Consider the following 229,102-nt stretch of genomic DNA (forward strand, 5'->3'; position numbering starts at 1 on the left):
CGGACACCAGACTTTCGGCCACACTCTGGCCTACGCGCCCGGCACCCAGAATAATGATTTTCATGGTGTTATGGAAAGGGATCCAAGCTGCGGCATCAATTCAGACCGATGAGGGCCGCAAGCAGCCCCCTTCGGCGGGTGGATCTCAGGAACGGACTTCGCCGTCGCCCAGGACCACGTATTTGAGCGAAGTCAGGCCCTCGATGCCTACCGGCCCGCGCGCATGGAACTTGTCGGTGCTGATGCCGATCTCGGCACCCAGCCCGAACTCGAAACCATCGGCAAAGCGGGTGCTGGTATTGACCATGACGCTGGCCGAATCGACCTCGCGCAGGAATTTCTGTGCGTGCAGGTGATTGGTCGTCAGAATCGACTCCGTATGGTGGCTGGAGTACTTGTTGATGTGGGCAATGGCCTCGTCCACACCGTCCACCAGCTTCACGCTGATGATGGGCGCCAGGTATTCCTCGTACCAGTCCTGCTCCACCGCCTGGGCCAGCTTGGCATCCTTGACGGTCTGCAAAATGGCCAGCGCCTCGGCATCGCAGCGCATCTCCACGCCCTTGGCGGCATAGACGGCACCGATCCTGGGCAGGAAGTCCGCTGCCACGGCGCGTGCAACCAGCAGGCTTTCGCTGGCGTTGCAGGGGCTGTACTTGTTGGTCTTGGCATTGTCGGCCACTTTCACGGCCATGGCGATGTCGCAGGGGTCATCCACATAGGTGTGGCAATTGCCGTCCAGATGCTTGATGACGGGCACCTTGGCCTCGCGGCTGATGCGCTCGATCAGGCCCTTGCCGCCACGGGGGATGATGACGTCCACATAGTCGGGCATGGCGATGAGTTGGCCCACGGCGTCGCGGTCGGTGGTCTCCACCAGCTTGACACCGTCTTCAGGCAGCCCGGCCTCGGCCAGCGCCTGGGCCACCAGCTTGGCCAGCGCCTTGTTCGAGTCAATCGCTTCCGAGCCGCCGCGCAGAATGCAGGCATTGCCGCTCTTGATCGAGAGGCTGGCCGCTTCGATGGTCACATTCGGGCGGCTTTCATAAATCATGCCGAACACGCCCAGGGGCACACGCATCTGGCCCACGCGGATACCGCTGGGCATTTGCTTGAGGCCGCTGATCTCGCCGATGACATCGGGCATGGAGGCGAGTTGCTCGCAACCTTCGGCACAGGTCTCCAGCACCTTGGTCGTCAGGCGCAGCCTGTCGACCATGGGGGCCGACAGGCCATTGGCCACGGCACGCTCCAGATCGCGGGCATTGTCGATCTGCAGCGGCTCGACGTTCTCGCGCAGCAGACGGGCCAGCGCCTTGAGTGCTTTGTTTTTAGTAGCTGCAGACGCACGCGCCATCAGTGCAGAGGCGGCTTTTGCCTGTACACCGAGGTTGTGCATGTATTCGACGGTATTGAGCGCGTTCATGGCGTGATTTTCGCCGAGATAAGCAAGTTGCGCAGACAAGCCCGAGCATGAGGGGGTTTATGGCCCTGCTGACACCTACACTCGGCCTCTGAATCGCAAGGAGACCTATGAGCCACAACACCACAGCGCTGCAGGAAAGCGCCCGCCAGCTTCAGCAGCTGCGCGGCGGATTCGAGCAGCTCGCCCACTCGCAGATCAGCGCCAGCGCCCTCGGCCAGCAGGCGCGAGCCGCGACCACATTGCTGCAGGCGCTGCCGCCACGCTATGGCGAGGTACTGCTCAATCTGCTGGACCGGCTCGAATCCAGCGCGCTGTTCACCGAGGAAAGCTGCTCCTTCAGCCAGAAGGACCTGCTGGACAATCTGCGCATGTGGGCCGACAAGGCCCAAGCCCAGCTCGCCGCCAACCCCGGCTGAGCCGAAAATCAGCGCCCGGCCTGGGCCAGCTGCATGGCCAGCTGTCGCAGGGCCTGCCAGCTGTCGCGCGGCCAGCCCTCGCTGGGCAGGCCTTTGACAATGCCGTCCACGGCATGGGCTGCCTGCAGCAACTCGGCTGCGCGTGCATCGCTGACACGTGGCAACAGTCGCTCCATCAGCCTCTCCTTGGGCCCCCAGATGCGGTTTTCGCGCAACGCCATGGGCAGAGGCTTGCCGCCCGCCATGGCATCTTTCACGCGCTTGATGTTGCGAATGTCCTCGGCCAGTGCCCAATGCACCAGCACCTCGGCCTCGCCTTCGGCCTGCAGGCCATCCAGCATGCGCATGCTGCGCGCCACCTGGCCCGAGAGCACGGCCTCGGACAGCTTGAACACGTCATAGCGCGCCACATTGAGCACCGCCTGCTCCACCTGCGCCAGGCTCAGCTCGCCCTCGGGGTGGAGCAAGGCCAGTTTCTGAATCTCCTGGTGCGCGGCCAGCAGATTGCCTTCCACGCGGTCGGCAAAGAACTGCAGCGTGCGCTGACCCTCTTCACCAGCCGCCACGCGCTGGTTCTGCAACGCCAGACGCTGGGCAATCCAGTGCGGCAGCGCACCGCGCTCCACCGGGTCGACCTGGATCGAGACACCGTTGCCGTCCAGCGCCCCAAACCAGGCCCCGGTCTTGGTAGCCTTGTCCAGGCGCGGCAGACTGATCAGGGTCAGCGTGCTGTCGTTGCCCTGGGCGCTGCTGGCCAGCTGCTGCAGCGCAGCACTGCCATCCTTGCCGGGTTTGCCGCTGGGAATGCGAATTTCCAGAATCTGCTTGTCCGCAAACAGGCTTAGGCTGCCACCCGCCGCCAGCACGCCGCTCCAGTCAAAGTGCGCGCCCATGACGGTATAGCTGCTGCGCTCGGTATAGCCCTGAGCCCGCGCCGCTGCACGGATCGCGTCGGCCGCTTCCTGCTGCTGCAAGGGCTCGTCGCCATGCAGCACATAGAGCGAGCGCAAGCCCTTGGCCAGATGGGAAGGAAGCTGGTTCAGCGCAAGCTGCATGGAGAAGAATTTTCTATAAAAAGCATCTGAAACGCCCTGATTTCAAGCGCCAGCAGCTATCAAATTTACCGAACCAGCAGTGGCGACTCGCTGGCCCGGGGGGAGCCGCTCAACAACTCAAAGAGGGTTCACGACACTTGCAGGCTCTTGACTGCAGCCAGGCGGCGAATGATCTGCTGCACGATGTCGTTGCGCATGTCCTTGTTCAGCATTTCCTCTTCCGAGGCCTTGGACAAGGCATTGGTTTCGTTATAGGTCACGTTGCGGATCTGGCGAATCTCGACAGGCTCGATCAGCTCGTCGCCACCGGGCGTACGCAACGAGAAGCGCACGATCAGGCGCAACTCGATTTCACGGACCTGACCAGCCACGTTGGAGCCAATGATCACGCGCTGGGCCTGCTCGCTGATGATCTGGCAGATCACTTCGGCCGTATCGGGCGAAGCCGGGTCCTTGATCACTGTCAGCTTGTCGCTGGCCGACTCCAGACTGCGACGCAGCAGAACGCCCACGGGAGCACCGCGCCCCGCCTGCACGTAAATGGAGCGAAACACAAAATCCGGCGCGCCACGCAGGCGAAAGCCGCAGGCTCCCAGCAAAGGCGTCAAGGCCATCGCGGCCAGCAGCGTACGTTTTTGCATCAACTGTCCTTTTATCTTCAACCCGAGCAGCGAATTCGCCGCCCCGCTGCGAGCACCGCCTCTTGCGCCAGGGATAGCAAGCAAGGGCAGCCCCGCAGCGAGGCTATCGCCCCCCCTTGGGGGAAGGCGCGAAGCGCCTCAGGGGGAGTCATTTACACAACGATATTCACCAGACGGCCCGGCACCACGATGATCTTCTTGGGTGCACGGCCTTCGGCAAACTTCTGGTACTCCTCATTGGCCAGTGCAGCCGCCTCGATGGCAGCCTTGTCGGCAGTGGCGGACACCAGGATGGCACCGCGCAGCTTGCCGTTGACCTGCAGCACCAGCGAGATCTCGTCCTGCACCAGGGCCTTGGGATCGACCTGCGGCCAGGGAGCATCGAGCAGATCGCCCAGGTGGTTGGCATAGCCCAGCTCGCTCCACAGCACATGGGCCAGATGGGGCGTTGCGGGGTAGAGCACGCGCAGCAGAATGCCGAAGCCTTCGATCAGCGCCACCTTGGCACCGGTGTCATCCAGGGCCTTGAAGTCTTCCAGCGCATTGATCATCTTCATCGCGCCGGACACCACGGTGTTGTATTGCATGCGCGAGTAGTCGTACTCGACCTGCTTGAGCACGTTGTGGATTTCCAGACGCAGGGCCTTGGCCGCCTTGCCGAATTCCACATCGTCCAGCGACTTGGCACCGGCCACGCCCTGCACGGCGGAATCCATGTCCATGGCCGTCAGCTTGCTGCCGAAGTTGTAGACGCGGCGCAGGAAGCGATAGCTGCCTTCCACGGCGGCGTCGTTCCACTCCAGCGTCAGCTCGGGGGGCGAGGTGAACATGGTGTACAGGCGTGCAGTGTCGGCGCCGTACTTTTCGATCAGATCCTGAGGGTCCACGCCGTTGTTCTTGGACTTGGACATGGTGCCCACGCCCTCGTAGTCGATGGCGGTGCCCACGGGCAGCAGGCCGTCGGCGCTATCCACTTCGACCTTCAGCTTGGCGCCGATGATCTTGCCGGACTCGTCGAACACATGCTCCACATCCTTGGGCCAGAAGTACTCCTTGGCGCCCTTGGCCGTGCGACGGCTGTAGATATGGTTGAGCACCATGCCCTGGGTCAGCAGCTTGGTGAAGGGCTCGTCGATCTTGACCAGACCCAGGTCGCGCATGACCTTGGTCCAGAAGCGCGCGTACAGCAGGTGCAGGATGGCGTGTTCCACGCCGCCGATGTACTGGTCCATGGGCATCCAGTAGTCGGCGCCGTCGGCCACCATCTGCTCGCCGTTCTTGGCGTCGCAGTAGCGCATGAAGTACCAGGACGAATCCACAAAGGTGTCCATAGTGTCGGTTTCACGGCGGGCAGGCTTGCCGCAGCAGGGGCAGACCACGCCGGCGTGGAAGGCCTCGGACTTGACCAGCGGATTGCCGGAGCCATCGGGCACCAGATCCTGGGGCAGAACCACGGGCAGGTCCTTCTCGGGCACGGGCTGAGGACCGCAATCGGCGCAATGAATGATGGGGATGGGGGTGCCCCAGTAGCGCTGACGGCTGATGCCCCAGTCGCGCAGACGCCAGGTGGTCTTGAGCTCGCCCAGGCCCTTGTCGCCCACGATCTTGGCCACGGCCTGCACCGCATCCTTGTGGTTCAGGCCGTCGAGGTCGCCGGAGTTGATCAGTACGCCGCGCTCCTTGTCGCCATACCAGTCGTTCCACTGCTTGTCGTCATAGGCAGTCTGGCCTTCCACGGCCACCACCTGCTTGATGGGCAGGTTGTACTTGTTGGCAAAGGCGAAGTCGCGCTCGTCGTGGGCGGGAACACCCATCACGGCGCCGTCGCCATAGCTCATCAGCACATAGTTGCCGATCCACACCTCGACCTGCGCACCGGTGATGGGGTGGGTGACGAACAGGCCCGTGGGCTTGCCTTCCTTTTCCTTGACGGCCAGCTCGGCTTCGGTCGTTCCGCCCTTTTTGCATTCTTCGATGAAGGCAGCCAGTTCGGGCTTGTCGGCAGCGGCATGCTGTGCCAGAGGGTGCTCAGGCGCCACGGCGCAGAAGGTCACGCCCATGATGGTGTCGGCACGCGTGGTGAAGACATACATCTTGCCGTCCTGGATCAGCTGGCCGTCAGTCCCCTTGATGTCATGGGTGAACGCAAAGCGCACGCCGGCAGACTTGCCGATCCAGTTCTCCTGCATCAGGCGCACCTTGTCGGGCCAGCCGTTCAGAGTGGCCTTCTCGTTGCCGACCTGCACATGGTCCAGCAGTTCCTGAGCGTAGTTGGTGATGCCCAGGTAGTAGCCGGGAATCTCGCGCTTTTCCACCAGCGCGCCGGTACGCCAGCCGCGGCCGTCGATGACCTGCTCGTTGGCCAGCACGGTCTGATCCACCGGGTCCCAGTTCACCACCTGGGTCTTGCGGTAGGCAATGCCTTTTTCCAGCATCTTGAGGAACAGCCACTGGTTCCACTTGTAGTACTCGGGGTCGCAGGTGGCGACCTCGCGGCTCCAGTCGATGGCCAGGCCCATGGCCTGCATCTGCTTCTTCATGTACGCGATGTTCTCGTACGTCCACTTGGCAGGCGGCACCTTGTTCTTCAGCGCAGCGTTCTCGGCAGGCAGGCCGAAGGCGTCCCAGCCCATGGGCATGAGGACGTTGTAGCCCTTCATGCGCAGCTGGCGCGTGAGCATGTCGTTGATGGTGTAGTTGCGCACATGGCCCATGTGCAGCTTGCCGCTGGGGTAGGGCAGCATGGAGCAGGCGTAATACTTGGGCTTGCTGCCGTCTTCGGTGACGCGGTAGGCGTCCTTGGCTTGCCAGTGGTCTTGCGCGGCGCGCTCGACCTCGATGTGGTTGAATTTTTCTTGCATGGTGCAGTGCAGTGGCCGCCAGCCCCACTTGGGACCCGGCAAGGTAGAAATCTGAAATCAGCAGGGATTTTAGGCTGCCCGACCGCTTGCGCCGTTTTAGCCCCGCATGACCGCAGAACCCGCTGCGCCATCCCTGCGGCCTTCCTGCACACCACGCTGGGAAATACGGCTTTGCGTAAGCTAGTGGTTGTTCACACATTGCTGAACTTTTTGCACGCCTGCCGGTCTGACCGGCCTGTTTCCGTGCCCGACGCCATCGCCTGCCTTCTGCCCGAAGTTGCCAGACTTGCGCTCCTGCCCCGGTCCATTCTTCTGAGGAGCTGCTCTTGCTTTCCCGCTGGTCTTTTGTTTCTGACTGGAATCCCGCCATGCAAATGCTGGCCTCGCTCTGCGTCCTGGCCCTGACCGCTCTTGTGGCCGGCTGGCTGACCCAGTGGCTGGGGCTCAAGGTCTTTCGCCGTATGCGCGACACCCTCAGGACCGGCTGGGCCCAGATCCTCATGCACGACAAGGTGCTGCGCCGCCTGGCCAAGGTCGTTCCCTCGCTGATCGTGCAGTTCGGCGTCCAGGGCGTGCCGCATCTGGAGCCGCGCTGGACCACGCTGATCACCAATGTGGCGGTGGCCTTCACGCTCTACCACCTGGCGCGCGTGCTTTGCGACCTGCTCAATGCCACGAACGAGGCCCATGAACGCGACGAGGCACGCAAGGCCGCCATCCAGACCCATTCCATCAAGAGCTATGTGCAGTTGGGCAAGCTGCTGGTCTGCAGCTTTGCCGTGGTGCTCATCGTGGCCACACTGATGGACCGCTCGCCACTGCTGCTGCTCTCCGGCCTGGGCGCCATGTCGGCCGTGCTGATGCTGGTCTTCAAGGACACCATCCTCTCCTTTGTCGCCGGCGTTCAGCTCGGCAGCAACGACATGCTGCGCGTGGGCGACTGGATAGAGATGCCCCAGGTAGGCGCCGACGGCTTTGTGACCGACATCGCGCTCAATACCGTCAAGGTGCAGAACTGGGACAAGACCATCACCACCATTCCCACCTGGCGGCTGATGACGGACAGCTTCAAGAACTGGCGCGGCATGTTCGACTCGGGTGGACGCCGCATCATGCGCTCGCTGAACCTGGACGCCAACACCGTGCATCTGCTCTCTCCCGAGGAACGCGCAGGCATGGGCCATATCGCGCTGCTGCAGCCCTACTGGAGCGAGCGCGACGGCCTGCAGGCCATGCCGGGCGCAGCCGAGGCCGCCATGCCAACCCAGGCCATCGCCGCCCACCAGGTCACGAATCTGGCCGCCTTCAAGGCCTATGCCTACGCCTATCTGATGGGCCATCCGCGCATTGGCAAAGGCCCGGGCATGTTCCTCATGGTGCGCACCATGGAGACATCGCCCACGGGGCTGCCGCTGCAGCTGTTCTGCTACACCAACACCACCATCTGGGTGGAGTACGAAGGCATACAGGGCGAAATCTTCGACCATCTGATCGGCGTGCTGCCGCAGTTCGGGCTGACGCTGTACCAGCGCTCGTCGGACTACGGCACCCACTATCCGCCCGCCCGTCCCGATGTAGTAGCCCGTTAATACCCGCCGCGTGCCCTGACTGCCCACAATGGCCTGACCCAACCACAAGGAGACAGACCATGGCAGGCAAGAAGATTTTGATGATTTGCGGCGATTACTGCGAGGACTATGAAACCATGGTCCCGTTCCAGGCCCTGCTGGCCGTGGGCCATACCGTGCACGCGGTCTGCCCAGACAAAAAGGCCGGCGACCAGATCAAGACCGCCATCCACGACTTTGAAGGCGCACAGACCTATAGCGAAAAGCCCGGCCACAACTTCACGCTCAACGCCACATTTGCCGATGTGAAGCCCGAGCAGTACGACGCCCTGGTCATCCCCGGCGGCCGCGGCCCCGAGTATCTGCGCGGCTATGAAAGCGTGCGCGCCGCCGTACGTCACTTCTTCGACACCAACAAGCCCGTGGCCGCCGTCTGCCACGGCGCGCAGTTGCTCGCCGGGGCCGGCGTGCTCAAGGGCCGCACCTGCTCGGCCTATCCTGCCTGCCGCGCCGAGGTGGAACTGGCCGGAGGCAGCTATGCCGACATTCCCGTCGACCAGGCCCATACCGAAGGCAATCTGGTCAGTGCCCCGGCCTGGCCTGCCCATCCGGCCTGGATTGCCCAGTTTCTCGCGCTGCTGGGCACGAAGATTTCACACTGAAATCGGCTTCCAGCGCTTTCCCATCAATCGCAGCAAGCTATCAATTCAAGAGTTCTCCTCTTGACGCCGCAGTCACCGGGCCACACCATGGCCCGGTTTTGTTTTGGAGAGTCGCGCCATGTGCCAGGTCTTTATCAGCGCCGATCCCCAGCTCTGGGCCCACCGGGCCCGCTCCATCCGGCTGCATGGAGTCGCCACCAGCATCCGGCTGGAAAACCTGTTCTGGCAGGTACTCGAAGAGATTGCTGCGCGGGACGGCTATACCGTGCCCCAGCTTTGCACCAAGCTCTACGACGAGCTGCTGGCCGAGCGCAAAGCGGTGGACAACTTCAGCTCTTTTCTGCGCGTCTGCTGCACCCGCTACCTGGCGCTGCAGCTGTCGGGCGATATTCCGCAGGACATGGGCATACCGATTCGCTCGCTGGGCAATGCCGCGTCACCCCAGTCCGCCAGCCCGCAACTGACACACTGAGGCTCAGCGCAGATACACGGCCTCGAACCTCAGCAGCACACGCCCCTCGGCATCGCTGAGCACCAGTTTCTGCCCCTGCACGGCATAGCTGCTGACCTGAGCCAGCGTGGCCAGCAGCTGCTGCTCCCGGCGCATGCCCTGCACACAGGCCATGCGGGTGCCGCCCACGGCTGAAAAACGCAGCCAGCGCCCGTCCAGGCTGTAGCTGCCGCGCAGGCGATTGCAGCCGCCCGCGCCATGAAAGCGACCGCTGCCGGTCTCCAGCACCAGATGCGGCTCGGGCTGGTTGTCATAGGCGCTGACATGCGGGCCATCACCCAGCTGCACCAGCTTCCAGTAGGTATTGAGCAGCGGTGCCGGCACCGCGGCCATGGCTTCGCCCTCGGACGCCGCGCTCCCTGCATCTGCAGCGGCGCCAGCCAGGACGCCCAAGAGCAAGAGCACCCCCAGTGCGGTGCCAAGCAAGGCGCGCAGGTTCGAGAAAGCAGTGATCACAAACACCTCTCTGGCCATAGACACAGACAGACAAAGCGCTGGCAGCTCATATTTCAGGAGTATCAGACCTGCCCGCGGACAAAGCTGCAAGCCGCCGCATTGGTACAGCGCCAGATGGCCTGCCCCGCCAACGGCCCGCGCTGCATCAGCAACTTGCGCAGCGGCCATTCGCATTGCGGGCAGACCGGCACATCATCGATCCGCCCGGGCAGCAGCGGCTCTACAGCCTCTGCTGCAGTGTCAGGCACCGCAGCCGAAGCCGCAACCGCTGACTGGGCGAGCGGCACCTGAATGACAGGCTCCAGCAGAATATCCACGGTCTCGGGCGCGGGCGGCTTGACCAGCTGGGCCGCAGCTTCCACCACCGGCTCCAGTCTGGGCTTGCGTGCCTTGCTGGCCGCCTGCAGCTGGCGCACATGCGCCACATGCCGCCTGTCGGTGGCACGGCCTGGCTGCAGCCGCAGTGTTTCGAGCTTATCCAGCTGCGCCTGCATTTGCTCGGGGCTCCACACGGGCTGGGTAAAGCTCTGGATATGGCCGACAAAGCCGAGGCCGCGCGTGACATGAGCCGGCATCTCGGTCTTGAACTCGCAGTCGCCCACAAAGGCGATCACCGAGTGCAGATGCTCGGGCGCAATGTCCAGCAGCGACTGCAAGGTCTTGACGTGCTTGTAGTTCTGGCGCAGCGGGTTCTGGAAGCGGCTGCGCTTTCTGAAAATCTGCTGCGTCCATTCGCGCTGCTTTTCGGTGCCAAAAATCCAGCCCTGGTAGTTCTTGGTTTCCAGCACGAACAGGCCGTAGGGCGAAAAGATCAGATGGTCGATCTGCGTGCTGCCACCATCCGCCGTGGGCAGGGTGACGTTGTGCATGTCCACATAGATCAGCGGATTGAGTTGCCGGCGGATCGCTGCCTGCACGGCCCGCTCGCCGCGCCAGCCCTTGAAGCGTGGCGAGCGCAGCACGGCCGCCAGCACCGCGAACGCCAGCCCCAGTCCCAGATAAACAAAGAGGCCCTGAAAGGCCACTGAAAAGATCTGATCCATCGCGAGTCTCATTCAACGCAAGCAGCAAAAACTGGCGTGCCCCAAGGCAAGGGACAGCGAGCAATGCCTGGGCGGCCCCCGCCACCGCGCAGCGAAGCTGTCGTCCCCCTCCCATAGCGCGAAGCGCGTTGAGAGAGGGGCACCCGGCCAGGGGGGAAGGCGCGGGGCCGCCCAGGCAAGGCGCCTCAGGGGGAGCCTTCAATTCAACGCCATGCTCAGCCTGCGGCGATAGCTGTTGACCAGCGCCGTGGCCTCGTCCTGCTCGGCACTGTTCTTGCCCAGCAGCTCGATGCCGCCGCTGGTCTTGCCGGGCACGGCGTCCTGCTTCTTGGGCTTGGGCGGGGTCAGCAGCTCCAGCACGCCGACGATGAGCTTGCGCGCCGCCTGATCGTTCCAGGTCTTGTCGCGCATGATGATTTCCAGCATTTCGTCCATGGCATCGGTCCACTGGCTGTGGGCCAGCAGGGCACGGGCGCGGCCAAAGCGGGCGTCGAAGTCGCGCTTGTTGGCCGCGATGGCGGCGTCGTACTTGGCCACGTCGGCATTGTCGCCCTGCACGGCGAATTCCAGCGCCTTGAGCCACTGGTTCAGCGCTTCGAAGCGCAGCGGCTGGGGAATGCGCTTGACGGGCTCGGCCAGCAGGGCTGCGGCTTCCTCGAAGCTGCCGGTAGCGATCAGCAGGCGCACATAGTCAAAGCGCGCATCGTCATTGGCCGGGTCGGCCGCCAGCGCGTCGGCCAGCTTCTGCAACGCCGCCTGGGTGTCGCCGGACTCCAGCAGGGCCTGGGCCTCGTCGGCGTCAGCCTCGGCCGCCAGCTCGCCCTCGGAGGGCAGATGCTTGTCCAGAAACTCGCGCAGCTTGCCTTCGGGCTGGGCGCCCATGAAGCCGTCCACGGGCTTGCCGCCGATCATCAGCACGCAGGTCGGGATGGAGCGAATGCCGAACATGCTGGCCAGCTGCTGCTCCTGATCGGAGTCGATCTTGACCAGCTTGAAGCGGCCCTCATAGGCGACTTCCAGCTTTTCCAGCACCGGACCCAGCGTCTTGCAGGGGCCGCACCAAGGCGCCCAGAAGTCCACCAGCACGGGCACGGCCATGGAGGCAGCTACGACTTCGGCTTCAAAATTCTCGAGGGTGACGTCAATCATGTGATTCCCAATGCTGCTTGTGCGCTGCCACCCGGGCAGCGGCGCTGAAAAGTCTGCGAGCCGGCCACTCCAGCAGAGTGCCCACCGCGCGATGCTGCGATTCTCCACGCAAATGCGCGAGCGCAAGCCATAGACCAGGTCGAACCGGGTCTTTGCTACTCAGATGGGAGCAGCTTGCGCATGTTTCAAGGTCGATTCGAGGTGTTTTATGCCGAAAACCAATGGACTGCATGCGCAAGCAGCTACGGTTTCAAGAGTAAGCGCCCCGCAGCCGCGCTCGCCCCTGGGCTATATTGCTTGCGAACCAAGGAGCGCAGACTTGATTGAAGTTTCACAACTGGTGTTTGAATATCCGGGCCACCGCGCCCTCGACGGCGTGAGCCTGTCCATCGCCGCGGGCAGCGTGACGGCACTCGTCGGCCCCAACGGCGCCGGCAAGTCCACGCTGATGCGCTGCATTGCCGGCCTCGAGCAGCCGCTGTCGGGCCAGGTTCGCGTCAAGGGCCTGTCGGTCGAGGAGCAGCCGCGCGAGGTGCACCGCCACCTGGGCTATCTCTCGGATTTCTACGGCCTGTACGACCGGCTCAGCGTGATGCGCTGCCTGCAGTACTCGGCCCTGTCCATGGGCGTGGCGCCCGACGGAGTGGAGGCCCGCGTGCAGCAGGTGGCCCAGCAACTGGGCCTGACGCAGCTGCTGCACCGCCACCCGACCGAACTCTCGCGCGGCCAGCGCCAGCGCGTGGCGATCGGCCAGGCCATCGTCCATCAGCCCAGCGTGCTGCTGCTTGACGAGCCGGCCAGCGGCCTCGATCCCGATGCGCGCAGCAGCCTCTCGACGCTGTTTCGCCAGTTGCAGGCCCAGGGCATGACGCTGATCGTCTCCAGCCACATCCTCAGCGAGCTGGACGAGTACTGCACTCACATCCTGAGCATTCGCGACGGCCGCATCGAAAGCCACGAGGCGCTGCAGAGCGCCCATGGCGAGGGCCTGCCCGCCGTCGCCGGCCAGCAGCCCCAGCTCTATGCGCTGGAAGTGGCCATGGAGCCAGGCGAAGGCCTGGAGACGCGCCTGCGTCAGGCCTTGCTGAGCACCTCGGTGCAGGACTTCGATGCCACGGGCCGCCGCCCGATCCAGCTGTGGCTGCCTGCTGCCGCCGGCGCACGCGCCCAATGGCTGGCCCAGCTGGTGCAGGCCGGCATTCCGGTCGCCGCGCTGTACCCGGTGCGCGAGCGGCTGCAGGACCGCTATGCGCGCACGGCCCAGTCCCGCGATACCGAAAGTCAGGAGCAAGCATGAGCCAACGCAATCCCGAATTCCAGCGCCAGCTCTGGCTGAACTGGCGCCCCTCGCTGCTGGCCTGGAGCCTGGGCCTGAGCCTGCTCATCCTGGCCCTGCCCTTCGCCCTGTCCTCTGCCAAGGGTCTGCCCGGCACGCTGAGCATGACCGCCATCGCCGGCCTGTACCTGGCCGCCATCATCTACGGCAGCGTGCTGGCCGGACGCAGTCTGGCCGAGGAAGCCAGCCAGAACACCTGGGACTGGCAACGCCTGTCCGTGCTCACGCCCTGGCAGATGGCCTGGGGCAAGCTGCTGGGCGCCACCTTGCCAGCCTGGCTGTATGTGCTGTGGTTTGCGCTGGCCGTGGTGGGCGTGACCCACTTCTGGGCACTGGAGCCCCTGAAGCTGCAGCACACGATTGGCCTGGCCGTGCTCTGGGGCCTGGGCCTGCAGACCTGGGCCATGAACTCCGTGCTCATGAGCTGGGGACTGAGGGACAGGCCCATCAATCGCCGGCGCGCGGCCCTGCTGCCCCTGCTGCTGCTGTTCTTCGCCCCCGGCCCCTTTATCGACCATGTCTACAAAGGCATGGTGGACAGCGATGCCGCGCCGGTGTTCTGGTGGGGCCTGGACGTGGGCGGCCTGGGCCTGGCCTATCTGGCCGGTGCGCTGATACTGGGCCTGGGCCTGCTGGCCCTGTGGCGCCAGCTCTGCACCCGGCTCGATGTACACACCCTGCCCTGGGCCTGGCCGCTGGGCCTGGCACTGACGGGATTTTTCGCGGCCGGCACGCTCAACCAGGGCATTGCCGCATTTTTCAGCAGCACCGCCTGGATCGCGCTGATCGGCACCGCCTATGTCGCCCTGCAGCACATGGACCAGCATCTGCGTGCCTGGCGCCAGGTGCAATGGTCGGTCAGCCGCCAGCGCTGGCGTGAGGCACTGGAGGCGCTGCCGCTGTGGCCGGTCAGCCTGCTGCTGGGCTTTGTCATGGCCTTGCTGCTGCTGTTCGCCCCCCAAAGCCTGGAGGCCGCCATCAGCGGCGAACTCAACAGCTTCACTCTCTATCTGTGCCTGCATCTGCTGCGCGACTGCCTGCTGCTGACTGGCTTCGCCCTGCTGACAGGCAAGCTCAAGTCCCCGCTGGCCTCGTTTGTCGTCGCCTGGCTGATCCTCAACATCGCCGCGCCGCTGCTGGCCTATGGCGCTGGCGGCCATAGGGGCGCCATGCTGGTCCAGCCGGTCGTGGCCATGTGGATGGCTCCTTCGGATGCAGCAACGCAGGCCGGCTCCTGGCTGAGCTATCTGCCCTGGGCCTCTCTGAGCCTGCAGACCCTGGCTGCGCTGGCCTGGGTCGTCCATGTCTTCAGGGACCGCGTGCTGGGCTTTGCACGCGACAACGCGGCCGCCCGCATCCGGGGGTCATAGATGCTTTGACCGGGTGGCTTTGCCCCACAGCTGCCCGGCAATGCAGCGAAAACGTAAAATCAGGGGTTCCACTAGGCCGGGCGGCAGCGCCCTGAAGAACATGAACCCCATCCAAGTTGGCGTAGTCATGGGTTCCAGCAGCGACTGGGACACCATGCAACACGCAGTTGCCATCCTCCAGCAATTCGGTATCGCTTTTGAAGCCCAGGTCGTATCGGCCCACCGCATGCCGGACGACATGTTCCGCTTTGCCGAAGCCGCAGCCGACCGTGGCCTCAAGGCCATCATCGCCGGTGCCGGCGGTGCTGCCCACCTGCCCGGCATGATTGCCGCCAAGACCACCGTGCCAGTGCTCGGCGTGCCCGTTGCCAGCCGCCACCTGCAAGGCGTGGACTCGCTGCACTCCATCGTGCAGATGCCCAAGGGCGTGCCCGTGGCCACCTTTGCCATCGGCAATGCCGGTGCGGCCAATGCGGCCCTGTTTGCCGTGGCCCTGCTGGCCAATGAAGATGCCGAGCTGCGCAAAAAGCTCGAAGCCTTCCGCGCCGAGCAGACCGAAGCGGCCCGCAACATGACCCTGCCGGTGAACGCATGAGCGCCCGCGACACGCAAGTGATACTGCCGGGTGCGACCCTCGGCGTGCTGGGCGGCGGTCAGCTGGGCCGCATGTTTGCCCATGCCGCTCAGGCCATGGGCTATTTCACCGCCGTGCTGGACAAGGACGAGACCAGCCCCGCCGGTCTGGTAAGCCACCAGCATGTGCGCACCGGCTACGAAGACGCCAAGGGCCTGGCCGAGCTGGCCGGACTCTGCGCGGCAGTCACCACCGAATTCGAAAACGTGCCCGCAGGCTCGCTGAACAAGCTGGCCGAGAGCCTGCCCGTATCGCCCGCCGGCTCGGCCGTGGCGATCGCCCAGGACCGCGCTGCCGAAAAAGCCCACTTCGTGAAGTGCGGCGTCCCCTGCGCCCCCTATGCCGTGATCGAGACGAACGAGCAGCTGGCGGCCGTCAACGACGCACTGCTGCCCGGCATCCTCAAGACCGCGCGTATGGGCTATGACGGCAAGGGTCAGATCCGCGTCAAGACCCGCGACGAGCTGATCCAGGCCTGGGACGAGCTCAAGCAGGTAGCCTGCGTGCTCGAAAAAATGCTGCCGCTGGCGCACGAATGCTCGGTCATCGTGGCCCGCGGCCGCAATGGCGACATCGTCAACCTGCCCGTGCAGCGCAATCTGCACCGCGACGGCATTCTGGCCGTGACCGAGGTCTACGAAGGCAACGTGCCCGCAGCACAGGCAGAGCAAGCGGTAGCCGCTGCGAAATCCGTAGCTATCGGCCTCGACTACGTCGGCGTGCTCTGCGTGGAATTCTTTGTGCTGGACAACGGCCAGCTAGTGGTCAACGAGATCGCCCCGCGCCCGCACAACAGCGGCCACTACAGCCAGAACGCGATGGATGTGTCGCAGTTCGAGCTGCAAGTGCGCTGCATGACCAATCTGCCCCTGGTACAGCCGCGCCAGCACAGCGCCACCATCATGCTCAACCTGCTGGGCGACCTGTGGTTCAAGGACGGCGAAACCGCCAAGGCTCCTGCCTGGGATCAGATCCTGGCCCTGCCAGGCGCCCACCTACATCTGTATGGCAAGGTCGATGCCAAGCCGGCCCGCAAGATGGGCCACTTGAACATCACCGCGGCCAGTCCCGAAAAAGCGCGTGAAACCGCTTTGAAGGCGGCCGAGATCCTCGGCATTGAAGCGTTCTGATAACACCCCCTGAGCGGCTTTGCCTAGGCGGCCCCGCCGCTTCCCCCTAGCCGGGCGCCCCTCTCTCGCTACGCGGGAGGGGGACGACGCCCTCGCTGCGGGGCGGCCCTTGCTCGGCGTCCTTCGCTGCTGCTCTGCAAGCGCAAAAACACCGCACATACAGCGGCGCAGTGCATGAAAGAGGAATTGAAATGATCTTGGATGGAACGCTGAAAGCCTCGGTGCAAGCCGCTGCGCTCGCCCTGCAGCAAGGCCGGCTGCTGGGCCTGCCCACCGAGACGGTCTACGGTCTGGCCGCAGACAGCGACAACGACGCCGCCGTGGCGCAGATCTTTGCCGCCAAGGGGCGCCCGGCCAACCATCCGCTGATCGTGCATGTGGCCGATGCGGCCGCCATCACCCGCTATGCCAAGGAAGTCCCGGTCTTTGCCCAGCAACTGATCGACGCATTCTGGCCCGGCCCGCTGACCCTGATCCTGCCGCGCCTGCCGCATGCTGCCAAGGCATCGACAGGGGGCCAGGACAGCGTGGGCCTGCGCTGCCCGTCCCACCCCGTGGCCCATGCGGTGCTGCAGGCCTGCCAGCAGCTCGATCCGCCGGTCTGGGGCGTCTCGGCCCCCAGCGCCAACAAGTTCGGCCGCGTCAGTCCCACCACGGCCGAGCATGTGGCCACCGAGTTTGGCGAAGAACTGCTGGTGCTCGATGGCGGCGCCTGCGAAGTGGGCATTGAATCGACCATCGTCGACTGCACGCGGGGCGTGCCCGTGCTGCTGCGCCCCGGCGCCATCACGCGTGACGATATCGAGCGTGCCTGCGGCCTGCGACCGCTCTCGAAAGAAGAGCTGACTGCGGATACCCCACGTGCATCGGGCACGCTTTTGGCGCACTACGCGCCCAACGCCAAGGTGCGGCTCATGGATGCCGGACAGCTGCAATCGGCGCTGGACATCCTGGGCAAGGATGGCAGGAATATTGCCATCTATCACCGCAGCCCCCTCAATGTCACAACGACCCAGCTGCTGCTGCGCCGCATGTCCGACGAGCCGCGCGACGTGGCCCGCGAGCTGTTCGGCATGCTGCGCAATTTCGACGACTGGGGTGCCAAGCTGATCTGGATCGAAACCCCTCCCGACACTGCCGACTGGGAAGGCGTGCGCGACCGCCTGCAGCGTGCCGCGGCTGCGGGCTGAGCGGCCTCTTAGCTGATTTCCAAGTAAAGATACAAATTTTTATTCGTTTTCTTTATTAGACGCCTTCTCTAACCTTGCTTGCTTCAACAGCAACTTCAAAGGTTAGAACCATGGGAACCCGTCGCGACGCGCTTGGCAAGCTTCTGTCCATCAGTGCAGCATCCCTGGGCTTGGCGGCTTGCTCGCGCTCCGACAACCAGGCCAGCAGCGAAACCACCCGCACGGCACAAAATGGCAAGGTCGTTCCCTTCAACTACCCCGACAACCCGTCTTTCGACCTGATCTATCTGGCCGACAGACTGGGTTACTTCGACGGGACCTCCACCCGCCCCAACTACGTGGGCAAGATTGCCGCCCCCCAGATCATTCCGCTGGTCGGCACGGGCGACATCCATTTCGGCTCGCGCATGGTGCCGCTGGTGATTTCGGCCATTGCGGCCGGGGCCGACATGAAGGTGATTGCCGCCGGCAGCAAGACGCTGCAGGAGGCGCCGCATATGAAGTACTTCGTGCGCAAGGACTCGGGCATCCGCACGCCCAGGGATCTGGAAGGCAAGACCATAGGCTTCAACAGCTTCGGCGCCTGCGCCGAGTTTGTCTCCAAGACCTATTTCCGCGAGCACGGCGCCGATGTCAACAAGATCAACTTCCTGGTTGTTCCCGACAACCAGGGCGAGCAGGCCGTGATCGGCCGCAATGTGGATCTGGCCATCATCCACCCACCCCATTCCGGCGGTGCCGAAGCCAATCCCGAGCTGCAGCGCCTGTGGACCGACTACGACCTGGACCGCGGCCTGGGCGGCATGGCGCCCTATAGCGTCAACGGCAAGTTTGCGCGCGAGAACCCGCAGGCCGTGCGCGATGTGGTCACCGCCATCGCCAAGGCCGGCAACTGGGTCAACGCCAACACCGACGAAGCACGCCGCTACACGGCCGAGCGCCTCGGCATGGAGCTCAAGCATGTGGAGCGCTATGCCTATGTGGACGATCAGATCATCACCGAGCCGCCCATCCAGTACTACATCGACGTGCTGGAACGTGAAGGCAAGCTGCAGCCGGGCAAGGTGGCGGTCAAGGATGTGTACACCAACGAGTTCAACCCCTTTGCCAAGGGAGCGGCGACATGAGCACGGCCCTCGACGACTCTGGCTCCGCCATCAAGATCCGGGCACGCGATGTGCGCATGGATTTCGCCATTGCCGACGAGCGCGGCCGCAAGCAGCAGATCGCCGCCCTGCAGGACTTCAATCTCGATATCCGTGAAGGCGAGTTCTTCACCCTCCTCGGGCCTTCAGGCTGCGGCAAGTCCACGTTTCTCAATGTGCTCGCCGGGCTGGCGCGCAAGACCGGCGGCAGCATCAGCATCGACGGCCAGCCGGCCAGCGGCATCAACCGCGAGCAGGGCGTGGTGTTCCAGGGCTATGCGCTGTTTCCTTGGCGCACCGTGCTGGAGAACATCGAGGTCGGGCTGGAGATCCGCAAGATTCCCAAACGCGAGCGCCGGGAGACTGCCGAGCAGTTTCTGCACCTGGTGGGGCTCAGCGGCTTCGGCCAGCGCTACCCGCACGAACTCTCGGGCGGCATGCGTCAGCGTGTGGCCATCGCCCGCTCCCTGGCCTATTCGCCCAGCCTGCTGCTGATGGACGAACCGTTTGCCGCCCTGGATGCCCAGACACGCGAAATCCTGCAGTCCGAGCTGCTGCGCATCTGGGAGCAGCACAAGACCACCATCGTCTTCATCACCCACAGCCTCGATGAAGCCATCTATCTGTCGGACCGCATCGCCGTCATGACGCACCGACCCGGTCGCATCAAATCCGTTCTGGACATAGCGCTGCCGCGTCCGCGCCCCGCCGAAATACGCCACGCCCCGGCCTTTGTGCAACTGCGCGAACAGGCCTGGGATGTGCTGCGCGACGAAGTTGCCTTCGCCAGCGGCCACCGCCAGCAACCGCTGGCACCGCTGCTGCCCACCGCCCCTGATTTCAGCCTGGCCTTGCGAGGATTTGCCATATGAGCCAACTGGCCGCATCCCCATCCCGGCGCCCCGCCAAGCCGGTGTCGCTGCTTTCCTCCCGGCAACTCGGGCTCCAATGGCTGGAGCGCTCAGCCTGCGTGCTGCTGTTCTTTGCCATCTGGGAATTCCTGCCGCGCGCGGGACTGGTCAATTCGGCCTTTCTCAGCCCGCCATCCGCGGTTCTGGCGGCCATCGTCCAGCTGGCGCAGACCGGCCAGCTGGGCAAGCATGTGGCGGCCAGCCTGCAACGCTCGCTGGCAGGGCTGATTCTGGCCGTCGTGACAGGCGTGGCGCTGGGCCTGCTGATGGGCGTGGTGCGCCGCTTCGAGGCCTTCGTCGACCCCTTGCTGCAGCTGTTCCGTCAGGTCTCTGCCCTGGCGCTGTTTCCGGTCTTTCTGCTGTTCTTCGGCATCGGCGAAGCCTCCAAGATCGCCATCATCTTCTGGGCCGCTTTCTGGCCGGTGCTGCTCAACACCATCAGCGGCGTCAAGCAGGTGGAAAAGCTGCTGATCCATTCGGCGCTGTCCATGGGGGCCTCGCGCGGCTTCATCTTCTTCAAGGTCATCCTGCCGGCGGCGGCGCCGTCCATCTTCACCGGCATCCGACTGGCGGGCGCCTATTCGATCACCGCGCTGGTCGCCGCCGAGATGATCGGCTCGCATGCAGGCCTGGGCTTTCTCACGCTGAACTCCCAGGAGATCTTCCAGATCCCCAGCATGTATGCCGGCATCGTGCTGCTGGCCGTTCTGGGCCTGGCCCTCAACTATGGGCTGGCCTTGCTGGAAAAGCGCCTGACGCGCTGGCGCAGCGGACTGGAGTTTCATGAGTAGCGCCACGCAATCCTGGCGACGCCTGGCGATTGCCGGCACCGCGCTGGCAGCAGCCGCTGCCGGCGCTGGCGTGCTGTGGCCGGCACTGCCGGATCTCGGCGGCACGCAGGCTGCAGGCCCGGTGCTGCAGCAGGCGCAGCGCCATGGCGTGCTCCATGTGGCCCTGCGCAGCTATGCGCGCCCTTCCCTGCCCGGCGACCCCCTGCCGCCAGAGCCGGATGTCTACGACCAGGCCCTGGCGGACTGGCTGGGCCGGCAACTGGGCACCAGTGTCAAAATCACCCCCGCAAGCGATGCCGACCTGGTGCTCGAAGGCGTGGCGTTGCAGGACGGCCCGGTCGCTGCTGATCGACAGACCGGCGGCAGCTATATGCCGCAGAGCCTGCAACTGCTGGTGCTCAAGCAGCAGGCCTCCCTCTGGAGCCGCCATGCCCCTGGTCACTGGAGCTCCTGGCTGCCGCATGTGGGGCAGAAGGCCGCCCCCAGACCCACGGCCTGCGTCGCCACGGGTCAGGCCTCTGCCAGCACCTTGCAGGCCCAGGGCCTGCAGCCTCTTTTCGCGCCATCCAGCATTCATGCAGTCAGCGATTTCCTGGCCGGCAAATGCCATGTTCTGGCCGAGTCTCCAGAGGTCATCGCGCGCCTGCTGCAACAGGACAACTGGCGCTTCTACACCCGTCTGGGCAACCGCTTTCGCACCACGGATCAGGCCCATGTCCGTCTGACCAAGGCCGATGCGCAGTCCACCCGCTGGCTGCAGCACGCCATCCAGCAATGGCAGCGCAGCGGTCTGCAGCAACGTGCGCAGGATAACCGTGTCAGCACGATTGCTCTGGAAGCTTCCTTGCTGGAAGACGGAGCCATCTGCCACTGACCACCCGCCTCTTTTCCGCTCTCCACCTTCTTCACCATGCTCTCCAGCCACTTCAACGATGTACTCGGCACCCTGGAAAAAACTGCCGTCGCACGCGACCGCCAGGGCGGCCATGCGGCAGCGGAAAAAGCCTTGCTGCGCGATGCCGGCCTGCTGCGCCTGGCGATCCCCCGCGAACATGGCGGCGATGCGCTGAGCTGGCCCGACATCTACCGCCATGTCCGGGCCCTGGCCGCAGTCGACAGCGCCCTGGCCCATGTGCTGGCGTTTCACCAGCTCCAGGTCGCCACCGTGCTGATCTATGGCTCGCGCCAGCAGCAGCGCCTCTGGCTGCGCCGCACCATCGATGAGAACGGCTGGTGGGGCAATGCGCTGAACCCGCGCGACACGCGTCTGCAGGCTCTGCCCCGCAGCTCGGAGCTGGCCGGCGGTTATGTGCTCGACGGTCTGAAAGGTTTTTGCTCGGGCACACGCGGCTCTCACTACCTGACGGTATCGGCCAGCGTGGCAGGCCATGCGCAGCCCGTTCTGGGCCTGCTTGAGACCGCTTCGCCCGGCATTGCCGTCAAGGACGACTGGAACCCCATGGGCCAGCGTCAGACCGACAGCGGCTCGGTGCAGTTCAATCGCGTCCAGCTTCCCGCCAGCGCCGTCATGCGCGACGAGAATGCCGAAGTCACGGCCTTTCATACGCTGCGCAACTGCCTGGCGCAGCTGGTGCTGGTGAATCTGTTTGTCGGCGTGGCCCAGGGCGCGCGCCGGCAGGCACGCGACTACGCGCGCGAACATGGCCGGCCCTGGCTGGGCTCGGCGGTGGAGCGCGCCACCGACGATCCCTATCTGCTGCGCCGCATGGGCGAGATGCAGGCCCAGATTTCGGGGGCCGCCCTGATGGCCGACCACGGCGCAGCGCTGCTGCAAAAAGCCTGGGAGCGCGGCCCTGGGCTGAGCGCGGCGGAACGTGCCGAGGTCGCCATCGCCGTCTTCGAAGCCAAGGTCATGGCGCATCGCTGCACCCTGTTCGCCACCCAGGAAATGTTTGATGTGGTGGGCTCACGCGGCACCCATGCCGACCTCGGCTTCGACCGCTTCTGGCGCAATGTGCGCACCCATACCCTGCACGATCCGCTGGACTACAAGCTCCAGGCCCTGGGCCGCTGGGCCGTGCATGGCGAGGAGCCTTCGGCCCAGCACTACAACTGAAGCCGCAGCCAAAAAGAAAAATCCGGGACCAGCCCGGATTTTTCGTATCGGCCGCGCAGCCTCAGAAGCGGTAGCCTATGGCCATGGAAAACACATCGGGATTGAGCCTGACGCTGATGCTCTGGCCCGAAGACAGGTGGATCTTGGTCTTCAGAAAGCTCTTGGAGTAGGACGCATCCACAAACCAGCGCTCGTTGAACTGGTAGACAAAGCCCAGCTGCGCCAGCGCACCGAACTTGTCGTCGAGCTCGGCCGTGGTCGGATTGGCCAGCGTGCCGCCGCTCAGACCGTTGAGCGTGGCCGTGGTCTTTTCGCCATAGAAATGGGCATAGGTCACGCCGGCTCCCACATAGGGGCGAAACGCCGCCTTGGCCTCGTTGAAGCGGTACTGCAGCATCAGCGTCGCCGGTATCGCCTTGGTGCTGCCCAGCTTGCCCACGCCGGCAATCGCGCCGGCTCCCGTCAGGTCATGCTTGAAGGGCGTCGCCAGAGGCACGTCCAGCGCCAGATTGTCGGTCACCATATAGGTGATGCCGCCACCCAGCTGGGTGTTGCTGCCTGCGTCGACCTTGGTGTTGGGAAAGGATGGGGCCGACAGATTGCCGCTGCTCACATCGGGCGATAGATGGGTGATGCCCACACGTGCCGACCAGGTGCCCGCAGATTGGGCGCCGGCCAGGCCGCAGGCCGTCAGGGCCAGAACGGCGGCAGAAATCCGCATAGGTTTCTTCATTGTTGTCTCTCCTGATTCTTGCTGCGGATGGGCTTAGAGCCAGCCGGCCTGTGCCAGCGAACGCGACACCAGCTGACCCATCTGCTGGTAGCCGTAAGGGGTGGGGTGGAAGCTGTTGGCGAAGACATAGCTCTTCCACCAGTCGGGGCTGGTTTCGCCCTGAGGAATGTTGGCGGCCAGCTTGTCGGCACTGCAGGTGGACAGCTCGTCGGTACCGATCTTGGAGCAGACTGCCACCGTGGCATTGGTGAAGTTGTAGGCCGCAGGGTTGGAGATCTGGCTCTTGAACTCGGTATAGAAATCCACCACGGCAATGCGGCTGTCATTGCCTGCGGCGGTCTTCAGGGTGGCGTTGAACGCACTCACCCAGCCGTCCAGCAGGGCTTCGGCCTGCTTGGAGGCGGCCGTGCCCTGGGCCTGGGCGATCTGGGCCAGCACGGTGGTGAACTTGGGGGTCATCTGGATGGCCGGGATGTTCAGCACGGCGATGCGCGTGGCGCCCTTGGCCAGCAGATCCGTCTGCATGCTGGTCGCCAGGTTCTGGGCCAGCGTCTGCATGTACAGGCCGCCGGCCTTGACGATGCCGTCCGAGCCCTGGGACAGCAGGGCCGTCAGCGTTGCCGTATCGATCTTGGAAGCCAGGAAGGCCTGCAGGTACTTCTGCGCCGCCAGCGCCTTGGCGCCATCGGCAGGCGAACCCGTCACGGCATAGGTTGCAGCCGCCGACTGATAGGTCAGCACGGCCGTGATCAGCGCGGCTGCGTCATTGGCGCCGCCATCGATGAGGATCAGGTCGTTGGAGGACACACCGGCCGCGCCCGCATCCTTGATCTGCTGCAGCACGGAGATGGGCGAGTTCACCACCTGGCCGGAGGCATCGACATAGTTGATCTGCGCGCCGCCGATGGCGTAGTTGGTGCAGCCGGCATTGGCTGTCACAAACGTGGTCTGGCTGGTGGGCTTGTAATGCGCGCACAGCGAGGTGCTGTAGAGATCGGCAATGCGCTCAGGCCAGACCAGATAGGGCTTGCCGGTCGTCGGATCGTTGCCCTGCACGGTGAACTTGTAGCCGAAGGTGCCGCTGTCCGAGAGGCTGTCGCCCATGACCTTGACCGAAGTGACCTTGGCCTTGGGGGTGGTATCGGCTCCGCCTCCGCCGCCGCAGGCCGCCAGCAGGCCCACCGTTGCCATTGCCGCCGCCAAGAGTTTGAGTTTGCTTGCCAAGATGATGTTCTCCTGAGGTGTTGTGAATCGCACGGTCGTGCTTTTTTCCTCAGCGTCATCCTAGCGACACTCATCCAGGCGTTGTTATCGGGCAATTACCGATGGTCGGACAAAAATCCAACGCCCAAGAAACTGGTCATCAGGCTGTCACGCAACAAAAAAACCGGACCTGGGTCCGGTTTGTCGAGGCTGGCAAAGGGGGGCAATTGGGCAGGGATAGAGCGGCCGCCCCCGGGCGGCTACTGTGCCGCCGTCCAGTCCACCAGTGCATCCCAGGCCGTACGCGCCGCGGCCGCATTGGCATGGTTGGCCATGGCTACCAGCACATAGCGCTGGCCGCTGGCACCGTCGACATAGCCGGCCAGTGCCGCCGAGTCGCGCAGGCTGCCGGTCTTGAGGTGGGCCGCGCCCGCAAAGCGGCTCTTGCTGCGGCGCAGCGTACCGTCCACGCCGACGATGGGCATGGAGGAGACGAACTCGGGCATCACGGGCGAGACCCAGGCGTTCTGCAGCATCTGCCCCAGTCCGCTGGCCGTGATGCTGGCATTGCGGCTCAGGCCTGCACCGTTGTCCACCACGGGCTGCTCGGCATTGCCCCAGCGCGCGGCCCACCACTGGGCCAGCGACTGCCTGGCAGAGTCGAAGCTGGCCACGCCGGTGCGCTGCATGCCCAGGGTGAGCAGCACATGCTGGGCCATGATGTTGTTGCTGTATTTGTTGATGTCGCGCACCACTTCGGACAGTGCCGGAGACTCCAGCTGGAACGCCGGCTGCAGGCCCTGGGGCACGCTGCCGTCGCGCACGGCGCCGGTGAGCTTGCCGCCCAGCTCGCGCCACATGCCTTCTATGGCCTTGGCCGCAAAGCGCTCGGGCTGCGCCGGTGCGATGGACCAGCTCTTGTCGCCGCAGCTTGCCGGATAGCTGCCATTGAAGGCGATGCGCTGCGGATTGTTCATGTCCAGCTGCATTTTGCTGCGCCAGTCGCCGCAATCAGAAGCAGGAGCAGCCAGCGCAACTGTTTGCTGGTTTTCCATGCCAAACATTGGTGGATCGTACTGAATACGAGCGACACCAGCTCCTGCATCGGGAGCAATATTCAGCGCCACGGCCTTGTAGTTGATCAGCAGCGCATCGGGCGAGGCGTTGTAGGGCCGCCAGGGCTCGTTGTCGAAGACCGCCGCATCATGCGCGGGCAGCTGAAAGGCGCTGCGGTCCAGCACGATATCGCCCACGATGACCTTGATGCCCATGCCTTGCAGGCGGCGCAGCATCAGCCACAGGCGCTCCAGCACCAGCTTGGGGTCGCCCTGGCCCTGGATGTAGAGGTTGCCGCGCAGGGCACCATCGACCACCGGGCCGCCCAGATAGACGGGCGTGCGCCAGACATAGGCCGGGCCGAGCTGGTCGAGCGCCGCATAGGTGGTGACCAGCTTCATGACCGAGGCCGGATTCATGGCCTGGTGCGTGCGCCAGGCCAGGTTCGGTGGCGATCTGCCATCCACATTCATCACCAGCAGCGATACGGCATCGCGCGGAATCTTGGCGCGTTGCAGCGCCGCGTCCACGACAGCGGGAATGCGGGTGTCGGCAGGCAGGGACTGCGCCAGCGCGGGCTGGGCCAGCAGCGCCAGCAACGATGCGCCCAGCGCGCTCAGGGTCTTGCGAAGAAAGAAGGGGGTCTGCAGCATGGGGCCAGAGTCTACGCCGGGCTTCGCCCATGCCGGGCATTGGCAGCGCCCGCGGCAAGCTGGCGGCGGGCGTCCGATAATGCAGGGCTACGCTGCCCTCTCCCGCAGCCCAGTGCAGCCCAGTGCAGCCCTTATTGCGCTCCAGCCCGCCTGCGGCTGACGCCCCGCCGAACATGAATCTTCTCGCCATCGACACCAGTACCGATACCTTGTTTGTTGCCGTCCAGCGTGGCGATGCCATCTGGCAGCACAGCGGTCCGGGCGCGCAACAGTCGTCGGCCCAGTTGCTGCCGGCCATCCGCCAGCTCATGAAGGAGGCCGGGCTGAGCTTTGCGCAACTGGACGCCATTGCCTTCGGGCGCGGTCCCGGCTCCTTCACGGGCCTGCGTACGGCCTGCGCCATCACCCAGGGTCTGGCGTTTGCCGCCAAGGTTCCCGTGCTGCCCGTGGACTCGCTGCTCACCGTGGCCGAAGAGGCCCGTCATCTGCATGGCTGCACCGAGGTAGAGGCCGTGCTCGATGCGCGCATGCACGAGGTCTATCACGCCGCGTTCCGCTATGTGGACGGCCAGTGGATCGAGCCCGAGGACTTCGGCCTGTGCGCCCCCGAAGCTCTGCAGGCTGCAGCCGGCCATGCCGTGACGGGCAATGCCCAGCCCGTCTACCCCGAGCTGCTGGCGCCCGCCGCCCGCCATGTGCACGCCATGCCCACGGCCACGGCCATGCTGCGCCTGGCTCCGGCACTGTTGGCAAAAGGCTGCGCGGTGCCGGCCGAAGAGGCGCTGCCGCGCTATATCCGCGATAAAGTGGCAAAAACCACGGCCGAGCGCGAAGCCGAGAAGGCCGCCGCTGCTGCTGCCTCCGACGCCGCCTCCCGATAAGCACCTCATGACCTTGCCCAGCAGCTCCACACTCGCCACTGACGCCAGCACCCAGGATGCGGCATCCCTGGTGCATTTCGAGCCGCTGTCCGCGCTCTGGCTGGACACCCTGCTGCCGATCGAGGAGCAGGCCTATGTCCACCCATGGACGCGCGGCAACTTCCAGGATGCCATGGTGGCCGGCTACCAGATACAGCTGCTGGTCGATGCCGATCACCAGTTGCTGGGCTACTTTGTCGCCATGCAGGCGCTGGACGAGGTACATTTGCTCAATATCACCGTCAATCCGGCCTGCCAGCGCCAGGGCTGGGCGCGCGTGCTGCTCGACGCGCTGGCGCTTTGGTCGCGACAGCAGAATGCCCAATGGATCTGGCTGGAAGTGCGCGAAAGCAATGCCCGCGCCCGCGAGGTCTATCTCAGGCACGGCTTTGCCGAAGTCGGTCTGCGCAAGAACTACTACCCCAACCCCAACGGCCCGCGCGAACATGCGGTGCTCATGAGTCTGAAACTATGGCCCTGAACCTGGACGCCCGCCAGCGGGCCATGCTGGAAGCCATGGGCATCACCGTCTGGTTGCCCGAGCCCGTGGAACCCGCGGCAGTGTCTGCTGTCACTGCAGTCGCCGCCGCACCGTTACCGGTCGCCGAGCCCCTGCCCGTCGCGGCACCGGCAATGCGCGTGGCGCCGCCGGACCCCGTAAGCCCGCCCGTGGCGCAGGCCGCCGCGCCCGCAGCCGAGGCAGCGCCGGCACCGGTTCAGCCGCCCGCCCAGACCGCCAGACCCGTCAGTCCACCGCCCCAGCATCTGTCCGGCCACCGGGCGCACGAACCGCGCCAGTTCGTGCAGCAACCCGCCGCAGGCCCGGCCGGCGAGCCTGGCCTGGGCTGGACCATCAGCCCGGCCCAGCTGGTCTACCCCCATGCGCCTCAGCATGTGCAAAGCACCGAGCAAGGCGGCTGGCTGATCCTGCTGGAGCCTGCCGCCAACCCGCCCCTGCTGAGCCCCGCGCAAAGGCCTGCGGCCGACTGCGCCCAGACGGCGCTGCAGGGCGATGCCGCCAGGCTGCTGGACAATATGCTGCGCGCCCTCGGACTGCAGGAAAAGCCGCGCGTCTTCAGCGCCGCCCTGCACCGCGCGCCGCCCGATGCCGATCTCAGCCATGCCGAGGCACTGCAACCTGCACTGGAGACGCTGCTGCGCGAGCTGCGCCCCGACTGCGTGCTGGTCCTGGGCCTGGCCAGTGCACGCGCGGTGCTGGGCCGCCATGATGCGCTGGGCCGGCTGCGGGCCGAGCCGCACCACATTGCAGGCGTGCCCACGGTGGTGACCTACGACCCCAACTATCTGCTGCGTGCGCCGCAGGCCAAGGCCGGAGCCTGGGCCGACCTGGTGCAGGCCGACGCGTTTACCAAGGGGCTGTGACAGGCGGGCGACAAGCCCCGCTTACCCACTCCCCCAACTATGACGCACGCGACATGCTGCAGTGCAACGTAGCATAATCACTGGCTTCGAATTATTGAAAGACATCCGTGGAAACCTACCCTAGTTGGTAGCTTTCAGCTCCCGGTGAAGACTGCGGGGGTTGAAAGCGCCCTGATCCCTGCAGAACCTCAAGAACAACCGGGAGTGAGCTGATGCTCAACATCTTTACGCTGGCCAATGGTCGACTCGCTCAGGAAGAAATCGAGTCCCTGGCAGACCTCGAACGCTTTCGCCCCATCTGGGTCGACCTGGAGTCGCCCACCCTCGAAGAAAAGCGCTGGATCAAGCAGCACTACGAGCTGTCCATCCCCGAAGACGCGATGGACGAGGACATCGAGGAGTCGGCGCGCTTCTACGAAGAAGACAACGGCGAGCTGCATATCCGCAGCGACTTTCTGATCGACGATGACGAAGACCCCCGCTCGGTGCGTGTGGCCTTCATCCTCAACCAGCACAACGCCGCGCTGCGCAGCCACGGCGTGCTGTTCTCCATCCACGACGAGGATGTGCCGGTGTTTCGCCTGCTGCGCATGCGCGCGCGCCGCGCACCGGGTCTGATCGACGCGGCCGAGGACGTGCTGCTCAAGCTGTTTGACGCGGACGCCGAATACTCGGCCGATACGCTGGAGCGCATCTACGACGACCTGGAAAAAGCCAGCAAGATGGTACTGTCAGGCGATGTGACCGACGAGATGGCCAAGGAAGTGCTGGGCGCGATCGCCCGCCAGGAAGACTTGAACGGCCGCATCCGCCGCAACGTCATGGATACGCGCCGCGCCGTGAGCTTTCTGATGCGCTCCAAGATGCTCAACGCCGAACAGTTCGAGGAAGCGCGCCAGATCCTGCGCGACATCGAGTCGCTGGACAGCCACACGGCCTTTCTGTTCGACAAGATCAACTTCCTGATGGACGCCACGGTCGGCTTCATCAACATCAACCAGAACAAGATCATCAAGATCTTCTCGGTGGCCAGCGTGGCCCTGCTGCCGCCCACGCTGATCGCCAGTGTCTACGGCATGAACTTCAAGTTCATGCCCGAGCTGGACTGGGAGTTCGGCTACGGCTATGTGGTGCTGCTGATGATTCTGAGCGCCGTCGGCCCCATGCTGTATTTCCGCAAGCGCGGCTGGCTGAAATAGACCCCCTGTGGCGCTGCGCGCCTTCCCACCGAGGGGGGCGACACCTTTGCTGGGGGCAGCCTTGCTGGGGCAGCCCTTGCTGGGGCAGCCCTTGCCCGGTGTCTGCTCACATACGCTGCACCAGAGCCAAGGCGTTATCCATAAAAAGAGGAGCTGTTTACGCTTGACTGATGGTCATCTCAGACTCAAAAGATGCTGAAACCCTTACAAAATGAGCGCCAGACGCTCCTTTTTTTGCTTGCGCATCACGATGACTGCGCTTCGGCACCGCGCTCGCGCACCCAGAGCACGATGCCGCAGAGCATCACGATCACCTGCGTGCCAATCAGCGCTGAAAAGCCTGCGAAGAATCCAGCAGCCACGCCGCCGCGTGCCGACAGCGCGCCGATCACCGCACCCATGATGGCCGGCATGAAGCCCGCGACCAGACTGCCCGCACCGTTGACCACGCCATAGGCGCTGGCCACATGCTCGGGCCGCGCGCAATGCTGCACGGTGCTCGGAATGGCCGGGCTCATCAGCCCCCAGCAGAAGTTGGCGGCAATCAGGCAATAGGCCGCCGCATAGCGGTCTTCCATATGGATGGCCAGCCACACGGCAATCGCCACGCCCATGCTGCCGAAGACAAAGATCAGCGGCACCTGCCTGCGCGCGATGCGGTCGATGATCATGCCACCCACGAAGACCGCCGCCACGCTCGCGTATTGCGGCAGCGAAGCCAGCCAGCCCATCTCGCGCATGGAAAAGCCGCGCGACTCCTTGAGATAGGCGGACAGCCAGTTGCTGCTGCCCCAGAGATAGGACAGAAAGGCCGCCGTGAGAATGGTGATCAGCCACAGATAGCGCGTGTGCATGGCGCCGCGCACGATCTGGCCGACCTGGCCCACGGCCTCGCCCAGCGACTGGGGCTTGGGCATGCCGGTCTCCACCTTGGGCATGCGCACAAAGGCCCAGACCAGCGGAACGCCCAGCAGCACGTTGATCAGGCCCAGCACATGGAACGAGGTCTCCCAGTTGTGGCCCACGACCAGGTAGCCGACGAAGGGATAGCCCACCGCCAGGCCCAGTCCGGTGCCCATATTGACCAGGGAGTTGGGTTTGCCGTTCTCGCGGCTCTCGAAATGCGCCTTGATGTAGCTGCCAGCCAGCGAGAACAGCGGCCCCTCGGACACGCCCAGCAGAATGCGCGATGCCAGCAGCAGCCCGTAGCTGTTCATGGCCGGCGACAGAAAGGTCACCACACCCCACAGCAGCAGCCCCGCGAAGAGGCTGCGGCGCACGCCGAACAGCGCCGCGCAGAACGGCGTGAGCACAAAGGACGAAACACCGTAACCGACCATGAAGGCCGTGGCCAGCAGACCCTGACGCGTTCGGTCGTCAGGGGTGAGGCCGATGTGCGACAGAAAGTCCTGATCGGTGATGAGGACCGAGATATTGATCCGGTCCACGTAGGAAATGGCGACGATCACGAACAGCGTGACCACGCCCCACCAGCGCAACGAGCGTGAGTCTTTCATGACAGGAGTCCGGCTAGCGTTGAGAGAGAAAAAAGCCGGGACCGGCACCCGCCGGCCCCGCCAGGGCGCACGTCCTGGCGGGCGCGCGGTACGGCAGCCGTGCTGCCGCCGAAACCCCGGGGCCGGCCCATGCCGGCCCGACGGGGCAGGATCAGAAGAAGTGGCGGATGCCCAGTTCCAGGCCGCTCGCGTTGCCGCCCGGCGTGGTGCCGGGAGCGCTCAGCCCCTGCACGCCGATGGACTTCGCCGCCGAGCCCTTGTTCTTCAGGAAGGCATAAGTGCCGTAGACCTGGGTGCGCTTGGAGAGGTTGTAGCCATAGCCCACGCTGATCTTGTTCCAGTCCGCATTGCTGCCGGACAGGTTGTAGTGGCCGAAGGAGGCACGGGCCTCGCCATTGCCCAGGGGAGCAGTCACGCCCAGCTGCACGGCCGTGATCTTGGTGCCGCCGCGCTTTTCCGAGGCCCACAGCAGCATGGGCTTGGCCACTCCGAAGTCGTAGGACAGGCCGACATTGTTCGCCGTCAGATTGGTGTCGCTGGTGTTGCCGTAGAGCCGGCCCGTGGCCAGCGCGCCGTTGAACGCCCCCTGGCGATAACCCAGGCGCAGGCCGCGATAGTCGCCCTCGCGCTTGTTGGGTGCGCCGCTGGGCTGCTCGCCGAATGCCAGCTGGACCTGGCCGTAGAAGCCGCCCAGGTTCTGGGGCAGGAAATAGCTCACCGCATTGCTGATCTGTATGGGCGCACCGCCGGTCGAGGGAACGCCCGGAACGCCCAGCATGGTGAAGGCACCGGTGCCGCCCACGCCGTTGGTCAGGAAGGGATCGAAGATCAGCGTGTTCAGAAAGGTCGCCGAATCGTCGCGCCCCAGGCGCACCTCGCCCCAGTTGCCCATCAGGCTGACGGTGGAGCGGCGGTTGAAGTTCAGGCCGCCGCCCGTGGCCTTGCCCGCGCCGCTGTCCACGTCCAGGCCGGCCTCGAGCCAGAAGCCCGCCTTCAGGCCGCCGCCCAGATCCTCGGTGCCGCGAAAGCCCAGGCGGCTGATGTTGGCGCCGCCTGTGGAAAGGCCGGTCTTGGAGGCTCCCGAGCCGCCCAGATGGGCAACGCCGACGTCGACGACGCCGAAAAGCTCGACCTTGGATTGCGCAAAAGCCGCGCCGGGCAAAGACGCCAGGCAGGCTAGCGCCACGCCGAGAGCCGGCGTATGGATGGATTTCATGGTTGCTCTCCTCTAGGGGTGGTGGGTTGTCTTCAGTTGCTGGCCCAGGGCCTCACTCGTCAATTCGGCATGGTCCAACCAAGGGATGCCGAGGAAGGGCCCGGGCCGGCCGCGCAGCCCCGCACCGAGGGTGTCGTCCCCCTCTCCCGCAAAGCGGATACAGAGCGGGGGAAGGCGCGCAGCGACTCAGGGGGTGTCATATATCCAGGACCAGGCGCTCGCTCTTGCAGCCGGAGACGCAGACCATCATGACCTTGTTGCCGGCGCGCTCCTTGGGGCTGAGCACCGAGTCGCGGTGGTCGGGCACACCTTCCAGCACGCGGGTCTCGCAGGAGCCGCAGACCCCTTCGCAGCAGCTGTGGTCCACATCGACACCGGCGTCCAGCAGCGTGTCCAGCAGGGACTTGTCGGGCGTGATCTCGATGAAGCGGCCGCTGCGCTTGAGCTCCACCGTGTAGTTGCTGCGCGCATCGGACGACGCCTTGACTTCCACCGGTGTGAAGCGCTCGATGTGGGCGTTGACATGGCCGAGCTCGGCGCAGAACTTCTCGAAAGCGTCGAGCATGGGCGTCGGGCCGCAGGAATAGTGGTGCAGGCCCGCATCGGGTGCGCGCTGCGCCAGCAATGCCCGCAGGTCGGGCGGGCCGCCCGCTTCCGCATCGAAGTGCAGATGCAGCGGCATGCCCAGGGCCTGCAGTTCGGCCAGAAAGGCCGCGCTCTTGCGCTCGCGCGCAAAGTACAGCATCTCGAACGAATGCCCCAGGCTCTTCAAGCGGCGTGCCATGCACAGCATGGGCGTGATGCCGATGCCGCCGGCCACCAGCACCGAATGCGTCGCCGCCTCGTCAAGCGCGAAGTGGTTGCGCGGCTCGGAGATGGTGATGGGCATGCCCACGCGCAGCGACTCGTGCACGCAGCGCGAGCCGCCGCGGCTGGCGCGGTCGCGCAGCACGCCGACCACGTAGCGGTGGCGCTCGCTGCTGTCGTTGGACAGGGAATAGCTGCGCACCAGCCCGTTGGGCAGGTGCAGGTCGATATGCGAGCCGGCCGTGAAGGCCGGGAACTCGCCGCCATCGACCGGGCGCAGTTCCACGCTGATGGTGTCCTGGGCCTCGAAGCGCAGCGTGTGCACAAAGGCCTGCAAGCTGTTGCTCATGATGCGATGCCTTCGTCGATCTGTTCCTGGGCCTGGCGACGCAGATGGCGGCGCAGGCGCACCAGGCCGATGTCATGCTGGTAGAGGTTCTCGCGCTCGTTGGCGTCGGCTTCCATCTGCTCCATCATGATGCGGTCCTGCTCCAGCACGGCCCAGTGGCGTGCCTCGAGGCGGTTGCGGTAGAGGAAGCGCCAGGTGTCGCGCATCCAGCCCTGCACCTTGCGCGCGCGCCAGAAGAACACGGCGCACAGATCGGCGCTGATGGGCGTGACGCAGGCCACGATGGCGAAGTTGCCGCCGGGGCCGCCGGTCTTGGGATAGGGAATCTCCAGGCGCATCCACTGCGCGCCGGTTTCGCCGTATTCGGTCCAGTCGAAGTTCACGCCGCGCTGGCCGACCTTCTCGAACACAAAACCGTGATCGGTGTCACGCACCTGGAAGCTGGCCTTGCTGTCGCCCTCGGCCATGGAGTGCGACTGCTTGTGCAGGAAGGTGCCGTGCATGGGGTCCATGACGTTGTCCAGCGCGTAGCGGTAGTCGCTGCGCCACTCGGCATAGCACAGGAAGTTCGAGTACTCGGGCGAGCTCAGCTCCTCGGGCAGGCTGAAATCGGGAGCCTCGTCCACATGCTTGTCGCTGTTGTAGAGGAAGATCGCGCCATGCATCTCGCGCACATGGAAGGCCAGCGCAGCGCGCGAGCCTTCGAGCTTGCAGCCGGGGCTGCCGGGCACCTTGGTCACCGTGCCGTCGCAGCGCACTTCCACGCCGTGGTAGGGGCAGGCCAGGCGGTCGCCCAGGATCACACCCTGGGACAGCGGCGCACCGCGATGCGGGCAATGGTCTTCCAGCGCATGGACCTGACCGGCAGCATCGCGCCACAGCGCGATCTTGCGGCCGAAGCGGCGCAGCGAGACGGGCTCGGTCTTGACGAAATCCGAAGGGCAGACTGCATACCAGAGGTTCTTCAGACCCGTATTGAGCAGACGGTCCACCGGATCGATGGTGATGGTTTGTACGTTCATGGGGTACTCCTGTCCTGTGCTGTCTCAATAGCCCAGACGGGCCATCAGCGCCTGAAAGCTGTCTTCGGTCCAGGGCTCGCCGTTCTCGCCGGCGGGGCCGCTGCGGTTGATGTAGGCCACCAGCTCGGGCAGCGTCTGCACGCCCTCGCCGAAGGCGCGCTCAATGGAGTCGCCCAGCAGGTCCTCAAACAGGGTGGAGGCGCGCTCGCGCGCCTGATGCGGCTCGAGATATCGATCAGCGGCCATGGTTCTCTCCTTCGAAAACTGTCTTGAATCGTGGTTCGGTTTCATTGCCCGAAGCGCTGCGTGCCACCCGTATCGCGTGAAACTGGCGCGGCCCGACCTCAGGGACACCGAGGAAGGGCCTGGGCCGGCCGCGCCGCCCCACACCGAGGGTGTCATCCCCCTTGGGGGCGCCGTGCAACGGGAAGGCGCGAAGCGACTCAGGGGGTTGGTCATTTAGTCGGCCCGGATATCCAGGTCCTTGATGAGCTTGCCGAAGCGGTTGTAGTCGGCAGCATTGGTCTTTTCCAGACGTGCCGGCTCGCCGCCCGCAGGCAGGGCGCCGAAGGCCGCCATCTTGCTGACCACATCGGGCATCTTCAGAATTTCATTGAGGTGGGTGTTCAGCAGCTTGACGGTCTCGGGCTTCATGCCCTTGGGGCCGAACAGGCCTTGCCAGGCCGACACTTCCACATCCTTGACGCCCTGCTCGGCCAGCGTGGGCACATTCGGGGCCAGCGGGCTGCGCTGGGCATCGGCCACGGCCAGCACGTTGACCTTGCCGCCCGCATAAGGTGCGATGGGGCCCCAGGTCATGAAGGTCGTGGGCACATGGCCACCGATCAGATCGTTGACTGCGGGCGCCACGCCCTTGTAGGGAATGTGGGACAGCTTGGTGCCCGCCGCCTTGTTGAACATCTCGCCCAGGATGTGCATGGGCGAGCCGCTGCCGGGGCTGGCATAGGTCAGGCCATCGCGCTTGCCCTGGCTCGCCAGGGTCTTGATGTCCTTGATGCCCGAGCCCTGGCTGGCGGCCACGAACATGGGCTGCACGCTGGTCTGCACGATGGGCGTGAAGCCGCCGAGCACGTCGTAGCTCGAACCCGCATTGGTCTTGAGCACGAACTGGGCGATGGCAAAGGTATTGGGCGCCAGCAGCAAGGTGTAGCCGTCGGGTGCGGCCTTGGCCACATGCACGGTGCCGATGGTGCCGCTGGCACCGGGCCGGTTGTCCACCACCACGGGCTGGCCCAGTCGCTGGCCCAGCTTCTCGGCATACAGGCGCGCCATGGCATCGGTATCGCCGCCGGCCGGATAGGCCACGACGATGGTGATGGGCTTGCTCGGATAGGCTTGCGCCAGCGCGGAACCGGACATCTGGGCTGCAGCCAGCAATGCAGCAGCGATAACTACCTGGCGACGAATGTTTTTCATGAAATAGCCCGTGGGGTTGTGGAATCGTGGTGGGAGGGATACCGGCCAGCCGACGCTGCCAATGCCTCTTAATGCTTCTTGTCGGTCAGGAACTTGCCGTCGGCAGGGCCCACGCCCTTCTGGCGCCGGGTGTTGCCGTCCAGGCCGCCGTCGATGGCCCACTCGGCGAACACCGTCGGGCCGGGCTCGAACTCGCGTGGCTGCCAGTCGGCAGTCAGCTGGTCCTCGTCGGCGTAGTACTCGACCAGCGCGCCGGCCGGGTTCTTGAAGTACCAGAAATAGGCCGAGGACACGGGGTGGCGACCCGGGCCGAGCTGGGTGTCCCAGCCGCAGCGCGAGATATGCATGCCGCCGCCGAAGACCTCGTGGATGTCGCGCACGGTGAAGGCCACATGGTTCAGGCCGGCATGCTTGTCGGGGCGCTGCAGCAAAAAGATGTCGTGGTGGCCGCCGTCGGGCGCGGTGCGCAGAAAAGCGCCGCGCTCGGGATAGCGGTCCGAGGCCGCAAAGCCGAAGTTCTCCACATAGAAGCGCTCGCAGGCCTGCACGTCCTTGACGAAGAACACCACATGGCCGACCTCGATGGGCTGGGCGCGCTCATAGGCCGGGCTGGCCTGGTTGATGCGGCCCTTGCGGTCCCAGGTGTTGTACTCGGCGCTTTGCATCTGCACTTCGCGCTTTTGCGTGAGCTGCAGGCGCACGGCCAGGCCATTGGGGTCGGTGCAGCCAATAGGTCCGCCGTTCGGGCCGCCCTGCTTCACAAAGCCCGGCAGCTGTGCAATACGGGCTTCATAGAGCGCGAGATCGGCTGCACTTTCCACGCCCCAGACCACTTCGCGCAGCGTGGGGCCGGGCTCGATGGCGGGCGGCAGATCGGGGTGGTTGGTGGCGGCCACGATCACGCGGCAGCCGTTGAGTGTCTCGAACACCAGCCGGTCGGCCTGCTCCTCGGCCAGGCTCAGGCCCCAGTCGAGGAAGAACTGGCGGCAGGCCGCCAGGTCGTCGGCGCCGTAGCTGATTTCGTCAATGCCCAGTACGCTCATGTCGTGCTCCTTCAATTCGCCCAAGCGATGGGGCTCTCGTTCAGACCCCAGTACAGGCTTTTCTGCTCCATGTACTGCTGTATGCCCAGACGGCCTTTTTCGCGGCCCAGGCCGCTGTCGCGCCAGCCGCCGAAGGGCGTGGAGATGGAGAACTGCTTGTAGGTGTTGATCCAGACAGTGCCGGCCTGCACGGCGCGGCCTATGCGCCATGCGGCCTTGTAATCGCGCGTCCAGATGCCGGCGGCCAGCGCGTAGACGCTGTCGTTGGCCTGCTCCAGCAATGCCTCTTCGTCATCGAAGGGCATGGCCACGAGCACGGGGCCGAAGATCTCCTGCTGGCAGATCTGGTCGTTGTTGGTCACGCCTTCGAGGATGGTTGGGCGGTAGTAGTAGCCACGCTCGTACAGCGCACCCTCGGGGCGATGGCCGCCGGTGCGCAGCCGGCCGCCTTCAGACAGGCCCAGCTGCACATAGCTCTCGATGGATTCGCGGTGCTTGGCGGTGATCAGCGGGCCCATCTGGGTGCATTCGTCGGCCGGATCGCCCACGCGCAAGGCGGCGGCCTTCGCTGTGAGGCGTTCCATGAAGTCACCGTAGAGCTTCCTCGCCACGAACAGGCGCGAACCGGCGATGCAGGATTCGCCCGAGGAGCTGAAGATGCCGTAGAGCACGCCGTTGACGGCGTGATCGAGGTCGGCATCCTCCAGCACCATGGTGGCCGACTTGCCGCCCAGCTCCAGCGAGACGGGCATCATCTTGTCGGCCGCGATGCGGGCGATGTGCTTGCCGGTGGAAGTGCCGCCCGTGAAGGACACGCGCTTGACCAGCGGGTGCTTGGTGATGGCGTCGCCGATCACCGAGCCGCGGCCGGGCAGCACGCTGACGATGCCCTTGGGCACGCCTGCCTCTTCGCAGATGCGGGCCAGTTCCAGTGCCAGGAGCGGCGTGGCTTCGGCAGGCTTGACGACCACGGCATTGCCGGCGGCCAGCGCCGGTGCGAGCTTTTGCGCCTCGCTGGCGATGGGCGAGTTCCACGGCGTGATGGCCGCGACCACGCCCATGGGCTCATAGACGCTCATGGTCATGAAGTCGCCACGCGAGGGCGTGATGGTCTCTTCCATGGTCTCGCAGGCCGCCGCGAAGAACTGGAAGGTGCCGGCAGCGCTGGCCACCAGGGCGCGCGTCTCGCTGATGGGCTTGCCGTTGTCCAGGCGCTGCAGCTGGGCCAGAGGCTCGGCGCGCTCGCGGATCAGCTGGGCCACGCGGTGCAGCACGGCGGCGCGCTCATGGGGCTTTTTCTGGGCCCAGCCGCTGGTGCGGAAGGCATGGTCGGCCTTCTCTATGGCCTCTTGCACATCGGCCAGGCTGGGCGCGCGCAGGCGGCCCACCACCTCGCCGGTCGCGGGGTAGAGCGTGGCGGACTCGTCGCCGCCGCCAAGACGCCATTCGCCGCCGATATTGATGGGGAGCAGTTCTAGGTTCGACATCGTGAAGCTCTTTCGTTCTTGCTGGTCGTGCTGGCTCACTGGCCCTTGGTGGTGGCCGGGATCTGATCGAGCTTGTTCACCGGCGGGCCCGAGAACGTGGTCTTGAAGCTGCCGATGGCGCGCATGTCGATCTCGAGCAGGAAGGGTCCCTTCTTGCCCCAGGCGCCTTCCAGCACCGCAGGCAGCTCCTCCAGATCGCTGATGCGGGCATGGGGCAGCTTGATGGACGCGCACAGCTGGGCGTAGTCGGGGGTGTGCAGCTCCACATAGCAGCGGCGGCCGCCGTAGGACGCATCCTGGATGTTCTGGATCACGCCATAGCGCTGGTCGTTCATCAACACGATCATGGTGTCGCACTCCTCCTGCACCAGGGTGGCGAGCTCGCCCAGGTTCAGGATGAAGCCGCCGTCGCCGGCCAGGCCCAGGGTCTTGCGGCCCGAGCCGCTTTCGGCCGCGCCGATGGCCGCACCGATGGCCATGGGCATGCCCATGCCGATGCCGCCGCCCGTGGCGTGCACGCCCGCGTTGGACTCGAAGAAGCGCAGCTCGCGGTTGCCCCAGGTGCTGTTGGAGACAGTCACGTCACGCACCCAGTTGAAGTTGCGGCCCACGGCCTGCTGCAGCTGCTGCACCAGGGCGCTGTACGGGCCCAGGCCGTCGCGCATGGTGGCCACGACTTCGTCGTGCACCTGGCGCAGGTCGGCCAGCAGCTCGGGATCAGCCTTGTAACCGCGTGCTTCAAGGCGGTCGGCCAGGCCGTTCAGGGCCAGGGCCGAGTCGCCGCAGACAAAGCCGTCATCCATATAGCAGCGGCCCTGCTGGGCAGCGTCCACATCGATGCGCAGCAGCGGACGCGGCAGCTTGAGTTCGTACTTCAGCGTCTCGTTGCTGCGCAGGCGCGTGCCCACGGCCAGCATGGCGTCGCAGCGCTGGTAGAAGGCCTCGACGGGCTTCTGGATGTTGTAGGCGCCCAGGGAGGCTGGATCGTCCTCGGGCACGATGCCGCGGCCCTGGCCGGTGCTCACGATGCCGAAGCCCAGGGCCTTCAGACGCTGCACGGCAGCGCCGGCATGGCGGGCACCACCGCCCAGCCACAGCAGCGGGCGCCTGGCCTTGGCCAGCTGCTCGGCCAGCGCGTCGAGCGCGGCTTCGCTGGGAGCCAGCACCGCCACCGGCAGCGGCGACAGGTCGGCCGGCATGTCGATCAGCGCCTGCTGGATGTCGATCGGGATCTCCACGCTGACCGGGCCCGTGGGGGCGGTCATCGCGGTCTGCACCGCAGCCTTGAGCGTGGACAGGCAGGTCTCGGCGCTCAGCACGCGGAAGGCGGCCTTGGAGACGGACTTCAGCATGGTCAGCTGATCCGGCGCCTCATGGATATAGGACAGCTTCTTATCCAGATACTGGGTCTCGATCTGGCCTGTGATGTGCAAGAGCGGCGTGCCGGCCGTATAGGCTTCCACCAGACTGCCGGCGATATTGCCCGAAGCCGGGCCGGTGCTGGTGATGCACACGCCCAGGCTGGATGTAGAGCGCGCGCAGGCGTCGGCCATATTGCCCGCGCCGGCCTCGCCGCGCGCCATCACGAAGCGCAGCTTGCCGCGAGCAAACATCGCGTCGAGGATGGGCATGTTGTGGATGGAGATCACCCCGAAGGCGGCCTTCACGTCGCAATGCTCGAGGAATTCGGCAACGACGGCGCCGACGGTGATTTGGTTTGCGGTGGATGTCATGTTCTGGTCTGAATTTCGTTGGTGGTCGAAGCCGGCGCGGGACGCCAAGCAAGGGCCCAGGCGACACCGCCCGCCCCCAGCCGCGAAGCGAGAGAGGGGGAGGCGGTGCAAGCAGCGCAGGGGGTGCTACGCATATCTCGAAAGGCCTCCGGAAACATCGATATGGCTGCCGGTCGTGTATGAAGACAGGGGCGTGGCAAGGTAGAAGATGGCGCGTGCGGCTTCGGCGGGCGAGCCCAGGCGGCCCAGCGGAATGGACTTCTTGCGGGCCAGCTCGGCGCTCCACTGCTCCCAGGTCTGGCTGCGGTCCTCTCGGGCATCGAAGCGGCGGCGCCACTGGCCGGACTCGATCAGGCCCACCAGGATGCCGTTGACGCGCACGCCCTTGGGCGCGAACTCGGTGGCCATGGAGCGCACCAGGTTCTTGAGGCCGGCGCGCGCCGCCGAGGTCGCGACCATGTGGGGCTCGGGCTGGGAGGCCAGCAGCGAGTTCACGCAGACAATCGCCGACTCCGTGCCGCGCTCGAGCTGGGGCAGAAAGGCGCGCGTGGGATGCAGCACCGAGAAGAACTTCAGGTGCAGCTCCTCGGTCCAGGCTTCGTCGCTGGTGTTCTCGAAGGTCGAGACACGGCCCTGACCAGCGTTGTTGATAAGAATGGAAGCCGGGCCCAGCGCCGCTTCGCTGGCGCGCGCGAACTGCTGCACCTGCTCGGCATTGAGCACGTCGCAGGCCTGGGCGAACAGGCGCTCGCGGGCCTCGGGATGGCGCTCCAGCAGCTGCTTGACGGCCTGCTCCAGACGCTCGGGGTTGCGGCCGCACAGGGCCACGCGGGCTCCCTGGGCCAGCAGCAGCTCCACGGTGGCCAGGCCTATGCCCGAAGAGCCGCCGGTGACGACGGCCGTGGCGTCGAGTTTGAAATCATGCATGGCCGCCTCCTGCGCGCCTTGAAGTGATGGACAGAACCTGCGCGCTGGACTGCGGCCGGTAGTTGAGCAGCTCCGACAGTTCGTCGGCCGCCGCGCAGACGCACGGCACCAGTTCCGTCTGGCGCTCGGGATCGATCTGCGCCGAGGCCAGGGTCACGCCCAGGGCCGCGATGACGCGGCCGCTGTGGTCGCGCACGGGCGCGGCGATGGTGGAGATCGAGCTTTCGTAGAAACCGGCACCGGCCACATGGCCGCGCTCGCGATCGGACTGAACCAGATCGAAGAGCTCGATCACGGTCCTGGGCGTATTGGGCGAATGGCCTTCCAGGTGCTCTTCGGGATAGATGGCACGCAGCTCGGGCAGCGAGAGGTCGGCCAGCAGGATGCGACCCAGCAGCGTGGCATGGGCAGGCAGCCGCGTGCCCACGCGTACCGAGCTGGTCAGCGGCGTCGGCGGCGTGACCTTGGCCACATAGACGATGGAGCGGCCGTCGCGCACCACGATGTTGCAGGGGAAGCGGATTTCCTCGCACAGCCGCGCGATCACGGGCTGGCCCAGCTCGGTCAGGTCCATGGAGGACAGGAACTCGAAGCCCAGACGCAGCACGGACAGGCCCAGCCGGTAGTCGTTGCCGCCCTCGGCGCGCTGCAGAAAGCCCATGCACTCCAGCGTGTTGAGCATGCGGAACACCGTGGCACGCGGCAGCTGCAGGCGACGCGCCAGCTCGGGCGCGCCCAGCGCGGCGTTGTCGCGGCCGAACTCCTGCAGCAGGCGCAGACCGCGCTCCAGCGCAGGCACCATGTACTTTTCGGAGCCGCCGTCCGGCGCGCCACCAACATCTTCAGGAATAGTGGAAGCAGACATATCCAACTTTCGGTTCATTCCAGCTTGTTGCACCCGAGCTTGAAGCGCCCCCGCTGCATGCACCGTTTCCGTCGCCAGAGACAGCAAGCAAGGGCCGCCCCGCAGCGAGGCTGTCGTCCCTCTGGGGGGAAGGCGCGCAGCGACTCAGGGGGCAATTCATGTCAGTTCATGACGAAGCCGCCGTTGACGGGCAGCACCTGGCCCGTCACAAAGCGCGCACCGTCGGACAGCAGATAGGACACGGCACCCGAGACATCCTCGGGCCCCTGCTCGCGCTGCAGCGCGCGCTGGTCGATATAGAGGCGATGGCGGTGCTCGGGCACGTACTCGGTGGCCTCGACCAGCACCAGGCCGGGAGCCACGGCATTGATGGTGATGGCATCCGCGCCCAGCTCGCGAGCCATGGAACGCGTCATGGCCATCACGGCGCCCTTGCTGGCCACATAGGCCATCAGGTTGGGTGCGCCCCACATGGCAGTGTCGGAAGCCAGATTGACGATGGCACCGCGACCGCTGTCCTTGAGAGCCGCGCGGCAGGCACGGGTCATCAGCCAGACGCCGCGCACATTGACGTTCATCACCTGGTCCCATTTGTCCAGGGCAATGTCGTCCATGCCCTTGCCGCCAGAGTCCGTCACGGCCGCGTTGTTGACCAGGCCATCCAGACCGCCGAGGGTCTGCACGGCCTGCTGTGCGCACTGTTCTATGGAAGCCGGGTTGCTGGCATCAAAGGCGACGCCGTGAGCCTCGAAGCCCATGGCGCGCAGCTTGGCAACGGCTTCGTTCAGCAATTCGGCGCGCAGATCGGCCATCACAAGCTGCGCCCCCTGCTGGCACAGCGTCTGCGCAAAAGCAAAACCCAGGCCGCGCGCAGCGCCGGTCACAAGGATCCGGCGCCCAGCGAGCTGACCGGTGGAAGGCATGGTGTTGAGGGTCATCTTAAACCTTGTTTGTTTCAAATATGAAATGACACTTTTTTCTTGAAACAAGCCTGCAGTTTAGTGAGCCTTCTTTTGAGTCAATACCCGGAGAAACCCGTAGTTCCACCCCACAGCGACACACGGGCGTAAAAAAACCGCGACAAGCGCGGTTGAAAGGAAAACGAGGCAACAAAAGGTATCCGGCCTGCAGCTGCGTGCAGGCCGGATCGGTTTCATCAATACTGATAGCTTCTAGTGCCTGTCAATAAAGAAACACAGAATCAGAACAGCATGAAAATACTGTGTATAAAGCGATACAAGCTACTAAATAGCTAGCAAACCCTCTGATCCTTCGCAGGCGTCAGGCGCAGAAAATCCAGCACCACGCGTTGCGCGTAGCGGCTTGCCACAGTGCGCACGAAATCCGAGAAGTCCACATGGGCGCTGTCGTCCGCCCGATCCGAGATGGTGCGCATCGCGGCAAAAGGCGTGTCGTAATCCCGGCAGGTCTGGGCCACGGCAGCCCCCTCCATCTCCACCGCCAGCACGGCGTGGCCGGCAGCCTCCAGATCGGCCCTGAGCTGCGCGCTGGCCTGGCGCGAGCTGACAAACTGATCGCCGCTGGCAATCAGGCCCTGATGCACACGAGCCGAAGCATACGAAGCCACGATGCCCGAGCGCAGCGCCGAGTCGGCAGCCTGCATCAGTCGGTCCGTCGCCGGCTCGTCGCAGGCCAGGGTGCTGCAGCCGTAACCGGGCAACTGCCAGCGCGGAAAGATCGGCGAGGCATCCATGTCATGCTGCAGGAAAGTCCGCGCGATCACCACATCGCCCACATTCACATCCGTGCCGATGCCTCCCGCCACGCCGGTGAACAGAATGCCGCGCACGCCAAAGCGCTCGATCAGCGCCGCAGTGGTGGTGGCGGCGGCCACCTTGCCTATGCCCGACAGCGCACACACCACCTGATGCCCGTGCAGCCGGCCCAGCCAGAAGTCGCGTCCGGCATGGCGCAGGCATTGCATGCCCTGCATGGCGTCGACCAGGCCGTGTTGCTCTTCGGCAAGAGCGCTGAGAATGGCGAGCGTCATGGATGGGGGTACTCCGGAACAGGGGCCAGGCGGCCCTGGTGAAAGCTCAAAAGAAAGCACAAAAGCGGCACCGGGCCGCTTTGGTGGGATGCGCAAGAGGCGCGATTAGAGCACGAGGGCTTATTGCGCCTCGATGTCATGACTTTTGATGATGGGCGCCCAGAGCCCGGTTTCCTTGCGGATCAGCTCGCCGAAGGCCTCGCCCTTGACCACCCAGGGCGTCATCCCCTGTGCCTTGAGCTGATTGAGCGCCGCCGGGGTCTTCAGAATCTTGTCGATATCCTCGCCCAGCTGCTTGACCACCTCAGCAGGCGTGTTCTTCGGAGCCAGCACGCCATACCAGGAGGAAATGGCAATCCCTGGCACGCCGGCTTCGGCCAGGGTCGGCACATTGGGCAAAAAGCCCGAGCGCGCGCCGTCGGTCACGGCCAGCGCGCGCAGCTTGCCCGACTGCACATGGGGCAGCACGGTGGGCAGATTGGCCACGATCATGGGAATGGTGCCGCCCAGCACATCGGTCACACCCTGGGTCGAGCCCTTGTAGGCCACATGCATGATGTCCGCGCCCGACTTGTCCTTGAACAGCTCGCCGGCCAGATGCAGGCTGGAGCCCACGCCGGGCGAAGCGTAGCTGATGGAGTTGGGCTTGGCCTTGGACAGCGCCACCAGTTCCTGAACCGACTTGGCCGGCACCTGCGGATTGACCGCAATGACATTGGCCGTGCGCCCCATGGAAGCCACGGGCACGAAGTCGCCGAACACGCTGTAGGGCAGCTTGGGCATCAGCGTCGGGTTGATGGTCAGATTGCCCTGAGGCACGACCAGCAGCGTATGGCCGTCGGGCTTGGCACGCTTGACCATGTCGATGCCGATATTGCCGCTGGCTCCGGGACGGTTGTCGACGATGGCGGCCTGCTTGTAATGCTCGGTCAGACCGGTTGCCAGAATGCGCGCCAGGATGTCCACAGGGCCGCCGGCAGGGAAAGGCGCAATGACGGTGAACTGCCCGGCGGAAAGCTGCTCGGTGGCGGTCGCCGCTTGAGCGACGGGCAGGGCCAGGACGCTGGCCAGAGCCAGGCAGGATTTGAGAAATGCGGAGCGTTGCATGAGGGTTCCAGAAGGTGGAGATGTCAAGCCTGCCGAGGTTCGATGCACGCCCTGTTTGACGACGCGCAAGGAAATATTCGCACAGGCCTGACACCATGCTGAAGTGGGGAGATCTGCTTGCAGGTTTCAGCAACAAGCAAGAGAGGTGCCAAGCCCATGGCGCGCATGAAGCCACAGGCCTGGCTCCGGATCAGATGGCCAGCGGCGCCACGTTGTTGAGCACCGAGCGCACAACGCTGTACACCGTCAGCGCCGATGTCTTGGGGTTGGCCGCCAGCGGCTTGCCGCGCATGGTCAGTTCCATGGCGCCGAAAGCACCCCGCGCCTCGACCTGGTGCACGTTCTCGTGGACGCCAGGATCGGCAAACAGACGCACCATGGTCTTGTCCAGCCCCAGTCCGGCCAGCGACAAGGTGGCCGCCACATTGGCATTCTTGGGATAGAGCTGTGCGGCCTCACGCGCCGAGCCCTCGAAAATGCAGAAGGCCTCGGTCAGGCCGTCCAGATCACAGACCTGCTCGGCCGGAGTGCCGCTCCAGGCCTTGGGCGGCTTGCGCCCCGTGTAGACCACCGTCTCCAGTCCGCCGACACGCGCCGCCGCCAGGGCATCTATGCCGCCGATGGCGCCCGACAACAGCTGGGCCTGAGTCTTGCCGGCCTCGGCCGCGGCCTGTACGCGCTCGGCCATGCCCGGGGCACTCAAGGCGCCTATGGATGCGATGACCGCCGGAATGCCGCGCGTCAGGGCCGGCAGCACATGCTCTTCAATGGCGGCGTGACCCGCACATTCCACCAGCAGATCCGGCACCGCATCGCCGGGCAGGGCCTGCAGCAGCTGCGCCTGTGGTGCCAGGCGGGCAACCGTCTCGCGCACTGCTGGCGTGATCTCGGGAACCAGTATCCAGCCCACCTGCAGGCGGGTATCTCCGCTCAAAAGCTCCAGCACACTGGAGCCGATGGCGCCGCAGCCAATCAAAGCAATATTTTTCATCTCTAGCCTCCTGAAAAATGCGCTGGCCCGGCGTGATCGGGGTCAGCGCAAATGGTCCGGGTGCTGCTGGCGCAAATGAGCGGACAGGGCTTCTGCCGCCTCTTGCACCTTCTGCACCCAGAGCTGGGTTTTCTCGGGCACCAGCTCGGTAAACGGAATGGCCATGGCCAGTCCCGCAACCACCCGCCCGTCTGCGGCGCGCACCGGCGCTGCAATACTGGAAACACCTGGCTCGTAAAAGCCCTCGCCCATGGCGTAGCCACGCTCACGGTCCTGGGCCAGCAGGTCCAGCAGCTCGTCGATGTTGCGCGGCGTGCTCTCGGAGAACTGGGGCAATTCCTCGCCGCCAAACACCGAGCGCAGTTGCGCGGCATCCATGTCATGCAGCAGGGCTCGCCCCAGCACCGTCGCATGTGCAGGCAAGCGCGAGCCCACGCGCACAGCGCCCTGGAACGCTCCGGCCGGAGTGACGCGTGCCACATAGACCACGGAGGCGCCGTCACGCAATGCAAGATTGCTGGTCATGCCCAGCTCATCACACAAGGCCTGCAGAGCAGGCTCGGCCAGTTGCGCCAGCGGCTGGGTGGACAGGTAGTCGTAGCCCAGACGCAGCACGGCCAGACCGAGTCGGTATTCGGTACCGCTGCGCTGCAGATACCCCGAGTTTTCAAGCGTGGTCAACATCCGAAACACCGTGGAACGCGGCAGCTCGAGGTTGCGCGCCAGCTCGGGCGCGCTCCAGACAGGTTGCTCCGGGCCAAAGCAGGCCAGCAGGCGCAGTCCTCGCTCGAGGGCGGGCACGGTGTAACGGTCTTGGTCGTTGGTTGAAATCTCTGGGGTTTCGCTCATGGCAATCAGCTGGTGTTGGGCAAATAACTTTGGTTCAACAAAGATGCCAGCCTATGCGCAACCTCCACAGGTTGTTCCACGGGTGAAGCATGACCGGCAGCCGCAAGCGTACCGTAGTGCGCGCCCAGCAACTCGGACCAGGCTTTGCAAGCTGCAGGCGGAGTCACCACATCGTGCTCGCCGACCCAGACCTGAACCGGCATGCCCAGCCTGCCCTGTGCCTGCGCCAGATCACTGCCGCAGAGCAGCTCGACCGCCTGCGCATAGCCCTGCGGCTGCATGCGCGCCGTATTCCAGCGCACCCATGCACGCACGGCTTCAGGGGCTTCGGAAGACACCAGACGCTGGTCGATGACGGCCGCCAGGCCGGCGACACCTTTCTCGGCCAGCGCAGCCAGACGTCCTGCGCGCACCTTGGCTTGCTGCTCGGCCTTGGCCGCTGCGCCGTAACCGCCGGCCGGGCTGATGAACACCAGTTGCTCGACCAGTCCGGGGGCCGCCGTGACCGCCAGCCTGGCAGCCATCAGGGCGCCCAGGGAATGGCCGACCAGCAGACAGCGCCGCACGCCCAGCACCAGCAGTGACTGGGCCAGCGCCTGCGCATAGTCGGCATCGGCAGGCGCGGCTGGCGCCAGCGGCGTCGACACGCCATAGCCGGGTGCATCCCAGGCCAGAACGCGCGCCTTGTCACCCAGCTGCAGCGCCACATCCAGCCAGGAGGCAGCCCCGGAGCTGATGCCATGCAGCAGCACCACCGCAAAATCGGAGCTGGCATCGCCCGCCTCGCGCCAGGCAACCTGAGCGTTCTGCGGGAGCTTTACCAGTCGCTCGGGAAATCCGGTCTGCAGCAGCTGCAGCTTCGGCGACAGCAAATCCTCGTGCATGACGAAGCTCAGCGCTTGATCTTGGCCAGAGGATGCTCGGGCGGATAGGTCGGCGTGACGGGTTTCTTGGCGCCCAGCATCACGCACATCAGCGCATCTTCGTCACCGACGTTGATCTCTTCGCGGTAGACGCCGGGCGGCACCGACACCACATCGCGATCGGTCAGGATGGTCTCGAAACGCTCGCCATCCTTTTCCAGCACCAGCTTGAGCTTGCCGCGCATCACGAAGAACACCTCTTCGACATCGGTGTGCAGATGCGAAGGGCCTTCATGGCCGGCAGGAATCACCATGGTGGAGAAGGTGAAGTTCTCCGACGGAATGGTGTTGCTGTCGGAGGCCACACCCGTGCCGCCGGTGCCGATGTAGCGCATCTGGCCGCGGCGGTACTTGGGGTCGAAATCGGCCTGGAACTTCAGGGCATCGAAGTCGTACTTGCGCGTGGCAAAACGCGCAATGCGTGTGTTCATCCAGTCTTCAAAGCTGGAGCCCTCGGGGCGATCCCAAGTGCGGGCATTGTTGTCCTGTGCGATATCGCTCATATGTCTCTCCTGAAACCGTTGGTGAACACAAAAAGCGATCTGCTTTTTGTTTTACTAATAAAACCAGGTTCATTTGGCGAAACAATTATAAGAAGACTTGCCTGATCGCAACAAGCACATTTCTTTGCCAGCGAGGTCTTGTCGCCTTTTCATCGAGGCAAACGCCAGATTTCAGACGCAAAAAAGGAGCGCCAAGCGCTCCTGTGAACTCGCCTTGAAGGACAAGATGAAAACTCTCAGGCGTCGCGCAGCTCCCTGCGCAGGATCTTGCCCACGGGTGTCTTGGGCAGATCGGCGCGGAAGACGATGTGGCGCGGACGCTTGTAGCCGGTCAGATTGGCTTGGCAGTAATCGCGGATGGCCTGCTCGGTCAATGCCGGATCCTTTTTGACGACGATGAGCTTGATGGCCTCGCCGGACTTCTCGTCGGGCACACCGACCACCGCGCACTCGAGCACGCCGGGACAGTTGGAGACCACGTCCTCCACCTCGTTGGGATAGACGTTGAAGCCGCTGACGATGACCATGTCCTTTTTACGATCCACGATCTTCACAAAGCCGCGCTCGTCCATGGTGCCGATGTCACCGGTCAGGAAGTAGCCGTCCGCTGTCATGACCTTGGCGGTTTCGTCGGGACGCTGCCAGTAGCCGGCCATGACCTGCGGGCCCAGCACGGCGACTTCGCCGGGCTGGCCGAGTTCGTTCACATCCCGGCCATCGTTGTCGACCAGCTTCACATAGGTGCTGGGCAGGGGCACGCCTATGGTGCCCGAGTAAGCCGTGGCGGTGACCGGGTTGCAGGTCACCGAGGGACTGGTTTCCGAGAGGCCGTAGCCCTCGCAGATGGGGCAGCCGGTCTTCTTGAGCCACAACTCGGCCACGGCGCTCTGCACGGCCATGCCGCCGCCCACCGACACCTTGAGATGGCTCCAGTCCACGGTATCGAAGTCGGGGTGGTTGGCCAGCCCGTTGAACAAGGTGTTCACGGCCGGAAAGCTGTGGAAACGGTGCCTGGACAGCTCCTTGAGCGTGGCCTTGAGATCGCGCGGATTGGGGATCAGCACGGTCTTGCCGCCGGTACGCATGGCCAGCATCATGTTCACCGTGAACGCGAAGATGTGATAGAGCGGCAGCGCGCAGATGCTGGTGGGCTGCTCGCCTGCCGGCACCTTCTTCATGGCGGGCTCGTTCCAGGCTTCGGACTGCAGCACATTGGCAATGATGTTCCTGTGCAGCAGCACGGCACCCTTGCTCACGCCCGTGGTGCCGCCCGTGTACTGCAGCAGCGCCATGTCGTCGGCCTTGAGCACCGGCGCCTTCAGGCTGGCGCCACGCCCCTTGGCCAGCGCATCGTTGAAGCGCACGGCACCGGGCAGGCTGAAGGCAGGCACCAGCTTCTTGACGGAGCGCACCACGTAATTGACCAGCATGCCCTTCAAAAGGCCCAGTTCGTCGCCCATGGCGCAGAGCACGATATGCTGCACGGCGCTGCCATGCATGCCGTCCTGCAGCGTCTTGGCGAAGTTCTCGATGATGACGATGGCCTTGGCGCCCGAGTCCTTGAGCTGATGCTCGAGCTCGCGTGCCGTGTAGAGCGGGTTGACGTTGACCAGCACATAGCCGGCACGCAGCACCCCGGCCACCGCCACCGGGTACTGGGGAATGTTGGGCATCATCAGCGACACGCGGTCGCCGCGCTGCAGCCCCAGGCTTTGCAGATAGGCGGCAAAGACCTTGCTCTGGGCATCGACCTGGGCGAAGGTCAGCTCCTTGCCCATGAAGGAATAGGCCACCTTGTCGGCATGCTTGGCAAATGCCTCCTCCATCAAGGCCACCAGCGATGGATACTGGGACGCGTCAATGTCCGCAGGAACTCCCTCTGGATATGCATTCAGCCAAGGACGGTCACTCATTCTTCTGTCTCCGTGTCTTATCGTCTGATCCGGCCATTGTGATAAAAAGCACGGTCGTTCGATACTGTAGTAACCCTAGGAAACAAGCGGGGACACCTTGGTAACAGAAGTCAAACCCCATGAAAAAAGCCCGCAGGCAAAAGACTGCGGGCTTTGAGTGTTTTCAGCTTTCAGCGCTTACTGGTAAAGCGCTGAAAGCTATCAAACTTGAGTTTACTTGACCAACTGGGCCAGATCGCCGGCGGCGTACCTCTTGGCCATTTGCTCCAGGCTGTAGCCCTTGATCTTGGCGCCCTGGCCTTCGCAGCCGAACTCGATGTAGCGGGCCTTGCAGACTTGCTTGGCCGCTTCGCGGGCAGGCTTGAGCCATTCGCGGGCGTCGAACTTGTCGGGGTTCTCGGCCAGGAACTTGCGCACCGCGCCGGTCATCGCCAGACGGATGTCGGTGTCGATATTGATCTTGCGCACGCCGTACTTGATGGCTTCCTGGATTTCTTCCACGGGCACGCCGTAGGTTTCCTTCATCTTGCCGCCGTACTGGTTGATGATGGCCAGCAGTTCCTGAGGCACGGAGGAGGAGCCATGCATCACCAGGTGGGTGTTGGGGATGCGGGCGTGGATTTCCTTGACGCGGGAGATGGCCAGGATGTCGCCTGTGGGCTTGCGGCTGAACTTGTAGGCGCCGTGGCTGGTGCCGATGGCGATCGCCAGTGCGTCCAGCTGGGTGGCCTTGACGAACACGGCAGCTTCTTCGGGGTCGGTCAGCATCTGGCTGTGGTCCAGCTTGCCTTCGGCGCCGATGCCGTCTTCTTCGCCGGCTTCGCCGGTTTCCAGGTTGCCCAGGCAGCCCAGCTCGCCTTCCACGGTCGCGCCGATCTGGTGGGCCATGGCCACCACCTTCTGGGTCACGTCCACGTTGTAGTCAAAGGACGAAGGCGTCTTGCCGTCGCTCATCAGCGAGCCGTCCATCATCACCGAGCCGAAGCCCAGGTTCAGCGCGCCCTGGCAGACTTCAGGCGTGGTGCCGTGGTCCTGGTGCATCACCAGGGGGATGTGGGGATACATCTCGGCGGCCGCCTGGATCAGGTGCTTGATGAAGGGCTCACCGGCGTACTTGCGGGCGCCAGCGCTGGCCTGCAGGATCACGGGCGCGCCGACTTCGTCAGCCGCCGACATCACGGCCTGGACCTGTTCCAGGTTGTTCACGTTGAAGGCGGGGATGCCATAGCCGTTTTCAGCAGCATGGTCCAGCATTTCGCGCATCGAGATCAAAGGCATGGTGGGTTCCGTTCAAAGTTTTGAGAGGCAACGCCCCCGGCGATGAATCACTGCAGTGCGCCGCACGACAGCTGTGGCCCGGGGAAAGACCAGCGGCCACGCTTCGGTAACCGCTTAGTAACCGGTTATTTTAACCGGCTAGCGGTATTTCCATGCGATAGCAGGTGGTGAAGCCTTGTGGTGCCTCGGCCACCGTGAAGCTGCCGCCATGGGCCTGCATGACGCGGCTGACGATTTCATGGCCCAGGTGCAGACTGTCCGCGGGCGGCACATGGGCCGGCGCCGCATCGCGCCGTCCATCGTCGCAGACCTGCACCCAGGCCAGCGCCCGGGTCGAATCGAGGCCGGCCTGCACCTCGATCTGCGTGCCCGCCGGCGTATGGCGCACGGCGTTCTCGACCAGATTGCGCAGCGCCGAATCGAGCAGCAGCGCATTGCCGCGCACAGGCAGCTCCTGCGGGGCGTCCACGGAAATCATGTCCTCGCGCTGCCAGGCATGCTGAGCCTGCGCCGCCGCCACATTGCGCGCCACATCGGCCCAGTTCACGGTCTGCAAAGGCGCATCCAGCATGCCGCGCCCGGCCCTGGCCAGGGTCAGCAGCTGATCGAGCACATGGCCGGCATGCAGGGCGTCCCGGCCTATGCGCTGCAGCGCGGCCTGCAGGGTTGCGCTGTCGGTCTGCGCCGGCGACTTCAGCGCCTGGGCCTGAAGAGCGATGGAGGCCAGCGGCGTGCGCAGCTCATGGGCCACTTCGTTGGCCAGATTGCGCTCGCGCTCCAGCGCCTCCTGCTGGCGGTCGAGCAAGGTGTTGATGGAGCTGACCATGGGCGCGAGCTCGCGCGGCACATGGGCATCGGAGAGCCGCTGGTCACGGCTCAGATCCAGCGCCTCCACGCGCTGCGTGAGCTGATTGAGCGGGCGCATGCCGCGGCGCATGGCCACGCCCAGCGCAATCACGATCACGGGCAGCAGCCAGAAGCCCGGCTCTATCATCTGCATGGCGATATCGTCTGCCAGACTGTCGCGTTCGGCCAGGTCAATCATCACCGTGACCTTGGCTGTCCTGTCATGGCTCCACTGCGTGTAGCTGCGCCAGGCCTGGCGTTCATGCACGCCAATCGTGGCAAAGCCCTGTTCGATGTCGAAGTCCGGCAAGGGCGCCTGACCGGTGCGCGAGATCAGCAGACCTTGCGCATTCCAGAGCACCACGCTCAGCGACTCCTGATAGTCGTGGGCGTGCAGGCCTGCAGGCGGCTGGACCGCCGTGGCCTCCCCGGCCGGCACATCGTCCTGCACATGCCAGTTCAAGGTCAGCGCGGCCACTCCAGCCAGATGCCCGTCGGTCAGCTCGTCGGCCTCGTGGACTCCGGTCTGATAGCCCCAGATGACGAAGCTGCACCAGACCAGCACCAGTCCCCCCAGCATCCAGGCCAGCAAATTCAGCTGCAGCGAGCTGCGGCGCTTGCCGGTCGGTGCAAGGGTCGTCATTCCTGCTCCTGCGGCATGAAGTAGCCCACGCCGCGCATGGTCACAATGATCTTCTGGCCCAGCTTCTTGCGCAGATGGTGGACATAGACCTCCACGGCATTGCTCTCCACCGTATCGCCCCAGCTGTAGAGGTGCTCTTCGATCTGCGGGCGCGACAGCACGCGCCCGCGTGCCAGCAGCAAGGCCCAGAGCACGGCGAACTCGCGCGGTGAAACCTCCACCTTCTGCCCTGCCTGCCTGATGGTGCGCGCTGCCGGGTCCACCTCCAGATCCGCATGGCGGATCACCGGCGATGCCTGACCGGCGGCGCGGCGCATCATGGCGCGCAAACGGGCCTCCAGCTCGTCCATGTCAAAGGGCTTGACCAAGTAATCATCGGCACCCAGATTGAGCCCTGCCACCCTATCCTGTACCTGATCGCGTGCCGTGAGAATCAGCACCGGGGTTGCCGGATCGGGCAGCTGCGGCACACCGGGCCGGCCGGTCTGCAGGCGCAGGCGACGCACCACCTCGCTGCCATCGCCATCGGACAGCCCCAGGTCCAGCAGCACGGCATCGAAGCGCTCGGTGCTCAGGGCATGCCAAGCCTCGGCCACGCTGGCGCACACATCCACCGCATAGCTGCGCTGCATGAGATTGGCTCGCAGCCCTGCTGCAATGCCTTCGTTGTCTTCGACCACCAGAATTCGCATGACCGCATTGTGCGGGCCAATGCCGAATCCGCTCAACTGGCCGGTCAACGCCGGAGCCCGCTTCCCCTGCTCCCGCATGGACTTGACATCCGCAAGCCCGGATTTCGCCTTAACATCGGCCACCTTTCATTGCCGCAATCCGCCGCAGCGCCTTCATGTTCTTCTTCGATCCGTTTCTGTTTGCGCTGTTCAATGCCGATGCCCAGACGCACTGGTTCAGCATCCAGCTGGCACGTGCGCTCTCGGCCTGGTTGCCCAATCTGAGCGGCGTTCTGGTCCTGCTGGCCCTGGTGTTCGGCTCACCGGCAACACGCCGCACCATGCTGATGCTGCTGCTGTCCATGGCGACGGCCTGGCTGATCGCCAGACTCATACGCTGGGGCTTTCCGGCGCCGCGCCCGTTCCAGCTCAATCTGGGCACGCTATGGATTCAGCATGGCGGACGTGCGGGCTTTCCCAGCCTGCATGCCAGCGGTGCCTTTGCCCTGGCCATGGCCATCAGCCTGGGTACGACCCGCCATCGCAAGCCGCTGGTCTGGCTGGCCTGGCTGGCGGCCATCGGCATTGCCTGGAGCCGCGTCCATCTGGGCGTGCACTTTGCCTCCGACCTGCTGGCCGGCGCGCTGGTAGGCATCAGCGGCGCCGTCATCGTCTGGAATATCGCCTCGCGGCTGCGCCGCCGCCGCCATCTGCGCGTCGTGCCGCATCTCAAACGTCTGCGCAGCGCATGGACGGCCCAGGGCTGAGCAAGACCTCAGAACATGTCTGCGATCTCTACGCAGCCGCGTTGGAGCGCAATCGGGATGAGTTCGAAGCGATGGCTCGCCGCTTGCACCGGGGTGCAAGCAGGAGGCAGCGCGCAGCACATCGCCCGATTTCGCGCCAACCCTGCGGGACAGGGGCTTTGCGCACGCCCGGTCACGGGAGGTCTGCGGCGTTGCCTCGCCGGCCGCGCGAATCCTCGCAATAGCACGGCTATGGCTGCGGTATCGCGCGCGGGGGCCCGCCCCCTTGCATACCATCCCGCAAAGCCTCTGTCGCGGCGCGAGGAGATCGTGAGCACGTTCTTAAGCGCGTGTTAAGAAGCGCTTTCTATCGTGGCGGCCATGAAGTCGTCCGCCCCCTCGCTCCCTCTCCCTTTTCTTCGCCAAGCCTCCGCCCCGGCCCTGCTGAGCTGGACCGTCGTCGCCCTGGCCTGCGTACTGGCCTGGGACATGAGCGGCATGGACATGGCCATGGCGCACTGGTTTGGCAGCAGCCAGGGCTTTGCGCTGCAAAACGACTGGTTCATGGTCAATATTGCCCATGAAGGCGCGCGCAAGCTGGCCTGGATCATCGTGATGGGACTGAGCCTGATGATCTGGTGGCCCGCCGGCTGGATGCGCCAGCTTCCCTATGCACGGCGCATACAGCTGGTCGTCGGTGCACTGCTGTCGCTGGTCATCATGGCCGTCATGAAGCGCATCAGCGCCACGAGCTGCCCCTGGGACATCGCCGACTTCGGCGGCGTGGGCCACTATGTCTCGCACTGGGCCTGGGGCGTCACGGATGGCGGCAGCGGCCACTGCTTTCCGGCCGGCCATGCCTCGGCGGGCTTTGCCTTCATCAGCGGCTACTTTGCGCTGCGCCACGATCTGCCGCGCGCAGCACGCCTGTGGCTGGCCGCAGCTCTGGTAGCCGGTTTTGCCCTGGGCCTGGCGCAGCAGATGCGCGGCGCCCACTTCATGAGCCACACCCTGTGGACCGCCTGGCTGTGCTGGGCGGCCAGCGGCTTGTGCGATCTGTTCACCACCCGTCGCCTGGCGCACCAGCCACCTGCGGATGCAGCCCTGTCTCCTGACGAGCTGCTTGCCTCGGACTAGGCGCTGCGCACACGCAAAGGTCATTCATGCTGTTCTTCGATGCCCCTGTCTTTCAATTTCTGAATGCCAACACCCAGAGCCCGCTGTGGTGGATCCAGGCCTCGCGCTTTGCCTCCACCTGGCTGCCCGGACTCTGTGCCCTGCCCGTGATCGCCGCCATGCTGGCGCTTGGCAAAGGCTGGCGGCGCAGCCTGCAGTTGGCCCTGCTGTCCATGGCCTGCGCCTGGGTGGCCTGCCGTCTGATTCGCTGGGGCCTGCCCATGCCCAGGCCGGCGCAGCTGAGCCTGGGCATGCAGTGGATAGCGCATGGGGCCAGCGCCAGCTTTCCCAGCATGCATGCCGCCGGCGCCTTTGCCCTGGCGCAGGGCATCCATCTGGGCGTGGGCAGACACCAGCGCTGGCTGGTTGTCGTCGCATGGTTTCTCGCCACCAGCGTGGCACTCAGCCGCGTGGTGCTGGGCGTGCATTTCCCCTCAGATATTCTGGCCGGCATGCTGGTCGGTACCGCCAGCGCCGTGCTGGTCTGGCGCAGCGCCCTGCAGATCCAGCAAGCCCGGCGTCGCAAACAGCTCAAGCGCCGCCTGCAGCCCCGGATCGCCTGATGCACGCTACAAAAACAAAAGCTGCCAGCGCTTTATTCATAAGCACTGGCAGCTTTTTTGATGAGGCATGCTTCAAGTCAGAGGCATCGAGCAAGAGCCGCCTCGCAGCGAAGATGCCGTCCCCCTCGGGGGGAAGCGGCATAGCCGCTCAGGGGGCTCACTCCACCCTGCAGATCTTGAGCATATTGGTACCGCCTGGCTGGCCCATGGGCTCGCCGCAGGTGATGGCGTAGACATCGCCGGACTGCACGATGCCGCGGGCCAGCAAGTGACCCTTGGCCTGGTCCAGCGCCATGTCGCGCTCGGCGCTGGTGTCCATCAGCAGAGGACGCACGTTGCGGTACAGCGCCATCTTGCGCTGCGTGGCCAGCTTGGGCGTCAGCGCGTAGATGGGGATATGGATGCGATGACGGCTCATCCACAGCGCGGTCGAGCCGGAGTCCGTCAGCGCCACGATGGCCTTGGCACCCAGGTGATGCGCGGTGAACAGCGCGCCGATGGCGATGGCCTGGTCGGTACGCTTGAACTGGCTGTTGCTGAAGTCGGCGTCCTTGACGCGGTCTTCGGCCGCTTCCGCAGCGGCGCAGATGGCCGCCATTTCACGCACGGTCTCCAGCGGGTACTTGCCGGCAGCGGTTTCGGCGCTGAGCATCACGGCATCGGTGCCGTCCAGCACGGCATTGGCCACGTCGCTCACTTCGGCACGGGTGGGCACGGGGTTGGTGATCATGGACTCCATCATCTGGGTCGCAGTGATCACCACCTTGTCCATGTCGCGCGCCATGCGGATCATCTTCTTTTGCAGCGCGGGCACGGCGGCATTGCCCACTTCCACGGCCAGATCGCCACGGGCGACCATGATGCCGTCGGAGACCTTGAGAATCTCTTCCAGGCGCGGAATGGCTTCGGCGCGCTCGATCTTGGCGATCAGGCCGGGCTTGTGGCCGTACTGGGCAGCGGCCACATTGCACAGCTGGCGCGCCATTTCCATGTCGGTGGCGTTCTTGGGGAAGCTCACGGCCACATAGTCGGCCTGGAAGGACATCGCGGTCTTGATGTCTTCCATGTCCTTGGCGGTCAGCGCGGGAGCCGTCAGGCCGCCGCCTTGCTTGTTGATGCCCTTGTTGTTGGACAGCTCGCCGCCCAGCTTGACGATGGTGTGCACCTCTTCACCGCGCACGGCGTCCACGGTCAGCACGATCAGGCCGTCGTTGAGCAGCAGCACGTCGCCGGCCTTCACATCACGGGGCAGCTCCTTGTAATCCAGGCCCACGCCGTTGATGTCGCCCAGTTCGGTGCGCGACGCATCCAGCACGAAACGCTCGCCGGGCTCGAGCATGACCTTGCCCTCGGCAAACTTGCCGACGCGGATCTTGGGTCCCTGCAGGTCGGCCATGATGGCCACTTCGCGGCCCGCGCGCTGGGCGGCCTCGCGCACCATGGTGGCACGGTCGATATGGTCTTGCGCCTTGCCATGGCTGAAGTTCAGGCGCACGACGTTCACGCCTTCGCGCACCATTTGTTCAAGCAGTTGCGGATCGCTGGAAGCGGGGCCCAGTGTGGCGACGATCTTGGTAGCACGACTCACTTGCATGAAATGTCTCTCTCGCGATGGAATGTAATCGGGTTTCAATTCTGGCACGAATGCGGTTACATGACTGCATCTTGCACAGTGCTGCAGCACCAGGACAGCGAGCCGCAGAACAGAAAAAACAGTAGCTGCTTGCGCCTGTCCATTCTCGAAATCAGATTAAATAATGCAGGAAATGTCGATATTTCAAGTGCTTGCAGCTACTGATTCGGAAGCATAAGAGGGAAACTTGCGCCGGAACCGACAGGCCTTGTGCAGCGCATCAATGAGCGCGTCGAAACAGTTTTGCCCGGCAGGTTCAAATGTGCTGGCGTGCTGCCCTCAGATCAGGCCGTGCGAGAGCAGATAGGTCACCACATGCGTGAGCATGGCGGCCTCAAGCCCGTAGCGCCAGAACATGATGCCGGCCAGCAGCCCATAGACACTTTCGCACATCAGCAGCTGCAGCACGGCAGGCGCCGGCAGCTCGCCGACCACGCCCCAGTTCAGAAACACCGGAATGCAGCCCGACAGCAGGGCAGCCAGCGCGATGGCCGACCAGCCCAGCCGCCAGTCCGGGCGCTGCCTGGAGCTGCCGAAGAGCAGCCACAGCAGCCACATCACGCCCGTCAGCATGCCCAGCCTCAGCAGCAGCTCTTCGGTGATCGCACCATAGAGCAGCTTGGGCCATAGCGGCAGGCCGTAGACCGGGTCCACGAAAGGCATGCTTTCGGGCCAGACCACGGCCAGCGTCACCAGCCAGGCCGCGCCGATCACGCCGCCTGCCACGCCGGGCAGGCTCAGCACACGAATGCCGCGCCAGGGCACGCGCCCCTCTGCCAGGGCATGGATCAAGGGCGCACTCAGGCCCAGCTTCGGGCCCAGCCGGACCCCGAGGCACACGCTCAGCGCCAGCAGGGCGCTCAGCCCTGCCGTCACGGCCCAGCTGCCCGCGACCTCCAGACCGTCTCCGGTCAGAAAGCCCAGCCAGGCCGGCGGCACCGTCCAGGCCAGCGCCACCACCCCGGGCAGACCCAGCAGCCACAGCAGCAAGCCCATGCGCGCGGCGGGCAGAGGCCTGACTGCAGCGCCATGGGACAGGTGATTGAAGGTCTGCGGCATGCTGAACTCTGGCGCCCGTCGCTCAATCACGCATCAGAGCTTCGATCTCGTCGGGCTTGACGGGCACGCCGCGGGTGATGAGCTCGCAGCCGGTCTCGGTGACGATGGCATCGTCCTCGATGCGGATACCGATGTTGTGGAACCTCTCGGGCACGCCGGGTGCCGGTCGCACATAGATGCCCGGCTCTATCGTCGTGACCATGCCGGGGCGCAGGATGCGGCTGGGGCGATTGGCAATGGTTTCGCCCGAGATCGGGTCCTTGCGCTCACTGACCACGCCCAGCTCGCTGGGCTCCACATAGCTGCCACAGTCATGCACATCCATGCCCAGCCAGTGGCCGGTGCGGTGCATATAGAACTGGAAGTAGGCGCGCGACTCGATCACATCCTCGGCCGTGCCGTACTTGGTACGGTCCAGCAGCCCGAGGTCCAGCATGCCCTGGGCCAGCACGGCCACGGTGGCGTCATGCGGGTCGTTGAAACGCTTGCCGGCCCTGGTGACGGCAACCGCAGCCTCCTGGCTGGCCAGCACCAGCTCGTACAGCGCGCGCTGCGCCCCGCTGAACTTGCCGTCGGCCGGGAAAGTGCGCGTGATGTCGCTGGCGTAGCCATCCAGCTCGCAGCCTGCGTCGATGAGCACCAGCTCGCCCGCGCGTACCGGCGCCTTGTCGGCCTGATAGTGCAGCACGCAGGCATTGGCGCCGGCAGCCACGATGGAGCCATAGGCCACGTACTGCGAGCCATGCTGGCGGAACTCGTGCAGCAGCTCGGCGTCCAGATGGTATTCGCGCACCTCCTCGCCATTGCGCAGCATGCGGGCCGAGCGCTGCATGGCGCGCACATGGGCCTGGGCACTGATCTGCGCGGCACGGCGCATGATGTCCTGCTCGTGCGCGTCCTTGACCAGACGCATCTCGTCCAGCAGCGCACAGGCATCGCCCTGCTGCGTGGGGCAGATCACGCCAAAGCGCGAGCGGGCGCGCACCTGACCCAGCCAGCCTTCGACCTGTTCGGCCAGGCCCTTGTGCGTGGCGAAGGGGAACCAGACACGCTCGCGGTTTTCCAGCAGGCGCGGCAGGCGGGAATCGATCTCGTCGCTGGAGAAGGCCTGAGCCACGCCCAGCTTGGCCTTGGCCGCCTCGGGGCCGAGGCGATAGCCGGTCCAGACCTCGCGCTCCAGATCCTTGGGCTGGCAGAACAGCACGCTCTTGCCATCGCTGGTCAGCACCAGGCAGGCATTGGGCTCGGAAAAGCCCGTGAGGTAGTAGAAATAGCTGTCGTGGCGGTACAGATACTCGGTATCGCGGTTGCGATGCAGCTCGGGAGCCGTGGGAATGATGGCGACACCGCCGTCGCCCAACTGGGCGGCCAAGCGTGCGCGGCGTTGGGCATATACAGAAGTCATGGGCATATCGTAATGCTGGCCGGACATCTGTACATCAGCTTACATCTGCAGATGTCAGCTATTTCGACACAGCCCTCTTTCCGCACCGCCCCAAAGCGGGGTCATCAGCAGCGCCGTCGCATCGTCGGGCACCAGGGCCTCGGGCTGGCTCGCGCGCCAACCCGACCAGAGCAGGCTTGCGCCCGACAGGATCAGCAGACCGCAGACCAGCCATTCCACCAGTCTTCTGGGCCAGGCAGGCGGATGTCTGACACTCCACCAGGTCACGCCCGTGACGACAGGAAAAGCCAGCGCCGTCCAGCCCATGACGGCCCAGTTCAGCTGGCCCTCCACCGCCACCATGGCAGCGCGCAGCAAGGAGCAGGAGACAAACATGGCAAACAGGCAGTGGCGCACCAGCAGGCGATCCAGCGGCTGGCGGTAGAGGTGATAGACCATGGGCGGGCCGGGCGTGGCAAACAAACCACCGAGCAGACCCGACGACACGCCGGCCACCCAGAGGGAAGCAGGGCCCGAAGGCCGGTCCAGCGCCTTCTTCTGCATCAGCAGCAGCATGGCGCAAAGCACGATCACCAGTCCCAGCAGCATGCGCAGGCCATTGAGCGTATTGCCGCTGAGCCAGTGCAGCAGCAGCACCCCGCCGACCACGCCCAGCACGCTGCTGATGAGCATGGGCTTGAGCATGGCCCAGTCAGGCTCGAAGCGGTAGGCGCGCATATAGCTGACGCCGTTGATGATGGACAGCAGACAGGCCACATTGGCCGCATCGGCAATATTCATCAGGCCCGTGGCGCCTGCGACGCCCACAAAGATCAGCCCGAACGCGAAGCCCGTGAGGTTCTGACAGAACGCGGCCAGCCCCACCAGAGCCATGAAGAAAACGATTTGCATGCACTCATCCGATGACGGCCCCAGGAGAATGCGCAAAGATGCATCCGGTAGTGCCTGTCTGAAGAGCGAAGGAGCTTAGCAGACGCTGGCGATGAACTTGCGATGACAAATAATCTGGCGCTGCAGCGCAGTTGACGCAGGCATCAGTGCCAAGCCCGTGCGACGGCGCCCCAGCTTAGCGCTGATTGAGCTGGGCCAGTCGCTCGGGCGTTCCGACATCGACCCAGCGGCCGGTGTAGAGCGATGCACCCACCCGGCCTTGCTGCATGGCGCGGCGCAGCAGCGGGGCCAGTGGGGCACGCAGGCCTTCTGGGTTTCCGGGCTGCACATCGAACCACGGTGATGCAAACAGCTCGGCTTTCAACAGCGCAATCGTGCTGTAGGTGTAGCGCGGTCGCTCGTCATCGGCAGGCAAATCCAGTGCCTTGCCGTCCTCGCTCAGGCCGAAGTCGCCACGCGGATTGTGCGCAGGATTGGGCACCAGCCACAGGTGAGCGAGTTCATCGCTTTGGGCAAACGCCTGGGCATCCTGCAACGCAAAGCTGAAATCCGGCGCATAGACATCACCTGCGGCCAGCCAGAAAACCCGGTCCAGCTGCGGCAAGGCGCGGCTGATACCGCCCGCGGTTTCAAAGGCTTTCTCGGGTTCCTCCGAATAGGCAAGCGATAGCTTCGCGCTTGCGCCTCCATCCGGCTGCGGCACGAATTCATCGCCGAAATACGCGGGAATCTGCGCCCCGAGCCAGCCGGTATTGATGACGGCTTGCGACACGCCGGCAGCCAGCAGCGCCTGCAGGTGCAACTGCAGCAGCGGCACGCCCTGCACCTTGAGCAGCGGCTTGGGCGTGACATCGGTCAGCGGCCTCATGCGCTCGCCCCGGCCTGCGGCCAGCAGCATTGCAGGGGGTTGCACCAGGAAGGAAGCAGCGTTTTCTACAGTCATTGCAATCAGCTTTTCAACATGGTTTGGGGTGTGCAAGACACCTGTTTCTGGGGTTGCACTGTAGAGCATTGACCCGCATCCCGCCTGCGAAAATTGGGCCTCCATTAAAATGACGGGCTTAGCAGAATTACCCCTCCTTTTCGGAGCGCCCTGATGGCCAACACTCAAAATATGGCGAATGCAATCCGTGCACTCGCAATGGATGCCGTTCAACAAGCCAATTCCGGCCACCCCGGTGCCCCCATGGGCATGGCCGACATGGCCGTAGCGCTGTGGAGCCGCCACCTCCAGCACAACCCCGTGAACCCTCACTGGGCCAATCGCGACCGCTTCATTCTGTCGAACGGTCACGGCTCCATGCTGATCTATGCGCTGCTGCACCTGAGCGGCTACGACCTGCCCATCGAAGAGCTGAAGAACTTCCGTCAGCTGCACAGCAAGACTGCCGGCCACCCCGAAGTGGGCATCACCCCCGGCGTGGAAACCACCACCGGCCCTCTGGGCCAGGGCATCACCAATGCCGTGGGCTTTGCACTGGCTGAAAAGCTGCTGGCTGCCGAGTTCAACAAGGACAAGCACGAGATCGTCGACCACCACACCTATGTGTTCCTGGGCGATGGCTGCCTGATGGAAGGCATCTCGCATGAAGCCGCCGCCCTGGCCGGTGCCTGGAAGCTGAACAAGCTGATCGCCCTGTATGACGACAACGGCATTTCCATCGACGGCAAGGTGACCCCCTGGTTCATCGACAACACGCCCGAGCGCTTCGAAGCCTACGGCTGGAACGTGATCCGCGCCGTGGACGGCCACAATGTGGACGCCCTGGACAAGGCCATCGCCGCTGCCAAGAAGAGCGCCGACAAGCCCACGCTGATCTGCTGCAAGACCCATATCGGCAAGGGCTCGCCCAACCGTCAGGACACGGCCAAGGCCCACGGCGAACCTCTGGGCGCCGAGGAAATTGCACTGACCCGCGCGGCTCTGGGCTGGACTTACGGCCCCTTCGAGATCCCTGCCGACGTCTACACCGACTGGAACGCCAAGGATCTGGGCGCCAGGGCCGAAGCCGCCTGGAACGAAAAGTTCGCCGCCTACACGGCCGCCTTCCCCGAGCAAGCCGCCGAGTTCACGCGCCGCATGGCTGGTGACCTGCCCGCCAACTTCGGTGAAATCGCCGCCAAGATCGCATCCGACGCCCATGACGCCGGCGCCACCGTGGCCAGCCGCAAGGCCAGCCAGCTGGCCCTGGAAGGCCTGACAGCCGCTCTGCCCGAGCTGCTGGGCGGCTCTGCCGACCTGACCGGCTCCAACCTGACCAACACCAAGTCCACTCCCTCTTTCCGCGTGGATGACAAGGGTGCCGTGGTCAAGACCGAAGAAGGCCAGATCGGCCGCCACATCAACTACGGTGTGCGCGAGTTCGGCATGGCAGCCATCATGAACGGTGTGGCGCTGCACGGCGGCTTCATCCCCTACGGCGGCACCTTCCTGACCTTCTCCGACTACAGCCGCAACGCCATCCGCATGGCGGCCCTGATGAAGCAGCGCGTGATCCACGTCTTCACGCACGACTCCATCGGCCTGGGCGAAGACGGCCCCACCCACCAGTCCATCGAGCACGCAGCCTCCCTGCGCCTGATCCCCGGTCTGGACGTGTGGCGCCCCGCCGACACCACCGAGACCGCCGTGGCCTGGACCGTGGCCCTGAGCCAGAAGAACAAGCCCACAGCCATGCTGCTGAGCCGCCAGAACCTGGCTTACTCGCCCAAGAGCGAAGACGCGCTGGACGACATCGCCTGCGGCGCCTATGTGCTCTCCGAGCCCAAGGATGTGGGCCTGAAGGGCAAGAAGGCCCAGGCCGTGATCATCGCCACCGGCTCCGAAGTGCAACTGGCTCTGGCTGCCCAGAAGCAGCTGGCCGAACGCAAGATCGCCGTGCGCGTGGTCTCCATGCCCAGCACCACGACCTTCGACAAGCAGGATGTGAAGTACAAGAAGGCCGTGCTGCCCGCCGGCCTGCCCCGCATCGCCGTGGAAATGGGCGTGACCGACTTCTGGTGGAAGTACGGCTGCGCCGCCGTGGTCGGCATCGACAGCTACGGTGAGTCCGCTCCTGCAGGCGTGCTGTTCAAGCACTTCGGCTTCACCGCCGAGAATGTGGCCGACACCGTGCAGGTCGCCCTGCAGAACGCTGGCAAGTAAGCGCAAAAGGGGCCTCGTGCCCCTTTTTTCCGGCTGAAGTTTGCTCACCCGCAGTCCTCAGCCCTCCGGACCAGGCCTCAGGGTGCCGAGTCCGGGCACAATCCGCTCCGGTTTTTCACTACTCACTATCTACGAGGCAACTATGACGATCAAGGTTGGTATCAACGGCTTCGGCCGCATTGGCCGCAACGTGCTGCGTTCCGCAGTGCAAAACTTCTCCGACATCGAAATCGTCGGCATCAACGACCTGCTGGAGCCCGACTACCTGGCTTACATGCTGAAGTACGACAGCGTGCACGGTCGTTTCGACGGTGAAGTTTCTGTCGAAGGCAACACCCTGGTCGTCAACGGCAAGAAGATTCGCCTGACGCAAGAGCGCGATCCCGCCAACCTGAAGTGGAACGAAGTCGGCGCCGACATCGTGATCGAGTCCACCGGCCTGTTCCTGACCAAGGAAACCGCCCAGAAGCACATCGACGCAGGCGCCAAGAAGGTCATCCTGTCCGCTCCCTCCAAGGACGACACGCCCATGTTCGTGTTCGGCGTGAACCACGGCACCTACAAGGGCGAAGCCATCATCTCCAATGCTTCGTGCACCACCAACTGCCTGGCTCCCGTGGCCAAGGTGCTGAACGACAAGTGGGGCATCAAGCGCGGCCTGATGACCACCGTGCACGCAGCAACCGCCACGCAAAAGACCGTGGACGGCCCTTCCAACAAGGACTGGCGCGGCGGCCGCGGCATTCTGGAAAACATCATTCCCTCCAGCACTGGCGCAGCCAAGGCCGTGGGCGTTGTGATCCCCGAGCTGAACAAGAAGCTGACCGGCATGTCCTTCCGCGTGCCCACTTCCGACGTGTCCGTGGTTGACCTGACCGTGGAGCTGAACAGCGAAGCCACCTACGAAGAAATCTGCGCCGAAATGAAGGCCCAATCCCAAGGCGCCCTGAAGGGCGTGCTGGGTTACACCGAAGACAAGGTCGTTGCCACCGACTTCCGCGGCGAGACCTGCACCTCCGTGTTCGATGCCGAAGCCGGTATCGCCCTGGACAAGACCTTTGTGAAGGTCGTGTCCTGGTACGACAACGAGTGGGGCTATTCCAACAAGTGCCTGGAAATGGTGCGCGTGGTGGCCAAGTAATCCTCAAGGATTAGCTACCGAAACAAGCTCAATCGCTTATCAGATAAGCGCTGACAGCTATCAAAAAGCCAGCATGGGACGCCATGCTGGCTTTTTTTCATCCCGCAAGACCGGAGCCGGCCGGAGCATGTCTCGGATACATTTGTAACACGCAGCTGCCACCGGCGCCCAAGAGCGTGAAGCACTGCCACTTCCTCGGACAAGGCCGCCATGTTTATTGCGATTCCTCTTGAGAACAAGCCTTCCTGGCGCTCGCCGCCCTGGATGACGGTGCTGCTCATCATCATCAACTGCGTGATCTTCTGGGGCTGGCAGGCACCCGAGGAACATGCCGTCGAAAAAGCGGCCCAGCAATATGCCCAGACCGCTTTGCCGACGCTGGAGCTGCCACCGTTCCTGACCTATCTGGAGGAACAAGCCGCCCAGGGCAGCAAGCGCTTCGACCAGCACACGCTGCAGACCGTGCGAAAGCTCTATCAGCACAAGGCCTATGCCCAGCTCTATGCGCTGCTGTGGCAGGAGAAGAAATTCCGCCAGCGCCTGCTGGACGGCCAGGTGATTACCGCCAGCCACCCGCGCCATGCACAGTGGCAGGCGGCACGTGCCGCCTTCGCGCCCCACGAGCCGCGCGGCAGCTTTACCGAGCGCTGGTCCATCAGCTATGCGAATGGCGCCGGCTGGCAGCCCCTGCAGGCCTTCACCTCCATCTTTCTGCATGGCAGCACCAGTCATCTGCTGGGCAATATGGTGTTTCTGTTCCTGTTCGGCTTCACCCTGGAGCTGGCTTTGGGGGCCTTCACCTATCTGGCCTTCTACGTGATCGGCGGCATCGGCGCCTCGCTGTTCGCGCTGATGTTCTATGCCGGCATGGGCGGTTACGGCCTGGGGGCATCGGGTGCGATTTCGGCCCTCATGGCCATGTATGCGGTGATGTACCGCATGCGGCGCATCCGCTTCTTCTATATGCTGCTGTTCTACTTCAACTACGCGAGCTGGCCGGCCCTGATCATGCTGCCGGTCTGGATGGGCGTGGAGTTGCTGCAGCATCTGCTGGGTGGCAAGCAGGTTGCCTATATGGCCCACTTTGGCGGTCTGCTGGCGGGCAGCCTGCTGATGTGGATCTATATGCGACTGCAGACCGTTGCTGCGCCGGTCAACGAAGAAGAGCAGGCCCAGGCCGCCGCCCGGCCGCTGGCCGAGGCCGTGGCCCGAGCCCAGCGGCATACCGATGCGCTGGAATTTGGCCGTGCCGCTCCGGCCTGGCGCGAAGCGGCACGTCTGGCCCCTCGGACCCGGCCATTCTGCGGGCCTGGTTTGAAAGCTCGCGCCATCAGCCCGCCAGCGAGGACTTTCATGCTGCGGCGCGACGCATCTTCAAGCTGCCGGCCACCACGGACGCCGAACGCCAGCTGCAGCTGGCCAGCTATCGCAGCTATCAGCAGCGCGCCCAGCCCGGCATGCGCATGAGCGCGGACACCATGCATGGCCTGGTGCGCAGTTTCGTACGCCTGGGAGCCCTGCCCGAGGCAGAAAAACTATGCCGCTCCCTGCACAAGCTGGCAGACCATCCCCAATGGCCGGCAAGCTTGCTGCTGCTGGTCAACGGCATGGCCCAGGCCGGACGCATTCAGGATGCCAAGGTCTGGCTGCCCGTGCTGCAGCAATCGGCACCCGAGGAAGCTCTCACCCGCTGGCTGGCACAGCAGCGCTAGCCAACGCCTTGCCGCGCTCAGGTCTTGGCCTCCAGCTCCTGCAGCTCATCACGCAACACCCACTGCGCTTCCTGGGTGCTCGCGTGCTCGGGAAAGTGCTGCTTCATGCGCATGTACACCGACACCCCCTGCATGGGCTGCTCCAAGCCCTGCTTGTAAGCGCGCACCAGCAGCTCCAGCATGGGCGGGATCCAAGTACTGCCGGCAAAGCGCTTTTCAAAATCCTTGGCCAGTATCAACACATACCTGGGCTTGCCGGCCTTCCAGGCCTGCTGTGCCAGCTCGTAACTGGGCTGGGCCGCGTCGGGCTTGAAGTCCGGCTTGCGCTTGACGCAGCTCACCCAGGCCTCCAGGGCCTCGCTGGCGCGCTGCTGGGCGAGCAGCATGGGAATGAAACGCTGGCCCAGCTCCGCCAGTGCGTCCGCGCGTTCGGTCAGCTTGAGCACCCGGAAGTAACGGCGGCAATCGGGCAGGCTCTCATAGTCCTCCCGCTGCCATTCGCGGGACTGGTTCACAGCCTCGTCCATCTTGTTGTCCTGCACCAGTCTGGCCACCAGCGCATCGCGACGCTTGGCCTCCAGGGCCGCAGGGTCGATCTGCACGGTCGCAGGCCCCTCGGGCGCTTGTACGGGATCGATATCCAGAGCCGCATGGTGCTGGTACATGACATAGCCGATCATGGCCGCCATCACCCAGCTGAAATAAATCATCACGAAGCTCACCAGGGGCAGCACCAATCCGGGCGCCGCAACCTTGAGCAGCATCGCCAGGACCATGGGCGAGCCCTGCTGCAGCAGAAACAGAAAAAAGCACAGCAGCAGATAGGACTTGCCGATACCAAAAATCGTCGCCAGCAGCTCGAACGGATTAACGGCCGAGCTCAGGCTGTTGGTATTGATCAGCACCATCCAGGTCGCAGGAATCAGGAAGGCCACCAGCAGATTGGCAATCACTCCCAAGGTCAGGCTGCGGGTTGCCATAAAGCCCACAAAGATTCCGAAAACGACGAGTACCCCGAAAAACTTCCAGGGTAGCCATTTCCAGTCTTCATCGACCTGACTGGACCGGAAATCGGAACTATGGGTAATTCCACGCGAGGCGAGCGCCGAAACCTTGAATGCATAGCGGCTGACGGCCAGCATCAAGCCCAGGCCCACGAACAGAACCCCCACCCACCCGAACATCAGCCCGTAACTGCATGCCGACAGCAGCAATGCATAGAGCAAAGGCTCGGTCTGCAGGGGAAACAAGAAGAAGCTATTGAGCTTTTGCCAGAACGGAGGGATTTTCCACTCGGAAGAATCACCTTTTTGGTGAACACCACGTATCGAATTCAATGCCTGTTCTCCCACTCTCGGTTTGATGAATCATTTGCAAGCCTGCTTGCAATGACCGAATCCGCTCTGGTATTGCCCGATTTTTCTTTGAAATCGGGTCATTGCGGAATTCTGCGGTAGAAACTCGCCCTGAATTCAAATACCGATAGACCACCGGCATATTGTTTTTTCTCTTGCCAGAAACCCCGTAAATGCTTTTGCAGCCAAGCCGGCCTGCCAAACCGCCTTGAACCGATAACGGATACGACTGCAAGGATTGCAGGCAGCGCTTAAAGTGGTCCAGGTTTTATGGAGAAGCAGCGAATGATTCACAGCGCACACGCACAAAGCAGCCCCACCCCGTACCGCATCACCCTGACAGATGCCCAAGGCCATGTCTGGCATGCCGATGAACCCGTGAATGATGGCGGCACCGATTCCGCCCCCAACCCCATGCAGCTGATGCTCTCGGCCCTGGGAGCTTGCACGGCCATCACCCTGCATATGTACGCGGGTCGCAAGCAGTGGCCGCTGAGCCATGTCGATGTGGACCTGCAACTCAACCCCGACGGCAAGCCTGCGGATGCCAACCAGATCACGCGCAGCATCACCCTGCATGGCGAGCTGGACGATGAGCAGCGTCAGCGCCTGCTGCAGATTGCCAATGCCTGCCCCGTGCACAAGCTGCTGGAAGGCAAGGTTTCCATTCCCACCGCCTTGACCGAAGCCGCGCAGGCATGAAAAAAGCCCTGCAGTCACCTGCAGGGCCTTGGTCGCTGGCGCGTGTAACTTGATTACACCGATACTTCCAGCGCGCCCACTTCCACATAGTGCTCGAACTCGCGTTTGGCCAGCGATGCGGTTTCGGGCTGCTGGTCCTCAGGGTCGACCCAGGACAGCACGTAGCTGGCGATGGCGGTATCGACCTTCATCTCTATGCCCATGGGAATCTGCTCGGACGGGCCATCTCCGACACGGTGCTCCACCTTGCCGGTGACACGGGCGGCAAAGTGTTCGGGATACAGCTGGATCTCGACTGCCGAGATCTGGTTGCCTTGAGTGCTGTGTTCGTTCATGTTGATTCCTCCTGCAGTTGTTAGGTCGCTGCGCACGAAAGCGCCGCGTGAAAGCCACTGCTAGCGGCCTACGCCTTTAAGTTAGCCGACTCCGGGCGGAGTCCTTGTCAGCCGATTGGCTGAATCCTCACAGTGATGTAACTGCGTGCAAGGCGCTGCTGCATTCTGCCGTCGGATTGCGCGAATACTGCATATCCCTGACACTCGAAACTCCTCGCCGTCAGGATTTGTCATGAGTGAATCAAAGAACTTACAACGTCTGCCCACGCGCATAGCCGATGTCGGCGGCATCCCCATCCACCGTGCCATTCCGCAGACGGCATTGCGCAAGGTAGGGGCCTGGTGCTTCCTCGACCACGCCGGCCCGGCCCTCCCACCTCCTCCCGGCATGCAGGTCGGCCCCCATCCCCATATCGGCCTGCAGACTTTCACCTGGATGATCGAGGGCGAGGTGTTGCACCGCGACAGCCTGGGCAGCGAGCAGATCATCCGCCCCGGCCAGGTCAATCTGATGACGGCCGGCCACGGCATTGCCCATTCCGAAGAGGCCCAGACACTGGGCGTGCATGCGGCCCAGTTGTGGATTGCCCTGCCCGACAGCCATCGCGATATAGCGCCCCGCTTCCAGCATTACCCCGACCTGCCCAGGACCGAGATCGGCGACTTTGCCGTGACCGTGCTGGCCGGCGAAGCTCTTGGCCTGACGGCGCCCGCAGAAGTCCATTCCCCGCTGATGGGCGTGGACCTGCTGGCCTGCGGCACGGCCAGCCAGTCGCTCGCGACCATGCCCCTGCGCGCCGACTTTGAACATGCGGTGATGAGCCTGTCAGGCGAGGTCAAGGTGGAAGGCCAGGTGCTGCCCTCGCAAGAGCTGATCTATCTGCCCGTCGGCACCCGGAAGGTGCAGCTGGAGTGCACGCCCGGCAGCCGCCTCATCATCATCGGCGGCGAACCCATGGATGAGGCCATCTTGCTCTGGTGGAACTTTGTGGCACGCACCACCGAAGAGATGCAACAGGCCCAGAAGCAGTGGGAGGCCGAGGCCGCCACCGATGCAGAACTCGTCAACGGCCAGCCACGCCGTTTCGGCAGGCCCGTGGCCTCGGCACTGAAGTCCCTGCACTCTCCGTCGCTGGCTGGCGTCAGCCTGCGCGCTTCCAGATAGGTCTCTGACCCCCGATTCAATTCGCACCAAATTGGTGCGAATTGAATTTCTTGGGCAGGTGAATAGAAGCACCTTTGCGAATTTTGATGGCTTTTGAAAGCATTTAGGCGCATCAAATCTTCTGCAAGAGATCACAGCCCCGATGTTATGCATGAAACGTTTGGACTCATGCACACCTAGCTTTCATAATCCATCCAACGCCCTGGCCACGAGATTGCGACCGCCGCTTTTTCATCCAGGGCGTTGCCACGTCCTGTCCGTGGGGCGGTGGCCAATTCAACTTTGCAAAGAAAGCAGATCGATGCGTCAAGAACATGACTTCATTGGCATCAAAACCATCCCTCCCGACGCGTACTGGGGCGTTCATTCCGCACGCGCAGTGGAGAACTTCCCCATCACCGGTCACTCGGTCGCGCACATGCCCGAGCTGATCCGCGCATTTGCCTTTGTCAAAAAGGCTGCGGCCCAGGCCAATCTGCAGTTTGGCGCCATCAATCTCAAACAAGCCACCGCCATCTCCCAAGCCTGTGATGATCTGATTTCCGGCCAGCTGCACGAGCAGTTTGTGGTCGATGTGATCCAGGGCGGCGCCGGCACCTCCACGAATATGAACGCCAATGAGGTGATCGCCAACCGTGCACTCGAGCACCTGGGATTGCCCAAAGGCAGCTACGACGCGATCCACCCCAACGATCATGTCAATGCGTCGCAGTCCACCAACGACTCCTACCCCACAGCCGTCAAGCTTGCCACCTACGCTGGCATCCAGAAGCTGCTGATCGCCCTGGCCGGGTTGCGCTCTGCTTTCGAAGCCAAAGCCGGCGAATTCGCCCACATCCTGAAAATCGGCCGCACACAATTACAAGACGCCGTCCCCATGACTCTGGGGCAGGAATTCTCGGCTTTTGCGGCCATGATCGCCGACGATGAGAAGCGTTTGCGCGAATCCGCCTATCTGATGACCGAGGTGAACATGGGGGGCACTGCCATCGGCACCGGCATCAATGCCCCCGTGGGCTACACCGACGCCGTGATCAAGGCTCTCGCTGAAATCTCGGGCGTGCCCGTGGTCAAGGCGGCAGATCTGATCGCCGCCACCGGCGACACCGGCGCCTTTGCCGACATTTCCGGCATCTTGAAGCGTATTGCCGTCAAGCTGTCCAAGATCAGCAACGACCTGCGTCTGCTCTCTTCCGGCCCTCAAGCGGGTGTGGCAGACATCAAGCTGCCGGCACGCCAGGCCGGCTCGTCCATCATGCCCGGCAAGGTGAACCCCGTAATCCCCGAGGTGATGAACCAGGTCTGCTTTGAGGTGATTGGCAACGATGCCGCCATCACCATGGCCGTGGAGGCCGGTCAGTTGCAGCTCAACGCTTTCGAGCCGCTGATGGCCTGGGCCCTGCACAAGAGCCTGAACCACCTGAGCAGCGCCTGCAAGACGCTGCAGACCAACTGTGTGGAAGGCATTGTGGCCAACGAGGCCCTGCTGGATGCCCGCATTGCCGAGTCGGTGACGCTGGTGACGGCGCTGAACCCGCTGATCGGCTATGAAAAGGCTGCCAGAATTGCCAAGACCGCCATCGCCAACGGCAAACAGATTGCCGTGGTGGCGGAGGAGCTGGGCATCATGAGCCAGCTCGACATGAACAAGCTGCTGGTCGCCGACAAGCTGACCCGGGCTGGCGCCTTGACTGCCGCCTAAGCAGGCGGCCGAGCAGCAAAAAGGGCATGTTCATGATGAACATGCCCTTTTTGATTGACGGGTGTCACGCGCCTGGGGCGCCTGCATTCAAGGTGCGCCAAGCCCCAAACACCTCATTCAAGCCACGGCGGCATTCTCGTCACTGGGATCATCCACGCCGCGCACGCTTTCCCGCAGATTCTTGTCCTTGAGCTTGCCCAGATCGGTTTCCACCGCACGTTTGAGCTTTTCAATCGCGGCGCTGAAGGCTTCCTTGACCTTTTCGGCTTCCGCGTTCACTGCGATGGGAGGACGTCCTGTGGCCCGGGTCTCGAGAACACAGCGTTTGCCTGGGCCGCCCGTGGTCTTCAGGGCATCAACGCCCGTGAGAAAGACCTCCACACGCACCACATACTCCTTCAGGCGGGCCAGCTTGGCATTGATCTCCTCCTGCGCCCATTGAGCCAGAGACTCTCCACCCTGGATGGAATCGTCGGCATGAACCTGTACTTGCATGCAAATCCTCCTAGTCACCAAATGCCGCAACCGCTGCGGCGAAATCTGTAGGGGTGCCCTAAAGGCAGGCGAAAACATCGTAACGCCAGAACCTTGTTCTGCCCATCAGGGCTTTTTACGCCAGCCATGGACAGGGGCTTTGACCATTGTGGAGGCAGCTTCGCAGCGATTTGAAAGAGATAGCAACAAGGGTATGTTCGGCGAGCTTTGCCCTTGCGCCAGAGCAAGAAATCCTGGTCCGTGACTTGCAAAAAGTAGGCGTTTTTACGCCTTGGGTCGTCAGTTACTGCCAGCCTTCGATTCAGGTTCGGTCACAAAGCCGATCCGCGTCAGACCTGCCACGTGGGCCCATCCCATTACCTGCACCACGCGACCATAGGGCACGCTGGTGTCTGCGCGCAGCTGCACCTCGGCCTGAGGATTGCGGCGTCCCAGCTCCTCGAGTTGCTGCTGCACTGCAACATCATCCGCCACGACTCCCCGAATCCAGATTTCGCCGGCAGGGCTGACCTCGACCATCAAGGCATCGCTCTTGCTCACCGCGGGCGGCTTCACTGCTGCCTGCGCCTTGGGCAGTTGCACGCGCAAGCTGGCGGCCAGCATGGGGGCGGCCAGAATGAAGATCACCACCAGCACCAGCATCACATCGACCAGTGGCGTGACGTTGATAGTGTTGATCGGGGTTTGTGCCCCCTCACGGTGGCTCATGCGACCGAATGCCATGGCGCTGCCCCTCAGGAAGCCTGCGCCCCGAACTGGGCATGCAGGTCATGGGCAAACCCTTCCAGGACAGCCTCCAGCTGGCTGGCCGAGCGGCCCAGCAGGTTATAGGCCAGCACGGCCGGCAAGGCGACGGCCAGGCCGGCAGCCGTCATGACCAGGGCTTCACCCACGGGCCCGGCGAGCTGGGCGATGTCGACCTGACCACTGCCCGCCAGCGTGCCCAGCGCATGATGAATGCCCCATACCGTGCCCAGCAGGCCCACAAACGGCGCTGTCGCGCCGATGGTGGCCAGCAAGGTCTGCCCCCATTGCAACTGGGTCGATGCCTGGCCCAGGGCCTCGCGCAGCCTGCGCATCAGGCGCTGGTCCGGTGCAGCGCGCTGCTCCAGAGAGCCTTGATCGGCACCGCTGCCCTGCTCCACGGCCACAGCCATGGGCTGCACCAGACCTTGCCTGTCGCGCGCCCTGACCTGCGCCAGTGCCTGGGTCAGATCAGGCATCTGCCAGAACGCGGCCACGGCCTGCGGCACGCTGCGGCGGGCTGCCGCCATGAACCAGAGCTTGTAGAGAATGACCACCCAGCTGAGCACGGACATCAGCAGCATCAGGGCCGCCGTGGCCCATGTGACCGCATCGCCCTCTGCCAGCCATTGCCACATTCCTGCAGACATCTCTCACCTCGCTCCCAGAAACAGCAAGGGGCCGTCACGGCCCCTTTGCAAATTGCGCGATCAGCGCAGCTTCAGCACATCGTACATATCGTACTGGCCGGTCTTCTTGTCGGCCAGGTAGGCCACGGCACGCAGGCTGCCATTGGCATAGCCGGCACGGCTGCTGGACTTGTGCGAAATCTCGATGCGCTCGCCGGTACCGGCAAACAGCACGGTGTGATCGCCCACGATATCGCCGCCGCGCACGGTGGCAAAGCCAATGCTGTCGGCCTTGCGTTCGCCGGTGTGGCCGAAGCGCTCATACACGGCGCGGTCGGCCAGCTTGGTGCCCTGGGCTTCGGCAATCACTTCGCCCATCTTCAGGGCCGTTCCAGAAGGTGCATCGACCTTGTGCTTGTGGTGCGCTTCGACGATTTCGATGTCGTAGCCGCCTTGCTGCAAGGCCTTGGCGGCCATCTCCAGCAGCTTGAAGGTCACGTTCACGCCCACGCTCATATTGGGGGCAAAAACGATGGAGGTCTTCTGGGCAAACTCGGCGATCTGCGCCTTTTGCTCTTCCGAGAAGCCGGTGGTGCCGATGACCACACCCACGCCCAGATCGGCCGCCACGGCCAGATGCTCCAGCGTGCCTTCGGGGCGCGTGAAGTCGATCAGGCAGTCGGCCTTGGACAGGGCCTCGCGCACATCGCTTTCGATCTTCAGGCCGCTGGGTCTGCCCAGAAAGGCCGAGGGATCGGTCCCGATGGCAGGGCTGTCCGCACGGTCCAGCGCCGCAGCCAGCACGCAGTCGCTGCTGTTCAGAATCGCTTCGATCAGCATATGGCCCATGCGGCCGGAGGCTCCCGCCACGGCAACGCGCTGGGGAGTGGAGGAATGGGTGGTGGATGCGGTCATGGCGCTATCACTCGGTCAAATGAACAGACGGCAGGAGTGCATCCGGGCCGTCATAAAAAGAGAGCATCCACCGCTTTGTACAAGCGGGGAACAGCCTGTTTTGTGCTTAACGCGATTCCAGCGGTGGATAGCTGGCGGCAGCAGGCGGCAGATTGGCCGCAGCCTGCTCGGCTTCGCTGTTGGTGCGGGCAGGATATTTGGCCAGCTGGGCTTCGCTGGCTTCCAGCTGCGGAACCTTGGGCGTGCCCTTCATGCCCTTGAGGCTGGCCACGAAGTCGGACTCGGAAGGCATCTCGTCACCTTCGGCGCGGGCAAAGACATCGCCATTGAAGAAGACGGTGAGCTTGCGGATCTGCGACTCCACGCCTGGGCGATTGATGGTGAACACGTATTCCCAGCGATCGCCGTGGAAGACGCTGGTCACGAGGGGTGTGCCCAGAATGTCGCGAATCTGCTGACGGCTCATGCCGGGCTGCAAGGCCTCGACCTGCTCCTTGGACACGAAGTTGCCCTGCACGACATCGACCTTGTAGGGAGTGACGGCATTGGCGACACGGTGCGCGGCACCGTCGATACTGTTGCAGCCGGCCAGTGCCGCTGCGATTGCCAACGTCAGGGCCAGACCTGCGCGGCTACGGGCTTGAACATGCATGGGTAATGGCATAGGGATATGATCGGGTTCATTGTAGCGGCAGGCCCCGGAGGCACTTGGAGATTCCCTTTATCCCCGTGTAAAGCTTCTTCCAACCAGTGATTCCAGCCTTCCATGTGCCCGTAGTCCACCAAGAGATACCGACATGAAAAATATTGATGAACTCAAAAGCACGGGCCTCAAAGCCACTTTGCCGCGTCTGAAGATCCTGGAAATCTTCCAGAAGGGCGCCCAGCGCCACATGACGGCCGAAGACGTGTTCCGCGTGCTGCTGGACGAGCGCTCGGATATTGGCCTGGCCACCGTTTACCGCGTGCTGACCCAGTTCGAGCAGGCCGGCATCCTGATCCGCAGCAACTTCGAAAGCGGCAAGGCCGTCTATGAGCTCAACGAAGGCCAGCACCACGACCACTTCGTCTGCACCAGCTGCGGCAAGGTCGAGGAGTTCTATGACGCCGAGATCGAGAAGCGCCAGAACCTGATCGCCAAGGAAAAGGGCTGGGTGATTCAGGATCACTCCATGGCACTCTATGGCCAGTGCGCCGAGTGCGCCACACGCGCCGCCAAGTAGGGACGCGAGCGTGAATCCCGGGGCAAGACATGCAGATGTCTTGCCCTTTTTACATTTGGAGAGAACTTCTTTACATAGCTCCACCAGGCCTCAAACCAATATCGGGCCGGACTGCTTATGCTGCAGTCATTCCCGCGTTCGAGGAGACCTGATCCATGCGGCTGCTGCACTTTTCACCTACCAGGACCCTGCTCTGTCTGGCTGCCGTCGCCCTGGCCGCGTGCGCCCCGCTGTCGCCGTCATCAGGCCGCGCCAGTCCGGAGGTATTGCAGGTGCTCAGCAGCAGCTCCTTGCCCGACAAGACCAGCGCGCTGCAAAGCCAGCAATGGCTGGACCGGGTCACCTGGGGGGCAACCGACCATGATGCCGCCCAGTTGCAGCAGCAAGGCCTCAAGCGCTGGCTGGCCGCTCAGTTCAGCCCCTCCTCAGCGCCCATGCCGGCCGAGGTGCAGCAGCACATCGATGCCTTGAGCATCACTCAGAAGTCCATGGCGCAAATCCAGCGTGAGGTTGCCAAGCACACTTTAGCTATCCGCAACAGCCAGGATTCCGAGGAAGCCGCCAAACTGCGCAGCAAACTGCAACGCCAGCTCAATCAGCTGGGCGGCGAAGCCCAGAAACGCCAGATCTGGCGCGCGCTCTACTCGCCCAACCAGTTGCAGGAGCAAATGACCTGGTTCTGGATGAACCATTTCAATGTGAGCAGGCGCAAAAAAGAAGCTCGTCTATGGATTGGAGACTATGAGGAACAGGCCATTCGCCCCCATGCGCTGGGCAAGTTCCGCGAGCTGCTGGCCGCCAGCATGCGTCATCCGGCCATGCTGCTGTATCTGGACAACGCCAGCAATGCCGCCGGCCGCATCAACGAGAACTACGCGCGTGAACTGCTGGAGCTGCACACCATGGGCGTGGGCAGCGGCTACACCCAGGCCGATGTGCAAGCCATGGCCCATGTGCTGACCGGTGTGGGCTTCAGCACCAGGGAGGCCGATGCTCCGCCGCCCAAGCTGCGCCCCGAACGCCAGGGGGACTATGTGCGCCATGGCTTCTTCGAATTCAACCCCAACCGCCACGACTACACACCCCAGGTCTTACTAGGCAGGCCGCTGGAAAAAAGCGGCCTGGCCCAGGTCAACGAGGCGATAGACCGCATAGCGGCTTCGCCAGTCACCGCAAAGTTCATAGCGCGCAAGCTGTCGGTCTATTTTCTGGGAGACAACCCGGCCCCGGCCGTGGTCGACCACGCGGCACTGGCCTTCGAGCGCAGCCATGGTGATATTGCCGTCACGCTGGCGACCCTGCTGAGCGACCCGCAGGCTCAGCAATTCGGCCAACGCTTCAAGGACCCGGTCCACTATGTGCTGGGTGCCACACGCCTGGCCTATGACCAGCGCGTGGCCAGCGATGTGTCCCCGGTACAGAACTGGCTGAACCAGCTGGGACAGCCGCTGTACGGCCACGAAACGCCGGATGGCTACCCCCTGGCCCAGTCGGGTTGGTCCAGCTCCGGCCAGATGAATGCCCGCTTCGATGTGGCCAGACAGATCGGCAGCCGGGGTGCCCTGCTGTTTCGCAGCGGCCCCCAGCAGCCCCTGGAAAAGCCACCTTATCCCGAACTCGGCAAACGCAGCAGTGTCCAGGCTCGCGTGCAGGCGCTTGGTGCAGCCACACGCACCGCGCTGGCCCAGGCCAGGAACCCGGCGGACTGGAACAGCTTTTTCCTCTCCGCCCCCGAAATGATGTACCGCTAAGGATGGCAGCCATGCATAGACGTCAATTTCTCAGCCTCGGCGCGGCCCTGCCGCTGGTCTGTCATCTGGGCCAAGGCCTGGCCACACCCTTGCAGAGCAGCTCGCCGCGCTTTCTGCTGATCTTCCTGCGCGGCGCCTACGACTGCAACAGCCTGCTGGTGCCTACTCATAGCGACTTCTACTATCAGGCCAGGCCCGGCATCGCCATAGCGCGCCCGGGATCGGCCGACGGCGCACTGGCCCTGAACCCTCAATGGGGGCTGCATCCTGCATTGCAAAGCACTCTGCTGCCTTTGTATGAGCAGGGCCAGGCCTGCTTTGTGCCATTTGCGGGCAGCAACGACCTCTCCCGCAGCCATTTCGAAACCCAGGACTCGATCGAGCTGGGACAGCCACAAGAGGGTGGCAAGAGCTTTCAGAGCGGCTTTTTGAACCGGCTGACCCGGGTGCTGCAAGCCGACAGCCAGCGCCGGACCAGTCTCAGCCCCATGGCGTTTACTGCCCAGTTGCCGCTATGTCTGCGCGGCAGCGCCCAGGTGGCAAACATGGCGCTGGCCTCCGTACGCAAGACGGCCGTGGACGAGCAGCGCAGCCAGATCATTGCCTCCATGTACCAGGGCTCGGCCTTGGAAGTCCCGGTGCGCGAAGGCTTTGCGGTACAGCGTGCCGTGCAGCGCAGCGTGCAGGAGGAAATGGACCAGGCCGGGCGCAATGCCATCAGCGCCAAGGGTTTCAGCCTGGTAGCCCAGCGCATGGCCCACCTGATGCGCGAGCAGTTCGACCTGGGCTTTGTCGATATCGGAGGCTGGGACACCCATGTCAACCAGGGAGCCGCCAGTGGCAATCTGGCCAACCGGCTCAGCGATCTGAGCCAGGGCCTGGCGACGTTCGCCGGATCCATGGGAGCCGAGGCTTGGCGCCATACGGTGGTGGCGGTGATCAGCGAGTTCGGCCGCACTTTCCGCGAAAACGGCAACAAGGGCACAGACCACGGCCATGGCACGGCTTACTGGTTTCTCGGCGGCGGCCTGTCTGCCCAGGCCGGCGGCAAGGTGCTGGGCGAGCAGATCGAAGTGACCGAAAAAGCGTTGTTCCAGAACCGCGACTACCCCGTACTCAACGAATACCGCTCCCTGCTGGGCGGCCTGTTCGCGCGCATGTACGGCCTGAACGCATCGCAGCTGCAGCAGATCTTTCCGGCCTCGCAGCCCGGCAGGCTGCAGCTGGTCTAGAACGACTCGCCGCTCTCCATGGCGCGGCGGTGGCGCATCACGAACTCCTGGTAGGTGTCGATGCCGCGCAGCTGCAGGATGGCATTGCGCACCGCAGCTTCCACCAGCACGGCGATGTTTCGGCCTGCCACCACCTGAATCACCACCTTGCGCACGGGCACGCCCAGCACGTCCTGGGTCAGCGGCTCGGCGGGCAGGCGCTCGTATTCGCGCTCCATGGTTTCCTTGCGCACCAGATGCACGATGAGCTTGAGGCGCATCTTGCGGCGCACCGCCGTCTCGCCAAAGATGGCGCGAATATCGAGCAGGCCGATGCCGCGCACCTCGAGCAGGTTCTGCAGCAGCTCGGGGCATTTGCCTTCGACCGTGGTCTGGTTGATGCGGTACAGATCCACCGCATCGTCGGCCACCAGGCCATTGCCGCGTGTGACCAGCTCCAGCCCCAGCTCGCTCTTGCCCAGGCCCGATTCGCCCGTGATCAGCACGCCCATGCCCAGGATATCCATGAACACGCCGTGCATGGTGATGCGATCGGCGAAATGCTTGGACAGATAGGCACGCAGCACGTCGATGACGAAGGCCGACTGCTCCTTGGTGGAGAACAGCGGGATGTGCGCGCGCTCGCACATGGAGATCAGTTCGTCGGGCGCGTCCTGGCCATCGGCCAGCACCAGCACCGGCGGCTCCAGCGTGACGATGCGGGCGATGCGGCGCAGGCAGTCCTGTGAGGTGGCATTGGTCAGGTAGGCGATTTCACGCTCGCCCAGCACCTGCAACCGGTAGGGGTGGATGTAGTTGAGGTAGCCCACCAGATCGGCGCCCGAGCGGGCCGAGCGCACGGCCATTTCGTCGAAGCGGCGCTCGGAAGCACCCAGCCCCGCTATCCACTGCCAGCGCAGGCTGGAGTTGCGAAATGCCTCGAACAATACGTCGGCACTGATGGCGCTGGGTCTCATGGCAAGGCCCTGTCAGTCAAAAAGAAGCCAGAACTCAGGCCTGGGAGGTGATGGAGGACTGCCAGCTGTCGATCATGCCGTGCAGCTGCTGCGCATCGGTGGAGGACTTCAGGCGCTCGCGCAACTGGCTGTCGCTGAGCAGCTCGGCGATCTCGGACAGGATTTCCAGATGCTTTTGCGTCGCCGCTTCGGGCACCAGCAGGAAAATCAGCAGGCCGACCGGCTGCTCGTCGGGCGCATCGAAGCCGATCGGGCTGGCCAGCTGGAACACTGCCGCCATGGGAGCCGTCAGGCCCTTGATGCGGCCATGGGGAATGGCAACTCCATGCCCCAGACCGGTAGAGCCCAGGCGTTCGCGTGCGAACAGGCTATCGGTGATCAGGGCACGAGACAGACCATGCAAGCTCTCAAAGAGCAAACCCGCTTCCTCGAAAGCGCGTTTCTTGCTGGTGACATCAACGCTCACAAGCACTTGAGCGGCGGGAAGGATAGAAGCTAGGCGATTCATGGTGTGATCAACAATTATGCACCGCAGCGCTGAAAACCGTGGGGAAACCCTGATCACCATCAAAAACCGCCCCGTAGGGCGGCACTTTTAGCGTTGTAACAAGGCGACAGCCCTGCAACAAACCGGCGCAAACGCTGGGCTTGCGCCTCGCTTTCATCAACCTGACACCTGCACCAGCTGCAAGCCGCCGGAATCCAGTCGCTTGGCTGTGGCACGCGGGCCTTGTTGACGAGTCTTGTAGCGCATCACCACACGGTCGAGTTTGTCGGCCAGGGCGTCCACGGCGGCATAGAGGTCGAAATGCTGCGTCTCCACGAACAAGTCTTGCCCTTTCACGCGTACGGTGCAACCGGCGCGCTGTCGTTTGTCTTTTTCCTTTTGCTTGTGGACTGTGAGCAGCACCTTCACGTCCACGACCTGATCGAAGTGCCTGAGAATGCGTTCCAGCTTGGCCATGACATAGCTGCGCAGCGAGGGAGTGACCTCCAGGTGATGCCCGCTAATCGTCAAATTCATAACAAAACACTCCTTAGCTCTCGGTGAAATCACTGCGGTTTCACAGCACCTGATGGCTGTGCCGCAGCCTGGCAGTTCGGAATGCGCATTCGTCTTTGCTGTGAATCCACTATGCGCCCGCCCCACGCCAAAGGCAACGAAATGACCGGGATAGCGCAGGCTCGCCAGGGGCCTTGTTTGACGGTTTGATGACAGCCGGTTTTGACGCCACAATGAGTGGCTTTGGCCCGCATGCAAAGGATACGCCTGCATGCCCCAGGGCCTCGATCGCGGCAGGCGCGCGCTGGCAAAGACCGTGACCGTCCAAACCCCTGCCTGCGCCATTAAAATCGCGTTTTTACGCAGCCGCCTCTCGGGCCTGCGACGCTGGCAGCCCCTTGGGCTTTCAGGCGCCTGCTGACCGACTGCACGCCTGAATTGCCTGACAGCCCCTATCTCGACCATGACCACCCAGCCCTCCGCCCTGCATACCTCCAACATTGCCTCGCTGCCCCTGCTCGCGCGCGGCAAGGTCCGCGACAACTACGCCGTGGGCGATGACCGCATCCTGATGGTGGCCTCGGACCGCCTGTCCGCCTTTGACGTGATCATGGGCGAGCCCATTCCCGGCAAGGGCGTGCTGCTGACGCAGATGGCGCTGTTCTGGTTCGACAAACTGGGCCATATCTGTCCCAACCACCTGACCGGCGAAGCGCCCGAATCCGTGGTCAAGCCCGAGGAAGTCAAGCAGGTCGAAGGCCGCTCCATGCTGGTCAAGCGCCTGAAGCCCGTGCTGATCGAAGCCGTGGTGCGCGGCTATCTGGCCGGCAGCGGCTGGAAGGAATACCAGGAATCGCAATCGGTCTGCGGCGTGAAGCTGCCTGCCGGCCTGACCAATGCCGCCAAGCTGCCCGAGCCCATCTACACCCCCGCGGCCAAGGCCGAAATGGGTGACCACGACGAAAACATCACCTACGAGCGCACCGTGGAAATGGTGGGCGAGCAACTCGCTGCCCAGATCCGCGACACCGCCATCCGCATCTACAAGGAAGCGGCCGAGATCGCGCTGACCAAGGGCATGATCATTGCCGACACCAAGTTCGAGTTCGGCCTGACCGAAGACGGCACCCTGGTGCTGATGGACGAGGTGCTGACCCCCGACAGCTCGCGCTACTGGCCCGTGGAAGGCTACGAGGACGCGCTGGCCAAGGGCGAGAACCCTCCCAGCTACGACAAGCAGTTCGTGCGCGACTGGCTGGAGCAGGCGCAGGTCAACGGCAAGGCCTGGGACAAGAAGGCTCCCGCGCCCCGCCTGCCCAAGGAAGTGATCGACAGGACGGCGGCCAAGTACCGCGAAGCGCTGGATCGCCTGACCGCCTGAGCGATCAGCCCCAAGCAAACAAAAGGCCCCCGGACAAAAATCCGGGGGCCTTTTGTTTTGATAGCTGCTTGCGCTTTCAGGCAAAGGATTTCAGCTAGAAATAATGCTGAAATCCTTTATTTGCATACGCTTGCAGCTATGTTTTTTAGTGGTGATGACCGTGGCCGCCGTGCACGTGCTTGTGGGCAATTTCTTCTTCGGAGGCCTCACGCACCTCGTTGACCACCGCGCTGAAGCGCAGCGCGAAGCCGGCCAGAGGGTGGTTGCCGTCCAGCAGCACCACGGGGCCCTTGATCTTCACCACGTTGTAGATCTGGGGCAGGCCCTGGTCATTTGTGCCGCGCAGCTGGCCGCCCACCTTCACGCCCGCAGGGAATTCACCCTTGGGAATGGTGCGCTTGAGGCTTTCGTCGCGCTCGCCGAAGGCGTCTGCCACGGCCAGGTCCACGGTCACGGCATCGCCTTTTTGCTTGCCGTCCAGAGCGGCTTCGACCTTGGCGAAGATGTTGTCATAGCCGCCGTGCAGATAGGCCACATCGCCCTTGTCCAGCAGTTTGACGGCCACGCCGCCCGCGAGCAGCTCGTGAATCTTGTAGTTGATGGTGACGGCAGTGTCTTTGGTGATGTTCATGACGATGGATTTCGAGTGGGGCGGTGCCTGAACCCGAGTCAGGCACCGCGCAAAGCTGCCATTGTCGGCGACTCGGGCTATTCCAGCGTCACGCCCGTGGCCTTAACCACGCCGCGCCATTTGTCCACGTCGGCACGGATCTGCTGCGCAAAGACCTCGGGCCTGCTGGCCACGGGCTCGGCGCCCAGGCTGCGTAGCTGCCGTGTCACCTCGGGGTCGCGCACGGCCTGGGCGACTGCGGTCTGCAGCGTGTCGAGCACCGCCTTGGGCGTTCCCGCCGGCGCCAGCAGGCCGAACCAGCCCGAGACCTCGTAGCCGGGCACGCTTTCGGCGACGGTGGGAATGTCTGCCGCCCCGGGCCAGCGCTGCGGCGTGGTCACGGCCAGCGCCCGCAGCTTGCCGCTGCGCACGAAGGCGATGGTGGACGGCAGGTTGTCGAAGCCGGCCTGTATCTGCCCGCCCATGAGATCGGTGAGCATGGGCGATGCGCCCTTGTAAGGCACATGGGTCATGTCCACGCCGGCCATCATCTTGAGCAGCTCGGCGCTCATGTGCGGAGAGCCGCCAGGGCTGGTCGAGCCGAAGTTGATCTGCCCGGGCCTGGCCTTGGCCAGCGCCAGCAACTCGCCCAGGGTGCGCGCGGGGACGCTGGGATGGACCACGATGATGTTCGGCGTGCTCGCCACCACGGTGACGGGCGCGAAGTCCTTGACGGCGTCATAGGGCAGGTTCTTCTGCAGCGCCGAATTGATGCCGTGCGAGCTGGCCGTTCCCATGACCAGCGTGTAGCCGTCAGCGGCGGCCTGGGCCACGGCCACCGAGCCTATGGCACCACTGGCGCCGGCCCGGTTTTCGACGACGAAGGGCTGGCGCAGCCGCTCGGACAGCTGGGCCGCCGCCAGCCGCGCGATGATGTCCGTGGTGCCTCCTGCCGGATAGGGCACGATGATGCGCACGGGCTTGGCGGGGTAGGCCGGGGCCTGCGCGAAGGCCACGGCCGTGCAGGCCGCCATGGCCAGCGCGGCAGCCAGGGCGCGAAACAGATGCGAGGTCATTGCGGTGTCTCCTGGTGGTGTTTTATGGAATATGCGGCGGATGCCCGTACTGGATGTCGGTGCCGGCTCAGCCCGGCGCACGGCGGCGCAGCAGCGGCACCAGCGCAGCGGGCACGAGCAGCTCGAAGCCCAGGATGGCTGCCGACAACGCCTTGCCGTAGTTGTCCACCGACAGGCTGCGCGAGACGCCGCCGCCCAGTGCACCGTGCGCCACGAAGTTCAGCGCGTGCAGGTTATCGGCCTCGTAGCGCAGCACCTCGCCGGTGATGGCCGGGCCATGAAAGGCCTTGAAGCGTTCGGCGCTCAGCTGCTGCTTGAGCAGCGCATAGAGCTCGGGCTCGTAGGCAAACACGGCGATGTTAGAAGTATTGCCCTTGTCGCCCGAGCGCGTATGCGCCACCTGCTCCAGCGGCACCCGGATGTCCTGGTTCATGTCCTGCATGCTTTGCTCCCCTGCTCAGCTCGTGAAGTAGTCGATATGCGCCGTCACCTGCTCGCGCGGCACCAGAGCGGACCACACGCCTATCACCTCGCGCGTGCGCTCCTGGTGCGGCACGCGCTTGCCGGTGTGGGCAATCCCCGAGACCGCCATGCCGTCCACTTCGCGCCCCACCTTGACGGCCTCCTCGCGCGACCGGGTGCGTGCCGCCACGCGCACGGCCACTTCATAGGGCTCGGGCACATCCACTGGCGTGGCAGCGCCATGCACGGCGTTCAGACCCAGGAAGTCGATGCGCACTTCCTCGGCATCGAGCTTCACGATGCGCAATCGCTCCTCCAGGATGCGCCGGGCCAGCTGGGCACGGCGCAGCGCGCCGGGGCCGGCATAGAAGAACATGTCCTCGCCGATGAAGCCCTCGGTGCACCCCATGGAAACCTTGAGCGTGGGTGTGCGCGGCTTGCCCGTAAGACCCGTCACGCGCACGCGGTCCGGCGCCAGCTGCTCGATGTGGGCCTGCGTGAAGTCGACCACCACATCGGGCGTGATGTAGTTCGCCGGGTCGTGCACCTCGTAGAGCATCTGCTCCTTGACGGTCTGCAGGCTGATCATGCCGCCCGTGCCTTCCACCTTGGACAGGGTCACGCCGCCTTCGGCATCGACCTCGGCGATGGGAAAGGCCAGGTTCCAGGGCTCGGGCACGTCCTTGAGGCCCGGGTCTGCAAAATATCCCCCGGTGACCTGGGCCCCGCACTCCATCAGATGGCCTATCGCGCTGCCGGCTCCCACGCGCTCGTGGTCCAGCAGGTCCCAGCCGAACTCATGCACCATGGGAGCCAGGAACAGCGAAGGGTCGGCGACGCGGCCCGTGACCACGATCTGCGCACCTTCCGCCAGAGCGTCAACGATGGGAGCGGCACCGAGATAGGCTTCGGCCGAGATCAGCGAGTGGGCAATGCTCTGCGTGGGGGCACCGGTCTCCAGGATGGTGGGGGCCAGCGACAGCACGCGGTCAGTGATCAGACTGCCGCCCACGGCCGCCACCTTGACGCCGGTGATGTCCAGCTCGCGCAACAGCTCGACGATGCGCCGGGCCGCACCCTGCGGATTGATCCACCCCTGGTTGGAGATGATGCGCGTGCCCTGGCGCATGCAGGCAGGCAGCACGGCGCGCATGCGGTCGTCGAGATAGGTGTCGTAGCCCGGGAAGGAGGGGTCCCGTCGGATCCTGACCTGTGCGGCGCAGACCGTGGCCTCGGCCATGGTCTCGAAGCACAGGTAGTCGAGCCGGCCACGCTCGGCATTGAGGGCGGCGGGCTCGATCCGGTCGCCCCACCAGGCGGCTCCCGCGCCTATGCGCAGGATCTTGCTGTCATTCATTGCGCTTGTCTCCGTTGTTCCCCCAGACCCGGGGGCTGGAGCCATTCTGTACAGTCGTTTTTGAAGAGACAACGCATGCGCGCGCACAGCGCATGTGAATCAATTTCACAGGGGGCGAAGACCTTAGATGGACCAGTTCGGCGAGATGACGGTATTCCTGCGCGTGATCGAGGAAGGTAGTTTTTCCGGTGCCGGCAGAAGGCTTGGGCTGTCGCCTTCGGCGGTGAGCAAGCTCATCGCGCGCCTGGAGGCACGCCTTGGCGTGCGACTGTTCGAACGGATTGCCGCAGCCATACGCCTGACCCAGGAAGGCGAGCGCTTTCGCATCGCCAGCCAGCGCGTGGTGCAGGCCATGGAGCAGGCAGAGGCCTGTGTGCGCGTGACCGATGCCGAAATCTCGGGCACGGTGCGCATCCATACGGCGCTGACCACGGCCAAATACCTGGTGGCACCGCGCCTGCACCTGCTGCTGGACCGGCACCCACGCCTGCACCTGGACTTCGTCCTCGGCACGGAGCGCGGCGACTTCGTGCGTCAGGGCATAGACGTCGCCATCCACAGCGGCAGGCCTACGGAGCAGACGCTGATCGGCCGCCCGCTGATGCTCAGGCCCTGGGTGATAGCCGCGTCGCCGCAGTACCTCCAGCGTTTCGGCCACCCCGAGCAGCCCGAGGATCTGCTGCAGCACCGCTGCCTGAACTTCACCATACGCACGCAGTGGAACCGCTGGACCTTCCATGAGGAAGGCGGACTCAAGACCATAGACATTCCCAGCCACATCGGCGCCAACCAGGGTGAGCTGTTGCGCAGCCTGGCGTTGCTGGGCCACGGCGTGGTGCGGCTGGCGCACTTCCATATCGCCGCCGACCTGGAGCGCGGAACCCTGGTGCCGCTGCTGCCGCAGTTCCAGGAACGCAGCGAGGACGACCGCTTCTACCTGCTGTATCCACGCGGCAGATCCCTGGCGCCGCGCGTGCGCGCCGTGGTGGACTTTCTCGCAGGGGAGTTCGGCTGAGCGGGCGTCACGCCAGGCATTGCCGCGCGCAGTCGAGCAGGCTGCGCGCCCAGCGCGCGCGCGCCGAGGTATTGAGCCACAGCAGGCCGACCTTGCGTGCGTCCGGGGCGCGGTCGCCGGTGCCGCCAGACCCGTTGCCCGCTCCTGGCAGCGCCAGCGCGCACACCTCGCGCCCCTGGGCAAGCACGCTGCCAATGTCGGGCACCAGGCCTACGCCCAGGCCCTGGTCGACCATCATGGCCACGGCCAGTACCGAGTTGAGCTCCATGCGCTCCACAGGGACTATGCCCTGGGCCTTGAGGTAGCGGTCGGCCAGGCGCCCGCCGGCCAGCGCACGGTCATAGCGCACCAGGGGACGGCTGCGCAGCAACTCCAGCGGGTCCTGACGCGCGTCCTCGCGGCGGCACAGCACGACCAGGGGTTCCTCGCGCAGTTCGGCCCAGCAGACGGTCTTGGGCAGGTCGAAGGAGGGCTTGAGGCAGATCAGTACGTCGAGCTCGGACTGCACCAGGGCGGTGTACAGCTCGGGCGTGAGCCCGGCACGCACGCTGATGCGCACCTGCTCATGGCGGGCCACGAAGGCCTGCAGGACGGCAGGCAGAAAACCGTGCAGGGCCGTGTTCACCGTGCCCAGGCGCAGCTCGCCGCCGTCGGCGTCGCCCAGCACCCATTCGCGCAGGCCGTCGAAGTCCTGCAGCAGCCGCTGCCCGCGCTCGAACAGGCGCTCGCCGGCTGCAGTGGCACGCACGCTGCGGCCATGGCGCACCAGCAAGGGGGCACCCAGCGCAGCTTCAAGCACGCGCATCTGCTGGGCGATGGCCGAGGGACTGAGGTCGAGCTGGCGCGCGGCTTCGGACATGGAGCCGGTCTGCACGACGCGCAAGAAATTGTGTATGTACTTGACATCCATCTCACACATTTTCTTCAAACAAATGCCAGCCGCAAGCCCTGTTTTCGAGAGCGTGCCTGGACCACACTGCGGACAACGAACTGACAAGGAGACAGAAAATGCGTGAGTCCGATTTCCTCAGCCGCCGCCGGTGGCTGTCCACCGCAGCGGCCGGCCTGGGCGCTGCCGCCCTGCCCGCCTTCGCCCAGCGTCGCAGCACGCGCATCGTCGTGCCTTTTGCGCCCGGCGGCGGCAACGATGTGCTGGCGCGGCAGATGGCGTACGGCCTCAACGACTCCCTGGGCTACGGCATGATCGTGGAGAACAAGGCCGGCGCGGGCGGCAATCTGGGCACGGAGATGGTGGTTCGCGCTCCCGCCGACGGCAGTATCTTCCTGCTCGGCCATACGGGAACGGTGTCCATCAATCCCTCGCTCTACCCGGGCCTCAAGTTCAATGCCTCCACCGATCTGCAGCCGGTGGCCATGTTCGCCTCCTCGGCCTTGCTGCTGGTGGTGCCGGCCGCGTCGCCCGCCCGGAACGTGGCCCAACTGGCCGAGCTGCTGCGCCGCCGCAGCGGCGAGCTCAACTACGCGTCCAGCGGCTCGGGCACGGGCGGCCACCTCACGGGCGAGATGTTCGCCCATGCCCTGGGCGCCAAGGCCATCCACGTGCCGTACAAGGGCACCGCACCATCGCTGACCGATCTGGTCGGCGGCAATGTGGACTTCAGCTTCGGCGTGATCCCGGCAGCCATGGCCCTGGTCAAGGCCGGCAAGCTGCGCGCCCTGGCAGTGACCGGGGCCAAGCGCCAGCCCCAGCTGCCCGACGTACCCACGGTGGCCGAGTCCGGCGTGCCGGCCCTGGCGGATTTCGAGAGCTCGCTGACCTATGGCGTGCTGGCCCCCAAGGGCACGACGCAGGAGACCGTCGCCACGCTGGGACGCGACATCCTCAAGGTGGCGGCCTCCAGCAGCTTCCAGTCCCGCCTGGAGGTGGAAGGGGCCGTGCCGCTGCTGGGCGACAGCAGGCAGTACGCAGCCCGCATCCGCGAGGAAAGCAGCAAGTGGGCGGCGGTGATCAAGGCATCGGGAGCCACGGCCTGAGGCCGGCGCGAACATCATGACTCTGGTGAACGACTATCTGGGCCCGGCCGGCGGTGGCGCCTGGTTTTCCGATGCGCAGTGGCTGCAGGCACTGCTTCGCTTCGAGTCCGGCCTGGCCCGGGCACAAGCCGATTGCGGACTGATTCCGGAGCCTGCGGCCCAGGCCATTGCCAGCGCCTGCGAGCAGGCCCCCCTGGACCGCGACCGCATTGCAGAACAGGCACGCGCCAGCGGTGCGCTGGGCCTGGCCCTGGTCAAGCCGCTGCAACAGTGGCTGCAGGCGCATGGCCCCCAGGGCCTGCCCTGGCTGCACTGGGGCGCGACCACGCAGGATGCCGTGGACACGGCCAGCGCCCTGCTCACGCAGCAGGCGCTGCAGGCCCTGCTGGCCGAGTTGCAGGCCCTGGTCGACGCATTGCTGAATCTGGCCGCTCGGCATGCTGCCACGCCCATGCTGGCGCGCAGCCTGCTGCAGCCCGCGCAGATCACGAGCTTCGGCCTCAAATGCGCACAGTCGGCCGCTGCCCTGCAACGCAGCATCGACCAGCTCTCGCAGCTGGCGCCCCGGGCCTTGTGCGTGCAGCTGGGCGGCGCCGTGGGCAATGGCGCGACCCTGGGCACGCACAGGCTGGCGGTGGAGCAGGCGCTGGCGCAGCACCTGGGCCTGGAGGCCTGCGGCCACAGCTGGCATACGCAGCGCGACAGCTGGATGCGCCTGGCCATGGAAGTGGCCGTGTGCTGCGGCAGCCTGTCCAAGCTCGCGCGCGACTGGTCGCTGATGTCGCAGTATGAGGTCGCAGAGATCAGCGAGGCAGCGCGCGGCAGCACTTCCAGCGCCATGCCGCACAAGCGCAATCCCGTGCACTGCATGCAGGCCGTGGCCCAGACCCAGGCCGTACCGCCGCTGGCCGCCCTGCTGCTGGGCTGCATGGCCCAGGCCCATGAGCGCGCGCTGGGTGAATGGCAGGCGGAAGTCGCCCACTGGCCCGAGCTGTGGCGCCACGCTCATGGCGCGGCCGCTGCACTGCGCCAGGCCGCGCAGACGCTGCAGGTCCACCCGCAGCGCATGCTGGCGCATGTGGCCGGTCTGCGGGGCCTGGTATTTTCGGAAGCCTGCGTGCATGCCCTGGCGCCCTTCACCGGCAAACATGAAGCCCTGGCCGCCGTGGAGCAGCTCGCCCCCCTGGCGCTGGAGCAGCAGCGCGAGCTGCAGGAGCTGCTCATGCAATGGGCTGCCAGCCGCACCGCACCCGAACTCCCCCCCGAACAACTGCCAGCGCTGCGCCGCGCGTTGTCCCAGGCCTGCGACCCGCAGCAGGCCGTACAGGCTTCGCAGCGCGAATGCCTGGCCCTTCTGGCCAGCCGTTCGCCAACCCCAATGGAAGAAAGCCCTGCCCATGCAGAACAAGACCAACCCTGCCTCTGAAGCCGCCGACAGCCTGCAGCGCGGCCTGGCCAATCGCCGCCGCGTGCTGGGCAATGCCTGGGTGGACCGGTCCGTGGAGAGCGCGAATGTGCTCAATGTGGAGTTCCAGCGCATGATCACCGCCTATGCCTGGGACGGCATCTGGAGCCGCCCGGGCCTGGAGCGCCGAACGCGCCGCATCATGGTGCTGGCCATCACGGCGGCCATGGGGCGCTGGGAGGAGTTCGAGCTGCACATACGCACGGGACTGCAGGCCGACCCGGCCGACAGCGAGGCCGCGCCGCTGGACCTGGACACCATCCGCGAGGTGCTGTTGCAGACCGCCGTCTATGCCGGCGTGCCTGCGGGCAACACGGGCATGGCGGTCACGCTCAAGGTGCTCGGGGAACTGGGGCGCATGCCGGAGGCCGCGAGCTTCGCCCCCTGAGCCTGGTCTTATCGGGCCAGTGGCGGCTGCTCGTCGATGTCCGAGCCCGGGTAGCGTGCAAAGCGGCGGTTCTCGGCGCCATGTACCGGGTCGTTGTCCTTCCAGGGCCAGCCGCCGAACTGGGTTCGGCGATAGTCCTGCATGGCCTGCATGATCTCCTCCTGCGTGTTCATCACAAAGGGGCCGTACTGCGCCACCTTCTCGCCAATCGGCTTGCCCTGCAGCAGCAGCAGCTCTGCGCTGATATCGCCGGTGTTGACCAGCTCCAGATCGCTCTGCGCATCGACATGCATGGCCAGATGTCCGTTCACGGCTTCGCCACCCACAGTCATGCTCTTGCCCACAAAGAAGTAGAGCATGCGATGGGTTTCAGGGCCTGTGGCCCTGGGCATGGTCCAGCGGGCGCCGGGCTCGAGCTCCAGCGTCCAGATGGCCACGTCGCTGTTGGCCTGGGAGGCCCAGGACTCGGGCGGTGGCGGCAAGGCCGGGTCCGCACCGTCCAGGGCTCCCGCCACCACGGTGACGGTGGTTTTGCGGCCCGCCGCATCGCTGAAGCTCAGGCGCGGAATCTGCTCGTTCCAGAACATGGTGAAGTGGGGCTCCACCATCTTGTTCCTCGCAGGCAGGTTCAGCCAGATCTGGAAAAGCTCCAGCGGATTGGGCTGGTCGCTGCTCAGCAGCGGAAACATCTCCGAGTGCTGGATGCCCTTGCCGGCCGTGAGCCACTGCACATCGCCGCCGCCGAAGCGCGCTGCCGCACCCAGCGAGTCCGCATGGTCGATGCGGCCCTTGCGCACCAGGGTCACGGTCTCGAAGCCGCGATGCGGGTGGCCCGGGAAGCCCGGAATCGGCTCGCCGTGGTACATCGAAAAGCCATTCCGCGCGCTGAAGTCGCTGCCCATCTCGCGGCCCTCGAACTCCACGGCCTGCACGCCCATCTTGCCGTTGCTGGCCGGATAGCTGTCATCGTGGTGAGCACAGAACAGAAACGGATCCAGGCAGGGCCAGCGCGGCCCCAGCGGGGCGCTTTCCAGAATGGGGGGGCGATTCGTGGTCATGGAATTCTCCTCTTGAGAGGCCGCTGCCAGCTGCAGTGCCTGAAGTCTCGAAGATAAGGCCGGCCCACGGGCTTGAAAGACATCACCGCTGGGACAGTACTTGCCGCTTTTGCAACAACGGCCAGCCTGTCTGCCCGTGCCGGCGCTCAGCCGCGCTGCGGAACGTTCAGCCCTTTTTGCGTCGCCGGGCGGGCCACGAAAGCCTTGAGCACGCGCTGCAGCTCGGGAAACTCGCTCCAGCCCACCAGCTCGGCGGCGTTGTAGCCGTTCTCGTCGACCATATTGCGCACCCAGGGCCAGATGGCGATGTCGGCAATCGTAATCTGCTCACCCATGATCCACTCGCGGCCCTGCATGCGCTGTTCCAGCACGCCCAGCAGACGTTTGGATTCGTTGATATAGCGGTCACGCGGGCGCTTGTCCTCGAAGTCCTTGCCCGCGAACTTGTGGAAGAAGCCGACCTGACCGAACATGGGCCCCACGCCGCCCATCTGGAACATCAGCCACTGCAGCGTCTCGTAGCGCGCTGCAGGGTCTGCGGGCAGAAGCGGGCTGCCGCTCTTGTCGGCCAGATAGATCAGGATGGCCGCCGACTCGAACAGCGCCAGCGGCTTTGCGCCCGGGCCCTGCGGGTCGATGATGGCGGGAATCTTGTTGTTGGGGAAAGTGCCGACAAACTCTGGTGTGAGCTGGTCATTGGTCTGGAAGCTGACCAGATGCGCCTCGTAGGGCAGCTGCATTTCCTCCAGCGCAATCGATACCTTCACGCCGTTGGGGGTGGGCAGCGAGTACAGCTGGATGCGCTCGGGGTGCTGCGCGGGCCATTTGCGGGTCACGGAAAAATCGGCGAGGACTTGGGGTTGCGTCATGGGTTTCCTTCGGAGCGTGTTGGCAATCTCTGCGGCCCCGCAAGGGGCTGTCGGCGTGGCCTGGCAAGCCACGACACAGAGCTCCCGAGCATCCTAACGGTTGTCATGCGGCCTTGCAGGCAGCGCTGTCGATGGCTGGGAGGCCAGATGCGGGTACGCAGATTCCCTCATCGAAGACGGCGCTTCAGCGGGTGATATTGAGTGTTTACAAGAACTGAACACGGAGATATGACATGCATCAGCTTCCAGGCAGGCCCGATTCTTTTTTCACCGGCGCAAAGACGCCTGCTTGCGCTTTGCTGAGCCGGCGGCAAGTGCTGGGCCTGGGCGCTACCGCGCTGGCTGCAGGGCTGATGCTGGCCAGTGGTGCGACCGCTGCCGCAGGCTTTCCGGAGCGCGCCGTGACGGTCGTCGTGCCGTATTCGCCGGCCGGAGGCGTGGACATCGTGACCAGGCTGGTCACCACGCCCATGGCGGAGTTTCTGGGTCAGTCCATCGTGGTGGAAAACAAGCCCGGAGGCGGCACGAATATCGGCATGGCGACAGTGGCACGCTCCGCGCCCAATGGCTATACGCTGCTGACGGCCTCGAACACGCTGACCACCAACAAGGCGCTGTACTCCAAGCTCAGCTTCGACCCCGCGACCGACCTGGTTCCGGTGGGGCGCATCGGCGAGGCCCCGCTGGTGGTCGTGGTCAACGCCAAGTCACCGTACAAAAGCCTGGCCGAACTGATTGCAGCGGGCAAGGCCAAGCCCGGCGCCCTGTCCTATGGCACGGCAGGCGTGGGCAGTTCGGGCCATATGGCGAGTGCCTTGCTGGAAACAGCCGGGCAGTTCAAGGGCGTCCATATTCCCTACAAGGGTGGCTCCACCGCCGTGACGGATCTGCTGGGCGGACGTCTGGACTTCATGGCGATCAATCCGCTGGAAGTCGCGGGTCATGTGAACAGCGGCAACCTGCGCGCACTGGCGGTGCTCAACAAGAATGGCTCGCGCCTGCTGCCCCAGGTGCCTACCGCGCGTTCCCTGGGTGTGGATGTACAGGCCACCGTATGGTGGGGCCTGGTAGCCCCCAAGGGAACGCCCGAGGCCGTGATCCAGACGCTGAACGCTGCACTCAACAAGGCGCTGACCACGCCTGCGGTCACCCAGACGCTGGCTGACATGGGTGCCACGCCCCTGGGAGGAACCCCGGTTCAGTTCGGCAGCTTCATCCAGGCCGAAACCCGGGAACTCGGCGACGTCATCCGAGCCGCCGATATTCGCGCGGACTGATGCCGGCGAAGGCCGCCCTAGCGCAGCAACTGCCAGAACATCTGCACGCAGGGTGATGGCGCCTGCTGCATGCTGACCAGTGCAATGCGCGAATGGCGCGCGGCGTCGGCCAGCGGCTGCAGCACCACGCCGGGCGGGCAGATGCGCTCATAGACGCTGGGCACGATGGACAGCCCCAGGCCGGCGGCCACCAGTGCCAGCATGGTCGAGGTCTCACGCGCTGGCTGGGCGATGCGCGGCACAAAGCCGGCCTCGCTGCACAGCGCCAGAATATGTTCGTGCAGACCGCCACCCAGCACGGCCGGATGCAGCACAAAAGGCTGATCGGCCAGGCTGCTCAGTGCCAGTGGCTCGTTCGCCGCCGAGGCCGCATGCGCCACGGGCAGGGCCAGCCTCAGCTCGTCGCGCCACAGCGTCTGCTCGCGTATCGGCACGGGGATGCGGAAGGTCGGCGAAGGCCGCATAAAGCCGATGTCGATCTGACCGGCCGTCAATGCCGCGATCTGCTCGCCTGTGGTCATATGCTGCAGATCCAGCTCCACCTGCGGGTGGCGGCTGCGAAAGTCGCGCAGCATGGCCGAGAACTCGTCAAACAGCGGCACCGATGCCGTGAAGGCGATGCGCAACCGCCCCGCCAGGCCATGGGCTGCCATGCGCACCAGCTCGCCCGCCTGCTGATGCAGTTCCACGATCTGCCGCGCCTTGTCCTGCAGCAGCAGGCCTGCCGGCGTCAGCGCCACGGCGCGGCGCGAGCGTTCGAACAATTGCGCCCCCATCTCCTGCTCCAGCAGACGGATCTGCTGGCTCAGCGGGGGCTGGCTCATATGCAAACGCTGGGCCGCACGGCTGAAATTCAGCTCCTCGGCCACAGCCAGAAAACAGGTCAGACGGCGCAAATCCATAGGACGATTTTCGTATCAAGTCCAGACGCAAACGGTATTGGACGCAAAGGCCGCAACTTTTCACAATCCGCTCAGCCGCAGAAGCGATGACAACCGTAGCTGTCTGCGTCGATTCAATAAGGGTTCAAGGCCTATCCAGACCCGCCCAATACAGAGAGACATTGATGAAGCCGTTTCCCCTTTTCACCGTTCGCCGAGCCCTTCTGATCAGCGCTGTGGCCCTGGCTGCAGGCTGTGCCCAGCAACCGGGCAGCACGCCCAAGGAGCCCGTGCGCCTCATGACTTCGGGCGGCTTCACTGCAGCACACAAGCTGCTGGCACCGCAGTTCACGGCCCAGACCGGCCTGGCAGTGGAGTCGGCCTATGGCTCGTCCATGGGTGCCTCGCCCACCTCCATTCCCAACCGCCTGAGCAAGGGTGAAAAGGCCGACGTGGTGATTCTGGCGCGTGGCGCGCTCGACGATCTGGCCGCCAAGGGCCTGGTGCGCAACGGCACCCAGATCGACCTGGTGCGCTCTGCCGTGGGCGTGGCCGTGAAGAAGGGTGCCCCCATCCCCGACATCAGCAGCGAGGACAAGCTGCGTCAGGTGCTGCTCAATGCCAGGAGCATTGCCTACTCGGCCAGCGCCAGCGGTACCTACTACGAAACCCAGATGCTCAAGAAGCTGGGCATTCACGACCAGGTCATGCCCAAGAGCAGGAAGATCGTGACCGAGCGTGTGGGCACCATCGTGGCGCGGGGCGAGGCCGAAATCGGCCTGCAGCAGGTCAGCGAACTGCTGCCCATCGAGGGCATCAGCTATGTCGGCACCCTGCCCGATTCGGTGCAGCACTACACCATCTTCTCGGCCGGCACGGCCGGCACTTCCACCAACCCCCAGGGGCTGGAGCAGCTGCTCAAGTTCTACACCTCGCCAGCCGCCGCCAAGACTATCCGGGAAACAGGCCTGGAGCCCGTCGCCCAGCCGCGCTGAGCAGCGCGGACCCGCAAAAAAAGCCCGTCAGGCACAGCCTGCGGGCTTTTTTTTGGCGCCAGGCAGCTCAGCGCTTGCTGCCCGGTCCGGCTTTCTGCACCAGGGCCACGGTCAGCCCCTGGGCGGTGACGGTAATGGCGCCAGGCTCCATCGCCAGCGCATCGACCAGGGCCAGATCCTGGTCCTGCAGCTGATAGAGCACCAACTGGCCCATGGCCTGCTCGGCCAGGGCCGTGGCATAAGTACCCAGCATATCGCTGAGTGCGGGCGACAGCCCGTCCATGCTGAGCTGGTTGACCTTGATCTGGTAGGCACGCAAGGTGCGGTCGGTGGGTTCATAGCGCAGCGCGAAATCGACATTGAGCAGGCCGCTGTACTGCTCCTTGAGCACCTTGCCGCTGAGCTCGGCCGGAATCACGGCGTTGAGCATATTGCGCTCGGGCACCATGCTCAGCTGCGGTGCCTTCAGATCCAGCTGCAGCAAACCCGCCACCGGGAACTGCCTGGGGAAACGCCTGGCCAGCATCTCCTGCAGCTTCTGCTGGCTCACGCTCACGCTGCTGGGCACTGACTTGCCCGAGCAGCCCGTGGCAGCCATTCCCAATCCCAATACTGTCACCGCCAACCATGAGCGCCGATTCATCACGACCACCGAACTCCGTAAAACCTGATTCAAAACCCGTGCAAACGCTTGATAAACCAACGCTATCAGCTATGGTTTTTGAGTACTCCATTGTCTCCGAGCCTGCTATTCCACAGAGTCTCGATGGATGTTGGCAGTTCCCTATCTGATGCAATCTGCAGGTAAAAGACTGTTATCTAACGTCCGAGGCCACCAGGGGTTGACCGTCGGCATACGGCAGCAGTGCATGCACAATGATTTGCATGACTGCATATCCCTCTTCCCTCAGCCATGAGGCACTGACTGCCGCCGCCCAGGACACCAGCCTGCCCGACCAGATCCTGGCCCAGTGGTTCGGCAGCCCCAGGCCCGGCAATGCCGATGCCCTCAAGCACAAGGCGCAGTGGTTCACCAAATCGGCGGCCTTCGACGAGGAGCTGCGCCAGCGCTTTGGCACTGCGGTAGAGGCCGCGCTGGGCGGTGCCCTGCAGCACTGGGCAAGCCAGGGTCCATGGCAGCAGCTGGCATTGGTGATCCTGCTGGACCAGTTCACGCGCAATATCCACCGCAACACCCCCAAGAGCTTTGCCGGCGACGCACAGGCCCTGGCACTGGCGCTGCAAGCAATGGACTCCGGCAGCGTCCGGCTGCTGCCCGAGGTGGTCCGCGTCTTCATGTACCTGCCACTGGAACATGCCGAGGACCCGGCCATGCAGCAACGCAGCGTGGCCGCCTTCGACGCATTGCAGCAGAGCGCCACGGACGCCGAACTGCGCGAATATCTGGCCGGAACGCTGGACTACGCCCATCGCCATCAGGTGGTGATAGAGCGCTTTGGCCGCTTCCCGCACCGCAACCACATTCTGGGCCGCGCCAGCACCGCCGAAGAGGCCGAGTACCTGGCTCAGCCCGGCTCAGGCTTCTAGGGCGATCACGAGCCGCGCGTAGCCTCGCGCAGCGCGGGCTCCTGGCGCGGCTTGTGCTGGCGCATGGGCTTTTTGCCCGCACCCAGGTCGCGGTGGCGCATGGCCCAGCGCTCCACCGTGTAGAACGACAGGGCCGACAGCGCAGTCGAGATCAGCAGGCCCGCGACCACAGTCACGGGCCAGGAGTAATCGGCACGCAGATAGCGTACCACCGGGTAATGCCAGAGGTAGATGCCGTAGGACAGCTGGCCCAGCTTGATGAGCATTGGCGCCGTCAGCATTTCATAGACCAGACCCGTGGGCTTTTGCACGGCCAGCAGCACGACCAGGGCGGCGCACTCCACCACCGTGACACCCCAGACCATGGCGTGCTGGTTGTCCCATTCCAGCTCCATGATCAAGGGCACGGCCAGCACAAACCACATGGTGTAGGCGCGCAACGACTGCAGACGCTCTATCCATTGGGGGCGCTCCATCATCAGCGCCGCCAGCAGGGCACCGGCCAGCAAACCCGAGGCCCGCGTATCGAATCGGAAGAAGATCTCGTAGAACTGCTGGCCCTGCACCACCCAGAAGATACGCCACAGCGTGCTCAACAGCCACAGCGCCGCAAGCGGCGCCCAGACCCGGCCCGGCGTGGCCTTGCGTAGCAGCAGGACCAGCAGCGGCGGCCAGATCAGATAGAAATGCTCCTCCACCGACAGCGACCACATATGCAGCAGCGTGTCCGGACTGTCGAAGAAGGCAATGCCGTAGTCAGCCAGGTAGAGGATGGAGACCAGGGCGTCCGAATAGATATCCGTGAGGTCTGGCCAGATGAACGGCGCGAACACGCAGTACGCGAGCAGAAACAGCGCCAGCGCAGGCATGAGCCGGAAGAAGCGGCGACGGTAAAAGCGCCAGTAATCGAGCTTGCCATGCTGCTGATATTCCATCAGCAGCAGCGAGGTGATCAGAAAGCCGCTGAGCACGAAGAACAGATCGACGCCGAAGAAGGCGCCGTCGAACATCGGGGCATGTGCGTGCGAGAGCAGCACCAGCACAATGGCTATGCCTCTCAATCCATCGAGCGCTGGGTTGTAGCGCAGCTTGAACGCCGACTCCACCAAAACCGGACACCTTTCCTTTCGCCCAGGCACGGGCCGGGCTTGCAGACAAACGATCACAGCCACGCATGAGACATGGCTGAAGCAGTATTCAGAATTTGAGCAAAGAGGCAGTAACAGCTCTTTGCAGCGACCCGGGGGTCGCAGAGCGCATGGAAACACGCTCGGGGGTGCCGGAACCTGGCAGGCGATTTGTCTGTTGCAGCTCACCGGTGGTGAGGCCACAGAATGTTATGAATGCCCGCAGCCAGACGGCTTGGCGTCTGTTGGCAGGTGAACAGACCGGGGCAATTTGAACAGATTTTTGCCACCCGCCCAAGCAGGGGACGGAGCTTGCCGAGCTCTGGCAGGGTCTTGGCAATCCGTGTTAACAATTAAGAACAAAAACAGCAGGCTGTGCCCCACCCACCAGCACCATCAGCTATCAATTTCGAAGCTTCAGGATGACTTGCGGCGCCCGCAAGCGGGCGCACTCTGGTGCACATCGCGCCACAGCAGCATCTCGGCCACGCGTTCGGACTTGTCGTCATCAAAGCCCAGTTGCTGCGCACGCTCGGCGGGGTTGGTCCAGGTGCCGAACAGCATGTCCCATAGCGGCAGGCCGTAGTTCTGCGCATGGTGGCCATGCTGATGGTGCACGGTATGCATTTCCGGGCGCTGCAGCACATAGCCGAGCCAGCGCGGCGTGCGTATGTCGGCATGGGTGAACAGATCGAAGGCCGCCGTCAGCCCCAGGGCCACGGCCGCCGCCGCCGGGCTGGCGCCCAGCACCCAGTAGCTGGAGATCACGCTCAGCAGCATGGCGGCGCAGGAGTCCAGCGGATGGGCATAGAACGAGGTCAGCACCTCGATGCGCCGCGCGCTGTGATGCAACTGGTGGAACACCCGCCACAGCAGGTCGGAGGCGTGGGTGGCGCGGTGCCACCAGTAAAAGACAAAGCTGGTGATGAAAAAGCTCAGCAAGCCCACCAGCAGCGGGTTCCAGCGTGCGCCCACATCCAGCAGCGCATGCTGGCGAATCCGGTCTTCCAGCAACCAGCCCAGCGCCAGCGTGCAGACCAGCGTCAGCGCGCCCAGGGCGCTGCTGTAGATCAGCCAGCGCCGGTCGCAGAGATTGCGCGAGGCGGGCGCAATCACCTCGCGCGTGAAGACCGCCACGAACAGCAGCGCAATCAGCGGATAGACCAGGTACTCCAGCACGGCAATCATTTCCCTTGAGGTTTGCCTTGCAGTCTATCGGCTGATATGGGCCTGCCGCTTTATTGGGGCAATACGAACTGCTCCAGCGGCGTATCGTTGGGTGCGGCCAGCTGCTTCTTGAGCACCTCGCCCATGGGCAGGTTCAGGTTCACGCTCTTGGGTGCAATGGGCTGCATGAACCATTTGTTGTAGAGCTTGTGGAGCTCGCCCGAGCGGATCATCTGCAAAATGGCGCCGTCCACGGCCTTCTTGATCTGCGGGTCGTTCTTGCTGAACTGGATGGCAATCGGCTCGGCACCGATCACCTCGCCCACAATCTTGTAGCCCTTGGGATTCTTGCTCTGCCCGATCACGCCGGCCAGCATGTTGTCGTCCAGCACAAAGGCATCGACGCGACCCGACTCCAGCATCAGAAAGCTCTCGAACTGGTCCTTGCTCATCAGCGTCTTGAAGTTCAACTCGTTGTCGCTGGCGTACTTGCGCAGAATCTGCACTGCCGTCGTGCCGGTGATAGCACCCACATTGCGCCCCTGCAGCTGCTTGAACGAGGTGATGCCGGAATCGGCACGCACGGCCATGCGCACCTCGCTGACATAGGTGGTCAGGCCGAACGCAACCTGCTTCTGGCGCGTGAGGTTGTTGGTCATGCTGGCGCAGTTGAAATCGGCCGTGCCGTTGTTGATCAGCGGCATGGTGTTCTGCGGCGTCAGCACCATGTATCTGAGCTGGGCCCTGGGCGCGATCGCATGCACCACCCGCTCGCAGAGGTCCATGTGATAGCCGACGAACTTCTCGTTGGCGCCGATCGCGTAGGACATGGGAACCGCAGCCTCCCGTACCCCCAGCACCACGGTGCCGCCTGCCTGCCAGCGCTGCAGCGTGGGCGATGCGGACAGTTCCACCGCCGTGTCGATATTGGCACCGATAGTGGAGCTCGCCGCCTCGGTCTTGCCCGCAGCCATGGCAGAACCCGCACATACCAGCGCTGCTGCCAGCCCGGCCCATTTCAACGACTTGCCCATCATCCACTCCCGAAAAACAAAAGCGCCGAGACCCCTGGTCATCGGCGCTCATCACCCACCCGATCCGGCACACCCCCCATGCCCTCATGAGGCCCTGGCCCGATTGTCGTTGCTCGCTTATCGCTTTGAGTGGAATGCTTATGCCTGCGCGTCGCCTCACACGTCGCGTTTGGCGGGGGCCGCCCCCGTCAGTTCACGCAGGCGCTGATGGACGCTGCTGGCTTCATCGACCGGCTGCTGGTGCTTGGCCCGCAGATAGCGCTCGGTGAACACGCCCAGATAGCTCTCCAGCACCTGGCCGGCCTGCACATCGCCGGCATCGCCCACCAGCTCCAGACACAGGGCCGCCACCTCGCTGGTGCAGAAATGGTCGTCGCGCTTGGATCTGCGCAGCTGGTAGCGGGAGATCAGGTCCGGGTTCAGGCTGAGCACGGGAAAGCCATCGAGATACGGGCTTTTGCGGAACATCTTGCGCGCCTCCGACCAGGTCGCGTCCAGCAGGATGAACAGCGGGCGTCTGCCGGGCTGCAGCGCACGGCTGTCGCCGCCGTCCAGCGTCTCCAGCACACGCTCGGCAGGCTCCGCATATTCGCCGGGAAACACCACATAGGGCTGCCATTGCGGATCGGCCAGCAAGACCTCCAGCTGCGGATCCTGCTCGGTGCGCGACCAGCCGAAGGCATGGGTGTCCTTCACCACATCGGCAATCAGCCAGCCCGTGTTGCTGGGCTTGAGCGGCTCGGCATCATGCATCAGCAGGCAGAAGGCCGCGCGCGTGGCCAGCTCGGGGCGCAGCGCGCACATGCAGTGGGAAGGGCGCAAGCGGCAGCCCTCGCAGCGCTCGCCCTTGGGGCCGCCACGCGCCAGAAACGGACGCGTGCTGCGCGCCAGCCGTGCCTGGCGCAAGCGCGAGACGGCATGCGGGGGCAGCGTGGAGGCAACGGTTTTCTGCGGAGTCAGAGCGGCAGGGGACAAAGGCGTGGAAGCAGGCAAGACGGACACCAGCGGGTTCGGGCAGATGCCCGGATTGTCCCGCCTTTGCCAAACCCAGTGCTGATGCTGCAGGAGTGCCGCTTACTCGCAGCCACCCTGTTCGAAGGTCGGACCACGGCCAAAACTGAACACCGTGGGCCTGGCATTCCTGAGTCCTGCGGAAATCACATTCCTGAAGCGATCCGGCTCGCAGTTGAAACGCGTGTCCAGCACATAGTCGTCGGACTCTGCCTTGACCATGGCGTCGCGCCAGGCGGCCGTCGCATCCAGCACCTTGCCGTCAACCATGGGGGCCTGCACCGAGTAATTGATGAAGTGGGTCAGGCGCGAGCCCTTGGCCTCCAGATACACCACGGGGTCGGCGGCATTGCCGCACAGCGTCAGGCAGTCGGCGTAATAACGGCTGTCCAGCAAGGGCTCGAAGCCGCCAAAAGTCAGGTCGCCGAGCTTGATATCGGGCTGGCCCTCGGACACATTCAGCACGCTCTTGAGCGAGAGATTGCAGCTGGGTGCGATATCGATCTCGACCGACTCGATCACCTTGTCGGCCTCGTCGCTGACCAGGGTGATATCGCAGCCATCGGTGCGGAACTGGTGGCGGTGGAACTCCGAGCGCATGGCCGGGCCGGCAATCTTTTGCGCATAGGCCAGATTCATGCCTATGGTTTCGGTGCTGAACAGCTGGTCGATCACGCGCCTGGCTTCTGCGGCAGGCGCTGCGGGCGCAGGGGCTGGCGCAGTTGCGGGGGCCTGTGCCGGGGGCGCGGCGCCCTCGGTCTTGGAATCCGAGCAGGCCAGCAGCAATGCCGCTGCCGCCATGGCGCCCGTCCAGACTCCGCAGCGTTTGATCCAGCGATGAGGCATCTCCATATCCTTGTGAGTTCGCAAGCCCCGCAATATAGGTGCAGGCCCCGAAATCACCAAGAACCAGAGGTTTCAGCCTCCCACGCACTCCAGCTCGAACAGCGGCATATCGCCGCTTCGGCTGAGCCAGACACCGCCGCCCAGCTCCTTGAAGTGAGGCTGCAGGCCGCGGCGGTACAACTCGGCGCGGTGACGATACAGGCGCGGGTCGGTCAGCTCCTCGTCGATGATGTCGCGCTCGTAGTCCTCACGTGCCACGGCCTCGATGTAGAGACCGCCACGCGACAGCCGGCCCAGATTGGCCAGCGCCTTTTTCAGGTCGGCCGGGCTCAGATAGGGCAGCACGCCCTGGCAGATCACCAGATCGAAAGGCTGACCATCTTTGGGCTGCCAATCCACCACCGAGCCCTGCTCCCAGCCATAGCGCTCGCAGAGATAGGGACTGAACTCCACGCCCTGATACTGCACGCCCGGAAAGTGCTTTTGCACCGCCTCGCGCCACAGGCCTATGCCGCAGCCCACATCAAGCACCCGCTGCACGGGCACGCGCAGATACGCAAGATACGAGCAGACAAACGCACCCAGCCGCCGCGCGTGCTCGGGATCGATCACGCTGGTCTTTTTGTCAAAGTAAAAGCGCTGGTAATACGCCTCGTCAAACCACTCGTTGCTTGCTGATTGCACGCAGCTTCCTTCAAAAAACAAACGGCGCCCGAAGACGCCGAAACTTCAAAAAACCGACGCTGACTCAGGAAAGAGACAGCCAGCAAGGGCCTGAGCGGCCCCGCAGCGAGGCCGTCGTCCCCTACCGGGGGAAGGCGCGCAACGCCTCAGGGAGTTAGATTCTGCCGACCACGGACCAGCCCTTGCGCTGGTCCTGCTTGTTGTTCTCGTAGTCCCATACCGTGCCGCAGCGCTCGCAGACATAGCGGGTCACCGTCGCCGTGGTCGAGCCGCGCTCCTCCTTGCGGTTGCCGCGCTGCATCAGTTCGGCATGGCCGGGGGCTTTGCGCCAGTTGCGCTGAATGCCGGCACAGGCGTCGCACAGATGGTCTTCGGCAGGAGTGGTGGTGTTGGTCATGAAAAAACTACTGAATGTGGTGCAGGCCCCGGACATCCGCCCGCGCTGCAAAGCAGCCATTGTGCCGCCTGCCCCGGTTTTGCACCTGAGGCGGGCACAGCATCACCGCTTGCAGGTCGGGCATGACCGCGTTCGCTGTTGCCGCTCGAAGCTCAAGACCTTGCCAGACAAGCGCAGACAGCTACTGTTTTTGATCCCCACCGCTGAAGACAAAAAAAGGCCGCTTGCGCGGCCCTGGTTCAATCAGCCTCGATCATGCCTTCGCGGGGCGATAGGCCAGACAGATCTTGTTGCCGTCGGGGTCGCGCAGATAGGCCAGATACATGGAATCGCCACGCCAGCCCGGCGCGTCCTCGATAGATACACCGCCCGCTGCCAGGCCCGCCGCATGGGCCGCGTTCACCTGATCGGTGGACTGGGCCAGAAAGCCCGTGGTCGCGCCATTGCCCGAGCTGGCCGTTTCGCCGTTGATGGGCGTAGAGATGGCAAACACGCCCGTGGGGCTGCGGTAGAAGAAGCGGTTCTTGTTGGCAACGCCGGGCGCAATGCCCAGCTGGCCCAGCAGCGCGTCGTAAAAGCGCTTGCTGGACTCCAGATCATTTACACCCAGCATGATGTGGCTAAACATGGTTGTCTCCTGGAAAGGCCCTGTTTCGGGCGAAGATGGGAAATCGGCAAGCCATCGTAACGGGAGCTTGCCGCCCTCTTCTGTCACCCATTTTCAGCCCACCATGCTGCCAGACCATTTCACCCCGGTTCCCCTGGACAAGTCCTACCGCCTGCTCAATCACGGCCCCACGGTCATCGTCTCGGCCCAGCACGCGGGCGAGCGCAATGCCATGAGCGCGGCCTGGGCCTGCGCGCTCGATTTCGCGCCGCCCAAGATCAGCGTCGTGCTCGACAAGGCCACGCGCACGCGTGCGCTGGTCGAGGGCAGCGGCCTCTTTGCCGTGCAACTGCCCACCGTGCCCCAGGCCGCGCTGACGGTGGGCATAGGCACGGACAGCGCCGTCACGGAACCGCGCAAGCTCGTCAAACATGGCGTGCAGCTTTTCGACGCACCGGGCTTCGATGTACCGCTGGTGGCTGGCTGCGCCGCCTGGCTGGTCTGCAAGCTGATTCACGAGCCGCACAACCAGCAGAGCTATGACCTGTTCATCGCCGAAGTCGTGGGCGCCTGGGCCGACGAGCGCGTGTTCCGCAACGGACACTGGGAGTTCGGCTCCGCCCCCGCCGAGCTGCGCACCCTGCACTATGTGGCCGGGGGGCAGTTCTTTGCGATCGGCGAATCGGTGCTGGTGAAGTAGAAACTTTCATGGCAGCAGCGCTTATGCATCAAGCGCTGGCAGCTATCAAAATCATGGGCACTTTGCCGTGACGGCCACTGACACCCTCAGGCGCCCTGACCCGCAGCGCCTGCGCACCCGGGTATTTGTAACCGCCTTGATTTAGACTGCATCACTGACTGACATATCAATCAACCCATGACTGCAGGTGCCGTACCGCCGCACAGGGCAGCGATCTCTGCTATCAATCACCGCGAAGTGACAGGCCATGGCGCAAGAGTTTTTCGATCCCGTGCTGTTCATCAAGGAGGATGCGCCGACTGTGGTCGATCTGTCGCAGACACCGTTCTTCTGCAATCTCCACGGCTACCCGCACTACTGCGCAGAGCCGCCCGCAGGCTTGACGGTGCTGGAGCCGGCCATCAGCAATCCCGAGGTCGCCATCGGCAACGCATACCGCGTCCTTTCGGCAACCACCACGCATCCGCAGCCCGAATACGGCAGCCAGACCCAGCTGGTGTTCCAGGCCGAACGGATCGAGTACCAGGCCCTGGCCGCAACCCCTGAAACAGCAGCGGCTTTCGGCATGACGCTGATCGAATCGGGACAGGGCATACGCATCACCAGCCCGCAGCCGCATCTTTCGCTGGTCGACTATGAATACGGCATGTTTGCCGGGCACCGCTCGCCCTATGAGGGTACGGGCTATCGCCTGCTGGGCAAGGTCTGCACCGATCTCGAGCATCACGATTTCCCGCATGTCTTCACCTCCATCGATCCGCATCTGCCGCTGGTGATTTCGGTGGGAAAGTACTGGCCACAGCAGCAGAAAATCTGTCTCGCCGACCTCTGGCTGCCGCGCGGCAAGGCCTTGTATGTGCCGCCCCGGCCGAGCCTGCCCGGCCAGACCTGCCTGGATCTGCACGGCAACCGCAACTCGGCCCTGGCCTGCTGGCGCGGGATAGCGCGCTCCAGCGTCAGAACCCAGACCCTGCTGCAGACCGAAGGCGGCTATTTCTACTGGTTCTGGAACGAGCTGCCCACCACCCATCCCCTTCTGGACATGACAGGAGCGCTCCATGCTTGAAGTCCGACCCCGCCTGCGCACACTCGAACCCGACACCGGCAACCGCCTCTACCAGACGCTACTGGAGTCCACCCTGGCGATCCCCTTCAAGATCGACTGGGCCAGCCAGAAATACAGCTATATCGGGCCGCAGATCGCCGATCTGCTGGGCTGGAGCCCCGAGAGCTGGGAGACCGTGAACGACTGGGCCGAACGCATTCACCCCGACGAGCGCGAGCAAACCGTCTCGCGCTGCGTGGAGCTGTGCCTGGCCGGCGTGGACCACGAGGCCGAGTACCGCGCGCTGACCAGCGACAACCGCTTTGTCTGGGTCAGGGAAGTCGTGCATGTGCTCTGCGACGAGCAAGGCCAGACCACGGCCCTGATCGGCTTCACCTTCGACATCACCGAGCAGAAGAAATCCGAGCAGCTGCGCGCCGAGCTGGAAGCCCAGAAGCTCTCCAACGCACGCCTGCAGGAGCGCCTGCGCCTGACCCACGATCTGCACGACGGCCTGGGCGGCGAGCTGGTCCACATGATTGCCTCGGTCGAGCAGGGCAGCGAAGCCCTGACCCGGCCCCAGGTGCTGTCCATGCTCAAGCTCATCCGCAACGACCTGCGCCAGAGCATAGACAACAATGCCTCGGCCCAGGTGCGCGTGCCCGCCACTCCGCAGGAATGGCTGGCACCCTTGCGCCGCCGCTTCAACGATCTTTTCGAGGCCCTGGGCATACGCTGCGACTGGCAGTTTCCGCAAAGCTGGAGCCAGCCGCCCAACGCGCTGCAATATCTGGCGCTGACCCGGCTCATCGAAGAGGCGCTGACCAACGTCATCAAGCACAGCCAGGCGCGCCATGTGCGACTGTCGCTGCGGCAACCCCAGGCGCAGGAGCTGCTGCTGGAGATCGAGGACGACGGCGTCGGCTTTGATGTGCAGGCCGTGGAGGCATCGGGTCTGGGCGTGGGCATGCGCTCCATGGCAGTGCGCATTGCACGGGTCGGCGGACTGCTGGGAATTGAGTCGTCGCCGGGGCGGACGGCTTTGACGGCGAGGGTGGTGTTGGGGGCTGAGGACTGAGCTTTTGGAGCTGTGGGGCCTGTGTAATAAGCGCTGGCAGCTATCGGGTTTAGTGCTTTGCCAAATTTGAGTTCAGAGGGCGGGTCGTTAAAAGAAAAAATTCAAGCCAAATCAGCCTTTCCCCAAGGCAGACCAAGCGCTAACAGCTATCAAAAAAGAAAGGCATGTGGCCCCGCAGGAACCACATGCCCCATCAGCCTCAAACCCAGGCGCACAAAGCGCCATCAGCCATCAATATTCGAGGCAGATCTTGCCGAAATGCCTGCCTGCAGCCTGATGCTCGAAGGCCGCCACCATCTGCTCCAGCGGATAACGGCTGTCGATCACGGGCTTCCAGCCGAAGTTCTCCAGCGCGCGCACCATGTCCTGCTGCTGCTCGCGGCTGCCGACAATCAGGCCCTTGAGGGTTTGCTGCTTGCGCATCATCTCCACCGTGGGCACGGCGCCCGCAAAACCGGTGAGCACGCCGATCAGCGCGATATGGCCGCCCACGGCGCAGGCGCGAATCGACTGGGGCAGAGTGCCAGGGCCGCCGACCTCGACCACGATGTCGGCACCGCGACCGCCGGTGGCGGCCAGCACGGCGTCGCCCCATTCGGGCTGGTCCTTGTAGTTGATCACCAGATCGGCCCCCAATGCCTTGAGCTGCTCGGCCTTGGCCGCGCTGGAGGTGGTGGCGATGACGGTGGCGCCCATGCTCCTGGCCATCTGCAGCGCAAAGATGGAGACGCCGCCCGTGCCCAGCACCAGCACGGTGTCGCCGGCCTTGAGATGGCCGTCCACTACCAGCGCGCGCCAGGCCGTGAGGCCGGCCGTGGTCAGCGTGGCGGCCTCGGCATGGCTCCAGCCCTTGGGGGCATGGGTAAAGCTGGTGGCGGGCAGGTTCACGAACTCGCGTGCAAAGCCGTCCACGCCGTCGCCGGGCACGAGCTGGAAGTCGGACGGCACATGGCGGCCCGACAGCCATTGCGGAAAGAAGGTCGAGACCACGGCATCGCCCGCGGCAAATTCCTTCACGCCTGCGCCCACTGCCGTGACCAGGCCTGCGCCGTCGGCCATGGGAATGCGGCCGTCGGCCGCCGCGCCGGGACGGCGCACCACGCCCAGGTCGTGGTAGTTGAGCGAGCTGGCGTGAATACGCACCTGGATCTCGCCCGCAGCAGGCGCCGCAGGTGCGGGCAGCTCGACAAGCTTCAGGTTTTCGAAACCGCCGGGCGCGGCCAGTTGCATGACTTTCATGGAGTGCTCCTCAAGAGGTGAAACAGATGCTGCGCATGGTGCCGTCAATGCGCAGCCACCACCAGTACCAACATATTTGTTGGGTAGTATTAAAAATGTAAGCAATGCATGAATGCCGACCGGCGCTACGATCTTGGCGTCCAGAACTGCAGCGAGGTGCCCATGAAACGATTGAACAGCAAGAGCGGCTGCGCCGTGGAGGTGACGCTGTCGGTCATGGGCGGCACCTGGAAGCCCATCATCCTGTTCCAGCTGCTGCATGGCAAAAAGCGCTTTGGCGAGCTGAGCCGTGCCATCCCCGGCATTACCCAGCGCATGCTGACACTGCAGCTGCGCGAGCTTGAAGAAGCCGGCATCGTCGAGCGCACGGTGTATGCCGAGGTGCCGCCGCGCGTGGACTATGCGCTGACCGAGCTGGGCCGCAGCCTGCAGCCGGTGCTGATCGCCATGCGCAACTGGGGCATCGCCTACAGCCAGAACTTTGCTCAGTCCGAGCCGATGCATGACGCGGATCAAAACGGCGCAAGCTGCCTGCCTGAATTGAAGCAAAAACAGGCTTGAACGCTTTTCCATCAAGCGTCTAAAGCTATCAATTTCAATAAGTCGACAGCAGAAAGCCCACAGGCTGCAAAAGCCCGCGGGCTTGGGTCTGAAACCGCCGCGCTTACTTGCCGGCGGTCAGCGTGGTGTAGCTGTTGATCAGATTGCGATAGTCGGGGATATGGTTGGAGAACAGAGTCCCCAGCCCCTCGATGTTGTTGCGCCAGTCGCGGTGCAGCTCGCAGGCCGCGCCGAACCAGGTCATGAGCTGGGCGCCGGCCTGCTCCATGCGGCTCCAGGCGGCCTGCTGGGTCATGCTGTTGAAGGTGCCCGAGGCATCGGCGATGACGAATACCTCGAAGCCTTCCGCCAGCGCCGAGAGCACGGGGAAAGCCACGCAGACCTCGGTCACCACGCCAGCCACGATGAGCTGCTTCTTGCCCGTGGCCTTGACGGCCTTGACGAAGTCCTCGTTGTCCCAGGCATTGATCTGGCCGGGGCGGGCGATATAGGGGGCGGTGGGGAATTTTTCCTTGAGTTCTGGCACCAGCGGGCCGTTGGGGCCGGTCTCGAAGCTGGTGGTCAGAATCGTGGGCAGCTTGAAGTACTCGGCCATGTCGGCCAGGGCCAGCACATTGTTCTTGAACTTGTCGGGGTCGATATCGCGCACCAGGGACAGCAGGCCGGTCTGGTGATCCACCAGCAGCACGGCGGCATTGTCTTTGTCGAGGCGAACGTAAGGCTTTGGGCTCATGGGAATCTCCTTCAAGAGTGGAGGGGGTGAAAGCCGGCGGGCTTGCCCGCCGGTGGGAAAACGCGATACCAGGCAACCTGCTCAGGCGGCTGCGCCAGGGCGCTCGGCCGCCGGAATACGGCCGAACTGGCCGCTGCGGAAGTCCTCCAGCGCCTGCTGGATTTCCCCGTCGCTGTTCATGACGAAGGGGCCGTAACCGACCACGGGCTCGTCAATCGGCTCGCCGGACAGCCACAGCAGCGTGACGTCGCTATTGGCTTCCAGATGCACGCTGTCCGCAGCGCGATCCATGTGCACCAGCTGTCCGGCGCGCGCAATCTCCTGGCCGTTGACCAGCAGCGTGCCGTGCAACACCACCAGCGCCAGCGTGTGGCCGGCCCGGGCCTGCAGCTCGGTGGAGGCTCCGGCATTCAGCCTCACATCCCAGACATCGATGGGCGTGAAGGTTCTTGCCGGGCCACGATAGGCGGGCCCTTTGCTGCCCAGGTAGTCACCGGCAATGACACGCAGATGACCCGCGCCATCGGGCAGCGCGACCTGCGGAATGTCGGCGTTCAGCAGGGTCTGGTAGCCGGGAGCGGACATCTTGTCCCTGGCCGGCAGATTGACCCACAGCTGCACCATCTCCAGGGGGCCGCCGCTCTTGGCAAAGGCTTCGGAGTGGTATTCCTCGTGCAGGATGCCCGAGGCCGCCGTCATCCACTGCACGTCGCCGGGGCCGATGGTGCCGCCGGCACCCGTGGAGTCGCGGTGGGCCACTTCACCCTCGTAGACGATGGTCACGGTCTCGAAGCCGCGGTGCGGATGCGTGCCCACGCCGCGCCGCGCCGTGGTGGGCGTGAAGCTCTGGGGACCGGCGTGATCGAGCAGCAAGAATGGGCTCAGTGCCTTGCCGTGGTCGCCATAGCTGAACAGCGAACGCACGGGAAAGCCATTGCCCACCCAGTGGGGACGGGGGGCTTCGTAGACACCCAGAATTTTCTTGAGCATGAAATTTCTCCTTGCGGCAGGCCTGCAGTCCCGGTGGTCACTGCAGGTGTTGAACATGGGATAAGTATGAATTTGGAACGATGACTTGAGTAGTCCACAATATTTAGCCTCAGAGTTCTATTTTTAAAACGATGAAGCTGCCCGATCTCAACGAGCTTTACTACTTCGCCCAGGTGGTGGAGCACGGCGGATTCGCGCCCGCAGGCCGCGCACTGGGACTACCCAAGTCCAAGCTCAGCCGCCGCGTGGCCCTGCTCGAGGACCGCCTGGGCGCGCAGTTGCTGCTGCGTTCCACGCGCAGCTTTGCCGTGACCGAGGTGGGCAAGCGCTACTACCAGCACTGCCGCGCCATGCTGACCGAGGCCGAGGCCGCCGAAGAGTCGGTGGCGTTGGTGCATTCCGAGCCCTGCGGCAAGGTGCGCATGAGCTGCCCCGTGGCGCTGCTGGCCTCACGCGTGGGCCACATGCTGGGCGAATTCATGCGCCAGTACCCGCGCGTGGAGCTGCAGGTGGACGAGACCAACCGGCGCGTGGACGTGGTCGGCGAGGGGCTGGATCTGGCCCTGCGCGTGCGCCCGCCGCCGCTGCAGGACAGCGATCTGGTGCTGCGCACGCTGGCCGAGCGCCGGCAATGCCTGGTGGCCGCACCCGAGCTGCTGCAGCGCCTGGGCCCGCCCGGCGGGCCCATGGATCTGTCGGCCTGGCCCAGCCTGGATACGGGTGGCGTGCAGGAAACCCACCGCTGGGTGCTGCACGGCCCCGACGCCGTGCGCGCCGAGGTCAGGCACCAGCCAAGGCTGGTGACGCAGTCCATGCTGGCCCTGCGCGACGCGGCCGTGCTGGGTGCCGGCGTGGTGCAGCTGCCCAATATGTTTGTGCGCGAGGAACTGCGCAGCGGCACACTGGTGCAGGTGTTGCCGGGCTGGCAGCCGCGGCCTGAGATCATCCACGCCGTCTATGCCTCGCGCCGCGGGCAGCTGCCTGCCGTGCGCACGCTGCTTGACCATCTGGCCCAATCCTTCAGGACCTTGCCGGAAGACTGAGCATCAAAACCGCCTCCAGCATTTACTGGGAAAGCGCTTTCAGCTATCGAAACGATAGCTGCAGCATCAACCCAGAGCCGCCTGGATATCGTCCGCCAGCTTCTCGGGCTTGTCCTGGGGTGCATAGCGGCGTATTACCTGTCCGTCGCGGCCCACCAGGAATTTGGTGAAATTCCATTTGATGGACTTGGTGCCCAGCACGCCCGGCGCTTCGGAGGTCAGCCAGCGGTACAGCGGATGCGCACCGTCGCCATTGACCTCGATCTTGTGCATGAGCGGGAAGCTGACGCCGAAGTTCAGCTCGCAAAAGCTCGCGATCTCGTCATCCGAGCCTTTCTCCTGGGCACCGAACTGGTTGCAGGGAAAGCCCAGCACCACCAGGCCCCGGTCCGCATATTGCTCGTGCAGGGCCTGTAGCCCCTTGTACTGGGGCGTGAAGCCGCAGGCGCTGGCGGTATTCACGATCAGCAACACCTTGCCCTGGTACTGCGACAGAGGGACACTGCGCCCGTGGATGTCGGTGGCTTCAAAGTCATAAACGCTGTTTGCCATGCTGCTCTCCCGCCAATGCGAAGCCGCAAGCTTAAGGCAGTCGGCAACTTGTCTTGCAGCTAGAAACAACCCTGCATAGCCGCGCCACGGAGACAATACCGGGGCTGCGACCATAGAAAAACCGATCCCCGCAAGCAGAGCGCCTGTTTTTTGGGCATTCTTCGCAGTCTTGCCTTCTTGCGGCCCTTGGCGGGCTGCCTTGCCACGTGCGTTTGTCCTTGAACGAATTGAAAGAAAAATGGGTAGCTCGGGCCACAGCTCTGTGGATGCGCGCTCGCGCCAGCACTGCCGGCCAGCGCATTGCGGCCCTGCCCTGGTGGCGTCGCTGGCCGACGCAGCGTGAATGGCTGTGGTTTGCCGCAGCCTTGCCGGTGCTGTTTGTCGTCTATGCGCTGCTGCTGATTCCGTTCACGCCCAGCATCAGCGACATCCGCAAGGCCAAGCTAGAGCAGCCCGCGCAGATCCTGAGCGCCGACGGCAAGCTGCTCGGCGAGTTCAAGCGCAGCAACCGCCAGTGGGTGCCACTGGAGCAAATTTCGCCTGCCGTGGTCAAGGCCCTCGTGGCCACCGAGGACCACCGCTTCTACGAACACCACGGCATGGACTTCACGCGCACCGTGGGGTCGGTCATCCATACACTGGGCGGCAACCCCCAGGGCGGCTCCACCATCACCCAGCAGCTGGCGCGCAATCTCTACCCCACGGAAATCGGCCGCGCCCGCAATGTGAACCGCAAGCTCAAGGAGGCGATCACGGCCTTCAAGATCGAAGCGCTCTACACCAAGGACGAGATTCTCGAGACCTATCTGAACACCGTGCCCTTTCTCTACAACGCCTATGGGATAGAGATGGCGGCGCGCACCTATTTCGACAAACCTGCGGCCAAGCTCACGGTGCTGGAAAGCGCCACGCTGGTGGGCATGCTCAAGGGCAATGCCTATTACAACCCGGTGATCAATCCCGACCGCGCGATTGCCCGGCGCAACACCGTGCTGAGCCAGATGGTCAAGCGCGGCGAGCTCAAGGACGATGAGTTCGAACGCCTCAAGAAGCGCCCCATGCGTCTGGACTTCGAGCGCCAGGAGGAGCCCACGGGCATGGCGCCGCATTTTTCCCAGCAGCTGCGCAAATGGCTGATCGCCTGGGCGGACAAGCACGACTACAACATCTATACCGACGGTCTGGTAGTGCGCACCACCCTGGATTCGCGCCTGCAGAACTGGGCGCAGCAGGCCGTGAACCGCCAGATGCAAACGCTGCAGGGCATTGCCAACAACAACTGGAGCCACCGGGACGGCTGGAGTGCCGACAATGCGCTGGTGCTGCAGCTGGTGCGCGAGACGGAGGCCTTCCGCAAGCTCGCCAGAAGCGGCAGGCCTTCCGATATCAGCGAAGAAGAGGCGCTCAAGAAGCTGCTGGCCGACAAGGCCTTCATGAGACAGCTGCGCGAGGACAAGACCCGCGTGCAGGCCGGCTTTCTGGCCATTGACCCGCGCACCTCGGCCGTGCTGGCCTGGGTGGGCAGCCGCGACTATGCCCAGGATGCTTTCGACCATGTGGCCCAGGCGCGTCGCCAGCCCGGCTCCACCTTCAAGCCCTTTGTCTATGGCGCAGCCCTGCAGCGCGGCGCCAGGCCTGACGACACGCGCAAGGACGAAGCCGTGGAAATCCAGTTGCCCGGCGGCGAGGTCTGGCGTCCCAGCGATGCCGTCGAGCCCACGGGCGTGCCCATGAAGCTCAGCGATGCGCTGGCCTATTCCAAGAACACCATCACGGCCGAGCTGGGTCAGGAAGTGGGCATGGACCGCGTCATCAAGCTGGCACGCGCTCTGGGCGTGCGCCAGAGCCCGCTGGAGCCCGTGCCTTCGCTGGCGCTGGGCTCCAGCCCCGTCACGCTGCTGGAAATGGTCAATGCCTACGGCAGCATTGCCAACTCCGGCCACTACATTCCGCCCCAGCTGGTCACCCGTATCGAGAATGCCGACGGCGAGCTGCTGGCCGAATTCACCCCGCCCAAGCCCGATCAGGTCTGGGACGAGGAAGAGAACTACGGTCTGCTGGAGATGATGCGCGCCGTGATCGACAAGGGCACGGGCCGCGCGATCCGCAAGCAATACGGCATTCGCGCCGATGTGGCCGGCAAGACTGGCACCACCCAGGGCAATGCGGACGGCTGGTTCATCCTCATGCACCCGCAGATCGTGGCCGGCGCCTGGGCCGGCTTCAACGATGCGCGCATCACGCTCAAGAGCGACCAGTGGGGCCAGGGTTCGCGCAGCGCGCTGCCCATGGTGGGCGACTTCATGTCGCGCGCCCTGCGCAGCCCGTTGCTCAATGCCAAGGCCAGATTCACCGAGCCCAACACCAGCCACTGGTGGAGCGATCTGGTGGGCCGTCTGCGCGACAAGCTGCAGCAATGGAGCGGGCCGGCAGACGAGGGCCATTCAGCGCCGACGACTCCCGCACATCCAGCACCCAACAGGAGCAATGGCAGCGAGGTCGACATCATCGAGAGCACGCCCGCAGCGCCGCCCTCGACCGCCGTCCAGCCGGCGCCTGCCGACAGCAACGCCCAGCCGCCCGATCTGGACAGCAGCCCCGGGCTGGCGCCCGGCGAGATGATGCCGGCACCGGCCAGAACCCCCGCGCCTTCAAGCTGGAGCGATATAGGCACACCGCTGCCGCCAGCGGCGCCACTGAATGCACCGCAGGACAACCAGTAGCGCGGTTTTCAGCCACATGCCCCACTGGGCTGTCGAATAACTGGTCCAATTGCAGACTAATACCCGCCAGCAGGTCTCCCACCAGGAGGCCGCTGGCGGATTTGTTTTCGCCGGGCATGAAACCCACATGCCGAAAGCGCTGCGCCGACCCGAAGCCGACATGACCGCCAATACGCCAACCATCGTCACCTTTGCCATCTACCTGCTGGGCATGCTGCTCATAGGCTGGGCGGGATACAAAGCCACGTCCAACCTGTCCGACTACATTCTGGGCGGACGCAGTCTGGGCTCGGTGGTCACGGCCCTGTCGGCCGGGGCATCGGACATGAGCGGCTGGCTGCTCATGGGCCTGCCCGGGGCGGTGTTTGCCACCGGCCTGTCGGCCTCGTGGATTGCCATCGGCCTGTGCATCGGTGCCTGGCTCAACTGGCGCTTTGTCGCGGCGCGCCTGCGCGTCTACACAGAGAAGGTGGGCAATGCGCTGACCCTGCCCGACTACTTCACCAATCGCTTCGAGGACGGCAGCAGCCTGCTGCGCATCGTCACTGCGCTGGTGATTCTGGTGTTCTTCACCGTCTACTGCGCCTCCGGCGTGGTCGCCGGCGCCCGCTTGTTCGAATCCATGTTCGGCATGGACTACCAGACCGCCCTGTGGGTGGGTGCCGTGGCCACCATGGCCTATGTGTTCATCGGCGGCTTTCTGGCTGTGAGCTGGACCGACACGATCCAGGCTTCGCTGATGATCACCGCACTGATCCTCGCGCCGCTGATGGTGATCTATGCCGACGGCGGCGTGGGTGCCAGCGCGGCCATCATAGAAACCGCCCGCAGCGGCGCCTTCGACATGTTCAAGGGCCAGGGGACGATTGCCATCATCTCCTTGCTGGCCTGGGGTCTGGGCTACTTCGGCCAGCCCCACATTCTGGTGCGCTTCATGGCAGCCGAGTCAATCAAGACCATTCCCAACGCACGCCGCATCGGCATGACCTGGATGGTGCTGTGCCTGGGCGGCGCCGTGGCCGTGGGCTTCTTCGGCATTGCGTTCTTTGCCAGCCGCCCCGATATCGCGGTGAACGTCAATGGCAACCACGAGCTGGTGTTCCTGGAAGTCGCCAAGCTGCTGTTCAACCCCTGGATCAGCGGCGTGCTGCTGGCCGCCGTGCTGGCCGCCGTGATGAGCACCCTGTCCTGCCAGTTGCTGGTCTGCTCCAGCGCCCTCACCCAGGATATCTACAAGACCTTTCTGCACAGGAACGCCAGCCAGAAGCAGCTGGTCTGGTTTGGCCGCGCCATGGTGTTCGCGATTGCCGTGATTGCCATCCTCATCGCGCAGGACCCCAAGGCCAAGGTGCTGGGCATGGTCAGCAATGCCTGGGCCGGCTTCGGCGCAGCCTTCGGCCCGCTGGTGCTGATCTCGCTGCTCTGGGCCCGCATGACACGCAACGGCGCCCTGGCCGGCATGGTCGTGGGGGCGGTCACGGTGCTGGTCTGGCAGCATTGCCAGTGGTTCAAGCTCTATGAAATCGTTCCCGGGTTTGCGTTGTCTGCTATTGCTATCGTAGTAGTCAGCCTGCTGGACAAAGCGCCTTCGGCCACGATCGCAGCCAAGCACCACGAGGTGGAAGCCGAAATCGCCGCCCACGGTGAATAAGCAGCTTGGGCTGCTGCGCCAAGGCCCTGCCCGGCCATGCCGGCAGGGCCTTTTTGTTGCCGAAACAGCCGGGACGCGGGAGCCAGAACAGCCCAGGCAGCGGCCCCGGCAACTGCACAAAAAATAGGCGCAACTTGCATTTTCAAGGCCTATCCGTCACACTTACGGGTCGAAATTTCAGGCATTACCTGAGATTCTGAAAGGTTTAGTGAATGCTCAAGGCCGCTGCAGCCAAGGTATATCAGACGGGTTTAGCGTTGATGCTGGGTGCCGCTTTTGCGCTGGCATCCCCTGCGGCTTTGGCGCGCAAAGCGCCCGAAGTCGGTGTCCCCGTTTCCGGTTTTGAGACCGTAAGCCTGGCCGACCTGCCCCGCGAAGGCCGCACCACCTATGGTCGCATCCTGCAAGGCGGGCCGTTCTCGAACGACAAGGACGGCTCGGTATTCGGCAACCGTGAGCGCATACTTCCGCGCCAGGCCAGAGGCTACTACCGTGAATACACGGTGCGCACGCCGGGCGCGAGAAACCGGGGTGCGCGGCGCATCGTCTGCGGCGGCTTGCAGCCCCAGGTGCCCGATGCCTGCTTCTACACGGGCGACCACTACAACAGCTTTCAGCAGATCGTTCAATGACATTCAAAGACGCTCTGCAGGCCCGCCATACAGCGGCTCTTGACCTCTTAAATTCCGCAGCGGCGGTTTGCGCAGATAGCCTACAGCGCTGTCAGTACCGCCTCTGCCACCAGTTTTGATGTTTTTAGAAAGAATCACGGAGATGGACACGCCACTTCGTAAGCCCTCGGAAACACCGTTGCGCAATGTTCGCCCGAACATCGTGCAATCCATTCGTGCCTTCCGCATACCTGATCTTCAGGCCGCAGCAGAGGCGCTGGGCTCCCATTTCCTGTATGCCAATCTGGCCCATGCCCAGACCAAGGCCGATGTGTTCGAGCTGCTGTCCACCCAGTTCTACCTGCCGGCGCACTTTGGCAAGAACTGGGATGCGCTGTATGACTGCATGACCGAGCCGATCAACAAATCGGGCCCCCAGCCCGGTTTTGTGGTGGTGCTCGACCAGATCCCGACCACTCCCAAGTTCGACAAGGAAGTGCGCGAGCAGCTGCTGGACGTGTTCCGCGACACCGCAGACTTCTGGGCAGAGCGCAAGATCTCCTTCCGCTGCTTCTACTCCTTCCTGTAAGCCCTAGCGGCTTGACCCCTGCACAAAGCGCCCGTCTTGAATACGGGCGTTTTTGCTTTCATCGCCGGAGGCTCAGGCCGTTCTGCCCTGGGCTGCAGCCTTCTGCTGCATCCACTTGCCCATCGCAATCACCAGCACGGCGCCACAGGCCGCCGCCGCGTAATGCGCCCAGGGATTGACCTCTACAAAGCCTTCGAGCAGATGGTCGCTGGTGATGGTTTCGCCGGCCACCCAGCCAATCAGTGCAGCGCCCAGAGTGACGATTACCGGGAAGCGCTCCATCAGCTTGATCATCAGCGTAGAGCCGAAGATGACCAGCGGAATGCTGATGGCCAGGCCCAGGACCAGCAGCAGCATGTCGCCGCCCGCCGCCGCCGCCACGGCAATCACATTGTCCAGGCTCATGACCAGATCGGCGAGCAAGATGGTGCGAACAGCAGCCATCATGCCCTGCCTGGCCACGCTGCCGGAATCCTCCGCTTCATCTTCGCCCTTGAGCAGGCCCACACCGATCCACAACAGCAGCAGGCCGCCGATGACTTCCACAAACGGCAGCTGCATCAGCTTGGCCGCGACTACCGTCAGGGCAATCCGCAGCACCACGGCAGCGCCGGAGCCGAGCATGACCGCTTTTTTCTGCTGCTCGGGCGGCAGTCCGCGTGCGGCCAGGGCGATGACCACCGCGTTGTCGCCCGAGAGAATGATGTTGATCCAGACAATCTTGAACAAGCCGATCCAGAAATCGGCACCGAGCATGACATCCATGGGGAGAGTTTCCTGAGTTCTTTGTCCGTTGCCACTTGAACGGACGAACGCCCCGCGCTGCACAGCCGGGAGCTATCCATGCAGGAAAGTTTAGCCAACTGGCTCTGGCGGCCGCTGCCGGCGTATTGCTTCTGGCGTCATGGGAATTGCGGACCTGGCAAGCCACTGCAAGCGCTTCAAATTACCAGTTTTCAGTGATAGGCAAACCACTGGATCTCGGTGACAGTACGCCACAATATCAGCGGTACCCCACACAATATGGCAGAGACATTCTCCCTACCCACCGAGTCCATCCTCCCCAGCCCCTTGCTCGTGGTGGAGGATGAGCCGCTGATCCGCAACAGGCTGGAAAGCATTTTGCGCGGCCTCGGGTATGCGGATGATGCTCTCATTTTTTGCGCAACCCTGAAACAGGCACGAGCGCAGCTGGCGGAGCATCCGGTGGCCATGGCGCTGGTGGACCTGGGGCTTCCCGACGGCAGCGGCATCGACCTGATCAGCCAGCTGCGTGCCGCAGACCCCGGCATGGGCATTCTGGTCATCTCGGCCTGGAGCACCGAGGACGCCATTCTTTCGGCGCTGCGCGCCGGGGCCAACGGCTATGTGCTCAAGGAGCGCGACGACCTGGAAGTCACGCTGTCCATCCGCAGCGTGCTGCGCGGCGGCGCCCCCATCGACCCGTTCATTGCACGGCGCATCATTGCCGAGCTGCAGCCGGCCCAGCCCACGGAAGCGCACAAGGCGATGCCGCCCGAGGCCGTACTCAGCACCCGCGAACTCCAGATCCTCAAGTTGGTGGCCGATGGCATGACCAACAGGGAGATCGCAGAGTCGCTCTTTCTCTCGCGGTACACGGTGGAATGCCATGTGAAAAACATCTACCGCAAGCTGGCCGTGCCTTCCCGCACCAAGGCGGTCAGCGAGGCCCGTGCGCGCGGTTTGCTGATCTGAATGCCCGAGCGGACGGCTCTCATGCTCCGCCTGATATTTGCGCTCATCCTGGGATGGAGCTGCAGCATGGCCTGGGCACAGGAGGCCAAGCCTCAAGACCTGCGCTGCGAGCCCCGCATCGTGGCCCGCCAATCGGCCAAGGCTTTTCCCGAAGGCCCTCCGCCCGATGCAGCCCTGCTGCAGTGGGTGGATGTGCCGCCGCTGGACGATTGGAGTCAGCGCTGGCCCGGGTATGACGGCGCCGCCTGGTACCGCATCGACTGGGAAAGCCGCTGCGGGCACGACCAACCTGTGGCTCTGGCCGTCATCAATATGGTGATGGCAGGTGAGGTGTTCGTGAATTCGGAACTGATCTGGCGCGACCAGTCGCTGGTGGAGCCCCTGAGCCGCAGCTGGAACATGCCGCGCTACTGGCTGCTGCCCAAGGCACTGCTCAAGGAGCAAGGCAATAGCATCTGGGTGCGCATCCATGGAATCAGCAGCCAGACGCCGGGCCTGGGACGGCTGCGCCTGGGAGACCCCGCCGAGCTGGAGCAATGGACGGCACAGGCCACCTGGAGCCTGCGCACCATCTATGTGGTCTGCATCACGGTCAGCCTGGTGCTGTGCCTGCTGTTTGCATTTGCCTGGCTACACCATCGCTACCAGAAACTCTATGGCTGGTACGCACTCAATCTGCTGTGCTGGGCACTGATGCTGTGCTTCATCGTCATGACGGATCCCTGGCCCTTTGCCAGCACGCAGGCCTTCGCCCGAGGCAATTTGCTGATTTTCATCGCCTTTACCTACACGTTCTGCATTTTTGCGCTGCGTTTTGCCGATTTAAGCCTGAAAAAACTGGAGCGCACGCTGACCGGACTGTGCAGCCTGTGCGCCGTGTTCGCCCTGACCGTGCCCGAGGCACAGATGGCGCTGAGCCAGGCCATCTGGCTGCTGATGTTCTGTCTTTGCGCTCTGGTCTGCCTGCTGTTTCCGCTGCGTGCGCTGCAGACGCGCACGCCGGCCCACATCATTTTCAGTCTCTGCTTCGTGCTCTACCTGGCCATCGGCGTGCACGACCTGCTGCTGCTGACCAAGGCCCTGGATCACAATCTGACGCTGATTCCCTACACCACCTTGATGAGCATGCTGGTGATCGCCTGGTTGCTGGGGCGACAGATCGTCAAGAACATGCGCCACATCGAGCGCTTCAATCACGAGCTCAGCCTCACGGTCACCCAGGCCTGCGATGACCTGAGCCAGACTCTGGAGAGAGAGCACCACCTGGCTCTGAGCCACTCGCGCCTGCAGGAGCGGCTGCGCATTTCCCAGGATCTGCACGATGGGCTGGGAGGCTCTCTGGTGCGCTCCATTGCGCTGGTCGAGCAAAGCAGCACTCCTTTGCCCAATGCCCAGGTGCTGTCCATGCTCAAGCTCATGCGTGACGACCTGCGCCAGATGATTGATACCGGCACCAGCGCCGCCATCCAGGTTCCCGAGACACCCGTGCAATGGCTTGCACCGCTGCGCCACCGCTTTGCAAGGCTGTTCGAGGAGCTGGACATTCAGGTCAAATGGAGCCTGCCCACCTACTGGGCTCACGCGCCCAGCCCCATCCAGTGTCTGACGCTGACCCGTGTGCTGGAAGAGGCTTTGACCAATGTCGTCAAGCACAGCCGCGCCAGCCAGGTAGAAGTTCGGCTGGAGATTCCTGATTCCAGGGAGTTGCAGTTGCAGATCGAGGACAACGGCACAGGCTTTGACCTCGACAGCACCCAGATCAACAGCATGGGCGTGGGCATGCGCAGCATGCTGGCGCGTTTGGAGCGCCTGCAGGGCACTCTGGTCATACAGTCCCGCCCCGGTCGCACCGAGCTGCGCGCCAGCCTGCCGCTGCTCGGCAAGGTGCAACGCCACACCGAGGTACAGAGTGCCATGCCGACGGCGCAGAGCGTGCTGTAACTGCGCTAAGCTTTCTGCATGCCCCTGCTTATCGACGGAACACCGCATGAAGACGGCATCTTCACCCTTCAACTGACGTCAGGTGCACCGCACAGACTCAAAACCAGCCCCGGTCAAGGCAGTCTGAGCCTGGGTCCCGAGAAGCTGCTGAAAACCGCCGACCTGCGGCTGCCGGTCGACGCCTGCGTGCTCTGGCACTGCTTTGACCCGTTTGCCACGCCTGCCGGCTCGCCCTGGCCGCGCAGCTTCTACTACACGGGCAATGACCACGGTTTTTTCACATGGGCGCAGTTGCGCCCTATCGAAAACTTCAGCTGGTACCCGCAGCTGCAGCAAGACGTGCATATCGACGCCAGTCAGTCACAGATTCGCGAGCTGAGCATTCATCTGCAGGCCGGCCATCAAGGCCATATCCACCTGAAGCTGCCGCAGCAGGGCATGCACCTTCATCTGCAGGGCAATCTGGAGCAAATCACCGTCACAGCAGGCCTGCCTGAAAGCCTGAGTTTGAGCCCGGCCACCAGCAAGAACCCGGCCGACAAAGCCTTCCAGCTGCCCGACATGGGCAGCCTGAAACAGGTCGGTACGCTGGAGCTGCGCAACGGTGCGGGTAAGCAAGCTGTTTCGCTGCAGAATCTGCTGCAATTTTCGAAGCTGGATTCGCTTTCCCTGTGGGGGAATCACAGCGACCTGGCCCAGCTTTCTTCATGCACGCAGCTCAGGACGCTAGCACTGCGTTTTATGCGCCATCTGTCGGAGCTTCCAGCGCTGCAAGTCTGGCCGCAACTGGACTCCTTCATCGCCTACAACGTTGAAGAAGCTGCCGGAAAACGCCTGCGCCAGCAGCTCAAGGAGCGCACCAAGTCACGACCCTGGGCCGACTACACATCCGTCAGCCAGCTACGCAAGCCCGAATGGTGGACCAAGGAATATGGGCGGCCATTTGCAGGCTGGGCCGCAGCCCGCGCCAGGATCGCGCATGCAGCTTACGACCTGGCCGAACAGGAGATCGGCGCGGCCAGCAGCCTTGCCCATGTACAAGCTGCACTGACGACCTTTACCGCCCGCTTCAACACGGTCAAAGGCATTGAGACCAGCGAACGTGAAGACCTGGGACTGGCCGTGCAGCAGCTGGCACAACTGCCTGCGGCGCTGGCCCTGAAGCTGACGCATGAGCAGGCCGGGCAATGGTTTGACCAGAACCGCGATTACTAGCGTTACCGAGCGGCTGCGGGATCGACCTGCGCAATGATGCCGCCTCCCAGGCAGACATCGCCGTCATAGAGCACGGCGGACTGACCAGGGGTGACAGCCCATTGCGCTTCGGGAAAGTCCAGGCGGAAGCCCGCCTCGGAAGCCTGGGAAATCAGCGCCGGGGAATCCGGCTGGCGGTAGCGGGTCTTGGAGCCGTAGGCCTTGCCCTGTGCCGGGGCATGGCCGGCCACCCAGCTGACCTGATCGGCCAGCAGCGCATGCGACAGCAGCAGCGGATGGTCATGGCCCTGCACCACGCGCAGAATGTTCTTGTCCATTTCCTTGCGCGCCACAAACCAGGGCGCATGGTCGCCCGCACCACGGGCTGCACCCTTTTCCTTGACGCCGCCAATGCCCAGACCCGAACGCTGCCCCAGCGTGTAGAAGGACAGGCCCACATGCTTGCCCAGCTTGCGGTTGCGGTCGTCCAGGATCGGTCCCGGCTCCTTGCTGATGTAGCGGTTCAGGAAGTCGCGGAACGGGCGCTCGCCGATGAAGCAGATGCCCGTCGAGTCCTTCTTCCTGGCATTGGGCAGGCCGATCTCCTCGGCAATGCGGCGCACCTCGGTCTTGTGCAGCTCGCCCACGGGAAACATGGCCTTGGACAACTGGGCCTGGTTCAGCCGATGCAGAAAATAGCTCTGATCCTTGCTGCTATCCAGGCCCTTGAGCAGCTCGAACAGCTGGGTGGACGGATTCTGGCGCACACGTGCGTAGTGGCCGGTGGCTATCTTCTCGGCGCCCAGACGCATGGCATGGTCGAGGAAGGCCTTGAACTTGATCTCCGCATTGCACAACACGTCCGGATTGGGCGTGCGACCGGCCTGGTACTCGCGCAGGAACTCGGCAAACACCCGATCCTTGTAGTCGGCGGCGAAGTTCACGTGCTCGATCTCGATGCCGATCACGTCGGCCACGGCCGCCGCATCGACGAAATCGATATTCGACGAGCAGTATTCGCTGTCGTCGTCATCCTCCCAGTTCTTCATGAAGATGCCGACGACCTCGTGGCCCTGCTGTTTGAGAAGATAGGCGGTGACGGCGGAATCCACACCGCCCGACAAACCCACCACGACACGCTGCTTGTTGCTCATAGGTATGCGATTATCCCAGCGCCCGTCAACTGCTGCGGGCGTGAGGATTTGCCATGGAACTGCGCCAGCTGCGCTACTTTGTACGAATTGTTGAACTGGGCTCCATGAGCCGGGCAGCGCTGGATCTGGACATGGTGCAGTCGGCTCTGAGCCAGCAGATCAGCCGCCTGGAGTCCGAACTCTCGACCCGGCTGCTGCAGCGCACACCGCGCGGCGTCATCCCTACCGAAGCCGGCCAGGCCTTTTTCCACCAGGCCCAGCTCACCCTGCGCCATGCCCAGCAGGCCATTCACGCGGCCCAGCAGGCGCGGCTGTCGGGCGCCGTCAGCATGGGCCTGTCGCCCACGATTGCGAATGTGCTGGGCCTGCCGCTGATGCGCGCCATGCGCGAGCGCTACCCCGAAGTGCGTCTGCACATCGTGTCTGCGCTGTCAGGACATCTGACCAGTCTTCTCAACGCCCGACAGCTGGACCTTGCCATTCTCTTTGATACACAGAATGCACGGCGCTGGAGCGTGATGCCGCTGCTCGAGGAGCAGCTGTTTCTGATCCAGTCTCGCCAGCAGCCTGTGGCGCCGCAAATCCAGCATGCCGCACCCATCAGCCTGGAGCTGCTGCAGCAAGTGCCGCTGATCCTGCCCTCGGGCAGCCACGGCCTGCGCAGCTCCATCATGGCCTCGTTCACCAGTGCCGGTTTCCAGTCGCAGATGGCCATGGAAATCGACTCGCTGTCCCTGCTGATGGAAGCGGTCGCAGCCGGCATGGGGGCCACGGTCCAGCCCTGGTCGGCCATGGGCATGTACCGCGATGCGGCCGAGCGTTTCCAGTGGTCACAGATCGCCGATGACTCGGTGCGGCGCAAGGCCGCGCTGTGCAGCCTGTCGGACGACGAGCTCTCGCCCGCTGCCCTGGCCGCACGCGTGGTGCTGATGGACTGCGCGCGGCAGCTGGTGCATTCCGGAGTCTGGCGGGGAGCATCGCTGACGGACTGAGTCCTCATCTTCCGGACAGGGGATGAATGCGAAGCTGGCCGGCCATAGGCGATGCCGGGACATCAAGGCTCAGGCCTTACGTAATTTCCACAGCAACTTTGTTGCCATGTGAAGCTCATACCTCATGGCAAACCTAGATCTTCATTACAACATTGCTGTTGCGCCCCCTGGGCCGCATCTCGACATCCAACTTGCACCACGCCGACGGCGCCAGCCTACAGCGGGTGCGAGTGCGCTTTTTTAATATGAGCCTTGCCTCGTGCTGGATGTGAAGTGCGCTTCAGGACAGCCAGCCAAAACCAAGGTTCATTTATGACATCTCTAGATATTCAGCTGCTGCTGACCGCACTGGTCAGCGTGTTGGTGCTGGTCGCCTTGATTGTTTCGCGCATCAAGCTGCATCCGCTGCTGGCCCTGCTCATCGTCTCGGTCGGCGTCGGCTTTGCCACCGGCATGGATCCGGAAACCATCGTCAAGCAACTGACCAACGGCGCGGGCAAAACGCTGGGCGCCGTAGGCGTCGTGATCGCGCTGGGCGCCATGCTGGGCAAGATCCTGGCCGATGCCGGCATCACCGAGCAGATCGCCGAAGCCATTCTCAGGCACTCCTCCGATCGCATGATCCCCTGGGCCATGACCCTGGTGGCCTTCATCGTCGGCATCCCGATGTTCTTCGAAGTCGGCCTGGTGGTCATGCTGCCGCTGATCTTCAGCGTGGCGCGCAAGCTGGAGGGCCAGGCACGCTTCAAGGGCTCGGCCTATGTCTACGTCGGCGTGCCCGTGATCTCGGCACTGGCGGCCATGCACGGCATGGTTCCGCCCCACCCAGGCCCCCTGACCGCCATCGCCACCCTCAAGACCACGGTCGGCCCGACCATGCTGTACGGCTTTCTGGCCGCCATACCGGCCATGGTTCTCGGCGGCCCGCTCTATGGCGCCTTCATCGCCCCGCGCATGAGCACCAAGCCCGACCAGGCCTTGCTCGACCAGTTCACCATCACCGAGAAAGCCGCTGCCGGCCCGCAGCCCAGCATCGCCCTGGGCGTGCTGGCGGCCCTGCTGCCCGCCATTCTGATGCTGATCCATGCCGTCGCCGAAATGCTGCTGCCCAAGGACGCGGCAGCCATGCATGTGGCCAGCTTTCTGGGCAATCCCCTGATCGCCATGCTGCTGGGCGTGCTGTTCGCCATCGTGGCCCTCGTCATGGTCCGTGGCGGCGACACCGAAAAGCTGCGCGACGCGCTGGGCAAGAGCCTCAAGCCGATTGCCTCCATCATCATGATCATTGCCGGCGGCGGCGCCTTCCAGCAGATGCTGACCAGCGCCAAGGTCGGTGATGCCATCGTCCATCTGACCCAGCAGTTCGCCTTCCCGCCGCTGATCCTGGGCTGGCTGATCGCCATGCTGCTGTCCGTCTCCACCGGCAGCGCCACCGTGGGCATCGTGGGCGCTGCCGGCCTGCTCGCGCCGCTGGCGGGGGCCGACCCCAGCCTGAACCTGCCCCTGTTGGCCCTGTCCATCGGCTGCGGCTCGCTGTTCTTCAACTATGCCAACCACGCCGGCTTCTGGATGGTCAAGGAGTCCTTCGGCATGACCATGGGCGAAGCCACCAAGACCATCTCGGTCGTGCAGTCCATCGTGGCCGTGGTGGGCCTGGTCATGGTGCTGCTCTTCAACGCGCTCGTCACCGTGCATTGAGGCTGGCCGTCCAGGCCACACCGGGGCCGCAGCGCAGCGGCCCTGGTGCCTGCCGCCGGGGCTGCAGCCTGTGGCGCATGGCCGCATCGCGCCGGCTCTCGTCTGCGGCACAACCACTCCATCACGATTGGTGATACCCCCATCCCCTCGGCCCGCTGCACGGGTGAGGCGGTGCTCACTACAGTGGCGTTCAACTCCAATCTGACCCTGTCAACCGCGCTCCGGCAGCGGAAATGACAGAGGACATCCACCCACGTTGAACCGCTGCAGGCATCGCCCCGTGGCAGCCCATCATGAAAACTGAAGCCTTTGACACCGATGTACTCGTCATCGGTGGTGGCAATGCCGCCCTCTGCGCCGCGCTGATGGCGCGCGAAGCCGGCAGCCGCGTGCTGCTGCTTGAATCCGCTCCGCGCGCCTGGCGCGGCGGCAACTCCGGCCACACCCGCAATCTGCGCTGCATGCACGACGCTCCCCAGGACGTGCTGGTCGAGGCCTATCCCGAAGAAGAGTACTGGCAGGACTTGCTCAAGGTCACGGGCGGCATCACCAACGAGCATCTGGCGCGCATGGTGATCCGGGCCTCCTCGACCTGCCGCAACTGGATGCGCAGGCATGGGGTGCACTTCCAGCCGCCGCTGTCGGGCGCGCTGCATGTGGCGCGCACCAATGCCTTCTTCATGGGCGGCGGCAAGGCGCTGGTGAACGCCTATTTCCGCAGCGCTGAAAAGCTGGGCGTGGAAATCCGCTACGAGTCGCCCGTGGACAAGCTCGAAATCGAGAACGGCCGGTTCCAGGCTGCCTGGGTCAAGACCAAGGATGGGAGCCAGCGCATCACGGCCAAAAGCTGCGTGCTGGCGGCGGGCGGCTTCGAGTCCAACCGCGAATGGCTGCGCGAGGCCTGGGGCCAGAACGAGCGCGGCGAATGGCCGGCAGACAACTTCATCATCCGCGGCACGGCCTTCAACCAGGGCGTGCTGCTCAAGCACATGCTGCAAGAGCAGCACGCCGACGGCCTGGGCGATCCCACGCAGGCGCACATGGTGGCCATCGATGCCCGCGCTCCGCTGTACGACGGCGGCATCTGCACACGTATCGACTGCGTCTCGCTGGGCGTGGTGGTGAACCGCGATGCCCAGCGCTTTTATGACGAGGGCGAGGACTTCTGGCCCAAGCGCTACGCGATCTGGGGCCGTCTGGTGGCCCAGCAGCCCGGCCAGATCGCCTACTCCATCATCGACAGCAAGGCCATAGGCCGCTTCATGCCGCCGGTGTTCCCCGGCGTGAAGGCCGACTCCCTGCCCGAGCTGGCACAGAAGTTGGGTCTGGACATGGACACCTTCATGGCCACGCTCGATGCCTACAACAGCAGCTGCAAGGTCGGCCATTTCGACCATACCGCGCTGGACGACTGCCACACCGAAGGCCTGGCTCCGGCCAAGACACACTGGGCTCGCCCGCTCGATACCGGCCCCTACTACGGCTATGCGCTGCGCCCCGGCGTGACCTTCACCTATCTGGGCCTGAAGGTGGACGACACATCCGCCGTGCGCTTCAAGGACCAGCCCAGCCAGAACCTGTTCGTGGCCGGCGAAATGATGGCCGGCAATGTGCTGGGCAAGGGCTACACCGCCGGTGTGGGCATGTCGATCGGCACGGCCTTTGGCCGCATTGCCGGACGCAATGCCGCGCTGGCTGCCGCTGGCAAAGCCGCTATCCGTGGCGCAGTGAAAGACTGAAATGAAACACCCCCTGAGCGGCTTCGCCGCTTCCCCCTCTCTCTTTGGGAGGGGGACAACGCCCTCGCTGCGGGGCGGCCCTTGCTCGGCGTCTCTGACTTGGACCACGCCAGTTTCAAGTGATGCGAATCACGCCCAACGTCATTGATACTGACATGCAAACCCTGAAATCCCTGCAAGAACTGGGCAAGGAAGCCCGGACCCTGGCCACCGGCAAGGTCATCCCTATCCTCCCTGCCCCAACGGAAACCGCTGCCGAAAGCGAAGTGGCGCGTGTGATGCAGATCTGCAATGCCTGCCGCTATTGCGAAGGTTTCTGCGCCGTGTTCCCGGCCATGACGCGCCGTCTGGAGTTCGGCAAGGCCGACGTGCATTACCTGGCCAATCTCTGCCACAACTGCGGCGCCTGCCTGCACGCCTGCCAATACGCACCGCCGCACGAATTCGGCATCAACATTCCCAAGGCCATGGCCGAAGTGCGCGGCCAGACCTATGCCGACTATGCCTGGCCGCCCGCCATGGGCAAGCTGTACCAGAAGAACGGCCTGACCCTGTCCCTGGCACTGGTCGCCGGTCTCTTCCTGTTCCTGGCGCTGGCCGTCGCCGCGCAAGGCGGCATTGGCCAGCTGTGGAACGGCAATCTGGACAACAACTTCTACAACCTGTTCCCGCACAACCTGCTGGTCGGCATCTTTGCGCCGGTGTTCCTGTTCGTGGTGTTTGCGCTGTCCATGGGCGTGCGCCGCTTCTGGAAGGATGTGAAGCCCGCCACCAGCCATGTGGATGTCAGCGTCCCGGCCGCTGCCGAAGCCACGCAGGACGTGCTGCGCCTGAAATACCTGGACGGCGGCCATGGCGACGGCTGCCACAACGAGGACGACGAGTACACGCTCAAGCGCCGCCGCTTCCACCACCTGACCTTCTACGGCTTCATGCTGTGCTTTGCGGCCACGGGCCTGGCCACGGTCTATCACTATGTCTTCGATCTGCCTGCGCCCTACGAGCTGCCCAGCCTGCCCAAGATTCTGGGCGCCCTGGGAGGCGTGAGCCTGATGACCGGCACGGCCGGCCTCTGGATGCTGAACCGCGCCCGCCATCCGCTGCATGGCGATGTCAAGCAAAAGCCCATGGACCTCGGCTTCATCGCCCTGCTGTTCCTGGTGGCCGCCAGCGGCCTGGCGCTATGGCTGGGCCGCGCCACGCCGGCGCTGGCACTGCTGCTGTGCCTGCATCTGGGCGCCGTGATCGCGCTGTTTGCCACCCTGCCCTACGGCAAGTTTGCCCACGGCGTGTTCCGCACGGCTGCGCTGCTGCGCCACAACACCGAAAAGCGCGAGCCCAGCCCCATCGGCCTGGGCGCTGATTGAGCGAAGTCCCATGACAGGCACGCCCGCCGTGCCTGCTTTCAAAAAAATCAGCCGGAATACCGGCATTCCTTTCCGACCAAGGAGACATCCCATGATGAACAAACGCCATTTCCTGCGCGCCACGGCCGTGGCCGCCTGCCTGCTGAGCCTGGGCTCGGCGGCGCAGGCCGCCCCTGACTGGCTGCCCAACAAGCCCGTGACGCTGGTCGTGGGCTTTGCTGCAGGCGGCGCCGCCGATGCGGCGGCGCGCATGATTGCCAAGAAGCTCGGCGAGAACATCGGCCAGACCGTGGTGGTGGACAACAAGGGCGGCGCGGGCGGCAATATCGCCCACCAGTTCGTGGCCAAGGCACCTGCCGACGGCTCGGTGCTGCTGTTCGGCTCCATCGGCCCGCTGACGATTGCGCCCCACATCATGAAGGTGGGCTACAACCCCTTCAGCGATCTGGCGCCCATCTCGGGCGGCGTGAACTTCCCCAATGTGCTGGTGGTCCACAAGGGCGCCGGCGTGAAGAACCTGGCCGAGTTCGTGGCCAAGGCCAAGAAGAGCCCCGGCAGCGTGGACTATGTATCGACCGGCGCGGGCTCGGCCTCGCACCTGGCGGGCGAGCTGTTCAACCAGCGCGCCGGCGTGGAGATGGTTCACGTGCCCTACAAGGGCGGCGCACCGGCCCTGCAGGACCTACTGGGCGAACGCGTCACCTCCTACTTTGCCGCGCCCCCGACGGCCCTGCCGCATGTCGAGACCGGCAAGCTGATTCCGCTGGCCACCACGGGCCTGACGCGCCCCGCCTACATGCCCAATATTCCCACCGTGGCCGAAGCCGGCTATCCGGGCTTCGAGGCGCTGAACTGGTATGCCTTCGTCGCCCCCGGCAAGACCCCCACGCCCGTGCTGGAGCGCTGGAACCAGGAGATCGTCAAGGTGCTCAAGGACCCCGGCGTGGCCGAGGCGCTCAAGGTCCACGGCCTGACGCCCCAGCCCACGACGCGGGCCGAGTTCGCGGCCTTCATGAAGAAGGAATACGAGCAATGGGGCAAGGTGGTCAAGGAACGCAAGATCACCCAGAACTGAGGATCAAAGCCACGCGCGCCGATAGCGCAACGCGAGGATCTTCAGCGATCCAGGTCAGGGACGGCGAGCCAGGGCCTCGCCGGCCGCACCTCGCCGGTCGCACCGCCCCGCAGCGAAGCCGTCGTCCCCTCCCGCGAAGCGAGAGAGGGCGCCGTGCAACGGGCGCCGTGCCACGGGGGAAGCCGCGCAGCGGCTCAGGGGGTGATGGGCTTTTTCTCCACGGGAGCCGCAAAGCCCACGCACAGACGGTTCCAGACATTGATGCAGCCGATGGCGTAGCTGAGCTCCACGATTTCGCGCTCGCTGAAGTAGGGGCGCAGGGCCTCGAAGTCCTGCTGCCCGGGATGGGCCTGGCTCAGCTGGGTGCAGCGCTCGGCCCAGTTCAGCGCGGCGCGCTCGCGCATCTCGAACCAATCCACCTCGCGCCAGACCACCACGCTGTTGATGCGCTGCAGGTCCTCGCCGCGCGACAGCAGCTCGCGCACATGCATGTCCACGCAGAAAGCACAGCCGTTGATCTGCGAGACGCGCAGATAGACCAGCTCCAGCAGCTGCACACCGAGGCTGGAGCGCGCGATCTGGGCGTTGAGGCCGGCCTGCGCCTTGTAGAGCTCGGGGGCCAGCGCACGGAAGTCCAGGCGCGGCGTGGGGATGGCGATAGGGTTGGCGATGTCGGCCATGTGAATACTCCTTGAGGGACATTGCAGGCCCGCCCCTGCGGCCGGCCCATACCTCTTAGACGCGGCAGCGGTGCGGTTTGTGACAGGCATCGTGATCCATCGCCGGACCATCAATAAACATAGCTGCCATCGCTCACCAATAAACAAACTCAGCAATAAAACTATCTGAAACTGTTTATTGACTTGCGGTAGCAGCTATTGTTTTTTAGCTTTCTCCGACGGACATCGCCCATCAGGCCGCAGGCAATCAGGCAGCCGGCACCAGCACGCGGGTCAGCTTGTCCGGATTGCGCAGCGTGTAGATGCGCCGGATCAGTCCGTCCTCGACCAGCAGCGTCTGCACCGACTCCACCTGGCCGTCCACACAGCGCACCAGACCCGGCAGGCCGTTGACCCGCGCCAGATGCAGGGTCTGCTCCTGCCCGTCGCGGCGCAGACGCCGGGCCGTGGCGAAGTACAGCAGCGCCAGGCGGCGCCCGGTCTCCAGCACGCGGCCAAAGGATGCCACCTTGCCGCCGCCGTCGCTGATCAGCGCGGCATCGGGAGCGAAGAGCGCCTGGATCTGCGCCAGATCGCCGCCCCGCGCAGCCTGGGCAAAGCGGCGCAGCAGCTCGGCATGGGCCTGTGCGGGCGCCTCGAAGCGCGGCCGTCCGGCCTTCACATGGGCTCGCGCGCGATGCACCAGCTGGCGGCAGGCAGCCTCGCTGCGGCCCAGCGCCTGGGCCACTTCGGCATAGTCGGCATCGAAGACCTCACGCAGCAAAAAGGCCGCGCGCTCCTCGGGCGTCAGCTGCTCCAGCACGAACAGCAGCGCCGTGGAGACATCATGGGCCTGCTCCAGCAGCTCCTCGGCCGAGGGTGCGGCCTCGGTCCAGGGCTGGACCAGCGGCTCGGGCAGCCAGAAACCCGCATAGTGCTCGCGCTCCACGCGCAGACGCCGCAGCCGGTCTATGGCCAGCCGCGTGGCCGTGGTCACCAGCCAGGCCTCGGGCTGGGCAATGGCGGCGCGCTCGCTGTCCTGCCAGCGCAGCCAGACATCCTGTACCAGATCCTCGGCCTCGGCCCGCTGGCCCAGCATGCGATAGGCCAGCCCGAACAGGCGCGGGCGATGGCGCTCGAAATCCTGCAGTCCCGCATCGGCGGACGGCGCAGCGTGGGAAGTGGGGCTCACGTGATGTCTCCTGCAAATAGGCCAGGGGCCAGCCACCCAGTGTGACAGGCACCAAGCCCTAGACGCAGAACGCACATCTTTTGTGACAACGCTGCCAAAAACTGGCGCACTCCGAGTCAGGGACGGCAAGCAAGGGCCGCCCCGCAGCGAGGCCGTTGTCCCGTTGCACGTCACCCCTTGGGGGAAGCTGCACAGCCGCTCAGGGGGACCTCAATAAGCCACCGCGCACCCGTCCTTGCGCGGATCGGAGCCCGCGATGTAGTGTTCGCCGTCGCGCAGCACCAGCTGGGCGCCGCCAAAGGCGAACACGCCATGGCCGGCCTCGACGCTGACCTCATGGCCGCGTGCGCGCAGCTGCTCAACCACGGCGGCATCGAAGGACGGCTCCACGGCCACGCCCTTGCCGCCGGTCACGCGCCAGCGCGGTGCATCGGCCGCAGCCTGCGGGTTCTGGCCGTAGCGCAGCACGCGCAGCGCCATCTGCAGATGGCCCTGGCTCTGCATCGGGCCGCCCATGACGCCGAACGCCATTTGCGGCGTGCCGTCGGCATGCATGGCAAAGGCCGGAATGATGGTGTGCGAGGGGCGCTTGCGCGGGCCGACCTGATTGGCATGACCGGCCTCGGTGGTAAAGCCGTGGCCGCGATTCTGCAGGCTGATGCCCGTGCCCGGCACGACCACGCCCGAGCCGAAGCCCATGTAGTTGGACTGGATGAAGGAGACCATCATGCCGCTGGCATCGGCCGCCGCCAGGTAGACCGTGCCGCCGGGACGGGGCGCGCCGCAGCCCGGGGCACCGGCGCGCGTCGGGTCTATGAGACTGGCGCGTTCGCGCAGGTACTCGCGGTCCAGCAGTTGTGCTGGGGTAACGCGCATATGGTCCAGGTCGGCGTTGTACTGGTGTAGGTCGGCAAAGGCCAGCTTCATGGCCTCGATCTGCAGATGCACGCTGTCCACGCCGTCCAGCGGCTGCGATCCGATCGGATCGCCACCCGCACCCAGCTCGTCGAGCATGCCCAGCGCCATCAGCGCCGCAATGCCCTGGCCGTTGGGCGGAATCTCGTGGATCACCGAATCGCCGAACTTCTGCGACACCGTTCCCACCCAGTCGGCCTGGTGCGCGGCCAGGTCTTCCTCGCTCATCACGCCGCCGCAGGCCCGCGAATGCTCGAGCATCTTTCTGGCCAGCGCACCGCGGTAGAAGGACTCGCCCATGGTCTCGGCGATCTCCTCCAGCGTGCGCGCATGGGCTTCGCTCCTGAACACCTCACCGGCCCGGGGAGCGCGGCCGCCAGGCAGAAAGCACTCGGCAAAGCCGGGCTGGTCGCCCAGTTTCTTGCCGCCCAGCTCCCACAACGTGGCAATGGTGGGCGAGACTGCGAAACCGTTGCGCGCATAGTCGATGGCGGGCCGGGCCACCTGGGCGAAGGGCAGCTTGCCGAAACGCTTGGACAGCGCCACCCAGGCCGATACGGCACCGGGCACGGTCACGGCATTCCAGCCCTTCTCGGGTATGCCGCCGAGCTGGGCAAAGTAGTCGGGCGTCCAGCCCGCAGGCGAACGGCCCGAGGCGTTGAGGCCGTGCAGCTCCTTGCCGTCCCAGACGATGGCAAAGCCGTCACTGCCGATGCCGCAGCCCGTGGGCTCGACCACGGTCAGCGTCATCGCCGCAGCCAGCGCCGCATCCACGGCGTTGCCGCCGGCCTGCAGCATGGAGAGGCCGGCCTGCGCTGCCAGCGGCTGCGAGGTGCTGACCACATTGCGCCCCAGCACCGGCGAGCGGTGCGAGGCATAGGGAAGCGTCCAGTCCTTGACGAGGTTGGTCATATCTAAGTCCGATCAGTGATTCATGGGCGCCGCGCTTAACGCTTCAAGCTGACGCGCCCCAAGCCAGAGGCGTCGAGCAAGGGCCGCCTCACGGCGGAGGCGCCTAGCCGAGGATGCCGTCCCCCCGGCGCACAGGGGGTTGCATATGTCATTCCAAAGTAATGTGGTTGTCCCTGATGACCTTGGCCCAGCGCGCGCTGTCGGCCTGCACCATGGCGGCGAACTGTCCTGGCGTCTGCGGCCTGGCGGGCTCCACGCCCTGCTTGGCCAGACTGGCGATCACCTCGGGATTCTGGATGGCGCGGTTGAAGGCCTGGTTGATCCTGCCGACCAGCTCGGGCTTCATGCCGGCCGGGCCGTAGACACCGAACCAGGTGACCGAGGAATAGCCTGGCAGGCCCGATTCGGCCACCGTGGGCAGATTCGGAGCCAGTGTGCTGCGCCTGTCACCGGTCACGGCCAGGGCACGCAGGCGGCCGCTGGCCACATGGGGCATGCCCGTGGGAATGGAGTCGAACAGCAGATGCACCTGGCCTGCCACCAGATCGGTGATCGATTGCGCCGTGCCCTTGTAGGGCACATGGGCGATCTGTATTCCGGCCTGCGCAGCAAAGGCTGCGGTGTTCAGGTGCACGATGGTGCCATTGCCGCTGGTGGCGTAGTTGAGCTTGCCGGGATTGGCCCTGGCATAGGCAATCAGCTCCTGCACGCTCTTGACCGGCAGCGAGGGCGTGACCAGCAGCACGCTGGCCGCGTCCGCCGTATGCGCGATGGGACTGAAGTCCTTGTCCGCCTTGTAGGCCAGCCTGGGCATCAGATGCGGCGAAATCGCATGCGTGCTGCTGGTGGTGAACAGCAGCGTGTAGCCGTCGGCCGCCGCCTTGGCGGCCTCGGCCGTGCCTATGGTCCCGCCGGCGCCGGGCCGGTTGTCGATGACCAGTTGCTGGCCCAGCTCCTGCGACACACGCTGCGCGATCACGCGTGCCACCAGATCGGTCGCGCCGCTGGCCGGAAACGGCACGATCACGCGCACCGGTCGGCTGGGCCAGGCGGCCTCGCCCTGGGCCAGGGCCGGCAAGGCCAGCAGGCCACCGGCCAGCGCCGCTGCGGCATGGAGCCACTGGCGGCGCGTCGTTGAAACAGTAAACCGTGCCCGCATGGCAACTCCCGGTGAAATGGCAGCTTGTTCGAAAAGGGGCGCCGCTGCCCGGCAACCATCCAACGGTACATCTTAGAAAGCCGAGGCATTTGCCGCTATCGGCAAATTTGCAAGCCATCATTGCCAAAACAGCAAACCGAGCACAATGGCGGTTTGCTTTCACCGACTGCCATGCCCGAGTCCCGCCACTTGCTGCTCCAGGACACCGCGCTGCGCTACTTCCACGAAGTCGCGCAATGCGGCTCGCTGACCGAGGCTTCGGCAAGGCTGCATGTGGCGGCCTCGGCCATCAGCCGCCAGATTGCGGCATTGGAGGCACGCCTGGGCACGCCGCTGTTCGAGCGCCATCCGCGCGGCATGGTGCTCAACGCTGCCGGCGAGATCCTGGCCGATCATGCGCGCCGTGCGGGACTGGACGCGGAGCGCGCACTGGACGAGATCAAGGCCTTGCAGGGCCTGCGCAGCGGCAAAGTGCGCATCGCCAGCTCCGACGCCTTCGCCAGCGAATTCCTGCCGCGCCTGTGCGCGGCCTTCCAGCGCGAGCACAGCGGCATCGTCTTCGAAGTGACGGTGCTTCCCACGCACGAGGTTTCCGGTGCCGTGCGCACCGGCATGGCCGACATAGGCCTGTGTTTCAGCCGGGCCCCCGAGCCCGGCATCGCCGTCGCCTGCCGCGTGGCCGCGCCCGTGCTGGCGCTGGTGGCATCCAGCCATGAACTGGCACATGGGCGCAGTGTGTCACTGGCCAGGCTGGTGCGCTACCCGCTGGCACTGACGCCACCCAGCACTGCCGTGCGCCAGTTGCTGGATGCCGCCTGCAGCCGCCAGGGACTGATGCTGGCGCCGGCCCTGGAGAGCAATCATGGCAAGACGCTGCTGAACTTTGCGGCCCAGGGTGCGGCGGTTGCCGTGGCCAGCGAAATCGCCGCCCGCGACATGGTGGCCACAGGAGCGCTCGTGGCCGTACCGCTCAGCGATCGCGGCATGGATCTGCGCGATATCGAGGTGCAGACCCTGGCCGGCCGCACGCTGCCGCATGCGGCGCAGTCCTTTCTGGAGCTTTTGCAGTTGCGCCTGCCCGCCGCCTGGTGATACGGCGGCCGCTCGCGCCGACTCAATCCGCCTTGGGGCGCAGCACCAGCCAGAGCGACAGCGCAATCAGCCCGCCACCCATGGCATGAGCGACGGTCAAGGATTCATCGAGCAAGGCCCAGCCCCAGAGCACGGCAAACACGGGCACGATAAAGGTCACGGTCAGCGCCTTTTGCGGGCCTTCATCGGCAATCAGCCGGAAATAAAGCACATAGGCCAGAGCCGTGCTCAGCAAGCCCAGCAGCGCCACATTGCCCCATGCCAGCAGCGGAGCGGCCTCCAGCCTGGCCAGCATGCCGGGCTCCAGCGCCATGTCGATGAGCAGCGCCGGCGTCAGCACCATCAGCGCGCCCAGCTGGCTGATGAAAACGGCAGCACGCGTGTCCACGGACGCATTGGCCCCCGCCAGCCTGAGCGTCAGATAGCTGGAAAACGCATAGCAGACCGTGGCCACAAAACAGGCCGCCATACCACCCAGCACGGCTGTGCTGAGATCCAGTGGCCCGGCCTGGGCCAGCACCGCCACGCCGCCAATCCCCAGCAGCACAGCAGCCACACGCGCGGGCGTGATCGCCTCGGCAAACACCAGCGCCCCCACCACGGTGGCCACCAGCGGCGTGGTGGCATTGAAGATGGCGCTATAGCCCGATGGCAGCACCTGGGCCGCCAGCGCGTACATGAGAAAGGGGATGCCGGAATTGATGACGCCCAGCCCCAGCAAGGGCCACAGATGACGCCCGATCCTGGGCCGGTAGCCCATGGCAAACAGCGCCGCGCCAAGGCCCAGCGCCGAAAACAGGCCGCGCCCGACGGCCGTGGGCACGGCCCCCAGATGGGGCACGGCCACGCGCATGAATAAAAAACTGCCGCCCCAGAGGGCGGCCAGTGTCATGAGTCGGATCAGGCTGGCTACAGACATACAGGGCATTGTGCACAGCCCCGGCCTTCACGCCTGTCACAACTGCCGCACGCGAATATCAGTGAATCTGCACCAGCACATCGTCCAGCGTGGCACCGGCCTCTGCGGGCACCGGGCGCGTGAGCTGCGGCACCTTGTAGATGCTGGCATCGGCATGGATCAGGCCTATGTCATAGCGCTGGCCGGCCAGATAATCGCCCACCGATTCCAGCACGATGAGGCTGCGGTGCAGATGCTCGGTGGCCCGCAGTTCGTCGAGCGAGAGCCAGACGCTGCGCACGATGCCGTCGTCCAGATGGCGCTGGGCATGGTGCATGCCCAGATCGCCCGTGAAGGCAAAGCGCAGATAGGTGATGTCCGAGCCCGTGCGCGTGCGCACAAAGCGGTTCATGTAGATGCCGACCAGGGCCGTGGGCGTGAAACTGTAGGCTGTCTCTTCCATGACTTCGCGCACACAGGCATCGACAGGGCTTTCGGAAGGGTCGAGATGACCGGCCGGCGTGTTCAGACGCAGTCCATCCGCCGTTTGTTCTTCCACCAGCAAAAAACGGCCATCGCGTTCGATGATGGCCGAGACAGTCACATTGGGTTTCCAGCGATTGGGCATGGCCGGCATTATCCTTGCCCCGAACCGACGATGTGTCAGATAAATCCCACCATATAGAGCGCTCCTTCGCCGTAACTGGCCAAATGTTGCTGCTGCGCAGCATTTGTCACGGATTCGACCTCATAGCCTTGACGCTCCCAGTAAAGCCGTGATCCCTGCACCGAAACCAGTGCCGTGCGCTGCACGCCGCGCGCTCTGGCCTGCACCTTCAGGGCCTGCACCATGCGCCGCGCCAGGCCCTGGCCGGCTGCAGCCTCGGACACGGCCATATCGTGCAGATAGAGCACGCTGGCGTCGTCATATTCGGCAAAGTCGCCGTTGAGCGGCGTGATGGCTCCGGGGCGCGACCAGTACGCTGCCAGATAGGCCACCAGCTCGCCCTCCTGCTCTGCCGCCCAGGAACAATGCCCGGCCGTGCGCAAACGGCGCACAAACACCTCGCGCGGCTCGGCAAAGTCCGCGCCATAGCAATGCTCCTGTATGCGCATCACGGCATCCACATCGTCCGCGCCCAGCGCGCGCAGCAGGATTGGCATCGATCCGGACATCAAAAACTCTCAAATCAATAGCTGTCAACGATTGCCAGTCAATGGCTGACGGCCAATTTCAATCAAAATCCGGCACATAGCTTAGCAAGCCGTTCATCCCACAGCAGTCTGTAGGCGCTATCGCAATGGTAATGATTCTCAATTGGAAACTCGGCGCCATCCTCCCTACCATTCATTCATCGTTCAGGGAGAAACAGATGACACGCTTGATCAAGACATTGCGCCAGAACCAGCTCACGCTGACCAAGACGGCCAGCTATTACGTGATCCACATCACCGTGGCAGCCTGCGTTGCCTATGCCGTGACCGGCAATCTGATTGCCTCGCTGACGCTGAGCCTGCTGGAGCCCACGGTCCAGGCCTTTGCCTTCTTCTTCCATGAAAAAATCTGGGAGCGTCGCTTGAAGAAACGCGAGCAGCAAGCGCTTGCCGGACAGGCGCTGAGCGCCTGAGAGCCGCCTATGAACGCCGACCACCCCACCACTTTTGCGCAATGGCTGCTGCGCTCCCTGGCCACGCTGGGCGACTGCAACGGCCATCTTCGCGGCCTGTAGAAATCATGTGCACAAGCCTTTTGATAAACCATGGATGGACATTGAATATCCCAGGCTCTTTGTGAATTTCTGATCACTCACGCCAGAAAATCATCCGAGCCTGGATCTCCAGGATCGGAAAATCCTGTGGATAAGTCATGCGAAACATGCCAATTCGGACTCGCATCCATGGGTTTGCGGCTATTTGCCAAACCGGGCCCAAGGCCAACAATGGCCGGGAATCCAAGGAGTTCCCATGCAGCTTGCAGACCGCCAGACATCCGCAGACCTCTCCCGCCACGACGAACAATGGCTGAGCGCCCACTGGATGCCGTTCACCGGCAACCGCAACTTCAAGGCCAGGCCCCGCATCATCACCGGCGCACAGGGCGCCTACTACAGCGATGCCGACGGCCGGCGCATTTTCGATGGCCTCTCGGGGCTGTGGTGCTCGGGTCTGGGCCATGGCCGCCGCGAGATCGCCGAGGCCATTGGACAGGCCGCGCTGCAGCTCGATTACGCTCCCGCCTTCCAGTTCGGCCACCCGGCTTCGTTCGCGCTGGCCAACCGCATCGTGGCACTGATGCCCCAGGGGCTTGGGCATGTGTTCTTCACTGGCTCGGGCTCGGAAGCCGCCGACACCTCGCTGAAGATGGCGCGCGCCTACTGGCGCGCCAGGGGCCTGGGCAGCAAGACCCGACTGATCGGACGCGAGAAGGGCTATCACGGCGCGAACTTCGGCGGCATCTCGGTCGGCGGCATGGGGGGCAACCGCAAGATGTTCGGCCAAGGGATCGAAGCCGACCATCTGCCGCACACCCAGCCGCCACCGGGTTCGTTCTTCAAGGGCCAGCCCCAGACCGACGGACGCGCCCTGGCAGACCGGCTGCTCGATCTGATCGCCCTGCATGACGCCAGCAATATCGCCGCCGTGATCGTGGAGCCCATGTCGGGCTCGGGCGGGGTGGTGATTCCGCCCGCCGGCTATCTCCAGCGTTTGCGCGAGATCTGCACCCAGCACGACATCCTGCTGATCTTCGACGAGGTCATCACGGGCTTTGGCCGCCTCGGAGCAATGACGGCGGCCGAGGCCTTTGGCGTGACGCCGGACATCATGAATATCGCCAAGCAGGTCAGCAACGGCGCCCAGCCGCTGGGAGCCTGCGTGGTCTCGCCCGCCATCTATGAGCAGTTCATGGCGGCCGGAGGGCCGCAGTACATGCTGGAATTTGCCCACGGCTATACCTATTCGGCCCATCCCGTGGCCTGCGCGGCAGGCATTGCGGCACTGGATCTGCTGGAGCGGGAAGACGGCCCAGGCCGCGTGCGCTCGCTGGCCCCCTTCTTCGAGCAGGCCGTGCACAGCCTCAAGGGCGCCAGGCATGTGCTGGACATCCGCAATATCGGCCTGGCGGCGGGCATCACGATCGCCCCCCTGCCCGGCGAGCCCGCCAGACGCCCTTACGAGATCGCCATGAAATGCTGGGAGGCCGGCTTCTATGTGCGCTACGGCGGCGACACGATTCAGCTGGCACCGCCGTTCATCAGCGAGCAGGCCGAGATCGAGCGGCTGATCAACGCACTCGGCGATGCGCTGCAGGCCACCGATTGAACTATTAAATCAATAGCTTCAATCGCTTATCCCAAAAGCGATTGAAGCTTTTTTTACCTATTTTCAGGAAAGCTGTGCCGCCAGGGCTTCGAATTCGCCGACCGGCACTTCCTCCGCGCGGCGCTGCAGATCGAACTCGCCGGTAAAGCCCTTGGCTTCCAGCCACTTGCCCAGCGTGTTGCGCAAGATCTTGCGGCGCTGGCTGAAAGCGACCTGCACCATCTCTTCCAGCAGCTTGGGATCAAGATCCGCAGGCTGCTCGCGCGGAATCATGCGCACCACGGCACTGTCCACCTTGGGAGGCGGATTGAAGCTGCCCGGCGGCACGAACAGCACATCCTCCATGGCGTAGCGCCACTGCAGCATCACCGACAGGCGGCCGTAGGCCGAGGTACCGGCGTCGGCCACCATGCGGTCGATGACTTCCTTTTGCAGCATGAAGTGCTGGTCCTGCACCACATCCACCTGCTCCAGCAGATGAAAAAGAATGGGGCTGGAGATGTTGTAGGGAAGGTTGCCGACAACGCGCAGCTTGGCCACGCCCAGACGTGCAGCCAATGCACGGAAGTCCACCTTGAGCACATCGGACTCGACCACATCGAGATCGTCGCGCAGCCGCAGACGGGCCGCCAGGTCGCGGTCCAGCTCGATCACGGTGAGCTTGCCCAGGCGCTCAACCAGGGGCTGGGACAGTGCCATCAGGCCGGGGCCGATCTCGACCATGGGTTCGCCCGCCTTGGGGTCGATGGCCTGGACGATGTTGTCGATGATGGCGCCGTCGGTCAGGAAGTTCTGGCCAAAGCGCTTGCGGGGAATATGTTTCATGAATGCGAAAGCGGTGCCAGGGCACCGCTTGGAATGGGGGGGAGCTCCGATGCCCGGTGCGCAATGATGACATTACCGGGCACTCAAGCGGATTGAGTGGGCTTATTGGGGTGGTTCGCGGTATTCCACAAAGGCCTTGCCACGCAGCTCCTTGAGCCAGGTTTCGTAGTCCTGCTCGGCCTTGCGCTCGCGCACCACATTGCGCACCATTTCGCGCTGTTCGCGTTCGGTGAGCTTTTCCTGGCGGCGCTCGATCAGCTGAATCAGGTGCACGCCGAAACGCGACACCACGGGGTTGCTGATCTGGCCGGGCTGGAGGCTGTCGAGCACGCGCTCGAACTCGGGCACGAACTGGCCGGGCGAGGACCAGCCCAGATCACCGCCATTGCGGGCGCTGCCGTCCTTGGAGAACTCCTGCGCCAGTTGCTGGAAGGTGGCCTGACCGGCTTCCACGCGGCGCTTGTAGTCCTCCAGGCGCTTGGCCGCCTGCGCTTCGGTCATGCCCTCGCCCACGGTCAGCAGGATATGGCGGGCGTGATTCTGCGTGATGTACACGGGCGCACCGGACTGGGACTTCTCCAGCACCTTGAGCACGTGGAAACCGGCCCCCGAACGGAACGGGCCGACGATGGCGCCGACCGCGGCATTGCCCACCTGCTGGACGAACAGTTCGGGGTAGTCGCTCATGGCGCGCATGCCCATCGCGCCGCCGCCCTGGCCATTGGGCACATCCGAGAACTCGCGCACGGCAGCGATGAAGTCGGGGTTCTTGCGCGCCGCTTCTGCGGCCTGCTTGGCCCTGGCCTCGCGCTCCTCCACCACGGCCGGGCTGGCGTTTTCAGGCACGGTGATCAGGATATGGCCGAGATTGGCCGCGGCACCCGCAGCTGCCTCGCCGGGGCGCTTTTGCTCCTTGAGATAGCGGTCGATGTCGGCTTCCGTGACCTTGACGCGGCCGTCCACGTCACGCTCGCGCACGCGCTGCATCAGCATCTGGCTACGGATTTCCGCACGGAACTGCGCTTCGGAAATGCCTTCTGCCTTCAGGCGCGACACCAGGCCGGCCCTGTCGGTACTGTTCTGGCGAGCCACATTGGCCACGGCCTGGTCCACGGCCAGGTTGTCGACATTGATGCCCGTGTCCCTGGCTTCCTGCAACTGCACTCGCTCGACAATCAGGCGCTCCAGCACCTGTCGGGCCAGCTCGCTCTGGGACGGAAGCTGGCCGCCCTGCTCGGTCACGTTCTGCGCCACGCGCGCCATGCGCGCACGCACCTCGTTGTTGGTGATGGGCTCGGAATTGACCACGGCCACGATGTAGTCGGCCGAGCGAACCCCCTGCGCGGCTGCCGGAGCCTGGCGTCCCGAGGGCTGTGCCGTGGCTTCCAGTGCGCGCGAGACGGAGGAGTCATTGCCGGCCTTGGCCTTGCTGCCGGGGCTCTTCAGACCCTGGGCCTGCACACCGGCGGCCATTACAGCCAGTGCCACGGCAACAGCACATGCATTGGATGTCTTGGAGAAAAAACGCATGAAAAAAGCCTTGATTAATCGTAATTGGTAAAGCGGCTGGGCGGAGTCACCGCCTCACGCAAATATTGGTAGCGCGGCACATTCTGCTTGAGACTGGAGGTGGGGTCGGCACCAAAGCTCAGGCGCGAGAAGCCCACGAACTCCATCTGGAACAGCAGACGCAGATTGGACTGGATGACCGAGCTTTGCAGACGCTCCAGCACCACTCGGCCAATCCAGCAGCAACCGTCGTATTCGAAGCCGACCACGGTATCCACCAGCTTGTTGTCCTTGATGGAGTAGTTGAGGCGGCCCACGGCATACCAGCGGCCGCCGCCCTGGCCGCGACCGGCGCCCAGATCCTTGCCCTTGTCACCCCAAAGGTCGTTGATGGGCCATTGCCAGCCCACATCCACCAGCTCGCTGGACGGCTTCTTGGTAACCGTATCCAGCTGCGTGCGGTAGCCGATGTTGAAGGTACGATAGTTGCCCGGGCTGTAACGCGCGGTGGCCGTGGTACGGACCGTGCGGTTCAAGTCCTTGTTGTACTGGGTCGTGCCTTCCAGAGACCACTTGTCGGTCCAGTTGAAGGCCGCGCCCAGCAAGATGTCGGAAAGCTTGCTGGTGGCGGCCACCTCTCCGGGCAGCAGCACGCGCTGGTCGGACAGGCGCACGCGCTGGGCCACGGCGAACTTGAGCTTCTCGGCACCGCTTTCGGGGTCGATGAAGCGCGAAGTCGCGCCCAGGGTCACCAGATGGTTGTCGGCAATGCGGTCCTGACCTACATAGTCGTTCTCGGAAAAAATACTCGCGAAGTTGAAGTCGCTGCGCCCCGTGTCATAGAGCGGCAGCATGCTCTGGTCGCGATAGGGTGTATAGGTATAGAAGGCCCGGGGCTCGAAGGTCTGCAGCAGGTTCTTGCCGAACCACGAGGTGTCGCGCTCGAAGATCAGGCCGCTGTCCAGGCTGAAGGTGGGCCGAGTGCGGTTGGCGCTCTTGCTGCCGTTGCTCATCAGCTGATCGGTCTGATACATGGCCGTATGCAGCATCAGCTTGGGCGTGATGAAGGCACCGGGCGACAGGAATGGCCGGCTCAGCTGCGCCTGCACATAGCTGCGCTGGCCGTTGTTGCCCACCTGACCCGTGATGGGGCGAATCAGCTCGAAACGCGTGGTGTCTGCCACCACGGAGAAGTCCAGCCCATGCGGCAGATCCAGCGGCGTATAGCGGTACTGCAGCTGCGGCACCATGCTGTAGGGCGGCGCAATCGGCGAGGTTACATCCTGCTGCACCTGATAGCGCAGCACATTGAGGCTCAGCACCCCATCGCCCTTGGCCCAGCTCAGATTGGCCGTGCTGGGCAGCAGGCGCTGGCGCAGCGTCACGGGAGACAGACGGAAGTCACGCCAGTAGTCACCGTCGCTGACGCGGTTCAGATTGAGGTTCAGCCCCAAACCGCCAATCGGCGTGTCGAAGTTCGTACGGTGCTGCCAGGAATAGCCCCAGCGATCCCGGCTGCGCAGATTGTCGCCCGGCATGTAGCTGGCATAGGTCTCGCCCGAGTAGCTGGGCTCCAGATAGCGGAACTGTCCCGTCAGGTTCACGCCGCGCTTGGTCATCAGCGTGGGCGTGATGGTCATATCGCGGTTGGGGGCGATATTCCAGTAATAAGGCTGCGAATACTCGATACCGCCGAGCTTGTCCATGCCTATCATGGGCGGCAGCAGGCCCGATTTGCGCTTGTCCGAGAGCGGAAAGCTCATGCGCGGCACGGGCAGGACGGTCACGCCCTTGAACTTCAGGGACGCGCCCTCGGCCACGCCCACCTCTTCGGCCATGTCCAGATGAATGGTCTTGGCTTCCAGCACCCAGGCCGGCTCCCAGCTGGCCTCGTCATCGCGCTGGCAGGTGGTGTAGGTGGCGTCATGGACCACCGAACGGTTTTTGTCGATGAAATCCACGCGCGACGACTCGCCATGGCCGCCGGTGGCCAGAAAGCGATAGTTGGCATTGTCGAACTGGCCCTTGAAGGCATCCATCTGCAGGTCCAGCGCCGTGCCCTCGTAGACATTGCCGGCCTGGTTGATATGAACCGAGCCCACGGCGTTGATCCTGTCATCCGGAACCGCGTAGTCCAGCTTGTCCGCACGGATCATGGTGTCGCCACGGCGCAGCTCGGCCTCGCCATGGACCGAGGCCTTGATATCGGGCTGGCCGGAGAGGCTGTCACCCTTGATATAGATGGGCTGCTGGTCGCGCACCTCCTGCGGGTAGCTTTCCTGCAGCGCGCTGCTGGACTTGAGTTCCAGGGCGGGCAGCTCGCCCGCGACGCGGGAAGAGGACGATCCGCTCGTTTCGGCAGACTGGGCATGGGCCTGCATGCCAGCGCCCGCCCATGCCAGTGCCACAGCCCATGCCAGAGGACGAATCACCGGCCGGGCGGTTCCCGCCCGCATCGGACGGGCAGAGCGGACAGGTAGGAAATCTCGCGGATGGGATGGGGATTGCACGATGATCTTGAACGTCAAAAGCGCGCGTGCCCGGGCACACGTCAACAGAAAACCGAGAGCCTAGCACCACTGTCCACAGATGCGGCGGCATCGGTTTGTAAAATCCGATTATCCATGACCGCTCCTATCACCCCCACAGTTGGCGTTGCCTGGGCAGATTCTGCCCGCCACGCCGCATTCGACGCCTGGCTGGCACCGCTGGCTGAAAAGCACCAGCTGCTTCCCGCAACCCTGCGCCCCGCTTCGGCCGATGCCAGCTTTCGCCGCTATCTGCGCCTGGATCGCAGCGATGGCAGCAGCCTGATCGTCATGGACGCGCCGCCCGACAAGGAAGATTGCGCGCCTTTTGCCAAGGTTCAGGGCCTGATGAACCAGGCCGGCCTGTGCGTGCCGCAGATTCTGGACTGGGACGCCGGCCATGGCTTCATGCTGCTGAGCGACCTGGGCGGCCAGACCGTCATCGAGGCTCTGAACCCCGAAAAACCCCAGGATGCCGAAGCCTGGTACCGCTCCGCCGTCGAGGTGCTGCTGGACTGGCAGCTGGCCTCCAAGGCCGGCAATACCGGAGCCTTGCCGCTCTATGACGAAACCCTGCTGCGCCGCGAGCTGCAGCTGTTTCCCGACTGGTATATCGCCAAGCACCGTCAGTTCACGCTGGACGACAAGCAGCAGGCCCTGCTCGGCAAGACCTTCGATCAGATCGTCGCCCACAATCTGCAGGCTCCCTGCGTCTATGTGCACCGTGACTTCATGATGCGCAACCTGATGCAGCCTGTGGCCAGTGGAGCCCCCCTGGGCGTGCTGGATTTTCAGGATGCCGTCTATGGCCCCATCACCTATGACATCGCCAGCCTGCTGCGCGATGCCTTCATCAGCTGGGAAGAGGACTTCATCATCGACATCACCATCCGTTACTGGGAAAAGGCCCGCAAGGCCGGTCTGGTGGGCGCCAACAGCGCCAGCGGCTGGGGCGACGACTTCGGCGAGTTCTACCGTGGGGTTGAATGGATGGGTCTGCAGCGCCACCTCAAGGTTGCGGGTATCTTTGCGCGCCTGACGCTGCGCGACGGCAAGCCCAAGTATCTGGCCGATGCACCTCGTTTCATCCACTACATACGCTCCACCTGCAACCGCTACCGCGCGCTGGGCCCGTTCCTCAAATTGATCGACGAGATCGAGGGCATCCAGACGCAGGTCGGTTACGCCTACGGGCGGATGTGAAACACCCCCTGAGCCGCTTTGCGGCTTCCCCCTCTCTCGCCTTGCTTCGCAATGCGGGAGGGGGACGACGCCCTCGCTGCGGGGCGGCCCTTGCCTGGCGTCCCTGAGGTGATTCAGCGCCAGTTTTGCGAGCCACGGACTCTGCGTGGCACCATGAATCACGAACCCCGAATTTTTCCCTATGCCGCGCTATCACTGCCCTATCCCTTTGCATCTTGGCGACGAGCTGGACCTGCCTGCAGGTGCCGCCCGCCATGTGCAGGTGCTGCGCCACCAGCCCGGCGACATCATCACCCTGTTTGAGGGCCAGACCGGCAACGGTTTTACCGGCGGCGAGTTCCTGGCCACCATCACCCGCATGGGCCGCAGCGATGTAGGCGTGCGCGTGGACAGCCACAGCCCCGCCGAGCGCGAAGCCGCACGTGCCGTGCATCTGGTGGTGGGGATGCCCGCCAACGAGCGCATGGACTGGCTGGTGGAAAAAGCCACCGAGCTGGGCGTTGCCAGCATCCAGCCCGTGATGGCGGCGCGCAGCGTGCTCAAGCTCAAGGGCGACCGCGCCGACAAGAAGATCGAGCGCTGGCAGTCGATTGCCGTCTCGGCCTGCGAGCAATGCGGCCGCAACCAGGTACCCGTGATTCATGCCCCACTGTCGCTGGCCGACTGGCTGCGCAGCAAGCAGGCGCCTGCGGCCGATGCGGCGCGTCTGGTGCTGTCGCTGCGCGAGGGCAATCAGCCGCTGCGCATCGCTGCGGGCAATGCGCATGCCGTCTGGGTGCTGCACGGCCCTGAAGGCGGACTGACCGCACAAGAAGAAGACTGGGCGCTGGAGCAGGGCTGGAAACCTGCCAGCCTCGGCTCCCGCGTGCTGCGCGCCGAAACGGCATCTGTTGCCACCCTGTCCCTGCTGGCCCTGGAGTAAATCAATGAGCAGCTGTCACCTCTCTCTGGCCAAGCCCGAGTTTTATACGCAGAATTTTCGCGTGGAGGCCCCCGAGTCTCTGCCCGAGGCCGTGCTGACCCCAAGGCGCATGGGTCTCATCATCGTCAATGCAGCCGCAGAATCCTCTGCAGCACTGCTGGGCCGAACGTTTACAGCACCCGAAGAAGGAGCGCCTGCACTGCCTGTGGAGCGGGTGCTGGTGCCCGCCAGCTTCGGTCTGGTGCCGCACTGGGTGAAGTCGGCGTCTGACGGCCGCCTGCGCGCGCTCAAGCTGGTGAATGCAAAGATAGACAATCTGACCACGGGAACGGCGTTCCGCGATGCCTGGCTGGCAGGCCAGCGCTGCATCGTGCCGCTGCAGTCCTTTCAGGTCGACGACCTGCGCCCCGGCAAGCCCCTGCCCACACGCATCACCCGTGTGGACAACCAGCCCATGGGCGCCGCCGGTGTCTGGGCACGCTGGGTGGGCGAGGACGGCGAGGTCATCGTCAGCTATGCCCTCATCACCATCAATGCCAATGCCCATGCGCTGATGAACCGCTACGGCCAGCCCGGCAACGACAAGGCCATGCCGGCCATCCTCAACGAAGGCGCATACGATGCCTGGCTCAATGCCAAGGTCAACAAGGCCAAGGAGTTTCTGCGCCCCTACCCGGCGGAAAAACTGCGTGCCAACCCAGTGGAAAAAGGCCGCAAGCAGCCGCCGCAGCAGTGGTAATCAGGGGGCTGGAAACTGCTGTTCCAGCCACTGCTCCAACCGCGCAAACACGGGGGCTGCCAGCTCGGGGCTCTCGTTGAAGATCTCGTGATAGGCCGCCTCAAAGCACTGGGCCTGCACCAGATCTCCCGGAGCCTGGGCGGCAAAGGCCGCGCTGCCGGCCGGGTTGACCAGCTTGTCCTCGCCCGCCCACAGCAGCAGCGTGGGAACGCACCAGGCTGTCGCCTTGGACAGCACATGACGACCGGCCTCGGCCATATAGCGCGCCAGCCGGGCGCTGATGCGCCGGTGCTGCAGTGCATCGGCGTCATAGGCCAGCGCAACTTCGGGATCATGCGAGAGATGCGCGGACTGCACCCCATTGGCCACGCGCAAATTGGGCAGCAGCCTGGGCAGGCTCGCCACCAGCGCCTTCTGCATTCCCGACAGATGCAGGGCCAGCGCCGGAGAGGACAGCACCAGTCCGTCCACATGACGCAGGCCGGACGCGACAAAATCCGCCGCCACCAGTCCACCCAGACTGTGCCCCAGCAGCACCAGGGGCTGATGCTTGGGCATGGCTGCACGGGTAGCGTCCAGCACCACCGCCAGATCGTCGAGCAGGCGCATATCGCTGGTCAGGCCGCCCTGCGGCCCGCCCGACAGGCCGTGGCCGTACTGGTCATAGGCCCGCACCGCAAAGCCGAGCGCGTTGAGCCGCTGCGCCAGTGCGGCATAGCGCCCGCTATGCTCGCCCAGGCCATGCACCAGCAGCACCTGGGCACGGGGCTTGACGCCCGGCGCCAGCGGCCAGTCGCGCAGCGCAAGCTGGGTGGCGTCCGATGCGGCCATATGCAGCAGCCGGGGCGGATGGGTACTGGAATCGGTGGGCGTCATGCACGATCTCATCAGGCTGGCAAGAGCTTGCAGGATGCAGCCGCCGCCTGCGCACGTCAACCGTGGCAGTCCCCGGTCCGGCCACGGCGACCGGTCATGGTGTTATCAAGGAAGAGAGCGCCGGAAGCTTTGGTGACCATCGCCAGCGGCTGTGCTCTCGATACCTGCATCAGGCCTGCGCTGCCTCGGTCTGATGACGGGCCATGGCGGCAATCACCTCCGCCACCGAAGCCGTGAGCTTCTTGGCATAGGGCACATGGAGGAACTCGTTGGGGCCGTGGGCATTGCTCTTGGGGCCCAGCACGCCACAGACCATCATCTGCGCCTTGGGAAAGCCCTTGCTCAGCATATTCATCAGCGGAATCGTGCCGCCCTGGCCGATATAGCCGCAACCGGCGCCGAAGTGCGCCCGGCTGGCGGCATTGAGCGCCTTCTCGAACCAGCCGTCCATGCCCGGCGCATTCCAGCCACTGGAGCTGGACAGGCCTTCCCAGGTCACCCGGGCCTCATAGGGCGCATTGTCCTCCAGCAGGGCCTTCATCTCCCGCACGCAGGCTGCGGCATCGACCAGCGGCGGCAGGCGCAGGCTGAGCTTGAAGGCCGTGTAGGGACGCAGCACATTGCCGGCATTTTGCAGATGGGGCATGCCCTCCACACCGGTCACGCTCAGCGTGGGCTCCCAGGTGCGGCGCACCAGGGCCTGGACCGGATCGGTGGTCGTGGGCAGGGACACACGGGCCGAGCCGCCGCAGTCGTAATGCGCCCAGGGAAAGCGCGCATAGGCATCTTCGCCGAGGATCTCCGCCGTGGCGCGGATCTGCGCCATGCGCTCGGCCGGCACCTCGCAGTGAAAGCTCTGCGGCAGCACGCGGCCGTTCCTGCTGTCCTCGAGACGATCCAGCACCTGGCGCATGATGCGAAAGGACGAGGGCACCACGCCCGAGGCATCGCCCGAGTGCACGCCCTCGGTGAGGATCTGCACCTTGAGCGTGCCGCTGGCCATGCCGCGCAGGCTGGTGGTCAGCCACAACTGGTCGTAGTTGCCGGCACCGCTGTCGAGACAGATCACCAGGCCTACATCGCCCAGGCGCGGGCGCAAGGCATCCACATAGGGCAGCAGATCGGCCGAGCCGCTTTCCTCGCAGGTCTCGATGATGGCCACGATGCGCGGATGGGGCACGTTCTGGCGCTTGAGCTCCTGAATCGCCGCCACGCTGGCATAGACCGCATAGCCGTCATCGGCTCCACCACGGCCATAGAGCTTGCCGTCCTCGTACTTGGGCGTCCAGGGACCCAGATCGTTGCGCCAGCCTTCGAACTCGGGCTGCTTGTCGAGGTGACCGTACATCAGCACCGTGGGGCTGGTCGAGGCCTTCTCGGCCGTGCCTTCCACCTCGAAGAAGATGAGCGGCGTGCGACCCGGCTGCTGAATCACTTCCAGCTTCAGCCCGGCCACTTTCTGCGCTTCCACCCAGGCCGCAGCGTTGCGCAGCACCGTGGCGATATGGCCTTGCTGCTCCCAATCGGGCGCAAACATGGGCGACTTGGCGGGGATGGTGATGTAGTTCGTCAGCTCCGGGACGATGCTCTGGTCCCACTGCTGGGTGATGTGCTGCAGCGCATCCTGGGGCTGCAGCAGATGGGCGGGAGTACGTGCGTTCATGGTCGGCTCCTTCTGTGACGGGGCGACGAGCCATGGCAGGCCCGCGCCATGTGCATGATTGTGCGCCATTGCCGGTGGCTGCACCGCAGGCATTGGCATGGCAGTGCCGGCGCCCACCTCCCCCATTGGGCTGCCAGCCTGGTCGGCAGGCACTCTGCCGTTTCTGGGTCGTTCACGCTGACGATGATCAGCGCACTGGCCAGCGCATGTGCCTGGTCGACAGCCAAGGCCGCCGCGCCGACTCACTCCCGTTGGGTCATCACTTCCTATTTAATAGCTCATCGCGCTTATCAGCCAACAAATTCAATATCAATCGATATTGAATTCATTGCATATAAAGCGCTATAAGCTACTTTTTCAATAGCAAATCATGCATGTTCGAAGTGAAACACCGCCGTCGTTGCGAGCAGATTGGGCAGGCTGCGCACCACCTGGCCGTTCTGCAGACCGAAGGAGTCGCGAATGCGCAAGCGGTTCTTGGTGGCCAGCACTTCAAAGTCCTTGTAGGTGCCCACACGGATATTCGGCGTGTCATACCACTGATAGGGCAGACGGCGCGTGACCGGCATACGCCCGCGCAGCACGGACAGACGGTTTTGCCAATGTGCGAAATTGGGGAAGGCGACCACGCCCTGCTTGCCGATGCGGGCCGTCTCCCGCAGCATCACCTCGGCATTGCGCAGATGCTGCAGCGTGTCGATCTGCAGCACCATATCAAAGCTGTTGTCGCCGAAGATGGCCAGGCCGTCCTCCAGATTGAGCTGCAGCACGTTCACGCCGCGGCGCGTACAGGCCAGCACATTGGCGTCGTCCAGCTCCACGCCATAGCCCGTGCAGCCGCGCTCGCGCACCAGGTGCTCCAGCAACGCGCCGTCGCCACAACCCAGGTCCAGCACGCGTGCGCCCTGCGGCACCAGCTCGGCAATGGCTCTCATGGTGGTCAACTCGGTCATGCGGCGCCTCCTGCGCGTTCGGTGGTCTTCAGTTCTTTGGCAATGCCCTCGAAATAGGAGCGCATCACGCTCATATAGCGCGGGTCGTCGAGCAAAAACGCATCATGACCATGGGGTGCGTCGATCTCGGCATAGCTGACGTCGCGGTTGTTCTCCAGCAGCGACTTGACGATCTCGCGGCTGCGCGCCGGCGCAAAGCGCCAGTCCGTCGTGAAGCTCACCAGCAGGAAGCGGGCCTTGGCCACGGCCAGTGCCCGAGTCAGATCGCCGTCATGGGAGCGCGCCGGATCGAAATAGTCCAGGGCACGCGTGATGAGCAGATAGGTGTTGGCATCGAAGTAGCCGCTGAACTTCTCGCCCTGGTAGCGCAGATAGCTCTCGATCTGGAACTCCACATCCTGGGTGCTGTACAGGTAATCGCGCCGATCCGACGCTGGGCCGCCCCGAGTCGGATCAGTCCCCTCAGGGGGCAGCGAACCACGTGCAGCGGGGAGCGTGGGGGCCCTGAGACTGCGACCGAACTTCTGGTTCATCACGTCATCGCTCAGATACGTGATGTGGCCGACCATGCGCGCGATGCGCAGGCCGCGCGCGGGCACCACGCCATGCTCGTAGAAATGGCCGCCGTTGAAATCCGGGTCGGTGACGATGGCGCGGCGCGCCACCTCGTTGAAGGCAATGTTCTCGGCGTTCAGATTGGGCGCGCTGGCCACCACCACGGCATGGCGCATGCGCTCGGGATAGCGCAGCGACCAGGACAGGGCCTGCATGCCGCCCAGGCTGCCGCCCAGCACGGCGGCCAGCGTCTGAATCCCCAGCCGGTCCAGCAGACGCGCCTGCGCATCCACCCAGTCTTCCACCGTCACCACGGGGAAATCCGCGCCATAAGGCTTGCCCGTGGCCGGGTTGGTGTGCATGGGGCCGGTAGAGCCGAAGCAGGAGCCCAGATTGTTGATGCCGATGACAAAGAATTTATCGGTATCGACAGGCTTGCCCGGGCCGATCATGTTGTCCCACCAGCCTTCGCTCTTGGGCTGGCCCTCATAGCTGCCGGCTACATGGTGAGAGGCATTGAGCGCATGACAGACCACGATGGCATTGCTCTTGTCGGCATTGAGCTGGCCGTAGGTCTCGAAGGCAAGGTCGTAATCGGCGATGGAACCACCGCTTTGCAAGGGCAGGGGTTCATCAAAATGCATGAACTGAGGTGTCGCGATGAAGGACATATGAAAAAACCCGGCATCGCTAAAAACGAGGCCGGGTCGGTGTACTGTCACTTCGCGGACGGGTCTTTAGCTGGATTTATAAAGCGCCCGCAAGCTTTGGCAAATCGGCGCGTGAAAAGTGCAGTGTACTGCATTCGCTGCGCCTGCCCGAGGGCTGCGGATGTCACAACACCGCATCCACTATCGGGCAAGCGCAGAAAGCTACATTTCCTGTAGCGTCATACCTTGGTCAGGAGCGCGGCAATACCCAGTACCAGGAAGATCACCGCGCACACCCGGTGAATCGTCTTGATGGGCAGCTTCTTGGTGATCTTCTCGCCAAACCACACCACCGGCGCATTGGCCAGCATCATGCCCAGCGTGGTGCCAGCCACCACCCAGTAGTAGGCCAGCGGGTACTTGGCGGCCAGGCCCACCGTGGCCAGTTGGGTCTTGTCACCCATCTCGGCCAGGAAGAACAGCAGCAGCGTGGTGCCAAAAACACCCCAGCGCCCTGCACCACTGCCGGTATCGTCATCGTCGAGCTTGTCGGGAATCAGCATCCAGCCTGCCATGAGGATGAATGAAATCCCCAGGATCCAGCGCAGCACATCGGGGCCGAGCACCGTGGTGATCCAGTTGCCCACGGCGCCGGCCAGGGCATGGTTGACCAGGGTCGCCACAAAAATGCCCGCAACAATGGGCAGGGGCTTGCGGAACTTGGCCGCCAGCACCAATGAGAGGAGTTGGGTTTTATCCCCCATCTCGGCCAGGGCGACGATGGAGGTGGATATGAGGAAAGCTTCCATGATGGGGAAAGACGGCCGGAGTTGGCACAACGCATTGACCACGCACCGACTCCGGCCTATCTCTTCATAGGTTCTCTCGGTACGTAATCAATGGTCTCGACCGGTCGCACCACGCATTGCACGCTGTGCCGCATGCGCCATAGGCCACGAGGACCCAAGTCTGTTGACGCATGCATCCGGCAGCTGGCTGCCGAACGGCCTACTCCCCAAAGAAAGTAAGCCATCATTCTATCTGTTTAACCCTGTAAGACAACTGCTTATTTGAATATTCAAAATTTTGTATTTCAGGGTAACTCCCATCGAGACAATGTTGTTACCAACACGAAATTTGATCTTTTCGTAATACAACGGCTTCTCTTGTGACTCATAATGTATGAGTCTTCGTCTGGAAAGCAATTTCCGGATCGGAGCAAGTGCGTTAGCGTCTCTAATGTTGTCATCCAAGGCTGACTCCCTAGGGCTCCATCGCGTTTTCAAGTTTTTTCAGGAGTCCAGCATGGGCAACAAGCTTTACGTAGGCAATCTGCCTTACACTTTCCGCGACCAAGATCTGCAAGACAGCTTCAGCGAATTCGGCACTGTGAACAGCGCCAAGGTGATGATGGAGCGCGACACCGGCCGCTCCAAGGGCTTCGGCTTTGTGGAAATGGGCAGCGATGCCGAGGCACAAGCTGCTATACAGGGCCTGCATGGCCAAAACCGTGGCGGCCGTGATCTGGTCGTGAACGAAGCACGTCCCATGGAACCCCGTCCTCCCCGCTCCGGCGGCTTTGGCGGTGGCTTCGGTGGTGGCCGTGAAGGCGGCGGCGGCTTCGGCGGTGGCCGTGGTGACGGCGGCGGCTTCGGCGGCGGCCGTGGCGATGGCGGCGGCTATGGCCGTCGCAATAGCTACTAATCAGTTATTGCCAATAACAAAAAAAGGATCTTCGGATCCTTTTTTTGTTGCTAAACGTTAGCAACGCGGTTTTCGAGCATTTATTTTTTTCCTTGTTCTCCGTCATAATTCCTTTCTCGGGAATTTCCCGTTCACAAGCGAATAGGTTTCCAGGATTTTTGGCATGTTTTCCCATGAATATGCGACGGCCATCCTGGATTCGATCGCGCCATTGAAGCATTGAGGAGCTAGGAGTTATTAATGGGCAATAAGCTGTATGTCGGCAACCTTCCCTATGGTGTGCGCGACAACGATCTGGAGCAGGCGTTCGGCCAGTTTGGAGCTGTCGCAAGTGCACGCGTCATGATGGAAAGAGACACCGGCCGCTCCAAAGGCTTTGGTTTTGTGGAAATGGCCAGTGAAGCGGAAGCACAGGCTGCCATTCAAGGCATGAATGGCCAACCCCTGGGTGGCCGCAGCCTCGTCGTGAATGAAGCGCGCCCCATGGAACCCCGTCCTCCTCGCACCGGTGGTTATGGCGGAGGTTTCCGCAGTGAAGGTGGCTTTGGCGGCGGTAATCGCGATGGCGGTTATGGTGGCGGCCGTAATGAAGGCGGTGGCTATGGCCGCGGCGACGGTGGCGGCCGCGGTGAGGGCGGCTTCCGCAGCCCCTATGGCTCTGGTCCGCGTCACGGTGGTCGCGGCGGCTACGGTGGTGGCAATAACCACGGCGAATAAGCCTCGTTCACCTCTGTAAATAAAGGCACGTCATCGTGCCTTTATTTATTTGCCAGGGCATTCAAATGCATAGTCATTTTCTCAATGCCTCTGCCCTCTCCCATTCAATCCTTTTGGAGATGCCTGGGCTTTCTGGTTTTCCCCAGGGTCAATCTATCCCATAGATAAGCGGGCAATACCCGCATTACGCCGCCGACAACTCGCATCTGCCAAGGAATAATTGCATATCGGGCTTTGCGGTCGATGACGCGAACGGCACGCCTTGCGAATTCTTCAGGCGTCAGCAGAAAAGGCATGGAATACGGGTTATGCCGAGTCAACGGGGTGTCAACGTAGCCCGGCAATAAGCTGGTCACCGCGACGCCGGTTTTCTGCAATTCCACGCGCAGACTTTCGCAATAGGCAATAGCAGCCGCCTTACTCGCCGAATATGCGGCATGGCCCGGTAATCCGCGAATACCGGCCACACTGCAAATACCCACCAGACGACCGCTGCCGCGCTTCACCATGGGCTCAATAAATGGCTGAAAGCTTGCAGCCAGCCCCATGGCGTTGCTGGCCAGCACTTGCTGCATGACCTCGAGATCCTCGCGCAAGGAAGTGTCCACTCCCCAGCTGATGCCCGCGTTGGCGATCACGACATCGGGCAGGCCCTGGCGCTCCAGGCAGGCCTTCGCGGCACCGCAGATGCTGTCGATGTCCGTGACATCCGCGCCATAGACGACGTAGCGGGATGCGTCCAGGTGCCTGGATTGCGCCCATTGCTCCATGACTGCGGTGCGCCTTGCCACCAGGGCGATCGACCAGCCCAGCTGGTAGTAGTGCCAGGCCAGGGCCTGGCCTATGCCGCTGGAAGCACCGGTGATGTAGACGAGTCCGGCTCCATGTCCTGACATGACTTATGGCTTCTGGCTGGGCTGGATGATGCCCTTGACCCGCCCCTGCATCTGCAGAATCTGATCAAGATGCCCGTACTGCATGCTGTCACCGGTAAATTTGTCGCTGCCACGGGTCATGACTACCGGCTTGTTGGTGCTGGCGCGCTCTTCGTTGGGCCAGAGCTGCAGAAACTCGCTCTCCAGCTTCATGCCCGGCAAGGCCTTCTGGGTCGCAGTGGCAGGCACGGGCTCGCGCGTGATGACGGCCTGCCCGAACATCTGGATTTCCGAGCCGTCGCCATTGCTCAGGGCGCGGTTGGAACTGCCAATAGTCTTGCGCCCGTCCGGTGTAAAGCTCAGCATGCGCGCATCCTGGATTTCCAGCGTATCGGTATCGGGGAAATGTTCACCCGTCGTGCCATTCAGACGGCTTTTGAGACGCCCCGACGCCTCGAAGTTCTTGATGACAAAGTCCTTGAGGAAATAGTCCGGATCGTGCCGTACGGCTCTCTCCGTGCCACTGGAAAGCGGCTTGGGGGCATTGCGCACCAGCCACCAGGTTCCCAATGCCAGCAGGCCCATGATGAGCACGGGCAGGTACATCGAGGCCTTATCGCCGACACGGCGCCATTGCCCGCTCATGTGCCATACCCCGCAAGCAGCGCGGCATAAGCGCCATTGGCGGCCAGCAGCAGATCGCAGAACTGCCGCACCGCGCCCTCCCCGCCATGCCTGGCACTGACCCAGTCCGCCACATGCAGAGCCTCGTCATGCGCATTGGCCGGGGCGCAGGCAAAGTGGCTGCGACGCATGACGGGCAGGTCGGGCCAGTCGTCCCCCATGGCGCCCGCCTGCTCCCAGTGCAGCCCCAGTTCCGCCAGGATGGACTCGGCAGCAGGCACCTTGTCCTCGGTGCCAAAGCGCGCATGCTCAATGCCCAGCTGCTTCAGGCGCAAACGCAGCGGAGCGGAGTCGCGTCCTGTCACCACGGCCGGCGTGATGCCGGCCTTTTGCAGCATTTTCAGGCCATGGCCATCCAGCGTGTGGAAGCGCTTGAGGACTTCACCCTCGCCCGAGAAGTAAAGACCGCCATCGGTCAGAACGCCGTCCACATCGAAGAAGACCACGCGAATTCCCTGGGCCTTGAGCAACAACTGTGGATCCCATTGCTGGCTGGGTGTCAGAGCAGGTCGGTTCATCAGATCACCTTGGCGCGCATCAGGTCGCGGATATGCACCACACCCTGCAGGTGCTGGCTGTCATCGGTCACCAGCACAGCGGTAATGCCATGCTCTTCCATCATGCGGGCCGCGGCCACCGCCAGCAAGTCAGGCTTGATCGTCAGAGGCCTGGGGTGCATGACATCGCTGGCCACACGGCTGCGCAGATCCACGCCGGCTTCCACGCAGCGGCGCAAGTCTCCGTCGGTGAAAATGCCCACCAGCTCACCGCCGGCGTTGACCACGGCGGAGCAGCCAAGGCCCTTGGCGCTCATCTCGCGCATCAGCTCCACACTGCTCACATCCTGGACCACCTGGGGCACATCGGCACCACGGCGCATCACGTCGCGCACATGGGTCAGCAGGCGCCGACCCAGCGCTCCTCCGGGATGCGAGCGCGCAAAATCCTCGGCGCCAAAGCCACGGGCGTCGAGCAAGGCCACTGCCAGCGCATCCCCCATGGCCAGCTGGGCGGTCGTACTCGCAGTGGGCGCCAGATTCAGAGGACAGGCTTCCTTGTCGACGCGTGTATCCAGCACCCAGTCTGCATGCTTGGCCAGTGTCGAGCTCAGCCCGCCGGTCACGGCCACCAGCGGCACGCCCATGCGCTTGATGGCGGGCAACACGCCGGTCAGCTCGTCGGTCTCACCGCTATTGGACAAGGCCAGCACCAGATCATCCTGCGTCAGCATGCCCAGGTCGCCGTGACTGGCCTCAGCAGGATGCACGAAAAAGGCGGGAGTCCCGGTGGACGCCAGAGTCGCGGCCACCTTGCGGCCCACATGCCCGCTTTTGCCCATGCCCATGACCACCACCCGGCCCGGCAGCTGCAAAATGCGCTGCACCACGGCCGTGAACGCGCCATTGAGGCGTTCGGACATGGAACGCAGGGCGGCGGCCTCGATATCCAGGGCCGCGCGGGCCAGGTTCAAGGCTCGCGGTGCGTCGATCAGACGCGAATTGGCAGCATCAGAATTCATGCCCGGATTTTAGCCAGCCCCTGCCTGCCGGGCAGCGGGCAACATCCCTTTTGCCCGCATTTCAGGCCTGAGCCCATACACTGGCGAGCATTCAAAGAACTCTGGCCAGCCATGCAAACCTCCACCAGCGTCAACGACTATCTGCGCGACCATATCCGCACCGTGCCGGACTGGCCTGCACCGGGCGTGCAGTTCCGCGACATCACGCCCCTGCTGCAGGACCCCAAGGTCTTTCGCGTCATGACCGACGCCTTTGTGCACCGTTACATGGATCCCAAGCTTCGTCCCGATGTGGTCGCAGGCCTGGATGCCCGCGGATTCATTCTGGGTGCCGTGATCGCACACGAGCTCAATATCGGCTTTGTACCCATCCGCAAAAAAGGCAAGCTGCCCTTCACCACGGTCGAAGAAACCTATGAGCTCGAATACGGTAGCGCCACCGTGGAACTGCATACGGATGCCGTCAAATCGGGAGACCGTGTGCTGCTGATTGACGATCTGATCGCCACCGGCGGCACCATGATGGCCGGCAAGAAGCTGCTGGAAAAGCTGGGGGCGACGGTGGTGGAAGGCGCGGCGATCGTGGACCTGCCGGAACTGGGCGGCTCCAAGCATCTCAAGGACAGCGGCCTGCCGCTGTTCACGCTGGTGGACTTCGCCGGACACTGACCGAGCGGTTCACCGCCCTGATCAGCGCAGCTCCCCATACTGCGTCGCCCCCAGAGAGCCCAAGCCGGAGACGGCAAATTCACCACCTTCCTCGTGGCCTGAGCCAGGACCCAGCAAGGGTGCCTGGCGGGAGTGGCGCGAGCCTGCCGCAGAGGAGGCAGCGGCCATGGCCACTGCCTGCTTGAAAGCATCCATCTCCTGCGCGTCGATGGGCTCGAAGGAGCGGCCCGGTTGTACCGCAGCGGCAAGCGGCGCCTGGCGCGGCGCGGTCATTGCTGGAGCAAAGCCGTCAAACTGCGTCTGCGCAAAGTCCGGGGTGGCGGCAGCCTGCAGCTGCCCATTCACGCGCCAGTACACGGCGTGAACCCCGGCATCCATGCGGGTTCTGGCGAGCTCTGCAATCAAGGCCTCGATACGTCTTTGCTGAGAGGCATCGGCCGCATACGCGGGTGCCAGATCCACCATCACGACAAAGCGCTGGCCGACGTTGTCCAGCGAGAGCACCTTGAACTTGTAGCCGGCAGAGAGAATGCCGACCCTGACCATGGCTTCGCGCACGATGACGTACAGCTGCTCGCGTCTGGCCGAGCGCTCCCGGTGCTGCGACTGACGCGCCCCCGGATCATCCTCGTGGCGCGATGCTGGCGTGCCATCGTCTTGGCGAGGCGCGCGAGAAAACCATCGAAACAGGGACATGAGCACACTCGATCAGGCTGTATTTACAATAGGACACATTCTGCCTCCTGGTCTGAAGCAGCTCGTGACATTGGCTGAAATATTAGCCTTTGTCCGACGTGGATCAAGCGCCCAGCCCGTGCCAGATACAAAAAAATCTTCGCTCAGGTGCTCGCCACCCGGCGGCGACTGTCCCCTGCACGGCGCGCCAGTACCTGACCTGCCATGGTCAGCAGCGCCAGGGCCAGCGCAGGCTGGCGATTTGCAATTTCCGAATAACGCAGCGCAGTCAGACACCATAGACGGCTGGGCGCTGCGGCCTGGACCGTGGCCTTGCGTGGCCTATGGGCGAAGAAGGCGCCCTCCCCCACAATCGCCCCCGGCCCCACCAAGGCCAGGCGGATTCTTTCCTTCGAATCCTGGTAATGCACGCTCAGCGAGCCGTACTCCACCATGTACAGATTGCGGTCCAGTGCCCCTTCGGCAAACAACACTTCGCTGGCCGCCAGGTTGATCGGCTGCAGATACGGCGCCAACAACTCCCATTGCGTGGCACTGAGCATGTTTTGGGCGGTATCGGTGGCAACCGAGGTTGTCATTGCCTGGACCAGCGCCGACAAATCCTGAGGTGTGGAAGCGAACATAAGCAGTGAGTAGTACGCGAACGCCGCATGCCATCCGGGTGGACAACTCCGGATTCACATCCCGGCCGCTCAGGGCAAAAGAAATTCATAGCGCGCCATGGTTCACCATCAACGCAGGCTGAATGCTAAGCGACTCCGACAGTCCCGCCAATCACTTGCGCCGCTGAGTTACTTTTGCACACTCCAGATGTCTGCATTCCGATCTGCTCCAGCAAAAAAGGATCGACTAGTCGATCCTTTTTTGATAGCTAATATGCCTCTAGCCATATAGGTTAGCGACCTATTTCAATCAAATCAGCCGTTGGCGCGCTTTTCCAGGATTTCGAAGGCGGGCAGCTTCTTGCCTTCCAGCACTTCCAGGAAGGCACCGCCGCCGGTGGAGATGTAGCCCACGTCCTTTTCGATGCCGTACTTGGCAATGGCGGCCAGGGTGTCGCCACCGCCGGCAATGCTGAAGGCAGGGGACTCGGCAATCGCCTGGGCGATGACCTTGGTGCCATTGGCAAACTGATCGAACTCGAACACGCCCACGGGGCCGTTCCAGACAATGGTGCCGGCCTTTTTGAGCTGCTCGGCCAGCAGGGCTGCGGTTTCCGGACCGATGTCCAGAATCATGTCGTCGTCCGCCACTTCGGAGGCTTTCTTGACGGTGGCCACGGCGTCGGCAGCAAAGGTCTTGGCAGTCACCACGTCAGTGGGCACGGGCACATTGGCGCCACGGGCAGCCATGGCGTCGATCACGGCCTTGGCATCTGCCACCAGATCGGGCTCGGCCAGCGACTTGCCGATCTTCAGGCCGGCAGCCAGCATGAAGGTGTTGGCAATGCCGCCGCCCACGATGAGCTGGTCCACCTTGTCGGCCAGGCTCTTGAGAATGGTCAGCTTGGTGGACACCTTGGAGCCGGCGACGATGGCGGCCAGGGGGCGTGCAGGCGCGGCCAGGGCCTTGTTCAGCGCGTCGATCTCGGCCGACAGCAGCGGGCCCGCGCAGGCGATGGGGGCGTATTCGGCGATGCCGTAGGTCGTGCCTTCGGCGCGGTGCGCGGTGCCGAAGGCATCGTTCACAAAGATGTCGCAGAGCTTGGCCAGCTTCTGGGCCAGCTCGGGCTTGTTCTTCTTCTCGCCCACGTTGACACGGCAGTTCTCCAGCAGCACGACCTGGCCGGGGGCAATCTGCACGCCGTCCACCCAGTCGGCCACCAGGGGCACATCGCGGCCCAGCAGCTCGGACAGACGCTTGGCCACGGGAGCCAGCGAATCCTGGGGTTTGAATTCACCTTCGGTGGGGCGGCCCAGGTGGCTGGTGACCATCACCGCAGCGCCAGCCTTCAGCGCCATCTCGATGGCCGGCACGGAAGCGCGCACACGCGTGTCTTCGGTGATTTCACCTGCGTCGTTCAGCGGCACGTTCAGGTCGGCACGGATGAAAACACGTTGACCCTGGGCCTTGCCCTGAGCGCACAGATCGGAGAAGCGGATGATGTTCATGCAGCAAAAAAGCGACTCCGAAAGTCGCCCATACAAAGGTTGGAAAACAAAAAATCTGTCTGCATTTTAGGTCGTTCACCCTTTGCAGCCATCGTTTTTACCTGCTTACTCGACTCAAAAACAGGAGCATCTTGCGCGCGCTGTAACTGGGTTTCAGACCTTTTCAGCGGAAGCTCATATGAAAACAGGAGCACTCAGCTCCTGTTTTCTCTGGCCCTGGGGCTACCAGCCCATGCCGATATGCAGCGGCAGGTAGATCGCCATGCCCAGTGCGATGGTTCCGAGAATACTGCGCTTGTAAAAAAAATACACCACAGAAGCGGCCAGCGCAGGCAGTCGCGCATCGGCCAGGCTGCCTATCAGCTGACCATTGCTCATCACGATCTCGGGCGCAATCACTGCGGCCAAGGCCGCCAACGGGGCGTATTTGAGCCCGCGCTTGAGCCAGTTGGGTAGCGGCAGCTCACGCTCGGGAATCATGAAGAAGGCACGCGTGACCAGCGTGATGAGGGCCAGCCCGATACAGGCGACGATGACCCAGAAACTGCTCATCATGACCGTTCCTCCTCATCCTTTGCCGCCGACAGCTGGCTGGCCTGCTTTTGCAGCTGCTCGGCCATGAGGCCTGCAGCCACGGCGGCGGCGATCGCCACCAGGATGTTGAGCTTGAGCGGCAGCGCAAAAGCCGCCACGGCAGCCGTGCAGGCCACGATGGACGCCACCCAGGTCGCGCGATCCTTGAGCATGGACAGCAGCACGCCCAGCAGTGCCAGCACGCCGGCAAAGCCCAGACCCCAGGACAGGGGAATCTGGTCGGCCAGAAAAATGCCCAGCGTGGACGGGATCTGCCAGGCCAGCCAGTTGGTCAGTGCTGCGCCCCAGAAATAGGGCAGCTGCTCGGGCTGCGGCCTGGCCTCGGGGTAGCGACGCATGAAGTTCACGAAAATCACATCGCCGCTGAAATAGGCGACCGCCAGGCGGTGACGCAGGCTCAGATGGGCGAAATAGCTGCGCCACATGCTGGACAGGATCACGAAACGCAGGTTCACGCAGATGGCGGTGAACCAGACCACCCACAGCGGCGCCCCCACGGCCATCAGCGGCAGCACGGCCAGCTGGGCGCTGCCCGCATAGACGCTCAGGCCCATGAACAGCGCCAGAGGCACGGAAAGACCGCTCTTGACCATGGCCACACCGGTCACCAGCCCCCAGGCGGCGATACCCAGGGCTGTGCCCCCCATTTCTTTGGAACCGACCCAGAAAAACGGATCCCTGACTATCGATTTCGCACGCTGACCCAGCGTGATCGCCATATCCGTCATACCTCGCCAGCGCCCTCTCCCAGTAGCGCCCCAGCCGGGAGCGCGAAACCGCGCAGAAAATCGCTGGCGGCCAGGCGCTTGCCACCCGCGCGCTGCAACAGCGTCATATTGAGCACGCCGCTGCCGCAAGCCACGCGCACCCCCTGAGCGTCGGCCGACAGCACCATGCCGGGGGCACCGGAGCCTTCCTCGGCCCCGGCCTCCCAGACCTTGATGGCTTCGCTGCCCAGGCTGGTGGCGCCGCCTGGGAAGGGGTTGAAGGCACGCAGGCGGCGTGCGATGACTTCGGCGCTTTCGCGCCAGTCGATCAGGCTCTCCGACTTCTCGATCTTGTGGGCATAGGTCACGCCAGCGGCAGGCTGGGGCGTGCGCGGCAGGCCGCCGCAGGCCGCCATTTCCAGTGCTTCCACGATCAGGCGACCACCCAGCGTGGCCAGCTTGTCGTGCAGGCTGGCCGTGGTGTCATGCGCAGCAATCGGCAGACGCTCGATCACGCACATATCGCCGGTATCCAGACCGGCATCCATCTGCATGATGGTGACGCCGGTCTCGGCATCCCCGGCCTCGATGGCACGATGAATCGGCGCTGCACCGCGCCAGCGCGGCAGCAGGCTGGCATGGATGTTCAGGCAGCCCAGGCGCGGTGTATCGAGCACCCATTGCGGCAGAATCAGTCCATAGGCCGCCACCACCATCACATCGGCCTGAGCGGCCTCGATCGCGGCCTTGGCGGCAGCGGCGTCTTCGGGATATTTGCCGTCCAGACGCAGACTCAACGGCTGAGCCACGGCAATGCCATGCTCCAAAGCGCACTGCTTGACGGGAGAGGCTTGCAGCTTCATGCCGCGCCCGGCGGGACGGTCCGGCTGGGTCAGCACCAGCGGAACTTCAAAACCTGCGGCCAGCAGACTCTCCAGGGCCACGCGCGCAAATTCGGGCGTACCCGCAAAAATGACTTTCATGGAACTCACAAATTAAAAAGGCAGCCGTCGGCTGCCAGGTCTTCAACGGTGCGGCTCTCGGAGGTACATGCTCTCATCGGTGAACATGACCTTCTGCACCACACCTTGCGGGTCTATGTGCACATGGGCACGCCGACCAAAGGTATTGTCCAGAAAACGGTAGGTCCAGATGTCACCTTTGAAGCTGTAGACCCCCTCGACTATGGCGGGCGGGCCGAACATGCGATAGACATCGTCGCGGGTATCCACGCCATTGCGCAGCGCAAAAAAGTGCGCCGTATCCAGCACCTGCTCCACGCGCACCAGCTTGCGCTGGGCATCGAAATCCATGTGATAGACCTGCTGGCCGGCCGGCTGCTGGCTGTAGACCAGACGCTGGCCGCCGTCGGGCAAGGCCACGACCAAAGTGGGCTTGCCCATGCCTTTTTCCACCTCGGCCTGCGGCATGCCGGGCTTTTGCCACTGGGGCACCATGCAGCCCGCCAGCCCCACTGCCAGCAGACTTGCAGTCAACAGTGTTTGCAGGCGGGGCAGGGGCATGGAAGCTCCGATCAGGCCCGCAGGGCCTGCTTCTGGGCCTTGACCAGCTTGGTCTTGATGCGGTTGCGTTTCAGCGGCGAGAGGTATTCGACAAACACCTTGCCCAGCAGGTGATCCATCTCGTGCTGGATGCAGATGGCCAGCATGCCTTCTGCGTCGATCTCGCGGCTGTTGCCATTCTCGTCGAGGGCCTTGACCTTGACGGCAATGGAGCGCTCCACCCCGTCGTAGATGCCGGGCACGGACAGGCAGCCTTCTTCACCCAGCTGCGTTTCGTCGCTGGCCCAGAGGATCTCGGGATTGATCAGCGCCATGGGCTCGTTGCGCTCCTCGGACACGTCGATCACGATGACCCGCTCATGCACATCGATCTGCGTCGCGGCCAGGCCGATGCCCTGGGCGTCGTACATGGTCTCGAGCATGTCTTTCACCAGGGTCTGGATGCGCTCATCCACCTGCGCCACGGGCTTGGCAACCTTGTGAAGACGGGGATCGGGATAGCAGAGGATGGGAAGAATGGCCATGGTGTGTCGGTAAATCTGTCGTTATTGTCCCAACATTTGACGCCAAACGCTTGTCACGCCCTCAATAAACATTGATCTATCGAGGCCTTGCATCGAGAATTTCGACACATTTGTAAGACTTGTAGGCTGGCTATGCCAAGATCGGCCACAGTGCGGCGACGCGAGGGACGCTGCAGCAATCGAATCCCGCCAGAAGGAATTTCATGACCGCATTTGCCACTGCACGCGCCCTGAGCATCGGTGCCACATTGCTTGCAGCCCTGACTTCGGTCCACGCCCAGAGCTATCCTGTGACCGCCACCCAGCGCTCCACCGCACAGCAAGTCGCTCAGCAAGGCATCCCCGAACACGAACTGGCGCCCAACGCTCCCGCGCAATACACCGTCAAGCGCGGCGACACGCTGTGGGGCATTTCGGGCCTGTATCTGCGCCAGCCCTGGCGCTGGCCCGACCTCTGGGGTATGAACCTCTCCAGCATCGCCAACCCGCATCTGATCTACCCCGGCCAGGTGCTGTATCTGGTGCGCAGCAACGGCTATGCCCGTCTGTCGACCACGGCCCCCAACGGCGATCCCGAAGTGGTGCGCGTGTCACCCCAGACACGTGAATCCTCACTGAACGATCTGGCCCTGCCCACGCTGCCGCCGCACCTGATCGAGCCCTTCCTGGCCGAGCCACTGGTCGTGGACAGCCAGGCACTGGCACAGGCGCCGCGCATCATCGCCACCCAGGACAAGCGCGTGCTCATGGCCAATGGCGATCGCGCCTATGTGCGCAACTCCGGCGGTGCGCTGATCACCACCGGCAAGGGACAGCCCGCGAGCTACCGCATCTTCCGCGATGCCACGCCTCTCAAGGACCCCGTCACCGGGGAAATCCTGGGCTACGAAGCCAAGTACCTGGGCAGTGCCACCGTGGCGCGTGGCGAGACCTTGCTGGCATCCGAGCCAGGCCAGCCCGCACAGACGGCGCCCGGCACGGTGGACATCATCCGCTCCAAGAACGAAATCCGCGCCGGCGACCGTCTGCTGCCCTCGCCCGAGCAGCAATACCTGAGCTATGTGCCCCATGCACCGCGCCAGGCGGTGGACGCCGCCGTGGTCTCCATCTACGGCGACTCGGTAGGCTATAACGCGGCCCAGAATCAGGTCATTGCCATCAACAAGGGGGCCCGGGACGGCATGGACATCGGCGCGGTGCTGGAACTCGTCAGCAAGGGCAATGTCATCGTGGACAAGACCAGCCCCAGTCGTGACCGCGTGAAGCTGCCCGACGAGGCCAATGGCTATGCCATGGTCTTCAAGGTGTTTGACCGGGTTTCCTACGCGCTCATCACCACGGCCCAACGCGGAGTGAATGTGGGCGACGGCCTGCAGTCGCCTCTGCCCTGACATGGAGCCAAAGCATGGTGCCCACCGCCTCCCAAGATGCGCACCATGCCTGGCCCGATGCCGAGACCCTGGCCTGGCTGCGCCTGCTCTTGACGCCCGGCCTGGGGCGCACCACGGCACGCCGGCTGCTGACCAGGGCCGGCAGTGCCGAGGCGGTCTGGCGGCTGCCGCCGTCCATCTGGGCGGAATGTGCCAGCCAGGCCCAGATCAAGGCCGGATCCGAACCTCCCGCCGACTGGGAACAGCATTGCAGCGCACTGGCCAGCTGGCTGGCCTCCCCCGCGCCGGGGCTGCTGCACACCGTGATCCATCTGGGCCACCCCCAATATCCTGACTGCCTGCTGCAGACCGAAGATCCGCCCCTGCTGCTGTTTGTCCAGGGATCGGCGACCTTGCTGGTATCTGCCCGGCCCTGGTTTCCCTATCCTTGCACCCTGGCCATGGTGGGCAGCCGCAATCCCTCGGCCCAGGGCCTCATCAATGCACGCAGCATGGCGCAGGCACTGGCCGAACAAGGCCTGTGCATTGTCTCGGGTCTGGCACGCGGCATCGATGCAGCCGCCCATGAGGGAGCGCTTCAAGCCCGTTCAGGCACACACCCCTGCACGATTGCCGTGGTCGGCACCGGGCTGGATCAGGTCTATCCGCGCGCTCACGCCAGACTGGCGCAGCAAATTGCGCTACACGGCTTGGTCATCAGCGAATACCCGCTGGGCAGCGGTCCCCTTGCCCAGCATTTTCCGCAGCGCAACCGCATCATTTCGGGCCTGTCGCAAGGCACGCTGGTGGTGGAGGCCGCCCTGCAGTCGGGCTCGCTGATCACGGCCCGACTGGCCAGCGAACAGGGGCGTGAAGTCTTTGCCATTCCAGGCTCCATCCACGCACCGCAGTCCAAGGGCTGCCATGCGCTGATACGCCAGGGAGCCAAGCTGGTGGAAACTGCCGACAACGTGCTCGAAGAGCTTCAGGGGCTGGAACCCGCTCCAATCCAAGCTGAACAGGCGCAGGAAGCCACCGGAAATAAGACATCCATATCCGAGCACCCGCTGCTGCAGGCGCTGGGCCATGATCCCATGACGCTGGAGTCCTTGAGCGATCGCACGGGCTGGGATGCCGCCCATCTTCAGGCGCAGCTGATGGAGCTGGAGTTCGACGGCCTGGTCGCGCGCCTGCCGGGCGGCCTGTACCAGCGACTCACACAAGGCTGAAACGCCCCGGAACTCGCGCCCCTGCGCAAAGAGACACCGGGAGGATGCCTCGCGCCTGTGGGTCAGGCCAGCCTTTCCGGATTCGCCTGAATCTTCTGCAGCGCATCGCGTGTGGCGCGCACCGTCAGTGCCTCGGCGTCATGCACGGCCAGCAGGCCGGCCTGCAGATAGGTGGCCATGCGCTGCGCCTGCAGCAGATAGCAATGGCCATCCAGCGAGGCGAACAGGTGCAAATGCCGGCGACGGCTGTGCCAGACATATTGCACCTGTACGCGGCTGCCGTTGTGGTCCAGCGTGAACCAGCGGCCGCTTTCCAGCGATCGGGCCCACTCCAGCATCGCCGGCTCCACCGGGCTGTCCGTGTTGGGAATGACGTTCAGGTCGCCCGCATCCACCCCCAGCATCAGTTCTATGCTCTCGCTGGACAGCGGCATATCGTCGAGCGTCCCATCCTCGCTGATGTATTTTTCCAGCTCCGACAGACGCTTGGCCATGGCCTCGATACGCTCGGCCGGAATGGCCGCAGTCTTGGACATGAAGGCCTGCGCCAGCGTATCGGTCAATACCTTGATCGCGGTCGACTGCGCATCGCCCGTCACGCTCACCAGCTCCAGCCCTTCGCGCAAGGTCTGCAGCAAGGTCGGCAGGCCCTGGATGACGCGCGCACGCTCCTGACGCGACGGCTTGGCACTGGCCGACCAGACCAGCTCGCTGGCCGCCTGCTTGAAGCGCATGGCCCGCGCATCCTTGGCGCCATAGCGCACGGTGGCCATGGCCAGCACATCGGCCCAGGACTTGAAGAGAAAGTCGCGCACCTCTTCGCGCACCGGCATATCGGTGAGCATATTGCGCAGCTCGATGGTGTACTGGATGGCCAGCGTTTCCTTCTGCTCCACCTGCTGGGCCACGCTGGTGATCTTGGCCGTGGACCGGTTCTGGGCAAAGTGCTTGGTGAGAAAGGCCTCGAACTCGCGCAGCACCAGGGCGAAGACCTTCTGCCCGGTTTCAGGGTACTGCTCTATCACCTGTACCACGCGGCGAATCTCTGTCTCCAGCGCATTGCCGTTGATGCTGCTGGCATCGAAGCCCATGACGCAGGAGCCCATGCGGTCGATCAACTTGCGCGCCGGGTGATTCAGGTCGCTGAAGAACTGTGGCTCGGCCAGGGCCACGCGCAGCACCGGCACCTGCAGGCGCGCGAACCAGACACGAATGGACGGCGGCAGCCGGTCTTCCGAAAGAATGCTCTGGAACATCAGCGCCACCACCTCGATGGTCGCCTTCTCCCCCGTGGTCTGGGCCTTTTGCTTCCAGTCGGCCGAGCGCTCGCGCACCTGATTGACCAACTGGCCGATCGCTGCCGGGCTGTAGTCCAGGACAGGCATGGCCATGGCCGAACCGGCCGCAGCCGGATACCGGGCCTGGAGCTCGGCCGCCATCAGCTGTTGCTGCTCCTGCAGCGCCTGGGCCAAGGCGGCAGAGGCCGGAGGCATGGGAACCAGCGGGGCGCCGGGCATCAGGCCTGGAATGCCGACCGCCGGCTGGCTCAGCACCTGGCGCAGCTGATTCATGGCATCCAGCGCGCGATGGCGCGCCCGCGCCAGCATGCCGAGACCGGCGCTGGCGCCTGGCGGCAGGGCAAAACCCGGCTCGGCGCCGAAGCCTGCCGCCATGCCTGCGGGCATGAACTGCTGCATGGCAGAGCTGCTCCAGCCGGTCTCGGCAGCATGGCCAAAGCCGCTGGCGCCGCCCAGAGGCATGGCGCCGGTAGACGGGCCGCCCTCCGTGCGCTTCACCCGCAGCGGGGCATCCTGGGCCTTGCTGACGCCTTTGGCATCCAGCAGCTTGTGCAAAATGCCGTATTCGGACTCCATCAACGGCGCCAGCGCATTCTGCAAAGGCTCCACGGCCCGCAGCAAATGCTTGCGCTCCATGCCGCAGCTCAGCCATTGCTCGACCAGATGCAGGCAAATGGTCTCGGCCCGGAACATGTCCCGGGAAGGCAGCTCATGCCCTTCCAGTGCCTGCATGCGCAGGCGCATGGCCTCGAAACCTGGCTGCAGCGTCTCTCCCATGGCCAGGGCCATGCGGGAGGCCAGAATCTTGTTTTCGACGACATCGTCGCTGAGCAGCTCGAAGTTCAGCGGAGCCGATCCCGAAGCACTGCTCTCCCCTGCTTGGGAAGGCGGCTTGCGCGCAGCCTGCTGCAGCGCCTGCGAACAAGCCTGTACCCAGGCGTCCTTGTGCTGCTGAAAGCCGACCCAGGCTTCGCGCCACTCCTGCATCTCCCTGGCCGTGGAGACGACGCCGGTCTGGTTGGCAAGAAATTCATCCAGCTGCTGGGCGACCTTGGGCAGGCCCTGGCAAATGCCATGGACCCAACGCAAACGCGCCTGCCAGCCCAGCTGTTGCGGGGCCGCAGGCGCGGTGGAGGAAGACTGCGATGGAGCCATTCCGTAAGTGTAAGTCGGCGGGAGCGGTTATGCGCCCGCCGTAATGGTCAAAGCGTCAGACCACGGCTCCCGCGTTGGGATCGTTGGGGTCTTGCGAACCGGGCTTGGTCGGAGCCTTGACCAGATCCTCGCGCTTGACGCCCAGCCACATGGCAATGGCAGCCGCCACGAACACCGAGGAATAGATACCGAACAAGATGCCGATCGTCAGAGCCAGCGCAAAGTAGTGCAGGCTGGGGCCGCCGAAGAAGAACATGGACAGCACCATGGCTTCGGTCGAAGCGTGGGTGATGATGGTTCGGCTCATGGTCGACGTGATGGCGTGATCGATCACCTCGTGCGTGCTGAGCTTGCGGAACTTGCGGAAGGCTTCGCGAATACGGTCGAAGATCACCACGGACTCATTGACCGAGTATCCCAGCACGGCCAGCACGCCCGCCAGCACGGAGAGCGAGAACTCCCACTGGAAGAAGGCGAAGAAGCCCAGGATGATGATCACATCGTGCAAGTTGGCAATGATGGCCGCCACACCGAACTTCCACTCGAAGCGGAAGGCCAGATAGATGATGATGCCCAGCACCACCATGCCCAGCGCCATCAGGCCGTTGTGCATCAGCTCATCACCCACCTGGGGGCCGACAAACTCGGTACGGCGCAGCGTGACCTCTGCATCCTCGGCCTTCAGCGCAGTGATCACCTGCTCGCTTTGCTGGGCAGTCGTCACGCCCTTTTGCACGGGCAGACGGATCATCACATCCTTGGATGTGCCGAAATTCTGCACGATCACATCGGCATAGCCGAGCTTGGAAACGGTTTCACGCACCTTGCCGATATCGGCCGGCTGGGTGTAGGCCACTTCCATGACCGTACCGCCCGTGAACTCCACCGACAGATGCAGGCCGCGCGAGAACAGGAAGAAGACGGCCAGCGCAAAGGTGATGAAGGAGATCGCGTTGAAGACCAACGCGTATCTCATGAACGGAATGTCTTTTTTGATGCGGAAGAACTCCATGATCTTCCTCCTTAGTTGTTGCTGCCGCGACCGGCCACGGAACGAAGACCCTCACCCTCAGGCCTCCAGACCTGACCGATGGAGACGCTCTTGAGCTTCTTCTTGCCGCCATACCAGAGGTTGACCAGGCCGCGAGAGAAGAACACGGCCGAGAACATGCTGGTCAGAATGCCGATGCAGTGCACCACGGCAAAACCGCGCACCACGCCCGAACCGAAGGCCAGCAGGGCCAGGCCGGCGATCAGCGTGGTCACGTTGGAGTCCAGAATCGTGTGCCAGGCATTCTCGTAGCCGGCATGGATGGCCGCCTGGGGCGAGGCACCGGCACGCAGCTCTTCGCGGATGCGTTCGTTGATCAGCACGTTGGAGTCGATGGCAACGCCCAGCGCCAGCGCCATGGCAGCAATGCCGGGCAGGGTCAGCGTGGCTTGCAGCATGGACAAGATGGCCAACAGCAGCAGCACGTTCACCGACAGGGCAATCGTGGAGAACACGCCGAACAGCATGTAGTACATGCACATGAAGGCTGCAATCGCCACCATGCCCCAGACCACGGAGTGGATACCGCGGTTGATGTTGTCAGCACCCAGGCTCGGGCCGATGGTGTATTCCTCGATGATCTCCATGGGTGCGGCCAGCGAACCGGCGCGCAGCAGCAGCGAGGTGTCGTTGGCTTCCGCCGTGGTCATGCGTCCGGAGATCTGCACGCGGCCGCCGCCGATCTCGCCACGGATCACGGGAGCCGTCACCACCTCGCCCTTGCCCTTTTCGAACAGGATGATGGCCATGCGCTTGCCCACGTTCTCGCGCGTCACGTCCTTGAAGATACGCGCGCCCTTGGCGTCCAGTGTCAGGTTGACGGTGGGCTCCTGGGTCTGGCTGTCAAAGCCGGGCTGGGCGTCCGTCAGATTCTCGCCGGTCAGCGTCACCTGCTTTTGCACGATGATGCTCTGGCCGTTGCGGTCCAGATACTTCTCGGAGCCGAAGGGCACGGGGCCGGAACCCATCTCGGCAGCACGCGCTTCGGCGGACTCGTCCACCATGCGCACTTCCAGCGTGGCGGTACGGCCCAGAATGTCCTTGGCCTTGGCTGTGTCCTGCACGCCGGGCAGCTGCACCACGATGCGGTCCAGGCCCTGCTGCTGGATCACGGGCTCGGCCACGCCCAGCTCGTTGATACGGTTGTGCAGCGTGACGATGTTCTGCTTGAGCGCCTGCTCCTGCACCTTGCGCAGGGCCTCGGGCTTGATCGATGCCACCAGCTTGAAGCCGGTGCCATCAGGCGAGGAAGTGGCCGTCAGATCGGGAAACTGGTCCGCGATCAGATTGCGCGCCGCCGTCAGCGTGGCTTCGTCGCGCACGCGGATGGTGACATTGTTGCCATCGCGGCTGACACCGCCGTGGCGGATGTTCTTGTCGCGCATGGTGGAGCGCAGATCGCCCGCATAGCTCTCTGCCTTCTTGGTCAGGGCCGCGGCCATGTCCACCTGCAGCATGAAGTGCACGCCGCCGCGCAGGTCCAGACCCAGATACATGGGCTTGGCACCGATGGCCGTCAGCCAGTCGGGCGAGCGCGACACCAGGTTCAGCGCCACGATGTAGGCGGGATCGGAGGGGTCGGCAACCAGGGCCTTCTGGATGACGTCCTTGGCCTTGAGCTGCTCATCGGGCGTATCGAAGCGGGCGCGCACCGAAGTGCCCTCCAGCGACAGCGAAGTGGCTTTGACGCTGGCCGCGCTCAAGGCGGATTCCACCTTTTGCAGCACGGCGTTGTCCACCTTCACAGTGGACTTGGCCGAGGACACCTGCACCGCAGGCGCTTCACCAAAGAAATTGGGCAGGGTGTAGAGCACCCCCACCAGCAGCGCGATCACGATGATCGCGTACTTCCAGACCGGGTATCGGTTCATGATCGCGCTCTTTTTTTTACAGCAACGCACAACGGGTACGCACACTCTGTTCGAGCGCCGTACCCCTCAAAATCCACAGCGGACAGGCTTACTTGGCCGTGCCCTTGGGCAGCACTTGCACCACAGCCGAGCGCTGGATCTGGACTTCCACGCCGGAAGCCACTTCGATGTAGATGAATTGCTCGGCCATGCGGGTCACGGTGCCGATGATGCCGCCGGCGGTAGCCACTTCGTCACCCTTGGCCAGCGCGTCGATCATGGAACGGTGTTCCTTCTGGCGCTTCATCTGGGGACGAATCATCACGAAGTACAGCACCACGAACATCAGCACCAGAGGCAGCATGCCGGTGAGCGAACCCATGAAGCCACCTTCAGCAGCGGCAGCAGGAGCGGTCTGGGCGAAAGCAGAAGAAATGAACACGAAAAAGACTCCGAAAGAGTGAATTTGTCAGGAACAGGTCCCGGCAGGCGCACGGTTGCGCGTCTAGCCAGGTCAGCGGGACATTGTATTCGGCTGGCTTGCGCCCAAGATTTGCATGGGCAGCCGCGCAGCACAGGCATTCCCTGATGCGATGGAGGCCTCCCTTCCCACATCAACAAAGCCCACAAAAATCATAGCTATCAGCGCATCAATTGCATTGTTTTCTGACTGTTTTATATTTAAATATCAGTCAATACAAGCGCTGGCAGCTATCAATTTTCGATAAACCACCGCCAGCACCACGCCTGTGGCCATGAATACAAAGGCCGGGTTGCCCCGGCCTTGTTCTGATGCGCTTTGGCGCAATTAGTTCACTGCCATCCGCAGGACTGCTGCAGCCGCGGGCGCCGCAACGCCGTTCCAGCGCGTCATCAGCGCCTGCCACTTGATGCGTGCCGCCGCCAGATGGTGCTCCTTCACATGGCCGTAGCCGCGAATGTCCTCGGGGATGGAGGCGATCTCCACGGCCAGCGCCAGCTTGTCGGCCGTCAGGCCCGTCAGCAGGGTGTCGATGCACTGGCGGTATTCGACGATCAGGGCGCGCTCGGTACGGCGCTCCTCGGTGCGGCCGAAGGGATCGAGCACCGTGCCGCGCAATCCCTTCATGCCGGCCAGCCAGCCCATGGCCTTGCGCATCCAGGGGCCATAGGACTTTTTCAGCAGATGGCCCTGCTCGTCCTTCCTGGCAAAGCCGGGGGGCGCGAGGTGATGCACGAGCTTGTAGTCGCCCTCGAACATGTCGCTGATCTTCTGGGTGAACGCCGCCTGCGTGTGCAGACGCGCCACCTCGTACTCGTCCTTGTACGCCATCAGCTTGAACAGATAGCGCGCCACAGCCTGGGACAGGCGCGTGCCCTGGGCCAGCGGCTCTTCCGCCGCGCGCACCTTGGCCACGAAGTCGCGGTACTGCTGGGCATAGGCCGCGTTCTGGTAGGCCGTGAGAAACTCCACACGCTTGTCCAGCATTTCCTCGAGCGACGGCTTCTTGACGAACTGGATCACCTGCGATGCCTGATACAGAGCGCGCACGGCCTCCAGATCGTGGGCGCAGCGGCGGCCCCATTCAAAGGCCTCCTGATTGCGCGCCACCTGCACGCCGTTGAGCTCCATGGCGCGCATCAGCGAGGCATGGCTCAGCGGCACCTTGCCCTTTTGCCAGGCGTAGCCCAGCATCATGGGATTGGCGTAGATGCTGTCGCCCAGCAGGGCCGTGGAGGCCTTCTCGGCGTCGAAACTGCCCAGGGCGCCATGCCCCACGGCCTCGGCCAGTGCCGTGGCGCAGCGTGCGGCAGGCGACTGCCAGTCGGGGTTGCCCACAAAGCTGGCCGTGGGCGCGGCATGGCTGTTGAGCGCCACATAGGTGCGCCCCGGCTGCATCACCGACAAGGTGGTGGGCGTGGCCGCCACGATGGGGTCGCAGCCGATGACCAGATCGGCCTTGGCCATGTCCACCTTGGTGGTGTAGATGGCATCGGCGCGGTTGGCGATCTGGATATGGCTCCAGGTGGAGCCGCCTTTTTGCGCCAGACCGGCCGCATCCTGGGTGACCACGCCCTTGCCCTCCAGGTGCGCGGCCATGCCCAGCAGCGAGCCGATGGTGATCACGCCCGTGCCGCCGACACCGGCCACCACGATGCCCCAGGCCTGCTCGGCCACGGGCAGCACGGGCTCGGGAATACTGGGCAGGGCTTCCAGGCTGCCCTTCTTGTCCTGCTTGGGCTTCTTGAGCTGACCGCCCTCGACGGTGACGAAGCTGGGGCAGAAGCCCTTGACGCAGGAATAGTCCTTGTTGCAGCTGTTCTGGTTGATGCGGCGCTTGCGGCCGAACTCGGTCTCCACGGGCTCCACCGACAGACAGTTGGACTGCACCGAGCAATCGCCACAGCCCTCGCAGACCAGCTCGTTGATGACCACGGTCTTGTCGGGCGTGCTCAGCACGCCGCGTTTGCGGCGGCGGCGCTTTTCCGTGGCGCAGGTCTGGTCGTAGATGATGATCGTGCAGCCCTTGAGCTCGCGGAACTGGCGCTGGATCGCATCCAGCTCGTCGCGGTGGTGCACGGTCACGCCCTCGCCCAGCTTCACGCCATCGTATTTCTCGGGCTCGTCGGTGACGATGACCAGTTTGCGCACGCCTTCGGAGAGCAGGCTGTTCATGATCTGCAGCACCGAATGGCCTTCAGGCCGCTCGCCCACGCGCTGGCCGCCCGTCATGGCCACGGCGTCGTTGTAGAGCACCTTGTAGGTGATGTTGGTGCCGGCCGCGATGCTCTGGCGGATGGCCAGCAGCCCGCTGTGGAAATAGGTGCCGTCGCCCAGATTGGCGAAGACATGGGCCTCTGTGGTGAAAGGCGCCTGGCCCACCCAGGTCACGCCCTCGCCGCCCATTTGCGTGAAGGTGCTGGTGCGGCGGTCTGGCATCCAGGTGGTCATGTAGTGGCAGCCGATGCCGGCCACGGCGCGCGAGCCTTCGGGCACGCGTGTCGAGGTGTTGTGCGGGCAGCCGCTGCAGAACCAGGGCGTGCGGTCGCCCGTGGAGACTTCCTTGGCCGCCTTGATCGCCGCTTCGCGGGCGTCGAGCACGGCCAGACGCTGCTGCATGCGCGTTTGCACATGCTCGGGCACGCCCAGCTTATTCAGGCGCTGGGCAATGGCGCGCGCAATGATGGCGGGGGTCAGATCGGCCGTGGGGCGCAGCAGCCAGTCGGTGCTGGGGTTGGGCAGCGACCATTCGCCACCATGCTCGTCGCTGAACTTGCCCACCACATTGGGGCGCACGTCGTCGCGCCAGTTGTAGAGCTCTTCCTTGATCTGGTATTCGATGACCTGGCGCTTTTCCTCGACCACCAGAATCTCCTGCAGGCCGCGTGCGAAATCGCGCGTGATGGTGGCCTCCAGCGGCCAGACCACGTTGACCTTGTGCAGCCTGATGCCCAGTTGGTGGCAGGTGTCCTCGTCCAGCCCCAGATCGGCCATGGCCTGGCGCGTGTCGTTATAGGCCTTGCCGCTGGCGATGATGCCGAAGCGGTCGTTGGGCCCCTCGATCACGTTGTGGTTGAGCTTGTTGGCGCGCACATAGGCCAGGGCCGCATACCACTTGTAGTTCATCAGCCGCGCTTCCTGCTCCAGCGGCGGATCGGGCCAGCGGATATGCAGGCCGCCGTCCGGCATCTGAAAGTCTTCGGGCAGGATGATGTTGACGCGATCCGGGTCCACCAGGACCGATGAGGAGGACTCCACCACCTCCTGGATCGTCTTCATGCCCGACCACAGCCCCGAGAAGCGGCTCATGGCAAAGGCATGCAGGCCCATGTCCAGGATGTCCTGCACGTTGCTGGGGAAGAACACCGGCGTGCCGCAGGCCTTGAAGATGTGGTCGCTCTGGTGCGCGGCCGTGGAGGACTTGCTGATGTGATCGTCACCCGCGATCGCAATCACGCCGCCATGCCTGGCCGTGCCCGCCATATTGGCGTGCTTGAACACGTCGGAGCAGCGGTCCACGCCCGGCCCCTTGCCATACCAGATGCCGAAGACACCGTCGAACTTCTTGGTTTCGGGGTAGAGATCGAGCTGCTGCGTGCCCCAGACGGCCGTGGCGCCCAGCTCTTCGTTCACGCCGGGCTGAAAGACGATGTGATTCGCCTCCATATGCTTTTTGGCCGCCCACAGCGACTGGTCGTAGGTGCCCAGGGGCGAGCCGCGATAGCCGCTGATGAAGCCTGCGGTATTGAGCCCGGCCTGCGCATCGCGCAGCCGCTGCAGCATGGGCAGGCGGACCAGGGCCTGCACGCCGCTCATAAAGGCGCGGCCGCGGGCCAGGGAATATTTGTCGTCCAGAGTCACAGACTCCAGGGCACGACGGACTTCATCGGGCAAAGGGGCATTCATGGCTTGTCTCCATGTGGGTGACCACCCGTGGCAGCTGTTGGCTACCAGAGCAGCATATTGCTTTGGGCATTCCTGCGCCAGAGGCACGGAACGCAAGTTGTTTGAGCAAAGTTTACGGAAAATGCCCCGAATAGAGCTTTCTTTTTATTGCCGGGATTAACCTAGTTTTTGAAAGAATCTTGCTGTAAATTGCGAATCATGAATCAACTTGATCGCTTCGACTGGGCCATCCTGAATGAGCTGCAGATGGATGGCCGCCTCACCAATGCCGAGCTGGCCCAGCGCGTGGGCCTGTCCGCCGCGCCCTGCTGGCGGCGCGTGCGCGCGCTGGAGGAGTCGGGCTATATCACCGGCTATCACGCCACGCTGGACCGCCACAAGCTGGGCCTGGGCGTGCTGGCCTTTGTGCGCGTGGATGCCGCACAGAACACTGCCGACATCACGCTGCGCATGGAGGAAGCCATTCGCCTGCTGCCCGAGGTCACCTCCTGCCACTACATCAGCGGCGCGGGCACCTTCGAGCTGCAGGTCGTGGCCAGGGACCTGGAGAGCTTTTCCGGCTTTGTGCGCAATGTGCTGCTGCGCCTGCCCAACGTCAAAGACGTGCACACGATTTTTTCGCTGGGCGAGGTCAAGTCCAGCAGCGCGCTGCCGCTGCCCAGCACGCTGACGCATGCCTGAGCCCGTCCTGCGCACTTCAAAAGTGAAGCGCGTACCGCTTTATCCATAGGCAATACCTGCCATATTTGTATTGAAATCATTGACTGTCATGCGCTCCAGGCTCACTGATCAATAGCAATCGTCACCGCTGCGACAGGTGGCCGCCGCAGTCTGGCGTTGTGAGGAACTACGTATTTGTCAGCACAACTTTCCTGCTACAGAATCGTGCACCATGGCCCACGATGATTCCGCAGCACGCGCTTCCCAAAATCCAATAAATTCAGACTCCGGCCAGGTCCCTGCAGGCAAGCTGCTGGAAGATCCCTCGGCCATGCATGACGGCGGCGCGCCGCCGGCTGCGGCACCTGGCGTCTGGACACCGCTGGCCACGCCCACCTTCCGCATGCTGTGGATGATCTGGATGACGGCCAATATCTGCATGTGGATGAACGATGTGGCGGCCGCCTGGCTGATGACATCGCTGACCACCTCGCCGGTGCTGGTGGCGCTGGTGCAGTCGGCCTCCACCCTGCCGGTGTTCTTTCTGGCCCTGCCCAGCGGGGCGCTGGCCGACATCCTGGACCGGCGCCGCTACTTCATCGTCACCCAGTTCTGGGTGGCGGCCGTGGCGCTGCTGCTGTGCCTGGCCGTGCTCTCCGGCCAGCTGACGCCCTATCTGCTGCTGGCCCTGGTGTTTGCCAACGGCATCGGCCTGGCCATGCGCTGGCCGGTGTTCTCGGCGCTGATCCCGGAGCTGGTGCCCAAGCACCATCTGCCTTTTGCGATGGCGCTCAACGGCGTGGCCATGAATGCCTCGCGCATCATCGGCCCACTGGTGGCGGGCGCCCTGATTGCCAGCCTGGGCAGTGCCTGGGTGTTTGTGCTCAATGCCGTGCTGTCCATCGTCTCGGGCTTTGTGCTGCTGCGCTGGAAGCGCCAGCAGCCCGCCAACCCGCTGGGCCGCGAGCGCCTGGGCTCGGCCATGCGCGTGGGCCTGCAGTTCATCCAGGAGTCGCCGCGCATGCATGCCGTGCTGCTGCGCACCGTCTGCTACTTTCTGCAGGCCGCCGCCATCATGGCGCTGCTGCCGCTGACGGCCCAGCGCCTGGACCACGGCACGGCCAGCAGCGGCAGTGCCGGCACCTTCACGCTGCTGCTGGCATCCATGGGCGCGGGTGCCATCCTGGGTGCCATGCTGCTGCCGCGCATACGCCAGATGCTGTCGGGCGAGCGCACGGTGCTGGCCGGCGTCGCCGCGCAAAGCCTGGCCACGCTGACCGTGGCCTTCGCGCCCCATATCGCCGTGGCCGTGCCGGGCATGATGCTCTCGGGCCTGGCCCTGCTGGCCACGGCCAACACGCTGGGCGTGGCCGCGCAGATGGCCCTGCCCAACTGGGTGCGGGCACGCGGCATGTCCATCTACCAGATGTCCATCATGGGCAGCACGGCCATCGGCGCCGCCATCTGGGGCAAGATCGCCAGCCTGGGCTCGGTGCAGATCAGCATGGCGGTGGCCGCCGTCAGCGGGCTGACGGCCCTGCTGATCGTGCAGCGCCTGAACCCGGATCGCGACATCGAGGAAGACCTCAGCCCTTCGCGCGCCTTCACGCCGCCGACGGCCGCGCTGACGCCCGAAGCCGGCCGCGTGGTGGTGACTATCGAGTACCTGATCGATCCGGCCAGGGCCGGCGCCTTCCGCGATCTGATGCAGCTGAGCCGGCGCAGCCGCCTGCGCCAGGGCGCGCTGTCCTGGAGCCTGCTGCACAGCATGAGCCAGCCAGAGCGCTTCGTGGAGCAGATCACCGACGAATCCTGGACTGAGCATCTGCGCCGCTTCGAGCGCGTGACGACCGCCGATGTGGCGCTGCGCGACCGCAAGCTGAGCTTTCACAAGGGCAAGGAGCCGCCCGTGGTGCAGCGCTACTTCACCGACGCTCTTTAAAAGAGAGCTTGCCAGCGCTTTCAGTTAAATAATTTCAGATAGTTATTTACCGAAATTCATTGACTGATAAGCGCTTGCAGCTCCTGTTTCTGTATCAGCGCAGATGCGGCGCCGATCCGGCCAAGGCCTTGGGCCAGAAGGCCCAGAGCTTGAGCGGCTGCTTGATGCGACCCGCCACATCACCGGCCTCGGCCCCCCAGCCCATGAAATAGTCGGCGCGCACGGCGCCCAGAATCGCGCTGCCCGTATCCTGCGCGAACACCAGGCGGTTGAGCGAGACCGTAGGGCCGGGCGTGGACAGCCAGACCGGCGTGCCATAGGGGATGCTGTTGCGGTCCACGGCAATGGAGCGGCCCGGCGTCAGCGCCACGCCCTGCGCGCCCTTGGGGCCGAACTGGGCATCGAAGTCGTTGAGCGCCTCCTCGCGGAAGAACACATAGCGCGGATTGCTCCAGAGCATCTCGTTGACACGCGAGGGATTGGCGGCAATCCAGGCGCTGATGCCGGGCCAGGTGGCATCGCGCACCAGGTTCTGGTCGAGCAGCCAGCGGCCCACGCTCTTGTAGGGCTGATCGTTGGTGCCGGCATAGGCCACGCGGATCATGCGCTGGCGACCGTCTGCCTCGGTCAGCATCAGCCGGCCCGAGCCCTGGATATGCAGCACCAGCATGTCCACCGGGTCGCGCAGCCAGGCAATGGCGCGGCCGGCCAGGGCGGCCTGGGCCTCGGGGTTGGTGTCGATCTGCTGGCGCGTGAACCAGGGCTTGCGCTTGCCAAAGCCCTGCGGGACCTGATAGATGGGCACATTGAAGCCGTTGCCCTGCACCCGGCGCGCCTCGTACAAGGGCTCGTAATAGGCGGTCAGCATGCCGTCGGGGCTGCCCGTGGTCGCTTCGATGCGATAGGGCTGCAGCGTGTTCATCATCCAGCTGCGCTGCTCGTCTTCCGAGGCAATGCTCAGGCGGCGCACCTCGCCGCACAGATTGGCAAACACGGTGCTGGGACGCTCGCAGTTCTTGATCCAGGCATTCCAGGCCTCGTTCAGGGAATCCTGGGGCACGCCGGGCAGCTCGCCCCAGTCCACCGCCACCCAGCGGCTTTTTGTCGGTACATTGGCGGTGAACGGCGGCTTGGCCGTGGAGGCTGGCCCGCCATGCGGCGCCATCTCGGGCACCGGTGCCGGATCGTTTTGCTGCTTGGTGGTGGTGCAGGCCACCAGGGTTCCTACAATCAGCGCCAGTGAAAAACGGCGCAGGAGATGGAAATTCATGGGTCTGATTTTGCTTGAAGCACTGCTGGCATTGGCCATTCTGGTCGCTATTGTGTGGTGGACCATGTTCTCGGGTCGGAAAAAGGGTGAGTTGCCGGCCCCGGCCGAGCCGCCTGCGTCTCCGCAAGCGCCTGCAGACTCCGGGCGGGAGGGCCCCGATCGAGCTTAGCCGATGGCGCTTGCGCCATGGGTGCGCGGCCTGATTGTGACAATCTTTTGCATCAGAAACCGCGCGCTGGCACGCGTCCTACTTTTTTCGGTTTCTCTTGGCAGTACGCTCAAGGCCTTGCAGCTTTAACGCGAAGCTGGTTTGCAGGACCCTCCGGGTCGTTCATCAAACTAAGGAGTTTTCTATGCGCAAGCAATTGGCTGTGACGGCCGCTCTGGCCTCTGCTCTGTTGATCACCGGCTGTGCCAATACCGGTGGCATGTCGGACACCACACGCCGCACCGCCACTGGCGCAGGCGTGGGCGCACTGGGCGGCGCTGCCATCGGAGCCATCGCCGGTGGCCATGCCGGCAAGGGAGCACTGATCGGTGCCGGTGTCGGTGCACTGGGCTCCTATATCTGGTCGCAGAACCTCGAAAAGCAAAAGCGCGAAATGGAAGCCGCGACCCAGGGCACAGGCGTAGGCGTGACACAGACTGCGGACAACCAGCTCAAGCTGGACATCCCCAGCGACATCTCCTTTGATACCGGCCGCGCCGACATCAAGAGCAACTTCGCCCCCATCCTCGACCGCTTTGCCGAAGGTCTGCGCAACAATCCCAACGCAGAAGTGCGCATCATCGGTCACACCGACAGCACCGGCTCCGATGCCATCAACAATCCGCTGTCGCTGCAGCGTGCCGAGAGCACCCGCAACTATCTGACTTCACGTGGCGTCAACGGTGCCCGCATCCAGGTGCAGGGCATGGGCTCGCACCAGCCCGTGGCTTCCAATGCCACCAACGAAGGCCGTGCGCGCAATCGCCGCGTGGAAATCTTCGTCGGTGAGCGCGCTCCTCAGTAAGACAGGCACCAGCCAGCAAAAAGCCCCGCAAAGCGGGGCTTTCTTCATGGCGCTTGCGCAGTGCGCAGGCTGCGGCTCAGGCGTTGCGCAGCAGATTGGCCAGCTCCACGGCCGACTTGACCTGCATCTTGTCGAAGACCCGCGCCCGGTGCACTTCCACGGTGCGCACGCTGATGTCGAGCTGATCGGCGATGAGCTTGTTCGGTACGCCCTCGACGACCAGCTTCATCACGTCCTTTTCACGATCGGTCAGCTCGCCCAAGCGGCCGCGCACCTCCTCGCGCGCCTGCAAGGCGGCCAGATGCTCGGCAGACAGCGCCAGCGCCTGCTCCACGCGGTCCACCAGCGCATTGTCGGAAAACGGCTTTTCGCAGAAATCGAAGGCACCGCGCTTGACCGTATCCACGGCCGTGGGGACATCGGCATGGCCGGTCAGAAAGATCACGGGCATGGCCTCGATCTGGCCGCGCTCCAGCATGCGATTGAACAGCGACAGGCCGCTCATGCCCGTCATGCGCATATCGAGCAGCAGGCAGCAGGGGCGGCGCGTCACGGGGCTGGTCTGCAGCACCGCCTGCTCGAATTCTTCGGCGTTGCGATAGCACTCGCTCAGCAATCTGCGCGAACGCAGCAGCCATGCCAATACCTCTCGGACATCGGCATCGTCGTCCACCACGTAGACGGTAGCGTCGGTTACAGGTTCCATGAAGCCTAGTTCTCTCTGGGTTCCCAGTGGGCCGGCAGCGTGAAGACGAACTCCGTGCCCTGCGGGAGGTGCGGGCGGTAATCAAGATGACCACCATGTTGCTCCACCACCGTGCGGCACAGGCTCAGGCCCAGGCCCATGCCCTCGGTGCGCGTGGTGAAGAAGGGGGTGAACAGCTGCTCGGCGACTTCCGCAGAAATGCCGGCGCCGCAGTCCATGATGGAAAATTCTACCCAACGCGCGCCAAGACCGTCAGAACTGCGCCTGACCGTCAGGGTCAGCACCCTGTCCTTGAACGCAGGCTGGTCCATGGCCTGCATGCCGTTGCGCGCCAGATTGAGCAGCACCTGCTCGACCATGGTGACATCGCAGAGCACCGCCGGCAGATCGGCCTCCAGATCCAGCTGCACCGAGGCATTGAGCTTGTGTGCCTGCAGATAGACCAGGGGCATGACGGCATCGATCAGCTCCGCGGGCTGCACGACCTCCCTGGATTTGTCGCGCCGGCGCACGAAGTCGCGCACGCTCTTGATGACCTTGCCCGCACGATCGGCCTGAAAGCTGATGCGCTCCAGGGCCATGCGCAAATCCTGCAGCTGCAGGTCCTCGGTATCAGGTTCATGTGCCAGCAGATTGAGCGAGCCCGTGGCATAGCTGGAGATGGCGGCCAGCGGCTGCGTCAGCTCATGGCTGAGCATGGAGGCCATCTCGCCCACCGTCGCCAGGCGCGCCGTGGCCTGCAGACGCTCCAGCGAGGCGCGCGACATCTCCTCCATGCGGCGCTGCTCGCTGATGTCGATGAAGGCGCTCATCCAGCCCGTGTGCTGGCCCTGGGCGGTGATCAGAGGCGCCTCGAAAATCAGCACCGGAAAGCGCGAGCCGTCCTTGCGCATGAACACGCTCTCGTGGCCCTGGCGCGGCGTGGGCAGCAGGCCGGCAAGGCGCTGATCGCGCCGGCTCACATATTCCTGGGCCAGCTCGGGCGGCCAGTAAGGCGCCACATTGAGGCCCAGCAGCTCCTGCGCGCTGAAGCCCACCATATTGCAAAAGGCCGGGTTCACATAGGTGATGCGCCCCTGGAGATCGCGGGCACGCATCCCCGTGACCAGGGAATCTTCCATGGCCTTGCGAAAGGCCAGCGCATCGCCCAGATCGCGTTCCGCGCGCAGGCGACGGCGGTTGTCGCGCACCAGCACAACCAACACCGTCACGAGCGCGATCGACATGCCGGTCACCAGCGCCGTCATCACATTGGGAAAGACGCTGGGCGCGTGATGCCAGCTGTCCATGCGCAGCACCAGGGTGTTGCCGGGCAGGTCCAGCAGCTGCTGGGCCGTGAACATGCGCGAGCCGCGCCAGGCCGCCCCCACCATGGCCAGACGCGTGCCGTCCGGCTCGGTGAACGACACCTCCTGGGTGCGCGGCAGGGACTTGCCCGAATGCAGCTCGGGCAAATGGCTTTCGTCTTCGACCAGCAGGGTGCGATAAGGCGTCTCGGCATGCTCGATGAGGCGCATGTTTTCGCCCCGCCACTCGATACGCATCAGGTCACGGCGCTGCTGCAGCAGCTCGGTCGCGTGCTCGCGCCATGCCGAGTGCTTGCCGCTGTAGGCGCTCAGCGCCAGCAGATCCTGCAGATTGCGGCCCAGCGCCGCACGGATATCGCCGACGGCATTGGCGGTATCGCGCTCCAGCTTTTCCTGCACCTGGGATGCTTCATAGCGTCCGGCCAGCCAGACCATGGTGACCAGCATGCTGACCACCAGTGCCACCAGCAAGGTCCATAGGGACCAGCGCTTCCAGGCCATGCGCCAGCGTCGCCAGGGCCAATGGGCAGGATGGTCCTCGGGCAGTTCGTCAAGAGCAGTATTCAGCGGTTCAGTCACAGCACACGATGGGTCAAGGCCGGCAATTGCTGGCGCACTTGCAGCAAGCGGTCACGGTTGAGCTCGCCCGCCACCACGCCGGTGCCGCTGGCCTGCAGGCCCTGCACCTCGCCCCAGGGGTCGATCAGCAGGCTGTGGCCCCAGGTACGGCGGCCGTTTTCATGCACGCCGCCCTGGCCGGGCGCCAGCACATAGGCCAGGTTCTCTATCGCCCGCGCCCGCAGCAGCACCTCCCAGTGCGCCTGGCCCGTGGTGTAGGTGAAGGCACTGGGCACCAGCAGCAGGTCAGCGCCCTGGGCACTGAGCGCGCGGTACAGCTCGGGAAAGCGAAGGTCGTAGCAGATGCTCAGGCCCATGCGCCAACGGGTGCCGTCTCTGGCCTGTATGTCGCAGACCACGGGCTGGCTGCCCGCCTGCACCACGGCGGCCTCGGTATAGCTCTCGCGCCCATTGTCGAACTGAAAGAGGTGGATCTTGTCGTAGCGGGCCACGCACTCGCCGTCGGGGGAATAGACCAGACTGGTATTGAGCACATGGCTGTCGTCAGCCGCCTGCAGCGGCAGCGTGCCCGCCACCACCCACAGCTGGAGCTGCCTGGCGGCTCCGGCCATGAAGTCCTGGATCGGCCCCTGGCCGAAGGCCTCGCGGTAGGCCAGCTTGTCGGTGTCCCTGGCGCCCATGGCGCAGAAATACTCGGGCAGCACCACCAGCTCCGCACCCAGGGCGGCGGCCTGCTGCATCAGGCTGCGCGCCTGCGCCAGATTGGCGGCGACATCCTGACCCGAGACCATTTGTAGAGCGGCAATCTTCATGGCTTCTCCTGTGAGCCTGTAGCGCCAGCGGGCTGCTTGCCGGCATCGTCGGCACCGGTCTTGGGCACGCTGCGTCTGGGCAGCTCGGTCACTTGCGGATCTTCCCAGCTGCCGTGGATATGGAACTCCTTGGTCGTGGCCGCAATCAGCGGGCCACGCAGAATCATCTGGGCCAGAAAGCTGCTCAGCCCCACCACGGGGTTGATGGCCGTGGCGACCAGGGAGGCGGACAGGGCGTTGATCTCCGGCACCACCACCACATGCAGGTCCTGGGTTTCCTTGTCGATATCGGCAGAGCCCTCCATCAGCACGGCTGCGTTCACGCCCTTCATCTGCATGTTATTCGTCTTGGCAATGCCGCGCTCTATGGTGACATCGCCTCGCATGAAGTCGAACGAGAAGCCGTTGCGGAACACGTCGCGGAAATCCAGCGTCAATCGCCTGGGCAGGGACTGCAGGCTGAGCACGCCCAGCAGCTTGGCCAGGCCCGGCTCGGCCTTGAGAAACTGGCCTTTTTGCACCTCCAGGTGCACGGCGCCGGACATGGTCTTGAACCCCGGCGTCACGGGCGATCCGGTCCAGCCGATCTCCCCCTGCAGCTCGCCCTGGCCATTGGCGACCACGCCGGGCATGTCGAAGCGATTGAGCAGCTTGCCCACATCGCGCAGATGGAGCTGGAACTGCAGCTGGGTCTGGCCCGGGTGCTTCTGGTCGCCGGAGCGCAGCGCCCAGGAGCCCTGCGCCGTCAAGGTCGCCTCGGGTGTGCTGATATTGAAGCGCGACAGCTGCCATTCGCGCTTGCCCACGCCGAGGGACAGCCCGTGGTTGCGCGCCACCACATCCAGCTTGCCCAGCGAACGCTTGCCCAACTGAAAGTCGTCCACACTGACCTGCAGTGCCGGCAGCTCGCGCAAATCGCTGCTCTGGGCGGCCGCCGCCTCCACGCCCTCGTCCGGGCCGTCGGGAATGCTCAGACGCGAGAGCTTGGCGATGACCAGGCCGCCAGGCTCCTGCGCACTGGCCTCGCGATATTCAATGCGCCCGGCCAGCTCGCGCGCCTGGATCTGGTTGCTCCAGATCTTGTTGGCATGGCTGAGCTGCAGGGATACATCGTGCAGCGAGCGGCCATGGAGCTTGACCTCGCGTGCCTTGAGCGCCAGTTGCTGAGGCACAAACTGACGCCAGCTCTCTTCCTCGGCAACGGGGCCATCGGCAGCGCTCGCTTCGCCCTCGGGCCACAGCCTCCCCCAGGCATCCAGATCCAGCACCGGCAGCTGCACCCTGGCCTGCAGACCCGCAGGCGGCAATGCGGCTTCCGCCTTGCCCGACTCCACCAGCTCCAGGCTGCCGCGCGTGATGCGGGCCTGTGCCCCGCTGATATCGCGCTCCAGCAGGGCTGCGGCCTGATTGCCCCATTGCACGCTGAGCTGGTCGGTCAGCGGCTTGGCCACAGCGGGCACAGTGCGGTTGACGCGCAAGGCCAGGAAGCTGTCGGCCGCCTTGCCCAAGGGCGCCGGCAGCATGACCGCCATGCCCTGCAGCTCGGACTGCAGGCTGATTTCCGGCACGCTGTGCAACACCTTGATCTGCAGGCCATAGCGTGCCTGGCCCTGCAGATGCTTGCCCAGAGCCGCCAGCTCGCTCATCTCCTTGGCGTCACGCAGGCCCTGGGCCGTGGCCATGCCGTCCACGCGCAGCTGGACCGGAGCCGTGGCGGCATCGGCACCGGGCTTCATGCCGCCCTCGATGCGCACGTCACCGCCCAGCGCTCTGGCCTGCACGCCCGAGAGCTGAAAGCCGGTTTCCGAGAACTGAACATTGCCGCGCAACTGGCTGAGCGCGGGCACCTCGGGCATCAGCTGCAGCGTATTGCCCGACAGCGCCACTTCTCCCTGTACCTTGCTGCGCTCCATGTGCAGGGTGGGCAGATGCAGCTTGAGGCTGAGCTTGGCATTGCCCGTGGCCCGGCTGCTATCCAGCACATGAGCGGTCAGCGCAGACAGTGCGGAGCCTTGCACCAGGTTCAGCATATCGCCCAGGGCACCATGGGCCTTGGCGTTGACCTCCACCTCGGTCTGGTTCCAGTCGGCCACGCCGGCCTGCGCTTCATCGACAACGATGGCGGTATGACCCAGAAAGCCCTTGGCCTTGCGCACCTGCATGGAGTTGCGGTCGAACACCAGCTCGCCCGAAAGCCTGGTCAGCGGCGGCCAGGGCTTTTCGCCAGGACTGAGCAGATAGCCGGGCACGAACTGGTAGTTCACGTCCTGCACCTGGGCGCTGATGTGGAACTCGCCCTTGCCCGGCTTTTCAAACGGCACATGCTCGAGTTCGCCCTTGACACGGAAGTTCACCGCACTGGCCTGGCCCGTGGTGATGGCCTCGCGCACATAGCGCAGCGCATCGCTGCCCAGGTCCTGGGGCAGATAGCGATAAATGCGCTCACCCTTGGCACGGCTGAGCTGGCCCTGCAGATCCAGCAGCCCCGGAAAACGCGGCTGGTCCTTGGTCCCGGCCCCGGACTGCCAGCTGGCCTGGGCCTGGCCGGCCGTGTCTTCATTGGCAAAGCGCAGCCGGGGCACCTGCACCTTGATGGTCTGGCCCTTGTCCAGCAGCTGCCAGCGCACCAGGCTGTCGAGCTGATCGAAAGGGATATCAGGGTCTTCAAACACCCCGGGGAAGCTCAGCATGGCCTGATTGACTCCCGGCGTCTTGGTCAGCGTGGCCTCGCCGCTGTCCTGGTCCAGGGTGAACTTGCCGCTCAAGCCCCGTACGCCGGGAATGCCTATGCTGTGGGGGCCCTCCTCCGAGGCCTGGGAACGCAAGCCCAGCTGCTCGAACCGCCCCGAGGCCTTGTACTGCGCCAGCTGCTGCAGAGGTCCGCGCCAGGACAGCTTGAGATCGCTCAGCTGTCCTGCCGGCGCCAGCGCCCTGAGCTGGCTCTGAGCGGTTGGCGGCAGGGGCAGGCGCTGCAGCATCTGCGCCGCAATGGCCAGGTCGATGCCATCGGCCTGAACATCACCATGTTCGCCCTGGCTACCTTGCTCGGAAGCGCCGGTCGGCACATAGCGCAGGCTGAAGTCTCCTCTTGGCCAGTTCAGCCCGTCGTCGGCCGTGAACTGCAGTCCCTGGACGGAAAACTGGTAGCCGTTCTGATTCTTGGCCCGCAAACGCCCTCTCAAGGCCTGCAGAGCCAGGGGCTCGGGTCGGTCCCGCCATTGCAGCTGCAGCGCCTGTACCGCGACATCGGCCACCGCGCCCACGGGCTGGCCGTGCTCCACATCCAGCCAGGCCCTGACCGAGCCCTTGCCCTGTTGCAGCTTCCAGTCCTGCGGGCCCAGATACTGGCCCAGATGCGACAGGTCGATATGCGTGAAGTCCAGATAGGCCTGTCCGCTCCAGCGCTCCAGACGCCCTTCATGGACCGACAGCAACGGCTCCTTGAAGTTGCCCATGACCGTGAAGCGCTGGCCCCAGCCCTGCGGCGGCGTGGCATCCAGCCGCAGGGAGTGATGCCAGCGCTTGTTGCGCAGCACCAGATCCACATCCTGCAGTTGCAAAGGCGCGGCATTGCGCAGCTCGTCCACCCACTGCAGCTTGCCGCCTCGGATGGCGATTTCGGGCTGGGAGAAGATCCAGTCGGAGTCGCCCCCCTGCCCCGGGTCGGATGACACGGCAATGCCGGCCACAAAGATCTGGCCGTCTGTATCGCGTCGAACCGTCAGATCCGGCCCTTCAAGGTATATCTGCTCCACGCCCAGGGTCATCAGCGAATGGGCAGAGACCGCCACCACCACCTTGGGCAGCAGCAAGGCCTCACTCTTGTTCGCAGGGTCATGCAGGACTACGTCGCCCAGCTCGAAAGTTGGTACCAGACCCGATCGGTACGCATGCAGCCGGCCTATGGAAACCGGTACACCCAGGCTGCGTGAGGCCAGGGATTCCAGCTCAGGGCGCCACTGTTCGATTCGCGGCACAATCCAGAAATGGAGCACCCCCCACACGGTGGCCAGCAGCAGCCACAGGCTCAGGACCAGTCCCAGAGACCACCGTGCCAAGCTGGCCAGCCTATGAATTTGGCGAGTTGGAAGTGGTTTCGGTTCGATCATCGGTGGCCTAGCAATGGCAGGAATTATGACCGGCGCCCCCGTGCGCGTTTCGGTAACCACACGTTGCCGAGCTGATTACCTGCCTGCCTGACACCATTTTTTACGGTCCGCATGCAGTCCCCAGAGCAAGCAATGGCAGAAAACGCCCTCAATGTTCCTTCCCCGGCCCAGTACTCGCGCTTTGTGCAGCGCCTTCACCGCCGTTACGAGAACTGGTTTGACGCCTTGCCGCCGGGAGCCCCCGACCGGGCCCTGATGGAGCAGGCCCTGGGCACGCTGCAGTCGCGTGGCCTGGACCTCTCTGCGGCACTGCGCGTGCTGCGCCAGCTGGTGATGGAGCGCATCATCGTTCTGGACTGCGAACAGCAGGCACCTCTCGCCGTGGTGACCAAGGCCGTCACCGAGCTGGCCGAGCTGGCCCTGGACCGTGCCTGCACCCAGGTGCGCGCCGAACTCGACAGCCGGCATGGTGCGCCTCAAGGCCCTGCCGGCCAGGAAGTCCAGTTCTGGGTCATAGGCATGGGCAAGCTTGGCGCCCGCGAGCTCAATGTCTCCAGCGACATCGACCTGATCTACGTCTACGAACATGACGGCGACACCCAGGGCAAGGCCGACGGGCGCGGCGTGATCTCCAACCACGAATACTTCGGCCGTGCCGTCAAAGGCATCTTCAGCCTGATCGGCGACACCACCGAACACGGCTTTGTCTTTCGCGTCGACCTGGCCCTGCGGCCCAACGGTAATTCAGGCGCCCCCGCCGTTTCGCTGTCCTCGCTGGAGGAATATCTGCAGATTCATGGCCGCGAGTGGGAGCGCTTTGCCTGGCTCAAGAGCCGCATCGTGGCGCCGCTGGCCGATATCCAGACCCCCAACGTCCAGGCTCTGCGCAGCGTGGTGCTGCCTTTTGTGTTCCGCCGCTATCTGGACTATGCGGTGTTCGACTCACTGCGCAGCCTGCACCGTCAGATCCGCGACCATGCGTCCAAGCGCAGCGCGGGCCACCCCGAACGCGCCAACGACGTCAAGCTCTCGCGCGGCGGCATCCGCGAGATCGAATTCATCGTGCAGCTGCTGCAGGTGGTGCGCGGCGGCCAGTTCCCCGAGCTGCGGCGCCGCCCTACGCTAGAAGCCCTGCAGCGCCTGGTGCAGGCCAATTTGATGAGCGCCGAGATTGCCGACGCCCTGAGCCGCGCCTACATCTTCTTGCGCCAGGTGGAGCACCGCATCCAGTACCTGGACGACCAGCAGACCCATGTGCTGCCCACGCGCGACGATGATCTGCTGTGGATTGCCCGTACCCTGGGCTATGCCGATGCCTGCGGCTTTCTGCACCAGCTGGACGAGCACCGCGAACTGGTGGCGCAGGAGTTCGACACCTTGCTGGGCGGAGACTCCCAGCAGTGCAGCAACGGCCATTGCAATGCCGCCAAGGCGGCGGCAGGTGGTCCGCCCACGCCACGCGACATCGAGGAGCTGATCGAGGCCCTGCCGCCGTCACTGGCCGGCCAGGTCGCGGACTGGCGCAGCAACACCCGCATCAACGGCCTGCGTGACGAGGCCCGTGCGCGCTTGTTCAGGCTGGTGGAACGCACCGCGCAATGGGTGGAAAGCGGCCAGTCCGGCGAGGAAGCAGCCAAGCGTTTTCTGCAATGGCTGGAGCCTCTGCTGCGCCGCGAAAGCTACCTCGCGCTGCTGCTGGAACGGCCGGCGGTTCATGAAAGACTGCTGCATCTGCTCGGAGCGGCGCGCTGGCCTGCGCGCTATCTGCAGCAACACCCCGGCGTGATCGACGAGCTGGCCAGCGATGCCATTCTCAAGGAACGCTTTGTCGCAGCAGACTTCGAGCATGAGCTGGCCATGCGTCTGGCCGCCCTGCAATCCACGGGCGAAGACGACGACGAAACCCTGCTCAATCTGCTGCGCCGCGCCCACCATGCCGAGGTCTTCCGCACCCTGGCGCGCGATATCGAAGGCCGCATCAGCGTAGAGCAGGTGGCCGACGACCTGAGCGCGCTGGCCGACAGCGTGCTGCGCATCACGGCCCAATGGTGCTGGAGCCGGCTCAAGAGCCGCCATCGCGATACGCCGCGCTTCGGCATCGTGGGCTACGGCAAGCTGGGCGGCAAGGAGCTGGGCTACGGCAGCGATCTGGACATCGTCTTCGTCTTCGACGACGACGATGACCGCGCTCCCGAGATCTACGCGGCCTATGTGCGCAAGCTCATCAACTGGCTGACCGTCAAGACCGGCGAAGGCGATCTGTTCGAGATCGACACCGCGCTGCGACCCAACGGCAACTCGGGCCTGCTGGTGACCAGCTTCGAGTCCTATGCCAACTACCAGCAGCAACGCGGCAGCAATACCGCCTGGACCTGGGAGCACCAGGCCATGACGCGTGCCCGCTTTGTGCTGGGCAGCCGCGATTTTCCCTCGCCGGCAGGCATGCCCGCGACCGACCTGCACCTGCATCAGCGCTTTGATGCGGTGCGCGAAGCCGTCATCACCGCACCGCGCGATGCCGCTGCGTTGCGCAACGAGATTGAAACCATGCGTGAGCGGGTACGCGGCGCCCATCCGGTGCGCGGCGGCCTGTTCGACGTCAAGCACAGCCCCGGCGGCATGGTGGATGTGGAATTTGCCGTGCAGTACCTGGTGCTGGCCGAATCCGGTGCACACCGCGAGCTGATCGCCAACGTGGGCAATATTGCCTTGCTGCAGCGCGCCGAAGACGCGGGCCTGCTGCCCAAAGGCGTGGGCTATGAAGCCGCCAAGGCCTACCGCGAGCTGCGTCGCCTGCAACACGTGGCGAGACTGGACGAGCGCTCCGGGCAACTGGAGCCGGAGCAGGCCCAAGTCCAGCGCGAAGCGGTACTCAAGCTCTGGACTGCGGTGTTCGTGCCCGGTACCGCAACCTAGGACAGGCAATCATGTCACGGGATTGAAGATTGGTGAGCGCCCGCTTTTCATGGCACTGGCAGCATCCATCAAGATTTGCCTACAGGCATTGCCAAACTGTTACAAAAATGAAACCCACTAGGGCTGGAACTTCTGCAACAGTGTCTTATCTGATAGTCAAGTGCAATGAACTGACAGGTCTGCATTCACCAATTTCCAGTTGCGAAGCCTGTGGGTACGCCCATTGAAAAATCCCCGGAGCGCTTCTCCTCCCTCCCTCTCTTAATTCGTTTCGGGATGCTTCGCAACTTTTTTATGCCCCAAGAAAAAGGCCACTTTCGAGTGGCCTTTTTCTTGGCTGTGACCCGTCCTGCCAGAGGTTGACACCTTTTCTTGAAGGAAAAGGCAGGTCTCATGGAATCAGGCTCCAAGCGAACCCACAGGGATTACACGCTGGCCTTTAAGCTGGCAGTGGTCGAGCAGGTGAAAAAAGGCGAGTTGACGTACAGGCAAGCGCAGGCGCGCTACGGGATCCAGGGTCGATCGACGGTGCTGGTGTGGCTGCGCAAGCACGGTCGCCAAGGTTGGGGGCGTGGTGCATCCCATGCAGCCATGCCCTGACATGCCCCCCAGCACTGACGCCCGAGCAGCAGATCAAAGCCTTGCAAGTGCAGCTCAGAGAGGCCAACGGGAAGGCCCAGCTGTTCGAAGCGATGCTGGATGTTCTCAAGAAGGACTATGGAGTGCGCGTCGTAAGAACGCCTTCGGGCAAGTCCTCGCGCAGCGGCTCGTCCAAGGGCTGAGCCGACAGGCGTACCTCCAGGGCCAACGGCGCCACGCCCAGCGTGAGAGCCGGGCCGATGCGGTGGTGCAGCTGGTGCACGATCGGCGGGTTCGCCAGCCCAGGCTGGGTACGCGCAAGTTGCACCATCTGCTGCGCCAGCCGCTGGGGCAGGCGGATATCCGTCTGGGGCGCGATGCGCTGTTCGATGTGCTGCGCAACGCCCGGGTGCCGGTGCCCGTACGGCGGGCGTATCACAAGACCACAGACAGCCATCACCGGTTTCGTCGTTATCCCGATCTGCTCAAGGCGGGCGATCAGCCGGTGTGCGACAGGGCCAGCGAGCAGGTCTGGGTGGCCGACCTCACCTATCTGCCCACGGCCGACAAGTTCGTCTACCTGAGCCTGGTCACCGACGCCCACTCGCGCAAGATAGTGGGCTGGCATGTACATGACAACCTGCAAACCGAGCCGAGGGCCCTGGCCCCGAAGATGGCCTTGCGTGCCCGCCAGAGCCACCAGCGCCTGGTGCACCATTCGGACCGGGGCATCCAGTACTGCTCGAGCTACTACCAGAGCGTCCACCAGCGCCACGGCCTGGACTGCTCAATGACCGATGGCTAGGACGGCTAGCAGAATGCGCTGGCCGAGCGGGTCAACGGCATCCTCAAAGGCGAGTTGCTGCTGCAGCGGCCCGCCGACTTGGAGCAGGCCCGGCGCATGGAGGGTAAGTCGGTGAGGATCTACAACAGCGAGCGCCGCCATCAATCGTTGAAAATGCAAACCCCCGATGCGGTGCATCGGGCGTCCTTGGGCGGCATCCGCCGGCTTGAATTACCGTCCGAGGTGTCAAACTGATCCAGGACGGGTCACTGACATGCCGCCACTCAGTGGGGCACGGTATTCACAAAGCTGGGGCGCGCCGCCAGCTTGGTCAGCAAGGCGGCCAGATTCGGATGCTCGGCGCGCCAGTCCAGCTCGGGAAAGCGGAAATCCAGCCAGGCCAGGGCGCAGCCGACGCTGATATCGGCCAGCGTCAGATGCGTGCCGCCACAGCAGAACGGCTTCTCGCCCAATCCCTGCGACATGACCTTGAGCACGGCCCGGACCTTGCCCATCTGGCGATCCATCCAGGCCTGGCTACGCTGCTCTGCGCTGCGGCCTGGCCAGGTGGCCTCCAGCCGCACCAGAACGGCAGCATCCAGCATGCCGTCGGCCAGGGCCTCCCAGGTCTTGACCTCGGCGCGCTCGCGGCCCGTGCCCGGAATCAGCTTGCCGACCGGCGAAAGTGTGTCCAGATATTCGACGATGACGCGCGAATCGAACATTGCCTCCGTGCCATCCATCACCAGACGCGGCACCTTGCCCAGAGGATTGCCCGTACCCGGTGAAAGCGCTTCCTCCCAGGGGTTTTCTTCGACAAATTGATAGTCCAGCTTCTTTTCGGCCAGCACGACGCGGACTTTGCGCACAAAGGGGCTGGTGGTGGAGCCTATTAGTTTCATAGCAGCGGTTCCATGACACGGGTCACCGGCGACGGGCCGGTGCAATGATTCTATGCGCTGCCATGGCGGCCCGGCGGCCGCCGCAACGGGTCTGCATGCGCGCCAGCCACGGCCGCCGAGCAACCCAGCGCTGCGTGCGACTGATGCAGCGCACCTACAATTGCGCCACCATGAACCTGTCCTCCCTCACCGCCATCTCTCCCTTGGACGGCCGCTACGCCGCCAAGCTGTCCGCACTGCGCCCCATCATGAGCGAATACGGCTATATGCACCGCCGTGTTCAGGTCGAGGTGACCTGGTTCATCGCCCTGTCCGATGCCGGCTTTGCCGAGTTCCCGGCGCTGTCGGCCGAGTCGCGCGACTATCTGCACGCGCTGGTCGCCAACTTCTCCGAAGCCGATGCAGACGCCATCAAGGCCATCGAGAAGACCACCAACCATGACGTGAAGGCCGTGGAGTACTGGATCAAGTCCAAGTTCGACGGTCGCGCCGAGCTGCAGAAGGCGGCCGAGTTCGTGCACTTTGCCTGCACCAGCGAAGACATCAACAACACCAGCCACGCCCTGCAGATCCGCGTCGGCCGCGACACCGTGCTGATGCCCGCCATCGACGGCATCATCGCCAAGCTGCGCGAGATGGCCCACCTCTACGCCGAAGTGCCCATGCTCAGCCGCACCCACGGCCAGACCGCCTCTCCCACCACCGTGGGCAAGGAGCTGGCCAACGTGGTCGTGCGCCTGCAAAAGGCCGCTGCCAACATCGCCGGCGTCAAGATCCTGGGCAAGATGAACGGCGCCGTGGGCAACTACAACGCCCACCTGTCGGCCTGGCCCGAGTTCGACTGGGAAGCCTTCAGCCAGAACGTGGTGGAGTCCGCCGAGCCCAAGGGTCTGGGCATCAGCTTCCAGCCCTACTCCATCCAGATCGAGCCCCATGACTACATGGCCGAGCTGTTCGATGCGATGGCTCGCACCAACACCATCCTGATCGACCTGTCGCGCGACATCTGGGGCTATGTGTCCCTGGGCTTCTTCAAGCAGCGCCTGAAGGCCGGCGAGATCGGCTCGTCCACGATGCCCCACAAGGTCAACCCCATTGACTTCGAGAACTGCGAAGGCAATCTGGGCATGGCCAACGCCATGCTCAAGCATCTGGCCGAAAAGCTGCCCATCAGCCGCTGGCAGCGTGACCTGACCGACTCCACCGTGCTGCGCAACATCGGTGTCGCCTTTGGCTACACCACGCTGGCCTACGCTTCGCTGATGACCGGCCTGAACAAGCTGGAGCTCAACGAAGAGCGCCTTCAGGAAGACCTGAACAACGCCTGGGAAGTGCTGGCCGAGCCCATCCAGACCGTGATGCGCCGCTATGGCGTGCAGGGCGCCTACGAAAAGCTCAAGGAAGTCACGCGCGGCAAGACCGTGCTGGCCGAAGATCTGCACCGCCTGATCAACGGTCTGGAAATCCCCCTGGCCGACAAGGACCGTCTGCTGGCCATGACGCCTGCCTCCTATATCGGCAAGGCTGCCGAGCTGGCCAAGCGCGTTTGATTCGCAAGTTTGGTCCAAAAAAAGATAGCTGCTAGCGCTTGATATTCAAGCTTTTCAGCATCAAAGAGCTGCCAAAGCCAATGTTTATTGGCGCTGGCAGCTCTTGTTTTTGATAGTTTTCAAAAGGACTGCCTGCGGGCAGCACCGCCATGGCCATCAAGTCCACCATCTTCAAAGCCAATCTGTCGATTGCCGACATCGACCACAACTACTACGCCGACCACAATCTGACGTTGGCGCGCCATCCCAGCGAAACAGATGACCGCATGATGGTGCGCCTGGTGGCCCTGGCGCTGAACGCCTGGAAGCTGCAAGACCTGTGCAACGGTGACGGCACTCTGGGCTTTGGCATTGGCTTGTCCGACCCTGATGATCCGGACGTGCACATCACCGATTACACCGGCCAGAAGCGTCTGTGGATCGAAGTCGGCCAGCCCGACGAAAAGCCCATCACCAAGGCCTGCAACAAGTCGGACCATATGCTGGTCTACCCCTTCAACCACGCCGCCCATGTCTGGTGGAAGGGTCTGGAAGGCAAGCTGGCCCGCCAGAGCAAGCTGGAAGTGCATTACATCGACTCGGAAGTGGCCCAGCAGCTGGGCTCTCTGGCCGAGCGCAGCATGCAGCTGCAGGCCACGATTCAGGAAGGCCAGCTCACGCTGTCCAGCAATCTGGGCACGGTGTTTGTCGAGCCCACGCGCTGGAAATAAGCTTCAGAAACTCTGGCCGCGCCGCTCCGCCGCGCGCTCCGCATAGCGGTTGAAGCGCCAGGAATCGCCCTCGACCGTGATGCGGCGCCATACGGCCCGCTTCTCGGCGGGCTCCATGGCCGTCCAGTACTGCACCTCGTCAAAGCTGCGGCCGCAGCCCTTGCATTTCTCATCGCCCTGGCTGGTGGAGCAGATGGCAATGCAGGGTGTATCGGGCATGGTGTCGAACCAGGCCAGCCAGGCCGCCATGGCATGTGACGGAAAGCCCTCCACGGCCACGTCGGGCTCGCATTCATAGATCATCAGCGCATACACCTCGGCCAGAGCCTTGACCCCGGGTGCCAGCAGCACGCCGTCGGGCGATGGGGCACGGCCTCGCCAGTAATTGATGGCCGCTTCGATGTCGGTGATGTGGATGGCAGTCATGGAGCAGGCATCATAAGCCGCTGCCATGAGGCCTGCGCCAGCAAGGTTGCTGCGTTTTTGGTAGCTACCCGCGCTTTGTGCAAAAGCGTCGCAAGACTGCTGCTCAATATAAAACCTGTGAACTAGATGGGTTTTGAAGCTTGAAATCCCATGCCTGCTGTGTTGAAATGCACAGCTTCGAAGGGGAGTAGCTTATCGGACGCATGTTGTGCGTCATGAGCGGATGGTCGTCAATACGAAGCGCAAGCTTCCGGCCATGCGGTTTGCAGACTGACTGCAATCGAGCAAGACCTTTGATAGGCCGATGACGGTCAATCAAAGTGACTTCCCCTGCACGATTCCTCGCGCGGGTTTGCGCTTCGACTTACGTCACCTTGGTCTTCACCCGCTGGCGTCAAGTGCCAAACCTATGCAGACTGCACCAGCGGCATTCCACAACGAGGAAAATCACATGGATCTGGACTTTCTGACCCACACGCCCTTCTGGATTGCGCTGGGCCAAATCATCATCATCGACATCCTGCTGGGCGGCGACAATGCGGTCGTGATCGCACTGGCCTGCCGCAAGCTGCCCCCCGAGCAACGCCGCAAGGGCATCATCTACGGCACGGCCGGCGCCATCATCCTGCGCATCATCCTGATCGCCTTTGCCATGGTGCTGCTGCAGCTGCCCTTCCTGAAGGTCGTGGGTGCCGTCCTGCTGATCTGGATCGGTATCAAGCTGATTGCTCCCGATGACGAAGGTCACGACAACATCGAAGGCAGCGACAAGCTGTTTGCCGCCATCAAGACCATCATCGTCGCCGACCTGGTGATGTCCGTGGACAACGTGATCGCCATCGCCGGCGCCGCCCAGAGCTCGGGCGACCACCAGATGCTGCTGATCGTGCTGGGTCTGCTGATTTCCGTGCCCATCATCGTCTGGGGCTCGCAGCTGGTCATCAAGCTGATGGAGCGCTTCCCCATGATCATCGTGGCCGGCGGCATGCTGCTGGGCTGGATCGCGGGCGGCATGTTCGTGACCGACCCCGTGTTCGTGAACACCGAGAAGTGGCTGTGGATGCCCAAGCTGGGCACCACCGATGCACAGGGTCTGGCCGAGATCTCCAAGACCCTGTACTGGGCAGCCCATATCGGCGGCGCGCTGCTGGTGCTGGCCCTGGGCAAGTTCATTGCCAGCCGCCGTCCCGCGGTTGCAGCCCACTAAGTCTGGAAAACCCAGCAATTCGTGAAGGAATGCGGGAACTGACCGCAGCCTTCACGACTCACAATAGAAACAAGTCGGCACATTCCTACAGAGGTGCCGCATTCTTCAACCTTCGTTCCCGTTAGGACGCACTTTGAACCCCATCATTGTTTACGTGGATGACGCCACATACGCCCAGCCTATGCTCGAGGCACTGGCGGGATCAAGCCAGGCGGCTTCCTCCCACTGGTTGCTGGTGGCCTGTGCTCCGCGCATGACCCACCGTGTGAGCAAATGGGTCAGCCATCGCGCTCGCGAGAACTGGCGCGGCAAATGGGCCGACAAGCTGTTTACGGCCTTGATGCCCGTCATGGCGACGAGCGGCGGCAAGGTCACGCCCGTCTTGGCCAAGGGCCCGCTGACCGAGCTGGTTACGGAGCTGCAGCAGGAACATGGCGCAGCACAGATCATCGACGCCCGCCGCCCCAAGCAGGAGGCTGTACAAGCCGCCCCCGTCAATGCCAAGACCAATGCCAACGGCGGCCGCTGGAATCTGCCTGGCACCATGGCCGCGATTGCCGCCATGATGGGCTTTGTAATCGACGACTCGCTCTCGATTTAAGAGCAGCTTCCAAACCTTGAAAGCCTTGTGCGGTGGCCGCTGCACAAGGCTTTTTTCATGGGCCGGCAGCGCGCCAGCGCGCAGGCAGCACCTACTGCTATGCTGGGCGGCATGAAAATCCTCGTCAAATGGCTTCTTTGCGCGGCGGCTCTGCTCGGGGTCGCCTATGTCTACAGCGGCGTCCAGGTGCAAAGCTTTGGCTCAGCCATGATTGCGGCCCTCGTCATCGGTCTGCTCAACACCATCATCCGGCCCATACTCGTAGTGCTGACCCTGCCCGTGACCATCGTCACCGTGGGTCTGTTCCTGCTGGTGGTCAACGGCCTGATGTTCTGGATGGCCTCGGGCCTGCTGGGCGGCTTCCACGTTGCCGGCTTCTGGGCCGCTATGCTGGGCGCGCTGATTTATTCGGTGCTGGGCCTACTTATTGACCGCCTTGTCGCGCAGCTGTTCCCGGAGTAGCTCTTCGACGGCACGCAGACGCGTGTCGATGATGGAGGCCTCGAAGTAATCCGCCCTGGCCCCGGCCTTGCGGGCCAGATCCTGGGCCGCCTTGAAGCGATCCACCGCTGCCGCATAGTCATAGTGGGCCACCTGGGCCTCGGCCTCGGCCCGCAGGGCGCGCATTTCCTGGCCCTGGCTGCGCCATACGCGCGCCAGCGTCTGCCAGGCCGAACCATCGCGGGGATGGTCCGTCACCCAGGTCTGCAAGGGACTGGCCATGGAGCCTGCCTGGTTGAGCCTGAGCAGGATCTCCGTCTTGAGCAGCAGCTCCGGCCTGCGCGGCGCAACCCGCTCCACCACGTCAATCGTGGCCAGACTGGGCCCGGCCTCGCGCGGCCCGGCCTCACGTGGCCCGGCCAGATTGCCACTGGCCGTCGCCTTGGGGGCAGCCTGGGGAGCCAGCACCGACTGCAAGGGCAAGGCAACCAGGGCCGCCTGTGAATTGTCGGCCTTGAACTCGAGCTCGGCATTCAGCCATCGGGCCTGGATATTCGCGGGTGCATTGCCGGCCGTCGCCGTGAGCAGCCGCTGCACCATCTCGCGCGCCAGCGGCCAGTCGCGCAGATACATGGCGCTGAGCGTGGCCGCATAGAGCTGAGCGACCTGCTCGAACTGGCTCAGACTGGAAAAACTGCCGGAACGCGGCAACGTGGCCCACTGGCGGCGCACCTCGACACCGGGGTTGGAAATCACACGGGCGCGGGCCGACATCATCACATGCTCCAGCGTAGGCACGGGGTCGGCCGCGCGCTTGCCGGGCGGAATGCGCGAATCCATGTCCGCGATACGCTGGGTAGTCAAGGGGTGGCTGCGCAGATAGGGCCAGCTGCCGTTGTCGTTGAGCCGGCTGGCCTGCTGCAGCTTGCCGAACATGCTCACAAAACCCTGGGGAGCAAAACCGGCAGGAGACATCAGGCTATAGCCCATGCGGTCCGCCTCGCTCTCCATGGCGCGCGAGAAATTCAGCTGGTTCTGCATCACGGCCGCCGGACCGCCCATCATGATGGCCATGGCCGCATCGGGGCTGCGCGTGGCCGCCAGGGCGCCCAGCAGCATGGAAGCCAGCATCAGCGGCGTCTGCTTGCCCTGCTGCGCCATCATGCGGGCAATGTGGCGCTGGGTGATGTGGCTGGTTTCATGGGCAATGACCGAGGCCAGCTCATCGCCGCTGCTGACCACGCCGATCAGTCCCAGATAAACGCCCATATAGCCGCCGGGCAACGCAAACGCATTGACCTGGCGATCCTTGCCCAGCAGCAGCGTCCAGGCAAAGCGCTCCTCCAGCTCGGGCGACAGCTCGCCATTCTTGCGCGCCGCATCCTGCAGATGCAGCCAGATGCCTTCCACATACTCCTGCAGCACCGGGTCATCCAGATAGTCCGGGTCGCGGTACAGCTCGCGGGCGATGGAGTCACCCAGGCGCCGCTCCTCGCCCGTGGTCAGCGACGAGGCACCGTCACCCAGAGTCGGCAAACCCGCCGCCAGGGCACCGGGTGCCAAAGGTGAGACTGCTTGAATAGCTATCAAAACAGAAGCTGTCAGGGCTTTTAAAATATGAACTTTACGCAGTTTTGGCATCAAAAATGGCATGGCAATCACAGCATTGCCGGCTTATGGATCTTCCATATGCCGACCGTTCAACACCCCACTATGATGCCTTGATTGATGGAGACGGCGACATGCCCGCCTGGGATGCCCAGGTAAAGCCGCCAGTCCGTCCCCGCTCAACCGTGATTGGGCGGCAGAACCCAAGCCGTCTGCCGCCGGAAAGAACCGCCATGTCCTCTCTTACCCACTTCGACGCCCAGGGCCAAGCCCATATGGTGGACGTCGGCGCCAAACCCAGCACCCATCGCATCGCCGTGGCCGAAGGCCGCATCACCATGAAGCCGGAAACCCTGGCCATTGTGCAGGCCGGCACGGCCAAAAAAGGCGACGTGCTGGGCGTGGCCCGCATCGCCGCCATCATGGCCGCCAAAAAAACCAGCGACCTCATTCCGCTCTGCCACCCCCTGGCCCTGACCCGCGTGGCCGTCGAGTTTGAGCTGGAGCCCGAATCCAGCTCCATTCTCTGCACCGCCACCGTCGAGCTAAAAGGCCAGACCGGTGTGGAAATGGAAGCCCTGACCGCCGTACAGGTCGGCCTGCTGACGATCTACGATATGTGCAAGGCGGTGGATAAGGGGATGGTGATGGGCGAGGTCAGGGTGCTGGAGAAGCGGGGGGGGGAAGTCGGATCACATGGTTTAAAAGCAACCGTCAATTACATATACCCGTCAGATTATATTTAATTGAATATTCTTCGGCCTTAAGTATACCAAAACGGCCAAAGAAAGACTCTATGATCAATTCTTGATTCTTTGCTTCATCACATTTACCCATTTTCAATAAAAATAAGTAATACTGGCGCATTGTTATGAGCCATGGAAAGCGTTTAGAGATTATCCTAGCGGACTCCACATTTTCCTCGTCTATATCAGAGGATGGAGTAGTTCTTAATACCTTCACAAGCCCTTGGTACTGGCTCAAAATTAAAGACGAAGAAGCGTACTGGTGCAATTCATCGTCTTTTGTATAGAACTGTTCCTCTAACAAGGAAGCCCGAAAATCATTTTCAATTTTCAAATATTCCCTGCCAACAACAACAGACAGCACTAATGAGAGAAAAATAAATATCCAAATTAATTTTTTAAAATTCGACGAAATAAGTTTTAAAAATTTTGTATTTCCTTCGACTACCCCCATAAAAAATACACACGGCAACATAAAATACATATATGCAAATGGATACTCTAGCATACTATGTACCGCAATTGGTAAAATCAATAGAATTGCACATTGAGAAGTAATTACAGATTTTTCATTGCCTTTAGCAATTATATTGCCGTGCAAGGATCTTACCATCCAAAATATCAGCGCTATTGCAATTACTCCACCAACCGGAACTCCAAACCAGATCATCAGATCCAAAAACAAATTGTGGGCATGATCCATGTTCTCCGCACCGCCAATGTTCACGGTAAAATTTTGCTGGGCTGCCCCGAGATTCAACCATCCCCAACCAATGAATGGTTTTTCAGAGATCGCCGCATACATTTGCTCCCATAGCTTATAACGCGTTGTACTTAATCCTGAAAATTCTCGCGCAGCACTTCCACCGAAGAAATTGGATATATCCGCCCATTTAATGAAAATTGCCCAATAGAGCAATAAGGAGATTGAGACCCAATGTAGGGATTTCCTGAAATCCTTAATAAAAAATACCACAACCGCCATAATCGTAATTGATAATGCACCGGTTCTAGACTGGGTTGCGACTAATGTAAAAACAAGAATTACAGAAGCACTATACAACCATAAACCCCGTATCTTCTTGTTTATATCGAAATAAAGCAATGATACAAGCGCCATTAGCAATAATGTAGCCAACTGATTAGGCTGTGCAATATTGCCATAAACTCGGCCCTTGCTGGGGTACATAAACATCCCTTACTCTACGCCTTGCCATTGAGCAAGGCCCACAACACTGTTTATCAAAGCGCCGAGGAGAATCGTCAAGAATACGATATCTATCTTTGAAATATTTTCATAATTCACACAGTCTCTCTGCTCTATTAAAGATAAAATTCCGAGAGAAGAAGACATGCAGCAGTATGCTGACAATAATATCAAAAATACAAGATCTCCGAGACCAATCAATCCAAGGAAATACTGAACTATAGAGATAACGGCTAACAGAGACAAGCAAATATAGATACGTATCGGTATAAGTGTGACCCCCCCCCATAGCAATACAAATCCAGCGCAAGCAAATGCTTCCTGCAAAAAAGTGTTCCAGGGTGATATGTGGTCCGGAATTACCCACATCAGCACTAAAAAAACACCAGCAGTTAATTGACTATATTTCTTGAAATAAGACATAAAAAAAGCCCCCTGGCGGAGGCTTCTCTGACTGAATAGATATTACTTGCAGGATCCGGGCAGGTATTTGCTAATAGTCGTGGAACCGCCACTGCACTTCCAGCTCACAATTTGCGAGCCTTGGTGATTCGAAGCTGCATCAACCTTCAGTGCCGTTGTGTTAGCTGTATCCATGAATGGTTCCAGCTTGACCGTATCGCTGGAGCCGAGCGAAACACCCAGTGCAGCCGTATCAGGAGTGACAGTAATAACTCCATTGGCAGTTGTTGCCACAGATTTCACCATCTTAGAAGGATTGGAACCTGCACCAGTAGGGTTGGCCTCACAGCCCCATCCATTGGCTGAACCTGTAGAAGTTGTATTCATCGATTGCACCTGCTCGCTAATCGAGGTACGGCACTGAGAGGCAGCCAGCACCACTTCGGCCATGCGAGCCTTTACTGTGTAATCCTTGTAAGCAGGCAGAGCCACGGCAGCCAGAATACCGATGATCGCCACAACGATCATCAGTTCGATCAGGGTAAAACCCTTTTGAATGGAACGCTTCACTTCAAACTCCCTAGTTGGATGAGACCCAAGGTATCAAGCAAGCTGCATGCCAACAATTTGACAGAGGCAGAGCCTGCAACAGACGACACGTTTGGCAACACGAACGCGAGTTTGAGTAACAATTTTGGCGTTCCCGTCACAAGCAATGACAAATTTGTCAGGCTCTTGGTGCAAGTCAAGCCGGCTTCTCACTCCACGACAAAGCGCATGGTGCTGCCTGCCAGGTCCACAGTGTCGCCATTGAGCAGGGGCACGGAGAGCGGTCCGACTACCTGGCCATTGAGCTTGAGGTCTTCGCTCGCACCTTCCAGTTGGGTAAGCACAAAGCCATGGGGCTTCTGGGTGATGGAAGCAATGGCTACCCCGGGCTTGCCCAGGGTGGTGACGACCTTGAAAAGCGCTATTTCCTTGCCTGCCAGGCTGCCGGTGAGCATGCGAATCACGGCGTGACGCTCCGGCAGTGCGGCAAGCGAGCCCTGAATGGTGGAACTGAAGCTGGAGATTTCGCCAAACCCGGAAGGGCTGGCCAGTTTGGCATGGCTGCTGTCTGCCTCTTCCGAAATATGCGCCAGCGCTGTCTTTTTTCCGCCCTGGGCAGACGCAATATGGGTATCGGGGATCACGGTGTCGAGAAAGCGGATCTTGTAACGCCCAATGTCCAGCAGGTCGCCGTTGAGCAGATACTGCTTCTGGATGGCACGGCCATTGACATAAGTGCCGTTGGTGCTGCGCAAGTCCTCGATGCTGACCTTGCCGCCAGTGATGGTGAGCACGGCATGCTCGCCGCTGACCGCCAGATTCTCGATCACGATGTCGTTATAAGGACGACGACCCACGGTCGTGCGCTCCTTGGTGAGCTGCACTTCCTTGATGACTGCGCCGTCGATTGAGATGACCAAAGTCGGCATGCTCGAAGCTCCTGAGGAAACGCCAAGTCCCGCTTGGCTGCACTGGCAGAGATCCCTCACACTTGAGTGTGTGATTCAGCGCCCGGACATTAATCGTAACCGGATGAAACGCGCCTGGATGCAGCATCTTATTTCACTAATTCGATGAAGCCAGGGATCCGATTGAAATTTTCAACTCTGCTGCCATTCGCCTGCAACATCCATGGAATTGTTCCTGCAGCCTCTCAGTCACCGCAAAGAAAAAGCCCGCGCTGATGGAAGCACGGGCTTTTGCAGATTCCTGGAAAGCGGCAACTTCCGCCAGTCCGTGAATTAGAACGGTAAAAAGCACCTAATTGTGTTGATAGTTATAGGAGGCCAATGAATCTCAACGTTCTGTCATTCTACTATCTAAATTTTGTTCATAGCAACTACGCATGCGACCTCGCTCAGCTCAAAAACCTCAAATGATGCAAATTTGTTGATAGTGGCAAAAGCAGGACGTTCAACCCCCCCTGCTTAAGCACCAAGTTGCGCAGTTCGCCGGGGTCAATACATTGCTGGGCTTAGGTCGTGAGGGCAGGTTCATCGGCACGATGGCTAAGTGGCCATCCCCCACATGACCCGCCTCAGGGCTACGCACTCACCCAAGGTGAGGCCTCGAAATCCTGGCTATGTTGAGAAGTTCAGGATTGCGTGGGTACTCATCAAGAGCGACTTGAATCAATGACTCGTAGGAGATGTCGACTCCACCACCACCGCGCGAAAGCAGCCTGAGGGCGGCATGCCAGCCGGCACGTCCGTTGGTCGCCCTACCCAGGGCAGCGATATCTCCTCCAGCCCGTGACCAAACCTCGTCGTGTTGCGGTCCTGAGGGAAAAAGGTCAACGAGAAGCCTTTCGAGCTTAGATTGGTCAACGCTAGGTCTACTCTGCGTCAAGTGGCTCGCCGAATGTGGATTTGTACTGTTTGTATCTGCGGCCTTGAACCATCCGCCCTTGCGCAAGGCTAGAGGGAAATTGGTTTCAGCATGCATCTTTATCACGGGATGCTGCACATGCCCGTGAACGGGATTAGCAGGAACTTGGGAAGAAACGTACTCGAACAAGTCGAAAACTCTGACGAGGCCATCCTTCCTCTCGTCACCTGGTGCGCTACCACTGAGGCCCTCGAGTAGAAAAAATGTGAAAAGACTATGGCCTTTGGCAGAGTATGTAATTGATGTCTCATCTTCTTTGCATGACGAGATGACAACGCGTCCGGCACCAGATGCGAGCTTCTCAAGGGCAGGAGCCCGAAAACCAAACGGAAGCTTCATCCCATCGCCATAGGCCTTTAGCTGCACGGCACCATCGGAATGACATGCATCAAGGATGACAACTACCCGCGCAGCAGGAATTGCATTAATAAGTGCGCTGAGCTGACCTGCCTCGATACCTGTTCCATCGGGGTCTTCACGGTCGTAATCAACCGGGCAAAGAAAGGTCTTCGAGCCTTCGCCATCTGGTAAAAGCCCCCCGTGACCGGAGAAGAAGACTATCACCGTATCGTTTGAAGTTGCCGATTCCGAGAGCTTGCGCAAACCGTCAAAAATAGCGTCGCGGGTCGCATGTTCATCCAGCAAAAGCAGAACGTTGTCCTCGGGATAGCCACAGAGGTCTGGCCTTGTAAGCACGGCGGCGAGACCCTCTGCATCAGCACGAACCACAGCAGGAAGCTGCAGACTGCCAGGGTAGCCTTGGCCAATTCCAATCAAGAGAGCCCTGCCGGAGTCGAAGCTGTTCTTCAAGGTACTCATATCCAGAATTTTTCTCGTTGAAGTTGGCGTAAGGCGTCGCTATTGCTGAAATCTTCGAGCATCTCGTTGAGTAGTGCTGAGACGCCAGGTCTCATTCCTACGCGCAGTTCACGCAAACAACGATGCCAACTTGCCTTACCAGATTGCTCTCGAATTAAGTCTTCCGGTCGACCTCCACTACGGCTCCAAAGTTCTCGCTCCCATGGTCCTTCTGGATACCTCACGACAGCCTCCGCTTCGAATGCTTGCCAGGCTTCATCAGTTGAAAGGCGCAGCTGTATGTTCAACCGGTATGCAACAAACAATTGGTCAAAGTAATCAAACAACGCTAGGCACTCTTTTAGAAACGGATGAAAGTCGCTTCGAGAGTTGAAAGAGTCCTTTGCGACATGCGCTGTTGTGCGCCAGCGATTGTTGAGTGCAATACGGCCAAAGGTATAGGCAGCAGTCTCGTCGAGACGAAGGCCACTGTCTCGAACAAGCGCGAGGAACTGAGCTGCCTTGGCATCTGATTCAAAAATGAAATCCGTGAGATATCGCGGCAAAGCGGAGGGAGCACGCCTTAGGACATCCACAAGAAACCCATGAGCATGGACTTTCTGGACGACTACTTCTGCCAGTTCAGGTTCAAGAAGGCTCAATGAAAAAGTGCCATTCTCATATTGGCTAAGCCAACCATCAGCGGTTGCCGATTTGACCGCGCCTGCGTAGCGTTGCGGGATGAGCGTCCATGCGTCACTGCGCCGCTCAACATCTATAAGGTTAGCCAGCGAGCACATTGAAATAGCCCACCAGACCATGTCATCTGCTATCCGATGTGTAATCGTCAGACCGACGCCAATGGTTGGATTTGGCAGAGCATCCACGATGCTGGCAGATTTGGTGAGCGCATTCTTAAGCACCCGAAACCATGCTGAGTCTGTCCAATCGAAATGCTTAAAGACAGCTGGCTGACGTATGCATGCATCAGACACAACATCAATGGCGGTTGCATCGCGGCTGCCTACAGAGAGAAGCACCGCCTCGGTATCAGTGCACATGCCAAGCGAGCTTTCGAGCAGCTTGTGCTTTGCTGTGGTGTTGCTTGGGGCAAGCTCAAGTGCACTTTTTAAGGACTGACTTGCCGTACGCGAGCGCGCTAATAGCGCACCTGCCAGGGTCCACCAGCCTCTGGATGCCATCTCGGAAGCGAGTGTGTTTGCGAGGGGTTCTGGAAACTTATCAGCCATGGTGGAGAGCAGTCGCTTTTCCATTGCAGCCGTTTTATCCACCAGAGACAGGACTCTCGTAATGTGATTTGGACAAGTGGTTAAGCCAGCCCAGAGTACCTCGAAGGAGGAGTCTTCGGCCTCCTTTGCTGCAAGGTTAGCTTCGAATCCTTGTCCAACGGAAGTTAACCACGCGGGTTTTGCCTTCTCGGTCGCCCATGAGCTAAGAATGCTTGCCAGTCCTTGTGAAAACGCGCTCGGTCTTTGCTTACTGACCCAGTGGGTCAAGCAGTGTGCAATGAACGTAGCGCCAGGTGACGCCGTGAGTTCGAGGTTACGCAAAAGCAGAACATCTTGCTCAGTCCAACTTGATTCAGCATCACCCAGCCGCTTAAGGAACTCAGCCACAACGGCAGTGCGTTCAGCGCTGCTTCCGGCCCTTTCAGCAAGAATACGCAGCAACTGAATGTATTCGGATGGCTTACTTCCCGTTTGCCATAGCTCTAAAGCTTGAATTGCAATCGAGATTCCCATTGGCGAATCAAGACTAAGCTGCATCCTCTTGGCGAAATCTCGAAATGAAGCCTTCTTAGGAAGGTTCAGCAATGTAGCCGTATGCGAGCAAACCAAGTCGTCTCGACCAGACTGGTCAACGTAGCAGCCAGGGTCCCATCGTGCGCCGAGCTCTTTTGGAGTGCACACCACAGCTAGTTCATGGACGTCGTCTGGACCAAAGCTCATTCCGAAGGTAAGGCTCTTGCGAAACTCCGGTGGAACACGCGCCCAAAGCTCCAGCATTGCAGCGTCAAAACCTTCCTGCCCAACCACCACAACAGGCCTTTGAGAACTACGACTTAGAGACGCAGCTATCTGTTCGGTTAACTTTGGAGGAGCATTGCGAAGCCCGCCAATTTCGTTACTTTCAATAACTATAGGTTCGAGGCTATCGCCCTGGGTCCACGGCTCTTGCAGTGCGCTAGCCAAAGGAGAGAGGTCCTCAAGTGCTTCAACCAAATTCAGGGGGATGAAAGCGGCACGGGACAAAACCATGCCGCCTCGGGCAGCTCCTGGAGCCGGCCGAGTAAAGATGAGTATGAGCCATTTCTGATGACTGATTAGTCGAAGGAATGGGGCCCATGTAACCCCAGAAGGAACTGTTTGAGGCAAGTCAGTGCGCCATGCAATGTCACGGAACTCTGACTCAAAAGAGCTATTGCTTCCCTGCAAAAATGCATGCCCCTTAAGTGGGCCGAAGACTGCTTGTTGGATAAGCGCTTGCATTACTGGCGGGACACTGCGGCCAAGTGGATGATAGGTAGAGTGAGGTCGGCCAGTTGCTGTCCATCACGGCCCACAACATACCCAAATTGTTCCGGTCCTTTGTTGACGAAGTCCTCATTGGCCTTCTCTTTATCTAGCTCTGTTTCAAGTGCTGAGAGGCCAAAAACTTCACATCTATCACTCCACCGACTACGAATGAACGAAGCCAAAAGTGGCAGAGTTTTTTCGAGCACATCAGCTGGCTTGGTGCCAGCGGGAAGCTTGAGTTCATCCCAGCACGAGAGCAATACGGTCATACGTGGAACGGGCCCTCTATCCCGCCCCCCTCGGGCATGGAGCAGCAATTGCAAGAGCTCCACCAACCTGGACTGAATCGTTCGGTGAGGCTTATTGTCAACCCCGTCTTCATCCGCGCGCCGTAAGTCCGCTAAAGGCCTGGAGAAGATGTCATCGTCCTGGCGCGATAACTTCGGACGAACCATCAAAATCCATCCATGTGCGGCCTGGGTTCGCTCTACCCACTCTCGGCCCATGCGCCGGGTGTCGATGAGTTGCCGTATTTGCTCTCCAGCGTAGTCTGGCCATATGAGTTCAAACTCATTGCCTTTCCCATCCTCAACTTCCCATAAGCTTTCTCGGTAGACACCCGACGGAGTATGGTCAGCCAACAGACCTGCGTTGAGCCGCTTCCTCACTTCCTCAAAGGGAGAAATGTCATCGGGGGTTGTGCGCAGCTTGAGTTCGCAGGCTTCCACTTCAATGCGCGACAGAAGTTGGGCACCGTAGTGACTCTTACCGACATCCGACTCGCCGAAAAGCGCCACCTGAATACTGTTTCCGTCATAGCTCATGAGAGCTCTCCAAACCGTTGAAGTAAGACTGGTCCAGGCAATGGCTCATTCTGAGGTTTAAGAAAACTTGCTTTTGCGTCCAAGACCCATTGCAGCAAATCCAGAATTCCTTGACCTTGATTCAGCGTGTCGCCGTCGCTAGTTGGATGCATGCTCACGGGAAATTCAGCATGATTCACAAGGCAACGCTTCGCTGCTTCACGCACCGCAGCCACAATTTCTTCTGGGACAGGGATATCGCACTTCGTCCATACAAGTGCCACAGGTCGCCCGCGCTGCTCTCCACCCACACGCCTCAATAAATCGATAGTTGCTCTACGTGCTTGACCTCGCTGAGGACCTGCTAAAGCCTGAGAGTCGGCAATAACGAGAAAGACATCCGAACAGTCAGCGAGCCAGCGAGCACCTTCGGCCTGCGTGCTCATCTTGTTCAATGTCCACTCCGTAAACCACTCTCCTGGTGCATCTGCTGCCACCAAATCACAGAGTTCGCCACTTGCCTGAAGTGCCAGATGAAGCATCCCCGGCCGACGTCCTGTACCGCTTGAGGTGTGAGGTGGAAATGAGGGGCCATGCTTGGCCGACCATCGAAGATGGCTAGAGATGTTCTCCCACCCCTCAAGCGTTAAAGAACCCGCAAATTCCACGTGCTGAGGACGTATGCCGCGGGCAATCAGCAGATAGAAAGCGGCCAGTAAAGACGTCTTGCCCGCCTCAGCGGCCCCTGCCACCAGTAAGAGCTTGGAACTTCCCGTTCCGGCCAAATATGGGAGGTCTGTAGCGCCCATGGCGTTGCCTGTCCATGGGAACCTAAACTCTCCGCTCAACGCGACGGGAGAGTCCTCTTCCCCCACTGTGACCGACTTGTCCGCCGCGACCCAATGCGGGCAGTCTCTGTGATTCATTTCACCCTGCGAACAGGACATTTCCGGAGCGTTACAGCCCTCGGCTGAGCATCGACTACTCATGCCGCACCCGAGTAATCGGTAGCTTGTAAAGCCAGCAACTCGCGGAGCAGCAAGACGGCCCATTTATGTAGAGGAAGCGAAGGCTGACAGATGCAATCAGTCTCGCTGCGTTTTTGCAAAGCTGCCATGACTAGCCCGATGTGGGGCGCTTCGTTAGTCAGTTCGAGAAGACATTGCATTGCGTGTTCATTCACCTGGAGAACATCTTGAAGGTCTCGCTCTTCTTGGCTCGATACAACACTCAAGACCGCCTCAGCAAGCAATGAATGAACCGCTGGTTCATATGCAGGCGGAATCAATCTAGACAAGTCAACCACTGCGTATATCGTGGCGTCCAATGGAGACAAGTCACGATAGGGCTTTTGGGCAGCCTCGGAATAAAGTGCTTGGCGCCACCATAGAAGGTTGGTCGAGCGCTTGAGGTTTTGGTCTGCATTAGCAACTGAGCTAAGTCTATTCACAACTACTGCATGATTTTTTGCATCCAGCTCTGCGGCCTTGGCGATAGCAAAATCGATGTACTCCCCCAAAATCGCCGTCATCTGGTCCGCGAAATCGTAGCTCCATGGAGGACCGTCACTTGGCCAACTTCCATTTGGCTTGTCATTTGCCTCTCCATTACGGTTTGAAGGTCCCGAAGCAGACTCAAGTCGCTTTTTCAGTGATGCTCGTTCAACCTTAATAGCCTTGGCTGCAGCAGCAAGGGCGGCATTTGTACTTGAGCTTTCAGCCATTTCCACTGCTGATTCGGTCTCGAATGCTTGTTTCGACGCGTCACGTAGCATCTTGATAACAGGCTCATACTTACCGGGACGCAGCCATGGTTCAAAGTTCTGCATCAGTAACCAGATAGCCGTCCCGATGGCGGGCTGAGTCTCGACGGCATTCACCAAGGCTTGTAAGGTCACCGCACGGTATAGAGTGGTCGCAGTCCCATCTCTAAAGGCACCTTGGTAGGTATTCCACTCTTGCTCAATTGCTGCTGCCGCGTTGGCAAACGCGCCACTATCAGAGTTTTCTTCAAATTTGATGACGCTTAGAAGGGCAGCAATTGCCGATGCTGGCTTTTCGGAAAAATCATTGGAAAGCTGTGTAGCAGCTGCCGAAAGCTTTGCCAAACGCTCATCTTCCGCGCCTAAGTCTAGAAGGCTCAATCGAAGAAATGTCCTGAGTACCGCTGCAGTCATTGCCCGTCCCTTACTAATTGTTTCCGTGATGACAGCGTGGATTCTAGGATTAATGACCGTCTTCGCGCGAATGCCTTGTGGAATGGCGCGACTGAACAATTCAGCTTTAGTTGAAGTGGGTACAGTGATAGCTTAGAAGCGAAGACTCAGCTCATCTACATCATTCGAGGAGATAGTCGCTAGAAATGGCAGCACCGCGTCGAAGAGACCTCCGAGATGCAATGGTCAGTGACGTTACGGGACTTGCGAAGACTAGTTAGCTAAGCACTCAATTTTCATCTGAGTGACATTGCCTTCAATCAGGCAAAGCAAAAAAGTTACCGACTGTATTATTGAATCGACTTAAGACGTTTGGGGTGGGCCGTCGCTATCACGAGGCCCACTCATCTCCGATTGCAATCACCGCCAACCGATGTACCTGCACGAACTCCGAATTCAAGGCTTCAGACGCTTTCATGACCTCAAGCTTCAGTTCAAGAAGGGTTTGAACGTGCTCATCGGGCCAAACAACGGTGGCAAAACTGCAGTTGTTGATGCACTGCGCGTGCTGCTTTCAGCCAGTGACGAAGGAAGCCTTCGACTGACTGAGCTGGACCTTCACCAACCGGAGGCAGGAAGCCGCAGCACGGAGGCCAAGTTCAACTTCATATTCCGTGGCCTTTCAGAGCAAGAACATGCCGATTTCATCACGGCCTTAAGGCCGATTGCCGCAGGAGACAACTCCGGAGAGCGATACGAAGCTTGGTTCACAGTTCAGTACTCCAAGGCAGATTCTGAGAGCCGTCTAAAGCTCCGTCGGTGGGTCGGAGAGCATGAAGAGAACCCCCTAACGACTGAGATGCTTGAAGAGCTCCGGGCGGTTTATCTTCAGCCTCTTCGTGACCCGGCCTCTGGACTTAAACCCGGTCGGTATAGCCAATTAGCGAAGCTACTGCACCGCCTGTCCAAACAACCCGAACGCGATGCGTTGGAGCTGCATCTCAAGCAAATCGACCAGGACCTAAAACCACTTCCTCCACTGTCTACGACCAACACAGTCATTGGAGAGCGGCACGCAGCAATGCTTGGAAAAGAACTGGCGCAGCTTCTGGACCTTGAGCTCAGCCCAAGCGACTTCGCCCGCTTCGCATCACGTATCGGGATGTCTGTTGGCGGCATGGAAGTTGAGCAAAACGGACTTGGCTTCAACAACCTGATATTCATGGCTGTTGTACTAAGCGAGCTGGCCCTTAACAATGCTGTTTCCTACTGCGGCCTCATCGTGGAAGAGCCCGAAGCTCATTTACATCCGCAGCTCCAGGCCGTGCTGCTCGACTACCTTAAGACTGTTGAGAAGCCCGAACAGGGGCAACGTCCAGTACAAGTGTTCGTCACTAGCCATTCTCCGAACTTCGCGGCCTTGGCAGACTTAGATTCCATTTGCTGCATTTATGACAGTCCAACCGGGCCTGCCGTCTTTGCGCCTCGCGACGTCAAGTTTGAAACAGGACAAAAGGAGAAGCTACAACGCTATCTCAATGTCACGCGGGCAGAGCTATTCTTTGCGCGAAGGCTCATTCTTGTAGAGGGCACGGCAGAACTGTTCTTACTTGACGCATTGGCAGGCAAGGCAAGCATTGATTTGCGCAAGCACTCGGTCAGCATCATCAGCACCGATGGTTTGAACTTTGACTGCTTCTTGCCGCTGTTTGGCAAGAATGCTATGCAGATTCCCGTGGCAGTTATCACAGATGCAGACCCACCAGCGGACGTATTTCCGAGAAAGGCTCAAGCGCTACAGCTATCGGAAAATGCTGAAAAGCTACAGAAGCTGGAGGACGATTTCGTCAAGCTCTTCTTTGCACACAAGACTCTCGAATACGACTTGGCGCTAAACCGAAGCTCTCGTGACCAAATGCTGTCTACATTGAAGCAGATGCATCCGAAAATATGTGCGGATATCGAGTTAGGCATCATCTTTGGTGGCAAGCCTCATGAGCTTGCCAAAGAAGTCTTCAGCGGCATGTTCGTAAGTCGCAGCGTTAAAAAAGGGAGCTTCGCGCAACTCCTTGCATTCGAAATCGCTAACTCAGAGGAGAACGTCGTACTCCCACGCTATCTGAAAAAGGCGCTGATGTTCGTGACTACCGCTACGCCAAAGAACAATGACGACGATGTCCTTTGAGCCCACCGCTGAACAGACGGCCATCATTGAAGCGGACTTAGTGTCCATGGCTATCGTGGCATGCCCGGGGAGTGGAAAGACGGCAACGGCAGTACGACGGCTGGCTGAACTCCGTAAGCGTCTCAACGACACGAAGGGCCGAGCGGCCCTTCTCTCGTTCTCAAATGTAGCCGTAGAAACCTTTCGCGCCGAGTATCAGAAGCTTCAAGGGACGACTGTCACCGACAGCAAGGTTGCCATACAGACGGTCGACTCGTTTATTACCAACTACATTCTCAAGCCACACTGTGCCCGCGTAATGAAATCGCGACGCATGCCGTTCCTTTGTTTAGGCGACGAACCGTTTCTTAGTGCCTACAAGATTGGTGAAGGCAAAGAGACAACCGGAGTAGCAGACATAATTCTGAACAGAGTCAGCGGAGAGACGCGCTTCTATCGGAAGGTTGGTAAGTCGGACCCAATAGCGCTCACCCCAGCAATGTCGAAGCTGGCGTTGAAAAAGCTAAACGAGTTCGCTGCTACAGGTGGGTATACGCATACGCACGGGAGAGCCTGGGCGAGATGGCTTCTGGCGCGCGAACCTCATATTGCAAAGGCGTTGGCACTTCGATTTCCCCAAATTCTTGTCGACGAAGCCCAAGACGTAGGAACCTTCGAGGGGGAAATCCTTGACCTGCTTATCAAAGCTGGAAGCGATGTTTCGTTGATTGGCGACTTTCATCAAAGCATCTACAGCTTCAACTTTGCGACAGGCGATTACCTCCGTGCCTTCAGCGAAAGAGATGAAGTTGTAAAGTTTGAACTCACACAAAATCGCAGGTCACTACCGGCAATCGTCAATGTTGCCAATGCCTTAGCTCGAACGAAGACGACACCTCATCGAACAACCTCAAAACTCCACTCTGGAGCTTTCTATTGGCGATACGAGGAGGACAAAGCTCGGGAGCTGATGTCTACATGGTCAAGTGCTCTACAGGCCAAAGGCTACGCATTAGCCGATGCCGCAGTACTGTGTCGCAGCTCCGACATGCTAAGCGAGCTAACCTCAGCCAGTGTCAATCTGGGTACATCAGCGGTCAAACACCTGGCGTCCGCCGCGCTGGAGCGAGACAGGAACGGTGACATTGCAAAGACCTTCCATCACTGCGTTCAAGCGGCAATTCATTTAGTCGACGTGCCAAATACTTTCGCTCAACAGGTAAAGTCACCTGAGCGGGGAAGCGACATAGCTCAACTGCGACGATTGCTCTGGGACCTGATTCGAGACAATGCGTCCGGAATTCCTCCCTCCACACTTGAGGCGCGAGGAGAGTGGCTCACAAAGTTAAGGACAAACCTTGCATCTTGGCTGGACATCGTTGAGGAAAAAACCAAGTTCACTCGAGCCGCAACATGGACTGCTCGGGTGACTGCCAGGCGTCTTCCCGAAACAGGACCCTTACTCGGAGGAGACCTGGGTCAAAACGATTGGAACGGCCTGCGCTTGGGCACAGTTCACTCAGCTAAGGGTGAGGGAATCCCTGCAGTTATGTACCTCACCAGCAAGAAGCACCTGACAGCACTGCTTAAAGGGACTTCCAAGGAAGATGGTCGCATAGGTTTTGTTGCAGCCACACGCGCTCGAGACTTGCTCGTCGTCGCCATCCCATTAGATACAAAGCCTAGCGTTATCAAAAAGCTTCACAATTTGGGGTTCATGGACTGGGATAGACCTGGAAGGTAAGCACCACAAGCCAGCGTTTTGCGGTTGCTTGTGGAGGCGTCACCTCGCCGAGAAAGTTCAGCCAGCCCTCCCGCACGCAGTACATTGAGCTCCTCACCCACCTTACGGTGTACGCCCAGACCATGGTCACGGTCGTGCATATTGGCGAAGGCCTGGGCATAGGGTATCTGTGACATTCGGCGAGCAGGGGTTCGGCACTTAGTCATCATCGACACGTTCACACCTTGCACAGCACAGGTCGCATACGTGGTCAAGTACTTGGCACTGGCAACGCCAGAGATGGAACAGGTAGTCGCTCCGATTGGATATCAGTGGCCTTTGGTGATGGCAATGTGCTCATCGTGAGCGAGTATCTGATGCAAATCATCGAAACTCAGTCTCTCGAGGCTATGGCGCTCAATCTGGATGCCTTTGATGTCATCGTCATCAAGTCCAGAGTGCACTTCCGTCGTGGATTTGATGACAGCGGGTTCTCCAAAGCGATTTATTTGGTTGAGCCCGACGAAGCGTTCTTGGGTACAACCAAGCTGAATAAGTTGCCTTACAAGAATGTCGTTCCGTCCAACTACTTCCCATATGGTTGCAGCGATTTCACGATAGAACCGCGCCAGCACGAGGCAATGACTGGATGAGCGAGAGGCTAGCTCGGCTAGGACGCGTTGGTTGAAGCGTTATACGTTTGACCCAACCTCTTAGCGACAAATCTCGCATTAGCCACGCCAAGGTGAGGTCCGCTCTCAATTTATCGAGTGCTACTCGGGTGGCAGGCGGGAGAGTATCTAAGGCTCTGATGCCCCTGAACAAACCGATGTATCAGTACAAAAGTAGCTAATTTGTACTCATACATCGGTACATCTGCAGCTTTCGCTCCTTGACAACTGGGCACATCGAGCTGCCAGAGCTAGCAAGCAATCAGCACGAAGAAACGGGCGGTCCAGCACTACCTTGCCGCACAATTGACTCATGAGCATTTCAGAGCGCAAGGAAGCAATATTGAATGCGGTTAAGGCTGCTCCCAGCCCTGTCCGGCCAAGCACATTGATGGACTCCATCGCGAGTTCTCGAGCCTCTCTCAATCGCGATTTGAAAAGCTTGGCGGACGCTGGGCTACTGCAAATTCAGGGCAAGGGGCGTTCGACGCGTTACGTCGAAGGAGTCGACCCCAACGAGCCTCCAAAGGCCCGCCGGCGATGGTCGACAGCAGCAACGGCGTTGCTTCAGTCATTAAGCACACCGCCAGCTACGCGTCCACAAGTTCAGTACGACCTCAGTTTCTTGACTGCCTACACCCCGAATCTGTGCAGCCTTCTACCGCCACAGCTAGCCCTACATTTGTTCCATGCAGGCTATTGCGGACAAGCAAGCTCTGTCCATGCCGAGCCAGCAGAGCAACCTCTTAAGGAACTTGCATGGTCATCTGCTTGTCTTGATGGCATCTCCATGAGACTTGATGACGCCAAGCTGCTCCTAAACGGGCAACCTCACGCAGACGGTCTCAGCAGGGACGCTTTGGTACTTCTCAATCACCAGGACGCTCTCGACTACGTCAGGGCTATCGCGGCAGAGCAAGACCTGTCAGCGGCGACCATCATCGATGTGCAAGCCTTGCTGATGAGGGACTTGGTGGATGCCAAGCTCATTGGCAGCATCCGCGCCCGGCCTATCTATGGCTGCGACTATGCTCCCAGCCACGACCCTGCCATTCTGCAATCGTTGCTTGAGTCCATCGGCAGGAAGGCTCAACAGATACACAACCCTATCGAGGCGGCGTTCTTTACGTGGGTGAATTTGTCGTACCTGCAGCCCTTCAATTTCGGCAATGGCGCGACTGCTCGCCTAGCTGCTAACGTCCCGTTGCTGCATAAGAACTGCGCTCCCTTATCGTTTCAGGGTGTGGGGAGAGCCGACTATGAGCTTGCGCTCAGTGGTATCTATCAAAAGCGGGACGTAAGGGCCGCGGTCGAGCTATTTGAATTTGTGTATCGCAAATCTGCGCAGAGCTTTCAGCAGTGAAAGCACCGGCTAGTTGCTGACTGATATCTCCGCCTGGCTATGGCAGTGAGGAGGGGATTGTTGCGGTTGGGTTACCCGGACGCCAGACCGTGACTTTCCCCGCAACAGAGAGCCTGCATTCGGACGACCAGCCATCTCCGTCAGTTAGGAAGAACGGTCTTGATGGCAACGGAAAGCCTTATCAGCTTCATTGGCTGTGGTCGGTTCAATCACACTGAACTCTCAGTTCTACCTGCAATAAACACATAGCAGGCTGAACACTTCCGTCAGGTGCTCACGCACCATCTCCTCGCTGAGCTTTGCCGAATTGATGCACTAGTTCTAAGTAGTTGAGATTTTTAGCGAGATTGCGCGGGTTTACCCGCAAATTGCATAAATTCCCTCAAACTAAAATGAGACAAGTGTCCATCCATCGGACACACAAATGCAATCGCAACCCTCAGAATTCAACCTTAGGAGACCCATGACTGAAGTTCCCAAAAACGAGCGCGACCGCTTGTCAGACCGTGTTGTCATTGTCACAGGCGCAGCGCAAGGCATTGGGGCAGCATACGCCTTGGCGCTGTCACAGCAAGGAGCTCACGTTGTTTGCGCAGATATTCTTGACACCAGCGCGATAGTTCAGCAATTGAAAGCGAGCAGACCTGAAGCAAGGGCAATCGGCGTCCATGTAGATGTGACCGATGCTCAGTCCGTAACCGCAATGGTGGAGCATGTAGTTGCTGAGTTCGGGCGCATTGACGTGCTTGTGAACAACGCTGCCATCTTTGGAAACCTCACGCTCAAACCATTTGAAGAAATCAGCTCTGGTGAATGGGACAAAGTTATGGCCGTCAACGTCAGAGGCGCCTTTGAATGCGCGAAGGCTGTAGCACCTAAGATGCGTAAGCAAAGCTACGGAAAAATTATCAACGTTGCTTCCGGCACAGTTTTCAAAGGAACACCTATGTTCCTTCACTATGTGACATCCAAGGGAGCCATAGTCGCCATGTCACGCTGCCTGGCACGTGAGCTTGGCAAGGACAACATTTGCGTTAACACCTTGGCTCCAGGTCTAACGCTAAGTGCAAATGTCGCAAGCAACCCAGACTGGCAAGGCAGCACCGCAGCGGGGATTGTGTCGTCGCGTGCGATACCCAGAGAGCAGACTCCTGACGACTTAACAGGCACTTTGGTTTACTTAGCTAGTTCTGATAGCGACTTCGTCACAGGACAAGTAGTCGTCGTTGATGGCGGTTCGGTCACACACTGACGAGGGAAGTACAAATGAACACATCGCTGTATATCAATGGCCAATGGACGAATTCTGGAAATCGGCAACTGGCTGATAGCTACGACCCTGCAACTGGTGAGTCCCTAGGAAAGTTTGTCGATGCAACCGTAGAAGACTTCGGTGCTGCGATTGCCGTAGCGCATAGAGCGTTTCAGAATCCGACGTGGTCTCAAAACCCGCGGCTGCGCCAACAGGTTCTGAACGCTTGGGCCGCGAACCTCGAAGGTAGAGCAGAAGAAATCGCTCATCTTCTCACGCGTGAGAACGGTAAGGTTCTCGCTCAATCTCGCGGGGAACTTGCCGGCGCAATCTCTGAGATTCGCTACTACGCAGGCCTCGCACGTCATATCCCAGGTCATGCACTCGAAGTAGAGCCTGGCGTCTTTTCAACGATGATTAAAGAGCCCGCTGGTGTGGCAGCCATCATCGTTCCTTGGAATGCACCAGTGGTACTTCTCATTCGTTCGCTCGCGCCAGCACTTGCGGCTGGGTGCACGGCTATCGTCAAACCGGCTCCTCAAACAGTTTTAACTAGCGCAGCGGTCCTGCAGGAGCTCTTCCGAATCGAGGGGTTGCCTCCTGGCGTGGTGAACTTTTTGACAGAGCTGGGGCATGGTGGCGCGCAACTTCTGACTACAGCACCCGAAATCGATGTCGTTAGTTTCACTGGCTCTAACCTGACGGGCCAACGAATCATGGCCGCTGCAGCGCCGACTATGAAAAAGCTGTCGCTTGAGTTGGGTGGAAAATCTTGCTGCATCGTTTTTGAAGATGCGGACATTCAGAAGGTTGTTCCCCAGATTGCTGCGGCTGCCACTGTGATTTCTGGGCAGCAATGTACCGCTGCTCGGAGAATTCTTGTGCACTCTTCGCAGTTCGAAGCAGTGAAGCACTTGATGAAAGATGCTCTGCAAGCCGTATCCATCGGGTCAGGCCTGCACGCGGGAATTGGCATGGGGCCGCTGATTGACCCAATTACCACGTCAACCGTTCAGGCGAGCATCGAGCGAGCCATGGATGAAGCTGATGAAGTAGTCTTAAAAGGCACACGACTCCAAGGTGACTTCTCGAAAGGCTGCTTTGTTTCGCCAACGCTGGTGGCTCATCGAGACACCTCGTCGTTCTTTGTTCAGGAAGAGATTTTTGGCCCATTTGTTGTCATTGAGTCCTTCGACTCAGAAGCCGAGGCAGTAAAGCGTGCGAACCATACAGAGTTCGGGCTGTCTGCGAGCGTGTGGACTGACAACGGTGCACGCGCCTGGCGAATGGCCAGGGCCCTTCGGAATGGCACGGTATGGATAAATGACCACAACAAGCTGTTTGCGGAGGCCGAGACAGGTGGCTATCGCCGAAGCGGGCTTGGGAGACTTCACGGAGTAGATGCGTTATTCGATTTCACAGAAATCAAGCACATCTATCAAAGTGTTGGTGTTGTGCCTTACGAGGGCTAGACATCAGGACCTCAACATTGCATTGAGGTCAAGAGTTCAATAAAAAGTGGGGCCGAAGCCCCACTTTTTATTTGCCTTGAGTCCTAGAGGTCTAGCACTAGGCAGTCTGACTTGCACCCAGAAACACAAATCATTATGGAGCGATTGGTGGCTTGCTCTTGCTTGCTCAGCACGAAGTCGTGATGGTCAACCTCACCAGAGATTACACGTGCTTCGCAAGCTCCACAGACGCCTTCCTTGCAACTGTACTCTGCGTTCACGCCGGCTTCCAATATCGTGTCCAGCAGACTTTTGCCTGGCTGAACCTCGAGTTGAATGCCTGACTTTTTAAGGATAGCCGTATAGCCAGATTGCTCACCTGTACTGGGCTTTACCGTAGCTCCGCCAAAACGTTCAAGGTGCACATTGACATAGCCAAGTTCTTCACATGTCCGCTCAAAGGCATCAAGCATTGAGGTTGGGCCACAGCAGTAGTAGTGCGCGCCCGGATGATGCGCACTGAGCAATGAGGCAAGATTGGGTGTCGCTTGTTGCTCATCGCTGAAGTGATAGGTCGCGGTCAATCTGCTGGGACACGTGGCAACCAGCTTCTCGACTTGCTCAAAAAATGCAGCCTCCGCTTTGCTGCGAGCACAATAAATAATGTGCGCAGACTTGCCCAAGGCTTGGAGTCTTTGAAGCATTGCGTAAATAGGCGTGATACCTATCCCGCCAGCGACCAGCACCGTGTGCTCAGCACTTTCATCCAGCGCAAAGTGATTCCTTGGCACGCCGATTTCGATGTACTGTCCCACCCGAAGATTGTCGTGAACAAAAACTGAGCCACCGCGGCTACTTGCATCCTTCTTGACGGCGACTACATATCGTTCGGTATCACCGGGGTTGATAAGGGAGTAGCTTCGTATGAGTCCGTTGCCTAGGTGGAGGTCCAAATGTGCGCCGGCCTCCACCGCAGAGAAACCCTGGGTGTCCTTGCCCGGGCGCAGTTCAAGGCTAATAGTGTCTGGCGCCTCAAGACGAACGCCGACAATCTGTGCCTGTACGGGCTTTGAAGCCATAGAAAATCCTCGAGGCACCACCCGCCATAGGCGGGTGGCTTTCTTACATGATGTGAAGGCCGCCGTCGACCAGAAGCGTGGTTCCAGTGATGAACGAGGCTTCAGAGGACGCCATCCACAGGATTGGCCAAGCGATTTCGGTTGGGTCTGCCCAACGTCCAATGAGCGACGTGTCTTTGCGCTCTGTCTTGAGTTGCTCGACACTCTTACCAGCTGCTCCGGCGCGCCCTACGTGGAAATCCGTCAAGGTCGAACCTGGGCACACTGCATTGACACGAACACCGTTGGCAGATTCTTCAAATGCCAGCGAACGCGTGAACGAGAGTTGAGCAGCCTTAGTAGCGTCATATAACGCCATGCCTTTACGCCCTGTGACCGCGTAGCAAGATGAGACATTGACCACCGCACCACCGGATTTACGAAGCTCTCCAATGGCTGCATGGCAGTAGTTAGACATCCCCACTAAATTGACGTTCACCATTGCTTGCCACTCCTCGGGCGTCGCTTCCGTCGCGGCAGAGTAGTTCCGCATGGCAGCGTTGTTCACGAGGATGTCTAGCTTGTTCCACTTGCTGGTGGCCTGAGAAACTGCCTCAATGGCCGCGTTGCGGTCGGACACGTCCGCAACGAAACATTGAAGGCGTGCTTCTGGCATGACTTCGAGGATTCGCTCACGGGTACGCTCAAGTGCTTCTCCATTGGCATCGACCATCAGCACAGAGGCCCCCTCCTGGCTAAAAAGGGCTGTTGCTGCTGCGCCGATGCCCGAACCGGCACCGGTAATGAGGGCTACTTTGTTATTCAGACGGGCTTCACGCATTTTTTCGCTCCTTGGTCACAGGCTGAAAACAGGCTTCTTTGTGCTGTCTGCCAGGTTCTCTTTTGCCCACTCCAATGGGTCGATGTCTCGATTCAGAAGGACGCCTGCAGGACGGACATGTTGCTCAGCGGAGTCAAGCGCAGGAGGTGTTTTTCCCTCCTCAAGACCGAGCGCTGCTTCATGCAGCATCCGACGCGCCATCACAATAGCTCGGTCTGTTGGGAGGAGTCGTTCAGCTTCATGGTCTTGAATGGAGCCCATGCTTTCTTGCAAGGAATAGTCCTGCGCAGAGAAGCCGAAGATACCGCTGTAGGCTCGCTTTTCCTTTTGAGCGAGTCGGTCCATGCCGTAATCGTTGTCACGGCTCTGCATGGGAATAAAACTGCCTGGTGCTTCGTATTCCACGTGAATACCTTTGCCAGCCTCCATGGCCTCGAGTTCTTCCGCAGAGAGAGGACGGTCGGGCTGCCAGTTGATGCTCCAGGCCCAGCAGTTGTGGTCATCAATGGGAACCCATACGTGGCCACCCAGAGCATGTTCGCCGAATGGAGCGATGAGCGTGAACCAAGGGAAGAGGTACTGGGTGATACGCCAGTAGTAGGAGTCTGGTTCCCCATTGCGACGGCCAAACAGACTCAGGCCAAAAGGTGTTTGCTCAATTTCAAACTTAACGTTGCCATCGGCCTTGATGTAGTCAAGAGCCTTTACGCCTTGGTGCATTGGGTCGTGGTCGACTTCGAAGCTATGCACGTAGGAGACGTGAGCGGTGTCAATGCCGCCTTCCATTGCTTGCAGGTAGTTGCTGTACTGCAGTCGCTTGGACACGAAAACGTGCTCTGGAGGAAGCATGCACCATTCGAGCTCTGGAGGCGCAGGCTGATGCTCTGCAGGGCCCATGTAGGCCCAAACTATCCCGCCGCGTTCAACGCAGGGATAGCCTTTGATATGCATACGTGAACATGCTTGGGGCGAAGACGGAACATCCACGCACTTCCCATCACCGTCGAACTTCACACCGTGATATGCACAGCGGATACCGTTCTCTTCATTACGGCCAAAGTAAAGCGAGACGCCACGATGAGAGCAAAACTCGCTGATGAGACATGCGCGACCTTCGGAGTTGCGAAACGCCAGCAGCTTTTCACCTAGGAGACCAACACGCACTTGAGGGCCATCGGCTTCAGCGATTTCATCCGATTTCAAGGCCGGCACCCAGTACCGACGAAGCAGGTTACCCATCTGGGTTCCTGGGCCGACACGCGTCAGTGTTTCAGACATTTCCTTGTTCATCTGGGTCTCCGTTCGGACTTCAAACTGTCCATCTGTTGATAATGGAGTCCATTGTACGAACAATAATTAGCTTGTCAATCTGGAGTGGCAAGGTTGTTGCGGGTCTTTGGGCGGTAACATAGAGAAAAATTTTTGAAATCCTGCTCTATGTCTGAGACTGAAAAGATTGGCGACAGTGTTCGCGCTGTTGACCGAGCCCTGGAGATACTTCTGGCCTTCACGGTCAGCGACCAAAGGCTCACTGCAGCGGAATTGCTCAAGCGCGTCGACTTGAGTCGTCCGACGCTGTACCGACTACTTAAAGCACTCGAACACAACGGGTTCATCGTTTCCTCCGGTGACCCTCAGCGCTTTGAACTCGGTCCGTCCGTTGCTCACCTTTCACATGTCTGGAGCTCAAGCCTGGACGTGTCGGCGGTAGCTCAGCCAGCTATGCGCCGCCTGTGGGATGAAACTGGCGAGACGGTGTCGCTACTTGTTCACCAAGGCTCCAGCAGAATCTGTGTCGCAGAGCTGCCCAGTGCTCAGCCCTTGAGCTTTAAAAGAGGTGTGGGCTATCGCGAAGACGTGACGCTAGGTGCCAGCGGCCGAGTCATCCTCGCGCATGTCCCGAATCCAGAGACATATCTGTCGAAAGACAAAGTCAAGAAGGCTGACGTGCCCACGTTCATGAAGCGCCTTGAAGACGTGCGCAATGCCGGCTTCGCGGTCAGCAGGGACGAGCTCATTGAAGGCGCTGTAGCTGTTGCTGCTCCATTTTTTGTCGGTGGAGGGAAAGTGATGGGCTCGCTGGCAGTGTTTGGCCCAAGCGTGCGCATGGGAGACAAAAAGGTCGAGCAGGTTGCGCAGTTGCTCAAAGTTGAAGCGGAGAAGCTATCTCAGGCTCTTGGACAACAGTAGTGCCCTATATGAGCGAAGGCGCCACAATGCGGCGCCCTCGTTAAAGCATTAGTCGGCTCTCGCACCAGTCGACTTGATAACGGCACCCCAACGCGGGATTTCTGCCTTAATCCAGTCACGGAACTGCTCGGGTGAACCGGCAACAACCTCAAATTCCATTTTTTCCAGTTGCGCCTTGACGTCAGGCATCCGAAGAATCTTTACGATTTCCTGGTTGTAGCGCTTGATGATTTCCGGTGGAGTCTTCCCAGGAGCAAGGAAGCCAATCCATGATGTAGCAACAAAGTTTGGAAAACCTTGTTCAATCATCGTGGGAACCTGTGGCATCGATGGAAAGCGCTTCGTTCCCGTCGTTGCAATTACCTTGAGACGCCCTTCTTGGACGAACTGCGAGATATTCCCTGGCACGAGGAAAGCTGCATCAACAATGCCACCAACTAAATCCACAACGGCCTGAGTTGCCCCCTTGTATGGGACGTGAGTGATGTCGGCACCAGTTGCTGACTTGAGCATTTCCATGGTCAAGTGAGATGCACTCCCCACGGACACTGAACCATAGCTCATTGGCTTCTTCTTCGATAGCTCAATGAACTCCTTGACGTTGTTGGCCTTTACGCTGGGATGCACCGCCAGAAACTGAGGTGAAGAGACTGCCAGAGTGATAGGAGTCAAGTCCTTCTCAGGGTCATATGGAAGCGACTTGAAGAGAGTCTTGTTAATAGCGATAGGGCCATTGAATCCTGTTAGTAGGGTATGCCCATCTGGTGCGGCCTTTGCAACCTCAGCTGCCCCGATATTTCCGCCCGCACCGCCTTTGTTCTCAACAATGACGGCTTGCCCAAGGGCATCCTGCAATTTGTTTGCGACCAAACGAGCAAGCGTGTCGTTGGTGCTGCCGACGATTGGGACAATGATTCGAACGAGTTTAGTGGGCGACCATTGCTCTGCACTTCGCGCGAAGGGAGTCGCAGATGCGGCTGCCGCACCGAGCATCGCAAGTGCGGTGCGTCTTTGTATTGGTTTCATCGGGGAGTCTCCTTATATGAGGGATGCCAGGTTCGGATGCCCAGCAATTTGGAAAGGGGGCGTCAACCTCTCCGTTTAATCCAGGGTCAGGTTTATTTTTCTGACGGCCTGACCAAGCTCGGTTCCTTGCTTGTCTATCAGTGAGTTCATAGCCGCTACGGAACTTCCAGTTGCGGTGTACCCAATCTCTTTCATCCGAGCAGTTACGCTGCTGCTTCGGAGTACTTTGTTAATGTCTGCATTCATCCGCTCGATGACGGAAGGTGGAGTACCAGCCGGAGCGAAAAGGCCTACCCAAGATGACGCGGCAAAGTTAGCTGGCCCGCCACTTTCCAACACCGTGGGAACGTCTGGATGTGCTGGTTCACGCTGAGGTGCAGCTATGGCAATAAACCGAAGCTTCCCCGCCTTTTCGAGATTCCCGGCGCTTGGAATCGAAGCAAACGCCCAATCAATGTCTCCTCGGGCGAGGCTGGTGTAAAGGGTCGAGTTTTCCTTGTATGGCACATGCGTCATGCGGACTGCGGCCGCATCAGAGAGCATTTCGCCTCCTAGGTGCGCAATGCTCCCAATTTGCCATGAGCCATAGGTCAGCTTGTTGGGTGAAGCCTTCGCTGCAGCCAAAAGTTGATTGACCGTTTTGTATGGCGAGTTGGCAGGGACAGCTACAAAGAAATAGCTTTCATGAAGTGGAGTGATGGGAGCCAAGTCACGCTTCACGGAGTACGGTAGCTTCTTGTAGAGATGCGGTAGTGCCGTGACATTCATCCCTTCAAGGTGCAACAAAGTTGTGCCATCTGGCACCGAACGCTTTGCTTCTGCAATCGCAATAAAGCCACTTCCTCCAGGCTTGTTCTCGACGACTACAGGAATCTTCCAAGAGCTTGCGAGCGACTCAGCAATGATTCGCAACATTGCATCCGGTCCAGAACCCACAGAGAACGCCGAGACGATTCGCACCCTAGAGGGCAACGTATCTTGCGCATACGTGCTCAGTGAAGCCAAAAGGCCGATGGCCAAGATGCTGACAAGGTTGCGTCGAATCATGTTTCTCTTTTCGCGGGGCTATGGGATGAAACAAGTCATGCATGGTTGATGTAGCACAAGCTTGCTCTTGCATGTCCGTACTAAGGACAGGCGTATCATCACACGGACACAAAAGAATTTAACTAAGGGTATTCCTTAGAGATAAGTCATCCACCTTCGCTCAGACGTAACTTGGCCGACAGATGACCCAACCGTCTGCGCCAACGTACTTCGCATGAGCCAGTTGGATGAGGCTTAGCTTTGGTCACGAGCCTTTGAGCGGGCACGACAACGCCTGCCCGCTCAAAGGCAGACAACAGCGTGATGCACCAAATGGATTTAGCTAAAGAGCTCTTTTATGACTGAGCGCAGCCACAGAAGACCGGCTTCCTTGTTGAAGCGAGCATGCCAGTACTGGCTTACCGCATAGCTAGGAAGTCGTAGAGGAGGACTATGTGTGGTGACATTGTGCGAGCGCTCAAAGTTCAGAGCCAAGCTACGAGGTATCGTTGCAATGAGGTCGCTTTCCGCCACGATGGGGCCAATAGATAGGAAGTGCCCAACCTTCATTGCAATGCGCGCATTAACGTTCGGTGCCCGCAAGAATGCATCTACAGCTGACGCGTGAGCAGTGTTGTCAAAGCCAGTGACAACATGCCCAAGACTTTTGAATTGAGACAACGTCAGCTTTGCTGGGATTTTGGGGTGGTCACGTCTGGCTATGCAGGCATATTGCGCATCGAAGAGCTTTTGCTGATACAGACCGTCGTTCTCGAAGTTGAAGTATCCAAGCGCCAAATCAACGCTCCCCATGGCCATCGCCTTTGCGAGCTGAGGCGTCGACAACTGTCTTGACTCAATATCCACACTCGGCGCGACGCGCGCAATGTGTGCGGCGAGACGCGGCAAGAAGACCTGCTC

The 229,102-nt window shown here is 62.8% G+C and carries 207 protein-coding genes and 2 pseudogenes (2 of these 209 cut by a window edge); 84 read left to right on the top strand and 125 right to left on the bottom strand.

The features are described from left to right. Positions 1–64, bottom strand: partial view of a Trk system potassium transporter TrkA gene (trkA, locus tag O987_RS26155; RefSeq protein ID WP_043375694.1) — the 5' end (the start) only. It extends 1,397 nt beyond the left edge of the window; 64 of the gene's 1,461 nt are visible here — the first part of the coding sequence; it begins with the start codon at positions 62–64; its stop codon lies beyond the left edge, outside the window. Positions 65–145: 81 nt separating this feature from the next. Beyond that, positions 146–1,426: a glutamate-5-semialdehyde dehydrogenase gene (locus O987_RS26160; protein ID WP_043375697.1), complete on the bottom strand. Its 1,281-nt coding sequence runs from the start codon at positions 1,424–1,426 to the stop codon at positions 146–148. A 107-nt stretch (positions 1,427–1,533) separates the two neighbouring features. On the opposite strand from O987_RS26160, the gene O987_RS26165 reads away from it, so the two are divergent. After that, positions 1,534–1,842 carry a hypothetical protein gene (locus O987_RS26165; RefSeq protein WP_043375699.1) on the top strand — a complete coding sequence of 103 codons (309 nt, stop codon included), beginning with the start codon at positions 1,534–1,536 and terminating at the stop codon, positions 1,840–1,842. Positions 1,843–1,850: 8 nt separating this feature from the next. Here the strand turns inward: O987_RS26165 and holA are convergent, their stop codons facing one another. The 3 genes from holA to leuS all read right to left on the bottom strand — a co-directional run bounded on the left by holA (position 1,851) and on the right by leuS (position 6,399). After that, on the bottom strand, positions 1,851–2,897 hold the full coding sequence (holA, locus tag O987_RS26170) for a DNA polymerase III subunit delta (protein WP_043375700.1): 1,047 nt from the start codon (positions 2,895–2,897) through the stop codon (positions 1,851–1,853). A gap of 128 nt (positions 2,898–3,025) precedes the next feature. Next, complete coding sequence (gene lptE / locus O987_RS26175) at positions 3,026–3,538, bottom strand: LPS assembly lipoprotein LptE (RefSeq protein WP_043375702.1); 513 nt, start codon at positions 3,536–3,538, stop codon at positions 3,026–3,028. Positions 3,539–3,690: 152 nt separating this feature from the next. Continuing rightward, positions 3,691–6,399 (bottom strand): leucine--tRNA ligase, encoded by a 2,709-nt coding sequence (leuS, locus tag O987_RS26180; protein WP_043377053.1) that lies wholly within the window; start codon positions 6,397–6,399, stop codon positions 3,691–3,693. 368 nt (positions 6,400–6,767) lie between these two features. Between leuS and O987_RS26185 the strand changes: the two genes are divergently transcribed. The 3 genes from O987_RS26185 (at position 6,768) to O987_RS26195 (ending at position 9,101) form a co-directional block, all read left to right on the top strand. Continuing rightward, positions 6,768–7,988 carry a mechanosensitive ion channel family protein gene (locus O987_RS26185; protein ID WP_043375704.1) on the top strand — a complete coding sequence of 407 codons (1,221 nt, stop codon included), beginning with the start codon at positions 6,768–6,770 and terminating at the stop codon, positions 7,986–7,988. A 59-nt stretch (positions 7,989–8,047) separates the two neighbouring features. Continuing rightward, on the top strand, positions 8,048–8,629 hold the full coding sequence (locus tag O987_RS26190; RefSeq protein ID WP_003060496.1) for a DJ-1/PfpI family protein: 582 nt from the start codon (positions 8,048–8,050) through the stop codon (positions 8,627–8,629). 118 nt (positions 8,630–8,747) lie between these two features. Continuing rightward, entirely contained in the window at positions 8,748–9,101 is a 354-nt protein-coding gene (locus O987_RS26195; protein WP_043375706.1) for a ribbon-helix-helix domain-containing protein, read from the top strand. A 3-nt stretch (positions 9,102–9,104) separates the two neighbouring features. Here O987_RS26195 and O987_RS26200 read toward each other — a convergent pair whose 3' ends face one another. From O987_RS26200 to trxA, 3 genes are all read right to left on the bottom strand, one after another. Further along, positions 9,105–9,596 (bottom strand): META domain-containing protein, encoded by a 492-nt coding sequence (locus O987_RS26200; protein WP_235214224.1) that lies wholly within the window; start codon positions 9,594–9,596, stop codon positions 9,105–9,107. Positions 9,597–9,658: 62 nt separating this feature from the next. Then, a complete protein-coding gene (locus tag O987_RS26205; RefSeq protein WP_043375710.1) occupies positions 9,659–10,639 on the bottom strand; it encodes a nuclease-related domain-containing protein in 981 nt (326 codons plus the stop codon). Between the two features lie 198 nt (positions 10,640–10,837). Beyond that, entirely contained in the window at positions 10,838–11,788 is a 951-nt protein-coding gene (gene trxA / locus O987_RS26210; RefSeq protein ID WP_043006621.1) for a thioredoxin, read from the bottom strand. Positions 11,789–12,107: 319 nt separating this feature from the next. Between trxA and O987_RS26215 the strand changes: the two genes are divergently transcribed. The 10 genes from O987_RS26215 (at position 12,108) to O987_RS26260 (ending at position 22,372) form a co-directional block, all read left to right on the top strand. After that, complete coding sequence (locus O987_RS26215; RefSeq protein ID WP_043375713.1) at positions 12,108–13,085, top strand: ABC transporter ATP-binding protein; 978 nt, start codon at positions 12,108–12,110, stop codon at positions 13,083–13,085. Beyond that, complete coding sequence (locus tag O987_RS26220; RefSeq protein ID WP_043375715.1) at positions 13,082–14,494, top strand: hypothetical protein; 1,413 nt, start codon at positions 13,082–13,084, stop codon at positions 14,492–14,494. Before O987_RS26215 ends, O987_RS26220 begins: the two co-directional genes overlap by 4 nt. Before the next feature lie 100 nt (positions 14,495–14,594). Continuing rightward, a complete protein-coding gene (gene purE / locus O987_RS26225; RefSeq protein ID WP_003072555.1) occupies positions 14,595–15,089 on the top strand; it encodes a 5-(carboxyamino)imidazole ribonucleotide mutase in 495 nt (164 codons plus the stop codon). Beyond that, on the top strand, positions 15,086–16,258 hold the full coding sequence (locus O987_RS26230; RefSeq protein ID WP_043375718.1) for a 5-(carboxyamino)imidazole ribonucleotide synthase: 1,173 nt from the start codon (positions 15,086–15,088) through the stop codon (positions 16,256–16,258). Before purE ends, O987_RS26230 begins: the two co-directional genes overlap by 4 nt. Positions 16,259–16,449: 191 nt before the next feature. After that, positions 16,450–17,448: an L-threonylcarbamoyladenylate synthase gene (locus O987_RS26235; RefSeq protein ID WP_043375720.1), complete on the top strand. Its 999-nt coding sequence runs from the start codon at positions 16,450–16,452 to the stop codon at positions 17,446–17,448. A gap of 110 nt (positions 17,449–17,558) precedes the next feature. Beyond that, positions 17,559–18,575: an ABC transporter substrate-binding protein gene (locus tag O987_RS26240; RefSeq protein WP_003072550.1), complete on the top strand. Its 1,017-nt coding sequence runs from the start codon at positions 17,559–17,561 to the stop codon at positions 18,573–18,575. Continuing rightward, on the top strand, positions 18,572–19,465 hold the full coding sequence (locus O987_RS26245) for an ABC transporter ATP-binding protein (protein WP_043375722.1): 894 nt from the start codon (positions 18,572–18,574) through the stop codon (positions 19,463–19,465). Before O987_RS26240 ends, O987_RS26245 begins: the two co-directional genes overlap by 4 nt. Continuing rightward, positions 19,462–20,295, top strand: coding sequence for an ABC transporter permease (locus O987_RS26250; protein ID WP_043375724.1), 834 nt, complete (start codon positions 19,462–19,464; stop codon positions 20,293–20,295). The genes O987_RS26245 and O987_RS26250 overlap by 4 nt, the downstream gene beginning before the upstream one ends. After that, positions 20,288–21,169 carry a hypothetical protein gene (locus O987_RS26255; protein ID WP_043375726.1) on the top strand — a complete coding sequence of 294 codons (882 nt, stop codon included), beginning with the start codon at positions 20,288–20,290 and terminating at the stop codon, positions 21,167–21,169. Before O987_RS26250 ends, O987_RS26255 begins: the two co-directional genes overlap by 8 nt. 36 nt (positions 21,170–21,205) lie before the next feature. Continuing rightward, positions 21,206–22,372 (top strand): acyl-CoA dehydrogenase family protein, encoded by a 1,167-nt coding sequence (locus O987_RS26260; protein WP_043375728.1) that lies wholly within the window; start codon positions 21,206–21,208, stop codon positions 22,370–22,372. Positions 22,373–22,433: 61 nt separating this feature from the next. On the opposite strand, the gene O987_RS26265 is transcribed toward O987_RS26260, so the two are convergent. The 3 genes from O987_RS26265 to dacB all read right to left on the bottom strand — a co-directional run bounded on the left by O987_RS26265 (position 22,434) and on the right by dacB (position 26,017). Continuing rightward, a complete protein-coding gene (locus tag O987_RS26265; RefSeq protein ID WP_003060463.1) occupies positions 22,434–23,105 on the bottom strand; it encodes an OmpW/AlkL family protein in 672 nt (223 codons plus the stop codon). A 33-nt stretch (positions 23,106–23,138) separates the two neighbouring features. Next, on the bottom strand, positions 23,139–24,329 hold the full coding sequence (locus tag O987_RS26270) for an SGNH/GDSL hydrolase family protein (RefSeq protein WP_019044142.1): 1,191 nt from the start codon (positions 24,327–24,329) through the stop codon (positions 23,139–23,141). A 239-nt stretch (positions 24,330–24,568) separates the two neighbouring features. Then, positions 24,569–26,017, bottom strand: a complete 1,449-nt coding sequence (gene dacB / locus O987_RS26275) for a D-alanyl-D-alanine carboxypeptidase/D-alanyl-D-alanine-endopeptidase (protein ID WP_003060458.1) — start codon at positions 26,015–26,017, stop codon at positions 24,569–24,571. 173 nt (positions 26,018–26,190) lie between these two features. Here dacB and tsaB point away from each other — a divergent pair, with 173 nt between their 5' ends. From tsaB to corA, 4 genes are all read left to right on the top strand, one after another. Continuing rightward, on the top strand, positions 26,191–26,898 hold the full coding sequence (gene tsaB, locus O987_RS26280) for a tRNA (adenosine(37)-N6)-threonylcarbamoyltransferase complex dimerization subunit type 1 TsaB (protein ID WP_043375731.1): 708 nt from the start codon (positions 26,191–26,193) through the stop codon (positions 26,896–26,898). Between the two features lie 7 nt (positions 26,899–26,905). Next, a complete protein-coding gene (gene rimI, locus O987_RS26285; protein WP_003060455.1) occupies positions 26,906–27,418 on the top strand; it encodes a ribosomal protein S18-alanine N-acetyltransferase in 513 nt (170 codons plus the stop codon). After that, the gene (locus tag O987_RS26290) at positions 27,409–28,320 is read left to right on the top strand and encodes a uracil-DNA glycosylase family protein (RefSeq protein WP_043375733.1); all 912 of its coding nucleotides are present in this window, start codon (positions 27,409–27,411) and stop codon (positions 28,318–28,320) included. The genes rimI and O987_RS26290 overlap by 10 nt, the downstream gene beginning before the upstream one ends. A gap of 212 nt (positions 28,321–28,532) precedes the next feature. Continuing rightward, positions 28,533–29,519: a magnesium/cobalt transporter CorA gene (gene corA, locus O987_RS26295; protein WP_003060450.1), complete on the top strand. Its 987-nt coding sequence runs from the start codon at positions 28,533–28,535 to the stop codon at positions 29,517–29,519. 245 nt (positions 29,520–29,764) lie between these two features. On the opposite strand, the gene O987_RS26300 is transcribed toward corA, so the two are convergent. The 22 genes from O987_RS26300 to O987_RS26410 form a co-directional block, all read right to left on the bottom strand. Next, positions 29,765–31,036, bottom strand: coding sequence for an MFS transporter (locus O987_RS26300; protein ID WP_043375735.1), 1,272 nt, complete (start codon positions 31,034–31,036; stop codon positions 29,765–29,767). A 151-nt stretch (positions 31,037–31,187) separates the two neighbouring features. Beyond that, entirely contained in the window at positions 31,188–32,252 is a 1,065-nt protein-coding gene (locus O987_RS26305) for a porin (RefSeq protein WP_003060445.1), read from the bottom strand. A gap of 196 nt (positions 32,253–32,448) precedes the next feature. Beyond that, on the bottom strand, positions 32,449–33,408 hold the full coding sequence (locus O987_RS26310) for a PDR/VanB family oxidoreductase (RefSeq protein ID WP_043375737.1): 960 nt from the start codon (positions 33,406–33,408) through the stop codon (positions 32,449–32,451). Beyond that, positions 33,405–34,430, bottom strand: coding sequence for an aromatic ring-hydroxylating oxygenase subunit alpha (locus tag O987_RS26315; protein ID WP_019044145.1), 1,026 nt, complete (start codon positions 34,428–34,430; stop codon positions 33,405–33,407). The genes O987_RS26310 and O987_RS26315 overlap by 4 nt, the downstream gene beginning before the upstream one ends. A gap of 24 nt (positions 34,431–34,454) precedes the next feature. Then, positions 34,455–34,676: a recombinase-like helix-turn-helix domain-containing protein gene (locus tag O987_RS26320; protein ID WP_003060438.1), complete on the bottom strand. Its 222-nt coding sequence runs from the start codon at positions 34,674–34,676 to the stop codon at positions 34,455–34,457. Positions 34,677–34,889: 213 nt separating this feature from the next. Beyond that, the gene (locus tag O987_RS26330; RefSeq protein WP_019044147.1) at positions 34,890–35,867 is read right to left on the bottom strand and encodes a Bug family tripartite tricarboxylate transporter substrate binding protein; all 978 of its coding nucleotides are present in this window, start codon (positions 35,865–35,867) and stop codon (positions 34,890–34,892) included. Positions 35,868–35,935: 68 nt separating this feature from the next. Next, positions 35,936–36,910 carry a VOC family protein gene (locus tag O987_RS26335; RefSeq protein ID WP_043375739.1) on the bottom strand — a complete coding sequence of 325 codons (975 nt, stop codon included), beginning with the start codon at positions 36,908–36,910 and terminating at the stop codon, positions 35,936–35,938. A gap of 11 nt (positions 36,911–36,921) precedes the next feature. Next, the gene (locus O987_RS26340) at positions 36,922–38,397 is read right to left on the bottom strand and encodes an aldehyde dehydrogenase (protein ID WP_043377056.1); all 1,476 of its coding nucleotides are present in this window, start codon (positions 38,395–38,397) and stop codon (positions 36,922–36,924) included. A 35-nt stretch (positions 38,398–38,432) separates the two neighbouring features. Next, positions 38,433–40,130, bottom strand: a complete 1,698-nt coding sequence (locus O987_RS26345; protein ID WP_043375741.1) for a thiamine pyrophosphate-binding protein — start codon at positions 40,128–40,130, stop codon at positions 38,433–38,435. Positions 40,131–40,256: 126 nt separating this feature from the next. Beyond that, positions 40,257–41,057 carry an SDR family oxidoreductase gene (locus O987_RS26350; protein ID WP_003060424.1) on the bottom strand — a complete coding sequence of 267 codons (801 nt, stop codon included), beginning with the start codon at positions 41,055–41,057 and terminating at the stop codon, positions 40,257–40,259. Next, positions 41,050–41,922 carry an IclR family transcriptional regulator gene (locus O987_RS26355; protein ID WP_172671673.1) on the bottom strand — a complete coding sequence of 291 codons (873 nt, stop codon included), beginning with the start codon at positions 41,920–41,922 and terminating at the stop codon, positions 41,050–41,052. The genes O987_RS26350 and O987_RS26355 overlap by 8 nt, the downstream gene beginning before the upstream one ends. A 161-nt stretch (positions 41,923–42,083) precedes the next feature. Then, positions 42,084–42,860: an SDR family oxidoreductase gene (locus O987_RS26360; protein WP_003060420.1), complete on the bottom strand. Its 777-nt coding sequence runs from the start codon at positions 42,858–42,860 to the stop codon at positions 42,084–42,086. Between the two features lie 314 nt (positions 42,861–43,174). Beyond that, positions 43,175–43,933, bottom strand: coding sequence for a 5'-methylthioadenosine/adenosylhomocysteine nucleosidase (locus tag O987_RS26365; RefSeq protein ID WP_019044150.1), 759 nt, complete (start codon positions 43,931–43,933; stop codon positions 43,175–43,177). 120 nt (positions 43,934–44,053) lie between these two features. After that, a complete protein-coding gene (locus O987_RS26370; protein ID WP_043375744.1) occupies positions 44,054–45,040 on the bottom strand; it encodes a Bug family tripartite tricarboxylate transporter substrate binding protein in 987 nt (328 codons plus the stop codon). A gap of 190 nt (positions 45,041–45,230) precedes the next feature. Continuing rightward, complete coding sequence (locus tag O987_RS26375; protein WP_003060414.1) at positions 45,231–46,031, bottom strand: aspartate dehydrogenase; 801 nt, start codon at positions 46,029–46,031, stop codon at positions 45,231–45,233. A 42-nt stretch (positions 46,032–46,073) separates the two neighbouring features. Then, positions 46,074–46,880 (bottom strand): IclR family transcriptional regulator, encoded by an 807-nt coding sequence (locus tag O987_RS26380; protein ID WP_043375746.1) that lies wholly within the window; start codon positions 46,878–46,880, stop codon positions 46,074–46,076. Between the two features lie 5 nt (positions 46,881–46,885). Then, the gene (locus O987_RS26385) at positions 46,886–47,764 is read right to left on the bottom strand and encodes an alpha/beta fold hydrolase (RefSeq protein WP_043375747.1); all 879 of its coding nucleotides are present in this window, start codon (positions 47,762–47,764) and stop codon (positions 46,886–46,888) included. Positions 47,765–47,772: 8 nt separating this feature from the next. Next, complete coding sequence (locus tag O987_RS26390; protein ID WP_003060408.1) at positions 47,773–48,306, bottom strand: cupin domain-containing protein; 534 nt, start codon at positions 48,304–48,306, stop codon at positions 47,773–47,775. Positions 48,307–48,542: 236 nt separating this feature from the next. Beyond that, positions 48,543–50,219, bottom strand: coding sequence for a long-chain-fatty-acid--CoA ligase (locus O987_RS26395; RefSeq protein WP_043375749.1), 1,677 nt, complete (start codon positions 50,217–50,219; stop codon positions 48,543–48,545). A 213-nt stretch (positions 50,220–50,432) separates the two neighbouring features. Beyond that, positions 50,433–51,497: a class II fructose-bisphosphate aldolase gene (fba, locus tag O987_RS26400; protein ID WP_003060402.1), complete on the bottom strand. Its 1,065-nt coding sequence runs from the start codon at positions 51,495–51,497 to the stop codon at positions 50,433–50,435. A gap of 130 nt (positions 51,498–51,627) precedes the next feature. Then, on the bottom strand, positions 51,628–52,986 hold the full coding sequence (locus O987_RS26405) for a two-component sensor histidine kinase (protein WP_043375751.1): 1,359 nt from the start codon (positions 52,984–52,986) through the stop codon (positions 51,628–51,630). Further along, positions 52,983–53,678: a response regulator transcription factor gene (locus O987_RS26410; RefSeq protein WP_029158795.1), complete on the bottom strand. Its 696-nt coding sequence runs from the start codon at positions 53,676–53,678 to the stop codon at positions 52,983–52,985. The genes O987_RS26405 and O987_RS26410 overlap by 4 nt, the downstream gene beginning before the upstream one ends. Before the next feature lie 155 nt (positions 53,679–53,833). Between O987_RS26410 and O987_RS26415 the strand changes: the two genes are divergently transcribed. The 3 genes from O987_RS26415 to O987_RS26425 all read left to right on the top strand — a co-directional run bounded on the left by O987_RS26415 (position 53,834) and on the right by O987_RS26425 (position 56,142). After that, a complete protein-coding gene (locus tag O987_RS26415) occupies positions 53,834–54,424 on the top strand; it encodes a phosphatase PAP2 family protein (RefSeq protein WP_043375753.1) in 591 nt (196 codons plus the stop codon). Positions 54,425–54,784: 360 nt separating this feature from the next. Next, positions 54,785–55,540, top strand: coding sequence for a phosphatase PAP2 family protein (locus O987_RS26420; RefSeq protein WP_043375755.1), 756 nt, complete (start codon positions 54,785–54,787; stop codon positions 55,538–55,540). Between the two features lie 26 nt (positions 55,541–55,566). Beyond that, positions 55,567–56,142: a phosphatase PAP2 family protein gene (locus tag O987_RS26425; protein WP_043375756.1), complete on the top strand. Its 576-nt coding sequence runs from the start codon at positions 55,567–55,569 to the stop codon at positions 56,140–56,142. Between the two features lie 157 nt (positions 56,143–56,299). On the opposite strand, the gene pyk is transcribed toward O987_RS26425, so the two are convergent. From pyk to O987_RS26450, 5 genes are all read right to left on the bottom strand, one after another. After that, on the bottom strand, positions 56,300–57,736 hold the full coding sequence (pyk, locus tag O987_RS26430; RefSeq protein WP_003060387.1) for a pyruvate kinase: 1,437 nt from the start codon (positions 57,734–57,736) through the stop codon (positions 56,300–56,302). Between the two features lie 318 nt (positions 57,737–58,054). Next, a complete protein-coding gene (locus O987_RS26435; protein WP_043375759.1) occupies positions 58,055–58,834 on the bottom strand; it encodes a hypothetical protein in 780 nt (259 codons plus the stop codon). A gap of 22 nt (positions 58,835–58,856) precedes the next feature. After that, entirely contained in the window at positions 58,857–60,266 is a 1,410-nt protein-coding gene (locus O987_RS26440) for an aminopeptidase P N-terminal domain-containing protein (protein ID WP_043375761.1), read from the bottom strand. A 27-nt stretch (positions 60,267–60,293) separates the two neighbouring features. Continuing rightward, the gene (locus O987_RS26445) at positions 60,294–61,130 is read right to left on the bottom strand and encodes a sulfite exporter TauE/SafE family protein (protein WP_043375763.1); all 837 of its coding nucleotides are present in this window, start codon (positions 61,128–61,130) and stop codon (positions 60,294–60,296) included. A gap of 175 nt (positions 61,131–61,305) precedes the next feature. Continuing rightward, entirely contained in the window at positions 61,306–62,073 is a 768-nt protein-coding gene (locus O987_RS26450) for a nucleotidyltransferase family protein (RefSeq protein ID WP_029158796.1), read from the bottom strand. Between the two features lie 153 nt (positions 62,074–62,226). On the opposite strand from O987_RS26450, the gene tkt reads away from it, so the two are divergent. The 3 genes and pseudogenes from tkt (at position 62,227) to O987_RS26465 (ending at position 67,128) form a co-directional block, all read left to right on the top strand. Further along, positions 62,227–64,275, top strand: coding sequence for a transketolase (gene tkt / locus O987_RS26455; protein ID WP_043375765.1), 2,049 nt, complete (start codon positions 62,227–62,229; stop codon positions 64,273–64,275). 142 nt (positions 64,276–64,417) lie between these two features. Next, positions 64,418–65,416, top strand: coding sequence for a type I glyceraldehyde-3-phosphate dehydrogenase (gene gap / locus O987_RS26460; RefSeq protein WP_003060372.1), 999 nt, complete (start codon positions 64,418–64,420; stop codon positions 65,414–65,416). A 210-nt stretch (positions 65,417–65,626) separates the two neighbouring features. Beyond that, a pseudogene (locus O987_RS26465) lies at positions 65,627–67,128 on the top strand (rhomboid family intramembrane serine protease). 17 nt (positions 67,129–67,145) lie between these two features. Here O987_RS26465 and O987_RS26470 read toward each other — a convergent pair. Continuing rightward, positions 67,146–68,465, bottom strand: a complete 1,320-nt coding sequence (locus O987_RS26470; RefSeq protein WP_003060367.1) for a hypothetical protein — start codon at positions 68,463–68,465, stop codon at positions 67,146–67,148. 303 nt (positions 68,466–68,768) lie between these two features. Here O987_RS26470 and O987_RS26475 point away from each other — a divergent pair, with 303 nt between their 5' ends. Further along, positions 68,769–69,185 carry an OsmC family protein gene (locus O987_RS26475; RefSeq protein WP_003060365.1) on the top strand — a complete coding sequence of 139 codons (417 nt, stop codon included), beginning with the start codon at positions 68,769–68,771 and terminating at the stop codon, positions 69,183–69,185. A gap of 53 nt (positions 69,186–69,238) precedes the next feature. Here O987_RS26475 and O987_RS26480 read toward each other — a convergent pair whose 3' ends face one another. Beyond that, positions 69,239–69,520 carry a hypothetical protein gene (locus O987_RS26480; RefSeq protein WP_003060364.1) on the bottom strand — a complete coding sequence of 94 codons (282 nt, stop codon included), beginning with the start codon at positions 69,518–69,520 and terminating at the stop codon, positions 69,239–69,241. A gap of 232 nt (positions 69,521–69,752) precedes the next feature. Here O987_RS26480 and O987_RS26485 point away from each other — a divergent pair, with 232 nt between their 5' ends. After that, complete coding sequence (locus O987_RS26485; protein ID WP_043375768.1) at positions 69,753–70,685, top strand: pirin family protein; 933 nt, start codon at positions 69,753–69,755, stop codon at positions 70,683–70,685. A 301-nt stretch (positions 70,686–70,986) separates the two neighbouring features. After that, positions 70,987–72,387: an aspartate ammonia-lyase gene (locus O987_RS26490; RefSeq protein ID WP_003060360.1), complete on the top strand. Its 1,401-nt coding sequence runs from the start codon at positions 70,987–70,989 to the stop codon at positions 72,385–72,387. A gap of 117 nt (positions 72,388–72,504) precedes the next feature. On the opposite strand, the gene O987_RS26495 is transcribed toward O987_RS26490, so the two are convergent. The 5 genes from O987_RS26495 to O987_RS26515 all read right to left on the bottom strand — a co-directional run bounded on the left by O987_RS26495 (position 72,505) and on the right by O987_RS26515 (position 75,822). Beyond that, a complete protein-coding gene (locus O987_RS26495; RefSeq protein ID WP_003060358.1) occupies positions 72,505–72,882 on the bottom strand; it encodes an HPF/RaiA family ribosome-associated protein in 378 nt (125 codons plus the stop codon). Positions 72,883–73,161: 279 nt separating this feature from the next. After that, complete coding sequence (locus tag O987_RS26500; protein WP_043375771.1) at positions 73,162–73,605, bottom strand: ExbD/TolR family protein; 444 nt, start codon at positions 73,603–73,605, stop codon at positions 73,162–73,164. 11 nt (positions 73,606–73,616) lie between these two features. Beyond that, on the bottom strand, positions 73,617–74,276 hold the full coding sequence (locus O987_RS26505) for a MotA/TolQ/ExbB proton channel family protein (protein WP_019044162.1): 660 nt from the start codon (positions 74,274–74,276) through the stop codon (positions 73,617–73,619). Between the two features lie 60 nt (positions 74,277–74,336). Next, a complete protein-coding gene (gene dapB, locus O987_RS26510; protein WP_003060352.1) occupies positions 74,337–75,170 on the bottom strand; it encodes a 4-hydroxy-tetrahydrodipicolinate reductase in 834 nt (277 codons plus the stop codon). A gap of 106 nt (positions 75,171–75,276) precedes the next feature. Continuing rightward, positions 75,277–75,822 carry an outer membrane protein assembly factor BamE gene (locus tag O987_RS26515; protein ID WP_043375773.1) on the bottom strand — a complete coding sequence of 182 codons (546 nt, stop codon included), beginning with the start codon at positions 75,820–75,822 and terminating at the stop codon, positions 75,277–75,279. A 145-nt stretch (positions 75,823–75,967) separates the two neighbouring features. Between O987_RS26515 and fur the strand changes: the two genes are divergently transcribed. From fur to O987_RS26530, 3 genes are all read left to right on the top strand, one after another. Beyond that, positions 75,968–76,393: a ferric iron uptake transcriptional regulator gene (gene fur, locus O987_RS26520; protein WP_003060349.1), complete on the top strand. Its 426-nt coding sequence runs from the start codon at positions 75,968–75,970 to the stop codon at positions 76,391–76,393. Positions 76,394–76,548: 155 nt separating this feature from the next. Continuing rightward, positions 76,549–78,144, top strand: coding sequence for a DUF1800 domain-containing protein (locus O987_RS26525; protein WP_043375775.1), 1,596 nt, complete (start codon positions 76,549–76,551; stop codon positions 78,142–78,144). A gap of 11 nt (positions 78,145–78,155) precedes the next feature. Further along, positions 78,156–79,376: a DUF1501 domain-containing protein gene (locus O987_RS26530; RefSeq protein ID WP_043377059.1), complete on the top strand. Its 1,221-nt coding sequence runs from the start codon at positions 78,156–78,158 to the stop codon at positions 79,374–79,376. On the opposite strand, the gene hprK is transcribed toward O987_RS26530, so the two are convergent. The 3 genes from hprK to hpf all read right to left on the bottom strand — a co-directional run bounded on the left by hprK (position 79,373) and on the right by hpf (position 81,356). Then, entirely contained in the window at positions 79,373–80,332 is a 960-nt protein-coding gene (gene hprK / locus O987_RS26535; RefSeq protein WP_003060345.1) for an HPr(Ser) kinase/phosphatase, read from the bottom strand. The genes O987_RS26530 and hprK overlap by 4 nt on opposite strands. Before the next feature lie 34 nt (positions 80,333–80,366). Next, entirely contained in the window at positions 80,367–80,840 is a 474-nt protein-coding gene (locus O987_RS26540; RefSeq protein WP_003060344.1) for a PTS sugar transporter subunit IIA, read from the bottom strand. Positions 80,841–80,996: 156 nt separating this feature from the next. Beyond that, positions 80,997–81,356: a ribosome hibernation-promoting factor, HPF/YfiA family gene (gene hpf / locus O987_RS26545; protein ID WP_003060342.1), complete on the bottom strand. Its 360-nt coding sequence runs from the start codon at positions 81,354–81,356 to the stop codon at positions 80,997–80,999. Between the two features lie 442 nt (positions 81,357–81,798). On the opposite strand from hpf, the gene O987_RS26550 reads away from it, so the two are divergent. Continuing rightward, the gene (locus O987_RS26550) at positions 81,799–82,716 is read left to right on the top strand and encodes a phosphoribosylaminoimidazolesuccinocarboxamide synthase (protein ID WP_003067010.1); all 918 of its coding nucleotides are present in this window, start codon (positions 81,799–81,801) and stop codon (positions 82,714–82,716) included. Between the two features lie 145 nt (positions 82,717–82,861). Here O987_RS26550 and O987_RS26555 read toward each other — a convergent pair whose 3' ends face one another. From O987_RS26555 to O987_RS26570, 4 genes are all read right to left on the bottom strand, one after another. Then, a complete protein-coding gene (locus tag O987_RS26555) occupies positions 82,862–83,347 on the bottom strand; it encodes an FKBP-type peptidyl-prolyl cis-trans isomerase (RefSeq protein ID WP_019044168.1) in 486 nt (161 codons plus the stop codon). 77 nt (positions 83,348–83,424) lie between these two features. Further along, the gene (locus tag O987_RS26560) at positions 83,425–84,402 is read right to left on the bottom strand and encodes a Bug family tripartite tricarboxylate transporter substrate binding protein (protein ID WP_043375778.1); all 978 of its coding nucleotides are present in this window, start codon (positions 84,400–84,402) and stop codon (positions 83,425–83,427) included. A gap of 67 nt (positions 84,403–84,469) precedes the next feature. Then, a complete protein-coding gene (locus O987_RS26565) occupies positions 84,470–84,844 on the bottom strand; it encodes a hypothetical protein (RefSeq protein WP_019044170.1) in 375 nt (124 codons plus the stop codon). A 15-nt stretch (positions 84,845–84,859) separates the two neighbouring features. After that, entirely contained in the window at positions 84,860–86,221 is a 1,362-nt protein-coding gene (locus O987_RS26570) for an acyclic terpene utilization AtuA family protein (RefSeq protein ID WP_003060332.1), read from the bottom strand. Positions 86,222–86,348: 127 nt separating this feature from the next. Between O987_RS26570 and O987_RS26575 the strand changes: the two genes are divergently transcribed. Beyond that, positions 86,349–87,236, top strand: coding sequence for a LysR family transcriptional regulator (locus O987_RS26575; protein WP_043375780.1), 888 nt, complete (start codon positions 86,349–86,351; stop codon positions 87,234–87,236). A gap of 7 nt (positions 87,237–87,243) precedes the next feature. On the opposite strand, the gene O987_RS26580 is transcribed toward O987_RS26575, so the two are convergent. Then, complete coding sequence (locus O987_RS26580) at positions 87,244–88,146, bottom strand: LysR family transcriptional regulator (RefSeq protein WP_034400235.1); 903 nt, start codon at positions 88,144–88,146, stop codon at positions 87,244–87,246. Between the two features lie 98 nt (positions 88,147–88,244). Between O987_RS26580 and O987_RS26585 the strand changes: the two genes are divergently transcribed. Genes O987_RS26585 through O987_RS26595 form a run of 3 tightly spaced genes read left to right on the top strand, consistent with a single transcriptional unit; the run spans position 88,245 to position 91,084 of the window. After that, complete coding sequence (locus tag O987_RS26585; RefSeq protein WP_043375782.1) at positions 88,245–89,231, top strand: Bug family tripartite tricarboxylate transporter substrate binding protein; 987 nt, start codon at positions 88,245–88,247, stop codon at positions 89,229–89,231. Between the two features lie 16 nt (positions 89,232–89,247). After that, entirely contained in the window at positions 89,248–90,657 is a 1,410-nt protein-coding gene (locus O987_RS26590; protein ID WP_019044173.1) for a lyase family protein, read from the top strand. Next, positions 90,629–91,084, top strand: coding sequence for a carboxymuconolactone decarboxylase family protein (locus O987_RS26595; protein WP_019044174.1), 456 nt, complete (start codon positions 90,629–90,631; stop codon positions 91,082–91,084). The genes O987_RS26590 and O987_RS26595 overlap by 29 nt, the downstream gene beginning before the upstream one ends. A gap of 8 nt (positions 91,085–91,092) precedes the next feature. On the opposite strand, the gene O987_RS26600 is transcribed toward O987_RS26595, so the two are convergent. Then, positions 91,093–92,142 carry a pirin family protein gene (locus tag O987_RS26600; RefSeq protein ID WP_003060320.1) on the bottom strand — a complete coding sequence of 350 codons (1,050 nt, stop codon included), beginning with the start codon at positions 92,140–92,142 and terminating at the stop codon, positions 91,093–91,095. 146 nt (positions 92,143–92,288) lie between these two features. Further along, complete coding sequence (locus O987_RS26605; RefSeq protein WP_003060318.1) at positions 92,289–93,011, bottom strand: glutathione binding-like protein; 723 nt, start codon at positions 93,009–93,011, stop codon at positions 92,289–92,291. A gap of 233 nt (positions 93,012–93,244) precedes the next feature. On the opposite strand from O987_RS26605, the gene O987_RS26610 reads away from it, so the two are divergent. Next, the gene (locus tag O987_RS26610) at positions 93,245–94,288 is read left to right on the top strand and encodes a Bug family tripartite tricarboxylate transporter substrate binding protein (RefSeq protein ID WP_043375784.1); all 1,044 of its coding nucleotides are present in this window, start codon (positions 93,245–93,247) and stop codon (positions 94,286–94,288) included. Between the two features lie 17 nt (positions 94,289–94,305). Here the strand turns inward: O987_RS26610 and O987_RS26615 are convergent, their stop codons facing one another. After that, positions 94,306–95,190: a LysR family transcriptional regulator gene (locus O987_RS26615; protein ID WP_003060314.1), complete on the bottom strand. Its 885-nt coding sequence runs from the start codon at positions 95,188–95,190 to the stop codon at positions 94,306–94,308. 164 nt (positions 95,191–95,354) lie between these two features. Between O987_RS26615 and O987_RS26620 the strand changes: the two genes are divergently transcribed. Further along, the gene (locus O987_RS26620) at positions 95,355–96,164 is read left to right on the top strand and encodes a substrate-binding domain-containing protein (protein ID WP_043377062.1); all 810 of its coding nucleotides are present in this window, start codon (positions 95,355–95,357) and stop codon (positions 96,162–96,164) included. Between the two features lie 67 nt (positions 96,165–96,231). Here O987_RS26620 and O987_RS26625 read toward each other — a convergent pair whose 3' ends face one another. After that, a complete protein-coding gene (locus O987_RS26625; protein ID WP_003060310.1) occupies positions 96,232–96,762 on the bottom strand; it encodes a hypothetical protein in 531 nt (176 codons plus the stop codon). A 287-nt stretch (positions 96,763–97,049) separates the two neighbouring features. Here O987_RS26625 and O987_RS26630 point away from each other — a divergent pair, with 287 nt between their 5' ends. After that, positions 97,050–97,712: a DUF924 family protein gene (locus O987_RS26630; protein ID WP_043375787.1), complete on the top strand. Its 663-nt coding sequence runs from the start codon at positions 97,050–97,052 to the stop codon at positions 97,710–97,712. 5 nt (positions 97,713–97,717) lie between these two features. On the opposite strand, the gene O987_RS26635 is transcribed toward O987_RS26630, so the two are convergent. The 8 genes from O987_RS26635 to O987_RS26670 form a co-directional block, all read right to left on the bottom strand. After that, positions 97,718–98,821, bottom strand: coding sequence for an acyltransferase family protein (locus O987_RS26635; RefSeq protein ID WP_019042693.1), 1,104 nt, complete (start codon positions 98,819–98,821; stop codon positions 97,718–97,720). A 435-nt stretch (positions 98,822–99,256) separates the two neighbouring features. Continuing rightward, positions 99,257–100,027: a sterol desaturase family protein gene (locus O987_RS26640; protein ID WP_043375789.1), complete on the bottom strand. Its 771-nt coding sequence runs from the start codon at positions 100,025–100,027 to the stop codon at positions 99,257–99,259. Positions 100,028–100,077: 50 nt separating this feature from the next. Beyond that, positions 100,078–101,040: a transporter substrate-binding domain-containing protein gene (locus O987_RS26645; protein WP_043377065.1), complete on the bottom strand. Its 963-nt coding sequence runs from the start codon at positions 101,038–101,040 to the stop codon at positions 100,078–100,080. A 156-nt stretch (positions 101,041–101,196) separates the two neighbouring features. Further along, a complete protein-coding gene (locus O987_RS26650; protein WP_019042691.1) occupies positions 101,197–102,033 on the bottom strand; it encodes a tRNA-uridine aminocarboxypropyltransferase in 837 nt (278 codons plus the stop codon). Positions 102,034–102,114: 81 nt separating this feature from the next. After that, entirely contained in the window at positions 102,115–102,897 is a 783-nt protein-coding gene (locus O987_RS26655) for a hypothetical protein (RefSeq protein ID WP_003060304.1), read from the bottom strand. A gap of 72 nt (positions 102,898–102,969) precedes the next feature. After that, positions 102,970–103,581 (bottom strand): class I SAM-dependent methyltransferase, encoded by a 612-nt coding sequence (locus O987_RS26660; RefSeq protein ID WP_043377070.1) that lies wholly within the window; start codon positions 103,579–103,581, stop codon positions 102,970–102,972. A gap of 154 nt (positions 103,582–103,735) precedes the next feature. Next, positions 103,736–103,978 carry a hypothetical protein gene (locus O987_RS26665; protein WP_019042688.1) on the bottom strand — a complete coding sequence of 81 codons (243 nt, stop codon included), beginning with the start codon at positions 103,976–103,978 and terminating at the stop codon, positions 103,736–103,738. A 253-nt stretch (positions 103,979–104,231) separates the two neighbouring features. Continuing rightward, positions 104,232–104,606, bottom strand: a complete 375-nt coding sequence (locus O987_RS26670; RefSeq protein WP_003060301.1) for a VOC family protein — start codon at positions 104,604–104,606, stop codon at positions 104,232–104,234. 103 nt (positions 104,607–104,709) lie between these two features. Here O987_RS26670 and O987_RS26675 point away from each other — a divergent pair, with 103 nt between their 5' ends. The 3 genes from O987_RS26675 (at position 104,710) to O987_RS26685 (ending at position 107,408) form a co-directional block, all read left to right on the top strand. Continuing rightward, on the top strand, positions 104,710–105,285 hold the full coding sequence (locus O987_RS26675; protein WP_003060299.1) for a flavin reductase family protein: 576 nt from the start codon (positions 104,710–104,712) through the stop codon (positions 105,283–105,285). A gap of 247 nt (positions 105,286–105,532) precedes the next feature. Further along, positions 105,533–106,351, top strand: a complete 819-nt coding sequence (locus O987_RS26680; RefSeq protein WP_043375791.1) for a hypothetical protein — start codon at positions 105,533–105,535, stop codon at positions 106,349–106,351. Continuing rightward, complete coding sequence (locus O987_RS26685) at positions 106,344–107,408, top strand: PAS domain-containing protein (protein WP_043375793.1); 1,065 nt, start codon at positions 106,344–106,346, stop codon at positions 107,406–107,408. Before O987_RS26680 ends, O987_RS26685 begins: the two co-directional genes overlap by 8 nt. A gap of 231 nt (positions 107,409–107,639) precedes the next feature. On the opposite strand, the gene O987_RS26690 is transcribed toward O987_RS26685, so the two are convergent. After that, positions 107,640–108,647 carry a zinc-dependent alcohol dehydrogenase family protein gene (locus O987_RS26690; protein ID WP_043375795.1) on the bottom strand — a complete coding sequence of 336 codons (1,008 nt, stop codon included), beginning with the start codon at positions 108,645–108,647 and terminating at the stop codon, positions 107,640–107,642. A 156-nt stretch (positions 108,648–108,803) separates the two neighbouring features. Between O987_RS26690 and O987_RS26695 the strand changes: the two genes are divergently transcribed. After that, entirely contained in the window at positions 108,804–109,208 is a 405-nt protein-coding gene (locus tag O987_RS26695) for a winged helix-turn-helix transcriptional regulator (RefSeq protein WP_291608274.1), read from the top strand. A 103-nt stretch (positions 109,209–109,311) separates the two neighbouring features. Here O987_RS26695 and ycaC read toward each other — a convergent pair whose 3' ends face one another. Continuing rightward, positions 109,312–109,941 carry an isochorismate family cysteine hydrolase YcaC gene (gene ycaC / locus O987_RS26700; RefSeq protein WP_043375797.1) on the bottom strand — a complete coding sequence of 210 codons (630 nt, stop codon included), beginning with the start codon at positions 109,939–109,941 and terminating at the stop codon, positions 109,312–109,314. An 81-nt stretch (positions 109,942–110,022) separates the two neighbouring features. Next, complete coding sequence (locus tag O987_RS26705) at positions 110,023–110,931, bottom strand: pirin family protein (protein WP_043375798.1); 909 nt, start codon at positions 110,929–110,931, stop codon at positions 110,023–110,025. A 131-nt stretch (positions 110,932–111,062) separates the two neighbouring features. Between O987_RS26705 and O987_RS26710 the strand changes: the two genes are divergently transcribed. Beyond that, positions 111,063–111,974: a LysR family transcriptional regulator gene (locus O987_RS26710; protein ID WP_043375800.1), complete on the top strand. Its 912-nt coding sequence runs from the start codon at positions 111,063–111,065 to the stop codon at positions 111,972–111,974. Positions 111,975–112,040: 66 nt separating this feature from the next. Here the strand turns inward: O987_RS26710 and O987_RS26715 are convergent, their stop codons facing one another. Further along, positions 112,041–112,526, bottom strand: a complete 486-nt coding sequence (locus O987_RS26715) for a glutathione peroxidase (protein ID WP_003060284.1) — start codon at positions 112,524–112,526, stop codon at positions 112,041–112,043. 266 nt (positions 112,527–112,792) lie between these two features. On the opposite strand from O987_RS26715, the gene O987_RS26720 reads away from it, so the two are divergent. The 4 genes from O987_RS26720 (at position 112,793) to O987_RS26735 (ending at position 118,100) form a co-directional block, all read left to right on the top strand. After that, a complete protein-coding gene (locus tag O987_RS26720) occupies positions 112,793–115,249 on the top strand; it encodes a penicillin-binding protein 1A (protein WP_003060281.1) in 2,457 nt (818 codons plus the stop codon). Positions 115,250–115,376: 127 nt separating this feature from the next. Further along, a complete protein-coding gene (putP, locus tag O987_RS26725; protein WP_043375802.1) occupies positions 115,377–116,900 on the top strand; it encodes a sodium/proline symporter PutP in 1,524 nt (507 codons plus the stop codon). A 212-nt stretch (positions 116,901–117,112) separates the two neighbouring features. Next, the gene (locus tag O987_RS26730; protein WP_003060277.1) at positions 117,113–117,532 is read left to right on the top strand and encodes a ribonuclease domain-containing protein; all 420 of its coding nucleotides are present in this window, start codon (positions 117,113–117,115) and stop codon (positions 117,530–117,532) included. Between the two features lie 142 nt (positions 117,533–117,674). Then, on the top strand, positions 117,675–118,100 hold the full coding sequence (locus O987_RS26735; RefSeq protein ID WP_029158432.1) for a barstar family protein: 426 nt from the start codon (positions 117,675–117,677) through the stop codon (positions 118,098–118,100). A gap of 72 nt (positions 118,101–118,172) precedes the next feature. Here O987_RS26735 and O987_RS26740 read toward each other — a convergent pair whose 3' ends face one another. Further along, positions 118,173–118,865 carry a TerC family protein gene (locus tag O987_RS26740; RefSeq protein ID WP_003060272.1) on the bottom strand — a complete coding sequence of 231 codons (693 nt, stop codon included), beginning with the start codon at positions 118,863–118,865 and terminating at the stop codon, positions 118,173–118,175. A gap of 258 nt (positions 118,866–119,123) precedes the next feature. Here O987_RS26740 and O987_RS26745 point away from each other — a divergent pair, with 258 nt between their 5' ends. From O987_RS26745 to O987_RS26755, 3 genes are read left to right on the top strand one after another with little or no spacing between them, the layout of a single operon-like run. Further along, positions 119,124–119,816 (top strand): LuxR C-terminal-related transcriptional regulator, encoded by a 693-nt coding sequence (locus O987_RS26745; RefSeq protein WP_003060270.1) that lies wholly within the window; start codon positions 119,124–119,126, stop codon positions 119,814–119,816. After that, positions 119,817–121,757: an ATP-binding protein gene (locus O987_RS26750; protein WP_043375804.1), complete on the top strand. Its 1,941-nt coding sequence runs from the start codon at positions 119,817–119,819 to the stop codon at positions 121,755–121,757. Between the two features lie 18 nt (positions 121,758–121,775). After that, the gene (locus O987_RS26755; protein WP_003060264.1) at positions 121,776–122,972 is read left to right on the top strand and encodes a hypothetical protein; all 1,197 of its coding nucleotides are present in this window, start codon (positions 121,776–121,778) and stop codon (positions 122,970–122,972) included. A gap of 2 nt (positions 122,973–122,974) precedes the next feature. On the opposite strand, the gene mnmA is transcribed toward O987_RS26755, so the two are convergent. After that, positions 122,975–124,105 (bottom strand): tRNA 2-thiouridine(34) synthase MnmA, encoded by a 1,131-nt coding sequence (gene mnmA, locus O987_RS26760; RefSeq protein ID WP_043375806.1) that lies wholly within the window; start codon positions 124,103–124,105, stop codon positions 122,975–122,977. A 53-nt stretch (positions 124,106–124,158) separates the two neighbouring features. Between mnmA and O987_RS26765 the strand changes: the two genes are divergently transcribed. From O987_RS26765 to O987_RS26785, 5 genes are all read left to right on the top strand, one after another. After that, positions 124,159–125,097, top strand: coding sequence for a LysR substrate-binding domain-containing protein (locus O987_RS26765; RefSeq protein ID WP_003060259.1), 939 nt, complete (start codon positions 124,159–124,161; stop codon positions 125,095–125,097). Positions 125,098–125,409: 312 nt separating this feature from the next. Continuing rightward, a complete protein-coding gene (locus tag O987_RS26770; RefSeq protein WP_003060256.1) occupies positions 125,410–126,795 on the top strand; it encodes a GntP family permease in 1,386 nt (461 codons plus the stop codon). Between the two features lie 293 nt (positions 126,796–127,088). Beyond that, a complete protein-coding gene (tcuA, locus tag O987_RS26775; protein WP_003060253.1) occupies positions 127,089–128,534 on the top strand; it encodes an FAD-dependent tricarballylate dehydrogenase TcuA in 1,446 nt (481 codons plus the stop codon). Positions 128,535–128,689: 155 nt separating this feature from the next. After that, entirely contained in the window at positions 128,690–129,901 is a 1,212-nt protein-coding gene (tcuB, locus tag O987_RS26780; RefSeq protein WP_043377077.1) for a tricarballylate utilization 4Fe-4S protein TcuB, read from the top strand. A gap of 91 nt (positions 129,902–129,992) precedes the next feature. After that, complete coding sequence (locus tag O987_RS26785) at positions 129,993–130,976, top strand: Bug family tripartite tricarboxylate transporter substrate binding protein (protein WP_080731617.1); 984 nt, start codon at positions 129,993–129,995, stop codon at positions 130,974–130,976. A 194-nt stretch (positions 130,977–131,170) separates the two neighbouring features. Here O987_RS26785 and O987_RS26790 read toward each other — a convergent pair whose 3' ends face one another. The 4 genes from O987_RS26790 to O987_RS26805 form a co-directional block, all read right to left on the bottom strand. Continuing rightward, entirely contained in the window at positions 131,171–131,656 is a 486-nt protein-coding gene (locus tag O987_RS26790; RefSeq protein ID WP_043375808.1) for a carboxymuconolactone decarboxylase family protein, read from the bottom strand. Between the two features lie 247 nt (positions 131,657–131,903). Beyond that, positions 131,904–132,827, bottom strand: coding sequence for an RNA polymerase sigma-70 factor (locus O987_RS26795; RefSeq protein ID WP_043375811.1), 924 nt, complete (start codon positions 132,825–132,827; stop codon positions 131,904–131,906). Between the two features lie 210 nt (positions 132,828–133,037). Continuing rightward, a complete protein-coding gene (locus O987_RS26800; RefSeq protein ID WP_043375813.1) occupies positions 133,038–134,654 on the bottom strand; it encodes a gamma-glutamyltransferase family protein in 1,617 nt (538 codons plus the stop codon). Positions 134,655–134,802: 148 nt separating this feature from the next. Then, positions 134,803–135,813, bottom strand: coding sequence for a Bug family tripartite tricarboxylate transporter substrate binding protein (locus O987_RS26805; protein WP_019042673.1), 1,011 nt, complete (start codon positions 135,811–135,813; stop codon positions 134,803–134,805). A 171-nt stretch (positions 135,814–135,984) separates the two neighbouring features. Here O987_RS26805 and O987_RS26810 point away from each other — a divergent pair, with 171 nt between their 5' ends. Continuing rightward, positions 135,985–136,905: a LysR family transcriptional regulator gene (locus O987_RS26810; RefSeq protein WP_029158427.1), complete on the top strand. Its 921-nt coding sequence runs from the start codon at positions 135,985–135,987 to the stop codon at positions 136,903–136,905. A gap of 22 nt (positions 136,906–136,927) precedes the next feature. On the opposite strand, the gene O987_RS26815 is transcribed toward O987_RS26810, so the two are convergent. From O987_RS26815 to O987_RS26825, 3 genes are read right to left on the bottom strand one after another with little or no spacing between them, the layout of a single operon-like run. Beyond that, positions 136,928–137,824, bottom strand: coding sequence for a DMT family transporter (locus O987_RS26815; protein ID WP_043375815.1), 897 nt, complete (start codon positions 137,822–137,824; stop codon positions 136,928–136,930). A gap of 58 nt (positions 137,825–137,882) precedes the next feature. Beyond that, complete coding sequence (locus O987_RS26820) at positions 137,883–138,440, bottom strand: NUDIX hydrolase (protein ID WP_051962266.1); 558 nt, start codon at positions 138,438–138,440, stop codon at positions 137,883–137,885. Positions 138,441–138,466: 26 nt separating this feature from the next. Continuing rightward, positions 138,467–138,979 (bottom strand): GNAT family N-acetyltransferase, encoded by a 513-nt coding sequence (locus tag O987_RS26825; protein ID WP_043375817.1) that lies wholly within the window; start codon positions 138,977–138,979, stop codon positions 138,467–138,469. 197 nt (positions 138,980–139,176) lie between these two features. On the opposite strand from O987_RS26825, the gene O987_RS26830 reads away from it, so the two are divergent. Next, complete coding sequence (locus O987_RS26830) at positions 139,177–139,431, top strand: DUF2061 domain-containing protein (protein ID WP_019042669.1); 255 nt, start codon at positions 139,177–139,179, stop codon at positions 139,429–139,431. Positions 139,432–139,768: 337 nt separating this feature from the next. Further along, a complete protein-coding gene (locus O987_RS26835; RefSeq protein ID WP_043375819.1) occupies positions 139,769–141,124 on the top strand; it encodes an aspartate aminotransferase family protein in 1,356 nt (451 codons plus the stop codon). Positions 141,125–141,187: 63 nt separating this feature from the next. Here the strand turns inward: O987_RS26835 and rsmA are convergent, their stop codons facing one another. The 3 genes from rsmA to O987_RS26850 form a co-directional block, all read right to left on the bottom strand. Then, on the bottom strand, positions 141,188–141,949 hold the full coding sequence (rsmA, locus tag O987_RS26840; RefSeq protein ID WP_003060217.1) for a 16S rRNA (adenine(1518)-N(6)/adenine(1519)-N(6))-dimethyltransferase RsmA: 762 nt from the start codon (positions 141,947–141,949) through the stop codon (positions 141,188–141,190). Positions 141,950–142,051: 102 nt separating this feature from the next. Then, the gene (locus tag O987_RS26845) at positions 142,052–143,479 is read right to left on the bottom strand and encodes a peptidylprolyl isomerase (RefSeq protein ID WP_043375821.1); all 1,428 of its coding nucleotides are present in this window, start codon (positions 143,477–143,479) and stop codon (positions 142,052–142,054) included. A gap of 14 nt (positions 143,480–143,493) precedes the next feature. Then, the gene (locus tag O987_RS26850) at positions 143,494–145,914 is read right to left on the bottom strand and encodes an LPS-assembly protein LptD (RefSeq protein ID WP_200879634.1); all 2,421 of its coding nucleotides are present in this window, start codon (positions 145,912–145,914) and stop codon (positions 143,494–143,496) included. A gap of 168 nt (positions 145,915–146,082) precedes the next feature. Here O987_RS26850 and O987_RS26855 point away from each other — a divergent pair, with 168 nt between their 5' ends. The 3 genes from O987_RS26855 to O987_RS26865 all read left to right on the top strand — a co-directional run bounded on the left by O987_RS26855 (position 146,083) and on the right by O987_RS26865 (position 148,850). After that, positions 146,083–147,189: an aminoglycoside phosphotransferase family protein gene (locus tag O987_RS26855; RefSeq protein WP_043375822.1), complete on the top strand. Its 1,107-nt coding sequence runs from the start codon at positions 146,083–146,085 to the stop codon at positions 147,187–147,189. A 181-nt stretch (positions 147,190–147,370) separates the two neighbouring features. Further along, positions 147,371–148,111, top strand: coding sequence for a 16S rRNA (uracil(1498)-N(3))-methyltransferase (locus O987_RS26860; RefSeq protein ID WP_043375824.1), 741 nt, complete (start codon positions 147,371–147,373; stop codon positions 148,109–148,111). 4 nt (positions 148,112–148,115) lie between these two features. Beyond that, the gene (locus tag O987_RS26865) at positions 148,116–148,850 is read left to right on the top strand and encodes an SOS response-associated peptidase (protein ID WP_043375826.1); all 735 of its coding nucleotides are present in this window, start codon (positions 148,116–148,118) and stop codon (positions 148,848–148,850) included. Here the strand turns inward: O987_RS26865 and O987_RS26870 are convergent, their stop codons facing one another. From O987_RS26870 to O987_RS26890, 5 genes are all read right to left on the bottom strand, one after another. Beyond that, positions 148,851–149,726 (bottom strand): alpha/beta hydrolase, encoded by an 876-nt coding sequence (locus O987_RS26870; RefSeq protein ID WP_003060205.1) that lies wholly within the window; start codon positions 149,724–149,726, stop codon positions 148,851–148,853. A 169-nt stretch (positions 149,727–149,895) separates the two neighbouring features. Continuing rightward, the gene (locus O987_RS26875; protein WP_043377090.1) at positions 149,896–151,389 is read right to left on the bottom strand and encodes a M20 family metallopeptidase; all 1,494 of its coding nucleotides are present in this window, start codon (positions 151,387–151,389) and stop codon (positions 149,896–149,898) included. A gap of 368 nt (positions 151,390–151,757) precedes the next feature. Then, positions 151,758–152,342: a methionine biosynthesis protein MetW gene (gene metW, locus O987_RS26880; RefSeq protein WP_003060201.1), complete on the bottom strand. Its 585-nt coding sequence runs from the start codon at positions 152,340–152,342 to the stop codon at positions 151,758–151,760. Then, positions 152,339–153,568: a homoserine O-acetyltransferase MetX gene (gene metX / locus O987_RS26885; protein WP_043375828.1), complete on the bottom strand. Its 1,230-nt coding sequence runs from the start codon at positions 153,566–153,568 to the stop codon at positions 152,339–152,341. Before metX ends, metW begins: the two co-directional genes overlap by 4 nt. A gap of 218 nt (positions 153,569–153,786) precedes the next feature. Continuing rightward, positions 153,787–154,356: a TMEM165/GDT1 family protein gene (locus O987_RS26890; RefSeq protein WP_003060195.1), complete on the bottom strand. Its 570-nt coding sequence runs from the start codon at positions 154,354–154,356 to the stop codon at positions 153,787–153,789. A 496-nt stretch (positions 154,357–154,852) separates the two neighbouring features. On the opposite strand from O987_RS26890, the gene O987_RS26895 reads away from it, so the two are divergent. Both O987_RS26895 and O987_RS26900 read left to right on the top strand, forming a co-directional pair. Beyond that, the gene (locus O987_RS26895) at positions 154,853–155,251 is read left to right on the top strand and encodes an RNA recognition motif domain-containing protein (protein ID WP_003060193.1); all 399 of its coding nucleotides are present in this window, start codon (positions 154,853–154,855) and stop codon (positions 155,249–155,251) included. A 240-nt stretch (positions 155,252–155,491) separates the two neighbouring features. Further along, on the top strand, positions 155,492–155,968 hold the full coding sequence (locus O987_RS26900) for an RNA recognition motif domain-containing protein (RefSeq protein WP_003060192.1): 477 nt from the start codon (positions 155,492–155,494) through the stop codon (positions 155,966–155,968). 104 nt (positions 155,969–156,072) lie between these two features. Here O987_RS26900 and O987_RS26905 read toward each other — a convergent pair whose 3' ends face one another. From O987_RS26905 to O987_RS26920, 4 genes are read right to left on the bottom strand one after another with little or no spacing between them, the layout of a single operon-like run. Beyond that, on the bottom strand, positions 156,073–156,864 hold the full coding sequence (locus O987_RS26905) for an SDR family oxidoreductase (protein ID WP_043375830.1): 792 nt from the start codon (positions 156,862–156,864) through the stop codon (positions 156,073–156,075). Between the two features lie 3 nt (positions 156,865–156,867). Then, positions 156,868–157,488 carry an LPS export ABC transporter periplasmic protein LptC gene (gene lptC, locus O987_RS26910; protein WP_043375831.1) on the bottom strand — a complete coding sequence of 207 codons (621 nt, stop codon included), beginning with the start codon at positions 157,486–157,488 and terminating at the stop codon, positions 156,868–156,870. Then, positions 157,485–158,045 (bottom strand): KdsC family phosphatase, encoded by a 561-nt coding sequence (locus O987_RS26915; protein ID WP_003060185.1) that lies wholly within the window; start codon positions 158,043–158,045, stop codon positions 157,485–157,487. Before O987_RS26915 ends, lptC begins: the two co-directional genes overlap by 4 nt. Next, positions 158,045–159,046, bottom strand: coding sequence for a KpsF/GutQ family sugar-phosphate isomerase (locus tag O987_RS26920; RefSeq protein WP_003060182.1), 1,002 nt, complete (start codon positions 159,044–159,046; stop codon positions 158,045–158,047). Before O987_RS26920 ends, O987_RS26915 begins: the two co-directional genes overlap by 1 nt. Positions 159,047–159,157: 111 nt before the next feature. Between O987_RS26920 and O987_RS26925 the strand changes: the two genes are divergently transcribed. Beyond that, positions 159,158–159,715 carry an adenine phosphoribosyltransferase gene (locus O987_RS26925; RefSeq protein ID WP_003060181.1) on the top strand — a complete coding sequence of 186 codons (558 nt, stop codon included), beginning with the start codon at positions 159,158–159,160 and terminating at the stop codon, positions 159,713–159,715. A 21-nt stretch (positions 159,716–159,736) separates the two neighbouring features. On the opposite strand, the gene O987_RS26930 is transcribed toward O987_RS26925, so the two are convergent. The 8 genes from O987_RS26930 to def all read right to left on the bottom strand — a co-directional run bounded on the left by O987_RS26930 (position 159,737) and on the right by def (position 165,870). After that, positions 159,737–160,411 (bottom strand): hypothetical protein, encoded by a 675-nt coding sequence (locus tag O987_RS26930; RefSeq protein WP_043375833.1) that lies wholly within the window; start codon positions 160,409–160,411, stop codon positions 159,737–159,739. A 143-nt stretch (positions 160,412–160,554) separates the two neighbouring features. Then, positions 160,555–161,034 (bottom strand): Crp/Fnr family transcriptional regulator, encoded by a 480-nt coding sequence (locus O987_RS26935; RefSeq protein ID WP_043375835.1) that lies wholly within the window; start codon positions 161,032–161,034, stop codon positions 160,555–160,557. A gap of 294 nt (positions 161,035–161,328) precedes the next feature. Then, positions 161,329–162,522, bottom strand: coding sequence for a phosphoglycerate kinase (locus O987_RS26940; RefSeq protein WP_003060174.1), 1,194 nt, complete (start codon positions 162,520–162,522; stop codon positions 161,329–161,331). 222 nt (positions 162,523–162,744) lie between these two features. After that, positions 162,745–163,077: an AzlD domain-containing protein gene (locus tag O987_RS26945; protein ID WP_080731618.1), complete on the bottom strand. Its 333-nt coding sequence runs from the start codon at positions 163,075–163,077 to the stop codon at positions 162,745–162,747. Next, on the bottom strand, positions 163,074–163,844 hold the full coding sequence (locus O987_RS26950) for an AzlC family ABC transporter permease (RefSeq protein WP_144244979.1): 771 nt from the start codon (positions 163,842–163,844) through the stop codon (positions 163,074–163,076). The genes O987_RS26945 and O987_RS26950 overlap by 4 nt, the downstream gene beginning before the upstream one ends. Then, positions 163,841–164,806, bottom strand: a complete 966-nt coding sequence (fmt, locus tag O987_RS26955; RefSeq protein ID WP_043375837.1) for a methionyl-tRNA formyltransferase — start codon at positions 164,804–164,806, stop codon at positions 163,841–163,843. Before fmt ends, O987_RS26950 begins: the two co-directional genes overlap by 4 nt. A gap of 42 nt (positions 164,807–164,848) precedes the next feature. Beyond that, positions 164,849–165,346, bottom strand: a complete 498-nt coding sequence (locus O987_RS26960; protein ID WP_043375839.1) for a hypothetical protein — start codon at positions 165,344–165,346, stop codon at positions 164,849–164,851. An 11-nt stretch (positions 165,347–165,357) separates the two neighbouring features. Further along, on the bottom strand, positions 165,358–165,870 hold the full coding sequence (gene def, locus O987_RS26965) for a peptide deformylase (RefSeq protein ID WP_003060164.1): 513 nt from the start codon (positions 165,868–165,870) through the stop codon (positions 165,358–165,360). 203 nt (positions 165,871–166,073) lie between these two features. Between def and O987_RS26970 the strand changes: the two genes are divergently transcribed. Together O987_RS26970 and dprA are read left to right on the top strand one after the other, a co-directional pair. Beyond that, positions 166,074–167,261, top strand: coding sequence for a LysM peptidoglycan-binding domain-containing protein (locus tag O987_RS26970; protein ID WP_003060162.1), 1,188 nt, complete (start codon positions 166,074–166,076; stop codon positions 167,259–167,261). Positions 167,262–167,275: 14 nt separating this feature from the next. Beyond that, a complete protein-coding gene (gene dprA, locus O987_RS26975) occupies positions 167,276–168,469 on the top strand; it encodes a DNA-processing protein DprA (protein WP_043375841.1) in 1,194 nt (397 codons plus the stop codon). 62 nt (positions 168,470–168,531) lie between these two features. Here dprA and O987_RS26980 read toward each other — a convergent pair whose 3' ends face one another. The 5 genes from O987_RS26980 to O987_RS27000 all read right to left on the bottom strand — a co-directional run bounded on the left by O987_RS26980 (position 168,532) and on the right by O987_RS27000 (position 178,210). Next, entirely contained in the window at positions 168,532–170,922 is a 2,391-nt protein-coding gene (locus O987_RS26980; protein ID WP_043375843.1) for a DUF1631 domain-containing protein, read from the bottom strand. A gap of 55 nt (positions 170,923–170,977) precedes the next feature. Further along, positions 170,978–171,934 carry a protein translocase subunit SecF gene (gene secF / locus O987_RS26985; protein ID WP_003060159.1) on the bottom strand — a complete coding sequence of 319 codons (957 nt, stop codon included), beginning with the start codon at positions 171,932–171,934 and terminating at the stop codon, positions 170,978–170,980. A gap of 11 nt (positions 171,935–171,945) precedes the next feature. Beyond that, entirely contained in the window at positions 171,946–173,844 is a 1,899-nt protein-coding gene (gene secD / locus O987_RS26990) for a protein translocase subunit SecD (protein ID WP_043375845.1), read from the bottom strand. Between the two features lie 88 nt (positions 173,845–173,932). Next, complete coding sequence (gene yajC / locus O987_RS26995; RefSeq protein WP_003066810.1) at positions 173,933–174,265, bottom strand: preprotein translocase subunit YajC; 333 nt, start codon at positions 174,263–174,265, stop codon at positions 173,933–173,935. A 366-nt stretch (positions 174,266–174,631) separates the two neighbouring features. Then, a complete protein-coding gene (locus O987_RS27000; protein ID WP_043375847.1) occupies positions 174,632–178,210 on the bottom strand; it encodes an indolepyruvate ferredoxin oxidoreductase family protein in 3,579 nt (1,192 codons plus the stop codon). A gap of 198 nt (positions 178,211–178,408) precedes the next feature. Here O987_RS27000 and O987_RS27005 point away from each other — a divergent pair, with 198 nt between their 5' ends. Both O987_RS27005 and O987_RS27010 read left to right on the top strand, forming a co-directional pair. Then, positions 178,409–178,891 carry an Lrp/AsnC family transcriptional regulator gene (locus O987_RS27005; protein ID WP_003060152.1) on the top strand — a complete coding sequence of 161 codons (483 nt, stop codon included), beginning with the start codon at positions 178,409–178,411 and terminating at the stop codon, positions 178,889–178,891. Between the two features lie 211 nt (positions 178,892–179,102). Continuing rightward, positions 179,103–180,812, top strand: coding sequence for an MFS transporter (locus O987_RS27010; protein WP_043375850.1), 1,710 nt, complete (start codon positions 179,103–179,105; stop codon positions 180,810–180,812). A gap of 94 nt (positions 180,813–180,906) precedes the next feature. On the opposite strand, the gene O987_RS27015 is transcribed toward O987_RS27010, so the two are convergent. Beyond that, entirely contained in the window at positions 180,907–182,082 is a 1,176-nt protein-coding gene (locus O987_RS27015) for a murein transglycosylase A (RefSeq protein WP_003060148.1), read from the bottom strand. A gap of 353 nt (positions 182,083–182,435) precedes the next feature. Between O987_RS27015 and O987_RS27020 the strand changes: the two genes are divergently transcribed. Continuing rightward, positions 182,436–183,095 (top strand): OmpA family protein, encoded by a 660-nt coding sequence (locus O987_RS27020; RefSeq protein WP_003060146.1) that lies wholly within the window; start codon positions 182,436–182,438, stop codon positions 183,093–183,095. A gap of 76 nt (positions 183,096–183,171) precedes the next feature. On the opposite strand, the gene O987_RS27025 is transcribed toward O987_RS27020, so the two are convergent. The 4 genes from O987_RS27025 to O987_RS27040 are packed head-to-tail and all read right to left on the bottom strand — an operon-like array spanning position 183,172 to position 190,557. After that, positions 183,172–183,801: a response regulator transcription factor gene (locus tag O987_RS27025; protein WP_043375852.1), complete on the bottom strand. Its 630-nt coding sequence runs from the start codon at positions 183,799–183,801 to the stop codon at positions 183,172–183,174. Positions 183,802–183,806: 5 nt separating this feature from the next. Further along, complete coding sequence (locus O987_RS27030) at positions 183,807–185,687, bottom strand: two-component system sensor histidine kinase NtrB (protein ID WP_043375854.1); 1,881 nt, start codon at positions 185,685–185,687, stop codon at positions 183,807–183,809. Further along, entirely contained in the window at positions 185,684–186,499 is an 816-nt protein-coding gene (locus O987_RS27035; protein WP_043375856.1) for a carbon-nitrogen hydrolase family protein, read from the bottom strand. Before O987_RS27035 ends, O987_RS27030 begins: the two co-directional genes overlap by 4 nt. Then, positions 186,496–190,557, bottom strand: a complete 4,062-nt coding sequence (locus tag O987_RS27040) for a YhdP family protein (protein ID WP_080731619.1) — start codon at positions 190,555–190,557, stop codon at positions 186,496–186,498. The genes O987_RS27035 and O987_RS27040 overlap by 4 nt, the downstream gene beginning before the upstream one ends. A 183-nt stretch (positions 190,558–190,740) precedes the next feature. On the opposite strand from O987_RS27040, the gene glnE reads away from it, so the two are divergent. Further along, on the top strand, positions 190,741–193,524 hold the full coding sequence (glnE, locus tag O987_RS27045; protein ID WP_043375859.1) for a bifunctional [glutamate--ammonia ligase]-adenylyl-L-tyrosine phosphorylase/[glutamate--ammonia-ligase] adenylyltransferase: 2,784 nt from the start codon (positions 190,741–190,743) through the stop codon (positions 193,522–193,524). 393 nt (positions 193,525–193,917) lie between these two features. Next, positions 193,918–195,142, top strand: a pseudogene (locus tag O987_RS28545) (IS3 family transposase). Between the two features lie 29 nt (positions 195,143–195,171). Here O987_RS28545 and O987_RS27065 read toward each other — a convergent pair. After that, complete coding sequence (locus O987_RS27065; RefSeq protein WP_043375865.1) at positions 195,172–195,789, bottom strand: glutathione S-transferase C-terminal domain-containing protein; 618 nt, start codon at positions 195,787–195,789, stop codon at positions 195,172–195,174. A 170-nt stretch (positions 195,790–195,959) separates the two neighbouring features. Here O987_RS27065 and purB point away from each other — a divergent pair, with 170 nt between their 5' ends. Continuing rightward, entirely contained in the window at positions 195,960–197,339 is a 1,380-nt protein-coding gene (purB, locus tag O987_RS27070; RefSeq protein WP_043377098.1) for an adenylosuccinate lyase, read from the top strand. A 149-nt stretch (positions 197,340–197,488) separates the two neighbouring features. After that, a complete protein-coding gene (locus tag O987_RS27075; protein ID WP_003060119.1) occupies positions 197,489–198,049 on the top strand; it encodes a YaeQ family protein in 561 nt (186 codons plus the stop codon). A gap of 3 nt (positions 198,050–198,052) precedes the next feature. Here the strand turns inward: O987_RS27075 and O987_RS27080 are convergent, their stop codons facing one another. Beyond that, on the bottom strand, positions 198,053–198,502 hold the full coding sequence (locus O987_RS27080; RefSeq protein ID WP_051962267.1) for a DUF3717 domain-containing protein: 450 nt from the start codon (positions 198,500–198,502) through the stop codon (positions 198,053–198,055). Positions 198,503–198,926: 424 nt separating this feature from the next. On the opposite strand from O987_RS27080, the gene O987_RS27085 reads away from it, so the two are divergent. From O987_RS27085 to O987_RS27095, 3 genes are all read left to right on the top strand, one after another. Then, positions 198,927–199,682, top strand: coding sequence for a TerC family protein (locus O987_RS27085; protein WP_003060114.1), 756 nt, complete (start codon positions 198,927–198,929; stop codon positions 199,680–199,682). Positions 199,683–199,815: 133 nt separating this feature from the next. After that, positions 199,816–200,283, top strand: a complete 468-nt coding sequence (locus O987_RS27090; protein WP_003060111.1) for a hypothetical protein — start codon at positions 199,816–199,818, stop codon at positions 200,281–200,283. A gap of 111 nt (positions 200,284–200,394) precedes the next feature. After that, positions 200,395–200,745 (top strand): phage holin family protein, encoded by a 351-nt coding sequence (locus O987_RS27095; RefSeq protein WP_029158475.1) that lies wholly within the window; start codon positions 200,395–200,397, stop codon positions 200,743–200,745. On the opposite strand, the gene O987_RS27100 is transcribed toward O987_RS27095, so the two are convergent. Beyond that, positions 200,704–202,365 carry a M48 family metalloprotease gene (locus tag O987_RS27100; RefSeq protein WP_043377102.1) on the bottom strand — a complete coding sequence of 554 codons (1,662 nt, stop codon included), beginning with the start codon at positions 202,363–202,365 and terminating at the stop codon, positions 200,704–200,706. The genes O987_RS27095 and O987_RS27100 overlap by 42 nt on opposite strands. A 200-nt stretch (positions 202,366–202,565) precedes the next feature. Between O987_RS27100 and moaC the strand changes: the two genes are divergently transcribed. Further along, the gene (moaC, locus tag O987_RS27105) at positions 202,566–203,078 is read left to right on the top strand and encodes a cyclic pyranopterin monophosphate synthase MoaC (RefSeq protein WP_051962268.1); all 513 of its coding nucleotides are present in this window, start codon (positions 202,566–202,568) and stop codon (positions 203,076–203,078) included. Here the strand turns inward: moaC and O987_RS28550 are convergent. The 8 genes from O987_RS28550 to O987_RS27135 form a co-directional block, all read right to left on the bottom strand. Beyond that, positions 203,047–204,273: a PglL family O-oligosaccharyltransferase gene (locus O987_RS28550; RefSeq protein ID WP_080731620.1), complete on the bottom strand. Its 1,227-nt coding sequence runs from the start codon at positions 204,271–204,273 to the stop codon at positions 203,047–203,049. The genes moaC and O987_RS28550 overlap by 32 nt on opposite strands. 477 nt (positions 204,274–204,750) lie before the next feature. Continuing rightward, positions 204,751–205,215 (bottom strand): pilin, encoded by a 465-nt coding sequence (locus tag O987_RS28555; protein WP_235214424.1) that lies wholly within the window; start codon positions 205,213–205,215, stop codon positions 204,751–204,753. A gap of 230 nt (positions 205,216–205,445) precedes the next feature. Beyond that, a complete protein-coding gene (locus O987_RS27115) occupies positions 205,446–206,165 on the bottom strand; it encodes an FHA domain-containing protein (RefSeq protein ID WP_043375870.1) in 720 nt (239 codons plus the stop codon). 622 nt (positions 206,166–206,787) lie between these two features. Beyond that, complete coding sequence (locus O987_RS27120) at positions 206,788–207,942, bottom strand: caspase family protein (protein WP_051962269.1); 1,155 nt, start codon at positions 207,940–207,942, stop codon at positions 206,788–206,790. Further along, on the bottom strand, positions 207,939–210,431 hold the full coding sequence (locus tag O987_RS27125) for a hypothetical protein (RefSeq protein WP_235214228.1): 2,493 nt from the start codon (positions 210,429–210,431) through the stop codon (positions 207,939–207,941). Before O987_RS27125 ends, O987_RS27120 begins: the two co-directional genes overlap by 4 nt. Beyond that, the gene (locus O987_RS27130) at positions 210,431–211,282 is read right to left on the bottom strand and encodes a hypothetical protein (protein ID WP_043375874.1); all 852 of its coding nucleotides are present in this window, start codon (positions 211,280–211,282) and stop codon (positions 210,431–210,433) included. The genes O987_RS27125 and O987_RS27130 overlap by 1 nt, the downstream gene beginning before the upstream one ends. Then, positions 211,279–212,070 carry a TRAFAC clade GTPase domain-containing protein gene (locus tag O987_RS29000; protein WP_158407689.1) on the bottom strand — a complete coding sequence of 264 codons (792 nt, stop codon included), beginning with the start codon at positions 212,068–212,070 and terminating at the stop codon, positions 211,279–211,281. The genes O987_RS27130 and O987_RS29000 overlap by 4 nt, the downstream gene beginning before the upstream one ends. A 176-nt stretch (positions 212,071–212,246) precedes the next feature. After that, the gene (locus O987_RS27135) at positions 212,247–213,536 is read right to left on the bottom strand and encodes a GTPase-associated system all-helical protein GASH (RefSeq protein ID WP_043375876.1); all 1,290 of its coding nucleotides are present in this window, start codon (positions 213,534–213,536) and stop codon (positions 212,247–212,249) included. Between the two features lie 313 nt (positions 213,537–213,849). Between O987_RS27135 and O987_RS27140 the strand changes: the two genes are divergently transcribed. The 6 genes from O987_RS27140 to O987_RS27165 all read left to right on the top strand — a co-directional run bounded on the left by O987_RS27140 (position 213,850) and on the right by O987_RS27165 (position 222,061). Next, complete coding sequence (locus O987_RS27140; protein ID WP_051962270.1) at positions 213,850–215,601, top strand: ATP-dependent nuclease; 1,752 nt, start codon at positions 213,850–213,852, stop codon at positions 215,599–215,601. Then, entirely contained in the window at positions 215,582–217,324 is a 1,743-nt protein-coding gene (locus O987_RS27145) for a UvrD-helicase domain-containing protein (RefSeq protein WP_043375878.1), read from the top strand. Before O987_RS27140 ends, O987_RS27145 begins: the two co-directional genes overlap by 20 nt. A gap of 311 nt (positions 217,325–217,635) precedes the next feature. Further along, complete coding sequence (locus tag O987_RS27150; RefSeq protein ID WP_043375880.1) at positions 217,636–217,956, top strand: hypothetical protein; 321 nt, start codon at positions 217,636–217,638, stop codon at positions 217,954–217,956. Between the two features lie 331 nt (positions 217,957–218,287). After that, the gene (locus O987_RS28560; protein WP_080731621.1) at positions 218,288–219,337 is read left to right on the top strand and encodes a Fic family protein; all 1,050 of its coding nucleotides are present in this window, start codon (positions 218,288–218,290) and stop codon (positions 219,335–219,337) included. Between the two features lie 463 nt (positions 219,338–219,800). Beyond that, the gene (locus O987_RS27160) at positions 219,801–220,589 is read left to right on the top strand and encodes an SDR family NAD(P)-dependent oxidoreductase (RefSeq protein ID WP_043375882.1); all 789 of its coding nucleotides are present in this window, start codon (positions 219,801–219,803) and stop codon (positions 220,587–220,589) included. Between the two features lie 14 nt (positions 220,590–220,603). Next, positions 220,604–222,061 (top strand): aldehyde dehydrogenase family protein, encoded by a 1,458-nt coding sequence (locus O987_RS27165; protein ID WP_043375884.1) that lies wholly within the window; start codon positions 220,604–220,606, stop codon positions 222,059–222,061. An 83-nt stretch (positions 222,062–222,144) separates the two neighbouring features. Here O987_RS27165 and O987_RS27170 read toward each other — a convergent pair whose 3' ends face one another. From O987_RS27170 to O987_RS27180, 3 genes are read right to left on the bottom strand one after another with little or no spacing between them, the layout of a single operon-like run. Beyond that, positions 222,145–223,119, bottom strand: a complete 975-nt coding sequence (locus tag O987_RS27170) for a PDR/VanB family oxidoreductase (protein ID WP_043375886.1) — start codon at positions 223,117–223,119, stop codon at positions 222,145–222,147. Positions 223,120–223,162: 43 nt separating this feature from the next. Then, the gene (locus O987_RS27175) at positions 223,163–223,939 is read right to left on the bottom strand and encodes an SDR family NAD(P)-dependent oxidoreductase (protein WP_043375888.1); all 777 of its coding nucleotides are present in this window, start codon (positions 223,937–223,939) and stop codon (positions 223,163–223,165) included. Between the two features lie 15 nt (positions 223,940–223,954). Next, positions 223,955–225,229 carry an aromatic ring-hydroxylating dioxygenase subunit alpha gene (locus O987_RS27180; RefSeq protein WP_043375890.1) on the bottom strand — a complete coding sequence of 425 codons (1,275 nt, stop codon included), beginning with the start codon at positions 225,227–225,229 and terminating at the stop codon, positions 223,955–223,957. Positions 225,230–225,376: 147 nt separating this feature from the next. Here O987_RS27180 and O987_RS27185 point away from each other — a divergent pair, with 147 nt between their 5' ends. Beyond that, the gene (locus tag O987_RS27185; RefSeq protein ID WP_043375892.1) at positions 225,377–226,129 is read left to right on the top strand and encodes an IclR family transcriptional regulator; all 753 of its coding nucleotides are present in this window, start codon (positions 225,377–225,379) and stop codon (positions 226,127–226,129) included. Between the two features lie 48 nt (positions 226,130–226,177). On the opposite strand, the gene O987_RS27190 is transcribed toward O987_RS27185, so the two are convergent. From O987_RS27190 to O987_RS29630, 3 genes are all read right to left on the bottom strand, one after another. Beyond that, the gene (locus tag O987_RS27190) at positions 226,178–227,155 is read right to left on the bottom strand and encodes a Bug family tripartite tricarboxylate transporter substrate binding protein (RefSeq protein WP_043375894.1); all 978 of its coding nucleotides are present in this window, start codon (positions 227,153–227,155) and stop codon (positions 226,178–226,180) included. Between the two features lie 75 nt (positions 227,156–227,230). Next, positions 227,231–228,202, bottom strand: coding sequence for a Bug family tripartite tricarboxylate transporter substrate binding protein (locus O987_RS27195; protein ID WP_043375896.1), 972 nt, complete (start codon positions 228,200–228,202; stop codon positions 227,231–227,233). A 318-nt stretch (positions 228,203–228,520) separates the two neighbouring features. Next, positions 228,521–229,102, bottom strand: partial view of a LysR family transcriptional regulator gene (locus O987_RS29630; RefSeq protein ID WP_043375898.1) — the 3' portion only. Its footprint extends 339 nt past the window's final position; 582 of the gene's 921 nt are visible here — the last part of the coding sequence; the start codon falls outside the window, past its right edge — the gene reads right to left on this strand; its stop codon occupies positions 228,521–228,523.

The organism is Comamonas testosteroni TK102 (assembly GCF_000739375.1).
GTDB classification, from domain to species: Bacteria; Pseudomonadota; Gammaproteobacteria; order Burkholderiales; family Burkholderiaceae_C; genus Comamonas; species Comamonas brasiliensis.

Bases quoted from the DNA above. Each gene is read 5' to 3' on its own strand.
- O987_RS26160 (WP_043375697.1), bottom strand. From the start codon at position 1,426: ATGAACGCGCTCAATACCGTCGAATACATGCACAACCTCGGTGTACAG.
- O987_RS26165 (WP_043375699.1), top strand. From the start codon at position 1,534: ATGAGCCACAACACCACAGCGCTGCAGGAAAGCGCCCGCCAGCTTCAG.
- holA (WP_043375700.1), bottom strand. From the start codon at position 2,897: ATGCAGCTTGCGCTGAACCAGCTTCCTTCCCATCTGGCCAAGGGCTTG.
- lptE (WP_043375702.1), bottom strand. From the start codon at position 3,538: ATGCAAAAACGTACGCTGCTGGCCGCGATGGCCTTGACGCCTTTGCTG.
- leuS (WP_043377053.1), bottom strand. From the start codon at position 6,399: ATGCAAGAAAAATTCAACCACATCGAGGTCGAGCGCGCCGCGCAAGAC.
- O987_RS26185 (WP_043375704.1), top strand. From the start codon at position 6,768: ATGCAAATGCTGGCCTCGCTCTGCGTCCTGGCCCTGACCGCTCTTGTG.
- O987_RS26190 (WP_003060496.1), top strand. From the start codon at position 8,048: ATGGCAGGCAAGAAGATTTTGATGATTTGCGGCGATTACTGCGAGGAC.
- O987_RS26195 (WP_043375706.1), top strand. From the start codon at position 8,748: ATGTGCCAGGTCTTTATCAGCGCCGATCCCCAGCTCTGGGCCCACCGG.
- O987_RS26205 (WP_043375710.1), bottom strand. From the start codon at position 10,639: ATGGATCAGATCTTTTCAGTGGCCTTTCAGGGCCTCTTTGTTTATCTG.
- trxA (WP_043006621.1), bottom strand. From the start codon at position 11,788: ATGATTGACGTCACCCTCGAGAATTTTGAAGCCGAAGTCGTAGCTGCC.
- O987_RS26220 (WP_043375715.1), top strand. From the start codon at position 13,082: ATGAGCCAACGCAATCCCGAATTCCAGCGCCAGCTCTGGCTGAACTGG.
- purE (WP_003072555.1), top strand. From the start codon at position 14,595: ATGAACCCCATCCAAGTTGGCGTAGTCATGGGTTCCAGCAGCGACTGG.
- O987_RS26230 (WP_043375718.1), top strand. From the start codon at position 15,086: ATGAGCGCCCGCGACACGCAAGTGATACTGCCGGGTGCGACCCTCGGC.
- O987_RS26235 (WP_043375720.1), top strand. From the start codon at position 16,450: ATGATCTTGGATGGAACGCTGAAAGCCTCGGTGCAAGCCGCTGCGCTC.
- O987_RS26240 (WP_003072550.1), top strand. From the start codon at position 17,559: ATGGGAACCCGTCGCGACGCGCTTGGCAAGCTTCTGTCCATCAGTGCA.
- O987_RS26245 (WP_043375722.1), top strand. From the start codon at position 18,572: ATGAGCACGGCCCTCGACGACTCTGGCTCCGCCATCAAGATCCGGGCA.
- O987_RS26250 (WP_043375724.1), top strand. From the start codon at position 19,462: ATGAGCCAACTGGCCGCATCCCCATCCCGGCGCCCCGCCAAGCCGGTG.
- O987_RS26255 (WP_043375726.1), top strand. From the start codon at position 20,288: ATGAGTAGCGCCACGCAATCCTGGCGACGCCTGGCGATTGCCGGCACC.
- O987_RS26260 (WP_043375728.1), top strand. From the start codon at position 21,206: ATGCTCTCCAGCCACTTCAACGATGTACTCGGCACCCTGGAAAAAACT.
- O987_RS26265 (WP_003060463.1), bottom strand. From the start codon at position 23,105: ATGAAGAAACCTATGCGGATTTCTGCCGCCGTTCTGGCCCTGACGGCC.
- dacB (WP_003060458.1), bottom strand. From the start codon at position 26,017: ATGCTGCAGACCCCCTTCTTTCTTCGCAAGACCCTGAGCGCGCTGGGC.
- tsaB (WP_043375731.1), top strand. From the start codon at position 26,191: ATGAATCTTCTCGCCATCGACACCAGTACCGATACCTTGTTTGTTGCC.
- rimI (WP_003060455.1), top strand. From the start codon at position 26,906: ATGACCTTGCCCAGCAGCTCCACACTCGCCACTGACGCCAGCACCCAG.
- O987_RS26290 (WP_043375733.1), top strand. From the start codon at position 27,409: ATGGCCCTGAACCTGGACGCCCGCCAGCGGGCCATGCTGGAAGCCATG.
- corA (WP_003060450.1), top strand. From the start codon at position 28,533: ATGCTCAACATCTTTACGCTGGCCAATGGTCGACTCGCTCAGGAAGAA.
- O987_RS26300 (WP_043375735.1), bottom strand. From the start codon at position 31,036: ATGAAAGACTCACGCTCGTTGCGCTGGTGGGGCGTGGTCACGCTGTTC.
- O987_RS26305 (WP_003060445.1), bottom strand. From the start codon at position 32,252: ATGAAATCCATCCATACGCCGGCTCTCGGCGTGGCGCTAGCCTGCCTG.
- O987_RS26310 (WP_043375737.1), bottom strand. From the start codon at position 33,408: ATGAGCAACAGCTTGCAGGCCTTTGTGCACACGCTGCGCTTCGAGGCC.
- O987_RS26315 (WP_019044145.1), bottom strand. From the start codon at position 34,430: ATGAACGTACAAACCATCACCATCGATCCGGTGGACCGTCTGCTCAAT.
- O987_RS26320 (WP_003060438.1), bottom strand. From the start codon at position 34,676: ATGGCCGCTGATCGATATCTCGAGCCGCATCAGGCGCGCGAGCGCGCC.
- O987_RS26330 (WP_019044147.1), bottom strand. From the start codon at position 35,867: ATGAAAAACATTCGTCGCCAGGTAGTTATCGCTGCTGCATTGCTGGCT.
- O987_RS26335 (WP_043375739.1), bottom strand. From the start codon at position 36,910: ATGAGCGTACTGGGCATTGACGAAATCAGCTACGGCGCCGACGACCTG.
- O987_RS26340 (WP_043377056.1), bottom strand. From the start codon at position 38,397: ATGTCGAACCTAGAACTGCTCCCCATCAATATCGGCGGCGAATGGCGT.
- O987_RS26345 (WP_043375741.1), bottom strand. From the start codon at position 40,130: ATGACATCCACCGCAAACCAAATCACCGTCGGCGCCGTCGTTGCCGAA.
- O987_RS26350 (WP_003060424.1), bottom strand. From the start codon at position 41,057: ATGCATGATTTCAAACTCGACGCCACGGCCGTCGTCACCGGCGGCTCT.
- O987_RS26355 (WP_172671673.1), bottom strand. From the start codon at position 41,922: ATGTCTGCTTCCACTATTCCTGAAGATGTTGGTGGCGCGCCGGACGGC.
- O987_RS26360 (WP_003060420.1), bottom strand. From the start codon at position 42,860: ATGACCCTCAACACCATGCCTTCCACCGGTCAGCTCGCTGGGCGCCGG.
- O987_RS26365 (WP_019044150.1), bottom strand. From the start codon at position 43,933: ATGACGCTCGCCATTCTCAGCGCTCTTGCCGAAGAGCAACACGGCCTG.
- O987_RS26370 (WP_043375744.1), bottom strand. From the start codon at position 45,040: ATGCAACGCTCCGCATTTCTCAAATCCTGCCTGGCTCTGGCCAGCGTC.
- O987_RS26375 (WP_003060414.1), bottom strand. From the start codon at position 46,031: ATGAAAAATATTGCTTTGATTGGCTGCGGCGCCATCGGCTCCAGTGTG.
- O987_RS26380 (WP_043375746.1), bottom strand. From the start codon at position 46,880: ATGAGCGAAACCCCAGAGATTTCAACCAACGACCAAGACCGTTACACC.
- O987_RS26385 (WP_043375747.1), bottom strand. From the start codon at position 47,764: ATGCACGAGGATTTGCTGTCGCCGAAGCTGCAGCTGCTGCAGACCGGA.
- O987_RS26390 (WP_003060408.1), bottom strand. From the start codon at position 48,306: ATGAGCGATATCGCACAGGACAACAATGCCCGCACTTGGGATCGCCCC.
- O987_RS26395 (WP_043375749.1), bottom strand. From the start codon at position 50,219: ATGAGTGACCGTCCTTGGCTGAATGCATATCCAGAGGGAGTTCCTGCG.
- fba (WP_003060402.1), bottom strand. From the start codon at position 51,497: ATGCCTTTGATCTCGATGCGCGAAATGCTGGACCATGCTGCTGAAAAC.
- O987_RS26405 (WP_043375751.1), bottom strand. From the start codon at position 52,986: ATGACGACCCTTGCACCGACCGGCAAGCGCCGCAGCTCGCTGCAGCTG.
- O987_RS26410 (WP_029158795.1), bottom strand. From the start codon at position 53,678: ATGCGAATTCTGGTGGTCGAAGACAACGAAGGCATTGCAGCAGGGCTG.
- O987_RS26415 (WP_043375753.1), top strand. From the start codon at position 53,834: ATGTTCTTCTTCGATCCGTTTCTGTTTGCGCTGTTCAATGCCGATGCC.
- O987_RS26420 (WP_043375755.1), top strand. From the start codon at position 54,785: ATGAAGTCGTCCGCCCCCTCGCTCCCTCTCCCTTTTCTTCGCCAAGCC.
- O987_RS26425 (WP_043375756.1), top strand. From the start codon at position 55,567: ATGCTGTTCTTCGATGCCCCTGTCTTTCAATTTCTGAATGCCAACACC.
- pyk (WP_003060387.1), bottom strand. From the start codon at position 57,736: ATGCAAGTGAGTCGTGCTACCAAGATCGTCGCCACACTGGGCCCCGCT.
- O987_RS26435 (WP_043375759.1), bottom strand. From the start codon at position 58,834: ATGCCGCAGACCTTCAATCACCTGTCCCATGGCGCTGCAGTCAGGCCT.
- O987_RS26440 (WP_043375761.1), bottom strand. From the start codon at position 60,266: ATGTCCGGCCAGCATTACGATATGCCCATGACTTCTGTATATGCCCAA.
- O987_RS26445 (WP_043375763.1), bottom strand. From the start codon at position 61,130: ATGCAAATCGTTTTCTTCATGGCTCTGGTGGGGCTGGCCGCGTTCTGT.
- O987_RS26450 (WP_029158796.1), bottom strand. From the start codon at position 62,073: ATGACTGTAGAAAACGCTGCTTCCTTCCTGGTGCAACCCCCTGCAATG.
- tkt (WP_043375765.1), top strand. From the start codon at position 62,227: ATGGCCAACACTCAAAATATGGCGAATGCAATCCGTGCACTCGCAATG.
- gap (WP_003060372.1), top strand. From the start codon at position 64,418: ATGACGATCAAGGTTGGTATCAACGGCTTCGGCCGCATTGGCCGCAAC.
- O987_RS26475 (WP_003060365.1), top strand. From the start codon at position 68,769: ATGATTCACAGCGCACACGCACAAAGCAGCCCCACCCCGTACCGCATC.
- O987_RS26480 (WP_003060364.1), bottom strand. From the start codon at position 69,520: ATGAACGAACACAGCACTCAAGGCAACCAGATCTCGGCAGTCGAGATC.
- O987_RS26485 (WP_043375768.1), top strand. From the start codon at position 69,753: ATGAGTGAATCAAAGAACTTACAACGTCTGCCCACGCGCATAGCCGAT.
- O987_RS26490 (WP_003060360.1), top strand. From the start codon at position 70,987: ATGCGTCAAGAACATGACTTCATTGGCATCAAAACCATCCCTCCCGAC.
- O987_RS26495 (WP_003060358.1), bottom strand. From the start codon at position 72,882: ATGCAAGTACAGGTTCATGCCGACGATTCCATCCAGGGTGGAGAGTCT.
- O987_RS26500 (WP_043375771.1), bottom strand. From the start codon at position 73,605: ATGGCATTCGGTCGCATGAGCCACCGTGAGGGGGCACAAACCCCGATC.
- O987_RS26505 (WP_019044162.1), bottom strand. From the start codon at position 74,276: ATGTCTGCAGGAATGTGGCAATGGCTGGCAGAGGGCGATGCGGTCACA.
- dapB (WP_003060352.1), bottom strand. From the start codon at position 75,170: ATGACCGCATCCACCACCCATTCCTCCACTCCCCAGCGCGTTGCCGTG.
- O987_RS26515 (WP_043375773.1), bottom strand. From the start codon at position 75,822: ATGCATGTTCAAGCCCGTAGCCGCGCAGGTCTGGCCCTGACGTTGGCA.
- fur (WP_003060349.1), top strand. From the start codon at position 75,968: ATGAAAAATATTGATGAACTCAAAAGCACGGGCCTCAAAGCCACTTTG.
- O987_RS26525 (WP_043375775.1), top strand. From the start codon at position 76,549: ATGCGGCTGCTGCACTTTTCACCTACCAGGACCCTGCTCTGTCTGGCT.
- O987_RS26530 (WP_043377059.1), top strand. From the start codon at position 78,156: ATGCATAGACGTCAATTTCTCAGCCTCGGCGCGGCCCTGCCGCTGGTC.
- hprK (WP_003060345.1), bottom strand. From the start codon at position 80,332: ATGAGACCCAGCGCCATCAGTGCCGACGTATTGTTCGAGGCATTTCGC.
- O987_RS26540 (WP_003060344.1), bottom strand. From the start codon at position 80,840: ATGAATCGCCTAGCTTCTATCCTTCCCGCCGCTCAAGTGCTTGTGAGC.
- hpf (WP_003060342.1), bottom strand. From the start codon at position 81,356: ATGAATTTGACGATTAGCGGGCATCACCTGGAGGTCACTCCCTCGCTG.
- O987_RS26550 (WP_003067010.1), top strand. From the start codon at position 81,799: ATGACCACCCAGCCCTCCGCCCTGCATACCTCCAACATTGCCTCGCTG.
- O987_RS26555 (WP_019044168.1), bottom strand. From the start codon at position 83,347: ATGAACATCACCAAAGACACTGCCGTCACCATCAACTACAAGATTCAC.
- O987_RS26560 (WP_043375778.1), bottom strand. From the start codon at position 84,402: ATGACCTCGCATCTGTTTCGCGCCCTGGCTGCCGCGCTGGCCATGGCG.
- O987_RS26565 (WP_019044170.1), bottom strand. From the start codon at position 84,844: ATGCAGGACATGAACCAGGACATCCGGGTGCCGCTGGAGCAGGTGGCG.
- O987_RS26570 (WP_003060332.1), bottom strand. From the start codon at position 86,221: ATGAATGACAGCAAGATCCTGCGCATAGGCGCGGGAGCCGCCTGGTGG.
- O987_RS26575 (WP_043375780.1), top strand. From the start codon at position 86,349: ATGGACCAGTTCGGCGAGATGACGGTATTCCTGCGCGTGATCGAGGAA.
- O987_RS26580 (WP_034400235.1), bottom strand. From the start codon at position 88,146: ATGGATGTCAAGTACATACACAATTTCTTGCGCGTCGTGCAGACCGGC.
- O987_RS26585 (WP_043375782.1), top strand. From the start codon at position 88,245: ATGCGTGAGTCCGATTTCCTCAGCCGCCGCCGGTGGCTGTCCACCGCA.
- O987_RS26590 (WP_019044173.1), top strand. From the start codon at position 89,248: ATGACTCTGGTGAACGACTATCTGGGCCCGGCCGGCGGTGGCGCCTGG.
- O987_RS26595 (WP_019044174.1), top strand. From the start codon at position 90,629: ATGCAGAACAAGACCAACCCTGCCTCTGAAGCCGCCGACAGCCTGCAG.
- O987_RS26600 (WP_003060320.1), bottom strand. From the start codon at position 92,142: ATGACCACGAATCGCCCCCCCATTCTGGAAAGCGCCCCGCTGGGGCCG.
- O987_RS26605 (WP_003060318.1), bottom strand. From the start codon at position 93,011: ATGACGCAACCCCAAGTCCTCGCCGATTTTTCCGTGACCCGCAAATGG.
- O987_RS26610 (WP_043375784.1), top strand. From the start codon at position 93,245: ATGCATCAGCTTCCAGGCAGGCCCGATTCTTTTTTCACCGGCGCAAAG.
- O987_RS26615 (WP_003060314.1), bottom strand. From the start codon at position 95,190: ATGGATTTGCGCCGTCTGACCTGTTTTCTGGCTGTGGCCGAGGAGCTG.
- O987_RS26620 (WP_043377062.1), top strand. From the start codon at position 95,355: ATGAAGCCGTTTCCCCTTTTCACCGTTCGCCGAGCCCTTCTGATCAGC.
- O987_RS26625 (WP_003060310.1), bottom strand. From the start codon at position 96,762: ATGGCTGCCACGGGCTGCTCGGGCAAGTCAGTGCCCAGCAGCGTGAGC.
- O987_RS26630 (WP_043375787.1), top strand. From the start codon at position 97,050: ATGACTGCATATCCCTCTTCCCTCAGCCATGAGGCACTGACTGCCGCC.
- O987_RS26640 (WP_043375789.1), bottom strand. From the start codon at position 100,027: ATGATTGCCGTGCTGGAGTACCTGGTCTATCCGCTGATTGCGCTGCTG.
- O987_RS26645 (WP_043377065.1), bottom strand. From the start codon at position 101,040: ATGGGCAAGTCGTTGAAATGGGCCGGGCTGGCAGCAGCGCTGGTATGT.
- O987_RS26655 (WP_003060304.1), bottom strand. From the start codon at position 102,897: ATGCCTCATCGCTGGATCAAACGCTGCGGAGTCTGGACGGGCGCCATG.
- O987_RS26665 (WP_019042688.1), bottom strand. From the start codon at position 103,978: ATGACCAACACCACCACTCCTGCCGAAGACCATCTGTGCGACGCCTGT.
- O987_RS26670 (WP_003060301.1), bottom strand. From the start codon at position 104,606: ATGTTTAGCCACATCATGCTGGGTGTAAATGATCTGGAGTCCAGCAAG.
- O987_RS26675 (WP_003060299.1), top strand. From the start codon at position 104,710: ATGCTGCCAGACCATTTCACCCCGGTTCCCCTGGACAAGTCCTACCGC.
- O987_RS26680 (WP_043375791.1), top strand. From the start codon at position 105,533: ATGGCGCAAGAGTTTTTCGATCCCGTGCTGTTCATCAAGGAGGATGCG.
- O987_RS26685 (WP_043375793.1), top strand. From the start codon at position 106,344: ATGCTTGAAGTCCGACCCCGCCTGCGCACACTCGAACCCGACACCGGC.
- O987_RS26690 (WP_043375795.1), bottom strand. From the start codon at position 108,647: ATGAAAGTCATGCAACTGGCCGCGCCCGGCGGTTTCGAAAACCTGAAG.
- ycaC (WP_043375797.1), bottom strand. From the start codon at position 109,941: ATGAGCCCAAAGCCTTACGTTCGCCTCGACAAAGACAATGCCGCCGTG.
- O987_RS26705 (WP_043375798.1), bottom strand. From the start codon at position 110,931: ATGCTCAAGAAAATTCTGGGTGTCTACGAAGCCCCCCGTCCCCACTGG.
- O987_RS26710 (WP_043375800.1), top strand. From the start codon at position 111,063: ATGAAGCTGCCCGATCTCAACGAGCTTTACTACTTCGCCCAGGTGGTG.
- O987_RS26715 (WP_003060284.1), bottom strand. From the start codon at position 112,526: ATGGCAAACAGCGTTTATGACTTTGAAGCCACCGACATCCACGGGCGC.
- O987_RS26720 (WP_003060281.1), top strand. From the start codon at position 112,793: ATGCGCGCTCGCGCCAGCACTGCCGGCCAGCGCATTGCGGCCCTGCCC.
- putP (WP_043375802.1), top strand. From the start codon at position 115,377: ATGCCGAAAGCGCTGCGCCGACCCGAAGCCGACATGACCGCCAATACG.
- O987_RS26730 (WP_003060277.1), top strand. From the start codon at position 117,113: ATGCTCAAGGCCGCTGCAGCCAAGGTATATCAGACGGGTTTAGCGTTG.
- O987_RS26735 (WP_029158432.1), top strand. From the start codon at position 117,675: ATGGACACGCCACTTCGTAAGCCCTCGGAAACACCGTTGCGCAATGTT.
- O987_RS26740 (WP_003060272.1), bottom strand. From the start codon at position 118,865: ATGGATGTCATGCTCGGTGCCGATTTCTGGATCGGCTTGTTCAAGATT.
- O987_RS26745 (WP_003060270.1), top strand. From the start codon at position 119,124: ATGGCAGAGACATTCTCCCTACCCACCGAGTCCATCCTCCCCAGCCCC.
- O987_RS26750 (WP_043375804.1), top strand. From the start codon at position 119,817: ATGCCCGAGCGGACGGCTCTCATGCTCCGCCTGATATTTGCGCTCATC.
- O987_RS26755 (WP_003060264.1), top strand. From the start codon at position 121,776: ATGCCCCTGCTTATCGACGGAACACCGCATGAAGACGGCATCTTCACC.
- mnmA (WP_043375806.1), bottom strand. From the start codon at position 124,105: ATGAGCAACAAGCAGCGTGTCGTGGTGGGTTTGTCGGGCGGTGTGGAT.
- O987_RS26765 (WP_003060259.1), top strand. From the start codon at position 124,159: ATGGAACTGCGCCAGCTGCGCTACTTTGTACGAATTGTTGAACTGGGC.
- O987_RS26770 (WP_003060256.1), top strand. From the start codon at position 125,410: ATGACATCTCTAGATATTCAGCTGCTGCTGACCGCACTGGTCAGCGTG.
- tcuA (WP_003060253.1), top strand. From the start codon at position 127,089: ATGAAAACTGAAGCCTTTGACACCGATGTACTCGTCATCGGTGGTGGC.
- tcuB (WP_043377077.1), top strand. From the start codon at position 128,690: ATGCAAACCCTGAAATCCCTGCAAGAACTGGGCAAGGAAGCCCGGACC.
- O987_RS26785 (WP_080731617.1), top strand. From the start codon at position 129,993: ATGATGAACAAACGCCATTTCCTGCGCGCCACGGCCGTGGCCGCCTGC.
- O987_RS26790 (WP_043375808.1), bottom strand. From the start codon at position 131,656: ATGGCCGACATCGCCAACCCTATCGCCATCCCCACGCCGCGCCTGGAC.
- O987_RS26800 (WP_043375813.1), bottom strand. From the start codon at position 134,654: ATGACCAACCTCGTCAAGGACTGGACGCTTCCCTATGCCTCGCACCGC.
- O987_RS26805 (WP_019042673.1), bottom strand. From the start codon at position 135,813: ATGCGGGCACGGTTTACTGTTTCAACGACGCGCCGCCAGTGGCTCCAT.
- O987_RS26810 (WP_029158427.1), top strand. From the start codon at position 135,985: ATGCCCGAGTCCCGCCACTTGCTGCTCCAGGACACCGCGCTGCGCTAC.
- O987_RS26815 (WP_043375815.1), bottom strand. From the start codon at position 137,824: ATGTCTGTAGCCAGCCTGATCCGACTCATGACACTGGCCGCCCTCTGG.
- O987_RS26820 (WP_051962266.1), bottom strand. From the start codon at position 138,440: ATGCCGGCCATGCCCAATCGCTGGAAACCCAATGTGACTGTCTCGGCC.
- O987_RS26825 (WP_043375817.1), bottom strand. From the start codon at position 138,979: ATGTCCGGATCGATGCCAATCCTGCTGCGCGCGCTGGGCGCGGACGAT.
- O987_RS26830 (WP_019042669.1), top strand. From the start codon at position 139,177: ATGACACGCTTGATCAAGACATTGCGCCAGAACCAGCTCACGCTGACC.
- O987_RS26835 (WP_043375819.1), top strand. From the start codon at position 139,769: ATGCAGCTTGCAGACCGCCAGACATCCGCAGACCTCTCCCGCCACGAC.
- rsmA (WP_003060217.1), bottom strand. From the start codon at position 141,949: ATGAAACATATTCCCCGCAAGCGCTTTGGCCAGAACTTCCTGACCGAC.
- O987_RS26845 (WP_043375821.1), bottom strand. From the start codon at position 143,479: ATGCGTTTTTTCTCCAAGACATCCAATGCATGTGCTGTTGCCGTGGCA.
- O987_RS26850 (WP_200879634.1), bottom strand. From the start codon at position 145,914: ATGCGGGCGGGAACCGCCCGGCCGGTGATTCGTCCTCTGGCATGGGCT.
- O987_RS26855 (WP_043375822.1), top strand. From the start codon at position 146,083: ATGACCGCTCCTATCACCCCCACAGTTGGCGTTGCCTGGGCAGATTCT.
- O987_RS26860 (WP_043375824.1), top strand. From the start codon at position 147,371: ATGCCGCGCTATCACTGCCCTATCCCTTTGCATCTTGGCGACGAGCTG.
- O987_RS26865 (WP_043375826.1), top strand. From the start codon at position 148,116: ATGAGCAGCTGTCACCTCTCTCTGGCCAAGCCCGAGTTTTATACGCAG.
- O987_RS26870 (WP_003060205.1), bottom strand. From the start codon at position 149,726: ATGACGCCCACCGATTCCAGTACCCATCCGCCCCGGCTGCTGCATATG.
- O987_RS26875 (WP_043377090.1), bottom strand. From the start codon at position 151,389: ATGAACGCACGTACTCCCGCCCATCTGCTGCAGCCCCAGGATGCGCTG.
- metW (WP_003060201.1), bottom strand. From the start codon at position 152,342: ATGACCGAGTTGACCACCATGAGAGCCATTGCCGAGCTGGTGCCGCAG.
- metX (WP_043375828.1), bottom strand. From the start codon at position 153,568: ATGTCCTTCATCGCGACACCTCAGTTCATGCATTTTGATGAACCCCTG.
- O987_RS26890 (WP_003060195.1), bottom strand. From the start codon at position 154,356: ATGGAAGCTTTCCTCATATCCACCTCCATCGTCGCCCTGGCCGAGATG.
- O987_RS26895 (WP_003060193.1), top strand. From the start codon at position 154,853: ATGGGCAACAAGCTTTACGTAGGCAATCTGCCTTACACTTTCCGCGAC.
- O987_RS26900 (WP_003060192.1), top strand. From the start codon at position 155,492: ATGGGCAATAAGCTGTATGTCGGCAACCTTCCCTATGGTGTGCGCGAC.
- O987_RS26905 (WP_043375830.1), bottom strand. From the start codon at position 156,864: ATGTCAGGACATGGAGCCGGACTCGTCTACATCACCGGTGCTTCCAGC.
- lptC (WP_043375831.1), bottom strand. From the start codon at position 157,488: ATGAGCGGGCAATGGCGCCGTGTCGGCGATAAGGCCTCGATGTACCTG.
- O987_RS26915 (WP_003060185.1), bottom strand. From the start codon at position 158,045: ATGAACCGACCTGCTCTGACACCCAGCCAGCAATGGGATCCACAGTTG.
- O987_RS26920 (WP_003060182.1), bottom strand. From the start codon at position 159,046: ATGAATTCTGATGCTGCCAATTCGCGTCTGATCGACGCACCGCGAGCC.
- O987_RS26925 (WP_003060181.1), top strand. From the start codon at position 159,158: ATGCAAACCTCCACCAGCGTCAACGACTATCTGCGCGACCATATCCGC.
- O987_RS26930 (WP_043375833.1), bottom strand. From the start codon at position 160,411: ATGTCCCTGTTTCGATGGTTTTCTCGCGCGCCTCGCCAAGACGATGGC.
- O987_RS26935 (WP_043375835.1), bottom strand. From the start codon at position 161,034: ATGTTCGCTTCCACACCTCAGGATTTGTCGGCGCTGGTCCAGGCAATG.
- O987_RS26940 (WP_003060174.1), bottom strand. From the start codon at position 162,522: ATGAACATCATCCGCTTCTCCGATCTGTGCGCTCAGGGCAAGGCCCAG.
- O987_RS26945 (WP_080731618.1), bottom strand. From the start codon at position 163,077: ATGATGAGCAGTTTCTGGGTCATCGTCGCCTGTATCGGGCTGGCCCTC.
- O987_RS26950 (WP_144244979.1), bottom strand. From the start codon at position 163,844: ATGACGGATATGGCGATCACGCTGGGTCAGCGTGCGAAATCGATAGTC.
- fmt (WP_043375837.1), bottom strand. From the start codon at position 164,806: ATGAAAGTCATTTTTGCGGGTACGCCCGAATTTGCGCGCGTGGCCCTG.
- O987_RS26960 (WP_043375839.1), bottom strand. From the start codon at position 165,346: ATGCCCCTGCCCCGCCTGCAAACACTGTTGACTGCAAGTCTGCTGGCA.
- def (WP_003060164.1), bottom strand. From the start codon at position 165,870: ATGGCCATTCTTCCCATCCTCTGCTATCCCGATCCCCGTCTTCACAAG.
- O987_RS26970 (WP_003060162.1), top strand. From the start codon at position 166,074: ATGACCGCATTTGCCACTGCACGCGCCCTGAGCATCGGTGCCACATTG.
- dprA (WP_043375841.1), top strand. From the start codon at position 167,276: ATGGTGCCCACCGCCTCCCAAGATGCGCACCATGCCTGGCCCGATGCC.
- O987_RS26980 (WP_043375843.1), bottom strand. From the start codon at position 170,922: ATGGCTCCATCGCAGTCTTCCTCCACCGCGCCTGCGGCCCCGCAACAG.
- secF (WP_003060159.1), bottom strand. From the start codon at position 171,934: ATGGAGTTCTTCCGCATCAAAAAAGACATTCCGTTCATGAGATACGCG.
- secD (WP_043375845.1), bottom strand. From the start codon at position 173,844: ATGAACCGATACCCGGTCTGGAAGTACGCGATCATCGTGATCGCGCTG.
- O987_RS27000 (WP_043375847.1), bottom strand. From the start codon at position 178,210: ATGAATGCCCCTTTGCCCGATGAAGTCCGTCGTGCCCTGGAGTCTGTG.
- O987_RS27005 (WP_003060152.1), top strand. From the start codon at position 178,409: ATGAATCAACTTGATCGCTTCGACTGGGCCATCCTGAATGAGCTGCAG.
- O987_RS27010 (WP_043375850.1), top strand. From the start codon at position 179,103: ATGGCCCACGATGATTCCGCAGCACGCGCTTCCCAAAATCCAATAAAT.
- O987_RS27015 (WP_003060148.1), bottom strand. From the start codon at position 182,082: ATGAATTTCCATCTCCTGCGCCGTTTTTCACTGGCGCTGATTGTAGGA.
- O987_RS27020 (WP_003060146.1), top strand. From the start codon at position 182,436: ATGCGCAAGCAATTGGCTGTGACGGCCGCTCTGGCCTCTGCTCTGTTG.
- O987_RS27025 (WP_043375852.1), bottom strand. From the start codon at position 183,801: ATGGAACCTGTAACCGACGCTACCGTCTACGTGGTGGACGACGATGCC.
- O987_RS27035 (WP_043375856.1), bottom strand. From the start codon at position 186,499: ATGAAGATTGCCGCTCTACAAATGGTCTCGGGTCAGGATGTCGCCGCC.
- glnE (WP_043375859.1), top strand. From the start codon at position 190,741: ATGGCAGAAAACGCCCTCAATGTTCCTTCCCCGGCCCAGTACTCGCGC.
- O987_RS27065 (WP_043375865.1), bottom strand. From the start codon at position 195,789: ATGAAACTAATAGGCTCCACCACCAGCCCCTTTGTGCGCAAAGTCCGC.
- purB (WP_043377098.1), top strand. From the start codon at position 195,960: ATGAACCTGTCCTCCCTCACCGCCATCTCTCCCTTGGACGGCCGCTAC.
- O987_RS27075 (WP_003060119.1), top strand. From the start codon at position 197,489: ATGGCCATCAAGTCCACCATCTTCAAAGCCAATCTGTCGATTGCCGAC.
- O987_RS27080 (WP_051962267.1), bottom strand. From the start codon at position 198,502: ATGGCAGCGGCTTATGATGCCTGCTCCATGACTGCCATCCACATCACC.
- O987_RS27085 (WP_003060114.1), top strand. From the start codon at position 198,927: ATGGATCTGGACTTTCTGACCCACACGCCCTTCTGGATTGCGCTGGGC.
- O987_RS27095 (WP_029158475.1), top strand. From the start codon at position 200,395: ATGAAAATCCTCGTCAAATGGCTTCTTTGCGCGGCGGCTCTGCTCGGG.
- O987_RS27100 (WP_043377102.1), bottom strand. From the start codon at position 202,365: ATGCCAAAACTGCGTAAAGTTCATATTTTAAAAGCCCTGACAGCTTCT.
- moaC (WP_051962268.1), top strand. From the start codon at position 202,566: ATGTCCTCTCTTACCCACTTCGACGCCCAGGGCCAAGCCCATATGGTG.
- O987_RS28550 (WP_080731620.1), bottom strand. From the start codon at position 204,273: ATGTTTATGTACCCCAGCAAGGGCCGAGTTTATGGCAATATTGCACAG.
- O987_RS28555 (WP_235214424.1), bottom strand. From the start codon at position 205,215: ATGATCGTTGTGGCGATCATCGGTATTCTGGCTGCCGTGGCTCTGCCT.
- O987_RS27115 (WP_043375870.1), bottom strand. From the start codon at position 206,165: ATGCCGACTTTGGTCATCTCAATCGACGGCGCAGTCATCAAGGAAGTG.
- O987_RS27120 (WP_051962269.1), bottom strand. From the start codon at position 207,942: ATGAGTACCTTGAAGAACAGCTTCGACTCCGGCAGGGCTCTCTTGATT.
- O987_RS27125 (WP_235214228.1), bottom strand. From the start codon at position 210,431: ATGCAAGCGCTTATCCAACAAGCAGTCTTCGGCCCACTTAAGGGGCAT.
- O987_RS27130 (WP_043375874.1), bottom strand. From the start codon at position 211,282: ATGAGCTATGACGGAAACAGTATTCAGGTGGCGCTTTTCGGCGAGTCG.
- O987_RS29000 (WP_158407689.1), bottom strand. From the start codon at position 212,070: ATGGGCGCTACAGACCTCCCATATTTGGCCGGAACGGGAAGTTCCAAG.
- O987_RS27140 (WP_051962270.1), top strand. From the start codon at position 213,850: ATGTACCTGCACGAACTCCGAATTCAAGGCTTCAGACGCTTTCATGAC.
- O987_RS27145 (WP_043375878.1), top strand. From the start codon at position 215,582: ATGACGACGATGTCCTTTGAGCCCACCGCTGAACAGACGGCCATCATT.
- O987_RS28560 (WP_080731621.1), top strand. From the start codon at position 218,288: ATGAGCATTTCAGAGCGCAAGGAAGCAATATTGAATGCGGTTAAGGCT.
- O987_RS27160 (WP_043375882.1), top strand. From the start codon at position 219,801: ATGACTGAAGTTCCCAAAAACGAGCGCGACCGCTTGTCAGACCGTGTT.
- O987_RS27165 (WP_043375884.1), top strand. From the start codon at position 220,604: ATGAACACATCGCTGTATATCAATGGCCAATGGACGAATTCTGGAAAT.
- O987_RS27170 (WP_043375886.1), bottom strand. From the start codon at position 223,119: ATGGCTTCAAAGCCCGTACAGGCACAGATTGTCGGCGTTCGTCTTGAG.
- O987_RS27175 (WP_043375888.1), bottom strand. From the start codon at position 223,939: ATGCGTGAAGCCCGTCTGAATAACAAAGTAGCCCTCATTACCGGTGCC.
- O987_RS27180 (WP_043375890.1), bottom strand. From the start codon at position 225,229: ATGAACAAGGAAATGTCTGAAACACTGACGCGTGTCGGCCCAGGAACC.
- O987_RS27185 (WP_043375892.1), top strand. From the start codon at position 225,377: ATGTCTGAGACTGAAAAGATTGGCGACAGTGTTCGCGCTGTTGACCGA.
- O987_RS27190 (WP_043375894.1), bottom strand. From the start codon at position 227,155: ATGAAACCAATACAAAGACGCACCGCACTTGCGATGCTCGGTGCGGCA.
- O987_RS27195 (WP_043375896.1), bottom strand. From the start codon at position 228,202: ATGATTCGACGCAACCTTGTCAGCATCTTGGCCATCGGCCTTTTGGCT.